Source organism: Rickettsia endosymbiont of Urophora cardui (assembly GCF_964030725.1).
Lineage (GTDB): Bacteria > Pseudomonadota > Alphaproteobacteria > Rickettsiales > Rickettsiaceae > Rickettsia.
In genome coordinates, this window is the sequence record NZ_CAXIPY010000002.1 from 1 (window position 1) to 230,686 (window position 230,686).

Genomic DNA, 230,686 nt, shown 5'->3' on the forward strand with positions numbered 1-230,686 from the left:
AAATTATCAAATTATCCCAATTATTATACCAAGATTTAGCTATATACGGATATTGCTTACTCCATTTTTGATCAAATGACTCAAGAGCTAATTCTGCTTCTTTTTCAGTAGCAGAAGTATAGCAGGAGTTTCGCACTTAGCAAAATTGTGTATTAGTTAGAAGCCATTTAATGTTGTTCTGAATTGATGTTTTTATAACTTCCCAAGTTTGTTGATATAAAGTAATGTTTTCATTTATCCTCCTTTTGTTCATATCAAGCCAGGCCAATACAGCAAGGCAAATATGATTTCTTTGAGCTCGACCCGTGCGTGCCTGACAGCATTCAATACCACAAGTTTGTTTCAATTCTCGATGATAAACTTCTATAGACCAACGCGCCTTAACAATTTTCTCTATTTGCTCACGTGTAGGATTCTCTAAATTAGTTGTTATGTAATCAATGCGACCATTTTTTGCCACAAACTTAAATACCGTAACCCAACCGTATCCACGTAGGTGAATTTTTAGCCCTTCATCGGGAATCTCTAAAGTTTCCAAGCTAACATTACGATTAACTTTTCTATTTTTTCTTAGGTTGGTAACCCATATCCAACCTAAATTACGTATATGTTTTAAATTATCCAAACCACTATACCAAGCATCCATAACTATAGCATCAGGCTTGATACCTCTTTCTTTAGCTAAAGTAAGCATATCACAAAAATGCTCGTTCTTTGTTTTACCATCAGTTTCTTTATCATATATTCTATAATCTACAGGAGTAGATTGATCAATTTGAGTATTGTAATGCAGTAAGTTTACCATTCCTATACCAGGTATAACATCATGTACAGCCCCAGAATATTGATAATTTACAAGCTCGATCCTCTTACTGTATTGCTTTGACAATAAGGTGTCATCTCCCACTAATAAACAAGGATCTTCCAGATCAATATATTTTGACACTTTGCTATAGATTTCGCTAGGGCGAAAATCCTTACTCTTTAACCATCGACTTGCACTATCGTGCGATAGATCTAATGGACTTACTTCAGATAATGCTTTGCTAGTATATCTTACACTACTTGCTTGTAAGAATGATTTATATAAATCTTTGCTACATTTTGATCTTGTCATTTTTATCTAAAACTATTTTTCTCTAGATTAGCATATTATTTGCTAAGTGCGAAACTCCTGTATAGATTAGTTTCAAATCCGCGAGTCTTTTGCAATGATTGTGTAAATTTTTGTTGAGCCTATATAGCTAACGCGGAAAGGTTTTTACCATAGTTTTTGTATTTACTCACATATTCACCAGATCTAAATCCTATTAAACATTGCTGGACTAACTTTAAAAACTGTTTACGTAAAATTATTGATCAATGCCTAAGTTTTTCCTAATCTGTGGTAGAAACATTTCCGTGTTAGCTATATTAGAAGTAATTAAAAATATAGGTAGTCCGTCCGCCAAAACTCTACAAGCCTTATAGATAATATGGTTTTAAGACAAGAAGTAATACAACAATCCGTAAGAAAATGATAAAATATGGTCATAAACCTTATGGATTTCAGTCAATGCCAATAGACAACATTATCAAATCGCAAGAACAAGGGAAACTGTTTGGTTATAAATTAAAAGAAGAATTAAACCCAAATAATAAGCTATATAAATTAAGAGAATTAATAAATTGGTCTAGGCTCGAAGAGTGGTTATCAAAAAATGTTTGTATTAAGAAATTTGGTAGAAATAGAAAATGTCATAGAGTGATGCTTGGCATAACGATGCTACAAGCAATGTATAATTTTTCAGATTCATTATCAGAGGAAGAGCTAAAAGAGAATATGTATTGGCAGTATTTCTGCGGGTGGGAATATATAGAAAAAGACATAGCTATCTCGGAAACTAGTATACGACGGTTTCGTAGTGTATTAGGTGAAGCTGGATATAATGAGATATTATCGGAGTTGATCAGGGTTGGGATAAAAACTAACACAATTAAAAAAAAAGATTTGGAATTAATCATCGCTGATACGACTGTACAAATTAAGAATATCAAACACCCACACGATGTTTATTTAATGGATAAAGCTAGGCTTAGCATAGTAAAGCTTTGCAACAGTTTGGGTATACATTTGAATGAAACATACGCTAGAACCTATAAACGCGATATAGTAAAGCTATGGAAATATAAAGAACATAGTAAAGCCAAGAAGCGTTGGAAAATAATGAAGCATTTAAAAATATTACTGGGTCGTTTGATTAGAGTATGTGAGCGTGAGATCAAAAATAAGCAATTAAACTTGTCTCTCAAAAATCAAGAAGTATTGCAAAAAATAAAACAAATACATAACCAATCTGTTTTAAAAAGAGAAGCTAAAAAGCAATATAAAGAAGATAACAAAGTATTATATAGTTTTCATGCCCCTGAAGTAGAGTGTATAGGAAAGGGAAAACGCAACAAGCCATATGAGTTTGGCAATAAAGTAGCGGTAGTAGTAAGTGGTCGTAGAAATTTTGTTTTATCCGCAAAATCGTTTCATAATAATCCTTATGATGGTCATACATTGCATCAGAGCTTTGAAGCAGTAGAGAGTGTCACTGGAATCAAGATAAAGAAATCATTTGTTGATCTTGGGTATAGTGGTAGCAATGTAAAGGAGAAGAGTAAGGTATATACCCCAAAAACGCGGAAGAAGTTGTTACAAGAGGACAAGTCTATGATCAAGAGACGCAGTGCCATAGAACCAATAATAGGTCACTTAAAGCAATATGGTCGGATGGGTAGAAACTTCTTGAAAGGTATGATAGGAGATATTATCAATCCAATAATCTCTGCTATTGGTTTGAATTTACGATGCATTGCAAATCATTTACAAATCGTGTCTAACTCCACATAAATCAAAAATATCATCATGCAAAAACTAGATGAACGATAAAAAATCGTTAACAATAGCTCCATATCAAAATTAGACCAACACAGAAATGTATCAGTAAAAATTAACATAACTTATTAATTTTTATTGAAAATCTTAGCAATTTGTTGTCAAAACTCTATCCCATTACAAATGATCAGGATTTGAAGTGTTTTTGGCGGATAGACTAGGTAACAGAAATGCAAATAGAGAAGAATAAAAAAATAAATGAAGCAATAGATTTGCTGATAAAAGGCGGAGTAGATTTAAAAACAGTACTAAGTCAGAATGGATTAATCTCTCAGGGTTTAATTCCCCGAAGCTCTGCTTCGTGATATCATAAGAAACAACTAAAACTTTTTTAGATACCTCGTAGCTCTGCTGCGAGGAGCATCATTTTAAGGAATTAACCAAGGGTATTTTAGAGCGAGCACTGCATGCTGAGATGTCAGAACATTTAGGTTATAGCAAGTATGATAGAGCTGAAACTGAGAATGCGAGGAATGGTAGTTTTAGTAAGAATCTGATTAGTGAGAATGGTACTATAGAGCTAAATGTTCCAAGAGACAGACAAGGTAAATTTGAACCTATAATAGTCTCAAAGAAACAAACAAGAATAGATGGCTTAGACCAAAAGATAATATCCTTATATGCGAAGGGTATGAGTGTGTCTGATATTAAAACACAATTGCAAGAATTATATGGAGCTGAGATCAGTGAGAGCCTAATCAGCAGGATTACAGATGAAGTAATAGATGAGGTCAAGATTTGGCAGAGTAGACCGCTTGAATCAGTATACCCTATAGTATATTTTGACTGTTTAGTAGTGAAAGTAAGACAAGATAAACTTATTATTAATAAATCAGTATATGTAGCTTTAGGAATAGATTTATCTGGCAGAAAGGATATTTTAGGCTTATGGATAAGTGAGAATGAAGGAGCTAAATTTTGGCTTGGTAATTTTACTGAGATGAAAAATAGAGGAGTAAAAGATATCTTAATTGCTTGTAGTGATAATCTAACTGGTATGTCTGATGCTATTGCATCAGTATACCCGAAAACTGAACATCAAATTTGTATTGTCCATCAGATCAGGAATAGCCTCAAATATGTATCATATAAAGATAGAAAGCAATTAGCAGCGGATTTGAAACTAATCTATACTTCTGCTACTGAAAAAGAAGCAGAATTAGCTCTTGAGTCATTTGATCAAAAATGGAGTAAGCAATATCCGCATATAGCTAAATCTTGGTATAATAATTGGGATAATTTGATAATTTTCTTGCAATATCCAAAGGAGATTCGTAAGATTATTTACACTACAAATGCGATAGAATCGCTGAATAGCCAATTGAGAAAAGTTACTAAGAATAAACGCATCTTTCCAAATGATGACGCAGTATTTAAGGTTTTATATCTGACAATTGATTATATTACCAAAAAATGGTCTATGCCTATCCCCAAATTGGAATGAAGCTATGGCTCATTTTATGATCAAATTTGATGGTAGAATTTTGACTAACGAATATTAGAATTACCCTCAACGAACATTAAAATTACCTATAAAAAAGAAGTAACTATGGACAGTAAAATCGAATAAAAATTTATTTTTAAATATTTAAATATTATTCGAGAATTACTGATGACATGTACAAATAACCAAGTAGGTATTTTAATGCAAAAGATCAAAAAATATAATCAGATAATTTCTGCTGCAAAAGCAGGTATGAGTGTAAAAACGGCACGTAAGTATTTACGTATTAATAAGTATCCAAGCGAATTACGCACAATACGTAAATATAGGACACGTAAGGATCCATTTGTGAAGCACTGGGATGAAATAGAATCAATGCTAGAATCAGCACCGGAGTTGCAAGCAACTACCATATTAGCATATTTGACAGAAAAGTATCATGGGAATTATAATGGGAAGCAATTACGCTGTTTGCAGAAAAGGTTGATAGTGGACTAATGGTATGGACCTCCTGATATAGAGAATGAAAAGCAGTTGCTAATCTTCTAGGGTTAATATTTAACATATTAAAACAACAATTAAGGAGGTCCATATGGAGGTTACTACAATTGGTATAGATATTGCAAAAAGAATTTTTCAAATTCATGGTGTAGATAAAAATGGCAAGACAGTATTAAAGAAAAAATTGATGAGAGATCAGGTTTTGACATTTATGGCTAATTTACCACAATGTTTAGTAGGGATGGAAGCTTGTGGTGGTTCTAGTTATTGGGCAAGAGAAATAACTAAATTAGGGCATGAAGTAAAACTAATGGCACCGCAATTTGTCAAACCATATGTTAAAACTAATAAAAATGATCAAGCAGATGCTGAAGCGATATGTGAAGCCGTGACAAGACCTAATATGAGATTTGTTGCAATTAAAACTATAGAGCAACAAGAAATTTTATCAATACATAGGGTAAGAGAGAGATTGGTAAAAAATCGTACAGCACTTGCTAATGAAATTAGGGGGCTACTACATGAGTTTGGTTTTATTGTTCCTCAAGGCATTAATAAGGTTATCACAAAATTAATTGAGATTTTAGATGCAGGGAAATTAAGCCAGTTAAGTTATCAAACATTTAGTGAACTAAAAGAAGAATTCTTAGATAATAACAGAAAAATAAAAGAGATAGAAAAACGATTAACAATGATAGCAAGTAACCTAACTCAATATCAACGATTAAGAGCTATACCTGGTCTTGGTTTAATTACTGCTACTGCTTTAATAGCATCAATAGGTAATGCTACAAGTTTTGAGAATGGCAGGCAATTATCGGCATGGCTAGGATTAGTGCCAAGACAACATTCAAGTGGTGGGAAGGATAAGCTGCTGGGAATTAGCAAGCGAGGTGATGTATACTTACGCACTTTATTAATTCAAGGGGCTAGAGCTGTACTAAATGCCAAGATAAGATTTACATCGGAAGAACAGAAATCTAAAAAAGATTTTAGCCAATTTACGAAATGGATGTTTAATTTATCTGAGCGAAGTAGCCATAATAAAACGACAGTTGCCATAGCTAATAAGTTGGCAAGAGTGGTGTTTGCTGTACTAAGATCAGGAGATGATTATGTAGAGAGTAAAGTTTGTAGCTAAAGAGTGTGTAGCATAGCACTTATAAGTAAAATAAATGGTGATTTATATAATGAATAGGTAAAAGCAAAACAATATGTAAGAGATTCCAACCCGAAATATGCTTGAGATAATTAATATTGATGGTAAATAAGACAAACCTTAGCTTACAAAAAAACTGCGTTTTTCAGTGGCTCTTTTAGAAGCCGATGGACTGATAAGTATATAGTTTGTAAGCCAGCGAATTCCATCAGGGCAGAATAAATTAGGTTGATTTATCAGCTATAAGCCGGATACATGACTGCATTTGTTTGTTTTTATTATTGATGTTATTTTTTTCTTGCATTCTACAGGAGGTCCATACATGAAAAATCAAGACAAAAAAATGAGTAGAGTCTTTTGCAATGATTGTGTAAATTTTTGTTGAGCCTATATTAGAAGTAATTAAAAATATAGGTAACAGAAATGCAAATAGAGAAGAATAAAAAAATAAATGAAGCAATAGATTTGCTGATAGAAGGTGGAGTAGATTTAAAAACAGTACTAAGTCAGAATGGATTAATTAAGGAATTAACCAAGGGTATTTTAGAGCGAGCACTGCATGCTGAGATGTCAGAACATTTAGGTTATAGCAAGTATGATAGAGCTGAAACTGAGAATGCGAGGAATGGTAGTTTTAGTAAGAATCTGATTAGTGAGAATGGTACTATAGAGCTAAATGTTCCAAGAGACAGACAAGGTAAATTTGAACCTATAATAGTCTCAAAGAAACAAACAAGAATAGATGGCTTAGACCAAAAGATAATATCCTTATATGCGAAGGGTATGAGTGTGTCTGATATTAAAACACAATTGCAAGAATTATATGGAGCTGAGATCAGTGAGAGCCTAATCAGCAGGATTACAGATGAAGTAATAGATGAGGTCAAGATTTGGCAGAGTAGACCTCTTGAATCAGTATACCCTATAGTATATTTTGACTGTTTAGTAGTGAAAGTAAGACAAGATAAACTTATTATTAATAAATCAGTATATGTAGCTTTAGGAATAGATTTATCTGGCAGAAAGGATATTTTAGGCTTATGGATAAGTGAGAATGAAGGGAAGTTCTATAATTAAATGATGCTCCTCGCAGCAGAGCTACGAGGAGCATCATTTAAATATAGATATATCATGGCTCATTTAACGATAGATGAAAGATTTAAAATATACGAAATGAATAAGAGTGGTTATAGCTCGCGATATATAGGGACAAAGATTGGCCGTGATAAAAGCACTATATGTTATGAACTCAAGAGAATGAGGCATAATTATAGACCAGATAGGGCTAACACACTTGCTTGCAGTTTAAGGCAAGGTAAGAGAAAAAGAAAATTAGATATTGATAATAATTTACGAGCAGAAATAATAAAGCAGTTAACACAGGGTATTTCACCAGATATAATTTCAGGTAGACGTAAACTATCACGAGATACTGTCAATATTTCTACAGAGAGTATATACCAGTTTATTTATACATCTCCTATAGCACAAAGGCAAAAATTATATTTATCTTTAGCAAGAAAAAGGAAAAATAGGTTGCATCATGGTACAAGAATCAGAAACAAAAGAATTACAATACCAAATCGAGTTTCCATTACTGAAAGACCAGAGATAAATAGAAAGATAGCAGCAATAGGTCATGTATAAGGTGATTTAACTTTTAACAAAGGTAATCAAAGTCGTAATATAGGCGCTCTTGTGGATATCAGAACACAAAAAGTGTTTCTCACGTTAAACCGTTCAAAAAGAACACAAGATGTGATTGGTAACATGAATAAAAAACTTAAACAATTGTCGCATATAATCAAAAGCATAACGTTAGATAATGGCAAAGAATTTACCAATCATGAACAACTATTGCCAAAATCTGAACGAAAAGTATATTTTTGCAATCCTTATTCTCCATGGCAAAAACCATTGATAGAGAAGATTAACTCAATGGTGCACAGAGTATACTCTAAATCTTTAGATATAAAAAAAATGATGCTCCTCGCAGCAGAGCTACGAGGTATCTAAAAAAGTTTTAGTTGTTTCTTATGATATCACGAAGCAGAGCTTCGGGGAATTAAACCCTGAGAGATTAACAATAAAGCAATTACAAGAAATTGAGGATTTTTTAAATAATTTACCAAGAAAAGTGCTCGGTTATAAAACACCCAATGAGGTATGGGAAGAAAATATAAATCTGGCTTAATTAATACTGGAATTTACCACATACTCTAATCAAACGACCCAGTAATATTTTTAAATGCTTCATTATTTTCCAACGCTTCTTGGCTTTACTATGTTCTTTATATTTCCATAGCTTTACTATATCGCGTTTATAGGTTCTAGCGTATGTTTCATTCAAATGTATACCCAAACTGTTGCAAAGCTTTACTATGCTAAGCCTAGCTTTATCCATTACAGGAGTTTCGCACTTAGCAAAAAGTATGTTAATCTAGAGAAAAATAGTTTTAGATAAAAATGACAAGAACAAAATGTAGCAAGGACTTATATAAATCATTTTTACAAGCAAGTAGTGTCAGATATACTAGCAAGGCATTATCTGAAGTGAGTCCAGTAGATCTATCTCACGATAGTGCAAGTCGATGGTTAAAGAGTAAGGATTTTCGTCCTAGCGAAATCTATAAGGAAGTGTCAAAATATATAGATTGGGAAGCACCGTGTTTATTAGTGGGGGATGACACCTTATTATCAAAGCAATACAGTCAGAAGATTGAGCTTGTACGTTATCAATATTCTGGAGCTGTACATGATGTTATACCTGGTATAGGAATGGTAAACTTACTACATTACAATACTAAAATTGCTCAATCTACTCCCGTAGATTATAGAATATATGATAAAGACACTGATGGTAAAACAAAGAATGAGCATTTTTGTGATATGCTTACTTTAGCTAAAGAAAGAGGTCTCAATCCTGATGCCATAGTCATGGATGCTTGGTATAGCGGGTTGAAGAATTTAAAACATATACGTAATTTAGGCTGGCTATGGGTTACCACCCTAAGGAAAAATAGAAAAGTTAATCATAATGTTAGCTTGGAAAGTTTAGAGATACCCGATGAGGGGCTAAAAATTCACCTACGTGGATACGGTTGGGTTACGGTATTTAAGTTTGTGGCAAAGAATGGTCGCATTGATTACATAACAACGAACTTGGACAATCCCACACGTGAGCAAATAGAGAAAATTGTTAAGGCACGTTGGTCTATAGAGGTTTATCATCGAGAATTAAAACAAACTTGTGGTATTGAACGCTGTCAGGCACGCACGGGCCGAGCTCAAAGAAATCATATTTGCCTTGCAGTATTTGCCTGGCTTGATATGAATAAAAGGAGGATAAATGAAAACATTACTTTATATCAACAAACTTGGGAAGTTATAAAAACATCAATTCAAAACAATATCAGATGGCTTTTAACTGATTCGCAACTTTGCTAAGTGCGAAACTCCTGCATTAAATAAACATCGTGTGGGTGTTTGATATTCTTAATTTGTACAGTCGTATCAGCGATGATTAATTCCAAATCTTTTTTTTTAATTGTGTTAGTTTTTATCCCAACCCTGATCAACTCCGATAATATCTCATTATATCCAGCTTCACCTAATACACTACGAAACCGTCGTATACTAGTTTCCGAGATAGCTATGTCTTTTTCTATATATTCCCACCCGCAGAAATACTGCCAATACATACAGGAGTTTCGCACTTAGCAAAAAGTATGTTAATCTAGAGAAAAATAGTTTTAGATAAAAATGACAAGAACAAAATGTAGCAAGGACTTATATAAATCATTTTTACAAGCAAGTAGTGTCAGATATACTAGCAAGGCATTATCTGAAGTGAGTCCAGTAGATCTATCTCACGATAGTGCAAGTCGATGGTTAAAGAGTAAGGATTTTCGTCCTAGCGAAATCTATAAGGAAGTGTCAAAATATATAGATTGGGAAGCACCGTGTTTATTAGTGGGGGATGACACCTTATTATCAAAGCAATACAGTCAGAAGATTGAGCTTGTACGTTATCAATATTCTGGAGCTGTACATGATGTTATACCTGGTATAGGAATGGTAAACTTACTACATTACAATACTAAAATTGCTCAATCTACTCCCGTAGATTATAGAATATATGATAAAGACACTGATGGTAAAACAAAGAATGAGCATTTTTGTGATATGCTTACTTTAGCTAAAGAAAGAGGTCTCAATCCTGATGCCATAGTCATGGATGCTTGGTATAGCGGGTTGAAGAATTTAAAACATATACGTAATTTAGGCTGGCTATGGGTTACCACCCTAAGGAAAAATAGAAAAGTTAATCATAATGTTAGCTTGGAAAGTTTAGAGATACCCGATGAGGGGCTAAAAATTCACCTACGTGGATACGGTTGGGTTACGGTATTTAAGTTTGTGGCAAAGAATGGTCGCATTGATTACATAACAACGAACTTGGACAATCCCACACGTGAGCAAATAGAGAAAATTGTTAAGGCACGTTGGTCTATAGAGGTTTATCATCGAGAATTAAAACAAACTTGTGGTATTGAACGCTGTCAGGCACGCACGGGCCGAGCTCAAAGAAATCATATTTGCCTTGCAGTATTTGCCTGGCTTGATATGAATAAAAGGAGGATAAATGAAAACATTACTTTATATCAACAAACTTGGGAAGTTATAAAAACATCAATTCAAAACAATATCAGATGGCTTTTAACTGATTCGCAACTTTGCTAAGTGCGAAACTCCTGACATATTCTCTTTTAGCTCTTCCTCTGATAATGAATCTGAAAAATTATACATTGCTTGTAGCATCGTTATGCCAAGCATCACTCTATGACATTTTCTATTTCTACCAAATTTCTTAATACAAACATTTTTTGATAACCACTCTTCGAGCCTAGACCAATTTATTAATTCTCTTAATTTATATAGCTTATTATTTGGGTTTAATTCTTCTTTTAATTTATAACCAAACAGTTTCCCTTGTTCTTGCGATTTGATAATGTTGTCTATTGGCATTGACTGAAATCCATAAGGTTTATGACCATATTTTATCATTTTCTTACGGATTGTTGTATTACTTCTTGTCTTAAAACCATATTATCTATAAGGCTTGTAGAGTTTTGGCGGACGGACTAGTTATGGTTGGTTTATGGGATTTAAATTACATTTAATCATTAACCATAAAGCAGAGATTATAGCTGTTAAAATAACAAAAGCAAATAGAGCTGATTTATCTGTTCTTGAATCTATAACTCAGAAGATAACAGGTAAGGTATTTGGTGATAAAGCATATATTTGTAAAGAGTTATGGTTTAAACTCTATTCTAGAAATTTAAGAATGATAACTAATATTCGCAAGGATATGAAGAATTATTTACTAGAATTAGAAGATAAAGCTATGTTACGTAAACGATCATTAATTGAATCAGTATTTAATATACTAAAAAATAGAATGAACCTAGAGCATACAAGGCATAGATCTCCTGTTAATTTCTTGGTGCATATTCTAGCTTGTGTTACTTCTTATGCTATCACTAAATCTCGTATAAAACTTGATGCTTTAGCTCCAGAACAACTGCTCTTATCCTAAATTGGCGTTTTTAACACTTATTGCATATTTTGAAGCTACTGACCAAGTGTCGACTCCTCTTTTATTAATTCTAATACTATGCCCGTTTTTTCTGAAGCACTGAAAATTTTTACTTTATTTTTCTTCATCTTTCCTCTTAAGTTTATTGCTATTTATTCTAACTTATTGCGGAAACACACTCCTTCATTTTTTTGTCCAATTTTTTCATGTATGGACCTCCTGTAGAATGCAAGAAAAAAATAACATCAATAATAAAAACAAACAAATGCAGTCATGTATCCGGCTTATAGCTGATAAATCAACCTAATTTATTCTACAGCCCTGATGGAATTCGCTGGCTTACAAACTATATACTTATCAGTCCATCGGCTTCTAAAAGAGCCACTGAAAAACGCAGTTTTTTTGTAAGCTAAGGTTTGTCTTATTTACCATCAATATTAATTATCTCAAGCATATTTCGGGTTGGAATCTCTTACATATTGTTTTGCTTTTACCTATTCATTATATAAATCACCATTTATTTTACTTATAAGTGCTATGCTACACACTCTTTAGCTACAAACTTTACTCTCTACATAATCATCTCCTGATCTTAGTACAGCAAACACCACTCTTGCCAACTTATTAGCTATGGCAACTGTCGTTTTATTATGGCTACTTCGCTCAGATAAATTAAACATCCATTTCGTAAATTGGCTAAAATCTTTTTTAGATTTCTGTTCTTCCGATGTAAATCTTATCTTGGCATTTAGTACAGCTCTAGCCCCTTGAATTAATAAAGTGCGTAAGTATACATCACCTCGCTTGCTAATTCCCAGCAGCTTATCCTTCCCACCACTTGAATGTTGTCTTGGCACTAATCCTAGCCATGCCGATAATTGCCTGCCATTCTCAAAACTTGTAGCATTACCTATTGATGCTATTAAAGCAGTAGCAGTAATTAAACCAAGACCAGGTATAGCTCTTAATCGTTGATATTGAGTTAGGTTACTTGCTATCATTGTTAATCGTTTTTCTATCTCTTTTATTTTTCTGTTATTATCTAAGAATTCTTCTTTTAGTTCACTAAATGTTTGATAACTTAACTGGCTTAATTTCCCTGCATCTAAAATCTCAATTAATTTTGTGATAACCTTATTAATGCCTTGAGGAACAATAAAACCAAACTCATGTAGTAGCCCCCTAATTTCATTAGCAAGTGCTGTACGATTTTTTACCAATCTCTCTCTTACCCTATGTATTGATAAAATTTCTTGTTGCTCTATAGTTTTAATTGCAACAAATCTCATATTAGGTCTTGTCACGGCTTCACATATCGCTTCAGCATCTGCTTGATCATTTTTATTAGTTTTAACATATGGTTTGACAAATTGCGGTGCCATTAGTTTTACTTCATGCCCTAATTTAGTTATTTCTCTTGCCCAATAACTAGAACCACCACAAGCTTCCATCCCTACTAAACATTGTGGTAAATTAGCCATAAATGTCAAAACCTGATCTCTCATCAATTTTTTCTTTAATACTGTCTTGCCATTTTTATCTACACCATGAATTTGAAAAATTCTTTTTGCAATATCTATACCAATTGTAGTAACCTCCATATGGACCTCCTTAATTGTTGTTTTAATATGTTAAATATTAACCCTAGAAGATTAGCAACTGCTTTTCATTCTCTATATCAGGAGGTCCATACCAATTAGTCCATTATATTTTCCCGCCGCTGCTAAGAATGACATAGTTGGTGACAATTACCTCAACTCAACTTTTTTCAGCTCCCCTAGAGTACACGATCCTGTACACATCATAGTAATTTTAAGTTGCTCTATTATTAGCTGTATCTCTTCAGATACTAGATTTTCTGAAACATCAGCTGCTTTTAAAAATGGACCGGCAAGACCAAAAATATCCGCTCCCATGCGAATAGCTTTAGCCCCGTCAGTACCCGACTTTAAGCCGCCACTTGCAATAACCAAAATATCCTTTGAAGCTTCCCGCACCATTTTTAGGGAATCCAGCGTTGGCATCCCCCAATTGATAAAACTATTAGCTATACGATTTTGTAACGAATTTGTAGCACGGTAAGCTTCTACCTGACTCCACGATGTTCCACCACTTCCTGTAACATCAAGAATCTGAACTCCTATATCTATAAATTGCTTGGCTGTTTTTTTAGATAAGCCAAACCCTACTTCCTTGATAATTAAAGGAACAGAAAGATAATTTACGACTTCTTTTATTTTCGGCAAAAGATTTTCCCAATTTTTATCACCTTCCGGCTGAGTTAATTCCTGTAACACGTTCAGATGTAAAATTAAGGCATCAGCTTTAACGCTATCTACTAAATATTGGCATTGCTTTGGTGTTACACCATAATTGAGTTGCACCGCACCAATATTAGCAAGTAATACTATATCAGGAGCATTATTCCGCACTGTAAATGTATCTAAAGTACCTGGTTCTGTAAGTAATGTACGCATAGAGCCAAGCCCCATAGCGATACCTGCTTTTTGAGCAGCAGCAGCTAATCTACAATTAATATCTCTTGCCCTAGGTGTTCCGCCTGTCATGCTAGAAATTAGAATAGGTGCTTGTAAGATTTTATTTAAGAAAGTGGTAGTTGTATCAATACTACTATAATTGATTTCCGGTAAGGCATTATGCACAAATTGAACTGACTCAAATCCACTACTTAAGCCAGATTCAACATTCTTTGTAAGATTAATTTCGATATGGTCTTGTTTTCTTTTTATGTCTAACATAATATGTGATTCCCACGAAGGCGGGAATCCAGTAATTAAAAGTTTTAAAATAGCAAGATTTTAAGATTAAAAGCTCAATTTCTCTTGCTTTATGATGGATTCCCGCCTACGCGGGAATGACATACTGGATGTTTTCCGAGCCATGCAATAACGCCACCGCAAAAATGACAATATACATCTAATAAATAGAAGAGTAAGGTAGACGAAGTTTTATTTGGAAAAGAGCAAGACGTCTTGAAGCTGATAACCGGAGCGTACATATAGTACGTGAGGATTATCAGCAAAAGACAACGTAGCCAATTTTTCAAATAAAACGAGTATACTACTTCCTATCCATATCAGCGAATACTTCTTCCCATGAGCCGGTAGTTGCTGCTTTTGAATATTCGGTTGCCCTATTTTCAAAGAAGTTTGTATGCTCAACACCGTTTAGCATTTCATCAAGCCATGGCAGAGGGTTATTTTTTACCATATAAATATCTTTTAGCCCTAGCTGAAATAAACGTCTGTCAGCGATATATCTAATATACAATCTCACCTCATCAGCCGTTAGCCCTTCAATTCCTCCTACTTCAAAAGCAAGTGCAATAAACGCATCTTCAAAATGTACAATAGTTGTACAAGCTTTATAGATACGACTACGTAAATTTTCTGTCCAGACTTCAGGATTTTCTCTAACGAAAGTTTTAAAGAGTGTAATAATAGAATTAGTATGCAGCGTTTCATCACGCACTGACCAAGCAATAATCTGCCCCATACCTTTCATTTTATTAAAACGTGGAAAATTAAGCATAATAGCAAAAGATGCAAATAGCTGTAATCCTTCTGTAAAAGCTCCAAATACTGCAAGCGTAGTTGCTATATCCTCGTTAGTAGCAACCCCAAATTGCTGCATATAATCATATTTATCTTTCATTTCTTTGTATTTAAGAAACGCAGAATATTCTACTTCAGGCATCCCTACAGTATCAAGCAAATGTGAGTATGCTGCAATATGTACTGTTTCCATATTAGAAAAAGCAGATAACATCATCATTACTTCAGTGGGTTTAAATACTCTTGAATAATGCTTCATATAGCAATTATTTACTTCAATATCAGCTTGTGTAAAAAAGCGAAATATTTGCGTTAATAAATGCTTCTCACCTGGCGTTAAATTATATTTCCAATCTTTAACATCATCAGCAAGCGGTACTTCTTCCGGTAGCCAATGAATTTTTTGTTGAGTGTGCCAAGCTTCATATGCCCACGGATATGAAAATGGCTTATAAATCGGACTTGCATCAAGTAATGACATATGCTTTCTTTTTAATTTATTTTTTTATAATGATGCTCCTCGCAGCAGAGCTACGAGGTATCTATCCAAAAAGCTTTAACTGTTTTTGTTGAAATGCTTTATAAGAAGGTTTGCCTGAACCTTGATTCTGTACATAATTACGTAATTTCTGCTCATCACCATGTTTACCTACTGTGCTCATAAAATATCCCTTACTCCAAAACTCACTTCCCCATAATTTTTCTTTAAGATTTGGATATTTCTCAAACATTTTCTTAGAAGTAATACTTTTTATGATTTGAGTTATTTTTGTTGGGCTATACATTGGTATTGACTGTAATAAAAAATGTACGTGATCTTTATCTACTCCTATTTCTAAAAATCTAATTTCATAACGATCTTCTATGTGCTCACAAATTTTACACAAATAATCATCTAGTTCTTGATTGAATATTACTCTTCTATACTTTGCCGGCGTTACTAAATGATATATTAGTACTGTGACATTATGACTCTTATGTATATAACTGCTTTCTTCCATTCAAGTAGTATATCACGAAGCAGAGCTTCGGGGAAATTAAACCCTGAGAGATTAACAGTAACTATACGAAGTTCTCCTAGTATATCATTGAATAGTATAGAACAGTTTCTACTTTATGTCATTCCCGCGTGAGGCTTGCTTGCGTGGATCAATGTTTCCTCTGTCATCCCGCGACTTGATCGCGGGATCCAGCTTAAAATACTAAAATTATTAGTATTAAAAGTTGCTTTTCTGGATACCGTGGTCAAGCCACGGTATGACACCGAGGCATTTTTCAATCCACACAACAATGCCTTCCCGCCTACGCGGGAATGACATATAAGGTCACCTATACCTAAATAAAATGAGGTATTTTTTAAAACTGTCCGGTACTATTATACTACTGGCAAGCTAAGCATTCTTCATATTTATTAGCTTCAGCTAGTTCGTCATTTTGTTTTTCTAAATCTTTAAAATCTGCCTTTAATACATCATGCGAAACTTTATCAGCTCGTTGAATTGATGTTGATCTACAATAATATAAACTTTTAACTCCTGTTTTCCAAGCTTTAAAATGAATATCATTTAGATATTTTTTGCTAACATTACCTGGTAAAAAGACATTTAAAGATTGTGCCTGAGTAATATAAGGAGTACGATCTGCTGCTAGCTCTATCAACCAATTTTGATCAATTTCATAGGCAGTTTTAAAGACCTGCTTTTCTTCTTCAGTTAAGAATGTTAGATGCTGCACTGATCCTTCGTGAGTACTAATTGAAGACCAAACTTGATCATTATTAAATCCTTTTTCCTCTAATAACTTTTCTAAATGCTTATTACGTACATTAAAAGAACCAGTTAGGGTTTTCTGTACGAAACTATTAGCGGCAAACGGCTCTATTCCTGGTGATGCATTTCCTGCTATCACTGAAATTGAAGCAGTAGGAGCTATTGCTGTTTTATTACTAAAACGCTCATTGCTTCCTGCATCCAATGCATCAGGACAAGCACCTTTCTCTTTACCAATTTTAACAGATGCTTCTTCTACTTTCTTAGATACATATTCAAATATTTTCTTATTCCAAACCTTTGCCATAACCGATTCTATCGGTACTTTTTTCATTTGTAAGAATGAGTGGAAGCCCATAACACCAAGTCCAACGCTTCGCTCACGAAAAGCTGAGTATTTAGCTCTTGCCATAGTATCAGGTGCTTTATTGATGAAATCTTCTAAAACATTATCAAGAAATAGCATAATAGTTGGTATGAATTCTTTATCATCTTTCCATTCTTCATAATATTCTAAATTTAGAGAAGAAAGACAACAAACAGCAGTTCTTGATTTACCTAGATGATCAATACCGGTTGGCAATGTAATTTCACTGCAAAGATTGGACATCTTAACATGTAAGCCTAACTTTTTATGATGCTTAGGTATTGACTTATTAACACTATCAATAAATAACAGATAAGGCTCACCGGTTTCTATTCTAGTAGTGAGCAGCTTAACCCATAAATCTCTTGCTTTAACTTTAGTTACAACTTTTTTGGTAGCAGGACTAATAAGCTCAAAGTCGGTATTATTTTCAACGGCTTGCATAAATTTATCAGTTATGGCAATACCGTGATGAATATTAAGAGATTTTCGGTTAACATCCCCGCCTGTCGGACGTCTTATATCAATAAATTCTTCGATTTCAGGATGATCAATAGGTAGATATACAGCCGATGAGCCTCGTCTAATCGATCCTTGAGAAATAGCAAGGGTCATAGAATCCATTACCTTAATAAAAGGTATAATACCTGATGAATGCCCCTTATTATGGATTGCTTCGTTAATAGATCTAACATTTCCCCAATAACTTCCTATTCCGCCACCGTGTGAGGCAAGCCAAACATTTTCCGTCCATAAATTTACTATATCATCTAAACTATCATCGGTCTCGTTTAAGAAACAAGAGATAGGTAACCCCCTATCAGTGCCACCATTACTTAAAATCGGTGTTGCAGGCATAAACCACATTTTGCTCATATACTCATATAGCTTCTGAGCATGCTCTTTATTTTCAGCATAGTAACTAGAAACACGAGCAAATAAATCTTGAAAATCTTCGCCTTTCATAAGGTATCGATCTCGCAAAATTGCCTTACCAAAAGGTGTAAGTAAATCGTTATAATTATTATTGATATTTATTTGAAATTTAGTTTTTTTTGCTGTGCTCATTATAAGTACTAATGGGGTTGGTAGAAGCGAATTAAGTATAAAACTTTTTCTTAAGTAGACACTAGAATAAGAGTTTATTCAACATAAATATTTATAATTATTTTAGATTTACCCCTTGACAGTTGATAGTTTAAAGCAAACTCAAGCGAGTAAAATGATGCTCCTCGCAGCAGAGCTACGAGGTATCTATCCAAAAAGCTTTAACTGTTTTTGTTGAAATGCTTTATAAGAAGGTTTGCCTGAACCTTGATTCTGTACATAATTACGTAATTTCTGCTCATCACCATGTTTACCTACTGTGCTCATAAAATATCCTTTACTCCAAAACTCACTTCCCCATAATTTTTCTTTAAGATTTGGATATTTCTCAAACATTTTCTTAGAAGTAATACTTTTTATGATTTGAGTTATTTTTGTTGGGCTATACATTGGTATTGACTGTAATAAAAAATGTACGTGATCTTTATCTACTCCTATTTCTCAAAATCTAATTTCATAACGATCTTCTATGTGCTCACAAATTTTACACAAATAATCATCTAGTGCTTGATTGAATATTACTCTTCTATACTTTGCCGGCGTTACTAAATGATATATTAGTACTGTGACATTATGACTCTTATGTATATAACTGCTTTCTTCCATTCAAGTAGTATATCACGAAGCAGAGCTTCGGGGAATTAAACCCTGAGAGATTAAGGATTAAATTCACAGAATCACTAACATCTTCTTTAGAAAGATAATCTAGCTGCTTGTGTATTTTATTTATCAAATCAATTTTAGTAGCCATGATTAGAAATTGCCTTAATTCCATTAAAACTATTTTTGAAAAAACTAGGGACTAAACTGTCGAAATCTTCAAGCATCATTTCCACTAATTTAGGTTTTGGTTTTAGCTGATAGTCTTTAACTGTTAATTTAGCATCGATTTTTTTCTCATCTTGTAACCATTTTAAGGCTGTATCCTCATTACCTATACTATCTACCAGCTTTAGTTTTACAGCCTGACGTCCTGAATATATTCTGCCATCAGCGAGTTTGTTGACTTCATCTATAGGAATTTTACGTCTTTCAGCAACGAGTTCAATGAAAAAATTGTAAGTATCTTCTATATTTTCCATAACCGCTACCCTTACATTTTCAGTAAGTTTTTCAGTAGGATTTGGTGCAGCTTTAAGCTCACCTGATTTAAAATGAAGGAAAGTAATGCCGAGCTTTTGTGCCAGGTCAGTTACCTCTGCAGTCTGCAATATTACCCCAATTGAACCAGTTATAGTTCCGTTATGGCTAATGATGTAATCACCAGCAAGAGAGATTAAATAACCACCACTTGCTGCCATCGTTCCCATAACTATAACTACTGGCTTCTTTTCGGATATTTTAAGCAAAATATTATAAATTTTTTCTGATCCTACTACTGTACCACCTGGGGAATTTACATTAACTATTAAGGCTTTAATATGAGAATCATCAACAATTTTCTTAAGCTTTTTATCACGCTTCTCATCTTCAAGTATTATGTCGTCAATTAATACCGAAGCTATATAATCATCATTATTATTGGCTAAAACTTCCGTTGGAACAAAATCTTTACAAATTAAGAAGAATGAAACACCAATTAAAATAATTGCTATTAACTTCCAAACTAATAAACGAGATTTTATTTGTTTTCTTTCAATTAAATAATCAGGTGTTATATTCATTTTGCAATATATTTTTTAGTTTTTTGTCATTGCGAGGGGAGTTTGGTTTGTGGATCAATTTTCCCGTCATTGCGAGAAGAAACTGAAAGTTTCGACGAAGCAATCCCGGAATGTTTCACTAGATTGCCACGTCGTTTCACTCCTCGCAATGACATACCCAACCTACTTACGTTCTGCTGGGCTTTTCATCATCTCAAAAAACTCACTATTAGTTTTAGTGTGTTCTAGCTTTTTAAGCAAGAATTCTATTGCTTCACTGCTACCCATTGGGTCGATGATGCGGCGAAGAACCCACATTTTATTTAGCACTATTTTATCAACTAATAAATCTTCTTTTCTAGTTCCTGATCTAGTTATATCAATTGCAGGATAAATACGTTTATCGGCAATCTTACGATCTAATACTATTTCAGAGTTACCTGTACCTTTGAACTCTTCAAAAATCACCTCATCCATACGTGAGCCTGTTTCAATTAGAGCTGCACCGATTATGGTAAGTGAACCACCATTCTCAATATTTCTTGCAGCACCAAAAAATCTTTTCGGACGCTGAAGTGCGTTAGCATCAACACCACCAGTTAATACCTTACCAGATGACGGCACTACAGTATTGTAAGCACGTGCAAGACGCGTAATAGCATCAACTAAAATCACTACATCTTTTTTATGTTCTACTAAACGCTTTGCTTTTTCAATGACCATTTCCGCAAGCTGTACGTGTCTACTTGCTGGCTCATCGAAAGTAGAGCTAACAACCTCACCACGCACGGAACGTTGCATATCTGTTACCTCTTCAGGTCTCTCATCTATTAACAACACAATTAAAAATACTTCCGGGTTATTGGTAGTAATAGCATGGGCAATATTTTGTAGTAACACAGTTTTACCAGTACGGGGAGGGGCAACTATTAAAGCACGCTGACCTTTACCCATTGGTGCAACTAACTCAATAACACGTGTACTAAAATCTTTGCTGTTATCTTCAAGCTCTAGACCTAATTTTTCATCAGGATATAAAGGGGTTAAATTATCAAAATTGACACGGTGATAAGCTTTTGAAGGATCTTCAAAATTTACTTTATTTACCTTAAGTAGAGCAAAATAACGCTCACCTTCTTTCGGAGCTCTTATTCGTCCTTCCACAGTATCACCAGTACGAAGCCCAAAGCGACGAATCTGGCTTGGAGAAATATAAATATCATCAGGTCCTGCTAGATAATTTACTTCCGGAGAACGCAAAAAGCCAAACCCGTCAGGCAAAACTTCAAGTACACCCTCACCTACTATTGAACCACCCTGCTCTACAGATTTCTTTAAAATTGCAAAAACTAATTCTTGTTTACGCAAAGAACTAACATTTTCAATTTTTAGCTCTTCTGCTTGAGCTTGCAATTCTTCAGGCAATTTACGTTTTAATTCTTTTAAATTAATTATATTGCCGTTTTCTGCATAATGATTATTAAATTCAGAGTTATTTAGTTGTTCTGGGGATTCTTTATTAGTTATACTCATTATTTTTATTATAATAGATTATAGTTGACATGAATGAAACATTTAACTCCTTAAATGTAGAGGAAATATTACGTTTGTTTTAAATTAGGAATCAAACTAGATTTTTAGATTTATTCTTGTGGCTTGAAGAATTAATTTTATTTGTTAGCTTTATAAAGCTTTAATATATGTAAAAGGATATTAACAATCTAACAGCATATTGTCAAGTGATTTAAGTAATATTATCAACTCTGCACTTGCATCCCATAGTTTTAAGTCAGCTTTGTTAGATAATTTGAATAAACACGTATAGTGTAACGTGGCTAGCCCATGTTATCCGGAAAAATATCAATAATAACGCTAATTTACTGAAGTTTTGACAAAAATTCTAATTTTTCTGACTAAAGTAAAAATTTATATTTAAAGTTAAATATTTAGTGCTTTTATCAGCTTAAAAGCGATATTTCTACAATTTAAAGTAAATTATTTGATATATAATACAAATTATAGATTGATACACTCGCCACTTTTTTTAATAAAAATTTTTTGTCAAAACTTCAGTAATTTAGGATAAGGGATAGATAGTCTATCCGCCAAAAACACTTCAAATCCTGATCATTTGTAATGGGATAGAGTTTTGACAACAAATTGCTAAGATTTTCAATAAAAATTAATAAGTTATGTTAATTTTTACTGATACATTTCTGTGTTGGTCTAATTTTGATATGGAGCTATTGTTAACGATTTTTTATCGTTCATCTAGTTTTTGCATGATGATATTTTTGATTTATGTGGAGTTAGACACGATTTGTAAATGATTTGCAATGCATCGTAAATTCAAACCAATAGCAGAGATTATTGGATTGATAATATCTCCTATCATACCTTTCAAGAAGTTTCTACCCATCCGACCATATTGCTTTAAGTGACCTATTATTGGTTCTATGGCACTGCGTCTCTTGATCATAGACTTGTCCTCTTGTAACAACTTCTTCCGCGTTTTTGGGGTATATACCTTACTCTTCTCCTTTACATTGCTACCACTATACCCAAGATCAACAAATGATTTCTTTATCTTGATTCCAGTGACACTCTCTACTGCTTCAAAGCTCTGATGCAATGTATGACCATCATAAGGATTATTATGAAACGATTTTGCGGATAAAACAAAATTTCTACGACCACTTACTACTACCGCTACTTTATTGCCAAACTCATATGGCTTGTTGCGTTTTCCCTTTCCTATACACTCTACTTCAGGGGCATGAAAACTATATCAGGAGTTTCGCACTTAGCAAATAATATGCTAATCTAGAGAAAAATAGTTTTAGATAAAAATGACAAGATCAAAATGTAGCAAAGATTTATATAAATCATTCTTACAAGCAAGTAGTGTAAGATATACTAGCAAAGCATTATCTGAAGTAAGTCCATTAGATCTATCGCACGATAGTGCAAGTCGATGGTTAAAGAGTAAGGATTTTCGCCCTAGCGAAATCTATAGCAAAGTGTCAAAATATATTGATCTGGAAGATCCTTGTTTATTAGTGGGAGATGACACCTTATTGTCAAAGCAATACAGTAAGAGGATCGAGCTTGTAAATTATCAATATTCTGGGGCTGTACATGATGTTATACCTGGTATAGGAATGGTAAACTTACTGCATTACAATACTCAAATTGATCAATCTACTCCTGTAGATTATAGAATATATGATAAAGAAACTGATGGTAAAACAAAGAACGAGCATTTTTGTGATATGCTTACTTTAGCTAAAGAAAGAGGTATCAAGCCTGATGCTATAGTTATGGATGCTTGGTATAGTGGTTTGGATAATTTAAAACATATACGTAATTTAGGTTGGATATGGGTTACCAACCTAAGAAAAAATAGAAAAGTTAATCGTAATGTTAGCTTGGAAACTTTAGAGATTCCCGATGAAGGGCTAAAAATTCACCTACGTGGATACGGTTGGGTTACGGTATTTAAGTTTGTGGCAAAAAATGGTCGCATTGATTACATAACAACTAATTTAGAGAATCCTACACGTGAGTAAATAGAGAAAATTGTTAAGGCGCGTTGGTCTATAGAAGTTTATCATCGAGAATTGAAACAAACTTGTGGTATTGAATGCTGTCAGGCACGCACGGGTCGAGCTCAAAGAAATCATATTTGCCTTGCTGTATTGGCCTGGCTTGATATGAACAAAAGGAGGATAAATGAAAACATTACTTTATATCAACAAACTTGGGAAGTTATAAAAACATCAATTCAGAACAACATTAAATGGCTTCTAACTAATACACAATTTTGCTAAGTGCGAAACTCCTGTATATAATACTTTGTTATCTTCTTTATATTGCTTTTTAGCTTCTCTTTTTAAAACAGATTGGTTATGTATTTGTTTTATTTTTTGCAATACTTCTTGATTTTTGAGAGACAAGTTTAATTGCTTATTTTTGATCTCACGCTCACATACTCTAATCAAACGACCCAGTAATATTTTTAAATGCTTCATTATTTTCCAACGCTTCTTGGCTTTACTATGTTCTTTATATTTCCATAGCTTTACTATATCGCGTTTATAGGTTCTAGCGTATGTTTCATTCAAATGTATACCCAAACTGTTGCAAAGCTTTACTATGCTAAGCCTAGCTTTATCCATTAAATAAACATCGTGTGGGTGTTTGATATTCTTAATTTGTACAGTCGTATCAGCGATGATTAATTCCAAATCTTTTTTTTTAATTGTGTTAGTTTTTATCCCAACCCTGATCAACTCCGATAATATCTCATTATATCCAGCTTCACCTAATACACTACGAAACCGTCGTATACTAGTTTCCGAGATAGCTATGTCTTTTTCTATATATTCCCACCCGCAGAAATACTGCCAATACATATTCTCTTTTAGCTCTTCCTCTGATAATGAATCTGAAAAATTATACATTGCTTGTAGCATCGTTATGCCAAGCATCACTCTATGACATTTTCTATTTCTACCAAATTTCTTAATACAAACATTTTTTGATAACCACTCTTCGAGCCTAGACCAATTTATTAATTCTCTTAATTTATATAGCTTATTATTTGGGTTTAATTCTTCTTTTAATTTATAACCAAACAGTTTCCCTTGTTCTTGCGATTTGATAATGTTGTCTATTGGCATTGACTGAAATCCATAAGGTTTATGACCATATTTTATCATTTTCTTACGGATTGTTGTATTACTTCTTGTCTTAAAACCATATTATCTATAAGGCTTGTAGAGTTTTGGCGGACGGACTAGATAGAAAGCTTATAGATAAAGGGTTTAAAGGAGATTAATGTTGAGTTATGATAGATTTTTTTAATCTCTCAGGGTTTAATTCCCCGAAGCTCTGCTTCGTGATATCATAAGAAACAACTAAAACTTTTTTAGATACCTCGTAGCTCTGCTGCGAGGAGCATCATTTACTTCTAATATAGGCTCAACAATTTGACTAACGAATATTAGAATTACCCTCAACGAACATTAAAATTACCTATAAAAAAGAAGTAACTATGGACAGTAAAATCGAATAAAAATTTATTTTTAAATATTTAAATATTATTCGAGAATTACTGATGACATGTACAAATAACCAAGTAGGTATTTTAATGCAAAAGATCAAAAAATATAATCAGATAATTTCTGCTGCAAAAGCAGGTATGAGTGTAAAAACGGCACGTAAGTATTTACGTATTAATAAGTATCCAAGCGAATTACGCACAATACGTAAATATAGGACACGTAAGGATCCATTTGTGAAGCACTGGGATGAAATAGAATCAATGCTAGAATCAGCACCGGAGTTGCAAGCAACTACCATATTAGCATATTTGACAGAAAAGTATCATGGGAATTATAATGGGAAGCAATTACGCTGTTTGCAGAAAAGGTTGAAACAATGGAGAGCTGCACATGGTAAGGATAAGACAGTAATCTTTTTACAAAATATTCTTCCTGGCAAACAGAGTCAGTCTGATTGGACCAATATGAATCAATTGGGTATTTGTATTGGTGGGCAACCATATCCTCACTTACTATTTCATTTTATGTTGCCTTATTCATGTTGGGAAACTTTTAGCATATGCCATAGTGAAAGTTTTGATACATTAGCATCAGGGTTTGAAAAAGCTGTATGGGAGTTAGGTTGAGTTTTACCAGAGCATCGTACAGATAATTTAAGTGCAGCTACCAAGCAATGTGGTAATAGTAGACAATTTACAGAAAGATGGCAAGAATTGCTTGGTTATTACAATGTTGCACCATCGCGAAATAATCCAGGCGTCAGTCATGAAAATGGTTCTGTTGAAAAAAGTCATGATACATTTAAGCAAGCAGTGAATCAACATCTGCTATTACGTGGATCACGTAATTTTGTTGATTTAAAAGCTTATGAATTATTCCTTACACAAATTAAAGAAAAGCGAAATAGCTGTAGAAAAGAAAAATTAGCTGAAGAATTAGTTCATTTAAAAGAGTTACCAATCAGGAAATGGAATGCACCTACAATATTATCAGTACGTGTTAATCCAAGCAGTACAGTTAGTATTTTATCTGTAGCTTATTCTGTGCCTAGTCGCTTAATAGGTTATACTTTAAAAGCTTATATTTATTCTGAAGAAATAGAGCTTTACTATGGTAACAAATGTTTACAAAAAATGTCTAGAATCAGCAATGGCTATGTTATTGATTATAGACATATTATTGATAGTTTAGTACGTAAACCTGGAGCATTTGTTCAATATCAATATTATGAAGCTTTATTCCCACGTGCTATATTTCGTCAGGTATATGACCAGCTTATCTCTATATATCCATATAAAGGGCATAAAATATATCTTAAAATATTACAATTAGCAAAAATGTATGGAGAATTGAATGTAGTTACTGCATTAGAAGTGCTATTAGAAAAGAAGATTGAGCCAATAATTGATCATATTACAGATTTACTAAATAGCCAGACTCAAACTGTTTGTTCAGTAAAAATTAATCAACCAATACTGTCTGAATATGATCAATTACATTGCTTTAAAACAATGGAGGTTGCATGAGTAAACAGATAATAACTCCGCAACCGCTAAATAATTTACTCAAGAACCTTTGCTTACCTACTTTTGCATCGTGCTATAAATCAGTTGCAGAAAGCTTTGAGCAAGAAAAGAAAACATATATAGATTATCTACAGGAGTTAGCCATACGTGAGTTAGAACATAGACAACAACAACGTATTGCCAGATTGCTGAAGCAAGCAAAACTCTCTCGAGATAAGTTATTAAGCAACTTTGATATTAAGCGTATCCCAGGATTATCGCCAACTAAGATCCAATATCTTGCACAAGGAGAATTTATGGATCGCTATGAAAATATACTTATTTTTGGTAATCCTGGCACTGGCAAAAGTCATCTTAGTATAGGTTTAGCACGTGAGTGGTGTCTTGCTGGTAGACGTGTATTATATACAACAGCAGCTAATTTGGTTCAACAATTACTAGAAGCAAAGCTTAGTTTAAAACTTAAGCAAATTATTAAAAAATTCGATTATTTTGAAATATTGATAATTGATGATATATCATATGTACCATATAATCGTGAAGAAACTGATGTTTTATTTACCTTATTAACCTGAATTCTGGATTAATCTAGGTTTGGAAGTAAGTATTTACAAGGGATAGAAGATACTCTATATAATTTTTAGCAAAAAAACAAGAGTATCCCCATGAAGAAAGATATTACTGCATTATTTTGTTTTGTCGATGATTTTTGTAAAATTAGCGAGCAGTGGATTAATAAATCATTTCTACCATTAATTAATAAAAACCCTACAAGAAAGCCTGAAATAAGCTATTCTGAGCTGTTAACAATAGTGCTTTTATACCATCAATCACCTTGTAAAAACTTTAAATATTTTTATATGTCCTATCTACAATTATATAAATCAGACTTTGTAACTCTTCCATCATATACTCGTTTTATAGCTCTAAAACCAAGAGTTCTGAGTTATTGAGTTTTATTACTTGAATGGTATATGCAGGCAGCTCAATCTACGGGAGTTTCTTATATTGACGCCACATCTTTAGAGGTTTGTCATCGAAAAAGAATCTCTCGTAATAAAGTCTTTGCCGGTATTGCTGCTTTGGGTAAAACAACAAAAAGTTGGTTTTTTGGTCTAAAATTACATTTGGTTAATGATGCTCCTCGCAGCAGAGCTACGAGGTATCTAAAAAAGTTTTAGTTGTTTCTTATGATATAGCTAACGCGGAAAGGTTTTTACCATAGTTTTTGTATTTACTCACATATTCACCAGATCTAAATCCTATTAAACATTGCTGGACTAACTTTAAAAACTGTTTACGTAAAATTATTGATCAATGCCTAAGTTTTTCCTAATCTGTGGTAGAAACATTTCCGTGTTAGCTATATCACGAAGCAGAGCTTCGGGGAATTAAACCCTGAGAGATTAACGAAAAAGGTGAGATTCAAGGTCTAAAACTAACGCCTGGTAATGTAGATGATAGAGCGCCGGTTTCGATAATCACCAAACATATCACGGGATTATTGTTTGGCGATAAGGGTTATATCAAACAGGAGCTCTTTGATGATCTATACAGCAAAGGAATCAAGTTAGTAACTGGCATAAAGAAGAAAATGAAGAATAAACTTATGCCATTATTTGAAAAAATATTATTACGCAAACGCTCAATTATCGAAACAGTATTTAGTGTGCTGAAGGGTGCTTTCGAGCTCGAACATACAAGACATAGATCAATTTGGAATGCCTTTGTACATATCTTATCCGCCCTAATTGCATACTGTATGAAACCTAACAAACCTGCTATATCTCAAAATTAGCTAATCCAGAATTCAGGTTATTAGTACTGTGACATTATGACTCTTATGTATATAACTGCTTTCTTCCATTCAAGTAGTATATCACGAAGCAGAGCTTCGGGGAATTAAAAAAAGTGGCGAGTGTATCAATCTATAATTTGTATTATATATCAAATAATTTACTTTAAATTGTAGAAATATCGCTTTTAAGCTGATAAAAGCACTAAATATTTAACTTTAAATATAAATTTTTACTTTAGTCAGAAAAATTAGCATTTTTGTCAAAACTTTAGTTGAAATCCTTTAAACCTATATGTATATTTAGGTATTAACTGAATTTTAAGTTCTTATGAAATTAGCAAAAATATTAAGTGCCCTTTTATGCTTAGGGCTAATTCTAAACGGATGTAAAAGCAAAAAAAGTAACGATGATTTAGTTACTCCTATTTCTACTCTTTATAATGAGGGCGTTACTCTGCTTGAGAAAAAGAAGTATAAAAATGCTGCTGAAGAATTTGGAAAAATATTTTATCAGCATCCGGGTCATGAATTTACGCCGCAAGCAGAGTTGATGCAGGCATACTCATTATTCCTTGCTACTCAATATGAAGAGGCAGTTGATGTACTTGATATTTTCATTAATTTACATCCTGCAAATGTTGATATTGCTTATGCATATTACCTTAAAGCTCTTTCATATTATATGCTAATTTCTGATGTGAATCATGATCAATCTAGAACTTTCTTGGCTAACGATAGTTTTGAAGATCTAATTACAAAATTCCCAAATACTAAATATGCTATTGATTCATCTTTAAAAATTGATTTAGTAAATGACCATTTGGCTGGTAAAGAGTTAACAATTGGTAGATTCTATTTAAAGAAAAAGAATCCAATGGCAGCAATTAATCGATTTGAAGAAGTAGTCGAAAATTATCAAACTACCTCTCATTGTGTAGAAGCACTTTATCGTTTAACTGAAAGCTATATGATGCTTGGATTGCCAGATGAGGCAATGAAATATGCTTCGGTTCTTGGTCATAACTATCCGGATAGTAAATGGTATAGTTATGCATATAGATTAATTAAAGGATACAATATTGGCAAATAAATAGTATGTATACGAAGATCAATTTCAAAAAGAGCAAGGAATCCACAAGACGAGGAACGGAGCGTATATTAATACGTGAGTACCGGAGTACTTGTAGGACGACGACGCCAATTTTTGAAATTCATCGAGTAGACTATGTTTCATAGTCTTTCAGTGAGAAACTTTATTCTGATAGACGAGTTAGAAATCGAATTTACTAATAGTTTATGCGTTATTACCGGTGAAACCGGTGCCGGTAAATCTATTTTACTTGATGCTATTTTATTTTGTTTAGGCTATAAAACTTCAAGTGCCGGCATAATAAAGCATGGGAAAGATTATGCAGCCGTTAATATGGTCTTTTCATTAAATGATGAAATAAAAAATTTCCTAACTCAAAATTTTATTGAATTAGAGGAATCGCTACTTATAAAATGTGTCCAAAAAGCAGAAGGACGCAAAAATTTCTTTATCAATAATCAAGTAGTTAACAAAGCTATTATGCAACAATTAGCTACTTATTTATTTGAACTTCACGGACAAAACAATAATATTTCTCTTTTAGAAATCAATACGCAGCGTGATATTTTAGATAATTTTGGAGATCTTTTAGAACTTCGTATGCAGCTTGCCAAGTGTTATCAAGCGTGGCAGAATATCCGTAATGAAATTGCTGCAATAGCACTTAAACAAAATTCCATAGAACAAGAAATTGATTATTTGAACTTCGTAACCGAAGAGCTGATTAAGCTTAATGTTCAAACAGGCGAAGAAGAGCAGCTAACAAATATACGAAAAGATTTGCAGCTAATCAAAGATATTCTTGAGCAAGTTAATCTCTCAGGGTTTAATTCCCCGAAGCTCTGCTTCGTGATATACTACTTGAATGGAAGAAAGCAGTTATATACATAAGAGTCATAATGTCACAGTACTAATATATCATTTAGTAACGCCGGCAAAGTATAGAAGAGTAATATTCAGTCAAGAACTAGATGATTATTTGTGTAAAATTTGTGAGCACATAGAAGATCGTTATGAAATTAGATTTTTAGAAATAGGAGTAGATAAAGATCACGTACATTTTTTATTACAGTCAATACCAATGTATAGCCCAACCAAAATAACTCAAATCATAAAAAGTATTACTTCTAAGAAAATGTTTGAGAAATATCCAAATCTTAAAGAAAAATTATGGGGAAGTGAGTTTTGGAGTAAAGGATATTTTATGAGCACAGTAGGTAAACATGGTGATGAGCAGAAATTACGTAATTATGTACAGAATCAAGGTTCAGGCAAACCTTCTTATAAAGCATTTCAACAAAAACAGTTAAAGCTTTTTGGATAGATACCTCGTAGCTCTGCTGCGAGGAGCATCATTAATCCTGAAATAAATAACTCAATTAGTAAAGCGGAAAAGCTATTAGCAAAGCAAAGCCAAAATGAAGAATTCGTAAATATTTCTACAAATCTCGAAGAAGCTTATAATAATTGAGAAGAGGCAAGACAAAATTTATCGAATCTTCTAGAAAATTTTAACAAGTTAGATTATAACCTTGAAGAAATAGAAGAAAGATTATTTGCAATAAAAGCAATTAGTCGGAAATATAATGTTTCTGCTGACGCACTTAAGACATTTTTAGAGGAATCTTTAAATCAGCTAAATAGCTTGAAAGGGAAAATAGCAAATCAAGCAGAATTGCAAGTGCAAGAAGCAAAATTAAGTACAGAATATTATAAACTTGGTAAGGATTTATCGGGCAAACGTCTTGTGGCAGCAAAGCGTTTAGAAGAAGTGCTGCACCATGAATTAAAGCAATTAAAAATGGAAAACGCTACTTTTCATGTTAATATAGCAGAAAGAAAAGAAGCGGCAGCATATGGCATAGATGATATAGTTTTTAAAGCTTCCACCAACCCGGGGATGTCTCCTCCCAGAGGCAATTAATAACATCGCTTCGGGCGGTGAATTATCAAGATTTATGCTTGCTTTAAAAACTGCCTTATTTAATCCCTGTTGGGTTAAATTCCCCGTGGCTTGCCACGATTATTAAAATGGTTAAACCTGCTATTATATTCGATGAAATAGATGTGGGAATTGGCGGTGAGGTTGCAGATAAAGTTGGTGAAAGGCTCACAAAGCTTAGCTCAGCTACGCAAGTGATAGTTATAACGCACCAGCCTCAAGTAGCGGGAAAAGCAGATCTGCATATGAAAATTGAGAAAACGCAATTAGAGAAAGAAACAAAGGTAACGGTAAAAGCTTTAAATTTAGCCGAAAGACAGCAGGAACTTGCCCGCATGATTTCAGGTAAAGCAATTACTGAGGCAAGCTTAAAGGCGGCTAAGGAACTACTTTGTCATCCCGTGGTCAAGCCACGGGATGACAAAGAGAAACCATATAATAAAGCTCCTTGCAATGACAAACAATAATGAACATATGAACAACTACAAAAAACTAGAAAATGAACTTTCAACCATCTCAAACTTTGAAAATATCTCGAGCATATTATATTGGGATATAGCAGTAAATATGCCTATAGGATCAGGGGAAAGTAGGACAAACGAGATGGTATCTTTAACTTCGCTAGTTCATTCTCTGGTTAAATCCCCGTTGCTTAAAGAGTTAGTTAGCAGAGCAAAGGAAGAGGCAAAAAATCTTGATGAATGGCAGAATGCTAATATAAGAGAAATTGAGCGGAAAATATTAGATGCAAATTGTATCGATGAGGAACTACAAAAAAGAATAGTAGCTGCAACTACTAAAGCTGCACTTGTTTGGCGAAAAGCGAGAAAGACTAATGATTATAATTTATTTAAGCCTAATTTGCAGCAAGTTTTAGATTATACAAGAGAAGTTGCTAAAGTACGTGCAGGTGTATTTAATTGCAGTCCTTACGATGCATTAATTGATATGTATGACCCAAGTAGAACAAGCAGCGAGATTAAAAAGGTTTTTTCATATGTTAAAGAAAATCTTTCTGAGCTTATTGGTAAGGTTTTAGAAAAGCAGAAAAGTCACAAAGCACTGGTAAAAAGTACTGAATTAAGTCCTGAAATACAAAAAAATATCGGCAAGCGTATAATGGAAATTATGCAGTTTGATGGGAGCAGAGGGCGGCTTGATGAATCTACTCATCCTTTTTGCGGTGGAACACCAAATGATATACGCTTAACTACCAGATATGATAAAGATCATTTCATAAGCGGCTTAATGGGGATTATTCACGAAACTGGACATGCTTTATATGAGCAGAACTTACCAGAAATGTACAAGGGGCAGCCAGTCGGGCGTGCTAAAGGCATGGCTTTTCACGAAAGTCAGTCTTTGTTTATGGAGATGCAGGTAGGTAGATCAAGAGAATTTACAGAGTTTTTAGCAAAATTACTTCGTGATGAATTTAACCTTAAGTCGGAAGAATATTCGGCAGATAATTTATATAGGGCAATTACGAAAGTTGAGCCGGATTTTATCAGAGTTAACGCTGATGAGGTAACTTACCCGATGCATGTAATATTGCGTTTTGAAATAGAAGAATTACTTATTAGCGGTGAATTAAATCTTGATGCATTGCCAAATTTTTGGGATAGTAAGATGCAGGAATATTTAGGAACAAAACCTAGAAGCTTTAGTGAAGGATGTTTGCAAGATATTCATTGGTCGAGTGGTTGGTTCGGTTATTTTCCAGCTTACACAAACGGGGCAATTATTGCATCAATGGTAATGAAGAAAGTAAAAGAGATAAACAAAAACGTAAAAGATGATATTTTAAAAGGTGACTTTAGTAACTTAAATAATTATTTGAATAAAAATTTCAGAAATTTTGGTTCACTAAAAAATTCGCCTAATTTGCTAAAAAGTACTAGCGGTGAGGAAAGTATAAATCCTGAAATGTTTATTAAGTACTTGGCAGAGAAGTATTTGTAATAAATGAGGTGTCGTCCTTGGGTCAAGTCGTGGGATGACATAGAACATCTCCTCGCAATGACGTTAAAAAATTACATTATCATAAAAATAATATGGAAGAAAATTTAAAAAAGACAGGTTTTTTATTCGGTGGGAACGCTGTTTTTATTGAAGAATTATATAAACAATATTTAGAAAATCCTGCTTCAGTTGATCAAACTTGGCAAGAGTTTTTTAGCTCAGTTAAGGATAGCAATAAGCTTCTTAATAAAAGTACTGCTAAAATAATTTTAAAAGCAGCAGCCACAGAAGAGTCCAAAACTTCAGAAAATCCTGTGTCCACCACAAATAATTTTAATGTTGGTGCGATGATAAAAAATTATCGTAAATATGCCCATTATCTTGCAAAGCTAGACCCGCTTGGGCTTGAAGTTACTAAAACTAAAGAAGATTTAAAGCTTGGTATAGAGAATTTTGGTTTTACAAATGATCAGCTTAGTAAAGTAATAGAACATAAATTTTTAGATAAAACGTATAGCTTAGGTGAGTGGGTTAATTTTCTTGATAAAATTTATGCAGGTTCTATTGGAGTTGAATTTGAGCAGGTAGAAAATGCGGAAGAAAAAAATTGGTTATATTCTAAATTAGAATCAGGTGTCATTTCATTTTCCTCTGAAGAAAAGAAAAATATCCTAAATGACTTAGTAGAAGTAGAAGGATTTGAGCAATATCTACATACAAAATTCCCAGGAGCTAAGCGTTTTGCGGTAGAGGGCGGTGATGCTTCCATAGTTGCCATGAATAAGGCTATTGATTTATCTCTGCATCAAGGTGTGGAAGAGATCGTTATAGGAATGGCTCATCGTGGAAGATTAAACACGCTAACTAAAGTAGTTGGTAAACCTTACAGAGCCGTTATTGCAGGCTTTATAAGCGGTAACGTTTTTCCTGATGAGTTAAATGTTTCAGGTGACGTAAAATATCATTTAGGCTATTCGTCAGACAGAGTTATAGATAATAAGAAAATACATTTGTCACTAGCTGATAACCCGTCACATTTAGAAGCTGTAAACCCAATAGTTGCAGGTAAAGTAAGAGCAAAACAGGACATACTTAAAGATCCTAAACGCAGTAAAGTCAAAGCTATTTTAGTCCATGGTGATGCTGCTTTTTGTGGTCAAGGAGTTGTGGCAGAAAGCTTATCTATGTCACCACTAGCTGCTTATAATATTGGCGGAGTTCTACATTTTGTAATTAACAACCAGCTAGGTTTTACAGCTAATGCTGCAGATACCAGAGCCAGCAGATATTCTACGGAATTTGCAAAAATAATAGCAGCCCCGATTTTACATGTTAATGGCGATGATATAGAAGCAGTATTAAAAGCTACAAATATTGCAGTAGAATATAGGCAAAAATTTGGCAAAGATATTATCGTCGAAATTATTTGCTACCGAAAATATGGGCATAATGAGGGCGATGAGCCAATGTATACACAAGGCAAAATGTATAACATCATCAAGAGTAAGCTAACGCCTGGAAATATTTATGCAAATGAGCTAGTGAAAGGTGGCGTAATCGATAATAATTATTTTGCTAAATTAAAAGAACAGTTTAAAGCAAAATTAGATAAGGAATATGAGCAGGCTAAGAATTATAAACAAGAAGCTCATTTTTTAGGTGGTTTATGGCAAGGTATTACGCGCACTCGCACGCAAGCGGCAGTAACAGGAATAGATAAAAAGACCTTACAAAATCTAGGGACTAAGCTATGTGAAATGCCGAAAAATTTTGCCGTTAATCCAAAATTGGTTAAATTATTTGATGCTCGAAAAGCTGCTTTAACAGCAGATCAGCCTATTGATTGGGCAACAGCTGAGCAGCTCGCCTTTGCAAGTTTACTTACATCTGGTACTAATATAAGATTAACAGGACAAGATTCAGGACGTGGTACTTTCTCGCATCGTCATTCGGTGTTACACAGCCAAGTTGATGATACTACTTATATACCTCTAAATAATTTGTCCAAAGAGCAAGCAACATATCAAGTAGCAGATAGTAATTTATCTGAATATGCTGTGCTTGGTTTTGAGTATGGTTATTCACTCGCAAACCCAAAAAATCTAGTTTTATGGGAAGCACAGTTTGGCGATTTTGCTAACGGAGCTCAGATTATTTTCGATCAGTTCATTTCAAGCAGTGAAACAAAATGGCTTCGCATGAGTGGGCTCGTAGTTTTACTACCGCATGGCTTTGAGGGGCAAGGACCGGAACATAGTTCAGCAAGGCTTGAGAGATTCCTGCAGCTAGCAGCTGAGGATAATATGTATGTTACATATCCTACTACTCCTGCTTCAATTTTCCATCTGCTTCGTCGTCAAATAATTGATAATATTAGAAAGCCTTTAATCGTGATGTCACCGAAATCTTTGTTGCGTCATAAGAATGTCGTTTCTAAACTTGATGAATTAGGTGGTAATACTACTTTCTTGCCGGTTTTAGATGAAGTAAATAAACTAGAAGCAAGCAATATTACTAAAGTAATTTTATGTAGTGGTAAGGTATATTATGATTTATTCGCAATGCGTGGCAGTAATAGTAATATAGCAATTATTAGGCTTGAACAATTATACCCATTTGAAAAAAAGGTTGTAGTAGAGCTGTTAAAAAAATATAATAAAGCAAGTGAATTTATTTGGTGTCAGGAAGAGCCGATGAATATGGGAGCTTGGAGATATATAACCTCTCACCTAAATAATGCTTTAAAAGAAGCAGGAATTAATAATGAATTCAAATATATAGGTAGAGAAGAATCAGCATCCCCAGCAGTTGGCTCACTACAAGCCCATAATAAGCAGCAAGAAAAATTATTAAAAGAAGCCTTAGGAGTAAAATAATATGGGTGTTAAAATTATAGTGCCGTCTCTCGGTGAATCGGTAACAGAAGCGACTATTGCCAAGTGGTATAAGAAAGAGGGCGATGCTGTTAAAACCGATGAATTATTATTGGAAATTGAAACTGAGAAAGTAACATTAGAAGTTAATTCCCCGTGCAATGGTACTATAGGTAAAATAATAAAAGCTGACGGAGCAAATGTTGCAGTTGGTGAAGAAATAGGCGATATAAATGAGGGGGAAGCTGTAGCAACAAATAGTAACGAAGCAGCAAAACCTCAAACAGCTCCCCAGCCTGTTCCAGACAAAGTACCAGAAAAGCCAGCAGTATTTAACAATACCCTCGCTCCATCTGTGCAGAAATTAGTTACTGAAAATAAGCTTGATCCAAAGAATATAAAGGGAACAGGCAAAGATGGTAGAATTACCAAAGGCGATGTATTAGAGACTATGAACGCTCCTGCCCCTACCGCTACTCCTACTACTTCTTCAGCTAAAACTAATGAAGAAAGAGTGCAGCGTGTGCGTATGTCACGTTTACGTAAAACCATAGCACAACGTCTCAAAGATTCACAAAATACAGCTGCTATTTTGACTACCTTTAACGAAATAGATATGTCAAAAGTGATAGCTCTGCGTGGTAAGTATAAAGATGAGTTTGAGAAAAAGCACGGCATAAAGCTTGGCTTTATGTCATTCTTTGTTAGAGCAACTATCGAAGCTTTAAAGCTTATTCCGTCAGTAAATGCTGAGATAGATGGTGATGATTTAGTATATAAAAATTATTATGATATAGGTGTAGCAGTTGGAACAGAGCAAGGTCTTGTCGTACCAGTTGTTAGAGATGCGGACAAAATGGGATTTGCTGATATTGAAAAGACAATAGGGGGACTAGCTAAAAAAGCAAGAGATGGTAAGCTTTCTATGGCTGATTTATCAGGTGGCACATTCTCGATTTCTAATGGTGGTGTATATGGTTCGCTTTTATCTACTCCTATTATTAATCCGCCTCAATCTGGTATTTTAGGACTACATAAAACTGAGGAAAGAGTAGTGGCTATAGATGGTAAAATTGAAATACGTCCGATGATGTATATAGCTCTATCATACGATCACCGCATAATTGATGGAAAGGAAGCTGTGTCATTCTTAGTAAAAATTAAGGAGCTGATTGAAAATCCAGAGAAACTATTATTAAATTTGTAATAAGTATATAATAATGATAAAATGTACTCGTCGTATTGAGTTCGATGCAGGGCATAGAATTATCGGTCATCAAAATAAATGTCAATATCTGCACGGTCATCGCTATGTTCTCGAAATAACTATAGCAGCAAAAAATACTGATGAACTTGGTATGGTAGTAGATTTTGGCTTGATTAAAGATTTAGCTAAAGGCTGGGTTGATGAAAATTTTGACCATAGCCTAATCTTGCATCAGGATGATAAAGAAATCGGGCAGAAAATAGAAAGTCACACAGGTCAGAAAGTATATTATTTAAAGAATAATCCGACGGCAGAAAATATTGCTCTGCATTTAAAAAATGAGATTTTCCCTAAGCTTTTTGAAAGTCAAAAATTCTTGGTTACTAATATAAAACTATTCGAAACACCTAATTGCTTTGTTGAGGTCTAAGCGTGCAAGAGTTTTGCTTAGTTTTGACCACGACTAATGATTTACAAATTGCTGAAAAAATAGCCTCTCTATTATTAGAGCTAGATCTTGCTGCTTGCATACAAATTGATGATGTAAAAAGTTACTTTAAATGGGAAAGAAAAGTAAACTTTGAAAAAGAATATAGCATTATAATTAAAACAAAATCTTCTAATTATAAAGAAATTGAAAATAAAATCCTTGAAATTCATAATTATGAATTACCGCAAATAATAAAAATAAATATTGACTGCGGCTTTCAAAAATACTTAGAATGGGTTAATCAAAATTGTAAATAAACCTATGATTGAATTAAAATTAAATTAAGTAAGTATATTCGGAGTAAAAAATGAAATTATGGCAAAAAGTTACCTTAGGTCTAATCTTCGGTATTATATTCGGTATTTACCTACCGCAATATGTTGATTATATTAAGCCAGTCGGTGACATATTTTTACGTTTGATAAAAATGATCATTGCACCGCTAATTTTCTTTAGCTTGGTTTCAGGCATTACTAGTATGAATGATACTTCTGCACTTGGCAGGGTAGGCATGAAAGCGGTAGTAGCCTTTTTAGGAACTACTTTTTTTGCTACGGTTTTTGGTCTTGCTGTTGCTGCAATATTGAAACCTGGCGTAGGCATGCATATATATTTTTCTCCTTCTGGCTCTAGCAAGGTTGAGAGAACATCATTTAACATAATAGATTTCTTTGTAAATATAGTACCTGATAATGCTGTTGGTGCTTTTGCAAATGGTGATGTTTTGCAAGTAGTATTTTTTGCTGTCTTTGTTGGTATTACCTTAAATAAAATGAAAGCAGCAGCGGAACCTATTACTGATTTAATACATTTAATGTCGAAATTAGTACTAAAAATGATATCATTTGTTATTCAATTATCACCTTATGGTGCTTTTGCTCTAACAGCTTGGATTATAGGTACGCAAGGTATAGAAGTAATGATAAGCCTTTCAAAGCTTGTTATAGCGGTTGTTGTGGCAATGACATGTCAATATCTAGTATTCGGTTTGCTTATATATATATTTTGTCGTGTATCCCCTATACCTTTTTACAAGAAAAGCTTTGAGTATCAGATACTCGCTTTTTCTACCTCAAGTAGCAAAGCAACTCTTTCAACTACTATGCAAGTTTGTCGTGAGAAACTTGGGATTTCAGAGTCTAGTACCTCGTTTGTATTGCCGATAGGTGCTTCAATTAATATGGATGGCTTTGCTATAAATTTATCGCTTACCACTATCTTTTTTGCTCAAATGATGGGCGTAACGCTTGCTCCGCATGATTATTTAGTGATTATTTTAACCTCAACCCTTGGCTCAATTGGCGGTGCTGGTATTCCTGGGGCTTCATTAATCATGCTGCCTATGGTGCTTTCATCAGTACATTTACCGATTGAGGGTGTAGCAATTATTGCAGGTATTGACCGTATACTTGATATGTTACGCACTACCATTAATATCACCGGTGATGCAACAATTACTATGCTTGTCGATAATAGTGAGGGGACTTTAGATAAAGAGGTATATCTTTCTTAAGTTGTCAAGGAGGCATTGTTGCGTAGATCATTTTCTCGTCATTGCGAGGAAAAACTGTAAGTTTTGACGAAGCAATCTCATCATTATTTCCTGAGATTGCCACGTCGCTTCGCGCTCCTCGCAATGACGACGTTGCATCCACGCAACAACGCCTACCGTGGCTTGTCCACGGTATCCAGAAAATAAAAAAAATACTAATATTATTAGTAAAAAGTTGTTTTTCTGGATACCGTGGTCAAGCAACTAAATGACACCGCGCACGTTTTTCGATCCATGCAACAATGCCGGAGATGCGTAGCGGATGGCAAAGGCAATCTCATGAAACAGTACATGTATTGCCACGCTCCTTTTAGCTTACAGAATCAAATATCTTATTCATAAAGAACAAAATCTGTTCCTAATGAGCTTGTTTCTTCATTAGTATTTATTATACCAGCTTGTACATTCACTGCGATCAACAATATTTATTGTGTCATCTTGTAATAAATTTTCTACAGTTTTTTCACCTATCATCATAATATTTGGATTAAATGGAGGCTTATTTTCCGTATTTAGTCTATCCGCCAAAAACACTTCAAATCCTGATCATTTGTAATGGGATAGAGTTTTGACAACAAATTGCTAAGATTTTCAATAAAAATTAATAAGTTATGTTAATTTTTACTGATACATTTCTGTGTTGGTCTAATTTTGATATGGAGCTATTGTTAACGATTTTTTATCGTTCATCTAGTTTTTGCATGATGATATTTTTGATTTATGTGGAGTTAGACACGATTTGTAAATGATTTGCAATGCATCGTAAATTCAAACCAATAGCAGAGATTATTGGATTGATAATATCTCCTATCATACCTTTCAAGAAGTTTCTACCCATCCGACCATATTGCTTTAAGTGACCTATTATTGGTTCTATGGCACTGCGTCTCTTGATCATAGACTTGTCCTCTTGTAACAACTTCTTCCGCGTTTTTGGGGTATATACCTTACTCTTCTCCTTTACATTGCTACCACTATACCCAAGATCAACAAATGATTTCTTTATCTTGATTCCAGTGACACTCTCTACTGCTTCAAAGCTCTGATGCAATGTATGACCATCATAAGGATTATTATGAAACGATTTTGCGGATAAAACAAAATTTCTACGACCACTTACTACTACCGCTACTTTATTGCCAAACTCATATGGCTTGTTGCGTTTTCCCTTTCCTATACACTCTACTTCAGGGGCATGAAAACTATATAATACTTTGTTATCTTCTTTATATTGCTTTTTAGCTTCTCTTTTTAAAACAGATTGGTTATGTATTTGTTTTATTTTTTGCAATACTTCTTGATTTTTGAGAGACAAGTTTAATTGCTTATTTTTGATCTCACGCTCACATACTCTAATCAAACGACCCAGTAATATTTTTAAATGCTTCATTATTTTCCAACGCTTCTTGGCTTTACTATGTTCTTTATATTTCCATAGCTTTACTATATCGCGTTTATAGGTTCTAGCGTATGTTTCATTCAAATGTATACCCAAACTGTTGCAAAGCTTTACTATGCTAAGCCTAGCTTTATCCATTAAATAAACATCGTGTGGGTGTTTGATATTCTTAATTTGTACAGTCGTATCAGCGATGATTAATTCCAAATCTTTTTTTTTAATTGTGTTAGTTTTTATCCCAACCCTGATCAACTCCGATAATATCTCATTATATCCAGCTTCACCTAATACACTACGAAACCGTCGTATACTAGTTTCCGAGATAGCTATGTCTTTTTCTATATATTCCCACCCGCAGAAATACTGCCAATACATATTCTCTTTTAGCTCTTCCTCTGATAATGAATCTGAAAAATTATACATTGCTTGTAGCATCGTTATGCCAAGCATCACTCTATGACATTTTCTATTTCTACCAAATTTCTTAATACAAACATTTTTTGATAACCACTCTTCGAGCCTAGACCAATTTATTAATTCTCTTAATTTATATAGCTTATTATTTGGGTTTAATTCTTCTTTTAATTTATAACCAAACAGTTTCCCTTGTTCTTGCGATTTGATAATGTTGTCTATTGGCATTGACTGAAATCCATAAGGTTTATGACCATATTTTATCATTTTCTTACGGATTGTTGTATTACTTCTTGTCTTAAAACCATATTATCTATAAGGCTTGTAGAGTTTTGGCGGACGGACTATTTATAGCTAACGCGAAAAGGTTTTTACCATAGTTTTTGTATTTACTCACATATTCACCAGATCTAAATCCTATTAAATATTGCTGGACTAACTTTAAAAACTGTTTACATAAAATTATTGATCAATGCCTAAGTTTTTCCTAATCTGTGGTAGAAACATTTCCGTGTTAGCTATAACAAAATTGTTGGAAGTTTCGGCTTGCTCGTATTAATCTCTCAGGGTTTAATTCCCCGAAGCTCTGCTTCGTGATATCATAAGAAACAACTAAAACTTTTTTAGATACCTCGTAGCTCTGCTGCGAGGAGCATCATTCATAAATATACTAAATATTAAATTCATTATACATATTTGTATATTTTCCTATAATATCTTTAGCTAATTCAGCTATATTAGCATTAATTTATTATCCGATGATAAAAAACTAAATATAAGAATCATCTGAAAGTCAAAAAATCATGCATAAATTCTTATTAACTTTGAAATTAATGCGGGCAGATAAGCCGGTAGCTTATTTCCTGGTCTTCTTCCCTGCCTTATTTGGTTTACTGCTTGCAAATCCGTCTAGAGCAGATTTAATATATTTGTTGCCTTTATTTATCCTAGGTAGCATCACAACAAGAAGTAGCGGATGTATTATCAACGATATATTTGACCGAAAATTCGATAAGCATGTTGCACGAACTAAAAACCGCCCTCTAGCTAGTGGTGCTTTGTCTATAAAATATGCTATCGGCATGCTCTTTATTCTTAGCGTACTCTCGCTTTTTATTTTGCTAACCTTGAGTAGAACAGCCATATATATAGGTTTTTTCGCAGTGATGATGATTAGTATATATCCGCTAATGAAGCGTGTTACTTACCTCCCACAAGTTTTTTTAGGTTTTACATTTAATTTAGGAACGCTAATAGCCTATGCAGCAGTTCAGAATAAGCTGGATATAGCAGCAAGTACTATGTATTTAGCCTGCTGTTTATGGACGATAGGATATGATACGATATATGGATTTATGGATATAAAGGACGATAAAAAAATAGGAGTGAAATCCTTAAGTATTTATCTAGAAAATAAAGCATATAAATTTTGGCTTTATATATTTTACGTTGGATTTATTTTATTATTTATTTCAGCTGCCGGCTATAATCTAGACTATCTACCCATCCTCGGTGCTTCAACCTTATTAATATTACAAATAGCAACTTTAGACATTCATAATCCGGCTAATTGCATGACAAGATTTAAAGCAAATCATTATGCCGGACTGCTATTAAGTTTAAGTTTCTGTTAAATATATTGCTAATTTGTATATGAAGAACCATACAGCACATTCCATATCTAAAGTGTTTTAAATTAATGATGCTCCTCGCAGCAGAGCTACGAGGTATCTAAAAAAGTTTTAGTTGTTTCTTATGATATCACGAAGCAGAGCTTCGGGGAATTAAACCCTGAGAGATTAATTTTTTTTCGAGTCAATGAAATAAGGTACTGAAGTTTTGACAAAAAATTTTTATTAAAAAAAGTGGCGAGTGTATCAATCTATAATTTGTATTATATATCAAATAATTTACTTTAAATTGTAGAAATATCGCTTTTAAGCTGATAAAAGCACTAAATATTTAACTTTAAATATAAATTTTTACTTTAGTCAGAAAAATTAGAATTTTTGTCAAAACTTCAGTAAGGTAATATTTCTGCCCTAAAATACCCCATATAGTGCAGACACTATAGTCAGAATCTTCAGAAATCTTAATCGCCGTATCCCAGCTTTGGATGAAATAATCAAACTTCTCAGGTAAATTTTCATAAAAGCTAATATCTTCCATATTAAGCAGCGATGAGCCTTGCGGTATAGGCTCTTGCAAATACTGAGCATGATAATTATAGCTACCTATTTCATGCTCTAATTTGGCTAAGCAATCAGCAGGCTCTTTATAATGCTCCAATACTTCACCTTTAACATAAGAATTAGCTGTGAGTTTAAAAGCATAATCACAATCAGCAATAGCTGGAATTTTTAAGTGATGCCACGCATTGCTGTTATTAAGCAAATATCCAGCTAAATCATCACTATGTAGACGCTGCATAACCAAAACTATTGCACCACGATTACGATTATTGAGCCTACTGACAAAGGTTTGTTCAAACCAATCTATCACTTTTGGACATATCTTATAGGAATGTATTTGCGTAGGGTTATGCGGATCATTGATGAACGAACATTAGAATTACCCATGACGAATATTAAAATTACCCATTTTTGAGTAAAAAATATTGTCTAAAGTGTTACATTATTATCCTCCGATTTTATAGTTAATTTTTTGCCTTTAGCTGTAGCGATTCTATAACTTTCAGTATTGAGTTCAAGAATTGAAGAATGGTGAACCAATCTGTCAATAACTGCTGACATAGTCATTTCATCTTTAAAAATAGTATTCCATTTTGCAAAAACTAAATTGCTAGTAATTAATACACTACGCATTTCATAACGTTCAGCTAATAAGGTAAATAAAACATCAGTTTCTTCACGATTATATGGTACATATGATATATCATCAATTATCAATATTTCAAAATAATCGAATTTTTTAATAATTTGCTTAAGTTTTAAACTAAGCTTTGCTTCTAGTAATTGTTGAACCAAATTAGCTGCTGTTGTATATAATACACGTCTACCAGCAAGACCACCACTCACGTGCTAAACCTATACTAAGATGACTTTTGCCAGTGCCAGGATTACCAAAAATAAGTATATTTTCATAGCGATCCATAAATTCTCCTTGTGCAAGATATTGGATCTTAGTTGGCGATAATCCTGGGATACGCTTAATATCAAAGTTGCTTAATAACTTATCTCGAGAGAGTTTTGCTTGCTTCAGCAATCTGGCAATACGTTGTTGTTGTCTATGTTCTAACTCACGTATGGCTAACTCCTGTAGATAATCTATATATGTTTTCTTTTCTTGCTCAAAGCTTTCTGCAACTGATTTATAGCACGATGCAAAAGTAGGTAAGCAAAGGTTCTTGAGTAAATTATTTAGCGGTTGCGGAGTTATTATCTGTTTACTCATGCAACCTCCATTGTTTTAAAGCAATGTAATTGATCATATTCAGACAGTATTGGTTGATTAATTTTTACTGAACAAACAGTTTGAGTCTGGCTATTTAGTAAATCTGTAATATGATCAATTATTGGCTCAATCTTCTTTTCTAATAGCACTTCTAATGCAGTAACTACATTCAATTCTCCATACATTTTTGCTAATTGTAATATTTTAAGATATATTTTATGCCCTTTATATGGATATATAGAGATAAGCTGGTCATATACCTGACGAAATATAGCACGTGGGAATAAAGCTTCATAATATTGATATAGCTAACGCGGAAAGATTTTTACCATAGTTTTTGTATTTACTCACATATTCACCAGACCTAAATCCTATTAAACATTGCTGGACTAACTTTAAAAAATGTTTACGTAAAATTATTGATCAATGCCTAAGTTTTTCCTAATCTGTGGTAGAAACATTTCCATGTTAGCTATATTGAACAAATGCTCCAGGTTTACGTACTAAACTATCAATAATATGTCTATAATCAATAACATAGCCATTGCTGATTCTAGACATTTTTTGTAAACATTTGTTACCATAGTAAAGCTCTATTTCTTCAGAATAAATATAAGCTTTTAAAGTATAACCTATTAAGCGACTAGGCACAGAATAAGCTACAGATAAAATACTAACTGTACTGCTTGGATTAACACGTACTGATAATATTGTAGGTGCATTCCATTTCCTGATTGGTAACTCTTTTAAATGAACTAATTCTTCAGCTAATTTTTCTTTTCTACAGCTATTTCGCTTTTCTTTAATTTGTGTAAGGAATAATTCATAAGCTTTTAAATCAACAAAATTACGTGATCCACGTAATAGCAGATGTTGATTCACTGCTTGCTTAAATGTATCATGACTTTTTTCAACAGAACCATTTTCATGACTGACGCCTGGATTATTTCGCGATGGTGCAACATTGTAATAACCAAGCAATTCTTGCCATCTTTCTGTAAATTGTCTACTATTACCACATTGCTTGGTAGCTGCACTTAAATTATCTGTACGATGCTCTGGTAAAACTCCACCTAACTCCCATACAGCTTTTTCAAACCCTGATGCTAATGTATCAAAACTTTCACTATGGCATATGCTAAAAGTTTCCCAACATGAATAAGGCAACATAAAATGAAATAGTAAGTGAGGATATGGTTGCCCACCAATACAAATACCCAATTGATTCATATTGGTCCAATCAGACTGACTCTGTTTGCCAGGAAGAATATTTTGTAAAAAGATTACTGTCTTATCCTTACCATGTGCAGCTCTCCATTGTTTCAACCTTTTCTGCAAACAGCGTAATTGCTTCCCATTATAATTCCCATGATACTTTTCTGTCAAATATGCTAATATGGTAGTTGCTTGCAACTCCGGTGCTGATTCTAGCATTGATTCTATTTCATCCCAGTGCTTCACAAATGGATCCTTACGTGTCCTATATTTACGTATTGTGCGTAATTCGCTTGGATACTTATTAATACGTAAATACTTACGTGCCGTTTTTACACTCATACCTGCTTTTGCAGCAGAAATTATCTGATTATATTTTTTGATCTTTTGCATTAAAATACCTACTTGGTTATTTGTACATGTCATCAGTAATTCTCGAATAATATTTAAATATTTAAAAATAAATTTTTATTCGATTTTACTGTCCATAGTTACTTCTTTTTTATAGGTAATTTTAATGTTCGTTGAGGGTAATTCTAATATTCGTTAGTCACGAATCAAGTGAATGTTTAACACTAAGCATTTGAGAATAGCTAGCCGACATTATACGCTTAGTTGGATCAAGCCCTAATAAAAAAGCAGTCCAAGCAACACTAACACAAATAGATTTCAAACTCCTAGGCGGTATGTTAATCTCTCAGGGTTTAATTCCCCGAAGCTCTGCTTCGTGATATCATAAGAAACAACTAAAACTTTTTTAGATACCTCGTAGCTCTGCTGCGAGGAGCATCATTTTTGTCAAAACTTCAGGAGTAAGCAATATCCGCATATAGCTAAATCTTGGTATAATAATTGGGATAATTTGATGATTTTCTTGCAATATCCAAAGGAGATTCGTAAGATTATTTACACTACAAATGCGATAGAATTGCTGAATAGCCAATTGAGAAAAGTTACTAAGAATAAACGCATCTTTCCAAATGATGACGCAGTATTGAAGGTTTTATATCTGACAATTGATTATATTACCAAAAAATGGTCTATGCCTATCCCCAACAGGAGTTTCGCACTTAGCAAAATTGTGTATTAGTTAGAAGCCATTTAATGTTGTTCTGAATTGATGTTTTTATAACTTCCCAAGTTTGTTGATATAAAGTAATGTTTTCATTTATCCTCCTTTTGTTCATATCAAGCCAGGCCAATACAGCAAGGCAAATATGATTTCTTTGAGCTCGACCCGTGCGTGCCTGACAGCATTCAATACCACAAGTTTGTTTCAATTCTCGATGATAAACTTCTATAGACCAACGCGCCTTAACAATTTTCTCTATTTGCTCACGTGTAGGATTCTCTAAATTAGTTGTTATGTAATCAATGCGACCATTTTTTGCCACAAACTTAAATACCGTAACCCAACCGTATCCACGTAGGTGAATTTTTAGCCCTTCATCGGGAATCTCTAAAGTTTCCAAGCTAACATTACGATTAACTTTTCTATTTTTTCTTAGGTTGGTAACCCATATCCAACCTAAATTACGTATATGTTTTAAATTATCCAAACCACTATACCAAGCATCCATAACTATAGCATCAGGCTTGATACCTCTTTCTTTAGCTAAAGTAAGCATATCACAAAAATGCTCGTTCTTTGTTTTACCATCAGTTTCTTTATCATATATTCTATAATCTACAGGAGTAGATTGATCAATTTGAGTATTGTAATGCAGTAAGTTTACCATTCCTATACCAGGTATAACATCATGTACAGCCCCAGAATATTGATAATTTACAAGCTCGATCCTCTTACTGTCAGGAGTTTCGCACTTAGCAAAATTGTGTATTAGTTAGAAGCCATTTAATGTTGTTCTGAATTGATGTTTTTATAACTTCCCAAGTTTGTTGATATAAAGTAATGTTTTCATTTATCCTCCTTTTGTTCATATCAAGCCAGGCCAATACAGCAAGGCAAATATGATTTCTTTGAGCTCGACCCGTGCGTGCCTGACAGCATTCAATACCACAAGTTTGTTTCAATTCTCGATGATAAACTTCTATAGACCAACGCGCCTTAACAATTTTCTCTATTTGCTCACGTGTAGGATTCTCTAAATTAGTTGTTATGTAATCAATGCGACCATTTTTTGCCACAAACTTAAATACCGTAACCCAACCGTATCCACGTAGGTGAATTTTTAGCCCTTCATCGGGAATCTCTAAAGTTTCCAAGCTAACATTACGATTAACTTTTCTATTTTTTCTTAGGTTGGTAACCCATATCCAACCTAAATTACGTATATGTTTTAAATTATCCAAACCACTATACCAAGCATCCATAACTATAGCATCAGGCTTGATACCTCTTTCTTTAGCTAAAGTAAGCATATCACAAAAATGCTCGTTCTTTGTTTTACCATCAGTTTCTTTATCATATATTCTATAATCTACAGGAGTAGATTGATCAATTTGAGTATTGTAATGCAGTAAGTTTACCATTCCTATACCAGGTATAACATCATGTACAGCCCCAGAATATTGATAATTTACAAGCTCGATCCTCTTACTGTATTGCTTTGACAATAAGGTGTCATCTCCCACTAATAAACAAGGATCTTCCAGATCAATATATTTTGACACTTTGCTATAGATTTCGCTAGGGCGAAAATCCTTACTCTTTAACCATCGACTTGCACTATCGTGCGATAGATCTAATGGACTTACTTCAGATAATGCTTTGCTAGTATATCTTACACTACTTGCTTGTAAGAATGATTTATATAAATCTTTGCTACATTTTGATCTTGTCATTTTTATCTAAAACTATTTTTCTCTAGATTAGCATATTATTTGCTAAGTGCGAAACTCCTGACTGTATTGCTTTGACAATAAGGTGTCATCTCCCACTAATAAACAAGGATCTTCCAGATCAATATATTTTGACACTTTGCTATAGATTTCGCTAGGGCGAAAATCCTTACTCTTTAACCATCGACTTGCACTATCGTGCGATAGATCTAATGGACTTACTTCAGATAATGCTTTGCTAGTATATCTTACACTACTTGCTTGTAAGAATGATTTATATAAATCTTTGCTACATTTTGATCTTGTCATTTTTATCTAAAACTATTTTTCTCTAGATTAGCATATTATTTGCTAAGTGCGAAACTCCTGCCCAATTGGAATGAAGCTATGGCTCATTTTATGATCAAATTTGATGGTAGGATTTAATGGCTCACGAAATTTACACAATTGATGAAACAGAGCCAATAAAGCTTACAAATCCTTGCAATGACGTATTTTTATATAGGCTATCATTTTGTCCCTTAAAATCAAACTATTTCTTATTACAATAATTAGCGGTATAATATTATACTTTGCCATTCCTCCTACTCCTTTGCTTGAAAAGGTAAGTTTTTCGCAAAGAGTATTTGATAGAAATGGCGAGTTAATGCGTATCTCGCTTTCTAAGGATGATAAATATCGAATATTTACTCCGCTTGATGAAGTGCCGCAAAGCTTTATAGAAGCAGTTTTATTATATGAGGATAAGCATTTTTATAAACATTTCGGTATTAATTCCAGCTCTTTAGTCAAAGCTTTTTACTCTACCTATCTAAGAAATGATCGTAAGATAGGCGGCTCTACTATAACAATGCAAGTAGCACGGCTGAAATATGGGATAAATTCCTCTACTATTTTTGGAAAAATTCATCAAATTATCAAAGCTATTCACATAGAGTTACATTATTCGAAAGATGAGATTTTAATGGCTTATCTAAATTTAGTACCTTATGGAAGTAATATTGAAGGGATATCGGCGAGTAGCTATATTTATTTTAATCGTGATCTAAAAAGTTTAAACTTAATTAATATATTAAGTTTAGCTGTCATCCCGCAAAATCCAGTTAAACGAGGTGGTAATAATCTAAACATTTTAGATATGCGGAAATATTTATTTACTAAATGGTTAGAAACTCATCCGCAAGATATTATTTATAAAGAATTGATAAATTTACCAATTAAATTTAGCCAAAGTAAAAACCTACCTTTCATTGCACCACATTTTACTTTAGATATATTAGCAGACAATAATAGTCCAATAATTTATACTACTATTGATAAAAGCCTACAGACTATTTTGGAAAAGCAGGTGCAGCTATATGTTAATGATCAGAAAAAATATGGCATAAATAATGCTGCTGTTATGCTTGTTGATTTTACCACAATGGAGATACTTGCAAGTGTTGGCTCTAGCAATTTTTTTAATAACGATATTTGTGGGCAGATTAATGGTGTTCAAAGCTCTCGGTCTCCTGGCTCTAGCTTAAAGCCTTTTGTATATGCACTTAGTTTTGATCAATCATTAATACATCCATTAACCTTGTTAAAAGATACTCCTACTTACTATGATAATTATAAACCAGAAAATTTTGATAGTAGATTTGCTGGGGGTTTAAGTGCTAGAGAGTCATTAATAAAAAGCCGTAATGTACCCGTTATATTCCTGGCATCTAAATTAAAGAATCCAAATTTTTATGAATTCTTACAACAAACTAAAATCAGTAACTTACGAAAGCCTGAAAGCTATGGCTTGTCTATAGTTCTCGGTACAGCGGAAGTTACTTTAGAGGAGCTTACTACTCTTTATGCTATGCTTGCTAATTTTGGGGTTTACAAGCCGGTTAGGAAAGTGATATCCGAGGCTACGTCATTGCGAGGAGAGGCAAAGCCTCGACGCGGCAATCTAGAACAAGTTAACTTAGAAACTAGATTGCCACGCTCCGAGCAAATGCTCGCAATGACTTTATCACCTGAAGCAAGTTACTTAACGCTTGATATTATCAAAGATACTACAAGACCACTTAATTATAATACAAAAATAAATATACCGGTTTATTGGAAGACGGGAACTTCTAGCTCCTTTAGAGATGGGGTTAGTGTTGGAATATTTGGGAAGTATGTACTTGCTGTTTGGGTTGGAGATTTTAAGGGGCAAACTCATGGATCATTTACTGGTAATGGTTCTGCGGCACCTCTATTTTTTAATATTATAGAATCAATAATTGATCCAAATAAAGACAAAGATTTAATTGCTGCCAAGATAAATGATTTAAATATTACTAAGGTAAAAGTTTGTGCTGATACGGGTGATCTTGATAATGATATGTGTCCGGTAAAAACCGAGACCTTATTTATTAAAGGTAAATCGCCAATAAAACAATCAGGCATTTATAGAAAAATGTTGATATAGCTAACGCGGAAAGGTTTTTACCATAGTTTTTGTATTTACTCACATATTCACCAGATCTAAATCCTATTAAACATTGCTGGACTAACTTTAAAAACTGTTTACGTAAAATTATTGATCAATGCCTAAGTTTTTCCTAATCTGTGGTAGAAACATTTCCGTGTTAGCTATAGATCTAAGAACTAGTATGCCGGCTTGTAATTTTATCGAAGGACAAACAGAATATAAAATCGTAAATTTATGGCCAACCGATATGTTATCAGTTTACCAAAAAGCTGGTATACATATATTACCAAAACCAATACCGGCAAATTATTGTAATAGTTTGATAAATTGGTATCATCAGAAACCTAAAATTACGCATCCGTTAAAAAATTCCATATACTCAATCAAAAATAGTGATAATATAATTTTAAACGCAATTGGTGATAATAAAACTAATAATATTTTTTGGTTTGTTAATAATGAACTAATAGCAGTTGCTAAGCCAAATGAAGCAGTAAAGTGGAAAGCAAAAATTGGTGAGTTTGTTATTAGAGCCATTAATGATAGTGGTCAAAGTGATAGCGTAAAAATTTATATCAAATATTAAATGGTAACTTCAATGTCGAAAACAATAGAAGTCATAATAGGAAGTGAAAGTGAGGATGAAGAAGAGTATTTTGAACCTTTATCAGATGATGTTCATAATTTTAATCTCTCAGGGTTTAATTCCCCGAAGCTCTGCTTCGTGATATACTACTTGAATGGAAGAAAGCAGTTATATACATAAGAGTCATAATGTCACAGTACTAATATATCATTTAGTAACGCCGGCAAAGTATAGAAACGCTAATTTAGGATAAGGGATAGATAAAAAGCTTATAGATAAAGGGTTTAAAGGAGAATGATGCTCCTCGCAGCAGAGCTACGAGGTCCGTCCGCCAAAACTCTACAAGCCTTATAGATAATATGGTTTTAAGACAAGAAGTAATACAACAATCCGTAAGAAAATGATAAAATATGGTCATAAACCTTATGGATTTCAGTCAATGCCAATAGACAACATTATCAAATCGCAAGAACAAGGGAAACTGTTTGGTTATAAATTAAAAGAAGAATTAAACCCAAATAATAAGCTATATAAATTAAGAGAATTAATAAATTGGTCTAGGCTCGAAGAGTGGTTATCAAAAAATGTTTGTATTAAGAAATTTGGTAGAAATAGAAAATGTCATAGAGTGATGCTTGGCATAACGATGCTACAAGCAATGTATAATTTTTCAGATTCATTATCAGAGGAAGAGCTAAAAGAGAATATGTATTGGCAGTATTTCTGCGGGTGGGAATATATAGAAAAAGACATAGCTATCTCGGAAACTAGTATACGACGGTTTCGTAGTGTATTAGGTGAAGCTGGATATAATGAGATATTATCGGAGTTGATCAGGGTTGGGATAAAAACTAACACAATTAAAAAAAAAGATTTGGAATTAATCATCGCTGATACGACTGTACAAATTAAGAATATCAAACACCCACACGATGTTTATTTAATGGATAAAGCTAGGCTTAGCATAGTAAAGCTTTGCAACAGTTTGGGTATACATTTGAATGAAACATACGCTAGAACCTATAAACGCGATATAGTAAAGCTATGGAAATATAAAGAACATAGTAAAGCCAAGAAGCGTTGGAAAATAATGAAGCATTTAAAAATATTACTGGGTCGTTTGATTAGAGTATGTGAGCGTGAGATCAAAAATAAGCAATTAAACTTGTCTCTCAAAAATCAAGAAGTATTGCAAAAAATAAAACAAATACATAACCAATCTGTTTTAAAAAGAGAAGCTAAAAAGCAATATAAAGAAGATAACAAAGTATTATATAGTTTTCATGCCCCTGAAGTAGAGTGTATAGGAAAGGGAAAACGCAACAAGCCATATGAGTTTGGCAATAAAGTAGCGGTAGTAGTAAGTGGTCGTAGAAATTTTGTTTTATCCGCAAAATCGTTTCATAATAATCCTTATGATGGTCATACATTGCATCAGAGCTTTGAAGCAGTAGAGAGTGTCACTGGAATCAAGATAAAGAAATCATTTGTTGATCTTGGGTATAGTGGTAGCAATGTAAAGGAGAAGAGTAAGGTATATACCCCAAAAACGCGGAAGAAGTTGTTACAAGAGGACAAGTCTATGATCAAGAGACGCAGTGCCATAGAACCAATAATAGGTCACTTAAAGCAATATGGTCGGATGGGTAGAAACTTCTTGAAAGGTATGATAGGAGATATTATCAATCCAATAATCTCTGCTATTGGTTTGAATTTACGATGCATTGCAAATCATTTACAAATCGTGTCTAACTCCACATAAATCAAAAATATCATCATGCAAAAACTAGATGAACGATAAAAAATCGTTAACAATAGCTCCATATCAAAATTAGACCAACACAGAAATGTATCAGTAAAAATTAACATAACTTATTAATTTTTATTGAAAATCTTAGCAATTTGTTGTCAAAACTCTATCCCATTACAAATGATCAGGATTTGAAGTGTTTTTGGCGGATAGACTACGAGGTATCTAAAAAAGTTTTAGTTGTTTCTTATGATATCACGAAGCAGAGCTTCGGGGAATTAAACCCTGAGAGATTAAAAAATCTATCATAACTCAACATTAATCTCCTTTAAACCCTTTATCTATAAGCTTTCTATCTATCCCTTATCCTAAATTAGCGTTATCAACAATAACTGTCTGGTACTATTGATCAAGCCACGGCATCCAAAAAAATAATAAAAAATGCTATGCGTTTTACTGGATTGCTTCGTCAATTACTTTGTAATTTCCTCGCAATGACGATCCTCGATCCATGCGGGCAATCCTTAAATCTGAAGTTTTGGCAAAAATTCTAATTTTTCTGACTAAAGTAAAAATTTATATTTAAAGTTAAATATTTAGTGCTTTTATCAGCTTAAAAGCGATATTTCTACAATTTAAAGTAAATTATTTGATATATAATACAAATTATAGATTGATACACTTGCCACTTTTTTTAATAAAAATTTTTTGTCAAAACTTCAGTTAAATATTATCTTTTTACTATTTAGGTCTGTGTTTAGAGCAGATTAATATATTACCTTTAACCTTGGTAATATATACTTTATCTCCTGATTTAGCTTTCTCGTTTGGTACAAGGTAAGCATTCATAATGACCCCAGACCATTTTACTTGTCCAAGGTTTTCTTCTGAAATTAACTCGCTATAAACTTCAGCTTCTTTACCTATCATATCGGAATAGTTTTCATTAGTGGTAGTTTTACTATATACATATTTTTTGAGAGGATAATATAATATACAAAACCATATGAGAGATAATAAACCAAAAAGCGTTATTTGATTGGTTAAGTTAATTAGAGGATAATGATAAATTATAAGAGCGTTTGACAATGCTCCGAATCCAAAAAATAAGAACCCAATATTTGGAATTGCAAAAAATTCTGCAATTATACAAATTACTCCGATTATTAACCAAATTTCAGTTAAGTACTCATTTATCATGAACATAAGTTTTTAAAAATAATATAACATCTGCGATGTCTTGTGGTTTTGATATACCGGCAAAAGACATTTTAGTACCAGGAGCATAGCTACTTGGTTTATGTAAGAAAGCAAATAAACTATCATCATCCCAACTACCTCCAAGAGCTGATAGAGCAGGGGAATATTTATAATCAGATATGCTTGCCTTAGGACGACCTGCTACATCCCATAAATGAGGTCCTATCTTATTTGGACCATCTTTATCAAGAGAATGGCACATTAAGCATTTTTTAGCTATTTCACGACCATTATCAGCATTCGCTGTTTTCATCAATTCCGGTATATTGATTTGGGCTTGTGCTTGCGTGGTAGGTGCTTCTGAAACTTCCTGCACTGCAATACTATAACCTCGATGTTTTGGTTCTAAAACCGGTTTATATAATATATTTGCAATAAACCCAACCATCATGGCAATTAAACTTGCAAACAATATAGCTGCAACAATTTTATTTAGTTCTTTTCCGTTCATATAAAATGTTATAATATGATAATGAAATCTTTTAATTTTTGATAATTTAAACTATAGAGTCGATTAATTCAATGAATAAAGAAAACAATATTAAAAAAAATTTTTCTTTTGATGATTTGGAAATAGAGAAACTAAAAAGTAATTTTGATAAAACTTATCAACAAGAATCTGAAAAGAAAATTTTAGAAAAGCCTTTGGAAACAAAATCTAAAATAGCTCAGTTTTTTGGAAATGTATGGGGTAAATTTAAAAATAGCAAAGTTGGTAAATTTTTAGGGAAGACATTTAAAATAATTGACTTCTTTAAAAATAAATGGGATAAATTTACTCAAAGCAAAGTCGGTAAAATATTACTTAGTAATTCCTTAAATTATGCTATTTCATTAACAGGTGCAGTAATTGCGGTTTCAGGGCTTTTGACACCTGTGTCGCCTATAGTTATAACAGCAGCTGCTGTTACTGCGGTAGGGGTAGGAATTCAAGCTGTAAATGAAACTGTTAAAATACGAAATTTACGTAAACTTCATAAAGAAAATAATTTATTAGTACAAAATAAAAATGCTAAAGCCCAACAAGATTATATATTATCGTTAGAACCTAGATTAAAAGATAGTCTGAAAAGTGAATTATTTACACCACCTAAGAAAGAAAAAGATTTAAATAGTGATAAATATAAAATAAGTAGCAAAAATCTTAAAAGTATTGGTATAGTATTTTCAAATAATATAGCTGGTATAACTTCTGCTATATCTACTGCTATTATTCAAGGAGCAAGCGGTAATGTACTTGGAATTTTAAAAGCGACAGGTTATGGCATAATGACTTCTGTTTCGTTAATTACTGGTGGGCTTAGTGAAAAAGAAAAAAAAGGAATAAAAACAATATTTAAGTTAAACATAAATGAAGAATGTAAAAAGCACGACACGCCAGATTATAAAAATTTAGATCAACTAGAAAAATACACTAAAGAACAAATTCTGCAAACAGCGGTGTTAAAGAAGTTAATCACCGATAAAAGTTATTGGACAATGAAAGATAATGATAGAGAGAGAGAAAAATTTCAGGAGATAAGAAATACATTTATTGGTGAAATAAGAAATAATGGGTTTAATGATTTTTGTAATAAAAATAAAGTATCGTTAAATAGTCTATCCGCCAAAAACACTTCAAATCCTGATCATTTGTAATGGGATAGAGTTTTGACAACAAATTGCTAAGATTTTCAATAAAAATTAATAAGTTATGTTAATTTTTACTGATACATTTCTGTGTTGGTCTAATTTTGATATGGAGCTATTGTTAACGATTTTTTATCGTTCATCTAGTTTTTGCATGATGATATTTTTGATTTATGTGGAGTTAGACACGATTTGTAAATGATTTGCAATGCATCGTAAATTCAAACCAATAGCAGAGATTATTGGATTGATAATATCTCCTATCATACCTTTCAAGAAGTTTCTACCCATCCGACCATATTGCTTTAAGTGACCTATTATTGGTTCTATGGCACTGCGTCTCTTGATCATAGACTTGTCCTCTTGTAACAACTTCTTCCGCGTTTTTGGGGTATATACCTTACTCTTCTCCTTTACATTGCTACCACTATACCCAAGATCAACAAATGATTTCTTTATCTTGATTCCAGTGACACTCTCTACTGCTTCAAAGCTCTGATGCAATGTATGACCATCATAAGGATTATTATGAAACGATTTTGCGGATAAAACAAAATTTCTACGACCACTTACTACTACCGCTACTTTATTGCCAAACTCATATGGCTTGTTGCGTTTTCCCTTTCCTATACACTCTACTTCAGGGGCATGAAAACTATATAATACTTTGTTATCTTCTTTATATTGCTTTTTAGCTTCTCTTTTTAAAACAGATTGGTTATGTATTTGTTTTATTTTTTGCAATACTTCTTGATTTTTGAGAGACAAGTTTAATTGCTTATTTTTGATCTCACGCTCACATACTCTAATCAAACGACCCAGTAATATTTTTAAATGCTTCATTATTTTCCAACGCTTCTTGGCTTTACTATGTTCTTTATATTTCCATAGCTTTACTATATCGCGTTTATAGGTTCTAGCGTATGTTTCATTCAAATGTATACCCAAACTGTTGCAAAGCTTTACTATGCTAAGCCTAGCTTTATCCATTAAATAAACATCGTGTGGGTGTTTGATATTCTTAATTTGTACAGTCGTATCAGCGATGATTAATTCCAAATCTTTTTTTTTAATTGTGTTAGTTTTTATCCCAACCCTGATCAACTCCGATAATATCTCATTATATCCAGCTTCACCTAATACACTACGAAACCGTCGTATACTAGTTTCCGAGATAGCTATGTCTTTTTCTATATATTCCCACCCGCAGAAATACTGCCAATACATATTCTCTTTTAGCTCTTCCTCTGATAATGAATCTGAAAAATTATACATTGCTTGTAGCATCGTTATGCCAAGCATCACTCTATGACATTTTCTATTTCTACCAAATTTCTTAATACAAACATTTTTTGATAACCACTCTTCGAGCCTAGACCAATTTATTAATTCTCTTAATTTATATAGCTTATTATTTGGGTTTAATTCTTCTTTTAATTTATAACAAAACAGTTTCCCTTGTTCTTGCGATTTGATAATGTTGTCTATTGGCATTGACTGAAATCCATAAGGTTTATGACCATATTTTATCATTTTCTTACGGATTGTTGTATTACTTCTTGTCTTAAAACCATATTATCTATAAGGCTTGTAGAGTTTTGGCGGACGGACTAAATATTGAAAAAGAAAGTTACGCCAAAGATATTGGAAGAGTAATGAATCCATTCTATGAGAAGCCTAATAAAGCTCAAGAATATAGTAACTTAGCAAATGTTATGAATAAAAGAAGAAGATCTGCTATATCTCGCTCGCAGTAACAAATTTATGTGAAGTATTATCACTAAATATTCGTTGTAATAACTCGTTATTAAGAGCATGACTAGTTTTATAGCCATTAATCGAGCTTATAATGTTATTACCAGAAGTATATAAATCGCCAAATAGGTCTAATAACTTATGACGCACAAATTCATCTTGATAACGTAATCCATCAGGATTTAAGACTTTATCTTGATCATCTATAGCTATTGTATTCTCGAATGAAACACCTAGAGCAAGTCCTTTACTCTGTAAATAATCACCATCTTTTGTAAAGCCAAAAGTACGAGCATCAGCAATATTATTATTAAAAGATTCTTGCTTTGAAAAGACTAAATTTTGTCTTCCTATAGCTTTACTATTAAAATCAATAGTCAAATCTATTTTCATATGATCAGAAGGTGTACAAGTTAACTCGCAATCTTTATGAGTAGCGGTTACTTCTTTCAGAATTTTTAAATATTTTTTAGGAGCATTTTGTAGCTTTTTTCCAGCACACTCAATCATAAAGACAAAAGGTTTGCTACTGCCATCCATTATAGGAACCTCAGGACCATCTATTTTGATAACAGCATTATCAATTCCGCATCCCCATAATGCAGCCATTATATGTTCAATTGTTGAGACTTGTATTTTGTTGCTATTGCTTATAGTAGTAGAAAGTAAAGTATCAGAAACGTTAAAATATTTTGCTTCAATATAATTATTTTCTGAAGATATATCCGTTCTTATGAAAATAATACCGGTATTTTCTTTAGCAGGCTCAATAGTTAACTGAGTACGTTTCCCAGAGTGAACACCTATTCCGTAACAGCTTACGGGCTTTGATAATGTAACTTGCTGCATTTATAAATACTAATAATGTATACTTAAGATACTAATATTCAATGCTGAATGGTGCAAGTTATATTGTATTACAAATTATTACATATTCAAATTATACATCTTAAGGGTACGGCAAGGAATTTGTCAGAAAAGCTGATTATTTCGTCGCCGTTATAAAGTATAATTCCATTCATAATTAGCGAGGTTAGTGCTTCGGATAAATCTTTCAGTCCTGCAAAATGTTGACTTTGAATAGTTTCTGTACTTTTACACTCTAAACCACAAAATATATCACCTTTATGTAAAAGAAAATCCACTTCTTTTCCTAAATGTGTGCGATAAAACGTTTGTTCTATTCCCGTAGTTAAAGTTAATAACTTCCTTAATTCTGCCCATAACCATGTTTCAAATATTGCTCCGTAATAAGGACTTTTTGGTAATAGATCAGGAGTTGTTATGCCATGTAAATATGATGCATAACCTGAATCATTCATATAAATTTTGGAAGTTTTAAATGATGCTCCTCGCAGCAGAGCTACGAGGTATCTAAAAAAGTTTTAGTTGTTTCTTATGATATCACGAAGCAGAGCTTCGGGGAATTAAACCCTGAGAGATTAATCTTTTAACCTGAATTCTGGATTAGCTAATTTTGAGATATAGCAGGTTTGTTAGGTTTCATACAGTATGCAATTAGGGCGGATAAGATATGTACAAAGGCATTCCAAATTGATCTATGTCTTGTATGTTCGATCTCGAAAGCACCCTTCAGCACACTAAATAGTCCGTCCGCCAAAACTCTAAAAGCCTTATAGGCAATAGGGTTTTAAGGCAAAAATGCATAGTAAAATCCATAAGAAAATGAAAGGTTTTATATCAAAAGCTTATGGAAATACAAAAAAATGACAATAAAAAAATGAATGCATTTTGGGAAATAGTGTGGTTTTTAATACAAAAATTTAAAATCAGCCCTCAAAATTAGAGTAATTTGCTCTAAAATCGCACTATTTTTGGAAATTAGTGACACAAGTGATATTTTTTAGAGTTTTGGCGGAGGGACTAAATACTGTTTCGATAATTGAGCGTTTGCGTAATAATATTTTTTCAAATAATGGCATAAGTTTATTCTTCATTTTCTTCTTTATGCCAGTTACTAACTTGATTCCTTTGCTGTATAGATCATCAAAGAGCTCCTGTTTGATATAACCCTTATCGCCAAACAATAATCCCGTGATATGTTTGGTGATTATCGAAACCGGCGCTCTATCATCTACATTACCAGGCGTTAGTTTTAGACCTTGAATCTCACCTTTTTCGTTAATAACCAAATGTAATTTTAGACCAAAAAACCAACTTTTTGTTGTTTTACCCAAAGCAGCAATACCGGCAAAGACTTTATTACGAGAGATTCTTTTTCGATGACAAACCTCTAAAGATGTGGCGTCAATATAAGAAACTCCCGTAGATTGAGCTGCCTGCATATGGAAAGTTCTATAATTAATTAAGCCAGATATAATCAATTTTTAATCTCTCAGGGTTTAATTCCCCGAAGCTCTGCTTCGTGATATCATAAGAAACAACTAAAACTTTTTTAGATACCTCGTAGCTCTGCTGCGAGGAGCATCATTTAAATATAGATATATCATGGCTCATTTAACGATAGATGAAAGATTTAAAATATACGAAATGAATAAGAGTGGTTATAGCTCGCGATATATAGGGACAAAGATTGGCCGTGATAAAAGGCACTATATGTTATGAACTCAAGAGAATGAGGCATAATTATAGACCAGATAGGGCTAACACACTTGCTTGCAGTTTAAGGCAAGGTAAGAGAAAAAGAAAATTAGATATTGATAATAATTTACGAGCAGAAATAATAAAGCAGTTAACACAGGGTATTTCACCAGATATAATTTCAGGTAGACGTAAACTATCACGAGATACTGTCAATATTTCTACAGAGAGTATATACCAGTTTATTTATACATCTCCTATAGCACAAAGGCAAAAATTATATTTATCTTTAGCAAGAAAAAGGAAAAATAGGTTGCATCATGGTACAAGAATCAGAAACAAAAGAATTACAATACCAAATCGAGTTTCCATTACTGAAAGACCAGAGATAAATAGAAAGATAGCAGCAATAGGTCATTTAGAAGGTGATTTAACTTTTAACAAAGGTAATCAAAGTCGTAATATAGGCGCTCTTGTGGATATCAGAACACAAAAAGTGTTTCTCACTTTAAACCGTTCAAAAAGAACACAAGATGTGATTGGTAACATGAATAAAAAACTTAAACAATTGTCGCATATAATCAAAAGCATAACGTTAGATAATGGCAAAGAATTTACCAATCATGAACAACTATTGCCAAAATCTGAACGAAAAGTATATTTTTGCAATCCTTATTCTCCATGGCAAAAACCATTGATAGAGAAGATTAACTCAATGGTGCACAGAGTATACTCTAAATCTTTAGATATAAAAAAATTAACAATAAAGCAATTACAAGAAATTGAGGATTTTTTAAATAATTTACCAAGAAAAGTGCTCGGTTATAAAACACCCAATGAGGTATGGGAAGAAAATATAAATCTGGCTTAATTAATACTGGAATTTACCATTCAAGAGGTCTACTCTGCCAAATCTTGACCTCATCTATTACTTCATCTGTAATCCTGCTGATTAGGCTCTCACTGATCTCAGCTCCATATAATTCTTGCAATTGTGTTTTAATATCAGACACACTCATACCCTTCGCATATAAGGATATTATCTTTTGGTCTAAGCCATCTATTCTTGTTTGTTTCTTTGAGACTATTATAGGTTCAAATTTACCTTGTCTGTCTCTTGGAACATTTAGCTCTATAGTACCATTCTCACTAATCAGATTCTTACTAAAACTACCATTCCTCGCATTCTCAGTTTCAGCTCTATCATACTTGCTATAACCTAAATGTTCTGACATCTCAGCATGCAGTGCTCGCTCTAAAATACCCTTGGTTCATTCCTTAATTAATCCATTCTGACTTAGTACTGTTTTTAAATCTACTCCGCCTTCTATCAGCAAATCTATTGCTTCATTTATTTTTTTATGCTTCTCTATTTGCATTTCTGTTACCTATATTTTTAATTACTTCTAATATAGGCTCAACAAAAATTTACACAATCATTGCAAAAGACTCTCATTCTATTTTTTAGTATAATGATGCTCCTCGCAGCAGAGCTACGAGGTATCTAAAAAAGTTTTAGTTGTTTCTTATGATATCACGAAGCAGAGCTTCGGGGAATTAAACCCTGAGAGATTAAATACTGATTCAATTAATGATCGTTTACGTAACATAGCTTTATCTTCTAATTCTAGTAAATAATTCTTCATATCCTTGCGAATATTAGTTATCATTCTTAAATTTCTAGAATAGAGTTTAAACCATAACTCTTTACAAATATATGCTTTATCACCAAATACCTTACCTGTTATCTTCTGAGTTATAGATTCAAGAACAGATAAATCAGCTCTATTTGCTTTTGTTATTTTAACAGCTATAATCTCTGCTTTATGATTAATGATTAAATGTAATTTAAATCCCATAAACCAACCATAACTACTCATCCCAACTTTGGCAATTTTACCAAAAACTCTATTACTAGAAGTGCGCTTAGCATGACAAATAGATAGTTTTGTTGAATCAATAAAATATATTCCTGTCAGGAGTTTCGCACTTAGCAAAGTTGCGAATCAGTTAAAAGCCATCTGATATTGTTTTGAATTGATGTTTTTATAACTTCCCAAGTTTGTTGATATAAAGTAATGTTTTCATTTATCCTCCTTTTATTCATATCAAGCCAGGCAAATACTGCAAGGCAAATATGATTTCTTTGAGCTCGGCCCGTGCGTGCCTGACAGCGTTCAATACCACAAGTTTGTTTTAATTCTCGATGATAAACCTCTATAGACCAACGTGCCTTAACAATTTTCTCTATTTGCTCACGTGTGGGATTTTCCAAGTTCGTTGTTATGTAATCAATGCGACCATTCTTTGCCACAAACTTAAATACCGTAACCCAACCGTATCCACGTAGGTGAATTTTTAGCCCCTCATCGGGTATCTCTAAACTTTCCAAGCTAACATTATGATTAACTTTTCTATTTTTCCTTAGGGTGGTAACCCATAGCCAGCCTAAATTACGTATATGTTTTAAATTCTCCAACCCGCTATACCAAGCATCCATGACTATGGCATCAGGATTGAGACCTCTTTCTTTAGCTAAAGTAAGCATATCACAAAAATGCTCATTCTTTGTTTTACCATCAGTGTCTTTATCATATATTCTATAATCTACGGGAGTAGATTGAGCAATTTTAGTATTGTAATGTAGTAAGTTTACCATTCCTATACCAGGTATAACATCATGTACAGCTCCAGAATATTGATAACGTACAAGCTCAATCTTCTGACTGTATTGCTTTGATAATAAGGTGTCATCCCCCACTAATAAACACGGTGCTTCCCAATCTATATATTTTGACACTTCCTTATAGATTTCGCTAGGACGAAAATCCTTACTCTTTAACCATCGACTTGCACTATCGTGAGATAGATCTACTGGACTCACTTCAGATAATGCCTTGCTAGTATATCTGACACTACTTGCTTGTAAAAATGATTTATATAAGTCCTTGCTACATTTTGTTCTTGTCATTTTTATCTAAAACTATTTTTCTCTAGATTAACATACTTTTTGCTAAGTGCGAAACTCCTGGTTATAAAGAAAATGGAGACTACAGCTCAAGACAACATCTGCAAAGTGGACGTGATGCTAGGTTTACTAATAAGGAGAATATAATTGAATTTTTAGCAAATAATCCTGATAGCCGAGCTACAGATATAAGAAATGCAGTAGCGCCCGAGCTGCCAATGAGCACATTTTATGACACGCTTCATAGAATGAAAATTACATATAAAAAAAGAGCCAAAATACAAAGGCAGGGATGAAGAAGCTAGAAAACAATTTGTGGAATATATTGATCAAATAGCATCTGATAAACTTGTGTATTGTGACGAAATGGGGGTAAGTAATAATATAACCATGTTGTACGGATGATCAGAAAGAGGAACAAGAGCTTACTCAGAGCAAGCAGGTTTTGCTACTGAGCGAGTAAATATAGTTGCTGGTTATAATAGGGCACCAAAGGGCTCTGTCTCATCAATTGTGTAAATTTCGTGAACCATTAAATTCTACCATCAAATTTGATCATAAAATGAGCCATAGCTTCATTCCAATTGGGGATAGGCATAGACCATTTTTTGGTAATATAATCAATTGTCAGATATAAAACCTTAAATACTGCGTCATCATTTGGAAAGATGCGTTTATTCTTAGTAACTTTTCTCAATTGGCTATTCAGCGATTCTATCGCATTTGTAGTGTAAATAATCTTACGAATCTCCTTTGGATATTGCAAGAAAATTATCAAATTATCCCAATTATTATACCAAGATTTAGCTATATGCGGATATTGCTTACTCCATTTTTGATCAAATGACTCAAGAGCTAATTCTGCTTCTTTTTCAGTAGCAGAAGTATAGATTAGTTTCAAATCCGCTGCTAATTGCTTTCTATCTTTATATGATACATATTTGAGGCTATTCCTGATCTGATGGACAATACAAATTTGATGTTCAGTTTTCGGATATACTGATGCAATAGCATCAGACATACCAGTTAGATTATCACTACAAGCAATTAAGATATCTTTTACTCCTCGATTCTTCATTTCAGTAAAATTACCAAGCCAAAATTTAGCTCCTTCATTCTCACTTATCCATAAGCCTAAAATATCCAGGAGTTTCGCACTTAGCAAAGTTGCGAATCAGTTAAAAGCCATCTGATATTGTTTTGAATTGATGTTTTTATAACTTCCCAAGTGTGTTGATATAAAGTAATGTTTTCATTTATCCTCCTTTTATTCATATCAAGCCAGGCAAATACTGCAAGGCAAATATGATTTCTTTGAGCTCGGCCCGTGCGTGCCTGACAGCGTTCAATACCACAAGTTTGTTTTAATTCTCGATGATAAACCTCTATAGACCAACGTGCCTTAACAATTTTCTCTATTTGCTCACGTGTGGGATTTTCCAAGTTCGTTGTTATGTAATCAATGCGACCATTCTTTGCCACAAACTTAAATACCGTAACCCAACCGTATCCACGTAGGTGAATTTTTAGCCCCTCATCGGGTATCTCTAAACTTTCCAAGCTAACATTATGATTAACTTTTCTATTTTTCCTTAGGGTGGTAACCCATAGCCAGCCTAAATTACGTATATGTTTTAAATTCTCCAACCCGCTATACCAAGCATCCATGACTATGGCATCAGGATTGAGACCTCTTTCTTTAGCTAAAGTAAGCATATCACAAAAATGCTCATTCTTTGTTTTACCATCAGTGTCTTTATCATATATTCTATAATCTACGGGAGTAGATTGAGCAATTTTAGTATTGTAATGTAGTAAGTTTACCATTCCTATACCAGGTATAACATCATGTACAGCTCCAGAATATTGATAACGTACAAGCTCAATCTTCTGACTGTATTGCTTTGATAATAAGGTGTCATCCCCCACTAATAAACACGGTGCTTCCCAATCTATATATTTTGACACTTCCTTATAGATTTCGCTAGGACGAAAATCCTTACTCTTTAACCATCGACTTGCACTATCGTGAGATAGATCTACTGGACTCACTTCAGATAATGCCTTGCTAGTATATCTGACACTACTTGCTTGTAAAAATGATTTATATAAGTCCTTGCTACATTGTGTTCTTGTCATTTTTATCTAAAACTATTTTTCTCTAGATTAACATACTTTTTGCTAAGTGCGAAACTCCTGCCTGTATCTTCACCTCGTAGTAATTGCAACATTATTGACAATGGCAATATTAACCTTGGCCATAATTGTACTATTCTACTATAACATGGTAAATTAAAGTAACCCTTATATTTATGCGGTAAGTAGTATAAATAATAGTTTTTAAAGTCCTTGCAAGGCGATAGATAAAAATATATGACTATTGTCATCAATTCTGCAAGACTTAATTTTCCTATTCTATGCCTTTGCTAATAATAGACGGTGTTCTATCCATTCTTCATATATTTTACAAAAATTATCTACTAAATAATATACAGTTATGATACATCTTTTCATGTTGAGTTACTGATCTTTTATTAAAAAAATCTATCATAACTCAACATTAATCTCCTTTAAACCCTTTCTCTATAAGCTTTCTATCTATCCCTTATCCTAAATTAGCGTTATTAATCTTATTTGTCATTATAGCTAATACAAATATCAAACAGCTTACTATTGTCCCTATAAATACTCCCCTGAGGTTAAAATATTGTAGAGATAAGGAATAATGTTCCCAAAGTAAAAAAGTTGCTGCTCCGCTTATTGATGATAAAACCATTATCTGTGTTGGTACTCTAATGCTAAAAAGCGTTGTTACTAGCGGCACTAATATTACAGGTCCCCAAAAACCGGTGAAGAATACTACTAAATCTATTACGTTGTTGAATTTTAGGGCAGCAATTATAGCAAGGCTTCCTGTTGCTACGTTAATAATTCGGGCAATTAATAATAGTTTCTGCTCATTTTTTACCTGTAGAATTGGGTTGATTATATCTTTGACAATAGCTATAGAAGTAACGTTTAAGTCAGAATCCGCAGTAGACATAACAGCAGCAAGCAGCCCACTTATGACCAATCCTTGAATTAAAGGTGGGATTATTTGATTAATCAGATAAGGTAATACTAAGCTTGATGGTTGCTCTGGATAAAGTTTATAAGCAATTAAGCCGTTTAAAGTAACACAAATTAAAAAGAATAAATATATAACCGATTTTGTATATATTGCTTTAGTCGTTTGAGTAGGGTTTTTATTAATCAAAGCTCTTTGAATAAAGGTAGGGTATAGATTCATTACGCTAAAGCTTAAAGCAGCAGCGATTATATAAGAAAATAAGTTAGATTGCTTAGTTTCAACAATCAAATCGCCTATAGGATTTATAGAACCAATTTTGTTTAGCCCTATAAAAGTGACAACAGGTATCGCAATTATCATAGCAAAAAATTGCAGTAAATTAGTAAAAACAATAGATTGCAGCCCACCTATTGTAGTGTATATAAGTACTATACTATAGCTTAAAATTACTCCCTCAATATAATTTATTTTTAAAATATATTGAAAAATATAACCGCTGACGCTTATTTGAGCGGCTAAAAATCCAACCGATACAATCACAGAACTAACCCCGCCAATAAAACGACCTAGATTGCCATAATATATACTCATTATATCGCCTATGCTTTCTGCTCCATGATGCTTTGCAATTAGCGGTACTACATAAATAGCGATTATGATATCTATTGGGATAGTAAGTATTAAAGCATAAGCATAATATGCGTGTCCTAAAAAAGCTTTTTCCGTAATACCAAAAGTAGTAGCCCCTCCTACGGAACTTGCAAAAATGGTAGCTATTAATAGCAGCTTGTTATTCTGAACCTTACTCTCTACATTTGCATAATTTTTAAAGCTACTATTTTTAGCTCGGTAATAAATACCTACAGCTAAAATGGATATCAGATATAAGAATACGATAATATTATCGATAGGTATTTTGGGCATTATGAGATTTCTGAATTAAAAACAAGTTATTAATATATCTTATTTATCACAACATAAAAATAAAAAACTCATTAACAATTATTACTGAAGTTTTGACAAAAATTCTAATTTTTCTGACTAAAGTTAAATATTGAGTGCTTTTATCAGCTTAAAAGCGATATTTCTACAATTTAAAGTAAATTATTTGATATATAATACAAATTATAGATTGATACACTCGCCACTTTTTTTAATAAAAATTTTTTGTCAAAACTTCAGCTATAAGTTTGGCTATCTTTTTGTCAAAACTTCAGTATATTACCTATGTAATTTTATTCACTTTACCAATATTATGCAATCTTATCTTGATGGATTATTTTAGGAATACTCACGATTTCTTAGATAGAAAAGAGCATAGTTTTAGTAATTTAATATATATTGTAGAAAATTTTAATGAACAGCATAAATTATTATTACTAAATTATGGTAAGTTTCTTTTAAAATTTTTAGTAAAAGAAGGAAGTTTAGTTGTATTATACTATTTGTTTTATTGCCTGGTATGGAATTCGTAAATATAAACCGAAACTGTTAGCAGAATATAAATTTTTTCTAATAGCTACATTTATTTGCGGTATAATTTTTGCTTTATGGCGACTATATCTATATAGCTTATTTCACTAAGGTCCTTACATGGTGGTAATGTTTAATATGTGGTAAATTCCAGTATTAATTAAGCCAGATTTATATTTTCTTCCCATACCTCATTGGGTGTTTTATAACCGAGCACTTTTCTTGGTAAATTATTTAAAAAATCCTCAATTTCTTGTAATTGCTTTATTGTTAATTTTTTTATATCTAAAGATTTAGAGTATACTCTGTGCACCATTGAGTTAATCTTCTCTATCAATGGTTTTTGCCATGGAGAATAAGGATTGCAAAAATATACTTTTCGTTCAGATTTTGGCAATAGTTGTTCATGATTGGTAAATTCTTTGCCATTATCTAACGTTATGCTTTTGATTATATGCGACAATTGTTTAAGTTTTTTATTCATGTTACCAATCACATCTTGTGTTCTTTTTGAACGGTTTAAAGTGAGAAACACTTTTTGTGTTCTGATATCCACAAGAGCGCCTATATTACGACTTTGATTACCTTTGTTAAAAGTTAAATCACCTTCTAAATGACCTATTGCTGCTATCTTTCTATTTATCTCTGGTCTTTCAGTAATGGAAACTCGATTTGGTATTGTAATTCTTTTGTTTCTGATTCTTGTACCATGATGCAACCTATTTTTCCTTTTTCTTGCTAAAGATAAATATAATTTTTGCCTTTGTGCTATAGGAGATGTATAAATAAACTGGTATATACTCTCTGTAGAAATATTGACAGTATCTCGTGATAGTTTACGTCTACCTGAAATTATATCTGGTGAAATACCCTGTGTTAACTGCTTTATTATTTCTGCTCGTAAATTATTATCAATATCTAATTTTCTTTTTCTCTTACCTTGCCTTAAACTGCAAGCAAGTGTGTTAGCCCTATCTGGTCTATAATTATGCCTCATTCTCTTGAGTTCATAACATATAGTGCTTTTATCACGGCCAATCTTTGTCCCTATATATCGCGAGCTATAACCACTCTTATTCATTTCGTATATTTTAAATCTTTCATCTATCGTTAAATGAGCCATGATATATCTATATTTAAATGATGCTCCTCGCAGCAGAGCTACGAGGTATCTAAAAAAGTTTTAGTTGTTTCTTATGATATCACGAAGCAGAGCTTCGGGGAATTAAACCCTGAGAGATTAAAAATTGATTATATCTGGCTTAATTAATTATAGAACTTTCCAATCAGTATACCCTATAGTATATTTTGACTGTTTTAGTAGTGAAAGTAAGACAAGATAAACTTATTATTAATAAATCAGTATATGTAGCTTTAGGAATAGATTTATCTGGCAGAAAGGATATTTTAGGCTTATGGATAAGTGCGAATGAAGGAGCTAAATTTTGGCTTGGTAATTTTACTGAAATGAAGAATCGAGGAGTAAAAGATATCTTAATTGCTTGTAGTGATAATCTAACTGGTATGTCTGATGCTATTGCATCAGTATATCCGCAAACTGAACATCAAATTTGTATTGTCCATCAGATCAGGAATAGCCTCAAATATGTATCATATAAAGATAGAAAGCAATTAGCAGCGGATTTGAAACTAATCTATACTTCTGCTACTGAAAAAGAAGCAGAATTAGCTCTTGAGTCATTTGATCAAAAATGGAGTAAGCAATATCCGCATATAGCTAAATCTTGGTATAATAATTGGGATAATTTGATAATTTTCTTGCAATATCCAAAGGAGATTCGTAAGATTATTTACACTACAAATGCGATAGAATCGCTGAATAGCCAATTGAGAAAAGTTACTAAGAATAAACGCATCTTTCCAAATGATGACGCAGTATTTAAGGTTTGAGATCTGACAATTGATTATATTACCAAAAAATGGTCTATGCCTATCCCCAATTGGAATGAAGCTATGGCTCATTTTATGATCAAATTTGATGGTAGAATTTAATGGTTCACGAAATTTACACAATTGATGAGACAGAGCCAATAATTTACTTTAAATTGTCGAAATATCTCTTTTAAGCTGATCAAAGCACTAAATATTTAACTTTAAATATAAATTTTTACTTTAGTCAGAAAAATGAGGATTTTTGTCAAAACTTCAGGTAAACGATCATTAATTGAATCAGTATTTAATATACTAAAAAATAGAATGAACCTAGAGCATACAAGGCATAGATCTCCTGTTAATTTCTTGGTGCATATTCTAGCTTGTGTTACTTCTTATACTATCACTAAATCTCGTATAAAACTTGATGCTTTAGCTCCAGAACAACTTCTCTTATCCTAAATTGGCGTTAATAAGGTAGGAGCTATAACAATTTGGGGAATAGCACTACTATATTTACCGCAAACAATAATTACTATAAAGTCCGTCCGCCAAAACTCTACAAGCCTTATAGATAATATGGTTTTAAGACAAGAAGTAATACAACAATCCGTAAGAAAATGATAAAATATGGTCATAAACCTTATGGATTTCAGTCAATGCCAATAGACAACATTATCAAATCGCAAGAACAAGGGAAACTGTTTGGTTATAAATTAAAAGAAGAATTAAACCCAAATAATAAGCTATATAAATTAAGAGAATTAATAAATTGGTCTAGGCTCGAAGAGTGGTTATCAAAAAATGTTTGTATTAAGAAATTTGGTAGAAATAGAAAATGTCATAGAGTGATGCTTGGCATAACGATGCTACAAGCAATGTATAATTTTTCAGATTCATTATCAGAGGAAGAGCTAAAAGAGAATATGTATTGGCAGTATTTCTGCGGGTGGGAATATATAGAAAAAGACATAGCTATCTCGGAAACTAGTATACGACGGTTTCGTAGTGTATTAGGTGAAGCTGGATATAATGAGATATTATCGGAGTTGATCAGGGTTGGGATAAAAACTAACACAATTAAAAAAAAAGATTTGGAATTAATCATCGCTGATACGACTGTACAAATTAAGAATATCAAACACCCACACGATGTTTATTTAATGGATAAAGCTAGGCTTAGCATAGTAAAGCTTTGCAACAGTTTGGGTATACATTTGAATGAAACATACGCTAGAACCTATAAACGCGATATAGTAAAGCTATGGAAATATAAAGAACATAGTAAAGCCAAGAAGCGTTGGAAAATAATGAAGCATTTAAAAATATTACTGGGTCGTTTGATTAGAGTATGTGAGCGTGAGATCAAAAATAAGCAATTAAACTTGTCTCTCAAAAATCAAGAAGTATTGCAAAAAATAAAACAAATACATAACCAATCTGTTTTAAAAAGAGAAGCTAAAAAGCAATATAAAGAAGATAACAAAGTATTATATAGTCCGTCCGCCAAAACTCTACAAGCCTTATAGATAATATGGTTTTAAGACAAGAAGTAATACAACAATCCGTAAGAAAATGATAAAATATGGTCATAAACCTTATGGATTTCAGTCAATGCCAATAGACAACATTATCAAATCGCAAGAACAAGGGAAACTGTTTGGTTATAAATTAAAAGAAGAATTAAACCCAAATAATAAGCTATATAAATTAAGAGAATTAATAAATTGGTCTAGGCTCGAAGAGTGGTTATCAAAAAATGTTTGTATTAAGAAATTTGGTAGAAATAGAAAATGTCATAGAGTGATGCTTGGCATAACGATGCTACAAGCAATGTATAATTTTTCAGATTCATTATCAGAGGAAGAGCTAAAAGAGAATATGTATTGGCAGTATTTCTGCGGGTGGGAATATATAGAAAAAGACATAGCTATCTCGGAAACTAGTATACGACGGTTTCGTAGTGTATTAGGTGAAGCTGGATATAATGAGATATTATCGGAGTTGATCAGGGTTGGGATAAAAACTAACACAATTAAAAAAAAAGATTTGGAATTAATCATCGCTGATACGACTGTACAAATTAAGAATATCAAACACCCACACGATGTTTATTTAATGGATAAAGCTAGGCTTAGCATAGTAAAGCTTTGCAACAGTTTGGGTATACATTTGAATGAAACATACGCTAGAACCTATAAACGCGATATAGTAAAGCTATGGAAATATAAAGAACATAGTAAAGCCAAGAAGCGTTGGAAAATAATGAAGCATTTAAAAATATTACTGGGTCGTTTGATTAGAGTATGTGAGCGTGAGATCAAAAATAAGCAATTAAACTTGTCTCTCAAAAATCAAGAAGTATTGCAAAAAATAAAACAAATACATAACCAATCTGTTTTAAAAAGAGAAGCTAAAAAGCAATATAAAGAAGATAACAAAGTATTATATAGTTTTCATGCCCCTGAAGTAGAGTGTATAGGAAAGGGAAAACGCAACAAGCCATATGAGTTTGGCAATAAAGTAGCGGTAGTAGTAAGTGGTCGTAGAAATTTTGTTTTATCCGCAAAATCGTTTCATAATAATCCTTATGATGGTCATACATTGCATCAGAGCTTTGAAGCAGTAGAGAGTGTCACTGGAATCAAGATAAAGAAATCATTTGTTGATCTTGGGTATAGTGGTAGCAATGTAAAGGAGAAGAGTAAGGTATATACCCCAAAAACGCGGAAGAAGTTGTTACAAGAGGACAAGTCTATGATCAAGAGACGCAGTGCCATAGAACCAATAATAGGTCACTTAAAGCAATATGGTCGGATGGGTAGAAACTTCTTGAAAGGTATGATAGGAGATATTATCAATCCAATAATCTCTGCTATTGGTTTGAATTTACGATGCATTGCAAATCATTTACAAATCGTGTCTAACTCCACATAAATCAAAAATATCATCATGCAAAAACTAGATGAACGATAAAAAATCGTTAACAATAGCTCCATATCAAAATTAGACCAACACAGAAATGTATCAGTAAAAATTAACATAACTTATTAATTTTTATTGAAAATCTTAGCAATTTGTTGTCAAAACTCTATCCCATTACAAATGATCAGGATTTGAAGTGTTTTTGGCGGATAGACTATATAGTTTTCATGCCCCTGAAGTAGAGTGTATAGGAAAGGGAAAACGCAACAAGCCATATGAGTTTGGCAATAAAGTAGCGGTAGTAGTAAGTGGTCGTAGAAATTTTGTTTTATCCGCAAAATCGTTTCATAATAATCCTTATGATGGTCATACATTGCATCAGAGCTTTGAAGCAGTAGAGAGTGTCACTGGAATCAAGATAAAGAAATCATTTGTTGATCTTGGGTATAGTGGTAGCAATGTAAAGGAGAAGAGTAAGGTATATACCCCAAAAACGCGGAAGAAGTTGTTACAAGAGGACAAGTCTATGATCAAGAGACGCAGTGCCATAGAACCAATAATAGGTCACTTAAAGCAATATGGTCGGATGGGTAGAAACTTCTTGAAAGGTATGATAGGAGATATTATCAATCCAATAATCTCTGCTATTGGTTTGAATTTACGATGCATTGCAAATCATTTACAAATCGTGTCTAACTCCACATAAATCAAAAATATCATCATGCAAAAACTAGATGAACGATAAAAAATCGTTAACAATAGCTCCATATCAAAATTAGACCAACACAGAAATGTATCAGTAAAAATTAACATAACTTATTAATTTTTATTGAAAATCTTAGCAATTTGTTGTCAAAACTCTATCCCATTACAAATGATCAGGATTTGAAGTGTTTTTGGCGGATAGACTATAAAATCTTGGATAAATTGGTTAAGTTAAAATGAACGAAATATTAAATGCATTTTTTCATGCAATAATCTTAGCACTTGGCTTAATCGTACCTTTAGGAGTACAGAATATTTTTATATTTAATCAAGGAGCTACACATCAAAAATTTCAAAAAGTTTTACCTAGTATAATATCAGCTTCTATATGCGATACTATTCTTATCTGCTCTGCCGTTTTTGGTTTGTCTTTAATAATTTTTGAAATCCCTACCCTAAAACTTGCTATATTTGTCTTGGGATTTATTTTTTTATTATATATGGGATATAATACTTGGAATCAGCCACCTCTTGATCTTACTAATAACTCGAACGCACTTTCAGCTAAAAAACAGATTCTATTTGCTATATCAGTATCGATATTAAATCCACATGCAATTATGGATACAATAGTAGTAATAGGTACAAGTGCCTTAAAATATCAGGGGCTTACAAAAACTATATTTACTTTAACTTGTGTGCTTGTATCTTGGTTATGGTTTTTCTCTTTAGGTTTTGCTGGTTATATAGCTAACACGGAAATGTTTCTACCACAGATTAGGAAAAACTTAGGCATTGATCAATAATTTTACGTAAACAGTTTTTAAAGTTAGTCCAGCAATGTTTAATAGGATTTAGATCTGGTGAATATGTGAGTAAATACAAAAACTATGGTAAAAACCTTTCCGCGTTAGCTATAATATTAGAAAGCTGAATAAAAGTAGTACAATTTTAGCTATAATTAATAAAATAGCAGCTATTATAATTTGGGCAGTGGCTCTTTATATAGGAATACAAATATTATATGAAATCGGTTTTATTAACTAGAAGCTGGGAGGCTAATTTAGAAACTACCCAGGAAATAGGTAAATATTTTCATTATATTAACTGCCCTATAATTAAGTATAAAACTTTAGATTTTGATGCTAATATTTTAAAAAACTATTCAAATATAATAGTCACTAGCAAATATGCCGCCATAATTATTGCTGAATATGAATTAAATCATAACATTTGGGTAGTGGGTGATAAATCAAGAGAGATATTAATAAATAAAGGCTTTAAAATAGCCTATGCCGGTAAAAACGTCGATGATTTGATGCAGCATTTTCCGGATGATTTGTATGAACAAGCTATATATCTATCTTCAAATGAAATCACTAAAGATTTGCCTGATAAAATAAAACGTTATATTATTTATAATGTAGAATATTTAAATGAGCTTCCATTATCTGTTGTAAAAGAACTTAAAAATTCTATTGATTTTATTTTACTTTATTCTCAAAATAGTGCTAAGACTTTGTTAAAGTTATTGAGTGAAAATAATTTATTAGAATATTTACAAAATAGTTTAGTCGTAGCTATAAGTTTAAAAGTTGCAAATATAGTTAGACCTTTTTTTAAAAATGTGGTTTATTGTGATGACCAAAATCCTAACGATTTAATCAAATTATTATTTGAAAATGCAAAAATTCAATAGTTTATTTAAAAGCAGGAATCTCTTTCTCATAGTGATAGTAATATTTACTTTATCTTCTTTCACGCTTTATAACAATAAGAGCGATATTTTCAAATTATTTAAAAGCGAAAATAAAAATTTAAGTCACACTCTTGAGACCTCAGAGGAAGATAAATCAAACATTAAAGAAACAAAAGAAGAAGCCCCTTTATTATCTACTAAAACATTTTTTAATTATGTAAATTCCTTAAAATTCCCTGAAGCTCCTACTGCTGCATCAGAACAAAAACCTGAGCCTCAGCCTAAAATATATTCACCTGATTATATTCATTATCTGCTAAATGCAAATCTACTAACATATAATTTTTTGCAAGATCAGGAATATAGTAAAGAATTAACAGTTTTAAAATCTCTGCCGCTCCCTCAGGATATAAAAAATATTTTAGCAAATTTAGAAGAATATAATAATAATTACCTTATTTCTAAATCTGAAAGAGTAGAAGTAATTTTCCCATTAAATCATAAATGGCTTGAAAAATTTGTTAAAATCGAGAAAAAGCCTTCTAATATAACTATAAAAGAACAAGATAAATCCTTGATCCTCGAACAATTAAAATATCTAATTAATTTTCTTTATTCAGAAAAATTTATGCAGGAGTTTATAAATAAAGATGTTTAGATTATTATTAATATGTGCTGCTCTTTTTCTTCTTTATTTTGGCTTTACCTTAACGCAAAGCTTTGATTCAAAGGTTTTCATTAGTTTATATAATTATAATATTGAAACTACTTTTTTCTTTAGTCTAATTAGCTTAATTCTATTAATAGTACTTGGTTTTATCATAATAAGATTTTTGATATTAATTATAGATTTACCAATTAAGATACATAATGTTTTTAGTAATCGTAAAATCAATAATGATAGATATTCATTAGTTCTAGCCTTTGCAAAATATATTACTGGTAATAAAGCTAAAGCAGGCTCTATTGCCCGCAAGAATTCATCTTGTGAAAATTTAAAAGAATTTCATAACTTAATTTTAGCCGAAACAGAAGAGGATGTAGATAAGAAAATCGCTTATTTGCAAAATATTTCTAAATCAAAAGAATTTGCTTTTTACAGCAATAAAAATTTAGCCAGACTTTATTACGATAAAGGACTTTATCAAGAAGCTGAGAATTATGCTATTAAAGCTTATAATTTAAATGAATATGATGCAGATAATTTAGTTACTTTAGCTTATTGTTACGGGCAACTTGCTTTATGGCCTAAATTTACTTTTATCACAAATAAAATTGCCAAACTTCATAAAGCTATACCTATTTCAGACAATTTAAAAATTGCTGATTACTATTTACTGGCAAATGATGCAGAATATTTAGAGTCGGCTATAAACACCAATTTTGTAAATATCCCTTTGCTAGAACTTTATTTGAATTCAAATAATAATCTGAATGATAAGAAAAAGATCAAAATATTGAAAGATGCTTTTCAGATGATGCCGTCTCTAGAAAGAGTAAAGCTCTTTAAAAAATTCACTACCCTATCAGACGAACAAGTTTATGAAGAACTAAACAACCCTCAGCTATAAGCTGAGGGGTTATACAGTGGAATCGATTAGAAATCGATCATCATTTGCTGGCTCACCTTCTTGTTCATCAATATACTGCTGTATCATTTCGTCAGTAATATTACCTGAACTCACTGCCATATATCCTTTAGCCCAAAAATGATTACCCCAAAATTGTTTCCTTACATGACTGAAGTTTTGACAAAAATTCTAATTTTTCTGACTAAAATAAAAATTTATATTTAAAGTTAAATATTTAGTGCTTTTATCAGCTTAAAAGCGATATTTCTACAATTTAAAGTAAATTATTTGATATATAATACAAATTATAGATTGATACACTCGCCACTTTTTTTAGTTAATCACCCTGCATTGTAAATGCAGGGCTTAAGATTACGGCATAAATGCCTTAGCTATAGCTAGTTTTCAACTTGAAAGTTTCCAAACTTATCATCTCTCGATTCATGTTTATCAATATAATCCTTAATCATTTTGTCAGTCACATTGCCTGTGGTTCTGACAAAATATCCAACAGCCCATAAGTGTTTACCCCAATACTGTTGCCGTAATTCTGGAAATTCCTGCTGAATCTTCCTTGAACTCTTTCCTTTTAGATACTGTACCACCTTACTAATACTTTGATAAGGTGGCACAGATACATAGATATGTACGTGATTTGAAGCTATCTTCCCTCTTAATATCTCTACACCATTATTCTTACATATCTCTTGGATTAGGTCCTTGACTCTCCTACCAATATATTATAGCGATATTTAGTCACCCATACTATATGATAAGTGCAATCGTAAACTGTGTGGCTTAGCTTCTTGTAATACTGCATCTCTTCATTCTATATGTTAAAACGACGCACTGCAAGTGCGGGGTTTTTCTCCCAAATTTGGGACAATAAAAATTTTTTGTCACAACTTCAGTCTTGAGCTACTCCCTTTTAGATATTGTACAAGCTTACTTAAAACCACTTGAGGACGGTATGAAATAAATATATGAAACCTGAATTCTGGATTAATCTAGGTTTGGAAGTAAGTATTTACAAGGGATAGAAGATTGACTAACGAATATTAGAATTACCCTCAACGAACATTAAAATTACCTATAAAAAAGAAGTAACTATGGACAGTAAAATCGAATAAAAATTTATTTTTAAATATTTAAATATTATTCGAGAATTACTGATGACATGTACAAATAACCAAGTAGGTATTTTAATGCAAAAGATCAAAAAATATAATCAGATAATTTCTGCTGCAAAAGCAGGTATGAGTGTAAAAACGGCACGTAAGTATTTACGTATTAATAAGTATCCAAGCGAATTACGCACAATACGTAAATATAGGACACGTAAGGATCCATTTGTGAAGCACTGGGATGAAATAGAATCAATGCTAGAATCAGCACCGGAGTTGCAAGCAACTACCATATTAGCATATTTGACAGAAAAGTATCATGGGAATTATAATGGGAAGCAATTACGCTGTTTGCAGAAAAGGTTGAAACAATGGAGAGCTGCACATGGTAAGGATAAGACAGTAATCTTTTTACAAAATATTCTTCCTGGCAAACAGAGTCAGTCTGATTGGACCAATATGAATCAATTGGGTATTTGTATTGGTGGGCAACCATATCCTCACTTACTATTTCATTTTATGTTGCCTTATTCATGTTGGGAAACTTTTAGCATATGCCATAGTGAAAGTTTTGATACATTAGCATCAGGGTTTGAAAAAGCTGTATGGGAGTTAGGTGGAGTTTTACCAGAGCATCGTACAGATAATTTAAGTGCAGCTACCAAGCAATGTGGTAATAGTAGACAATTTACAGAAAGATGGCAAGAATTGCTTGGTTATTACAATGTTGCACCATCGCGAAATAATCCAGGCGTCAGTCATGAAAATGGTTCTGTTGAAAAAAGTCATGATACATTTAAGCAAGCAGTGAATCAACATCTGCTATTACGTGGATCACGTAATTTTGTTGATTTAAAAGCTTATGAATTATTCCTTACACAAATTAAAGAAAAGCGAAATAGCTGTAGAAAAGAAAAATTAGCTGAAGAATTAGTTCTGATGAACGAACATTAGAATTACCCATGACGAATATTAAAATTACCCATTTTTGAGTAAAAAATATTGTCTAAAGTGTTACATTATTATCCTCCGATTTTATAGTTAATTTTTTGCCTTTAGCTGTAGCGATTCTATAACTTTCAGTATTGAGTTCAAGAATTGAAGAATGGTGAACCAATCTGTCAATAACTGCTGACGTAGTCATTTCATCTTTAAAAATAGTATTCCATTTTGCAAAAACTAAATTGCTAGTAATTAATCTCTCAGGGTTTAATTCCCCGAAGCTCTGCTTCGTGATATCATAAGAAACAACTAAAACTTTTTTAGATACCTCGTAGCTCTGCTGCGAGGAGCATCATTTACACTACGCATTTCATAACGTTCAGCTAATAACCTGAATTCTGGATTAATCTAGGTTTGGAAGTAAGTATTTACAAGGGATAGAAGATACTCTATATAATTTTTAGCAAAAAAACAAGAGTATCCCCATGAAGAAAGATATTACTGCATTATTTTGTTTTGTCGATGATTTTTGTAAAATTAGCGAGCAGTGGAATGATGTGTAGAAGTTAAGATTTGATCTTACAGACACTATAAATTTTGCCCCTGATTGTCAGTTAAATTTTGACTGTCAGATACATATTCAAGATACAAGATTTCATTATTCTTTTCAACAGCTAATTTCTTACTATCCTTAAAAGTTTGCATAGGAGTTTTTCCATAACAATATTTACCAGAATGAGGTCTTTCATTATTGAAATACTCTAGCCAGATATCAAGATCTAATTGTAGGTCATCAAGAGCTGTATAAATCTTTTTCCGCATAGCTGTATCAAAGAATTCTTGTTTCATGGTTTTATTAAAACGCTCACACATACCGTTTGTTTGAGGAGAATATGCTTTAGTAGTAGTATGCTCTATACCTTCGATACTTAGAAATAATTCAAAAGCATGATGCTCTATATTCCCCTTATATTCTGACCCACGATCTGTCAGAATACGAAGTATTGGTATCCCTTGAGTCTCATACCATGGTAACACTCGGTCATTAAGCATATCAGCAGCAGTTAAAGCTGTTTTATCAGTATATAGTTTAACATCAGCTACTCTGCTGTAGCTATCAATAAATACCTGAGAATAAACCTTACCTATACCCTTAAAGTTGCCTACATAATATGTATCTTGGCATCCTAGATACCCTGGATGCTGTGTCTCAATTTCTCCATGAGCTTCTTTTTCATTACGACGCTTCTCTAGCACTTGTAATTGTGCCTCAGTAAGCACAATACCATCTTGAGCCATTTTTGCTTCTAATGCTTTAAGTCTTTTACTGATGTTGTTTAAATCATTACGTAACCAAATTGATCTTACTCCCCCAGGTGATACAAGTACACCTGTCTTTTTAAGCTCATTTGATACTCTTAGCTGACCATATGCTGGATATTCTATTGCCATATCTAGTACTGCTTTCTCTACAGCAGGATCAACTCTATTCGCTATTATTGGCTTTCTTCGACTAATTTCATACAACGCTTCTTCGCCACCAGTTTCATACAGTTCTTTAAATCTGTAATAACTATCTCTACTATATCCCATCGCTTTACATGCTGATGATATACTACCAAGGCTCTTAGCTAATTCAAGTAAACCTAATTTTGGTTTTATTATTTTTTGATTTAAGTTCATTCTTTATCTCCATTTAATAATTAATTTATTTTACTAAATGTAAGATATAATCTCAACTATTACAAATGATGCTCCTCGCAGCAGAGCTACGAGGTATCTATCCAAAAAGCTTTAACTGTTTTTGTTGCAATGCTTTATAAGAAGGTTTGCCTGAACCTTGATTCTGTACATAATTACGTAATTTCTGCTCATCACCATGTTTACCTACTGTGCTCATAAAATATCCTTTACTCCAAAACTCACTTCCCCATAATTTTTCTTTAAGATTTGGATATTTCTCAAACATTTTCTTAGAAGTAATACTTTTTATGATTTGAGTTATTTTTGTTGGGCTATACATTGGTATTGATGTAATAAAAAATGTACGTGATCTTTATCTACTCCTATTTCTAAAAATCTAATTTCATAACGATCTTCTATGTGCTCACAAATTTTACACAAATAATCATCTAGTTCTTGATTGAATATTACTCTTCTATACTTTGCCGGCGTTACTAAATGATATATTAGTACTGTGACATTATGACTCTTATGTATATAACTGCTTTCTTCCATTCAAGTAGTATATCACGAAGCAGAGCTTCGGGGAATTAAACCCTGAGAGATTAATGGTAGAAATGATTTATTAATCCACTGCTCGCTAATTTTACAAAAATCATCGACAAAACAAAATAATGCAGTAATATCTTTCTTCATGGGGATACTCTTGTTTTTTTGCTAAAAATTATATAGAGTATCTTCTATCCCTTGTAAATACTTACTTCCAAACCTAGATTAATCCAGAATTCAGGTTTAAAATTACCTACATAATACGTATCCTGACATCCTAGATAACCTGGATGCTGCGTCTCAATTTTTCCATGTGCTTCTTTTTCATTACGACGCTTCTCTAGTACTTGTAACTGAGCTTCAGTAAGAACAATCCCATCTTGAGCCATCTTTGCTTCTAATCTGCAGTTTTGACAAAAATTCTAATTTTTCTGACTAAAGTAAAAATTTATATTTAAAGTTAAATATTTAGTGCTTTTATCAGCTTAAAAGCGCTATTTCTACAATTTAAAGTAAATTATTGGATATATAATACAAATTATAGATTGATACACTCGCCACTTTTTTTAATAAAAATTTTTTGTCAAAACTTCAGTTAATTGGGAAGACTCCTTGTTTTTAACCAGGTGTCCATATATGACGGTGCCACTATTGTGCCTAATCATTTTACCAACTCTTCATGTTAAAGAAATATACCTATCTATTTCGAGATTTGTTAATATTGATATTTGGCTTAGTAGGAATAGGAGGTTTTTTGGGCACAGGTATATGGTTTTGTGTACTAATATTATTAAAATACTTGGTACGCTCACGTACTCAGGAGTTTCGCACTTAGCAAAAAGTATGTTAATCTAGAGAAAAATAGTTTTAGATAAAAATGACAAGAACAAAATGTAGCAAGGACTTATATAAATCATTTTTACAAGCAAGTAGTGTCAGATATACTAGCAAGGCATTATCTGAAGTGAGTCCAGTAGATCTATCTCACGATAGTGCAAGTCGATGGTTAAAGAGTAAGGATTTTCGTCCTAGCGAAATCTATAAGGAAGTGTCAAAATATATAGATTGGGAAGCACCGTGTTTATTAGTGGGGGATGACACCTTATTATCAAAGCAATACAGTCAGAAGATTGAGCTTGTACGTTATCAATATTCTGGAGCTGTACATGATGTTATACCTGGTATAGGAATGGTAAACTTACTACATTACAATACTAAAATTGCTCAATCTACTCCCGTAGATTATAGAATATATGATAAAGACACTGATGGTAAAACAAAGAATGAGCATTTTTGTGATATGCTTACTTTAGCTAAAGAAAGAGGTCTCAATCCTGATGCCATAGTCATGGATGCTTGGTATAGCGGGTTGAAGAATTTAAAACATATACGTAATTTAGGCTGGCTATGGGTTACCACCCTAAGGAAAAATAGAAAAGTTAATCATAATGTTAGCTTGGAAAGTTTAGAGATACCCGATGAGGGGCTAAAAATTCACCTACGTGGATACGGTTGGGTTACGGTATTTAAGTTTGTGGCAAAGAATGGTCGCATTGATTACATAACAACGAACTTGGACAATCCCACACGTGAGCAAATAGAGAAAATTGTTAAGGCACGTTGGTCTATAGAGGTTTATCATCGAGAATTAAAACAAACTTGTGGTATTGAACGCTGTCAGGCACGCACGGGCCGAGCTCAAAGAAATCATATTTGCCTTGCAGTATTTGCCTGGCTTGATATGAATAAAAGGAGGATAAATGAAAACATTACTTTATATCAACAAACTTGGGAAGTTATAAAAACATCAATTCAAAACAATATCAGATGGCTTTTAACTGATTCGCAACTTTGCTAAGTGCGAAACTCCTGGTACTGATTCTATGCTCGGCTCTTTAATTATTATTGGTTTTGGTACTTGCTTTTTGTCCTCTAAAAAAGTAGTTTTATGCCATTTATCTAGCTTAGCCGATACTGCAGTTAAAATTTTAGATACTAAAGAATTATGCCCTTCTCTCAAATCAGTAATACTATCGCTTCGTGAAGCAATGAGAGAACCAATGCCACTATCAGCTTGGGATTTTATAGATATATCTTCATCAAGTAATACATTAGCCCCTTCAGCTGTAAAAACATATCCCGCACTAGTATTTTTATAACCAGTCCATCTTATTTGGGTGGAGGGTGGTAATAAATACTCTAACTCATCTGGTCTCTGAGAAATTGCAGAAATACTTTTGCCACGTACATTCTTATAAATAATTCTTACATTTTTTTTATTAGATTCTGTATCTATTTTTAGATTAGGGGCAAGAGATGTACTGATAAAACCTTTTTCTTGCGATATTATATGTTCCTGTGCGTTCTTAATTAATTGGTTAAGGTTATACTTATCTTGATTCCGTATAACTTGAGGTAGATGAATATCTGGTAACTTATTTAATCCATGAGAAGCTATTGCTGTATTCAGCATTGCACTAGCAATCTGATTAGTTTTCATAGCGTCAGTATCTCTTAATAGTAACGACATAGTTTTATAGTGAACTCCAGTATATTTATATATAGCTAGCATTTCACCATAATCTAAAGTACTTAAGCTAGCTGCTTGTTGAATATCCGCTTCTTTAATACGCTCTTGAAATTCTTTATAACTGGGAGGAGAAAGATTAATTTTGGTATTAGTAGCATATTTTTGAATATCTTCCTTAGAAATAGATAAATGGTTAAAATTAACATTATTCAGTAAGTTTTTAAGATTTATTGTTTTACCTTTTCTATTTAATAAAATCTGTCCATTGCTTTTTGAGAAAGAGATATTTTTAGTATTATTTTCATAATCTTGAATTATATCGTGAATAATTTCCTCAAATATTTGAGTATCCTTACTTTTATTTAAAGGCCCATATTGGTAAGACATATGTTTATCTTTAGAGACATTTTCGAATGCTTTGTGCAAATTATTTTCTTTTAATAATTTTTCTACTTTATCAATATACTTATTCATAAAAATACTCTTCTAAGAATTAATCTTTATATTCAGATATTTTATCAAAACTTACGCTATGTTATAGGAAATATGCTAAACACCCTTATTACAAAGCTATGTTTTTATAGCGGATTACTTTATAACATCCCTTAATTCATGGGCATTACATCAAACATAGCGTAAGTTTTGTTATAAAACTGAAGTTTTGACAAAAATTCTAATTTTTCTGACTAAAGTAAAAATTTATATTTAAAGTTAAATATTTAGTGCTTTTATCAGCTTAAAAGCGATATTTCTACAATTTAAAGTAAATTATTGGATATATAATACAAATTATAGATTGATACACTCGCCACTTTTTTTAATAAAAATTTTTTGTCAAAACTTCAGTATAAAAGATTCATATAATTTAATATATAATAAATACCAAATAATTAAAATATTTTAATAAAATAGAAATGTAAAATTTAATGTTATCGTATTAAGGATATAGATATGAAAAATTATAGTTTATTAGTAATAAATAATTATATATATTATATAATGTTAACTCTAAAAAGAGAATAGAATGAAAGAAAATCCAGATTATAATATAGTTTTAAGTCAAGAATCTTTAGAAAAAATCATTTCGTATAAAAATGATATCATCTCACTCTCTATAGAGCCTGGAGGATACTTAAAGAAATCCATAGATAAAGTAATACAAACGGGAACTTCTCTTGAAGAAATATCTAATGAACAATTTATAGAATTATTGTTATCCACTAAGAAGCCAAAAATTTTTGCTGAAAGTGAAATATTATGTAATGGTACAGATTGGAATCGTAAAGAATTGCAAATATTAGGTGACATTAATATCACTATGCCTGTTCAAGTATATGATAATGGTGCATGGTCTCCATCTGATAACAATTTCTTGAAACATATAACACCTTTAAATGCTGAGCTATTATTTACTCCTGGTGCATTACTTCAGGGCAATATAACAGGTAATATTATTAAAGGGCATATGGTTCCAGGGGTAACCCCAGATTTTGAAGAAGTAGTAGATGGCAATAGACTTAATCAGGATAAATATACCAAATTAGTAAACAGAAGATTAACCCCTATTTTAACTCATGCTAATGAAAGTGCTAAGAAAAATGGAATATCTGCTATAATCACTCTACCAGGCATAGGATGTGGCACATTTGCAGGTCGATTTATAGCTAACGCGGAAAGGTTTTTACCATAGTTTTTGTATTTACTCACATATTCACCAGATCTAAATCCTATTAAACATTGCTGGACTAACTTTAAAAACTGTTTACGTAAAATTATTGATCAATGCCTAAGTTTTTCCTAATCTGTGGTAGAAACATTTCCGTGTTAGCTATAGAGGTAAAATGGGAGAATGTTTGAATAAGGCATTACAAAATATTATAACAAAAAACGCAAATAATTATTCTAATATTGCTTGCATATATTATGATCCTTTTGATGAATGTGCTAATCAAGAGAAAAATATAAATGGTATAAAATACCGTGTTAGACCTGCTAAAGATAATCTTAGTAAAGCCCAACTATCTCATCCCATAGATTACCAAGAACAAGGTGATGATTTCTCAAATTTAAAGCTATATAAAATTGTTGCATGGGATCATGCGTCCTTTCCGGGGAATGATTATTTTATAGGTAGTAGAAATACAGATGATGGGGTTGCTGCCGCAGCTACCAATTCTATGGAAGTAATTACTAACATCAAAGGTGAATATAAGGATGGTTATTATCTTCCTCCTAGTGGAAATAAAAATTGGCAACAGGTGGTAAAAGCCAATAATACTCATTTAATTGCAAAAAATAATGTGAAAATTGTAACGTCTGATGGTGCTTATGTAAAACTAAAAGAATTTGAAAAAAATATGCAACAATTAACACACATAAGTCAGAAATTAACCAATTTAAATATAGAAAAACAGGACCAAGATATTATAGATAAGGCAAAGAAGCACGTTAATACTGTGGTATCCAATACTCATCACACTACTCCTCCTACTATTCCTAACAAAAGGGCCACTTCACCTAAGAGGTATAAGTAAAAATGGCGAGTCTTTTGCAATGATGCTCCTCGCAGCAGAGCTACGAGGTATCTATCCAAAAAGCTTTAACCGCATAGCGAAAATCTAGGGAGCTTGCTCCCTAGATGGATAGCGTTATAATATAAACGCTAATTTAGGATAAGGGATAGATAGAAAGCTTATAGATAAAGGGTTTAAAGGAGATTAATGTTGAGTTATGATAGATTTTTTTAATAAAAGATCAGTAACTCAACATGAAAAGATGTATCATAACTGTATATTATTTAGTAGATAATTTTTGTAAAATATATGAAGAATGGATAGAACACCGTCTATTATCAACAAATCAGCAAAGGCATAGAATAGGAAAATTAAGTCTTGCAGAATTGATGACAATAGTCATATATTTTTATCTATCGCCTTGCAAGGACTTTAAAAACTATTATTTATACTACTTACCGCATAAATATAAGGGTTACTTTAATTTACCATGTTATAGTAGAATAGTACAATTATGGCCAAGGTTAATATTGCCATTGTCAATAATGTTGCAATTACTACGAGGTGAAGATACAGGAATATATTTTATTGATTCAACAAAACTATCTATTTGTCATGCTAAGCGCACTTCTAGTAATAGAGTTTTTGGTAAAATTGCCAAAGTTGGGATGAGTAGTTATGGTTGGTTTATGGGATTTAAATTACATTTAATCATAAAGCAGAGATTATAGCTGTTAAAATAACAAAAGCAAATAGAGCTGATTTATCTGTTCTTGAATCTATCACTCAGAAGATAACAGGTAAGGTATTTGGTGATAAAGCATATATTTGTAAAGAGTTATGGTTTAAACTCTATTCTAGAAATTTAAGAATGATAACTAATATTCGCAAGGATATGAAGAATTATTTACTAGAATTAGAAGATAAAGCTATGTTACGTAAACGATCATTAATTGAATCAGTATTTAATATACTAAAAAATAGAATGAACCTAGAGCATACAAGGCATAGATCTCCTGTTAATTTCTTGGTGCATATTCTAGCTTGTGTTACTTCTTATGCTATCACTAAATCTCGTATAAAACTTGATGCTTTAGCTCCAGAACAACTTCTCTTATCCTAAATTGGCGTTATAAGCGTTGGCATATTATAATTTAGTAGAATGGAATTGAGGCGTAATAGTCATCATGTTTTTAGAATAATGTATCACTTTGTGTGGATACCAAAATCAACTAAACGCAATGGATAAAATTGAAAAAGAAACAAAGCAGTTTAACCTGTTTTGAAACTCGGTCGCTTGCGGCCGAGTTCTTCATCTGTTTTTGTTGAAATGCTTTATAAGAAGGTTTGCCTGAACCTTGATTCTGTATATAATGACGTAATTTCTGCTCATCACCATGTTTACACCCTACTGACCTGAATTCTGGATTAATCTAGGTTTGGAAGTAAGTATTTACAAGGGATAGAAGATATTCTATATAATTTTTAGCAAAAAAACAAGAGTATCCCCATGAAGAAAGATATTACTGCATTATTTTGTTTTGTCGATGATTTTTGTAAAATTAGCGAGCAGTGGATTAATAAATCATTTCTACCATTAATTAATAAAAACCCTACAAGAAAGCCTGAAATAAGCTATTCTGAGCTGTTAACAATAGTGCTTTTATACCATCAATCACCTTGTAAAAACTTTAAATATTTTTATATGTCCTATCTACAATTATATAAATCAGACTTTGTAACTCTTCCATCATATACTCGTTTTATAGCTCTAAAACCAAGAGTTCTGAGTTATTTAGTTTTATTACTTGAATGGTATATGCAGGCAGCTCAATCTACGGGAGTTTCTTATATTGACGCCACATCTTTAGAGGTTTGTCATCGAAAAAGAATCTCTCGTAATAAAGTCTTTGCCGGTATTGCTGCTTTGGGTAAAACAACAAAAAGTTGGTTTTTTGGTCTAAAATTACATTTGGTTATTAACGAAAAAGGTGAGATTCAAGGTCTAAAACTAACGCCTGGTAATGTAGATGATAGAGCGCCGGTTTCGATAATCACCAAACATATCACGGGATTATTGTTTGGCGATAAGGGTTATATCAAACAGGAGCTCTTTGATGATCTATACAGCAAAGGAATCAAGTTAGTAACTGGCATAAAGAAGAAAATGAAGAATAAACTTATGCCATTATTTGAAAAAATATTATTACGCAAACGCTCAATTATCGAAACAGTATTTAGTGTGCTGAAGGGTGCTTTCGAGATCGAACATACAAGACATAGATCAATTTGGAATGCCTTTGTACATATCTTATCCGCCCTAATTGCATACTGTATGAAACCTAACAAACCTGCTATATCTATAATGGACTAATGGTATGGACCTCCTGATATAGAGAATGAAAAGCAGTTGCTAATCTTCTAGGGTTAATATTTAACATATTAAAACAACAATTAAGGAGGTCCATATGGAGGTTACTACAATTGGTATAGATATTGCAAAAAGAATTTTTCAAATTCATGGTGTAGATAAAAATGGCAAGACAGTATTAAAGAAAAAATTGATGAGAGATCAGGTTTTGACATTTATGGCTAATTTACCACAATGTTTAGTAGGGATGGAAGCTTGTGGTGGTTCTAGTTATTGGGCAAGAGAAATAACTAAATTAGGGCATGAAGTAAAACTAATGGCACCGCAATTTGTCAAACCATATGTTAAAACTAATAAAAATGATCAAGCAGATGCTGAAGCGATATGTGAAGCCGTGACAAGACCTAATATGAGATTTGTTGCAATTAAAACTATAGAGCAACAAGAAATTTTATCAATACATAGGGTAAGAGAGAGATTGGTAAAAAATCGTACAGCACTTGCTAATGAAATTAGGGGGCTACTACATGAGTTTGGTTTTATTGTTCCTCAAGGCATTAATAAGGTTATCACAAAATTAATTGAGATTTTAGATGCAGGGAAATTAAGCCAGTTAAGTTATCAAACATTTAGTGAACTAAAAGAAGAATTCTTAGATAATAACAGAAAAATAAAAGAGATAGAAAAACGATTAACAATGATAGCAAGTAACCTAACTCAATATCAACGATTAAGAGCTATACCTGGTCTTGGTTTAATTACTGCTACTGCTTTAATAGCATCAATAGGTAATGCTACAAGTTTTGAGAATGGCAGGCAATTATCGGCATGGCTAGGATTAGTGCCAAGACAACATTCAAGTGGTGGGAAGGATAAGCTGCTGGGAATTAGCAAGCGAGGTGATGTATACTTACGCACTTTATTAATTCAAGGGGCTAGAGCTGTACTAAATGCCAAGATAAGATTTACATCGGAAGAACAGAAATCTAAAAAAGATTTTAGCCAATTTACGAAATGGATGTTTAATTTATCTGAGCGAAGTAGCCATAATAAAACGACAGTTGCCATAGCTAATAAGTTGGCAAGAGTGGTGTTTGCTGTACTAAGATCAGGAGATGATTATGTAGAGAGTAAAGTTTGTAGCTAAAGAGTGTGTAGCATAGCACTTATAAGTAAAATAAATGGTGATTTATATAATGAATAGGTAAAAGCAAAACAATATGTAAGAGATTCCAACCCGAAATATGCTTGAGATAATTAATATTGATGGTAAATAAGACAAACCTTAGCTTACAAAAAAACTGCGTTTTTCAGTGGCTCTTTTAGAAGCCGATGGACTGATAAGTATATAGTTTGTAAGCCAGCGAATTCCATCAGGGCTGTAGAATAAATTAGGTTGATTTATCAGCTATAAGCCGGATACATGACTGCATTTGTTTGTTTTTATTATTGATGTTATTTTTTTCTTGCATTCTACAGGAGGTCCATACATGAAAAAATTGGACAAAAAAATGAAGGAGTGTGTTTCCGCAATAAGTTAGAATAAATAGCAATAAACTTAAGAGGAAAGATGAAGAAAAATAAAGTAAAAATTTTCAGTGCTTCAGAAAAAACGGGGATAGTATTAGAATTAATAAAAGAGGAGTCGACACTTGGTCAGTTAGCTTCAAAATATGCAATAAGTGTTAAAACAATTCAAAATTGGAAAAAACAGTTTTTAGGTAATGCGGCATTAGCTTTTGAACCAGCTAAAGTTTTGAGTGAATATCAAGCACAAATAAATCATTTACAAGAGCAAAATGATGAACTTGCTAAAGCTCTTGGTAGAATCACAGTTGAGAGGGACTGGGCCGTGGGAAAGCTCAAAAGCTTGGATTTATCAAATAAAAAGAGTCTTGTACACTCCAAGCTAAATCAACTCTCAAAATCAAGACAGTGTGAACTATTAAAGATTAGTCGATCTACAGCCTACTATAAATCCAAGGAGATGAGTATAAATAAATTAAGTATTTTAAATAGAATAGATGAAATATATACAGATAATCCTGAATTTGGTTATCGCTATATTCATCAACAGTTACTAGAAGATGGTTTTATTGTCGGTAAAGATCGAGTACTGAAATATATGAGGATGATGGGTATAGAAGCTATTTACCCACATAAGAAAAAATCTACTTCTCGAAACGATAGTGAGCATAAGATCTATAGCTACTTACTTGATCAATATTGGACTAAATCTGGCTCAACAAAGCAAGTGTATGTGCCTAATGTGAATGAGGTTTGGAGTGGTGACATTACTTACATTAGAACTAATGGTGGCTTTATGTATATGGCAGCTATTATAGATTGGCATAGCAAGGCCATATTGAGCTATAAACTGTCAAATTCTATGGATGCATCTCTTGTAACTGATGTCTTGAAACAAGCTCTCAGTAAGTATAACGCTCCACAGATATTTAATAGTGATCAAGGTAGCCAATATACCAGTTATGACCACATAAATATTCTCAAGGAGCATGATATCCAAATTTCAATGAATGGCAAAGGTAGAAGTATTGATAATATAGTAATAGAAAGGTTTTTTAGAACTTTAAAATATAATTGTATCTTTATTAATGATTTTAACAATGTTAAAGAGTTAAAAGAGGGGATTGATCATTATCTGAATAAATATAATTATCACAGATTTCATTCAAGTATTGGTTATAAAAAGCCTATGAATGTATATCTGAATTATATGCAAAATTATCAGCAAATTGCTGCCTGATAATCGAAAAATTAGGAAAACATACTACTCATTTTTTTGTCTTGATTTTTCATGTATGGACCTCCTGTAGAATGCAAGAAAAAAATAACATCAATAATAAAAACAAACAAATGCAGTCATGTATCCGGCTTATAGCTGATAAATCAACCTAATTTATTCTACAGCCCTGATGGAATTCGCTGGCTTACAAACTATATACTTATCAGTCCATCGGCTTCTAAAAGAGCCACTGAAAAACGCAGTTTTTTTGTAAGCTAAGGTGTCTATCCGCCAAAAACACTTCAAATCCTGATCATTTGTAATGGGATAGAGTTTTGACAACAAATTGCTAAGATTTTCAATAAAAATTAATAAGTTATGTTAATTTTTACTGATACATTTCTGTGTTGGTCTAATTTTGATATGGAGCTATTGTTAACGATTTTTTATCGTTCATCTAGTTTTTGCATGATGATATTTTTGATTTATGTGGAGTTAGACACGATTTGTAAATGATTTGCAATGCATCGTAAATTCAAACCAATAGCAGAGATTATTGGATTGATAATATCTCCTATCATACCTTTCAAGAAGTTTCTACCCATCCGACCATATTGCTTTAAGTGACCTATTATTGGTTCTATGGCACTGCGTCTCTTGATCATAGACTTGTCCTCTTGTAACAACTTCTTCCGCGTTTTTGGGGTATATACCTTACTCTTCTCCTTTACATTGCTACCACTATACCCAAGATCAACAAATGATTTCTTTATCTTGATTCCAGTGACACTCTCTACTGCTTCAAAGCTCTGATGCAATGTATGACCATCATAAGGATTATTATGAAACGATTTTGCGGATAAAACAAAATTTCTACGACCACTTACTACTACCGCTACTTTATTGCCAAACTCATATGGCTTGTTGCGTTTTCCCTTTCCTATACACTCTACTTCAGGGGCATGAAAACTATATAATACTTTGTTATCTTCTTTATATTGCTTTTTAGCTTCTCTTTTTAAAACAGATTGGTTATGTATTTGTTTTATTTTTTGCAATACTTCTTGATTTTTGAGAGACAAGTTTAATTGCTTATTTTTGATCTCACGCTCACATACTCTAATCAAACGACCCAGTAATATTTTTAAATGCTTCATTATTTTCCAACGCTTCTTGGCTTTACTATGTTCTTTATATTTCCATAGCTTTACTATATCGCGTTTATAGGTTCTAGCGTATGTTTCATTCAAATGTATACCCAAACTGTTGCAAAGCTTTACTATGCTAAGCCTAGCTTTATCCATTAAATAAACATCGTGTGGGTGTTTGATATTCTTAATTTGTACAGTCGTATCAGCGATGATTAATTCCAAATCTTTTTTTTTAATTGTGTTAGTTTTTATCCCAACCCTGATCAACTCCGATAATATCTCATTATATCCAGCTTCACCTAATACACTACGAAACCGTCGTATACTAGTTTCCGAGATAGCTATGTCTTTTTCTATATATTCCCACCCGCAGAAATACTGCCAATACATATTCTCTTTTAGCTCTTCCTCTGATAATGAATCTGAAAAATTATACATTGCTTGTAGCATCGTTATGCCAAGCATCACTCTATGACATTTTCTATTTCTACCAAATTTCTTAATACAAACATTTTTTGATAACCACTCTTCGAGCCTAGACCAATTTATTAATTCTCTTAATTTATATAGCTTATTATTTGGGTTTAATTCTTCTTTTAATTTATAACCAAACAGTTTCCCTTGTTCTTGCGATTTGATAATGTTGTCTATTGGCATTGACTGAAATCCATAAGGTTTATGACCATATTTTATCATTTTCTTACGGATTGTTGTATTACTTCTTGTCTTAAAACCATATTATCTATAAGGCTTGTAGAGTTTTGGCGGACGGACTAAGGTTTGTCTTATTTACCATCAATATTAATTATCTCAAGCATATTTCGGGTTGGAATCTCTTACATATTGTTTTGCTTTTACCTATTCATTATATAAATCACCATTTATTTTACTTATAAGTGCTATGCTACACACTCTTTAGCTACAAACTTTACTCTCTACATAATCATCTCCTGATCTTAGTACAGCAAACACCACTCTTGCCAACTTATTAGCTATGGCAACTGTCGTTTTATTATGGCTACTTCGCTCAGATAAATTAAACATCCATTTCGTAAATTGGCTAAAATCTTTTTTAGATTTCTGTTCTTCCGATGTAAATCTTATCTTGGCATTTAGTACAGCTCTAGCCCCTTGAATTAATAAAGTGCGTAAGTATACATCACCTCGCTTGCTAATTCCCAGCAGCTTATCCTTCCCACCACTTGAATGTTGTCTTGGCACTAATCCTAGCCATGCCGATAATTGCCTGCCATTCTCAAAACTTGTAGCATTACCTATTGATGCTATTAAAGCAGTAGCAGTAATTAAACCAAGACCAGGTATAGCTCTTAATCGTTGATATTGAGTTAGGTTACTTGCTATCATTGTTAATCGTTTTTCTATCTCTTTTATTTTTCTGTTATTATCTAAGAATTCTTCTTTTAGTTCACTAAATGTTTGATAACTTAACTGGCTTAATTTCCCTGCATCTAAAATCTCAATTAATTTTGTGATAACCTTATTAATGCCTTGAGGAACAATAAAACCAAACTCATGTAGTAGCCCCCTAATTTCATTAGCAAGTGCTGTACGATTTTTTACCAATCTCTCTCTTACCCTATGTATTGATAAAATTTCTTGTTGCTCTATAGTTTTAATTGCAACAAATCTCATATTAGGTCTTGTCACGGCTTCACATATCGCTTCAGCATCTGCTTGATCATTTTTATTAGTTTTAACATATGGTTTGACAAATTGCGGTGCCATTAGTTTTACTTCATGCCCTAATTTAGTTATTTCTCTTGCCCAATAACTAGAACCACCACAAGCTTCCATCCCTACTAAACATTGTGGTAAATTAGCCATAAATGTCAAAACCTGATCTCTCATCAATTTTTTCTTTAATACTGTCTTGCCATTTTTATCTACACCATGAATTTGAAAAATTCTTTTTGCAATATCTATACCAATTGTAGTAACCTCCATATGGACCTCCTTAATTGTTGTTTTAATATGTTAAATATTAACCCTAGAAGATTAGCAACTGCTTTTCATTCTCTATATCAGGAGGTCCATACCATTAGTCCACTATCATCTCAAAATTAGCTAATCCAGAATTCAGGTTACTGAAGTTTTGACAAAAATTCTAATTTTTCTGACTAAAGTAAAAATTTATATTTAGTCTCTCCGCCAAAACTCTAAAAGCCTTATAGGCAATAGGGTTTTAAGGCAAAAATGCATAGTAAAATCCATAAGAAAATGAAAGGTTTTATATGAAAAGCTTATGGAAATACGAAAAAATGGCAATGAGAACATTGAGTACATTTTGAGAAATAGTGTGTTTTTTCATAGAAAAATTTAAAATTAGCCCTCAAAATTAGAGTAATTTGCTCTAAAATCGCACTATTTTTGGAAATTAGTGACACAAGTGATATTTTTTAGAGTTTTGGCGGACGGACTATTTAAAGTTAAATATTTGGTGCTTTTATCAGCTTAAAAGCGATATTTCTACAATTTAAAGTAAATTATTGGATATATAATACAAATTATAGATTGATACACTCGCCACTTTTTTTAATCTCTCAGGGTTTAATTCCCCGAAGCTCTGCTTCGTGATATCATAAGAAACAACTAAAACTTTTTTAGATACCTCGTAGCTCTGCTGCGAGGAGCATCATTTCTAAAACCACATCTTGATTATAGGGAAAAATTTTTTATTTCTTGCAACATTTCTTGTATAATCATACACACTAAAACCCCTTTTGTATTCGAGCGTATTTATATCATAACTTATAAGTTTGGCTATCTTTTTGTCAAAACTTCAGTTAAAAAGTAATTATCATAATTTCCTTTCACAAAAGCAAAATAAACTGATATTAATATAAAAAGATGTTAGGTGGTTATTTGTTATCTTAGAGCAGAGTTGCCCGTGAATTGGCAATCTCAGGAATATTATACTACCTCAGGAGATTGCCACGCTCATTTCATTCGCTCGCAATGACGCTTATAATCCCACCAGCATCTTGTAATCAAAAAAAAGTCTAAAAAATTATGCGTTATTTATTTATTGTTTTCTTACTCTTATTTGTAAATGGTTGTAATTTAAAACCTGTTTATAATACAGAATATAGTAATAGTGAGGTAGTTAAAAATTTAGAATCTATGGAGGTAGAGCCTATTAAAACAATAGAAGGGTCTGAATTTTATCACCGATTAACAAGTATCTTGCCACAAAAAACAAAAGCGAAATATATTCTTAAAGCAGAATTAGCAGGAGCTACTACGCCTGCTACCATAGAAAAAAACTCGAATGTTTTAAGGGAGTATATTAACCAGTTAGTCAAATATAAATTAGTTGATATAGAAAGCCAAAAAATCTTAATCAAAGAAAAATTTTATCAATCAACATCATATAATTCTATTTTTACCCCTTATGCTTCAAGTGTTGAGAGAGATAAAACGGGAATAGACCTTGCCTATGCGGCAGCTGAAGAAATTCGCAGCAGACTAATTTTATACTTTACTCGAAATAATAATTTATGAAATTCTATTTTTCGCAAATTAATCGTTTATTTGAATTAATAGCCAGTGGTAAGGTTAAGGCTCTATTATTATATGGTCCTGATAAAGGTTATATAGATAAAATTTGCCGTCACTTAGTGAAAAAGTTTAACATGCTGCAAACTTCTATAGAATATAGTGATCTTAATATTTCTTCTTTAGAGATATTACTTAATTCGCCTAACTTCTTTAATCAAAAAGAATTAATTAGAATTAAAGGCGTAGGAAATTCGATCGATAAGAATTTAAAAGTAATTCTAAATGATAATTATATTAATTTTCCTGTATTTATTGGTGAAGATATTACCTCAAGCAGCAGCTTTAGAAAATTTTTTGAAACTGAAGAATCGCTAGCTTCGCTTGCTTGTTATCATGATGATGAAGCAAAGATTGAGAAGATAGTTTTAGAAAAATTAGCTAAATGTAATAAAATTATAGATAGGGAAGCACTTATTTATTTAAAACATCATGTAAAAGGGGATCATGAGTTAGTTTCCCATGAGATAAATAAGTTGATATATTTTGTTCATGATAAACAAGAAGTTACCTTAAATGACATTAAAGAGGTGCTAAGTAGTGAGATCATGGCTAATGGTAGCGATTTAGCAATGTACTTTTCACAAAAAAATTATATCAGTTTTTTAAAAGAACTAGATATATTAAGAAAGCAAAATATAAATGAAGTGCTGATGATTAGAGCCTTAATAAGGCATTATCTAAATTTATATATAGTGTTGTCGAAAGTAAAAAATGGGGAGCGTGTTGATTCCGCAATAAAATCGCTATCACCGCCTATTTTTTATCAGTATATTAATGATTTTACCAAAATAGCAAATAGCCTTAGTCTAGCTGAGTGCTTGAAGACTTTAAGAATATTGCAACAAGCGGAAGTGGATTATAAATTAAATCCTGCCGGGTTTGATCTTTTACAAAAAATTGTTGATGTCCTTCCTGCTTTTAGCTACGAATGACATTAAAAGGAATATATCATTATGCCAAGACCTGATTTTTCTGATCCTGATAAACAAATTCAAGAGATCATTAGAGTTAACCATGCTGGTGAGTATGGAGCAAAAAGGATTTATCAAGGACAGTTAAAATATACTAAATCTCAAAATGACTATGTATTAATTAAAGAGATGCTAGAGCAAGAAGAAGTGCATCTAAATTATTTTGAGAAAAAATTATTAGAGAAGAAAGTAAGACCTACTGCCTTATTATCTTTTTGGCATCATTATGGATTTTTACTTGGGGCTGTATCTTCTAAGATTGGTACAAAAACAGCAATGTTAGTTACGGAGAGTGTAGAAGAAGTAATAGAGAAGCATTATGCACAGCAAATAAATTATTTGGAAAATAAAGGCATTGAACCAGAATTATTAAAAAATATTGTAAAATTTCGGTTAGATGAGATTGAACATAAAGACACGGCTATAATAAATGATAGCGAGCAAGCAATATTTGCGAAAGCAACAAGTAGTGTAGTAAAAGCGATTTGTAGAATTGCTATTAAAGTAAGCAAAAAGATTTAATCTTCACTGCTTTCATATTTACAAAGTTCTGAAGATAACTTTTCTATGTTTAGGTTAGATTCTGAAGTTTATAGTCTTCATGTATTAGGAATTAAGAAAAAATAGGGTGCCAGGGGTTAAGCTCCGTTGTTACAATATAACAACCTCCATTATACTTCATGATTTTACTCACTTATAATAACAGACCCCTGGCATAAACTTGACTTATAAGTTTTTGACAGATTGGTCTTGCAACAATGGAGCTTAAACATCATTAGCGTTTCATATATTAGTTGAGTAATATAAATAGTCCAGAGGTTTTAGTTGTTATATTGATAAAAAATGTAATTTTCAGTTAATCTCTCAGGGTTTAATTCCCCGAAGCTCTGCTTCGTGATATACTACTTGAATGGAAGAAAGCAGTTATATACATAAGAGTCATAATGTCACAGTACTCATATATCCTTTAGTAACGCCGGCAAAGTATAGAAGAGTAATATTCAATCAAGAACTAGATGATTATTTGTGTAAAATTTGTGAGCACATAGAAGATCGTTATGAAATTAGATTTTTAGAAATAGGAGTAGATAAAGATCACGTACATTTTTTATTACAGTCAATACCAATGTATAGCCCAACAAAAATAACTCAAATCATAAAAAGTATTACTTCTAAGAAAATGTTTGAGAAATATCCAAATCTTAAAGAAAAATTATGGGGAAGTGAGTTTTGGAGTAAAGGATTTTTGGAGTAAAGGATATTTTATGAGCACAGTAGGTAGTCCGTCCGCCAAAACTCTACAAGCCTTATAGATAATATGGTTTTAAGACAAGAAGTAATACAACAATCCGTAAGAAAATGATAAAATATGGTCATAAACCTTATGGATTTCAGTCAATGCCAATAGACAACATTATCAAATCGCAAGAACAAGGGAAACTGTTTGGTTATAAATTAAAAGAAGAATTAAACCCAAATAATAAGCTATATAAATTAAGAGAATTAATAAATTGGTCTAGGCTCGAAGAGTGGTTATCAAAAAATGTTTGTATTAAGAAATTTGGTAGAAATAGAAAATGTCATAGAGTGATGCTTGGCATAACGATGCTACAAGCAATGTATAATTTTTCAGATTCATTATCAGAGGAAGAGCTAAAAGAGAATATGTATTGGCAGTATTTCTGCGGGTGGGAATATATAGAAAAAGACATAGCTATCTCGGAAACTAGTATACGACGGTTTCGTAGTGTATTAGGTGAAGCTGGATATAATGAGATATTATCGGAGTTGATCAGGGTTGGGATAAAAACTAACACAATTAAAAAAAAAGATTTGGAATTAATCATCGCTGATACGACTGTACAAATTAAGAATATCAAACACCCACACGATGTTTATTTAATGGATAAAGCTAGGCTTAGCATAGTAAAGCTTTGCAACAGTTTGGGTATACATTTGAATGAAACATACGCTAGAACCTATAAACGCGATATAGTAAAGCTATGGAAATATAAAGAACATAGTAAAGCCAAGAAGCGTTGGAAAATAATGAAGCATTTAAAAATATTACTGGGTCGTTTGATTAGAGTATGTGAGCGTGAGATCAAAAATAAGCAATTAAACTTGTCTCTCAAAAATCAAGAAGTATTGCAAAAAATAAAACAAATACATAACCAATCTGTTTTAAAAAGAGAAGCTAAAAAGCAATATAAAGAAGATAACAAAGTATTATATAGTTTTCATGCCCCTGAAGTAGAGTGTATAGGAAAGGGAAAACGCAACAAGCCATATGAGTTTGGCAATAAAGTAGCGGTAGTAGTAAGTGGTCGTAGAAATTTTGTTTTATCCGCAAAATCGTTTCATAATAATCCTTATGATGGTCATACATTGCATCAGAGCTTTGAAGCAGTAGAGAGTGTCACTGGAATCAAGATAAAGAAATCATTTGTTGATCTTGGGTATAGTGGTAGCAATGTAAAGGAGAAGAGTAAGGTATATACCCCAAAAACGCGGAAGAAGTTGTTACAAGAGGACAAGTCTATGATCAAGAGACGCAGTGCCATAGAACCAATAATAGGTCACTTAAAGCAATATGGTCGGATGGGTAGAAACTTCTTGAAAGGTATGATAGGAGATATTATCAATCCAATAATCTCTGCTATTGGTTTGAATTTACGATGCATTGCAAATCATTTACAAATCGTGTCTAACTCCACATAAATCAAAAATATCATCATGCAAAAACTAGATGAACGATAAAAAATCGTTAACAATAGCTCCATATCAAAATTAGACCAACACAGAAATGTATCAGTAAAAATTAACATAACTTATTAATTTTTATTGAAAATCTTAGCAATTTGTTGTCAAAACTCTATCCCATTACAAATGATCAGGATTTGAAGTGTTTTTGGCGGATAGACTAGGTAAACATGGTGATGAGCAGAAATTACGTAATTATGTACAGAATCAAGGTTCAGGCCAACCTTCTTATAAAGCATTTCAACAAAAACAGTTAAAGCTTTTTGGATAGATACCTCGTAGCTCTGCTGCGAGGAGCATCATTTCTTTGGTGCCCTTATTATAACCAGCAACTATATTTACTCGCTCAGTAGCAAAACCTGCTTGCTCTGAGTAAGCTCTTGTTCCTCTTTCTGACCATCCGTACAACATGGTTATATTATTACTTACCCCCATTTCGTCACAATACACAAGTTTATCAGATGCTATTTGATCAATATATTCCACAAATTGTTTTCTAGCTTCTTCATCCCTGCCTTTGTATTTTGGCTCTTTTTTTATATGTAATTTTCATTCTATGAAGCGTGTCATAAAATGTGCTCATTGGCAGCTCGGGCGCTACTGCATCTCTTATATCTATAGCTCGGCTATCAGGATTATTTGCTAAAAATTCAATTATATTCTCCTTATTAGTAAACCTAGCATCACGTCCACTTTGCAGATGTTGTCTTGAGCTGTAGTCTCCATTTTCTTTATAACGTCTAATCCAATTTGATATCGTATGACGCTCTATACCTAATAAGTCTGATATTGCTTTTATTCTATATTTAGAGGTTTTGTGAAGACTGATTACCCTATCTCTTAAATCCTGACTGTATGCTTTCATCTCTACCGTAGTTAAAATCATTATCTTACATTATTCTAAGGAATAATTCTAGTCGCGTTAGCTATATATCCGAAAACTGAACATCAAATTTGTATTGTCCATCAGATCAGGAATAGCCTCAAATATGTATCATATAAAGATAGAAAGCAATTAGCAGCGGATTTGAAACTAATCTATACTTCTGCTACTGAAAAAGAAGCAGAATTAGCTCTTGAGTCATTTGATCAAAAATGGAGTAAGCAATATCCGCATATAGCTAAATCTTGGTATAATAATTGGGATAATTTGATAATTTTCTTGCAATATCCAAAGGAGATTCGTAAGATTATTTACACTACAAATGCGATAGAATCGCTGAATAGCCAATTGAGAAAAGTTACTAAGAATAAACGCATCTTTCCAAATGATGACGCAGTATTTAAGGTTTTATATCTGACAATTGATTATATTACCAAAAAATGGTCTATGCCTATCCCCAATTGGAATGAAGCTATGGCTCATTTTATGATCAAATTTGATGGTAGAATTTAATGGTTCACGAAATTTACACAATTGATGAGACAGAGCCGCAGTTTTGACAAAAATTCAGTTGATTGAATATTACTCTTCTATACTTTGCCGGCGTTACTAAATGATATATTAGTACTGTGACATTATGACTCTTATGTATATAACTGCTTTCTTCCATTCAAGTAGTATATAACGAAGCAGAGCTTCGGGGAATTAAACCCTGAGAGATTAACGATTGTTAATTTATCACAACTAAACTAGTTACTGAAGCTTTATATTTTCTGTATTCCATTCATAAGAAACATTATTATATTTAAGTATATATGGCTTAGTATCTATGGAATCTAAAGTTATATCTGCACTCATTTCATCATGAGACGAAATAATTTCGTTGTAACCAAAATGAGCATAATATGGTTGATAGTTTTTAAACCTTATAGTTATAAATTTATCTTTAGTAATATTCGGCATAAGCTTTATTAAATCATCAAGATTATTGAGCTTCAAATCTTTCATCTCAAAAATTTGCAGTCTATAAACATTTTTATAATCTTTAGTGAAAAATGTTGGTATAGAACTAAAGCTACTACCAGATTGAACTGAAGCTATGGCTAAAGATTTAAGCGGAATACCTGATTTATTACTAAAATAATCATCTACTTCAAAAAATATAGCACCGCCAAAATTTACCATTCTACTGATTTTATTATTATTGACGTTATATAAATTAACTGTTTGCTCAAGCTTTTTCCCATCACGGAATATAATAAGTTTTGTAACGGCGTTTTTAGAATTGTCCATTTCTCTATCAAACATTGCTAAATTACCACCTAACTCTTTATCATTAATAGCCCAAATAATATCACCGGCTTTCAAGATCTTTTCAGCAGGCGAACCAGCCAAAACCGTCTTAACGCTTATAACTCTATTTCTACTATCGGGAAATTTCTTTATATATTTATCCATTTCCTCTTTAGGAAAATTATTATGTCTAACACCTTTATTTAATGAATATAGATCGCTTATTATCCCCATATGCTGTCTTATCGGTTCTTTATTATTCTTTAAGCTTTCTAAAGTGCGGATTACATAATCGCCGTGCAATGCTAAAGAGTGGGTCTTACCACCGCCATATAATACACCTATAGCCTCAATTTTATCATTAAGCACTGGTGAGCCACTAGCACCACCAGTAATATTTAAATTAATTATATAAGTACCTTGTGGCATTATACCATCAATATTATATAGATCAGACAAATATCCAGTATGGAAAGAAAAGCCTTGTGCTTCGGTGTTACCGACTACGAAAACTTTCTGGTTTAATTTTGGAGACTCGCTAGAAAAAGGTATTTCCATTGCTGACTCTGGTATATCGTTACCAGCTACTTTTAAAACGGCATAATCTTGCCAAATATCATAATATATTAATTTTGCCTCAGCTTGCTCACCATTATAAAAGGTAACAAAATAAGTACCGATTGCACTAAGCCCAATAACGTGAGTGTTAGTAATTATATAACCATTTTTCTTATCATTAATAAATCCGGTCCCTGTCCAGCTATTTGTATCTTCATAAGCTGATACAGCAATTCTAGTATCAATCGTCACAATAGCTTGCTTAGCTTTTTCAAATATAGTACTACTTATTTCCGGCGACGCTAAAACTATATTATTTAATAAAAATAGATTAACGATAAATAAAATTTTTGGTAAAATTAATAATTTTTTCATTAACACCTCTTGTAAAATGATTAAAGCAGCACTATATCAAATAAAAAGCAATAAACAAAATAAAAAATTAATAGAGGATTTATGGGAAAAGTAATAGGTATAGATCTTGGAACTACCAACTCTTGCGTTGCAGTGATGGAAGGTAAGGAGCCAAAAGTAATGGAAAACTCTGAAGGTGAGCGAACTACGCCGTCGATTATAGCTTTTGCAAATGGTGAAAAATTAGTTGGGCAGTCCGCTAAAAGACAGGCTGTAACCAACCCGCGTAATACTGTATATGCAGTAAAAAGATTAATCGGTAGAAATTTTACCGATCCAATGGTTAAAAAAGATCAAGAAATAGTGCCGTATAATATAGTTAAAGCTGATAATGGTGATGCATGGGTTGAAGTTGAAGGGAAAAAACATTCACCTAGCCAAATTAGTGCTTTTATTTTACAGAAAATGAAGGAAACAGCTGAAAATTATTTAGGTGAAGAAGTAACACAAGCGGTTATTACTGTGCCTGCTTATTTTAATGATGCACAGCGTCAAGCAACAAAGGATGCTGGTAAAATCGCAGGGCTTGAAGTACTTCGAATAATCAACGAACCAACTGCTGCAGCTCTTGCTTATGGTTTTGATAAATCAGCAAGTAAAACTATTGCAGTTTATGACCTTGGTGGCGGAACATTTGACGTTTCAATTCTTGAGATTGGTGATGGTGTTTTTGAAGTAAAATCAACTAACGGCGATACATTCCTTGGTGGTGAAGATTTTGATACAAGAATATTAGAGCATTTAATAAATACATTCAAAAAAGAAAGTGGTATTGATTTACGTAATGACCCGCTCGCACTTCAACGTTTGAAAGAAGCAGCTGAGAAAGCTAAGAAAGAATTGTCATCTGCATTAACTACCGATATTAATTTGCCTTATATTACAGCTGATAATAGCGGTCCAAAACATTTAAATATTAAATTTACTAGAGCAGAACTTGAAAAGTTAGTAGATGATTTAATTGAAAAAACTATAGAACCTTGCCGCAAAGCTTTAAAGGATGCAGGCTTAAAAGCTTCCGATATTCAAGAAGTAGTGCTAGTTGGCGGTATGACCAGAATGCCGAAAGTACAAGAAGCGGTAGAAAAATTCTTCGGGCGTGCCCCGCATAAAGGCGTGAATCCTGATGAGGTTGTAGCTCTTGGTGCAGCTATTCAAGGCGGAGTATTAAATAAAGAAGTAACCGATATATTATTATTAGACGTTACACCTCTATCTCTTGGTATTGAAACTTTAGGCGGTGTGTTTACAAGATTAATTGATCGTAATACCACGATTCCAAGTAAGAAAAGCCAAGTATTTTCTACTGCCGATGATAATCAGCATGCAGTAACTATTAGAGTATTCCAAGGTGAGCGTGAAATGGCAAAAGATAATAAAATGCTTGGTCAATTTAATTTAGAAGGAATCCCTCCTGCTCCACGTGGTGTACCGCAAATAGAAGTAACTTTTGACATTGATGCAAACGGCATAGTACATGTTTCAGCAAAAGATAAGGCTAGTGGTAAAGAACAAAGGGTAACAATACAGGCTTCCGGCGGTCTTAGCGATGCTGAAATCGAGCAAATGGTTAAAGATGCTGAGAAAAATGCAGATGAGGATAAAAAACGTAAAGAGCTTATTGAAGCAAAAAACGCTGCCGATAGCTTAATTTATTCTACTGAGAAAACTTTAACAGATTATAGTGATAAATTATCGTCTGAAGATAAAGGAGGTGTAGAAGAAGCTTTATCTGCTTTAAAAGCTGTTTTAGATTCAGAAGATGCTGCATTAATTAAAGAAAAAACAGAAAGCTTAACAGCAGCTAGTGTGAAAATTGGCGAAGCGATGTATAAAGCTCAAAGCGACGCTGGTGCTGCGGGTAGTGCTTCTGAAGAAAATACTGCTAGCAACGAAAAAGTAGTAGACGCAGACTTTGAAGATGTAGAGAAGAAGTAAAGTAGAACGTCATTAAGTATCTTCGATGTCATCCCGTGGTCAAGCCACGGGATGACATAATTATATAAAACAACCATATAATATAATTTCATGTCACAAGATTATTATCAAATCCTTGGAGTTAGCAAAACAGCAAATAGTGCTGATCTTAAAAAAGCCTATCATAAGCTAGCTAAACAATATCACCCTGATAATGCCGCAGCTGGGGATACAAACGCCGAGAAAAAATTTAAAGAAATCAATGCCGCTTATGAAGTTTTAAAAGACGAGCAGAAAAGAGCAGCTTACGACCGATTTGGACATGATGCTTTCCAAAACCAACAAGCAAGAGGCGGAGCTGGTAGTCAAGGCAGTCATCCTTTTGGTGCTGATATCAACGATATATTTGGTGATGTCTTTAGCGACTTTATGGGCGGTGGTGGCAGAAGAAAGCCTGCCTCAAGCAAGGTTAGAGGCTCTGATTTAAAATATAATCTTACGATTAATTTAGAGGAAGCATTTCACGGCATAGAGAAGAATATCAGTTTTTCCAGTGAAGTAAAATGCGATACTTGTCATGGTAGCGGCTCTGAAAAAGGTGAAACTGCAACTACTTGCGATGCTTGTGGCGGCGTAGGTGCAACTAGAGTTCAGCAAGGCTTTTTTATGATTGAACAAACTTGTCATAAATGCCAAGGTAACGGTCAAATCATCAAGAACCCTTGTAAAAAATGCTACGGCTTAGGGCGTTATCATAAGCAACGAAACTTATCGGTGAATATTCCCGCAGGTGTTGAAAATGGCACTCGAATAAGACATCCAGGCGAAGGCGAAGCTGGTATTAGAGGGGGCAATAATGGCGCTTTATATGTTGATATTGCAATAAAACCTCATGATATTTATAAGGTAGATGGAGCAAATTTACATTGCAAACTACCTATTAGTTTTGTAAATGCTGCCCTTGGCGGAGAAGTAGCGGTGCCAGTAATTGAAGGCGGCAAAGTTAACTTAACCATTCCGGCAGGTACACAAAATGGTGATCAGCTAAGATTACGCGGCAAAGGTATGTCTAAAATAAGATCAACTATTAGAGGCGATATGCTTGCACATGTGCATGTTGAAGTGCCTAAAAATTTATCAAAAAGACAACGAGAATTATTAGAAGAATTAAGAGGAGAATCCGTGAGTGAAAAAGAAAATGACGACAGCTTTTTTAACAAAATGAAAAGTTTATGGTCATAAAATTAAATTTAACTTTTTTCTAGAAATAAAACCTCTGATGTTATAAGATATCTTATATGTCATACCCACGTAACGCCAATTTAGGATAAGAGAAGTTGTTCTGGAGCTAAAGCATCAAGTTTTATACGAGATTTAGTGATAGCATAAGAAGTAACATAAGCTAGAATATGCACCAAGAAATTAACAGGAGATCTATGCCTTGTATGCTCTAGGTTCATTCTATTTTTTAGAGTCTTTTGCAATGATTGTGTAAATTTTTGTTGAGCCTATATTAGAAGTAATTAAAAATATAGGTAACAGAAATGCAAATAGAGAAGAATAAAAAAATAAATGAAGCAATAGATTTGCTGATAGAAGGCGGAGTAGATTTAAAAACAGTACTAAGTCAGAATGGATTAATTAAGGAATTAACCAAGGGTATTTTAGAGCGAGCACTGTATGCTGAGATGTCAGAACATTTAGGTTATAGCAAGTATGATAGAGCTGAAACTGAGAATGCGAGGAATGGTAGTTTTAGTAAGAATCTGATTAGTGAGAATGGTACTATAGAGATAAATGTTCCAAGAGACAGACAAGGTAAATTTGAACCTATAATAGTCTCAAAGAAACAAACAAGAATAGATGGCTTAGACCAAAAGATAATATCCTTATATGCGAAGGGTATGAGTGTGTCTGATATTAAAACACAATTGCAAGAATTATATGGAGCTGAGATCAGTGAGAGCCTAATCAGCAGGATTACAGATGAAGTAATAGATGAGGTCAAGATTTGGCAGAGTAGACCTCTTGAATCAGTATACCCTATAGTATATTTTGACTGTTTAGTAGTGAAAGTAAGACAAGATAAACTTATTAATGATGCTCCTCGCAGCAGAGCTACGAGGTATCTAAAAAAGTTTTAGTTGTTTCTTATGATATCACGAAGCAGAGCTTCGGGGAATTAAACCCTGAGAGATTAAAGCTTTTTGGATAGATACCTCGTAGCTCTGCTGCGAGGAGCATCATTAAGAAAAATTTATTACACTATCAATTTTTATTAACATATTCATTGATCAAGATGGAAAATCCAACACAAAAATTTATATCTTTTTCAGAACATAAAGCTGATATAGAGCGTATAAAACAAGCAATAGAAGAAGGGGATGGGCAATAGTAAAACTAGTGCCTAATAAGGGACGTTTTATTGGTCTTTTGGAAAAAATTTCGCATGCAGAAGATGATGAAACCGTATATATCCCGCCAAGAAAAAAAATATTAGTTAATTAATATTTTTTCTATTGAAGTTTATATTATCATTTCCTTTTATTCTTTTCTTTTAACAAGAGTATAAAATTGCTATTTTAAAAGAAAAGAACTACATAATGCCATCATTCGAACAAACAAAAATCTTACCTTATAAACCTCAAGAATTATTTAATTTAGTTTGGGATATAAAATCTTATCCTAAATTTCTACCTTGGTGTGTAGCTAGCAGAGTTATTTCAGAAAATAGTGAAGAAATCGTCGCGGATCTCGTGATTCAGTTAAAAGGTTTTTCAGAAAGTTATCGTTCTCATGCTACTAATAAAATAATAGATGATAAAGAATATTTTATTAATACCTTGGCTATTTCTGGTCCTTTTAAGTATTTAAAAAGTACTTGGCAATTTACTTCACATCCTATAGGGACCGAGCTAAAATTTTTTATTGATTTTGAAATGAAATCGAAAATATTTGAGAAATTGGTTGGTAGCTATTTTATTAAAATAACTGAAAAAATGATTACAGCTTTTGAAGAAAGGGCGAGAGGAATTATAGCTAACACGGAAATGTTTCTACCACATATTAGGAAAAACTTAGGCATTGATCAATAATTTTATGTAAACAGTTTTTAAAGTTAGTCCAGCAATGTTTAATAGGATTTAGATCTGGTGAATATGTGAGTAAATACAAAAACTATGGTAAAAACCTTTTCGCGTTAGCTATATTAAGTAAGGTAAAGAAACTTTAATTTTACCTTACTTAATTGATAGAAAACTTATAATACAGCTTCTATAGCATTTCCTGATAATGGAAAGTTCTATAATTAATTAAGCCAGATATAATCAATTTTTAATCTCTCAGGGTTTAATTCCCCGAAGCTCTGCTTCGTGATATCATAAGAAACAACTAAAACTTTTTTAGATACCTCGTAGCTCTGCTGCGAGGAGCATCATTTAAATATAGATATATCATGGCTCATTTAACGATAGATGAAAGATTTAAAATATACGAAATGAATAAGAGTGGTTATAGCTCGCGATATATAGGGACAAAGATTGGCCGTGATAAAAGCACTATATGTTATGAACTCAAGAGAATGAGGCATAATTATAGACCAGATAGGGCTAACACACTTGCTTGCAGTTTAAGGCAAGGTAAGAGAAAAAGAAAATTAGATATTGATAATAATTTACGAGCAGAAATAATAAAGCAGTTAACACAGGGTATTTCACCAGATATAATTTCAGGTAGACGTAAACTATCACGAGATACTGTCAATATTTCTACAGAGAGTATATACCAGTTTATTTATACATCTCCTATAGCACAAAGGCAAAAATTATATTTATCTTTAGCAAGAAAAAGGAAAAATAGGTTGCATCATGGTACAAGAATCAGAAACAAAAGAATTACAATACCAAATCGAGTTTCCATTACTGAAAGACCAGAGATAAATAGAAAGATAGCAGCAATAGGTCATTTAGAAGGTGATTTAACTTTTAACAAAGGTAATCAAAGTCGTAATATAGGCGCTCTTGTGGATATCAGAACACAAAAAGTGTTTCTCACTTTAAACCGTTCAAAAAGAACACAAGATGTGATTGGTAACATGAATAAAAAACTTAAACAATTGTCGCATATAATCAAAAGCATAACGTTAGATAATGGCAAAGAATTTACCAATCATGAACAACTATTGCCAAAATCTGAACGAAAAGTATATTTTTGCAATCCTTATTCTCCATGGCAAAAACCATTGATAGAGAAGATTAACTCAATGGTGCACAGAGTATACTCTAAATCTTTAGATATAAAAAAATTAACAATAAAGCAATTACAAGAAATTGAGGATTTTTTAAATAATTTACCAAGAAAAGTGCTCGGTTATAAAACACCCAATGAGGTATGGGAAGAAAATATAAATCTGGCTTAATTAATACTGGAATTTACCCTTTACTATGGTAACAAATGTTTACAAAAAATGTCTAGAATCAGCAATGGCTATGTTATTGATTATAGACATATTATTGATAGTTTAGTACGTAAACCTGGAGCATTTGTTCAATATCAATATTATGAAGCTTTATTCCCACGTGCTATATTTCGTCAGGTATATGACCAGCTTATCTCTATATATCCATGGTAAATTCCAGTATTAATTAAGCCAGATTTATATTTTCTTCCCATACCTCATTGGGTGTTTTATAACCGAGCACTTTTCTTGGTAAATTATTTAAAAAATCCTCAATTTCTTGTAATTGCTTTATTGTTAATTTTTTTATATCTAAAGATTTAGAGTATACTCTGTGCACCATTGAGTTAATCTTCTCTATCAATGGTTTTTGCCATGGAGAATAAGGATTGCAAAAATATACTTTTCGTTCAGATTTTGGCAATAGTTGTTCATGATTGGTAAATTCTTTGCCATTATCTAACGTTATGCTTTTGATTATATGCGACAATTGTTTAAGTTTTTTATTCATGTTACCAATCACATCTTGTGTTCTTTTTGAACGGTTTAAAGTGAGAAACACTTTTTGTGTTCTGATATCCACAAGAGCGCCTATATTACGACTTTGATTACCTTTGTTAAAAGTTAAATCACCTTCTAAATGACCTATTGCTGCTATCTTTCTATTTATCTCTGGTCTTTCAGTAATGGAAACTCGATTTGGTATTGTAATTCTTTTGTTTCTGATTCTTGTACCATGATGCAACCTATTTTTCCTTTTTCTTGCTAAAGATAAATATAATTTTTGCCTTTGTGCTATAGGAGATGTATAAATAAACTGGTATATACTCTCTGTAGAAATATTGACAGTATCTCGTGATAGTTTACGTCTACCTGAAATTATATCTGGTGAAATACCCTGTGTTAACTGCTTTATTATTTCTGCTCGTAAATTATTATCAATATCTAATTTTCTTTTTCTCTTACCTTGCCTTAAACTGCAAGCAAGTGTGTTAGCCCTATCTGGTCTATAATTATGCCTCATTCTCTTGAGTTCATAACATATAGTGCTTTTATCACGGCCAATCTTTGTCCCTATATATCGCGAGCTATAACCACTCTTATTCATTTCGTATATTTTAAATCTTTCATCTATCGTTAAATGAGCCATGATATATCTATATTTAATTAAAAATTGATTATATCTGGCTTAATTAATTATAGAACTTTCCCATATAAAGGGCATAAAATATATCTTAAAATATTACAATTAGCAAAAATGTATGGAGAATTGAATGTAGTTACTGCATTAGAAGTGCTATTAGAAAAGAAGATTGAGCCAATAATTGATCATATTACAGATTTACTAAATAGCCAGACTCAAACTGTTTGTTCAGTAAAAATTAATCAACCAATACTGTCTGAATATGATCAATTATAGCTAACGCGGAAAGGTTTTTACCATAGTTTTTGTATTTACTCACATATTCACCAGATCTCAATCCTATTAAACATTGCTGGACTAACTTTAAAAACTGTTTACGTAAAATTATTGATCAATGCCTAAGTTTTTCCTAATCTGTGGTAGAAACATTTCCGTGTTAGCTATACATTGCTTTAAAACAATGGAGGTTGCATGAGTAAACAGATAATAACTCCGCAACCGCTAAATAATTTACTCAAGAACCTTTGCTTACCTACTTTTGCATCGTGCTATAAAAATCAGTTGCAGAAAGCTTTGAGCAAGAAAAGAAAACATATATAGATTATCTACAGGAGTTAGCCATACGTGAGTTAGAACATAGACAACAACAACGTATTGCCAGATTGCTGAAGCAAGCAAAACTCTCTCGAGATAAGTTATTAAGCAACTTTGATATTAAGCGTATCCCAGGATTATCGCCAACTAAGATCCAATATCTTGCACAAGGAGAATTTATGGATCGCTATGAAAATATACTTATTTTTGGTAATCCTGGCACTGGCAAAAGTCATCTTAGTATAGGTTTAGCACGTGAGTGGTGTCTTGCTGGTAGACGTGTATTATATACAACAGCAGCTAATTTGGTTCAACAATTACTAGAAGCAAAGCTTAGTTTAAAACTTAAGCAAATTATTAAAAAATTCGATTATTTTGAAATATTGATAATTGATGATATATCATATGTACCATATAATCGTGAAGAAACTGATGTTTTATTTACCTTATTAGCTGAACGTTATGAAATGCGTAGTGTATTAATTACTAGCAATTTAGTTTTTGCAAAATGGAATACTATTTTTAAAGATGAAATGACTACGTCAGCAGTTATTGACAGATTGGTTCACCATTCTTCAATTCTTGAACTCAATACTGAAAGTTATAGAATCGCTACAGCTAAAGGCAAAAAATTAACTATAAAATCGGAGGATAATAATGTAACACTTTAGACAATATTTTTTACTCAAAAATGGGTAATTTTAATATTCGTCATGGGTAATTCTAATGTTCGTTCATCAGGAGTAAGCAATATCCGCATATAGCTAAATCTTGGTATAATAATTGGGATAATTTGATAATTTTCTTGCAATATCCAAAGGAGATTCGTAAGATTATTTACACTACAAATGCGATAGAATCGCTGAATAGCCAATTGAGAAAAGTTACTAAGAATAAACGCATCTTTCCAAATGATGACGCAGTATTTAGTCCGTCCGCCAAAACTCTACAAGCCTTATAGATAATATGGTTTTAAGACAAGAAGTAATACAACAATCCGTAAGAAAATGATAAAATATGGTCATAAACCTTATGGATTTCAGTCAATGCCAATAGACAACATTATCAAATCGCAAGAACAAGGGAAACTGTTTGGTTATAAATTAAAAGAAGAATTAAACCCAAATAATAAGCTATATAAATTAAGAGAATTAATAAATTGGTCTAGGCTCGAAGAGTGGTTATCAAAAAATGTTTGTATTAAGAAATTTGGTAGAAATAGAAAATGTCATAGAGTGATGCTTGGCATAACGATGCTACAAGCAATGTATAATTTTTCAGATTCATTATCAGAGGAAGAGCTAAAAGAGAATATGTATTGGCAGTATTTCTGCGGGTGGGAATATATAGAAAAAGACATAGCTATCTCGGAAACTAGTATACGACGGTTTCGTAGTGTATTAGGTGAAGCTGGATATAATGAGATATTATCGGAGTTGATCAGGGTTGGGATAAAAACTAACACAATTAAAAAAAAAGATTTGGAATTAATCATCGCTGATACGACTGTACAAATTAAGAATATCAAACACCCACACGATGTTTATTTAATGGATAAAGCTAGGCTTAGCATAGTAAAGCTTTGCAACAGTTTGGGTATACATTTGAATGAAACATACGCTAGAACCTATAAACGCGATATAGTAAAGCTATGGAAATATAAAGAACATAGTAAAGCCAAGAAGCGTTGGAAAATAATGAAGCATTTAAAAATATTACTGGGTCGTTTGATTAGAGTATGTGAGCGTGAGATCAAAAATAAGCAATTAAACTTGTCTCTCAAAAATCAAGAAGTATTGCAAAAAATAAAACAAATACATAACCAATCTGTTTTAAAAAGAGAAGCTAAAAAGCAATATAAAGAAGATAACAAAGTATTATATGAGTCTTTTGCAATGATTGTGTAAATTTTTGTTGAGCCTATATTAGAAGTAATTAAAAATATAGGTAACAGAAATGCAAATAGAGAAGAATAAAAAAATAAATGAAGCAATAGATTTGCTGATAGAAGGTGGAGTAGATTTAAAAACAGTACTAAGTCAGAATGGATTAATTAAGGAATTAACCAAGGGTATTTTAGAGCGAGCACTGCATGCTGAGATGTCAGAACATTTAGGTTATAGCAAGTATGATAGAGCTGAAACTGAGAATGCGAGGAATGGTAGTTTTAGTAAGAATCTGATTAGTGAGAATGGTACTATAGAGCTAAATGTTCCAAGAGACAGACAAGGTAAATTTGAACCTATAATAGTCTCAAAGAAACAAACAAGAATAGATGGCTTAGACCAAAAGATAATATCCTTATATGCGAAGGGTATGAGTGTGTCTGATATTAAAACACAATTGCAAGAATTATATGGAGCTGAGATCAGTGAGAGCCTAATCAGCAGGATTACAGATGAAGTAATAGATGAGGTCAAGATTTGGCAGAGTAGACCTCTTGAATCAGTATACCCTATAGTATATTTTGACTGTTTAGTAGTGAAAGTAAGACAAGATAAACTTATTATTAATAAATCAGTATATGTAGCTTTAGGAATAGATTTATCTGGCAGAAAGGATATTTTAGGCTTATGGATAAGTGAGAATGAAGGAGCTAAATTTTGGCTCGGTAATTTTACTGAAATGAAGAATCGAGGAGTAAAAGATATCTTAATTGCTTGTAGTGATAATCTAACTGGTATGTCTGATGCTATTGCATCAGTATATCCGAAAACTGAACATCAAATTTGTATTGTCCATCAGATCAGGAATAGCCTCAAATATGTATCATATAAAGATAGAAAGCAATTAGCAGCGGATTTGAAACTAATCTATACTTCTGCTACTGAAAAAGAAGCAGAATTAGCTCTTGAGTCATTTGATCAAAAATGGAGTAAGCAATATCCGCATATAGCTAAATCTTGGTATAATAATTGGGATAATTTGATAATTTTCTTGCAATATCCAAAGGAGATTCGTAAGATTATTTACACTACAAATGCGATAGAATCGCTGAATAGCCAATTGAGAAAAGTTACTAAGAATAAACGCATCTTTCCAAATGATGACGCAGTATTTAAGGTTTTATATCTGACAATTGATTATATTACCAAAAAATGGTCTATGCCTATCCCCAATTGGAATGAAGCTATGGCTCATTTTATGATCAAATTTGATGGTAGAATTTAATGGTTCACGAAATTTACACAATTGATGAGACAGAGCCTATTATATAGTTTTCATGCCCCTGAAGTAGAGTGTATAGGAAAGGGAAAACGCAACAAGCCATATGAGTTTGGCAATAAAGTAGCGGTAGTAGTAAGTGGTCGTAGAAATTTTGTTTTATCCGCAAAATCGTTTCATAATAATCCTTATGATGGTCATACATTGCATCAGAGCTTTGAAGCAGTAGAGAGTGTCACTGGAATCAAGATAAAGAAATCATTTGTTGATCTTGGGTATAGTGGTAGCAATGTAAAGGAGAAGAGTAAGGTATATACCCCAAAAACGCGGAAGAAGTTGTTACAAGAGGACAAGTCTATGATCAAGAGACGCAGTGCCATAGAACCAATAATAGGTCACTTAAAGCAATATGGTCGGATGGGTAGAAAGTCCGTCCGCCAAAACTCTAAAAGCCTTATGGGCAATAGGGTTTTAAGGCAAAAATGCATAGTAAAATCCATAAGAAAATGAAAGGTTTTATATCAAAAGCTTATGGAAATACAAAAAAATGACAATAAAAAAATGAATGCATTTTGGGAAATAGTGTGGTTTTTAATACAAAAATTTAAAATCAGCCCTCAAAATTAGAGTAATTTGCTCTAAAATCGCACTATTTTTGGAAATTAGTGACACAAGTGATATTTTTTAGAGTTTTGGCGGAGGGACTAGAAACTTCTTGAAAGGTATGATAGGAGATATTATCAATCCAATAATCTCTGCTATTGGTTTGAATTTACGATGCATTGCAAATCATTTACAAATCGTGTCTAGTCTATCCGCCAAAAACACTTCAAATCCTGATCATTTGTAATGGGATAGAGTTTTGACAACAAATTGCTAAGATTTTCAATAAAAATTAATAAGTTATGTTAATTTTTACTGATACATTTCTGTGTTGGTCTAATTTTGATATGGAGCTATTGTTAACGATTTTTTATCGTTCATCTAGTTTTTGCATGATGATATTTTTGATTTATGTGGAGTTAGACACGATTTGTAAATGATTTGCAATGCATCGTAAATTCAAACCAATAGCAGAGATTATTGGATTGATAATATCTCCTATCATACCTTTCAAGAAGTTTCTACCCATCCGACCATATTGCTTTAAGTGACCTATTATTGGTTCTATGGCACTGCGTCTCTTGATCATAGACTTGTCCTCTTGTAACAACTTCTTCCGCGTTTTTGGGGTATATACCTTACTCTTCTCCTTTACATTGCTACCACTATACCCAAGATCAACAAATGATTTCTTTATCTTGATTCCAGTGACACTCTCTACTGCTTCAAAGCTCTGATGCAATGTATGACCATCATAAGGATTATTATGAAACGATTTTGCGGATAAAACAAAATTTCTACGACCACTTACTACTACCGCTACTTTATTGCCAAACTCATATGGCTTGTTGCGTTTTCCCTTTCCTATACACTCTACTTCAGGGGCATGAAAACTATATAATACTTTGTTATCTTCTTTATATTGCTTTTTAGCTTCTCTTTTTAAAACAGATTGGTTATGTATTTGTTTTATTTTTTGCAATACTTCTTGATTTTTGAGAGACAAGTTTAATTGCTTATTTTTGATCTCACGCTCACATACTCTAATCAAACGACCCAGTAATATTTTTAAATGCTTCATTATTTTCCAACGCTTCTTGGCTTTACTATGTTCTTTATATTTCCATAGCTTTACTATATCGCGTTTATAGGTTCTAGCGTATGTTTCATTCAAATGTATACCCAAACTGTTGCAAAGCTTTACTATGCTAAGCCTAGCTTTATCCATTAAATAAACATCGTGTGGGTGTTTGATATTCTTAATTTGTACAGTCGTATCAGCGATGATTAATTCCAAATCTTTTTTTTTAATTGTGTTAGTTTTTATCCCAACCCTGATCAACTCCGATAATATCTCATTATATCCAGCTTCACCTAATACACTACGAAACCGTCGTATACTAGTTTCCGAGATAGCTATGTCTTTTTCTATATATTCCCACCCGCAGAAATACTGCCAATACATATTCTCTTTTAGCTCTTCCTCTGATAATGAATCTGAAAAATTATACATTGCTTGTAGCATCGTTATGCCAAGCATCACTCTATGACATTTTCTATTTCTACCAAATTTCTTAATACAAACATTTTTTGATAACCACTCTTCGAGCCTAGACCAATTTATTAATTCTCTTAATTTATATAGCTTATTATTTGGGTTTAATTCTTCTTTTAATTTATAACCAAACAGTTTCCCTTGTTCTTGCGATTTGATAATGTTGTCTATTGGCATTGACTGAAATCCATAAGGTTTATGACCATATTTTATCATTTTCTTACGGATTGTTGTATTACTTCTTGTCTTAAAACCATATTATCTATAAGGCTTGTAGAGTTTTGGCGGACGGACTGTCTAACTCCACATAAATCAAAAATATCATCATGCAAAAACTAGATGAACGATAAAAAATCGTTAACAATAGCTCCATATCAAAATTAGACCAACACAGAAATGTATCAGTAAAAATTAACATAACTTATTAATTTTTATTGAAAATCTTAGCAATTTGTTGTCAAAACTCTATCCCATTACAAATGATCAGGATTTGAAGTGTTTTTGGCGGATAGACTATTTAGTCCCTCCGCCAAAACTCTAAAAAATATCACTTGTGTCACTAATTTCCAAAAATAGTGCGATTTTAGAGCAAATTACTCTAATTTTGAGGGCTGATTTTAAATTTTTGTATTAAAAACCACACTATTTCCCAAAATGCATTCATTTTTTTATTGTCATTTTTTTGTATTTCCATAAGCTTTTGATATAAAACCTTTCATTTTCTTATGGATTTTACTATGCATTTTTGCCTTAAAACCCTATTGCCTATAAGGCTTTTAGAGTTTTGGCGGACGGACTATTTAAGGTTTTATATCTGACAATTGATTATATTACCAAAAAATGGTCTATGCCTATCCCCAATTGGAATGAAGCTATGGCTCATTTTATGATCAAATTTGATGGTAGAATTTAATGGTTCACGAAATTTACACAATTGATGAGACAGAGCCAAACAAAGCAGTTTAACCTGTTTTGAAACTCGGTCGCTTGCGGCCGAGTTCTTCATATCTTTGTATGACACGTATTTTACAGCATTTCTTACCATATGCACAATACACAACTGCACTATAGTTTTTGGAAAAATGCTATTTATTGCCTCTGGAAAACCCTTAAGACCATCAACACATGCAACATATATTTGTTCAAATCCTCGATTCTTCAGTTCTGTTACTACCTGCATCCAAAATTTAGCACCTTCATTCTTGCCTATCCAAATGCCCAATAGCTCTTTCTTGCCCTCCATATTCACTCCAATAGCTAGATAAACTGCTTTATTTATTATTACATGATTATCTCTTGCCTTAACATGAATACAATCTAAGTACATTATAGGATATACACTATCAAGCCCTCTATTCTGCCACGCAGTAACTTCCTCTAAAATGCCATCAGTTACCTTTGATATTAACTCAGATGATACTTTGGTGGCATATAGTTCTTCTAAGTGCCCTTGTATCCCCCTAATGGTCATACCCCTAGCATATAGGGATATTACTTTGTCATCAAACCCTTCAAATTTACGGACTCCTTTTGGAATTATCATGGGTTCAAATTCTCCGTTACGGTCTCTTGGGACCTCTATGCTCAATTTACGACCTTCAGGATCTAGTAAAGTCTTTTCATAATAACCATTACGTCTGTTATATGAATCTTTTTCATTTTTAGAATGTTTTGCATAACCTATATGAGTTTCCATTTCTTTTTCTAAAATCTTATTTACTATCTGCTTTTTAAATTCTTGAAATATTCCTTCCTGACCAAATATCTCAGATGGATCACTGTGTGATAGTATTTCTGATACTACTTTCTCTATAGTAGGATTTGATATTTTATTCTTATTCTTCATATAAGTCTCCTGTAAGTTGTTTTTATTCATTAATTTTCTTCTTAACTATTTTTACAACTTACACAAACTTTCTGACACCCTCAAAAATTGGAATACATTTCTCCTTATGGAAAGGATTTTGTCAAAACTTCAGTAATATTGCTTAGTCGCTACGCTCCTCGCAATGACGATTTGCTACTGACCTTGTTCCTTATCCTTTAACAACTTAATATCTCTATGTGTAATTATTTTATCGATTATGCCGAATTTTTTTGCTTCTTCAGGTGACATAAAATTATCACGTTCCATGCTTTTTTCAACATGTTTTACATCTTGTCCAGTATGTTTACTATATAAACTATTAAGGATTTTTTTGATTTTCAATGTTTCTTGAGCATGAATTTCTATATCTGTTGCCTGACCTCGATAACCTCCTGATGGTTGGTGGATCATAACACGGCTATGCGGCAGGCTGTATCTCATTCCTTTTTCACCACCACAAAGCAAAAAGGACCCCATAGAACAAGCTTGACCGATACAAAGAGTAGCTACTTTAGGCTTGATATATTGCATCGTGTCATAAATTGCAAGACCCGCAGTTACAACCCCGCCAGGAGAATTTATATACATATATATATCTTTCTCAGGATTTTCTGCTTCAAGGAACAATAATTGAGCAGTAATCAAATTTGCCATATGGTCTTCAATAGGACCACATACAAAGATTATACGTTCTTTTAATAACCTTGAATATATATCATAAGCACGCTCACCCCTAGAGGTTTGTTCAATTACTATCGGTACGTAGGACATTGGATATTTTTCCTTAAAGTTTTTGTTGGAAGGGTATGTGTCATCCCGTGGATAAGCCACGGGATTACACCGAGGAGGTTGACTAACAATCCTACTTCTTACTATCTTCTAAAGCATTAACAAGTATGTCGCCCATATTGGTTGTATTATCGCTAGAGCCATATTCTTTAAGAGCTTTTTGACGCTCTGCTATTTTATGGGCTTTTATTGATAATAAAATTTTATTGGTTGACTTTTCGATAGAAGCAACTTTTGCTTCGACTTCTTGATCTACTGCAAACATTTCAGGTTTTTGTTCTTCTTTTTCATCTGATAAATCCGATTTTTTAATAAACCCTGCTGCTTTATCGTTTACTAATACTTCCAATCCATCGTCTTTGATTGCTGTCACAACAGCTTTAACTACTGTTCCTTTTTTATATTCATCAGCAATTCCTTGATATGGATTAGGAGTTAATTACTTGATACCTAGACTAATTTGTTCTTTTTCAATATTGATTGTTAGCACTTTGCACTCTACTTCATCACCTTTTTTGTATGTTTTGAGTAACTCATTACCATTATCTTCCCAGGTAATATCACCCTCATGAATCATACCGTCTAAATTATCGCTAAGTGCAACAAAGATTCCGAAATCAGTAATGTTTCTAATTGGAGCTTTGATCACTGTTCCAACAGGGTTAGTTTCAGCAAATTTTATTAAAGGATTTTGCTGGCATTGCTTAATACTTAAAGAAACACGATGTTTTTCTGTATCAACTTCTAACACCATAAATTCTACTTCTTGACCTATGGTAAGAGTCTTTCTAGGATTTTGATGAGATTTAAGCCAACTAATTTCACTTGAGTGAACAAGTCCTTCTAAACCATCCTTTAATTCAATAAACACACCATAATCAGCAAAATTTGTGACTTTTCCAGTCATTTTTTTACCGACAGGGAATTCTTCTTTAATTTTTTCCCATGGGTTATAATCAAGTTGTTTCATACCAAGAGATATTCTTTTTGTCTCTTCGTTAAACTTGATAACCATTACTTTAACTTTCTGATTAAATTCTAGCACTTCTGATGGGTGGTTAACTCTACCCCAAGAAATATCAGTTAAGTGTAATAAGCCGTCAACACTACCAAGATCAATGAATGCACCATAATCTGTAATATTCTTTACTGTTCCCTCAAGGATCATTCCTTCTTTGATTTTAGATAGCATCTCGTCTCTAGCTTCAGAACGTGATTCCTCTAATATAGCTCTTCTTGAAACAACTATATTACCAAGCTTTTTATCCATGCTTAGGATCTTAAATGGCTGTCTAATATTCATTATAGAGCTAGGATCTTTGATTGGTCTAACATCAACTTGGCTGCCTGGTAAAAACGCTACAACACCGGATAAATCAACAGTGAAACCACCTTTTACACGACCAAAAATTGTACCATCAACAAACTCACCTTTACTACACATGAGTTCTAACTGACCCCATAATTCTTCTTTTATCGCTTTTTCACGGCTTAAGGTTTTGCCGCTATGTCCTTCAGTTTTTTCAATATAAACATCAACTAAATCACCAATCTCAGGTAATTTATGTGCCGGTGATAATAAAAATTCAGATTTAGGTATTCTACCTTCATTTTTTAATCCAACGTCAACAACCACTACTTCATTAATATCAACTACTTGACCTTTTACTACTGTTCCAGGTTTTATATGACTCGTATCAACAGTTTCAAGCATTTTAGAAAAATCATCTCCAAAGTCATGATTAACTGCTGCAAGTTGTGGAACGAATCTTTGTTTTAATTTTGTTGTCATATTTTTCTCGTAAATATTAGTGGTGCTGAACTAATAGATAATCTTTTTAAAGGGTTAATAAAAAAGATATTTTCCAAATATCACTGTCATCTCGTGGTGGCATTGCCCGCGTGGATCAGTTTTTCCGTCATTGCGCGGAAATTACAAAGTAATTGACGAAGCAATCCAGTAAAAAATGCTATAAGTTAGCATTTTTTACTGGATTGCCACGCTCATTTCATTCGCGTAGCTCAGACGACTCTCGATCCACGCGGGCAATGTTCCCCATGGTCAAGCAACTAGATGACATTTCTATCTATAAGCGAGTTTGGAAAAATATCCTCTAAATAAAATAAACTATAAGCACCAAGTTATTTTATTCTTTCAATATAAATTGCATTATTTGTTCTACAACCGATAAAGGTGAAAGCTTGGAAGTATCAATAATTAAAGCATCCAAAGCCGGTAATAAAGGTGCTACTTCTCGCTCTTTATCTCTTTTATCACGCAGAATTATCTGTTGTAAAATCTCGTCAAGTATACATGCTTTCCCTTTAGCTTGCAACTGTTTATATCGCCTCTCAGCTCTAACCTCAGGGGTTGCGGTTATAAATATTTTAAAATCGGCATTAGGTGCAACTATTGTCCCTATATCTCTGCCCTCCATAAGAATTCGAGGTGTAGTATTAATTAACTTTACTAAATGCTTATTTAGATTATCTCTAACCTCAGCTATTACGGCGATTTGTGAAGCAACGCCTCCTGTATTTTCATCCTCTAAGTCAGACTTATCTGTAATATCTATTTCTTTAGATAAGGAAATTACTTTATTGATATCTGTAATGTCTATTTTTTCTTTAATGCAATTAAAAGCAAGCTGCCTATAAACAATACTTGATTGAACATATTTTAAAGAAAATTTTTCAGCAAGCATAAACCCAATAGTACCTTTACCGGAAGCAGCAGAACCATCAAGTGTAATAACAAAATTTTGAGTAAAGTCTAAAGCTTTAGATTTTAAGTTTGTCATAAAAAATTTGTAGAATAGATAATAAAATACTATAAATAATGTAAATAAAGCTTGAAATCTACTATATTATACAATAAATATAGAACTTAATTATTTACAAGGGTGATTAGCTCAGTCGGTTAGAGCATTACGTTGACATCGTAAAGGTCGGTGGTTCGAATCCACTATCGCCCACCACCTTAAAATCAAGCTTTTCACAGTTTAGCATTTTTAACAAAAAATTTATATGCTCCCTATATTCTCCTTTGAGTTTGCATTATCAGAGCTATAATTTTTTCACAATCTCTCCTATAACTGACATGCAGGAGGGATATTATGCATAATATATTCTCCTCTTTTTCCACCTCTAGTAAGATAAATATTAACAATAGTGATAATAGCTCCGCTATCTACGGAAAGTTCTATAATTAATTAAGCCAGATATAATCAATTTTTAATCTCTCAGGGTTTAATTCCCCGAAGCTCTGCTTCGTGATATCATAAGAAACAACTAAAACTTTTTTAGATACCTCGTAGCTCTGCTGCGAGGAGCATCATTTAAATATAGATATATCATGGCTCATTTAACGATAGATGAAAGATTTAAAATATACGAAATGAATAAGACAGGAGTTTCGCACTTAGCAAAGTTGCGAATCAGTTAAAAGCCATCTGATATTGTTTTGAATTGATGTTTTTATAACTTCCCAAGTTTGTTGATATAAAGTAATGTTTTCATTTATCCTCCTTTTATTCATATCAAGCCAGGCAAATACTGCAAGGCAAATATGATTTCTTTGAGCTCGGCCCGTGCGTGCCTGACAGCGTTCAATACCACAAGTTTGTTTTAATTCTCGATGATAAACCTCTATAGACCAACGTGCCTTAACAATTTTCTCTATTTGCTCACGTGTGGGATTTTCCAAGTTCGTTGTTATGTAATCAATGCGACCATTCTTTGCCACAAACTTAAATACCGTAACCCAACCGTATCCACGTAGGTGAATTTTTAGCCCCTCATCGGGTATCTCTAAACTTTCCAAGCTAACATTATGATTAACTTTTCTATTTTTCCTTAGGGTGGTAACCCATAGCCAGCCTAAATTACGTATATGTTTTAAATTCTCCAACCCGCTATACCAAGCATCCATGACTATGGCATCAGGATTGAGACCTCTTTCTTTAGCTAAAGTAAGCATATCACAAAAATGCTCATTCTTTGTTTTACCATCAGTGTCTTTATCATATATTCTATAATCTACGGGAGTAGATTGAGCAATTTTAGTATTGTAATGTAGTAAGTTTACCATTCCTATACCAGGTATAACATCATGTACAGCTCCAGAATATTGATAACGTACAAGCTCAATCTTCTTACTGTATTGCTTTGATAATAAGGTGTCATCCCCCACTAATAAACACGGTGCTTCCCAATCTATATATTTTGACACTTCCTTATAGATTTCGCTAGGACGAAAATCCTTACTCTTTAACCATCGACTTGCACTATCGTGAGATAGATCTACTGGACTCACTTCAGATAATGCCTTGCTAGTATATCTGACACTACTTGCTTGTAAAAATGATTTATATAAGTCCTTGCTACATTTTGTTCTTGTCATTTTTATCTAAAACTATTTTTCTCTAGATTAACATACTTTTTGCTAAGTGCGAAACTCCTGTAAGAGTGGTTATAGCTCGCGATATATAGGGACAAAGATTGGCCGTGATAAAAGCACTATATGTTATGAACTCAAGAGAATGAGGCATAATTATAGACCAGATAGGGCTAACACACTTGCTTGCAGTTTAAGGCAAGGTAAGAGAAAAAGAAAATTAGATATTGATAATAATTTACGAGCAGAAATAATAAAGCAGTTAACACAGGGTATTTCACCAGATATAATTTCAGGTAGACGTAAACTATCACGAGATACTGTCAATATTTCTACAGAGAGTATATACCAGTTTATTTATACATCTCCTATAGCACAAAGGCAAAAATTATATTTATCTTTAGCAAGAAAAAGGAAAAATAGGTTGCATCATGGTACAAGAATCAGAAACAAAAGAATTACAATACCAAATCGAGTTTCCATTACTGAAAGACCAGAGATAAATAGAAAGATAGCAGCAATAGGTCATTTAGAAGGTGATTTAACTTTTAACAAAGGTAATCAAAGTCGTAATATAGGCGCTCTTGTGGATATCAGAACACAAAAAGTGTTTCTCACTTTAAACCGTTCAAAAAGAACACAAGATGTGATTGGTAACATGAATAAAAAACTTAAACAATTGTCGCATATAATCAAAAGCATAACGTTAGATAATGGCAAAGAATTTACCAATCATGAACAACTATTGCCAAAATCTGAACGAAAAGTATATTTTTGCAATCCTTATTCTCCATGGCAAAAACCATTGATAGAGAAGATTAACTCAATGGTGCACAGAGTATACTCTAAATCTTTAGATATAAAAAAATTAACAATAAAGCAATTACAAGAAATTGAGGATTGGAAAGTTCTATAATTAATTAAGCCAGATATAATCAATTTTTAATCTCTCAGGGTTTAATTCCCCGAAGCTCTGCTTCGTGATATCATAAGAAACAACTAAAACTTTTTTAGATACCTCGTAGCTCTGCTGCGAGGAGCATCATTTAAATATAGATATATCATGGCTCATTTAACGATAGATGAAAGATTTAAAATATACGAAATGAATAAGAGTGGTTATAGCTCGCGATATATAGGGACAAAGATTGGCCGTGATAAAAGCACTATATGTTATGAACTCAAGAGAATGAGGCATAATTATAGACCAGATAGGGCTAACACACTTGCTTGCAGTTTAAGGCAAGGTAAGAGAAAAAGAAAATTAGATAGTCCGTCCGCCAAAACTCTACAAGCCTTATAGATAATATGGTTTTAAGACAAGAAGTAATACAACAATCCGTAAGAAAATGATAAAATATGGTCATAAACCTTATGGATTTCAGTCAATGCCAATAGACAACATTATCAAATCGCAAGAACAAGGGAAACTGTTTGGTTATAAATTAAAAGAAGAATTAAACCCAAATAATAAGCTATATAAATTAAGAGAATTAATAAATTGGTCTAGGCTCGAAGAGTGGTTATCAAAAAATGTTTGTATTAAGAAATTTGGTAGAAATAGAAAATGTCATAGAGTGATGCTTGGCATAACGATGCTACAAGCAATGTATAATTTTTCAGATTCATTATCAGAGGAAGAGCTAAAAGAGAATATGTATTGGCAGTATTTCTGCGGGTGGGAATATATAGAAAAAGACATAGCTATCTCGGAAACTAGTATACGACGGTTTCGTAGTGTATTAGGTGAAGCTGGATATAATGAGATATTATCGGAGTTGATCAGGGTTGGGATAAAAACTAACACAATTAAAAAAAAAGATTTGGAAATGATGCTCCTCGCAGCAGAGCTACGAGGTATCTAAAAAAGTTTTAGTTGTTTCTTATGATATCACGAAGCAGAGCTTCGGGGAATTAAACCCTGAGAGATTAATCATCGCTGATACGACTGTACAAATTAAGAATATCAAACACCCACACGATGTTTATTTAATGGATAAAGCTAGGCTTAGCATAGTAAAGCTTTGCAACAGTTTGGGTATACATTTGAATGAAACATACGCTAGAACCTATAAACGCGATATAGTAAAGCTATGGAAATATAAAGAACATAGTAAAGCCAAGAAGCGTTGGAAAATAATGAAGCATTTAAAAATATTACTGGGTCGTTTGATTAGAGTATGTGAGCGTGAGATCAAAAATAAGCAATTAAACTTGTCTCTCAAAAATCAAGAAGTATTGCAAAAAATAAAACAAATACATAACCAATCTGTTTTAAAAAGAGAAGCTAAAAAGCAATATAAAGAAGATAACAAAGTATTATATAGTTTTCATGCCCCTGAAGTAGAGTGTATAGGAAAGGGAAAACGCAACAAGCCATATGAGTTTGGCAATAAAGTAGCGGTAGTAGTAAGTGGTCGTAGAAATTTTGTTTTATCCGCAAAATCGTTTCATAATAATCCTTATGATGGTCATACATTGCATCAGAGCTTTGAAGCAGTAGAGAGTGTCACTGGAATCAAGATAAAGAAATCATTTGTTGATCTTGGGTATAGTGGTAGCAATGTAAAGGAGAAGAGTAAGGTATATACCCCAAAAACGCGGAAGAAGTTGTTACAAGAGGACAAGTCTATGATCAAGAGACGCAGTGCCATAGAACCAATAATAGGTCACTTAAAGCAATATGGTCGGATGGGTAGAAACTTCTTGAAAGGTATGATAGGAGATATTATCAATCCAATAATTCTGCTATTGGTTTGAATTTACGATGCATTGCAAATCATTTACAAATCGTGTCTAACTCCACATAAATCAAAAATATCATCATGCAAAAACTAGATGAACGATAAAAAATCGTTAACAATAGCTCCATATCAAAATTAGACCAACACAGAAATGTATCAGTAAAAATTAACATAACTTATTAATTTTTATTGAAAATCTTAGCAATTTGTTGTCAAAACTCTATCCCATTACAAATGATCAGGATTTGAAGTGTTTTTGGCGGATAGACTTGATATGGAGCTATTGTTAACGATTTTTTATCGTTCATCTAGTTTTTGCATGATGATATTTTTGATTTATGTGGAGTTAGACACGATTTGTAAATGATTTGCAATGCATCGTAAATTCAAACCAATAGCAGAGATTATTGGATTGATAATATCTCCTATCATACCTTTCAAGAAGTTTCTACCCATCCGACCATATTGCTTTAAGTGACCTATTATTGGTTCTATGGCACTGCGTCTCTTGATCATAGACTTGTCCTCTTGTAACAACTTCTTCCGCGTTTTTGGGGTATATACCTTACTCTTCTCCTTTACATTGCTACCACTATACCCAAGATCAACAAATGATTTCTTTATCTTGATTCCAGTGACACTCTCTACTGCTTCAAAGCTCTGATGCAATGTATGACCATCATAAGGATTATTATGAAACGATTTTGCGGATAAAACAAAATTTCTACGACCACTTACTACTACCGCTACTTTATTGCCAAACTCATATGGCTTGTTGCGTTTTCCCTTTCCTATACACTCTACTTCAGGGGCATGAAAACTATATAATACTTTGTTATCTTCTTTATATTGCTTTTTAGCTTCTCTTTTTAAAACAGATTGGTTATGTATTTGTTTTATTTTTTGCAATACTTCTTGATTTTTGAGAGACAAGTTTAATTGCTTATTTTTGATCTCACGCTCACATACTCTAATCAAACGACCCAGTAATATTTTTAAATGCTTCATTATTTTCCAACGCTTCTTGGCTTTACTATGTTCTTTATATTTCCATAGCTTTACTATATCGCGTTTATAGGTTCTAGCGTATGTTTCATTCAAATGTATACCCAAACTGTTGCAAAGCTTTACTATGCTAAGCCTAGCTTTATCCATTAAATAAACATCGTGTGGGTGTTTGATATTCTTAATTTGTACAGTCGTATCAGCGATGATTAATTCCAAATCTTTTTTTTTAATTGTGTTAGTTTTTATCCCAACCCTGATCAACTCCGATAATATCTCATTATATCCAGCTTCACCTAATACACTACGAAACCGTCGTATACTAGTTTCCGAGATAGCTATGTCTTTTTCTATATATTCCCACCCGCAGAAATACTGCCAATACATATTCTCTTTTAGCTCTTCCTCTGATAATGAATCTGAAAAATTATACATTGCTTGTAGCATCGTTATGCCAAGCATCACTCTATGACATTTTCTATTTCTACCAAATTTCTTAATACAAACATTTTTTGATAACCACTCTTCGAGCCTAGACCAATTTATTAATTCTCTTAATTTATATAGCTTATTATTTGGGTTTAATTCTTCTTTTAATTTATAACCAAACAGTTTCCCTTGTTCTTGCGATTTGATAATGTTGTCTATTGGCATTGACTGAAATCCATAAGGTTTATGACCATATTTTATCATTTTCTTACGGATTGTTGTATTACTTCTTGTCTTAAAACCATATTATCTATAAGGCTTGTAGAGTTTTGGCGGACGGACTAAATAATCATCTAGTTCTTGATTGAATATTACTCTTCTATACTTTGCCGGCGTTACTAAATGATATATTAGTACTGTGACATTATGACTCTTATGTATATAACTGCTTTCTTCCATTCAAGTAGTATATCACGAAGCAGAGCTTCGGGGAATTAAACCCTGAGAGATTAATAGCTGAATTTTGACGAAGCAACCTCAGGAATATATTTCCTTATGAGATTGCTTTTTAACCTTAAGCATTTTCTTCGTCAAGTTTTGCTGCTACTTTACGCATTTTATCCATAAAGAAACCTGTCCCTGCAGGTACTAAACGCCCAACTATAACATTCTCTTTAAGTCCTCGTAGCTTATCAACCTTACCAGCAATAGCAGCTTCGGTTAAAACCCTAGTAGTTTCTTGGAATGATGCAGCAGATATAAATGATCTAGTTTGTAGAGAAGACTTGGTAATGCCTTGTAATATTAACTGAGCATCAGCAGGTCTTAAACCATGCTTAATTGCTTTTTCATTTATTTCATCAAATTCACGTCGATCTATCTTCTCACCTACTAATAATGTAGTACCGCCTGAGTCTGTTATTTCTACTTTTTGTAACATCTGACGAATAATTACTTCTATGTGCTTATCATCAATTTTTACCCCTTGTAAACGATAAACAGCCTGGACCTCTTTAACAATATAGCTTGCAAGAAGTTCTACACCCATCACTTTTAAAATATCCTGAAGTACTGGATTACCATCAATCAATAAGTCACCTTTCTTAACAAAGTCTCCCTCATTAACCACAACATACTTACCTTTTGGCACCATATACTCAAGACCCATTGAACCGTCAACTGGGTGTATAATAATACGTCTCTTAGATTTATAATCTTTACCGAACTCTACCCGCCCATCTATCTCAGCAATCACTGCATGATCTTTTGGACGTCTTGCTTCGAAAAGCTCGGCTACTCTTGGTAAACCACCAGTAATATCCTTAGTAGTAGTGGACTCTTTCGGAATACGTGCAATTATATCACCTACTGATATCTGCACCCCATCTTCTAAACTTAAAACCGCTCCAACTGGTAAATAATATCTTGCTTCTAAACCATTTGATAACATGATAATTTCACCTTGAGCGTCAAGAAGCTGAATACGTGGTCTTAGTTCTGCTCCACGTGAATATTGTTTTGATTCAATGATAACTTTGCTTGGAATACCAGTTGCCTCATCAGTTACATCAGATACCGAAATCCCCTCAACCATATCTTTAAATAATACCTTACCAGATTTTTCAGTAATGATAGGTATGGTATATGGATCCCATTCTGCAAGCTTCTGCGTCTTAGTAACCATATCGCCCTCATCAACAAGTAATCTAGCACCATATGGGATTTGACTACGAGCTTTTTCATTGCCATTATTATCAAGTAATAATAACTCGCAGTTACGGCTCATAACAATTTTTCGTTCTTCGGAATTAATAACCACGTTACGGCTAAGAATTTTTACTTTTGCATCATACGCAGCTTCTACAGAAGACACTTCAGCTCCTTTTGTTGCTGCTCCTCCGATATGGAAAGTTCTCATTGTAAGCTGTGTACCAGGCTCACCGATAGATTGGGCAGCGATCACACCTATAGCTTCCCCTTCGGAAACTAACGAACCAGTAGCAAGATCTCTACCATAACATATAGCACATATACCGGTGGAACTTTCACAGGTTAATACTGACTTCATCATAATTCTATCTAAACCTGCAGACTCAATTTGCTCTAATTTAGACTCATTAATTAATTCACCTTTGGTGAGAATTAAATCATTAGTCACCGGATGATATATATTAATAGCTGCCGTACGACCTAAAATCATTTCAGCTAAAGGCACTATTACTTCACCACCTTCTATAATACTCTTTACTTCAATACCTTTATCAGTGTTACAATCTTTTTCAGTGATAATACAATCTTGTGCAACATCTACTAATTTTCTTGTTAAGTAACCTGAGCTTGCGGTTTTTAAAGCTGTATCTATTTGCCCTTTACGCATTCCGTTAGCAGAGTTAAAGCATTCAAATACAGTTAATCCTTCCTTAAAGTTAGCGATAATAGGTGTTGGTATAATTTGACCATTTGATTTAGTCATAAGCCCACGCATACCACCAAGCTGTTTAATCTGCTGGAAAGACCCTCTAGCACCTGAAATAGCCATCATATAGATGGAGTTTATCTTTTGTTGATTCGAATCATCACTAACAGGCGGCTTAGCAATTTCTTTCATCATGTCATTAGCTACTCTATCAGTACATCTTGACCATGCATCAATTACCTTGTTATATTTTTCGCCGTAAGTAATTAAACCATTTGAATATTGCTGCTCAAATTCCTTAATCTCAAGCTGTGTTTCATCGATATGAACAATTTTAGATTTTGGTACAACCATATCATCCATACCAAAAGAAATGCCTGAAGAACAAGCATATTTAAAGCCAAGTTTCATCAACTGATCAGCAAAAATTACTGTAGCTTTTTGACCGCAGTGACGATAGACTAAATCTATTACTAGGGAGATATCTTTTTTAGTTAAAGGCTTATTAATAAACTTATATTCTATATTAGGATTAGAAGGCAACAACTCACCAACCATTAATCTTCCATAAGTAGTATCAACTATAACAGGAACTATTTTACCCTCAGCATTTAACTGATTACGACGATATTTTATCTTAGTATGAATCGTTATAAATTTGTTATATAAAGCATGCTCCATCTCCGTTAAGTCTGAGAACATCATCCCCTCACCTACCTCATGATCAAAAGCAAGCGTTAAATAATATAAGCCGAGTACTATATCTTTATCTGGTACAATAATAGGACGTCCATTAGCGGGGCTTAAAATATTATTAGTAGACATCATAAATACCCTAGCTTCAAGCTGGGCTTCAATCGATAAAGGAATATGTACCGCCATTTGATCACCGTCAAAGTCCGCATTGAAAGCGGCACAAACAAGCGGATGAAGCTGTATTGCTTTACCTTCGATTAATAATGGCTCAAATGCTTGGATACCTAAACGGTGCAATGTCGGAGCTCTGTTAAGTAATACAGGGTGTTCTCTTATGACTTCCTCAAGCACATCCCAAACTTCAGGCTTTTCAGCCTCAACCATTCTTTTAGCTGCTTTAATAGTTGTAGCAATACCATATAATTCAAGTTTTGAGTAAATAAACGGCTTGAACAATTCCAGAGCCATTTTTTTAGGTAAACCGCACTGATGCAGTTTAAGCTCAGGTCCTACTACGATAACTGAACGTCCTGAGTAGTCTACCCTTTTACCAAGTAAGTTTTGACGGAAACGACCTTGCTTACCTTTCAGCATATCACTTAAGGACTTAAACGGACGCTTATTAGCATTTTTTGCTGCTCTACCACGGCGTCCGTTATCAAATAACGCATCCACTGCTTCTTGCAGCATTCTTTTTTCATTTCTAACAATTATATCAGGTGCTTTTGACTCTATAAGCTTCTTTAGACGATTATTTCTATTAATTACTCTTCTATAAAGTTCATTAAGATCTGAAGTAGCGAATCTTCCACCATCTAACATAACAAGTGGTCTAAGTTCAGGAGGCATGACCGGCAACACGTTCATAATCATCCATTCTGGCTTATTTTCAGATTCTAAAAAGTCTTCTACTAATTTTAAACGCTTTACTAACTTTTTCTTTTTTACTTCTGAAGTCGTATTTTGTAGTTCTTCATATAGCTCTTGCTTTAATGTTGGGAAATCAAGCTCTTTTAGCATTTGCTGTACTACTTCTGCACCGATAGACGCAGTAAACGCATCTTCCCCGTATTTATCTTTTGCTTTTTGTAGTTCTTCTTCAGTTAAGAGTTCACCTTTTTGTAGAATAGATAACCCAGGATCAACTACTACATAATTTTCAAAATAAAGAATTTTTTCTATATCTCGCATCATCATATCAAGAAGCGTACTAATTCTTGAAGGAAGAGATTTTAAAAACCAAATATGAGCAACGGGAGCAGCAAGTTCAATATGCCCCATTCTTTCACGTCTTACTCTAGAAACAGTAACCTCAACACCGCACTTTTCACAAGTAATACCGCGGTTTTTCATTCGCTTATACTTGCCGCAAAGACATTCATAATCTTTTACTGGACCAAAAATTCTTGCACAAAATAAACCATCTTTCTCAGGCTTAAAAGTACGATAATTAATAGTTTCAGGTTTTATTACTTCACCGAAAGACCATGAACGTACTTGTTCTGGACTTGCTATATTAATTCTTATCTGATCAAATTGTTGAGTATTACTTAATTGTCCGTAAAAATTTACTACACTCATAAATACTTTTTCCTTAAAATTGCTCTTATATACCTTTGATGCTTCAAGATTTAGGGGCTTGTGCTCACGTAATTTTCTACGCCTCACCGCTTATTTGCTCCCAAATTTTGAAGTATCTGCATTATACTTCTTTATTAGAGTCGTTGTGTGAGTATACTTCTTTTCTTTCAAGAGCAGCACTAACTACTCCTCCTAAAAGAAAATTTTAATAGTTTTATTCAGTAATCCTTAAGAAGTCACTTCAAGTTTTACATTAAGACATAAAGATCTAAATTCTTTTATCATCACATTGAATGACTCAGGAATACCAGATTCAAAATTATTTTCACCACGCACTATAGAGTCATAAATCTTAATTCTACCATTTACGTCATCTGATTTAACAGTTAACATTTCTTGTAACGTATAAGCAGCTCCATATGCTTGTAATGCCCAGCATTCCATTTCCCCAAAACGCTGACCACCAAAATGCGATTTTCCTCCAAGAGGTTGCTGAGTCACTAAACTATAAGGACCTATAGAACGAGAGTGAATTTTATTATCTACCAAGTGATGTAGCTTTAATAAATATTTCTGCCCTACAGTTACTAAGCGATCAAAATATTCACCAGTTCTACCATCAATTAGCTTTACTTGCCCTGAAAGATCTTGACCTGCAAGCCTTAGCATATCCTTAACGTCTTCAACCTTTGCACCATCAAATACTGGAGTTGCAAAATATACTCCCTTAGCAGCTTCATTACAGAATGAAATAATTTCTTTGTCAGATTTTTCAAGTATATGATTAATATTCTCACCATATAGCTCGATTAAAAACTTCTTAATCTTCTCAATACTTGCATGTTTAGTTTTATGTTCTTCTACTAAACCTGCTATTTTTTTTGCTAGATTCACTGATGCCCAACCAAGATGAGTTTCAAGCACCTGCCCTATATTCATACGAGAAGGAAGACCTAAAGGATTTAGAACAATATCAACTACAGTCCCATCTTCTAAGAATGGCATATCCTCTTCTGACACAATACGTGAAATAACACCTTTATTTCCGTGTCTTCCTGCCATTTTATCACCAGGTTGTAATTTATGCTTAGTTGCGATAAATACTTTAACTACTTTTAAAGCACCTTGAGGTAAATCATCTCCGCTTTGTAATTTTTCTACCTTAGTAGCGAACCTTTTATTAAGAGCTTCTTTTTTGCCATCATAATGACCTTTCAGCTGCTCTATTTCATTCATTACATTTGCATCTTCAACAGTAAACTGCCAAAGTTGTCCTTTAGATAAACCTTTTAATGTTTCGCTTGTAATAGTTTGCCCAGTCTTTACTGTCTTAGGACCATTAATACTTACCTGTCCTACTAAAAGCTTCTCAAGCCAACTAAATACAAAATGCTCAATAATTTCTAATTCATCATCACGGTCTTTTGCTAATTTCTCAATTTGTTGTTTTTCAATAGCAATGGCACGCTGATCTTTTTCAACACCTCGACGAGAGAATACTCTTACTTCTACTACCGTTCCGCTAACCCCAGAAGGAACATGCAGTGATGAATCTTTCACATCAAAAGCTTTTTCTCCAAAAATAGCTCTCAGTAATTTTTCTTCAGGAGTAATAGGCGACTCACTTTTCGGCGTTACTTTCCCTACTAAAATATCACCTGCTTTTACTTCTGCACCTACATAAATTATTCCGACCTCATCAAGATGACGAAGTGCTTCTTCACTTACATTCGGTATATCACGTGTAATTTCTTCTGGACCAAGGCGAGTATCTCTTGCTATTACTTCAAACTCTTCAATATGGACAGAAGTAAAGACATCTTCTTTTACTATTCGTTCTGATATTAGAATTGAATCTTCAAAATTGTATCCATTCCAAGGCAAGAAAGCGACTAAAACATTTCTGCCTAAAGCAATTTCACCATTATCGGTACTAGGTCCATCAGCTATAATATCATTCTTCTTAACATAATGACCAACCTTAACTAAAGGCTTTTGATTGATACAAGTATTATGGTTAGACTTTTGGAATTTTAATAAGTTATAAATATCAACTGAAGGGGCACTTTCGGTTTTTTGACCAATAGCTCTAATTATAATTCTATTTGAATCTACTTGCTCAACTATACCATCATTTAATGCAAGCACAGATGCTCCAGAATCTTTTGCTACCACTCCCTCAACTCCCGTACCCACAAAAGGTGCATCAGTTTTAATTAAAGGAACCGCTTGTCTTTGCATGTTTGATCCCATCAAAGCACGGTTAGCATCATCATTTTCTAAGAACGGTATAAGGGAAGCTGCAACAGATACAACCTGCATAGGCGTTACATCAATGAAGTCCACTTCTTGCGGCTCTACCATTACAAAATTGCCACCTTCAACTCGGCAATTAATAAATTCGCCTTGCAATATTCCGTCTTTATCAACCTTAGAATTTGCTTGACCGATCTTATACTTCCCTTCCTCAATAGCTGAAAGATATACTACTTCATCGGTTACATGCCCATCTTTGACTTTTCTATATGGGCTTTCTATGAAACCATGCTTATTTATTCTAGCATAAGTGGCCATAGAGTTAATTAATCCGATATTTTGACCTTCAGGTGTTTCAATAGGACAAATACGACCATAGTGAGTTGGATGCACGTCACGCACTTCAAAGCCGGCTCTATCACGACTAAAACCACCAGGACCTAATGCTGATAATCTTCTTTTATGAGTTATTTCAGATAATGGATTTGTTTGATCCATAAATTGGGATAATTGCGAAGTACTGAAGAATTCCTTTACTACAGAAACTAAAATTTTAGAATTCACTAAATCGTGAGGCATTACTGTATCAATATCACCTGCCGACATTCTTTCAACCACTGACTTTTCCATCCGGACAAGACCTATTCTGAATTGATTTTCTATCAATTCACCAACCGATCTAACTCTTCTGTTACCTAAGTGATCAATATCGTCTATGACACCTTTGCCATCTTTAAGCTCTACTAAAACTCTTAGTATATTTTTTATATCATCTGTAGTTAAAACAGTAGTTTCATCAGAGATATTTAGTTCTAACCTTGAATTCATTTTTATTCGACCTACTTCTGAAAGATCATATCTTTCAGGGTCAAAGAATAAATTATAAAATAAACTTTCAGCAGCTTCAATATTAGCAGGCTCTCCCGGTCTTAATACTCTAAAAATATCAAATAATGCTGATTCACGATCTTGGTTTTTATCAGAAAATAAAGTATTTCTTATATATGGACCAGATTGAGGATTAATTACTAATACGCTAATATTTTTAATTTTAAGATCACTAATTACACTAAGTAACTCAACAGTAACCATTTCGCCGATTTTTGCTAATACTTCACCGCTTTCAGGGTCTTTTAAATCCTCAGATAAATATTTACCAATTAAAGCTTCATGAGATACTAAAATATTATTAAGCCCTTCCCCAGCATATTTTTTAGCCAAGCGAGGAGTAATTTTTTGTCCTGCTTTAAGTAAAACATTTCCCGTATCAGCATCTACTAAATCACTTGTTAATCTATGAGCAGTAATATGGCTAGGCATAAATTTAACTGCCCATCCCTTATTTTTAACAACTTTATAATTTACTGAATCATAATAAAATTTTATTATTTCCTCTGTGCTCATGCCTATTGCTTTAAGCAAAGTAGTAGCATAAAGTTTTCTTTTTCTATCTATTCTAAAATAAATAATATCTTTAGCATCAAACTCTAAATCAAGCCATGATCCTCTATATGGAATAACACGTGCAGAATATAAAAGTTTTCTAGAAGAATGGACTTTGCCCTCATCATGATAGAAAAACACCCCAGGTGAGCGATGCATTTGCGATACAACTACCCTTTCTGTACCATTGATGATAAAAGTACCATTTTTAGTCATTAATGGGATGTTACCCATATATACTTGTTGTTCTTTGATACCCTTAATCTCTCGGCTTCCAGTATCTTCGTCTATATCCCAGATACTTAATCTTAAGGTTACTTTAAGAGCAGAATCATAGCTTAAGCTTCTTTGAGTGCATTCTTCTACATCATATTTTGGAGTATCAAATTCATATTTAACGAATTCTAAGTTAGCAATATTAGAAGGATCAGAGATAGGAAAAATTGAATTTAATATAGATTGTAAGCCTTTATTTTTTTTTTCGGAATCTTTTGTATCTAGCTGTAGAAAATTTTTTTCATATGAATTTTTTTGAATCTCAATTAAATTCGGTATATCTGCTACTAAATTTATATGACCAAAATTTTTTCTTACTCTTTTATTATGTAACAAGGGTTGTACTTCAATATTATCCCTTAATGAAACCATATAATCTCCTGACTGATAAAAAATTAACTATCAACATTGAAGTTAATAGTTAAAGAAACTTAAATAGACTTATTATTAAACTTTATTAACCTGAAGTTTTGACAAAAATTCTAATTTTTCTGACTAAAGTAAAAATTTATATTTAAAGTTAAATATTTAGTGCCTTTATCAGCTTAAAAGCGATATTTCTACAATTTAAAGTAAATTATTTGATATATAATACAAATTATAGATTGATACACTCGCCACTTTTTTTAATAAAAATTTTTTGTCAAAACTTCAGTTAACGCAAGCATTATGACAAGATTTTAAAATCTTGTCTTAAATCTGCATCATTAACTTTTAAAGTAATATACATTTTTAATGCTTAGGGTTTAAGTTATTAACGTAAATACGGTTTTACAGTTTCATAACTTCACTACATTAACTAAAATTTTTGTTAAATGAAGATAATTTTGATAAAAATTTTTAATGGTAATTTTTAACTTAGCGTTAACTACTAGAAATTACTAACAAATCACTTTATAAAAAAGTAATTCATTAACAAAATAGCTAAAAGCCTTATTTAAATTTAACTACTAAAATAAGGCTTTTAAAAATTCTAATAAGCAATGTTAAATTTTATATTAACGTAAAAAATTTATTATGAAAATAAAATTACTTTAATTCTACTTTTGCTCCAGCAGCTTCTAATTTGCTTTTAATTTCTTCTGCTTCTGCTTTTTTTACATTACGCTTAATTGGCTTTGGAGCTTCATCAACTAATTTTTTAGCTTCAATTAAACCAAGACCTGTAATTTCTTTTACAACTTTAATTACTTCCACTTTTTTATCACCACTAGAAGCTAAAACTACTTCAAAATCAGTTTTTTCAGCAGCTGCTTCAGCAGCAGGAGCGGTAGCGGCTGCTACAGCTATAGGTGCTGCTGCAGATACACCCCATTTTTCTTCTAACATTTTTACAAGCTCAGCTGCTTGCATTAATGTTAAAGATGATAATTGTTCTTCAATTTTAGCTAAATCTGCCATAATTTTTTCCTTTTTACTTATTATATATTATTATCTGAACTAAACAACCCTCAGCTATAAGCTGAGGGGTTATAAAGTGGAATCGATTAGAAATCGATCATCATTCACAGGTTCACCTTCCTGTTCATCAATATAGTGCTGTATCATTTCATCAGTTATATTACCTGAACTGACTGCCATATAGCCCCTAGCCCACAAATGATTGCCCCAAAATTGTTTTCGTAAATGAGTCAATTCTTGCAATAAAATTCTTGAGCTAATGCCTTTTAAATACTGTACTAACTTGCTAAGAGATATTGGCGGCTTATATGAGATAAACATATGTACGTGATCACATGATATTTTCCCTGACATTATATGTACTTCATGTTCCATGCAAATCTGCCTCAGTAAATCTCTAGTCCTTTCCGATACTTTGCCTATCAATATTCTCTTCCTATATTTTGGTATCCATATAAGATGCACTTTTAAATCATACTGACTATGACTATTCTTTCTATAACTTCTCATATTTCTTGATATAAATTCATTGCTAAAGCAATTTCATTATATCTTCCCTTCGCCTAAAGGCGAGGGATTTTTGATCCCCGAAGGGGGACATTAATTTTTACTAGCATTTGCTTGTACTACCCTGGCTAAGCTTGAAGACGGTGCTTGTAAAACGCCTGCAATCTTAGTAGCCGGAGCTTGTAATAACCCAACAATTTTACTTCTAAGCTCATTTAATGAAGGTAACTTAGAAAGTTCTTTTATTGAATGTTCATTTAATACTTGTTTATCGACTATACCGCCAACAATCTTAAGATTTTCATTACTTTTAGCAAAATTAACTACTAACTTTGCCATTTCAACCGGTTCTTTAGAATAAACAATAGCGGTAGGACCCGAAAATAAGCTTACGATATCATCAAGACCTACTTTATTTGCTGCTATTTTTGCTAAAGTATTTTTAACAACTTTAAAACCTGCATCTTTAGACTTAAGAGACTCTCTAAGTGAATTGACTTCACTAACAGTTAATCCGTGATAATGAGCAACGATTACAGATGGCGAATCTTTATAAATACTTGCTATTTCTTCTACAACTTCCGGTTTTTCCGATCTTAACACTTTATTAATTCTCCTTGTTACAACACTTGAGATGTTTCTATATTTTTCTCAATAACTTATTATTTATTAAGATAGCTATTTTTTTATATTTTATTAGTCTACTTATAAAAACAGTATAAACTTAGTAAATTTATCTTCACTGACATATTAGATCAATTTGTGAAGTTTTACTTAAAGCTATAGTGGCTTTCACCGCATAATTTATAAAATTTAGTACAAACGAGTTTAATATATTAGGCTTTGCTAAAGGATCTAGACTCAAATGTATTAAATTTAGTTTATGCTATACTAGCTAAATCTATTTGTACTGATGCACCCATAGTAGAAGATAAATATATTGCTTTTAAATAACTTCCTTTCACCCCAGTAGGTTTTGCTTTAACTACTGCATCAATAAACGCTTTCAAATTTTTTAATAAATCTTGATCTGGAAAAGATAATTTTCCAAGACCTGCATGAATTATACCTGCTTTTTCTGCTCTATATTCTACTTGACCGCTTTTAGCATTCTTAACAGCACCCTTAATATCTAATGTCACAGTTCCGAGTTTAGGATTCGGCATTAAACCTTTTGGCCCTAAAATTCTTGCAACTGAACCTATAGCTGCCATCATATCAGGAGTAGCTATACATACATCGAAATTGATCTTACCGGCTTTAATTTCATCAATAATATTGCTTGAGCCTACTAAATCTGCACCTGCAGCTTTCGCTTCTTCTTCTCTTTCTTCTTTACAAATAACGGCAACTCTTACAGTCTTACCTGTACCTGCGGGTAAATTAACTACACCACGTACCATTTGATCAGAATGTCTTGGATCAATTCCAAGCTTCATAACTATTTCTAAAGTTGGATCAAATTTAACATAAGAAACGGATTTTAATTTCTCAACCGCAGTTGTTAAATTATATAAACTATCCGATCTTACTTTAATGCGTGCTTCTCCTATTTTCTTACCGCCGCTAGATTTTATAGCAACATCTTTGTTATTTGACATAATAATTAATTCCCTACAACTTCAATTCCCATAGATGCTGCACTACCACAAATAATCTTTGTTGCCGCATTAATATCTTTTGTATTTAGATCAGGTATTTTTAACTTTGCGATCTCACGACAATCATCCATAGTGATTTTACCTACCACAGCTTCCTTTTTAGTAGCACCAGACCCCTTTTTAACTTTAGCATATTTCTTTATAAGATGAGATGCTGGCGGTGTTTTAACTATAAAAGTAAAACTCTTATCTACATATATAGTAATAACAGTTGGAAGAGGCGTCCCTTTTTCAATACCTTGTGTAACAGCATTAAAAGCTTTACAAAATTCCATGATATTAACTTTTCTTTGTCCAAGCGTTGACCCTATAGGAGGAGCAGGGGTAGCTTCACCAGCATTTACATTCAAGTTAATATAACCTTCTATTTTTTGTGCCATTTACGAATATCCTTCTTTTCTCTCTTAATCATAGCCTTAAATTTTTTTATCTTTAAAGATAATCAAATAATAATTCTATTTATTTACATTAGTCGTTTTTCTTTACTTGAGTAAAACTTAACTCTATCGGAGTTGCTTTGCCAAATATTGATACTGAAACTTTTAATCTAGCTTTTTCTTGGTCTACTTCTTCTACAGTTCCTGTAAAGGTTTCAAAAGGTCCTGCTGTAACAGTCACTATTTCGCCGACCTCATATAATTTCGCATCTTTTGCTTCTTTAGCTTCGGTTTCTAATCTAATGTTCTGTATTTCGCTTTCTGTAAGAGCTTTTGGAGTAGTTTTACTACCTAAAAAGCCTGTTACTCCTGGTATATTTTTTACTAAATGCCAAGATTTATCTGTCATATTCATTTTTATTAGAATATAGCTAGGCATTAATTTTTTTTCTACCTTGACGTTTTTACCGCGTTTAACTTCAGAAACACCAAAAACCGGTACTAATATATCATCAAAAAAATCTGACATTTGCTGCTTGCTAATTCTCTCAAGCATAATTCGTTTTATACGATTTTCTGCTCCTGATGCAGTATGTATAACATACCACTTTTTTGTATCTTTTTCAGAATTTGACAATATATTATCTATATTTTGTTCTGCCACAATTTATTCCTTGATAACTATTTACCGATGTTAAGTAAAATTTGTATTATGTTATGTATACCATAATCGAGCACTAAACAAATTAGGCTAAAAACAAAAACCGCTACTATGACTACTAAAGTCAAAGCAGTTAACTCTTTTTTAGTGGGCCAAACTACTTTATAAGCTTCTTGTTTAACTTGTTCAAAAAACTTATATATTTTATATTCTTTAAACATATTTATAAGTTATTTTATAGTAAAAACCCTATTACTTGTAATGGCAGGAGCGACAGGCATCGAACCCGCAACCTCCGGTTTTGGAGACCGGTGCTCTACCAATTGAGCTACACTCCTATCATATTTTAAATAAAAAATCAACAAAATTTATTGGAAACCTTTTTATTTAAATATAATATTTTTAATTTTAAGCTAATAATAAATATTATTTTTTAACTTTAATAGTATCTGCAACTTGAGTTGGTACTTGATCATAATGATTAAATACCATGCTATACTGAGCTCTACCTTGTGATAAAGATCTAAGCGTATTAACATAACCGAACATTTCAGCTAAAGGAACATATGCCTTGATGACTTGAGCATTACCTCTTGGTTCCATACCTTGAACTTGTCCTCTACGACTATTTAGATCACCAATAACATCACCCATATACTCATCTGGTGTAATCACTTCAACTTTCATAATAGGTTCAAGTAATTTAGGATTACCTTTAGGCATCCCCTCTCTAAATGCTGCTTTTGCTGCAATTTCAAACGCAAGTACGCTAGAATCTACATCATGGAAAGCACCATCAATTAATGTAGCTTTAAAATCGATCATAGGATAACCTGCAACTACGCCTGTGTCCCTAATGTTATTTAATCCTTTTTCTACACCAGGAATATATTCTTTAGGTACAGCACCGCCAACAATTTTACTTTCAAAAACAAAGCTCTTATTTTTATCTTCTTCTTTTAGATCTTTCACATCTTTTAGAGGTTCAAAAATGATTTTTACACGTGCAAATTGACCTGCACCACCTGATTGCTTTTTATGGGTATAATCAATTTCGCAAGCTTTAGTAATTGTTTCACGATATGCAACTTGAGGAGCTCCCATATTTGCTTCAACTTTAAATTCTCTTCTCATACGATCGATGATGATCTCTAAATGAAGCTCACCCATTCCTTTAATAACAGTTTGCCCTGTTTCTTGATCAGTTGAAGTTCTAAATGAAGGATCTTCAGCTGCTAAACGAGAAAGAGCTAGCCCCATTTTTTCTTGATCAACCTTTGACTTAGGCTCTACTGCAAGCTCAATAACTGGCTCAGGGAATTCCATTCTTTCTAGAATTACTTTTTTATCTTCATCTGATAATGTATCACCAGTAGTGGTATCTTTAAGCCCTGCTAATGCTACTATATCACCTGCTGATGCTTCTTTTACATCCTCACGGTTATTAGCATGCATTAATAGCATTCTACCTATTTTCTCTCTCTTATTCTTTACAGTATTAATAACGCTAGTTCCTGAAGTAATCTTACCTGAATACACTCTAATAAAAGTTAATGAACCAACAAATGGATCATTCATAATTTTAAATGCTAAGGCAGAAAATGGCTCAGAAACAGAAATAGGAAAATCTTTTTCTTCACCTGTACTAACTTCAACGCCTTTTACTGTAGCAATATCAATAGGTGATGGTAAATAATCTACTACAGCATCAAGTAGCGGCTGTACACCTTTATTTTTAAATGCACTACCGCATAAAACTGGATAAAAAGCTGCTGAAATAGTACCTTTTCTTATTAACTTCTTAATCTCTTCTTCAGTTACTTCTTCACCAGACAAGTATTTTTCCATGACTTTATCGTCTAGTTCAACAACCATATCAAGCAAACTAGCACGATATTCTTCTGCTTTTGCTTTCAGGTCACCAGGAATTTCTTGATAAGAATACTCAGCACCTAAAGACTCATCTTTCCAAACTATTGCTTGCATTTTAACAAGATCAACAACTCCTTTGAAATTTTCTTCAATACCTATAGGCAACTGAATAACTAAAGGTTTTGCTCCTAAACGATCCTTGATCATGTCAACGCATCTATAAAAATCTGCTCCCATTCTGTCCATTTTATTGACAAAACACATTCTAGGCACATTATATTTATCAGCTTGTCTCCATACTGTTTCAGATTGAGGTTCAACACCTGCAACACCATCAAACACTGCAACAGCACCATCAAGAACACGTAAAGAACGTTCTACTTCAATTGTAAAGTCAACGTGTCCAGGAGTATCAATAATATTAATTTGTTTATCTTGCCATCTACAAGTAGTAGCAGCCGAGGTAATTGTTATACCACGTTCTTGCTCCTGCTCCATCCAGTCCATGGTAGCACCGCCCTCATGCACTTCACCTATTTTATGGGATTTACCTGTATAATATAGAATACGTTCTGTAGTAGTAGTTTTACCTGCATCAATATGAGCACATATACCGATATTACGGATATTTTCAAGCTTTTTACTCATATTTAGTTACCCTGCTTTGTTTTTTTAGGGCTAAAGTGTGAGAAAGCTTTATTAGCTTCAGCCATTTTATGGGTATCTTCTTTTTTCTTAATAGCAACACCTCTATTATTTGAAGCTTCCAATAATTCTTCAGCGAGTTTATCAATCATCATTTTTTCAGAACGCTTTGTTGCCGCTGTAATAATCCAACGAGATGCAAGAGCATATCCTCTCCTTTCATCAACCGGAGTTGGAACTTGATAATTAGCTCCACCTACTCTTACAGAAGTTACTTCCAAATATGGCTTTACATTATTCATAGCATCACTGAAAGTCTGATACGGATCAGCTTTATGTTTTTTTTCAATTTTATCGAAAGCAGAATAAACTATTTTTTCTGCGAGAGCTTTTTTTCCCTCTTTCATAATATTATTGATAAACCTAGAAAGTAAAACACTGTTATACTTCATATCAGGTAAAATTACTCGCTTTTCTGCGGCGTGACGACGTGACATTTGACTTTTTCTCTCTAACTAATAATTATTTTTTTGTAGCTACAACTTGTTTACGAGGAGCACCATAACGTGAACGACCTTGTTTACGCCCTTTAACTCCGGCAATATCATAAGCACCGAGTACCACGTGATATTTTACCCCTGGAAGATCAGGAACCTGCCCGCCTCTTACTAATACTCTATCGTGCTCTTTCACACTATGCTTTTCACCAGGAATATAAACATTTACTGTTCTTTTATTACTTAAACGCACAGTTGCTACTTTACGAAGAGCTGAGTTAGGCTTTTTAGGAGTAACAGTTTTCACTACTAAACAAACTCCACTTTTAAAAGGATTAGCCTCTAACGCAGGAGATTTAGTTTTACGAACTTTTGATTTTCTTCCAAAACGCACTAATTGATTATATGTTGGCATTAAAAAAACACTCCAAAAAAAACTTACAAGTACCACAGAGACTTCAAAAGTTGGAAGTCAAATAAGCGGTGAGACTGCACAGCGTACAAATAGTACGTGAGCAAAAACGAATCCCGAAATTTGACGTACCAAATCTTGAAATATCAAAGGTACATACGATGATTAAAGGGCAAAAACTACTTTTGCCCTTTGAATTTTAAATGATTTTACAAATGCAAATAATATATTTACACTGTCAAATTAAATTACACTAAATTTAAATTATAATTACTTTTTCCATAAAAGCAAGTATGTTTTAACTAACAATTAGTTTTTTCTCTATTATTCTTGCTATAAAACTTATTAGCATCACTAAAATATAGTAACAACAAGCGGCAACAATCATGGGGAAAAAATAATTATACGTCTCAAGCGATACAATTTGTGCTCTTTTCATCAAGTCCATTTCTCCAAACATTGAAATAATGGCTGACTCTTTGATTAAATTAATAAGCTCATTGGTTAGCGATGGAAAAATATTTTTAATTGCTTGTGGCAAAATTATATCTTTCATAATCAAAAATTTGGGGATAGCAAGAGCTTCTGCCGCCTCAAACTGCCCTTTATCAACTGCATTAATTCCTGCTCTTATTACTTCCGAAACATAAGCACCTGAATTAAGAGAAAAAGAAATAGCACCTACCATAAATACAGTAAATTTAATACCTATTAAATAAGGTGAGGCAAAATATACGATACTTAATTGGATTAATAAAGGCGTACCTCTAAAAATAGAAGTATAAAAATCTGCAAAAAGTCTTAAAACACGATTTTTATTTACCTTACAAAGTGCTAGCAATACTCCTATAACTAGACCAAATATAACAGCAATAACGCTATATTTTAAAGTGACCAAAGTCCCTTCTACAATAAAAAGGATTTTTGGAGAAAATTTTATTAAATATTCAAACATGTTTTTAGTGATATAATTTTTAGATATTGTGTCAGATTTTTGTCATTGCAAAGAGCAAAGGACGTTATTGCATGGCTCGTTTATGTCATTCCCACGGAGGCATTGTTGCGTGAATCAAAAAACGTCCTCGGTGTCATCCCGTGGCTTGTCCACGGGATCCAGAAAACAGTAAAAAATACTAATACTTTTAGTATTTTAAGCTGGATCCCGCAATCAAGTTGCGGGATGACAGAGGGAAATCAATCCACACAACAACAACACCAAGGATAATTCTAGTATACTCTCTTCGCTGGTGGGATTGCCTTTACTTCATCACTCAAAGTAGTTAAAGTAACAGGTTTGTAATCAAGCACCACCTTGCCGGATTCATCAACCACGCTAAGAGTATGTTGCATCCAATCTTTATCATTACGATCGGGATAATCTTCCCTTGCGTGTGCTCCTCTGCTTTCTTTTCTGGCAGCTGCTGAATATACAGTTACTAAAGCCTGATCAAGTAAATTATCTAACTCTAAAGCTTCAACTAAATCGCTGTTCCAAATTAAAGATTTATCATTAATTTTTATATCTTTATAACTGCTTCTTATCTCACTAATCATTTCTGCCCCTTCATCTAGCACTTCTTGAGTTCTAAACACTGAAGCATGACTTTGCATAGTTCTTTGCATTTTAAGCCTTAAATCTGCAACCGAAATATTACCGCTACTATGACGAATTTTATCAAATCTACTAATAATTTTTTCAAGTGCTTCTTCTGATACAGGTTTATGCGGGCTTGCTGGCTTAATAAGCTCAGCTGCTTTTAGTGCTGCACTTCTGCCGAATACTACTAAATCAAGCAAAGAATTTGATCCTAGACGATTAGCTCCATGCACCGATACACAAGCGGCTTCACCGATCGACATAAGACCTTTTACTACACTATTATGATTTTTGCCATCTTTAATTATTACCTGACCATGATAATTAGTAGGTATTCCGCCCATATTATAATGCACTGTAGGAAGTACCGGTATAGGCTCTTTGGTTACATCAACACCAGCAAAAATTTTAGCTGTTTCAGAAATACCAGGCAAACGACTATGTAAAATTTCCGGTGATAAATGATTTAAATGTAAGAATACATGGTCTTTATGTTCTCCAACTCCTCGCCCCTCACGAATCTCGATAGTCATCGCTCTTGAAACCACATCCCGTGATGCTAAATCCTTTGCAGCCGGTGCATAACGTTCCATGAAACGCTCACCATTAGTGTTAACAAGATAACCGCCCTCACCTCTAGCTCCCTCTGTTATAAGGCAACCAGCTGAGTATATTCCGGTCGGATGGAACTGGACAAACTCCATATCTTGCAGCGGCAAGCCTGCTCTAATAGCCATACCACCCCCGTCACCCGTGCAAGTATGGGCAGAAGTTGCTGAAAAATAAGCACGCCCATATCCGCCCGTTGCAAGCACTACATTATGTGCTCTGAAACAATGCAGACTACCATCATCTAAATTCCAAGCAACTACTCCTCTACATTCACCATCTTCCATCAATAAATCAATAGCGAAATATTCGATAAAAAACTGTACTTTATGCTTTAATGATTGTTGATATAAAGTATGAAGTATAGCATGTCCAGTACGATCTGCTGCTGCACATGTACGTTGTGCTGCCTTGCCTTTGCCGTACTCGGTAGTCATACCGCCAAAAGGACGCTGATAAATTTTTCCCTCTTCGGTTCTTGAAAAAGGTACGCCGTAATGCTCAAGCTCTAAAATCGCATCCGGAGCATTCTTGCACATATATTCGATTGCATCCTGATCGCCTAACCAATCAGAACCTTTGACCGTATCATACATATGCCAACGCCAATCATCCGCTCCCATATTACCAAGAGCTGCACTAATACCGCCTTGTGCTGCGACAGTATGGCTACGAGTCGGGAATAGCTTAGATATACAAGCCGTATTAAGACCCTCTTTAGCCATACCGAACGCAGCACGTAACCCTGCACCGCCTGCCCCTACGACTATTACGTCAAATTTATGATGAATTATACTATACGATTTGGTCATTAAGTTAATTTTCTATTTTTAAATGTTTGTATGGATTTCTTCCACTATTGTCACCCCGTGGCTTGTCCACGGGGTCCAGCTAAAAATACTAATAACATTAGTATTTTTTATTATTTTCTGGATGCCGTGGTCAAGCCACGGCATGACACATTTAAATTAATTATCCCTTATAAAACATAGCTGCTATAAAAGCTACGATAGTTAGAATACTAAATAGCTTCACTGCTATAATTAATGTATTCCGTAACTTGTTGCAGCTTATATAATCCTCTATTACTACCTGCATTCCAAGCATGGCATGATATAAAGAAGTAATTACTGCGATTAATAAAGGTATTAAATTAATAGGTCTTTTCAGCTCCCAAATAATAATGTTTACATCACTATTTTTATTGGCTAGCGTAAAATATAGTAACCATACAGAACACAACACTAATATAATAGCGGTAATTCTTTGTAGCAACCAATGATGTGAACCACTTTTAGCAGAACCAGTATTTTTTGCTTTTACAATCTCTGCTCTAAAATCATATGTCATTAATTTTCTCCAAACACATTTTTTTCGTTATTAAGTATGTCATCCCGCGAGCTTGTAGCGGGATTCAAAAAACGCCCTCGGTGTCATCCCGTGGCTTGTCCACGGGATCCAGCATAAAGCGAGATAAACCGAGCTTTTAATTTTAAGAAGTTACTGTGTTTATATTTTTACTGGATCCCGTGGTCAAGCCACGGGATGACAAATAATATTACTACACCCACAACAATATCGTAAATAAGACAGAACAAACAACCACGCTCCAGCCTGTTAAATTAACTGCTTTTATAGAAAAGCCTAATCCAATATCCCAAAATAAATGCCTGATGCCGTTACATACATGATAAAACCAAGCAAAGCTAGTTAGTATCAAACATATTTTTATAATGCAACAACAATTAGCTAGCTTTATATAATTACTATCAAATTTGCTAAGAATAAACCACCATGCCAAAATTGAAACTGCAAAAAATAAAGCTACCCCTGTCATACGATGCAAAATCGATAAGGTAGAACTTATTTGCGGCTTATATATAGTTAGATGCGGCGAAGTCGGACGCTTATTATCAATTTCTTGTTTGGTTTTAGTCATAAATTAATTTGTGTAGCACTGCATAACTCTATGTCACTTGATCGTCATTGCGAACGAATGAAATGAGCGTGGCAATCTCAGGAGTATTAGTATTATTTGATAAGATTGCTCCGTCGCTTTGCTCCTTGCAATGACGGGCAAACTGGTCCATGCAGCTACGGGATGACATTACTTTCTCTCGAGCCAGTACCCTTCAGCGGGTGCTAGATCATCCGCCACTGCTCTTCTGTCATCAAAAACAAAGCACTCACCTTGCCATAAATTATTCTTATTTTGCGTATCTTCTAGATATTGCAATATACCACCTTTTAAGTGATATACCTCTTCATGTCCCATACTTTTCAGTAAGCTAGTAGATTTCTCACAACGTATACCACCAGTACAGCACATTGCGATTTTCTTACCTTTAAGTAATTCAGCATTTTGCTCAGCCCAAGCTGGAAATTGTTTAAATGTTTCAGTATATGGATTCATTGCCGCTTTGAACGTACCGACTTCCACTTCATAGTCGTTACGTGTATCCACTACTATAACATCTTGTTTTGTAATAAATTCATCCCAATCTTTTGTTTCTATATACTCGCCTTTAAACAAATTAACATTTAAATTGTCAACATTCATCGCAACGATTTCTTTTTTAAGCCTGACTTTTAACTTTTGAAAAGGATGTATTTCGCTGTAATTTATTTTAACATTCACGTCTTTCGTATTAGTTAGTTTTTTTAATTCTTCAAGTACAAGATTTACACTTTCATATGAACCTGAAAAAGAACCATTAAAGCCCTCTTTCGATAATAAGATAGTACCTTTAACATATTTTCTTTTACCGACAAATAATAGTTTTGGTATTAGGTTTTCCGGCTCTTCTATATTTACAAAACTATATGCACTTAAAATTGCAATTTTTTCACTCATAAATTATGGTATTGGTTGTTTTTATTTTATATGGTTTATGTCATCCCGTGGCTTGCTAACTAGATCCAGCATAAAGCGAGATAAATCGAGCTTTTTGTATTTTTATTATTTTTCTGGATCCCGTGGTCAAGCCACGGGATGACACTGTAACCTAATGCATAAGATAACGCTTAATCACATTACAGATAATGGAACGAACATACTACTATCACCTCTCTCAATCAAAAGCAAAATATTTTGCTTTTCTGATTTTTTAGCATTTTCATATAATTCTTCTAGTGTATTTATATCGCTTATGCTTTCTTGATTACTGAAGTTTTGACAAAAAATTTTTAATAAATTCGCAGAACTAAATTTGCCTATCCCCGAGGCAAGCCTACGGGGTATTTACGGCAAATTTTCCTGCGGACCGTCCTGCTTGATTCAAATAATCGTGGCAAGCCACGGGGAATTTAACCCAACAGGGATTAAAAAAAGTGGCGAGTGTATCAATCTATAATTTGTATTATATATCAAATAATTTACTTTAAATTGCAGCAATATCGCTTTTAAGCTGATAAAAGCACTAAATATTTAACTTTAAATATAAATTTTTACTTTAGTCAGAAAAATTAGAATTTTTGTCAAAACTTCAGTTGATTAACATTACTTACTAAATCACCAACTCTAAAGCTACTCTTCATCAACATTTGTAATAACTAATCCTATTTTATCAGCAGATATAGCAAATTTTTGCTTTCATTCCTCAGTCAAATTACTAAAAGTGATATTACTTTTTACAATAGACGTGCCATTATCTTCTTTCTTAGTAACTTTTTCTATATTTTCTTCCGCAGCTTCTTGTTTAACTTCCTCATTATCTGATGTCATTTTTATTGGTAGTTCTATTGTTTCTCCATCTCTTAATACTTTTACTTTCACTTCTTGATCAACAGGAATATCGGCAACAATTACACGTAATCTTTTAGTATTTTTAACTGCCTGCCCTGCAAACTCTAATATTATATCACCTGTTTTGATGCCTGCTTTATCACCTGGATCATCTTTTTGTATCTTAGCAACTAACACACCATTAGTGTCTTTTAGCCCTAAGCCTTCTGATATTTCTTCGGTCAAATCTTGTATTGTTACACCAAGACGACCTCTATTTATTTTACCATCTTTTTTAAGACGCTCAATTATAGGCTTTGCAGTATTTGAAGGGATAGCAAAACCAATACCTATATTAGTGCCAAGCGGTGAGAAAATTGCCGTATTTACACCAATTACTTTTTGGTCCAGATTAAACATAGGACCACCAGAATTGCCGTTATTAATTGCCACATCTGTTTGGATAAAATTATCGACTATATTGTTAGTGTCAATATCAATATCTCGTCCTTTTGAAGAAATAATACCGGCAGTAACAGTACCACCAAGATTACCAAAAGGATTACCGATTGCAATAACCCAGTCTCCTACTCTTGCATCATTTGAGTCACCAAATTCGACAAAAGGCAGCGGTTCTTCAACATCTATTTTTAAAAGAGCTAAATCAGTTTTAATATCACTACCTATTAACTTAGCTGGTAATTCAGTGTTATCGGCTAATTTTACATTAATTTTACTAACATTAGCAATCACGTGATAATTTGTAACTATCAAACCATTAGGCTCAATAATAAACCCAGAACCGAGTGGCATCGCCTTTAGAGTAGGGTCAACTTCTTCAAGATTGAGAGGTATGTTAAGACGTTCTAGAAAATCATTAATGAAATCCAGAGGTTTTTTTTCTTGTAAAGGATCTTTTTCTGCAGCTTCTGACTTACTATTAACATATTCTATAGTAGAAATATTAACAACAGCAGGGATTAAAGGCTCAACTATATCAGCAAAACTATAACGTGATGCATTATTTACTTTTAGAGGTATGGAATTTATTTCAGTAAATTCACTTTCCTCTTCCAAATCTATTGCTTTTGAAGATTTATTATTCTCTTTCGCTAAAACATTGTTATTAAATATTAAAATTATTATAACAAAAAATATTTTCAGATTCATATACTACTTAGCTAAATTAAGATATTTTAAAACTTCAGCATCGGGCGAAATGATAAAATTAGTATCTTCTTTCTTTAAAGAATTTTTATATACTAAAAGCGACTTATAAAATTTGTAAAATTCCGGATCGGCAGAATAAGCAGAATTATATATTTTAGCCGCTTTCTCATCACCATCACCTTTGATAATTTGAGCATCTTTGTAAGCTTTAGCAAGTATTATCTTACTTTCCTTATCTGCTTTTGAGCGAATACGAACACTTTCTTCCTGCCCTTCTGCCCTAATTTGTGTTGCTTCTTTTGCACGTGCAGTTTGCATACGACGATAAATAGCTGCACTATTTTCCTTTGGTAAGTCAGCTCTTAAAATTCTAACATCAACCACATCAATACCGAAGCTTTTAGCTTCACCGTCTACTTGATTTAAAATATTAAGCATTACATTACTACGCTCTTGCGATAATAAACTACTTAGTGCAATCTTACCTATTACTTTTCGCATTGAAGATTCAAGGTTACGAGTCAGCCTAATTTTGACTCCTTGATAATCATGGACCGTTTTATAAAACATTACAGGATTATTAATTTGAAACTTAGCATAAGCATCAACAATAACTCTTTTACCATCAGCAGCCGTTAACTCTTTTGCTTCAACTTCAACATCTAAAAGACGCTTATCAAAAAATTCAACATTTTGAATTAACGGAACTTTAATATGTAGTCCAGGTTTTTCTATGGTTCTTACTGCTTCACCAAATTGGAATACTACAGCAGATTGACGTTGATCAACTGAAAATAGTGAGCTAGAAATTAATATCAGCCCCAAAATAGCCGTAAAAATTATATAGTAAATCTTTTGCATTTAATTTAACATTTTTTGTTGTTTTTTGTATGTCACACTACGGCTTGACCGATGTTGTTGCATAAATCGAGAACTGTTTTTTATGTCATTCCCGCGGAGGCGGGAATCCAGAAAAATAAACATGAATACAGTAAATGTTTAAAATAAAAAGCTCGATATATCTCGCTTTATGCTGGATCCCCGCCTACGCGGGGATGACATTAAGGCTTAATAGCCATATGCGGAAGTAACGCATTATTAATAATAGTCTTACTTGAGCCACTTAATACTTCTTCAGCTACTTCTAAATATAGCCTGTCTCTAGTTACTTGCTTATTTATAGCATATTGCTTATAAATTGCACTAAATCTTTGGCTATCTCCCTCGGCCTTTGATATTATTTCCTCTCTATAGGCTTCTGCTTCTTCTATAATTCTAGCTGCTGCCCCTCTAGCTTCCGGTAATACTTTATTATTATAGGCTTGAGCTTGATTTATTTCTTTTTCTTTATCTGCTTTTGAAGTTTGCACATCTCTATAAGCATCTATAACCTCAGCAGGTGGCTCAGCTTTTAATAATTGCACCTTTTCAATCATTACTCCAACGTTATAACTATCTAGAATTTTTTGTGCTAATGTTTCTATTTTATGAGTAATTTCCTGCTTCTGATCAGATAAGACCCAAGAAATAGGCGTGTTCCCTATCACTTCTCTAACGGCACTTTCTACCGTTGACTTAACTGTTTCTTCAGGCTTTTGTACGTTAAACATAAAATCCTCAAGATTACTAATATGCCACATTACGTCACAATTTAAAGCAACAATATTCTCATCACCAGTTAACATAATACTTTCACCGGCAATATTTTTGGTATCACCACCACTACGCACAGAGTTATTTGTACGATATCCAATCTCAATTCGTCTTGATTGTTTAACTTTCTCGACTATTTCTTTTTCAAATGGGGCAGGTAAACGATAATTAAGACCAGCGTAACCTTTACGAACAAAACGTCCAAATCTTGTTACAGCCGCTTCTTCACCTTCTTTTACTTCATAAATACCTGAAGCAAGCCACAAAACAAAAGATGCTAGAGCAACTAAAATTATTGTTTTTGTACTGAAATTAAATTGAAACTGAAATTGATCAAAATTAAATTGATTTTTTCTTGGTCTTGTGAATATGTTATCATCTTTATCGTTATCAAAATCTTTCCACGGAGATTTTTTGAAAATTGGGATATATTTTTTACTAAGCATTTGCTTTTTATATTAATTTTGAAATTTGAAGATTTAGTGATTATATATATTATAGTATTTAACGTCAAGTTGCGAACTTATAGCAGACTTAAAAAGGAAATTTAATTATGGCTGATTTACACCAAAACCAAATTATCGATAAACTGCATAATATTGCTTTTAAAGACGGTACTTTTTTAAAACAAGTTATATCAAATATTATAATTAAACATAATAATGTTGGTTTTTCAATAGATATATCAGGCATTGACAAATTAGAAGCAGAAGAAATAAAGAATGAAGCAATTAAAAAGCTTAATGAAATAGTTGGTATAGGTAAAATAACTATTGTTTTTACTGAGAGTAAAACAGTAGAAAAAAAACCTCAAAAACCCAAACATTTTGTAGAGAATGTTAAAAAGATTATCTTAGTTGCATCAGGTAAAGGAGGAGTCGGCAAATCTACTATTTCAGCTCTTATTGCTCAACAATTAAGTTTAGAGAATTACCGAGTGGGCATAGTTGATGCTGATATTTACGGACCTTCAATTCCACATATATTTGGTATTAATGAAGTACCGCAAACAGTCAATGGGCGAATAATACCGGTAAAAGCAAAAAATATCGAGGTGATATCAATAGGCTTTTTTGTTAAAGATTATTCCGCAATTATTTGGCGTGGTCCTATGGCTAGTAAAACTATTTATCAATTGTTATCAGTGACGAAATGGGATAATCTTGATTATTTGATTATTGATATGCCACCAGGAACAGGGGATATTCATTTAAGTATGCTGGAGAATTACCATTTAGACGGCGTGGTAATCGTCACTACTCCGCAAAAAATGTCAGAGATAGATGTCGTACGTTCTATAGATTTATATCAAAAATTAAATTTACCGATAATTGGAATAATCGAGAATATGAGCGATTTATTTGATGGTAATAGTGGAAGTCATTTATCACAAAAATATAATATACCATTAATAGCTCAAATTCCAGTTATACCAAAAATAGCTAATGCATGCGATAAATCACTGCCACTTACTGACTTACTGAAGTTTTGACAAAAAATTTTTATTAATGATGCTCCTCGCAGCAGAGCTACGAGGTATCTAAAAAAGTTTTAGTTGTTTCTTATGATATCACGAAGCAGAGCTTCGGGGAATTAAACCCTGAGAGATTAAAAATTGATTATATCTGGCTTAATTAATTATAGAACTTTCCTAAGTATAGCAAAGGTAGCAAACAAATAATAAAAATTGTTAAGCAAATACCACAAAAGGCTCTAAATATAACAGTAGGTGATGCAGGTTATAGCGCTCTATCTTTCATTCACCCGCTGCACAATGAAGCAAATACGGTGACAATAACCCGCCAAATAATCGTGGCAAGCCACGGGGAATTTAACCCAACAGGGATTAATCGCAGTATTTACAAAATATATACAGAGAAGCAAAAAACAAGAGGGCGTAAAAGATTTTATGGAGCTAAGATTTCTTGTAGTAGTTCTGATAATTTACTGATTCCAGATACAGAAGAAACTGTAGTAAAAGCTACAAAAAATGGTAACATATCAATTAGTATTTCACTATTTAAGAATTATCTAATCAAGGGTAAGAAACAGCATATCATGTCTGATAAACCGCTAAATTTTATTCAGGTTAAGGTGTTAGATGCATCAGGAAATGGGAAATATAACAGAGATTTATGGTTATGTGTTTCTGGTCAACAAAAAGATAAAATCAGTGGTAAAGAAGTATATGAATACTATAGACAAAGGTTTGATATTGAGCATTTTTTTAAATTTGGGAAGTCAAAATTATTGATGGATAAATTTCAAACAAATGATCCAAATAACTGAAGTTTTGACAAAAATTCTAATTTTGCTGACTAAAGTAAAAATTGGCTCTGTCTCATCAATTGTGTAAATTTCGTGAACCATTAAATTCTACCATCAAATTTGATCATAAAATGAGCCATAGCTTCATTCCAATTGGGGATAGGCATAGACCATTTTTTGGTAATATAATCAATTGTCAGATATAAAACCTTCAATACTGCGTCATCATTTGGAAAGATGCGTTTATTCTTAGTAACTTTTCTCAATTGGCTATTCAGCGATTCTATCGCATTTGTAGTGTAAATAATCTTACGAATCTCCTTTGGATATTGCAAGAAAATTATCAAATTATCCCAATTATTATACCAAGATTTAGCTATATGCGGATATTGCTTACTCCATTTTTGATCAAATGACTCAAGAGCTAATTCTGCTTCTTTTTCAGTAGCAGAAGTATAGATTAGTTTCAAATCCGCTGCTAATTGCTTTCTATCTTTATATGATACATATTTGAGGCTATTCCTGATCTGGTGGACCATACAAATTTGATGTTCAGTTTTCGGATATACTGATGCGATAGCATCAGACATACCAGTTAGATTATCACTACAAGCAATTAAGATATCTTTTACTCCTCGATTCTTCATTTCAGTAAAATTACCAAGCCAAAATTTAGCTCCTTCATTCTCACTTATCCATAAGCCTAAAATATCCTTTCTGCCAGATAAATCTATTCCTAAAGCTACATATACTGATTTATTAATAATAAGTTTATCTTGTCTCACTTTCACTACTAAACAGTCAAAATATACTATAGGGTATACTGATTCAAGAGGTCTACTCTGCCAAATCTTGACCTCATCTATTACTTCATCTGTAATCCTGCTGATTAGGCTCTCACTGATCTCAGCTCCATATAATTCTTGCAATTGTGTTTTAATATCAGACACACTCATACCCTTCGCATATAAGGATATTATCTTTTGGTCTAAGCCATCTATTCTTGTTTGTTTCTTTGAGACTATTATAGGTTCAAATTTACCTTGTCTGTCTCTTGGAACATTTATCTCTATAGTACCATTCTCACTAATCAGATTCTTACTAAAACTACCATTCCTCGCATTCTCAGTTTCAGCTCTATCATACTTGCTATAACCTAAATGTTCTGACATCTCAGCATGCAGTGCTCGCTCTAAAATACCCTTGGTTAATTCCTTAATTAATCCATTCTGACTTAGTACTGTTTTTAAATCTACTCCGCCTTCTATCAGCAAATCTATTGCTTCATTTATTTTTTTATTCTTCTCTATTTGCATTTCTGTTACCTATATTTTTAATTACTTCTAATATAGGCTCAACAAAAATTTACACAATCATTGCAAAAGACTCTAAAAATTTATATTTAAAGTTAAATATTTAGTGCTTTTATCAGCTTAAAAGCGATATTTCTACAATTTAAAGTAAATTATTTGATATATAATACAAATTATAGATTGATACGCTCGCCACTTTTTTTAATAAAAATTTTTTGTCAAAACTTCAGTAGACAAAATTGCTACAGTTTTTGATACATTATGTACCCAAATATAGCTAACGCGGAAAGGTTTTTACCATAGTTTTTGTATTTACTCACATATTCACCAGATCTAAATCCTATTAAACATTGCTGGACTAACTTTAAAAACTGTTTACGTAAAATTATTGATCAATGCCTAAGTTTTTCCTAATCTGTGGTAGAAACATTTCCGTGTTAGCTATATGCGACAATTGTTTAAGTTTTTTATTCATGTTACCAATCACATCTTGTGTTCTTTTTGAACGGTTTAAAGTGAGAAACACTTTTTGTGTTCTGATATCCACAAGAGCGCCTATATTACGACTTTGATTACCTTTGTTAAAAGTTAAATCACCTTCTAAATGACCTATTGCTGCTATCTTTCTATTTATCTCTGGTCTTTCAGTAATGGAAACTCGATTTGGTATTGTAATTCTTTTGTTTCTGATTCTTGTACCATGATGCAACCTATTTTTCCTTTTTCTTGCTAAAGATAAATATAATTTTTGCCTTTGTGCTATAGGAGATGTATAAATAAACTGGTATATACTCTCTGTAGAAATATTGACAGTATCTCGTGATAGTTTACGTCTACCTGAAATTATATCTGGTGAAATACCCTGTGTTAACTGCTTTATTATTTCTGCTCGTAAATTATTATCAATATCTAATTTTCTTTTTCTCTTACCTTGCCTTAAACTGCAAGCAAGTGTGTTAGCCCTATCTGGTCTATAATTATGCCTCATTCTCTTGAGTTCATAACATATAGTGCTTTTATCACGGCCAATCTTTGTCCCTATATATCGCGAGCTATAACCACTCTTATTCATTTCGTATATTTTAAATCTTTCATCTATCGTTAAATGAGCCATGATATATCTATATTTAAATGATGCTCCTCGCAGCAGAGCTACGAGGTATCTAAAAAAGTTTTAGTTGTTTCTTATGATATCACGAAGCAGAGCTTCGGGGAATTAAACCCTGAGAGATTAAAAATTGATTATATCTGGCTTAATTAATTATAGAACTTTCCTAGAGTATCTTCTATCCCTTGTAAATACTTACTTCCAAACCTAGATTAATCCAGAATTCAGGTTCGTAGCTCTGCTGCGAGGTATCTAAAAAAGTTTTAGTTGTTTCTTATGATATCACGAAGCAGAGCTTCGGGGAATTAAACCCTGAGAGATTAACCAAGGGTATTTTAGAGCGAGCACTGCATGCTGAGATGTCAGAACATTTAGGTTATAGCAAGTATGATAGAGCTGAAACTGAGAATGCGAGGAATGGTAGTTTTAGTAAGAATCTGATTAGTGAGAATGGTACTATAGAGATAAATGTTCCAAGAGACAGACAAGGTAAATTTGAACCTATAATAGTCTCAAAGAAACAAACAAGAATAGATGGCTTAGACCAAAAGATAATATCCTTATATGCGAAGGGTATGAGTGTGTCTGATATTAAAACACAATTGCAAGAATTATATGGAGCTGAGATCAGTGAGAGCCTAATCAGCAGGATTACAGATGAAGTAATAGATGAGGTCAAGATTTGGCAGAGTAGACCTCTTGAATCAGTATACCCTATAGTATATTTTGACTGTTTAGTAGTGAAAGTAAGACAAGATAAACTTATTATTAATAAATCAGTATATGTAGCTTTAGGAATAGATTTATCTGGCAGAAAGGATATTTTAGGCTTATGGATAAGTGAGAATGAAGGAGCTAAATTTTGGCTTGGTAATTTTACTGAGATGAAAAATAGAGGAGTAAAAGATATCTTAATTGCTTGTAGTGATAATCTAACTGGTATGTCTGATGCTATTGCATCAGTATACCCGAAAACTGAACATCAAATTTGTATTGTCCATCAGATCAGGCATAGCCTCAAATATGTATCATATAAAGATAGAAAGCAATTAGCAGCGGATTTGAAACTAATCTATACTTCTGCTACTGAAAAAGAAGCAGAATTAGCTCTTGAGTCATTTGATCAAAAATGGAGTAAGCAATATCCGCATATAGCTAAATCTTGGTATAATAATTGGGATAATTTGATAATTTTCTGGCAATATCCAAAGGAGATTCGTAAGATTATTTACACTACAAATGCGATAGAATCGCTGAATAGCCAATTGAGAAAAGTTACTAAGAATAAACGCATCTTTCCAAATGATGACGCAGTATTTAAGGTTTTATATCTGACAATTGATTATATTACCAAAAAATGGTCTATGCCTATCCCCAATTGGAATGACGCTATGGCTCATTTTATGATCAAATTTGATGGTAGGATTTAATGGCTCACGAAATTTACACAATTGATGAAACAGAGCCGAAAAATTTGCAGAAACTTTATCCACTATAGCAGGTTATCTAGAAAACCTTGCACGCAAGATGGAAAAGTGATATATTAACGTTTGGCTGCTTGGTTCGTGAGCTTAATATTAGCCTAGGACTACCACTAACTTTAGGACATCGTCCCTGTCTAATACTCATTTAAGTTTAGATATATGAAGTCCACCTTTACATAAAGGTCTTTGAAGGATTTTAAGTAACGACTAAAGCGGTCATGTATACTCGTTTTATTTGAAAAATTGGCGGCGTTACTTTTTGCTTATAATCCGCTACTATACTAGTATGTACGCTGCGGTTATAAGCTTCAAAGTCGATTTCTCTTTTCCAAATAAAACTTCGTCTACCTACATTATAATCTTCTTTTAGGAGTATGAAATATTACTTTTAAAAGAAAAAAGTATACACCTCTAAAATGAAACAAAAAAAATCTGCTAATAAAGTGCTTGGTGCTTTTTTAGGTACCATCATTGAATATTACGACTACAGCCTATACGGATTTTCTGCTGCAATTATTGCTGAAAAATTCTTTTCCCCTGATACGGATCAATTAACAAAACTTGTAAATGTTTTTGCTGTATATGCTGTTGCATATCTGTCAAAGCCTCTTGGAGCTTATATATTTGGACGTATAGGTGATAAATATGGCAGAAAAAAAGCCCTTAGCTTTACAATTATCGGTATTATAATTCCCACCTTAATAATAGGGTTATTACCTGACTACTCTACCCTTGGAGTTTGGAGTACGATAATCCTTGTTTTATGCCGTTTTATGCAAGGCATATTTATTGCAGGTGAGTATGATGGTGCTGCAATTTATGTTATTGAACATTTAGGTCCAAAATACCAATTTACAGCTTCAGCTATCACTAGATGTACAGGAGTTATTGGATTATTATCGGGAATTGGGGTAACCAACTTCTTTAATGCACATATTTTTCCTGATTGGAGTTGGCGTATTCCATTTTTATTGAGCGTACCATTGGGGCTTGTAACTCTTTATTATCGTCAGAAATTCGATGAGACACCTGAATTTAAAAAAGCTGGTGGTAATAATTCTATTCAAAAATTTAATGTTTTGATTAGAAAACAATGGAAGAATATTTTGCCTCTCATATTTTTAGCAGGAGGTTTTGGAGCAACATATCAAATTGCAATCATTTTCATGAAGCAATATTTACCGCTTGTGCTGCCTGCAACCGGCGTTATAATGAGTTCCTTTTCGGTATTAGTAGTATTATGCTTTGCTGTTTTTATGCCAATCGCCGGATTTATTGCCGATCGTATCCGTGTTAATATAGTATTAAAAACTGCCCTCATATCTACCATTACAGCAAGTATAATTTTTACGATAGCGGTAGAGTATCAAATGACCAATTTAGGGCTTTTTGCTAGTTTAATGCTAGCTGCTTCAGTTGCTCCGTTTAACGCTCTTGCTCATAGTGTGGTTATTAAATCTTTTGCAGTTAGAGAGCGTTATCGTGTCATAAGTTTTGGGCATACTATAGGCTCGATGCTAATGTCTGGTACTGCTAATTATGTATGTCTATTGGTAATAAAAAAATATAATTTTACCCTATTCCCTATTTTATATATTTGCATTTTCAGCGTACTAGCTTACTCTATGACGTTATTATATGATAGAGATAATCAACTGAAGTTTTGACAAAATCCTTTCCATAAGGAGAAATGTATTCCAATTTTTTTATACTTTTTTAGTAATAACAAAATTTATTTATTCTATTTGGGTACATAATGTATCAAAAACTGTAGCAATTTTGTCTAATATTGCTGGTTTATACTCACTAATATTATTGGGTAATGCTAGCTTTTTAATGATGCTCCTCGCAGCAGAGCTACGAGGTATCTAAAAAAGTTTTAGTTGTTTCTTATGATATCACGAAGCAGAGCTTCGGGGAATTAAACCCTGACAGGAGTTTCGCACTTAGCAAAAAGTATGTTAATCTAGAGAAAAATAGTTTTAGATAAAAATGACAAGAACAAAATGTAGCAAGGACTTATATAAATCATTTTTACAAGCAAGTAGTGTCAGATATACTAGCAAGGCATTATCTGAAGTGAGTCCAGTAGATCTATCTCACGATAGTGCAAGTCGATGGTTAAAGAGTAAGGATTTTCGTCCTAGCGAAATCTATAAGGAAGTGTCAAAATATATAGATTGGGAAGCACCGTGTTTATTAGTGGGGGATGACACCTTATTATCAAAGCAATACAGTCAGAAGATTGAGCTTGTACGTTATCAATATTCTGGAGCTGTACATGATGTTATACCTGGTATAGGAATGGTAAACTTACTACATTACAATACTAAAATTGCTCAATCTACTCCCGTAGATTATAGAATATATGATAAAGACACTGATGGTAAAACAAAGAATGAGCATTTTTGTGATATGCTTACTTTAGCTAAAGAAAGAGGTCTCAATCCTGATGCCATAGTCATGGATGCTTGGTATAGCGGGTTGGAGAATTTAAAACATATACGTAATTTAGGCTGGCTATGGGTTACCACCCTAAGGAAAAATAGAAAAGTTAATCATAATGTTAGCTTGGAAAGTTTAGAGATACCCGATGAGGGGCTAAAAATTCACCTACGTGGATACGGTTGGGTTACGGTATTTAAGTTTGTGGCAAAGAATGGTCGCATTGATTACATAACAACGAACTTGGAAAATCCCACACGTGAGCAAATAGAGAAAATTGTTAAGGCACGTTGGTCTATAGAGGTTTATCATCGAGAATTAAAACAAACTTGTGGTATTGAACGCTGTCAGGCACGCACGGGCCGAGTCAAAGAAATCATATTTGCCTTGCAGTATTTGCCTGGCTTGATATGAATAAAAGGAGGATAAATGAAAACATTACTTTATATCAACAAACTTGGGAAGTTATAAAAACATCAATTCAAAACAATATCAGATGGCTTTTAACTGATTCGCAACTTTGCTAAGTGCGAAACTCCTGCTACAGCCCTGATGGAATTCGCTGGCTTACAAACTATATACTTATCAGTCCATCGGCTTCTAAAAGAGCCACTGAAAAACGCAGTTTTTTTGTAAGCTAAGGTTTGTCTTATTTACCATCAATATTAATTATCTCAAGCATATTTCGGGTTGGAATCTCTTACATATTGTTTTGCTTTTACCTATTCATTATATAAATCACCATTTATTTTACTTATAAGTGCTATGCTACACACTCTTTAGCTACAAACTTTACTCTCTACATAATCATCTCCTGATCTTAGTACAGCAAACACCACTCTTGCCAACTTATTAGCTATGGCAACTGTCGTTTTATTATGGCTACTTCGCTCAGATAAATTAAACATCCATTTCGTAAATTGGCTAAAATCTTTTTTAGATTTCTGTTCTTCCGATGTAAATCTTATCTTGGCATTTAGTACAGCTCTAGCCCCTTGAATTAATAAAGTGCGTAAGTATACATCACCTCGCTTGCTAATTCCCAGCAGCTTATCCTTCCCACCACTTGAATGTTGTCTTGGCACTAATCCTAGCCATGCCGATAATTGCCTGCCATTCTCAAAACTTGTAGCATTACCTATTGATGCTATTAAAGCAGTAGCAGTAATTAAACCAAGACCAGGTATAGCTCTTAATCGTTGATATTGAGTTAGGTTACTTGCTATCATTGTTAATCGTTTTTCTATCTCTTTTATTTTTCTGTTATTATCTAAGAATTCTTCTTTTAGTTCACTAAATGTTTGATAACTTAACTGGCTTAATTTCCCTGCATCTAAAATCTCAATTAATTTTGTGATAACCTTATTAATGCCTTGAGGAACAATAAAACCAAACTCATGTAGTAGCCCCCTAATTTCATTAGCAAGTGCTGTACGATTTTTTACCAATCTCTCTCTTACCCTATGTATTGATAAAATTTCTTGTTGCTCTATAGTTTTAATTGCAACAAATCTCATATTAGGTCTTGTCACGGCTTCACATATCGCTTCAGCATCTGCTTGATCATTTTTATTAGTTTTAACATATGGTTTGACAAATTGCGGTGCCATTAGTTTTACTTCATGCCCTAATTTAGTTATTTCTCTTGCCCAATAACTAGAACCACCACAAGCTTCCATCCCTACTAAACATTGTGGTAAATTAGCCATAAATGTCAAAACCTGATCTCTCATCAATTTTTTCTTTAATACTGTCTTGCCATTTTTATCTACACCATGAATTTGAAAAATTCTTTTTGCAATATCTATACCAATTGTAGTAACCTCCATATGGACCTCCTTAATTGTTGTTTTAATATGTTAAATATTAACCCTAGAAGATTAGCAACTGCTTTTCATTCTCTATATCAGGAGGTCCATACCATTAGTCCACTATCGTATAAATAAACTGGTATATACTCTCTGTAGAAATATTGACAGTATCTAGTGATAGTTTACGTCTACCTGAAATTATATCTGGTGAAATACCCTGTGTTAACTGCTTTATTATTTCTACTCGTAAATTATTATCAATATCTAATTTTCTTTTTCTCTTACCTTGCCTTAAACTGCAAGCAAGTGTGTTAGCCCTATCTGGTCTATAATTATGCCTCATTCTCTTGAGTTCATAACATATAGTGCTTTTATCACGGCCAATCTTTGTCCCTATATATCGCGAGCTATAACCACTCTTATTCATTTCGTATATTTTAAATCTTTCATCTATCGTTAAATGAGCCATGATATATCTATATTTAAATGATGCTCCTCGCAGCAGAGCTACGAGGTATCTAAAAAAGTTTTAGTTGTTTCTTATGATATCACGAAGCAGAGCTTCGGGGAATTAAACCCTGAGAGATTAATTATAGAACTTTCCCTCCTTATGGAAAGGATTTTGTCAAAACTTCAGTTTTATTAACTTAGAGTTATTGTTATGCAGATAAAAGTACTTATAAATACTCCTACATCTCAGTATATATATGAGATACTTTTATAGTCCGTCCGCCAAAACTCTAAAAAATATCACTTGTGTCACTAATTTCCAAAAATAGTGCGATTTTAGAGCAAATTACTCTAATTTTGAGGGCTAATTTTAAATTTTTCTATGAAAAAACACACTATTTCTCAAAATGTACTCAATGTTCTCATTGCCATTTTTTCGTATTTCCATAAGCTTTTCATATAAAACCTTTCATTTTCTTATGGATTTTACTATGCATTTTTGCCTTAAAACCCTATTGCCTATAAGGCTTTTAGAGTTTTGGCGGAGAGACTTTATAATGGAAAAAGACAATTTACAATATACTACTACTAGCTTTTATTAGCTCTTTGAATAGAATTAGGTCTATGCCATTATCATTGACATATTCAGGATGCCACTGTACGCCGATAAGAAATTTATGGTTTGTTGATTCTATTGCTTCTATAATACCGTCTTCTGCTTTTGCTGATATAATAAGATTATTACCAATTTGTTTAATGGCTTGATGGTGAGCTGAGTTAACCATTGTGCTCAGCTTATTATTTGCCATTTTAGCAAGCTTAGTATTTGGCTTTATACTAATTGCATGCGAGACTATATTTTTAGGATGAGGCTGTGTATGGTTTATGATTATAGGCTGTTTTGTCTCTGCAATATAATCTGGAATATGCTTAATAAGAGTGCCGCCTAGAACAACATTTATTAGTTGCATTCCTCGGCATATTCCTAAAACAGGTATATTTTTTTCTAACGATTTCTTTAAAATTAATATTTCAAAATTATCACGCTCTTCATTAGAAATTACTACATCTTCAGCATATTCAGGCTCATAAAATTTAGGGTGTATATCTTCATCACCGCCAGGTAATATAACACCATCAATAAAATCCATGAGATGATCTATTGTTTCAGCTTGGTATGGCAGTAACATAGGGACGCCGCCAGCTTCAATTATTGCATCGGTATAATTCTTACGTAATGCATACCAAGGAAAGGCGGCATAAGTATATTTTTCACAATTTTGAGCTAAATCAGGAGTAATTCCTATTATAGGTTTTCTATTCATGTTTTTCATATAGCAATAATAAAATTAAGTTTCTGATCATGTAATTCAACAGGAAAGTTATCTATAACTTGTTTTTTTAAACAAACACCGACAGTTAATATATCTTTATTATTATTTAGGTATCGATCAAAATGTCCTTTACCGTAACCAAGTCTATAGCCATCTTTACTAAATGCCAGACCTGGAACAATTATCAATTCTGGTTTATAGAAATCATTATTTATCGGTTCTAAAGTTTTAAAACTCCCTAAAACTAATTCATCATTATAATTATAAGCACAATATTTTATTTCATGATGAATATTTAATATTTCAAGGAGGTTAATTTCATATTTTAGTGGATAATATATTCCCACATGCTTTACTTTTAACTGTTTTAATCACATAAAAAGTGATAAATCTAATAAATGCTTCACTACCTTTAAGAGTAGTTCCCTTTTGATGAACTACTTTTAAATCTAGTAATTTTTTCCCAATAGAGGCTTGTATTTTTGAAGATTCTAGGTAAGAAAAATAAAATCCTGAAATAATAAAAAATAAAGCAATTTCTATTATAGTGTCTTTTACAAATGCTATAGTCAATGATAGCAATATTCCAATTATAATTTTATCAATCAGGAAAACAAAAAATCTTCTGAGAATCATAAATTATTCCTCAATATGCGGTGGTGTTTCAAATGTATGAAATGGAGGAGGGGAGGTAAGTGTCCACTCAAGCGTATCAGCTCCATCACCCCAAGGGTTATTTAGACAGTCTTTGCCATATTTCAACGTATAGAAAACGATAAACACGAAATATAAAGCAGCTGCCATAGAAATCCCTGCCCCTATCGATGAAACCATATTCCAACCGGCAAAAGCTGCAGGGTAGTCTGGTATTCTTCTTGGCATACCTGCAAGCCCTAAGAAATGTTGCGGAAAGAAAGTTAGATTAACACCGACAAAAGTAATCCAGAAATGGATTTTGCCTAAGATCTCAGGATATTGCTTGCCTGATATTTTACCGAACCAATAGTAAAAGCCAGCAAATGCCGTAAATAAAGCACCGAGCGACATCGTATAATGGAAATGTGCCACAACATAATATGTATCGTGTAGAACTCTATCAAGTGCCGAGTTTGATAAGATTATGCCAGTTACACCACCAATCGTGAATAATATAATAAATCCTATAGAGAATAGCATAGGCGTTGGGAAAGTAATTGAACCACCCCACATAGTTGCGATCCAGCTAAATATTTTGATACCTGTTGGAATTGCGATAATCATTGTGCCGGCAGTGAAATATATAAGTGCGTTGTAAGAAAGTCCAACTGTAAACATATGGTGAGCCCATACAATAAACCCGACAAAGCCGATTATTACCATAGCTCCGACCATGCCTTGATAGCCAAATATTGGTTTACGTGAGAAAGTAGAGATAACTTGGCTTACAATACCAAAACCTGGAAGTATTACGATATATACTTCAGGGTGACCAAAAAACCAAAATAAGTGCTGAAATAATACTGGATCACCACCACCATCAGTTTTAAAGAAAGTAGTACCGAAATTACGATCGGTAAGTAACATAGTAATAGCTCCGCCAAGCACTGGCATAGCTAAAATTATCAAGAATGCAGTAACTAAAATAGACCAGACAAATAATGGCATTTTGAATAGTCCCATCCCGGGTGCTCTCATATTAAAGATAGTAACGATTAAGTTGATTGAGCCAAGTATTGATGAAAGTCCTGTTAAATGCAGACTGAAAATAGCCATATCAACCGCTGCTCCTGGATGTCCGCTTATACTACTTAAAGGAGGGTAGAGCGTCCAGCCTGTTCCTGGTCCGCCATCAACAAAAGCTGACCCCATAAGTAGGATGAAAGCTGGAACTAGCAGCCAGAAACTGATATTGTTGAGGCGTGGGAATGCCATATCGGGAGCACCTATTAGTAAAGGTACAAAGTAATTACCGAAACCACCGAACAAAGCCGGCATAATCATGAAAAACACCATAATCACCGCATGGGCAGTAATCAGCACATTATATAGCTGGAAATCATGATTTAGGAAAGTACCACCTGGCATTGCAAGTTCTAGCCTAAACAGCAGCGAAAACAACCCGCCGACAATTCCGGCAAATATGGCAAATATGATATACATAATGCCGATATCCTTGTGATTAGTAGAAAACAGCCACCTCTTCCAGCCGTGCGGAGTGTGATGGTCATCGTGGTTTAAATCCTCAGTAGTTATATCCATAATTATTATTCTGTTTGTGTTAATTTTTATATTTATTTTTTAAGTTAGTTACCATGATTCATTACCTAGGGCATCATCACTATTTAGTATTTCTTGATGCTTGTTAGAATCAGTTATATCATTTAATAGCTTATTCAATTTAGATATTTTTGTATCAACAATTTTTTGAGTGTGAATTTCCATAAAATTTTTAAATGTAATTATTTGTCATTTTGGCTTTGTTGCATGGCTTTGATGTCATTCCCGCGTAGGCGGGAATCCAGTAACTAAAAGTTTTAAAAACGATAAATTTTTAAAGCTAAAAGCTCGATTTATCTCGCTTTACTCTGGATTCCCGCCTACGCGGGAATGACATAATAAGGTGTTTTTCGATCCATACAACAAAGCCGGACAAGCTACGGTATGACATCAGGATAAAAACATAATTAATCTCTCAGGGTTTAATTCCCCGAAGCTCTGCTTCGTGATATCATATAGCTAACGCGAAAAGGTTTTTACCATAGTTTTTGTATTTACTCACATATTCACCAGATCTAAATCCGGTAAATTCCAGTATTAATCTCTCAGGGTTTAATTCCCCGAAGCTCTGCTTCGTGATATCATAAGAAACAACTAAAACTTTTTTAGATACCTCGTAGCTCTGCTGCGAGGAGCATCATTTAAGCCAGATTTATATTTTCTTCCCATACCTCATTGGGTGTTTTATAACCGAGCACTTTTCTTGGTAAATTATTTAAAAAATCCTCAATTTCTTGTAATTGCTTTATTGTTAATTTTTTTATATCTAAAGATTTAGAGTATACTCTGTGCACCATTGAGTTAATCTTCTCTATCAATGGTTTTTGCCATGGAGAATAAGGATTGCAAAAATATACTTTTCGTTCAGATTTTGGCAATAGTTGTTCATGATTGGTAAATTCTTTGCCATTATCTAACGTTATGCTTTTGATTATATGCGACAATTGTTTAAGTTTTTTATTCATGTTACCAATCACATCTTGTGTTCTTTTTGAACGGTTTAAAGTGAGAAACACTTTTTGTGTTCTGATATCCACAAGAGCGCCTATATTACGACTTTGATTACCTTTGTTAAAAGTTAAATCACCTTCTAAATGACCTATTGCTGCTATCTTTCTATTTATCTCTGGTCTTTCAGTAATGGAAACTCGATTTGGTATTGTAATTCTTTTGTTTCTGATTCTTGTACCATGATGCAACCTATTTTTCCTTTTTCTTGCTAAAGATAAATATAATTTTTGCCTTTGTGCTATAGGAGATGTATAAATAAACTGGTATATACTCTCTGTAGAAATATTGACAGTATCTCGTGATAGTTTACGTCTACCTGAAATTATATCTGGTGAAATACCCTGTGTTAACTGCTTTATTATTTCTGCTCGTAAATTATTATCAATATCTAATTTTCTTTTTCTCTTACCTTGCCTTAAACTGCAAGCAAGTGTGTTAGCCCTATCTGGTCTATAATTATGCCTCATTCTCTTGAGTTCATAACATATAGTGCTTTTATCACGGCCAATCTTTGTCCCTATATATCGCGAGCTATAACCACTCTTATTCATTTCGTATATTTTAAATCTTTCATCTATCGTTAAATGAGCCATGATATATCTATATTTAAATGATGCTCCTCGCAGCAGAGCTACGAGGTATCTAAAAAAGTTTTAGTTGTTTCTTATGATATCACGAAGCAGAGCTTCGGGGAATTAAACCCTGAGAGATTAATTATAGAACTTTCCAATCAGTATATGTAGCTTTAGGAATAGATTTATCTGGCAGAAAGGATATTTTAGGCTTATGGATAAGTGAGAATGAAGGAGCTAAATTTTGGCTCGGTAATTTTACTGAAATGAAGAATCGAGGAGTAAAAGATATCTTAATTGCTTGTAGTGATAATCTAACTGGTATGTCTGATGCTATTGCATCAGTATATCCGAAAACTGAACATCAAATTTGTATTGTCCATCAGATCAGGAATAGCCTCAAATATGTATCATATAAAGATAGAAAGCAATTAGCAGCGGATTTGAAACTAATCTATACTTCTGCTACTGAAAAAGAAGCAGAATTAGCTCTTGAGTCATTTGATCAAAAATGGAGTAAGCAATATCCGCATATAGCTAAATCTTGGTATAATAATTGGGATAATTTGATAATTTTCTTGCAATATCCAAAGGAGATTCGTAAGATTATTTACACTACAAATGCGATAGAATCGCTGAATAGCCAATTGAGAAAAGTTACTAAGAATAAACGCATCTTTCCAAATGATGACGCAGTATTTAAGGTTTTATATCTGACAATTGATTATATTACCAAAAAATGGTCTATGCCTATCCCCAATTGGAATGAAGCTATGGCTCATTTTATGATCAAATTTGATGGTAGAATTTAATGGTTCACGAAATTTACACAATTGATGAGACAGAGCCCATTTTATGATCAAATTTGATGGTAGAATTTAATGGTTCACGAAATTTACACAATTGATGAGACAGAGCCAAAGTATATTTTTGCAATCCTTATTCTCCATGGCAAAAACCATTGATAGAGAAGATTAACTCAATGGTGCACAGAGTATACTCTAAATCTTTAAATATAAAAAAATTAACAATAAAGCAATTACAAGAAATTGAGGATTTTTTAAATCATTTACCAAGAAAAGTGCTCGGTTATAAAACACCCAATGAGGTATGGGAAGAAAATATAAATCTGGCTTAATTAATACTGGAATTTACCATGTACAGAATCAAGGTTCAGGCAAACCTTCTTATAAACTGAAGTTTTGACAAAAATTCTAATTTTTCTGACTAAAGTAAAAATTTATATTTAAAGTTAAATATTTAGTGCTTTTATCAGCTTAAAAGCGATATTTCTACAATTTAAAGTAAATTATTTGATATATAATACAAATTATAGATTGATACACTCGCCACTTTTTTTTAATAAAAATTTTTTGTCAAAACTTCAGATTTGAGCGTATTTATATCATAACTTATAAGTTTGGCTATCTTTTTGTCAAAACTTCAGTAAAACGTACGCTGAGGTCAAAAATCTAGATGCTTCTTGCTTTTTTTTAAGTTGATTTTTATTTATTAAGAGGGTTATCTTTCTGCTCTAAACTGAATAAAGTAAAGCCTGTAAAGATTTTACTTTCTTTTTTACCAGTTGCATATTCTTCTAAAGACACTTCAACAATTTTTTTAGGACCTACTGGGGTTGCATGCCTAAAATAAAGTTTGTCGTTTTTGGTAAATACAAACCCAACGTGAGCTATATTATGTTCTGATTTTGTTAGCTCTAATAGTTTTGGGTTGTCCATTGTCATAACCATAAGATATATTTTTCCTGCAAATTGCTTTGTCAGATCCTGCTCATGATCTAAGAAATCAGTAAAGCTTATATAACTAATATCAGATTTAAAAGATTTGATGGATTTTATCTGATTATATTTTTCACCAAATGAAAAGCATTCATCTGTAGATACATTATCTTTAATATAATTATTAATTTGTGTTTCAAGTAGACCTGCTTTATTAATCATCGCAGTTTTAACTTTAGCATATGGAAGATTTGCAAATACATTTTCCATTGTAAGATATTTACTATTATTCTTTAGCCACTCATCCATGAAATGACTTCTGTTAACATATGATATATCGTCAGAAGGAAACATAATTTTTGCTAGAGCTTCTGCAAGCTGCTCTTTAAATTTTACAGAATCCGTATTTGGTTCTTTTATTTCTGCTAATGCTATAACCATTTCTATATAGCTAAAACAGTCAAAAGTTTCTAGGTTGATTAGCTCATTTTTATCTCTATTCTTATCCCAAATAATTAAATTTGTGCCTATTTCTGTATCATAAGGCTTGCCTATGAAATAGTCAGAATATGCTAATATTTTATTGGCAAAACTCTCATCTTTTAATGATATTGCTAGCTTGTGAAGATTTTGCATATTAATATGAGAGATTTTATTTGTTTGTGTATTTTCACTTTGGACCTTATCCGTAGTAGTGGACTCATTAAAAGCATAACTATTAAAGGAAATAATAGAACAGATGCTCAAAGTTAAAATTATTTTTTTGCTCATCATAAACCTCTCTTATTAATAAAATAGGTACTATAAACCTGAATTCTGGATTAATCTAGGTTTGGAAGTAAGTATTTACAAAGGATAGAAGATACTCTATATAATTTTTAGCAAAAAAAACAAGAGTATCCCCATGAAGAAAGATATTACTGCATTATTTTGTTTTGTCTATAATGGACTAATGGTATGGACCTCCTGATATAGAGAATGAAAAGCAGTTGCTAATCTTCTAGGGTTAATATTTAACATATTAAAACAACAATTAAGGAGGTCCATATGGAGGTTACTACAATTGGTATAGATATTGCAAAAAGAATTTTTCAAATTCATGGTGTAGATAAAAATGGCAAGACAGTATTAAAGAAAAAATTGATGAGAGATCAGGTTTTGACATTTATGGCTAATTTACCACAATGTTTAGTAGGGATGGAAGCTTGTGGTGGTTCTAGTTATTGGGCAAGAGAAATAACTAAATTAGGGCATGAAGTAAAACTAATGGCACCGCAATTTGTCAAACCATATGTTAAAACTAATAAAAATGATCAAGCAGATGCTGAAGCGATATGTGAAGCCGTGACAAGACCTAATATGAGATTTGTTGCAATTAAAACTATAGAGCAACAAGAAATTTTATCAATACATAGGGTAAGAGAGAGATTGGTAAAAAATCGTACAGCACTTGCTAATGAAATTAGGGGGCTACTACATGAGTTTGGTTTTATTGTTCCTCAAGGCATTAATAAGGTTATCACAAAATTAATTGAGATTTTAGATGCAGGGAAATTAAGCCAGTTAAGTTATCAAACATTTAGTGAACTAAAAGAAGAATTCTTAGATAATAACAGAAAAATAAAAGAGATAGAAAAACGATTAACAATGATAGCAAGTAACCTAACTCAATATCAACGATTAAGAGCTATACCTGGTCTTGGTTTAATTACTGCTACTGCTTTAATAGCATCAATAGGTAATGCTACAAGTTTTGAGAATGGCAGGCAATTATCGGCATGGCTAGGATTAGTGCCAAGACAACATTCAAGTGGTGGGAAGGATAAGCTGCTGGGAATTAGCAAGCGAGGTGATGTATACTTACGCACTTTATTAATTCAAGGGGCTAGAGCTGTACTAAATGCCAAGATAAGATTTACATCGGAAGAACAGAAATCTAAAAAAGATTTTAGCCAATTTACGAAATGGATGTTTAATTTATCTGAGCGAAGTAGCCATAATAAAACGACAGTTGCCATAGCTAATAAGTTGGCAAGAGTGGTGTTTGCTGTACTAAGATCAGGAGATGATTATGTAGAGAGTAAAGTTTGTAGCTAAAGAGTGTGTAGCATAGCACTTATAAGTAAAATAAATGGTGATTTATATAATGAATAGGTAAAAGCAAAACAATATGTAAGAGATTCCAACCCGAAATATGCTTGAGATAATTAATATTGATGGTAAATAAGACAAACCTTAGCTTACAAAAAAACTGCGTTTTTCAGTGGCTCTTTTAGAAGCCGATGGACTGATAAGTATATAGTTTGTAAGCCAGCGAATTCCATCAGGGCTGTAGAATAAATTAGGTTGATTTATCAGCTATAAGCCGGATACATGACTGCATTTGTTTGTTTTTATTATTGATGTTATTTTTTTCTTGCATTCTACAGGAGGTCCATACATGAAAAAATTGGACAAAAAAATGAAGGAGTGTGTTTCCGCAATAAGTTAGAATAAATAGCAATAAACTTAAGAGGAAAGATGAAGAAAAATAAAGTAAAAATTTTCAGTGCTTCAGAAAACACGGGGATAGTATTAGAATTAATAAAAGAGGAGTCGACACTTGGTCAGTGAGCTTCAAAATATGCAATAAGTGTTAAAACAATTCAAAATTGGAAAAAACAGTTTTTAGGTAATGCGGCATTAGCTTTTGAACCAGCTAAAGTTTTGAGTGAATATCAAGAACAAATAAATCATTTACAAGAGCAAAATGATGAACTTGCTAAAGCTCTTGGTAGAATCACAGTTGAGAGGGACTGGGCCGTGGGAAAGCTCAAAAGTTTGGATTTATCAAATAAAAAGAGTCTTGTACACTCCAAGCTAAATCAACTCTCAAAATCAAGACAGTGTGAACTATTAAAGATTAGTCGATCTACAGCCTACTATAAATCAAATAAATTAAGTATTTTAAATAGAATAGATGAAATATATACAGATAATCCTGAATTTGGTTATCGCTATATTCATCAACAGTGACTAGAAGATGGTTTTATTGTCGGTAAAGATCGAGTACTGAAATATATGAGGATGATGGGTATAGAAGCTATTTACCCACATAAGAAAAAATCTACTTCTCGAAACGATAGTGAGCATAAGATCTATAGCTACTTACTTGATCAATATTGGACTAAATCTGGCTCAACAAAGCAAGTGTATGTGCCTAATGTGAATGAGGTTTGGAGTGGTGACATTACTTACATTAGAACTAATGGTGGCTTTATGTATATGGCAGGAGTCTTTTGCAATGATTGTGTAAATTTTTGTTGAGCCTATATTAGAAGTAATTCAAAATATAGGTAACAGAAATGCAAATAGAGAAGAATAAAAAAATAAATGAAGCAATAGATTTGCTGATAGAAGGCGGAGTAGATTTAAAAACAGTACTAAGTCAGAATGGATTAATTAAGGAATTAACCAAGGGTATTTTAGAGCGAGCACTGCATGCTGAGATGTCAGAACATTTAGGTTATAGCAAGTATGATAGAGCTGAAACTGAGAATGCGAGGAATGGTAGTTTTAGTAAGAATCTGATTAGTGAGAATGGTACTATAGAGCTAAATGTTCCAAGAGACAGACAAGGTAAATTTGAACCTATAATAGTCTCAAAGAAACAAACAAGAATAGATGGCTTAGACCAAAAGATAATATCCTTATATGCGAAGGGTATGAGTGTGTCTGATATTAAAACACAATTGCAAGAATTATATGGAGCTGAGATCAGTGAGAGCCTAATCAGCAGGATTACAGATGAAGTAATAGATGAGGTCAAGATTTGGCAGAGTAGACCTCTTGAATCAGTATACCCTATAGTATATTTTGACTGTTTAGTAGTGAAAGTAAGACAAGATAAACTTATTATTAATAAATCAGTATATGTAGCTTTAGGAATAGATTTATCTGGCAGAAAGGATATTTTAGGCTTATGGATAAGTGAGAATGAAGGAGCTAAATTTTGGCTTGGTAATTTTACTGAAATGAAGAATCGAGGAGTAAAAGATATCTTAATTGCTTGTAGTGATAATCTAACTGGTATGTCTGATGCTATTGCATCAGTATATCCGAAAACTGAACATCAAATTTGTATTGTCCATCAGATCAGGAATAGCCTCAAATATGTATCATATAAAGATAGAAAGCAATTAGCAGCGGATTTGAAACTAATCTATACTTCTGCTACTGAAAAAGAAGCAGAATTAGCTCTTGAGTCATTTGATCAAAAATGGAGTAAGCAATATCCGCATATAGCTAAATCTTGGTATAATAATTGGGATAATTTGATAATTTTCTTGCAATATCCAAAGGAGATTCGTAAGATTATTTACACTACAAATGCGATAGAATCGCTGAATAGCCAATTGAGAAAAGTTACTAAGAATAAACGCATCTTTCCAAATGATGACGCAGTATTTAAAGTTTTATATCTGACAATTGATTATATTACCAAAAAATGGTCTATGCCTATCCCCAATTGGAATGAAGCTATGGCTCATTTTATGATCAAATTTGATGGTAGAATTTAATGGTTCACGAAATTTACACAATTGATGAGACAGAGCCTATGGCAGCTATTATAGATTGGCATAGCAAGGCCATATTGAGCTATAAACTGTCAAATTCTATGGATGCATCTCTTGTAACTGATGTCTTGAAACAAGCTCTCAGTAAGTATAACGCTCCACAGATATTTAATAGTCTATCCGCCAAAAACACTTCAAATCCTGATCATTTGTAATGGGATAGAGTTTTGACAACAAATTGCTAAGATTTTCAATAAAAATTAATAGTCTATCCGCCAAAAACACTTCAAATCCTGATCATTTGTAATGGGATAGAGTTTTGACAACAAATTGCTAAGATTTTCAATAAAAATTAATAAGTTATGTTAATTTTTACTGATACATTTCTGTGTTGGTCTAATTTTGATATGGAGCTATTGTTAACGATTTTTTATCGTTCATCTAGTTTTTGCATGATGATATTTTTGATTTATGTGGAGTTAGACACGATTTGTAAATGATTTGCAATGCATCGTAAATTCAAACCAATAGCAGAGATTATTGGATTGATAATATCTCCTATCATACCTTTCAAGAAGTTTCTACCCATCCGACCATATTGCTTTAAGTGACCTATTATTGGTTCTATGGCACTGCGTCTCTTGATCATAGACTTGTCCTCTTGTAACAACTTCTTCCGCGTTTTTGGGGTATATACCTTACTCTTCTCCTTTACATTGCTACCACTATACCCAAGATCAACAAATGATTTCTTTATCTTGATTCCAGTGACACTCTCTACTGCTTCAAAGCTCTGATGCAATGTATGACCATCATAAGGATTATTATGAAACGATTTTGCGGATAAAACAAAATTTCTACGACCACTTACTACTACCGCTACTTTATTGCCAAACTCATATGGCTTGTTGCGTTTTCCCTTTCCTATACACTCTACTTCAGGGGCATGAAAACTATATAATACTTTGTTATCTTCTTTATATTGCTTTTTAGCTTCTCTTTTTAAAACAGATTGGTTATGTATTTGTTTTATTTTTTGCAATACTTCTTGATTTTTGAGAGACAAGTTTAATTGCTTATTTTTGATCTCACGCTCACATACTCTAATCAAACGACCCAGTAATATTTTTAAATGCTTCATTATTTTCCAACGCTTCTTGGCTTTACTATGTTCTTTATATTTCCATAGCTTTACTATATCGCGTTTATAGGTTCTAGCGTATGTTTCATTCAAATGTATACCCAAACTGTTGCAAAGCTTTACTATGCTAAGCCTAGCTTTATCCATTAAATAAACATCGTGTGGGTGTTTGATATTCTTAATTTGTACAGTCGTATCAGCGATGATTAATTCCAAATCTTTTTTTTTAATTGTGTTAGTTTTTATCCCAACCCTGATCAACTCCGATAATATCTCATTATATCCAGCTTCACCTAATACACTACGAAACCGTCGTATACTAGTTTCCGAGATAGCTATGTCTTTTTCTATATATTCCCACCCGCAGAAATACTGCCAATACATATTCTCTTTTAGCTCTTCCTCTGATAATGAATCTGAAAAATTATACATTGCTTGTAGCATCGTTATGCCAAGCATCACTCTATGACATTTTCTATTTCTACCAAATTTCTTAATACAAACATTTTTTGATAACCACTCTTCGAGCCTAGACCAATTTATTAATTCTCTTAATTTATATAGCTTATTATTTGGGTTTAATTCTTCTTTTAATTTATAACCAAACAGTTTCCCTTGTTCTTGCGATTTGATAATGTTGTCTATTGGCATTGACTGAAATCCATAAGGTTTATGACCATATTTTATCATTTTCTTACGGATTGTTGTATTACTTCTTGTCTTAAAACCATATTATCTATAAGGCTTGTAGAGTTTTGGCGGACGGACTTAATAAGTTATGTTAATTTTTACTGATACATTTCTGTGTTGGTCTAATTTTGATATGGAGCTATTGTTAACGATTTTTTATCGTTCATCTAGTTTTTGCATGATGATATTTTTGATTTATGTGGAGTTAGACACGATTTGTAAATGATTTGCAATGCATCGTAAATTCAAACCAATAGCAGAGATTATTGGATTGATAATATCTCCTATCATACCTTTCAAGAAGTTTCTACCCATCCGACCATATTGCTTTAAGTGACCTATTATTGGTTCTATGGCACTGCGTCTCTTGATCATAGACTTGTCCTCTTGTAACAACTTCTTCCGCGTTTTTGGGGTATATACCTTACTCTTCTCCTTTACATTGCTACCACTATACCCAAGATCAACAAATGATTTCTTTATCTTGATTCCAGTGACACTCTCTACTGCTTCAAAGCTCTGATGCAATGTATGACCATCATAAGGATTATTATGAAACGATTTTGCGGATAAAACAAAATTTCTACGACCACTTACTACTACCGCTACTTTATTGCCAAACTCATATGGCTTGTTGCGTTTTCCCTTTCCTATACACTCTACTTCAGGGGCATGAAAACTATATAATACTTTGTTATCTTCTTTATATTGCTTTTTAGCTTCTCTTTTTAAAACAGATTGGTTATGTATTTGTTTTATTTTTTGCAATACTTCTTGATTTTTGAGAGACAAGTTTAATTGCTTATTTTTGATCTCACGCTCACATACTCTAATCAAACGACCCAGTAATATTTTTAAATGCTTCATTATTTTCCAACGCTTCTTGGCTTTACTATGTTCTTTATATTTCCATAGCTTTACTATATCGCGTTTATAGGTTCTAGCGTATGTTTCATTCAAATGTATACCCAAACTGTTGCAAAGCTTTACTATGCTAAGCCTAGCTTTATCCATTAAATAAACATCGTGTGGGTGTTTGATATTCTTAATTTGTACAGTCGTATCAGCGATGATTAATTCCAAATCTTTTTTTTTAATTGTGTTAGTTTTTATCCCAACCCTGATCAACTCCGATAATATCTCATTATATCCAGCTTCACCTAATACACTACGAAACCGTCGTATACTAGTTTCCGAGATAGCTATGTCTTTTTCTATATATTCCCACCCGCAGAAATACTGCCAATACATATTCTCTTTTAGCTCTTCCTCTGATAATGAATCTGAAAAATTATACATTGCTTGTAGCATCGTTATGCCAAGCATCACTCTATGACATTTTCTATTTCTACCAAATTTCTTAATACAAACATTTTTTGATAACCACTCTTCGAGCCTAGACCAATTTATTAATTCTCTTAATTTATATAGCTTATTATTTGGGTTTAATTCTTCTTTTAATTTATAACCAAACAGTTTCCCTTGTTCTTGCGATTTGATAATGTTGTCTATTGGCATTGACTGAAATCCATAAGGTTTATGACCATATTTTATCATTTTCTTACGGATTGTTGTATTACTTCTTGTCTTAAAACCATATTATCTATAAGGCTTGTAGAGTTTTGGCGGACGGACTTAATAGTGATCAAGGTAGCCAATATACCAGTTATGACCACATAAATATTCTCAAGGAGCATGATATCCAAATTTCATTAAAAAAAGTGGCGAGTGTATCAATCTATAATTTGTATTATATATCAAATCATTTACTTTAAATTGTAGAAATATCGCTTTGAAGTCTATCCGCCAAAAACACTTCAAATCCTGATCATTTGTAATGGGATAGAGTTTTGACAACAAATTGCTAAGATTTTCAATAAAAATTAATAAGTTATGTTAATTTTTACTGATACATTTCTGTGTTGGTCTAATTTTGATATGGAGCTATTGTTAACGATTTTTTATCGTTCATCTAGTTTTTGCATGATGATATTTTTGATTTATGTGGAGTTAGACACGATTTGTAAATGATTTGCAATGCATCGTAAATTCAAACCAATAGCAGAGATTATTGGATTGATAATATCTCCTATCATACCTTTCAAGAAGTTTCTACCCATCCGACCATATTGCTTTAAGTGACCTATTATTGGTTCTATGGCACTGCGTCTCTTGATCATAGACTTGTCCTCTTGTAACAACTTCTTCCGCGTTTTTGGGGTATATACCTTACTCTTCTCCTTTACATTGCTACCACTATACCCAAGATCAACAAATGATTTCTTTATCTTGATTCCAGTGACACTCTCTACTGCTTCAAAGCTCTGATGCAATGTATGACCATCATAAGGATTATTATGAAACGATTTTGCGGATAAAACAAAATTTCTACGACCACTTACTACTACCGCTACTTTATTGCCAAACTCATATGGCTTGTTGCGTTTTCCCTTTCCTATACACTCTACTTCAGGGGCATGAAAACTATATAATACTTTGTTATCTTCTTTATATTGCTTTTTAGCTTCTCTTTTTAAAACAGATTGGTTATGTATTTGTTTTATTTTTTGCAATACTTCTTGATTTTTGAGAGACAAGTTTAATTGCTTATTTTTGATCTCACGCTCACATACTCTAATCAAACGACCCAGTAATATTTTTAAATGCTTCATTATTTTCCAACGCTTCTTGGCTTTACTATGTTCTTTATATTTCCATAGCTTTACTATATCGCGTTTATAGGTTCTAGCGTATGTTTCATTCAAATGTATACCCAAACTGTTGCAAAGCTTTACTATGCTAAGCCTAGCTTTATCCATTAAATAAACATCGTGTGGGTGTTTGATATTCTTAATTTGTACAGTCGTATCAGCGATGATTAATTCCAAATCTTTTTTTTTAATTGTGTTAGTTTTTATCCCAACCCTGATCAACTCCGATAATATCTCATTATATCCAGCTTCACCTAATACACTACGAAACCGTCGTATACTAGTTTCCGAGATAGCTATGTCTTTTTCTATATATTCCCACCCGCAGAAATACTGCCAATACATATTCTCTTTTAGCTCTTCCTCTGATAATGAATCTGAAAAATTATACATTGCTTGTAGCATCGTTATGCCAAGCATCACTCTATGACATTTTCTATTTCTACCAAATTTCTTAATACAAACATTTTTTGATAACCACTCTTCGAGCCTAGACCAATTTATTAATTCTCTTAATTTATATAGCTTATTATTTGGGTTTAATTCTTCTTTTAATTTATAACAAAACAGTTTCCCTTGTTCTTGCGATTTGATAATGTTGTCTATTGGCATTGACTGAAATCCATAAGGTTTATGACCATATTTTATCATTTTCTTACGGATTGTTGTATTACTTCTTGTCTTAAAACCATATTATCTATAAGGCTTGTAGAGTTTTGGCGGACGGACTTTGAAGCTGATAAAAGCACTAAATATTTAACTTTAAATATAAATTTTTACTTTAGTCAGAAAAATTAGAATTTTTGTCAAAACTTCAGGATAGAAAGCAATTAGCAGCGGATTTGAAACTAATCTATACTTCTGCTACTGAAAAAGAAGCAGAATTAGCTCTTGAGTCATTTGATCAAAAATGGAGTAAGCAATATCCGCATATAGCTAAATCTTGGTATAATAATTGGGATAATTTGATAATTTTCTTGCAATATCCAAAGGAGATTCGTAAGATTATTTACACTACAAATGCGATAGAATCGCTGAATAGCCAATTGAGAAAAGTTACTAAGAATAAACGCATCTTTCCAAATGATGACGCAGTATTTAAGGTTTTATATCTGACAATTGATTATATTACCAAAAAATGGTCTATGCCTATCCCCAATTGGAATGAAGCTATGGCTCATTTTATGATCAAATTCGATGGTAGAATTTAATGGTTCACGAAATTTACACAATTGATGAGACAGAGCCTCGATTTCTAATCGATTCCACTTTATAACCCCTCAGCTTATAGCCGAGGGTTTGTTTAGTTCTTTGGCGGGTTATTGTCACCGTATTTGCTTCATTGTGCAGCGGGTGAATGAAAGATAGAGCGCTATAACCTGCATCACCTACTGTTATATTTAGAGCCTTTTGTGGTATTTGCTTAACAATTTTTATTATTTGTTTGCTACCTTTGCTATACTTATTCTCATCTGATTTTACTCTATTTATAGATATTGGTACAGCCCATTTAGGCTGAGCACCGATGCAAACTACACTATATTCATAACCCGCAACTGGTCGGTTATTAGCATTCTGTCTAATATATGTACGATCAATTGCTTTCTTGGAATCTTTCTTGCTACTCACTGTAGTATCTATTTGTAGTAAGTTTTTACTCTCATTAATCAGTTTACTTATTAAGTATTTTTCTATATCTTCTCGAGTCTTAAAACGTTGCTTATCTCTTATATTTAATGATTCATCACGAGCACAGTAAAAATTCTCTATAGCTCTTTATACACTTGACCAACTACGCTGAAAATATTTATTAGTTGTTAATTCAACAACAGATCTTGCTTTAACGCTATCATTAGTTACTAGTGATAGTATTAATTCTAAAACCACATCTTGATTATAGGGAAAAATTTTTTATTTCTTGCAACATTTCTTGTATAATCATACACACTAAAACCCCTTTTGTATTTGAGCGTATTTATATCATAACTTATAAGTTTGGCTATCTTTTTGTCAAAACTTCAGATTAAGCATTTTGTCTACAATAGTACGAATATTATCATCAACAACTTCTATATGTTCTGCTTGCTTCTTAAAAATATCGTTTGGAGCGTAAACTATTTGATAGTAAGATTTTTCTTGGTTCATAATATTCGATCATTTAATAATAATGGTTGATAATATATTTTGATTATAAGGTTCTTGCAAGTGGTAAGAGCGTCTTTTGCTAGGATATTTTGCTGGGTTTGCATAAGTATCCTCTGTAATCCTTTTAATACTTTTAACTCCTGTTTGCTTAAGCTGTAATTCTACAAATCCTGGTAAATCAAACATATAATGATTTTCTTTTTTTGAATTTATGAAGAATTGCTTATTATTAATATCTTTATCTAAAAAAGCTTTATAATATTTTGCATCAACTTCATATGATTCTTGAGCTATAGCAGGACCTATCATTGCAGCCAAATTTTTTGCACCTTTTTCTATCATTTTATTAACTATATTATGGATAATACCGTTTATAGCACCTTTCCATCCTGTATGTGCTGCTCCAATTATTTTACCATCACCGCTTGTAAGTAAAACTGGTACACAATCTGCAGTTTGCACTGCTAGAACTAAATTTTTTCTAGTAGTAATACTGCCATCAGCTTCAGGTATGATAATAGAATTATTATCTGCATCAATAACATCTATACCGTGAACTTGATTGAAAATTAGAATATCTTCTGCTTTAAAATAATCAGTTATGGCTTTTTTGTTTCTTATTATTTCTATTTCATCTATAGAATTATTTTTTTTTACATATCTATGACTAGAATCCTTGAATGTTCCGTCAAAAATTTTATAATATACTAGTCCGTTTATTAGTGCTTCCATGCAAATATCCTATAATAATTTTATTAATACCTTATCTAATAACCTACAAAAAAAGAAACAGCTAGAAAAGATCATTTTCCAATTTCATAAAGATTATAATTTAATACCTATTATTGGGGTAGAGATAGAGTTTTATTTAAGCCCTAATATTGATATATCTAAATTTGAAATACTTGCAAGAAAATATTTAACGAAGTTTAAAATTTCTAAAATAAAAAAAGAAAAGGGTAATAATCAATTCGAAATAGATCTTCCTCCATCCCATGATTTAGTAAATTATGCAAAAATGATACTTAAAGTTAAAAATACTTTAACAAAAATAGCTGAGTATTTAAATGGTCATACGGATTTCTCTCCTAAACCTTTTTTAAATGATTATGGAAATAGTATGCATTTCCATATAAGTTTTGATATAGAATCTGGTGATTATATAATGCTAGCAGCACAAGGTTTATGCCATTACATGCTAGATACTCTACTTGCTTTTATGCCGGGTAGTATTGATTATGTACGCCTTGATAAAGATTTTATGGCACCGACTCATGTATCTTATGGAGGAAATAACAGAAGTGTAGCTATTCGAACTCCAAATGTTGTTCCTAAACGTTTAGAGCATCGCTTATCTTCTCCTGAAACTGATCCTTACATAGCAATTTTTACTATTTTAAAGTCTATATTATTATCTTTAAAATTTCCAAATTCAATTAAAAAGACAGAAAAGATTTACGGAAATGCTTTTGATCCGCAATATAATTTAACACCATTACCAACGTCAGCTCAGGAAAGTTTTAAGCTATTTAAACCAGAGTTTTTTAGATAATATGTAAACTTCTTTTCTTCTGAAGTTTTGACAAAAATTCTAATTTTTCTGACTAAAGTAAAAATTTATATTTAAAGTTAAATATTTAGTGCTTTTATCAGCTTAAAAGCGATATTTCTACAATTTAAAGTAAATTATTTGATATATAATACAAATTATAGATTGATACACTCGCCACTTTTTTTAATAAAAATTTTTTGTCAAAACTTCAGTTTCTTTCAAAAGGAGTATTTATATTTAAAACTACTATTAATGCAAAAAAGATCAATTGGCATGCTATTGATTGGCAAATGGTAAATTCCAGTATTAATTAAGCCAGATTTATATTTTCTTCCCATACCTCATTGGGTGTTTTATAACCGAGCACTTTTCTTGGTAAATTATTTAAAAAATCCTCAATTTCTTGTAATTGCTTTATTGTTAATTTTTTTATATCTAAAGATTTAGAGTATACTCTGTGCACCATTGAGTTAATCTTCTCTATCAATGGTTTTTGCCATGGAGAATAAGGATTGCAAAAATATACTTTTCGTTCAGATTTTGGCAATAGTTGTTCATGATTGGTAAATTCTTTGCCATTATCTAACGTTATGCTTTTGATTATATGCGACAATTGTTTAAGTTTTTTATTCATGTTACCAATCACATCTTGTGTTCTTTTTGAACGGTTTAAAGTGAGACAGGAGTTTCGCACTTAGCAAATAATATGCTAATCTAGAGAAAAATAGTTTTAGATAAAAATGACAAGATCAAAATGTAGCAAAGATTTATATAAATCATTCTTACAAGCAAGTAGTGTAAGATATACTAGCAAAGCATTATCTGAAGTAAGTCCATTAGATCTATCGCACGATAGTGCAAGTCGATGGTTAAAGAGTAAGGATTTTCGCCCTAGCGAAATCTATAGCAAAGTGTCAAAATATATTGATCTGGAAGATCCTTGTTTATTAGTGGGAGATGACACCTTATTGTCAAAGCAATACAGTAAGAGGATCGAGCTTGTAAATTATCAATATTCTGGGGCTGTACATGATGTTATACCTGGTATAGGAATGGTAAACTTACTGCATTACAATACTCAAATTGATCAATCTACTCCTGTAGATTATAGAATATATGATAAAGAAACTGATGGTAAAACAAAGAACGAGCATTTTTGTGATATGCTTACTTTAGCTAAAGAAAGAGGTATCAAGCCTGATGCTATAGTTATGGATGCTTGGTATAGTGGTTTGGATAATTTAAAACATATACGTAATTTAGGTTGGATATGGGTTACCAACCTAAGAAAAAATAGAAAAGTTAATCGTAATGTTAGCTTGGAAACTTTAGAGATTCCCGATGAAGGGCTAAAAATTCACCTACGTGGATACGGTTGGGTTACGGTATTTAAGTTTGTGGCAAAAAATGGTCGCATTGATTACATAACAACTAATTTAGAGAATCCTACACGTGAGCAAATAGAGAAAATTGTTAAGGCGCGTTGGTCTATAGAAGTTTATCATCGAGAATTGAAACAAACTTGTGGTATTGAATGCTGTCAGGCACGCACGGGTCGAGCTCAAAGAAATCATATTTGCCTTGCTGTATTGGCCTGGCTTGATATGAACAAAAGGAGGATAAATGAAAACATTACTTTATATCAACAAACTTGGGAAGTTATAAAAACATCAATTCAGAACAACATTAAATGGCTTCTAACTAATACACAATTTTGCTAAGTGCGAAACTCCTGTGAGAAACACTTTTTGTGTTCTGATATCCACAAGAGCGCCTATATTACGACTTTGATTACCTTTGTTAAAAGTTAAATCACCTTCTAAATGACCTATTGCTGCTATCTTTCTATTTATCTCTGGTCTTTCAGTAATGGAAACTCGATTTGGTATTGTAATTCTTTTGTTTCTGATTCTTGTACCATGATGCAACCTATTTTTCCTTTTTCTTGCTAAAGATAAATATAATTTTTGCCTTTGTGCTATAGGAGATGTATAAATAAACTGGTATATACTCTCTGTAGAAATATTGACAGTATCTCGTGATAGTTTACGTCTACCTGAAATTATATCTGGTGAAATACCCTGTGTTAACTGCTTTATTATTTCTGCTCGTAAATTATTATCAATATCTAATTTTCTTTTTCTCTTACCTTGCCTTAAACTGCAAGCAAGTGTGTTAGCCCTATCTGGTCTATAATTATGCCTCATTCTCTTGAGTTCATAACATATAGTGCTTTTATCACGGCCAATCTTTGTCCCTATATATCGCGAGCTATAACCACTCTTATTCATTTCGTATATTTTAAATCTTTCATCTATCGTTAAATGAGCCATGATATATCTATATTTAATTAAAAATTGATTATATCTGGCTTAATTAATTATAGAACTTTCCGATCATCAAAGAGCTCCTGTTTGATATAACCCTTATCGCCAAACAATAATCCCGTGATATGTTTGGTGATTATCGAAACCGGCGCTCTATCATCTACATTACCAGGCGTTAGTTTTAGACCTTGAATCTCACCTTTTTCGTTAATAACCAAATGTAATTTTAGACCAAAAAACCAACTTTTTGTTGTTTTACCCAAAGCAGCAATACCGGCAAAGACTTTATTACGAGAGATTCTTTTTCGATGACAAACCTCTAAAGATGTGGCGTCAATATAAGAAACTCCCGTAGATTGAGCTGCCTGCATATACCATTCAAGTAATAAAACTAAATAACTCAGAACTCTTGGTTTTAGAGCTATAAAACGAGTATATGATGGAAGAGTTACAAAGTCTGATTTATATAATTGTAGATAGGACATATAAAAATATTTAAAGTTTTTACAAGGTGATTGATGGTATAAAAGCACTATTGTTAACAGCTCAGAATAGCTTATTTCAGGCTTTCTTGTAGGGTTTTTATTAATTAATGGTAGAAATGATTTATTAATCCACTGCTCGCTAATTTTACAAAAATCATCGACAAAACAAAATAATGCAGTAATATCTTTCTTCATGGGGATACTCTTGTTTTTTTGCTAAAAATTATATAGAGTATCTTCTATCCCTTGTAAATACTTACTTCCAAACCTAGATTAATCCAGAATTCAGGTTTATAGGTAATTTTAATGTTCGTTGAGGGTAATTCTAATATTCGTTAGTCACTATCAGATTCTTACTAAAACTACCATTCCTCGCATTCTCAGTTTCAGCTCTATCATACTTGCTATAACCTAAATGTTCTGACATCTCAGCATGCAGTGCTCGCTCTAAAATACCCTTGGTTAATCTCTCAGGGTTTAATTCCCCGAAGCTCTGCTTCGTGATATACTACTTGAATGGAAGAAAGCAGTTATATACATAAGAGTCATAATGTCACAGTACTAATATATCATTTAGTAACGCCGGCAAAGTATAGAAGAGTAATATTCAATCAAGAACTAGATGATTATTTGTGTAAAATTTGTGAGCACATAGAAGATCGTTATGAAATGAGATTTTTAGAAATAGGAGTAGATGAAGATCACGTACATTTTTTATTACAGTCAATACCAATGTATAGCCCAACAAAAATAACTCAAATAATAAACTGAAGTTTTGACAAAAATTCTAATTTTTCTGACTAAAGTAAAAATTTATATTTAAAGTTAAATATTTAGTGCTTTTATCAGCTTAAAAGCGATCTTTATACAATTTAAAGTAAATTATTTGATATATAATACAAATTATAGATTGATACACTCGCCACTTTTTTTAATAAAAATTTTTTGTCAAAACTTCAGTAAAAAGTATTACTTCTAAGAAAATGTTTGAGAAATATCCAAATCTTAAAGAAAAATTATGGGGAAGTGAGTTTTGGAGTAAAGGATATTTTATGAGCACAGTAGGTAAACATGGTGATGAGCAGAAATTACGTAATTATGTACAGAATCAAGGTTCAGGCAAACCTTCTTATAAAGCATTTCAACAAAAACAGTTAAAGCTTTTTGGATAGATACCTCGTAGCTCTGCTGCGAGGAGCATCATTTTCTCGTCATTGCGAGGAAAAACTGTAAGTTTTGACAAAGCAATCTCATCATTATTTCCTGAGATTGCCACGTCGCTTTGCTCCTCGCAATGACGACTCTCGATCTACGCAAGCAAGCCTTAAGCGGGAATGACATATAATAATAACTTTTCAGTGCTATTCTATTTTATGTATATAGTCTATCCGCCAAAAACACTTCAAATCCTGATCATTTGTAATGGGATAGAGTTTTGACAACAAATTGCTAAGATTTTCAATAAAAATTAATAAGTTATGTTAATTTTTACTGATACATTTCTGTGTTGGTCTAATTTTGATATGGAGCTATTGTTAACGATTTTTTATCGTTCATCTAGTTTTTGCATGATGATATTTTTGATTTATGTGGAGTTAGACACGATTTGTAAATGATTTGCAATGCATCGTAAATTCAAACCAATAGCAGAGATTATTGGATTGATAATATCTCCTATCATACCTTTCAAGAAGTTTCTACCCATCCGACCATATTGCTTTAAGTGACCTATTATTGGTTCTATGGCACTGCGTCTCTTGATCATAGACTTGTCCTCTTGTAACAACTTCTTCCGCGTTTTTGGGGTATATACCTTACTCTTCTCCTTTACATTGCTACCACTATACCCAAGATCAACAAATGATTTCTTTATCTTGATTCCAGTGACACTCTCTACTGCTTCAAAGCTCTGATGCAATGTATGACCATCATAAGGATTATTATGAAACGATTTTGCGGATAAAACAAAATTTCTACGACCACTTACTACTACCGCTACTTTATTGCCAAACTCATATGGCTTGTTGCGTTTTCCCTTTCCTATACACTCTACTTCAGGGGCATGAAAACTATATAATACTTTGTTATCTTCTTTATATTGCTTTTTAGCTTCTCTTTTTAAAACAGATTGGTTATGTATTTGTTTTATTTTTTGCAATACTTCTTGATTTTTGAGAGACAAGCAGGAGTTTCGCACTTAGCAAAATTGTGTATTAGTTAGAAGCCATTTAATGTTGTTCTGAATTGATGTTTTTATAACTTCCCAAGTTTGTTGATATAAAGTAATGTTTTCATTTATCCTCCTTTTGTTCATATCAAGCCAGGCCAATACAGCAAGGCAAATATGATTTCTTTGAGCTCGACCCGTGCGTGCCTGACAGCATTCAATACCACAAGTTTGTTTCAATTCTCGATGATAAACTTCTATAGACCAACGCGCCTTAACAATTTTCTCTATTTGCTCACGTGTAGGATTCTCTAAATTAGTTGTTATGTAATCAATGCGACCATTTTTTGCCACAAACTTAAATACCGTAACCCAACCGTATCCACGTAGGTGAATTTTTAGCCCTTCATCGGGAATCTCTAAAGTTTCCAAGCTAACATTACGATTAACTTTTCTATTTTTTCTTAGGTTGGTAACCCATATCCAACCTAAATTACGTATATGTTTTAAATTATCCAAACCACTATACCAAGCATCCATAACTATAGCATCAGGCTTGATACCTCTTTCTTTAGCTAAAGTAAGCATATCACAAAAATGCTCGTTCTTTGTTTTACCATCAGTTTCTTTATCATATATTCTATAATCTACAGGAGTAGATTGATCAATTTGAGTATTGTAATGCAGTAAGTTTACCATTCCTATACCAGGTATAACATCATGTACAGCCCCAGAATATTGATAATTTACAAGCTCGATCCTCTTACTGTATTGCTTTGACAATAAGGTGTCATCTCCCACTAATAAACAAGGATCTTCCAGATCAATATATTTTGACACTTTGCTATAGATTTCGCTAGGGCGAAAATCCTTACTCTTTAACCATCGACTTGCACTATCGTGCGATAGATCTAATGGACTTACTTCAGATAATGCTTTGCTAGTATATCTTACACTACTTGCTTGTAAGAATGATTTATATAAATCTTTGCTACATTTTGATCTTGTCATTTTTATCTAAAACTATTTTTCTCTAGATTAGCATATTATTTGCTAAGTGCGAAACTCCTGACAAGTTTAATTGCTTATTTTTGATCTCACGCTCACATACTCTAATCAAACGACCCAGTAATATTTTTAAATGCTTCATTATTTTCCAACGCTTCTTGGCTTTACTATGTTCTTTATATTTCCATAGCTTTACTATATCGCGTTTATAGGTTCTAGCGTATGTTTCATTCAAATGTATACCCAAACTGTTGCAAAGCTTTACTATGCTAAGCCTAGCTTTATCCATTAAATACACATCGTGTGGGTGTTTGATATTCTTAATTTGTACAGTCGTATCAGCGATGATTAATTCCAAATCTTTTTTTTTAATTGTGTTAGTTTTTATCCCAACCCTGATCAACTCCGATAATATCTCATTATATCCAGCTTCACCTAATACACTACGAAACCGTCGTATACTAGTTTCCGAGATAGCTATGTCTTTTTCTATATATTCCCACCCGCAGAAATACTGCCAATACATATTCTCTTTTAGCTCTTCCTCTGATAATGAATCTGAAAAATTATACATTGCTTGTAGCATCGTTATGCCAAGCATCACTCTATGACATTTTCTATTTCTACCAAATTTCTTAATACAAACATTTTTTGATAACCACTCTTCGAGCCTAGACCAATTTATTAATTCTCTTAATTTATATAGCTTATTATTTGGGTTTAATTCTTCTTTTAATTTATAACCAAACAGTTTCCCTTGTTCTTGCGATTTGATAATGTTGTCTATTGGCATTGACTGAAATCCATAAGGTTTATGACCATATTTTATCATTTTCTTACGGATTGTTGTATTACTTCTTGTCTTAAAACCATATTATCTATAAGGCTTGTAGAGTTTTGGCGGACGGACTATATAGCTATTGCATAATTGTATTAGCTCTTCTTTGTATCTGGGTTTTAGTAAATGTCTACTTTTTAGGTTTAGATTTTTAAAATCTTGTTCAGTTAAAGGTAAATATTTACACAACTTCATTAAGTCTTCATCTGAAATGAAATGTTTTCGAGGGATATTTATAGTTTGTGCCTTTTCTTCACGATAAGCTGCAAGCATTTGTATTTTAGTATTAAAATCTTTAATTTCAATTCTAAATTTTACTTTTTTCCAAGCATCTTCGGGTTTTACCTCATAGTTTTTAATATTAAATAAAAACTGGAGCATGGACTGATATTGATTCGTTAAATTATTATCCAAAATTATCTTATTTAGTTGTTTATATATTTTGTCCAAATATTCAACATCTAAAAACGCGTAATTCAGCATATCTTCAGTAATAGGGCGTTTTAACCAGTTAGATTTTTGATGTGTTTTATCAATATTGATTTTGAAAAGTTTATAACAAATATCATCATAGCTTAGTTGACTACCAAGACCACAAACATTTGCAGCAACTTGTACATCAAAAATATTAGAAGGTAGAGTCTTAAATAAATTATAAAAAATTTCGAAATCTTCACGAGGTGCATGAAATATTTTAATAATATTATTATCTATAAGTAACTTGTTAAAGACATTTAAAGCTAGGTTATTTATTGCATCAATTATTATGCTGCAACCCTCTGCTTTTACTTGGATTATACTAAGTTTAGCATAATAGGTATAACGACGTTCAAATTCTGTATCTATACTCAACCATTTTTTGGTGGATAATTCCCTACAAAACTCTTCTAATACTTTTTGACTATTAATAATTTGCATAAATGAAGCTATTTACAAAGCTCCAATAATTTTTAGAAAAAGATTAGTATGAGATAAAGATAATACTACTTCAAGACCAATTAATATAATAATAATCCACTCAAGTTTAGTAGAATGTTTATAATTAAGGTCATTTGAAAGGATATCGAGCAACTCATGAATCATATTAAGGCGATGATTCATTATATTTTGTCTTATTTCTATGTCTTGAAATTCTGCCGTCATAAGATATAGGGGCTCATAGCTAGGACGACGCCAAAAAAATTCAGGAGTATCGAATATATCGCTATGTAAGCTAATTGAATAGCGTTCACTAAATAATATACCTATTTGTTGTAATATTTCTTTTTTAGAGAGTGATACACTACCGGTTCTAGCTAGCTCTTGTTGTATAGGAGTGGTTTGAGAGATCAAATTACTCACAGATTGCTCAAGAACGCTAAGCTTAACAGATTGGGCAAGTGCATGAGAAATAGATAGCTTAACAAATACCGATTTATCAGCTAAAATTATTTTGTTTTTTTCTTCGTCAATAAAAGTTTTTTCGTGTTCTTCATTATATTCAAAATAAATATAATCGGATACAGGTTCAGCAAGTCTATTTATCGTTACTAAATCAGTATCATTTAAAATTACTTTTTCCTGAATTTCGTCACCACCCCAAATAGTTACACAACCAAATGGAAAGAAAAAGATATCTATATAATCAGAATCTTTATTTATTTCTTTCCGAATATATAAAACATCATCAAAATGCTGAGGTTCAAGCCCAATCTTTTTTAAATTAGTAACTAGATCACTCATCTTATATTCAGAAGAAACACAGTAAGATGAACATCTCATAATTATTTAAGTTTAATTTACATAAATTTAAAGTATAGTAGTGTGGAGCATAGAAAGTCAATAATATTATAATTATGTACGAAATATTAAACAATAGAGAGGTTATTAAAATAGCGGGTTCGGATTCGTTAAAGTTCCTGCAAAACTTTACAACTAATGATATCAATAAGAGTAATTATTGTTATACTTATTTACTTAATAATCAAGGTAGATATTTATTTGATTTCTTTGTATATGTACATAATATTGAAGAAATTTATATTGATATTGATGAGAAAAGTAAAACTGCCTTAATAGATCACTTAAATTTTTATAAGTTCCGCTCTAAAATAGAAATAGTAGGTTGTAAAGATGAGTATAAAATTGCTTATTCTTCTGAGGAATTAAAGACAGGGGGGTTAGTATCGGTTCGTGATCCTCGATATAATTTGCTGGGATTTCGCTCAATAACACTAAGCCAATTATGTCATTCCCGCGTAGGCGGGAATCTAAGTAAAAAATTATATCTAGAAGATAAATATAATTTGGCCATAATAGATGGGGCAGATGATCTAATCACTGGTAAATCTATACCCACTTTATATGGTATTGAGGAGCTAGAGGGAGTTAGCTATGATAAAGGTTGTTATGTAGGGCAGGAAGTTATTTCAAGGGCTAAATATCAAGGGGTGATAAGAAGAAAGATATACAAAATTATAGCTGAGGAAGATTTATCATCTTTGATTAAAGATGAGGAAATACTTGCAGGAAATGATTCAATAGGCATAATATGTTCCAGCTATCAAAATAAGGCTATAGCTTTAATTAAAGAAGAGAAGTATCTTGCTAGTCAGGAAGAAGATATTACTGTGAAGGGGATTAAGATAGGTTTATCTTTGGCTCCTTGGTATGGTTAAGACTAAAACGTCATTGCGAGGAGAGGCAACGCATCGACGAAGCAATCTCAGGTGTCCTGCTTTACAAGATTGCCGCACTCATTTCATTCGCTCGCAATGACACAATAATAAAACATATAAATATGAATAATAATTTTCCAAAAATATCAATAGTTTTACCGGTTTACAATAGGGAAAAATTATTGCCGAAAGCTATTGAAAGCTGCCTTAATCAAACATTTAAAGATTTTGAGCTTATTATAATCGATGACTGCTCTAAAGGTAAAAGTTTTGAAATAGCAAAGAAATATGCAAAGCAGGATCAGCGTATCAAAGTAATAAGAAATGAGCCTAATAAAAGATTGCCAGCTAGTCTTAATATTGCTTTTAAGGAGGCTAGGGGGCAGTATTTTACTTGGACTTCTGATGATAATCTTTTGCATGAAAATGCTTTAGCAAAAATGAATGATGTTTTAGATAATTCACCGGATATAGGGCTTGTTTATACCGATTATACTTTAATTGATGAGCAGGGCAAAATAGGGGCACGGCTCTATCAAGAATCTCCAGAATTTCTACCTATTCGTGATTGTGTCGGGGCATGCTTTCTATATAGGGCGGATATAGCAAAGATGGTAGGCGGATATAACGAAAACATGCATTTAGTTGATGATTATGAATATTGGCTTCGGTTTGGGCTTGTTACAAAGTTTGCTCATATACCAGAGTCGCTATATTTTTATATGGTGCATGATCAGAGCCTAACAACTGAGCGTAAAGCAGAAGCCCAAAAAGCTAAAAAAGCTTTAAAGGAATTATTTAAGGATAAATATATTATTCCCAATAAGATTAAGCCTATAGATGATTTATATAGCTGGTTTATTGAGGATAAAAATTTAAATTCTTATCTCAAATTATTAAAAATAATAATTTGTAACCCTATAATTACCCTTTCTTATATTCTAAAAAACCTTAAAAGAATTAGATAAATTGTTATTGATAAAAGCAGAAATAGGGGTATTATTCTATAGTGTCATTCCTGCGATCAACGGAATGACAATAAAAGCTCTTTTCAAGCCCTGGGATTGAACCCACATAACAAATATACCCATATATGCCAAATCAAGACTTCTTACATTCATTAAATGAGCAGCAGCAAAAAGCAGTTCTTCATACCGAAGGACCTCTTCTTTTGCTTGCAGGAGCAGGAACTGGTAAGACGAAAGTACTCACCTCAAGAATTGCAAATATTATTCATCAAAATTTAGCATCCCCGCAGAATATTTTAGCTGTTACTTTCACGAATAAAGCAGCAAAAGAGATGCAGGAAAGAGTCCATAATTTGGTTAGCTCTTACGGTCTTAACATTGGCACTTTCCACTCAATGGCAGCAAGGATATTGCGTGATCAAATAGAGCATTTAAATCTCGGTTTAAATAGCAGATTCACTATTATTAGCCAAGATGATCAACTAAGATTGATTAAGGATATAGTAAAGCTTAAAAATATTGATACTAAAAAATATGCTCCTAAATTAATACATATCGTAATCTCACGTTGGAAAGATCAAGGTTTATTGCCAAATAAATTATCAAGTTCTGATACTAATTTACCGCTGCAACGTGTAGCAAAACTTGTTTATGAAGAATATCAGCAAAATTTACTTATCTCTAACGTAGTGGATTTTGGGGATTTATTGCTTTATAATAATGAGCTTTTCATTAAAAACCCTGAGATATTAAAATATTACCAAGAAAAATATCGTTATATTTTAATTGATGAGTATCAAGATACTAATGTCGTGCAATATTTATGGGCAAGAATGCTTGCGAGCTTCAGTAAAAATATCTGCTGTGTTGGTGATGATGATCAGTCTATTTATGGTTGGCGTGGTGCAGAAGTTGGTAATATATTACGTTTTGAAAAGGATTTTTTAAATGCCACAATTATTAAATTAGAGCAGAATTATAGATCAACTCTGCCAATTCTTGCGGCTGCTTCGAATGTTATCAATAACAATAAAAATCGTCATGGCAAAACCTTATGGACTGATAAGGAAAGTGGTGAAAAGATCAAAATTATATCTTGTTGGAATGATAAAGAAGAAGCAAGATATATTGTCTCCGAAATAGCTAGGTTAGTGCGAGAGGGAAGATATAGTGCAGGAAATATTGCTATATTAATAAGGGCAGGGTTTCAAACTAGAAGCTTTGAAGAAGCCTTTATAAATAGTGCTATGCCTTATAAAATTATCGGCGGTTTGCGGTTCTATGAACGTATGGAAATAAGAGATGTGCTGGCTTATATCCGTATTGCCTTAAACCAAAATGATAATTTAGCATTAGAGCGTATTATTAACGTACCGAAAAGAGCAATAGGGGCAGTGACGTTAAATAAAATTAAACTATATGCTATAGAAAAAAATATCTCTAATTTTGCCGCTATTAAAGAAATGCTAGAAGATGGGGAGATAAAAACAAAATCCTATGAAACTTTAAAAGATTTAGTTACCAAAATTAGCAATTGGCATGAAAGATTTAGCTTTGATGCTCCAATAAATGTAACTAAAGCAATACTCGATGATTCCGGATATTTAGAAATGCTTCAGGAAGAGAAAACTGAAGAAGCTTTAGGCAGGATCGAGAATATCAACGAAATGCTAAGAGCTATTGTTGAGTTTAACGATATTCATGATTTTATTGAGCATTCTAGCTTAGTTATGGAAAATGAAGTTTTAGAAACCAATTATGGTGGTTCTGTAACAATAATGACACTACACGGTGCTAAGGGTCTTGAATTTGATGTAGTATTTTTGCCAGGTTGGGAAGAGGGGGTGTTTCCGTCTCAAAGATCTTTAGATGAAGAGGGTGAAAAAGGTTTGGAAGAAGAACGCCGCATTGCTTATGTTGGTATTACTAGAGCTAAAAAAGAGCTTTATATTACCCATGCTGAAAGCCGTAAAATATTCTACGAAATAGTCAGATCATACCCATCAAGGTTCTTAGCTGAAATCCCAGAGGAAATGATTATCCGCACATCTTTTATGAAAAAATATGATTCTTTTTATAAATTTTAACTATTTTTTTTGCTAGAATTTAAAATTAATTTGGCATTTTTTCTATTATGTTTATTATTATTTAAATAAATTAAAAAAGGAATAATATGATAGAGAATTTAAAAGCTGATGACAGAGTTCAGGAAATGGAAGACATAATTGATATTCAAGAAAAGGACTTAAATATTGATGATCCAGCTCAGCAATTACCAAAAAAAGACTTAGCTGATAAAACAATTAATGAGATTGAAGAGACAAAAAATTTAAAAATTGATGATCAGAACCAGCAATTATCAAATAGAAATGTAGTAAACGCTAAAATCAACGATATTACAGGAGTAATTAGAAAGTTTGATCAATATCAGTCATTAGTACCTAAGGATCTTTCTTTTTTTGATCAACCACTTCAATATATACAAAATTTTGGTGGAGGGTCAGATTTAGGTTATGATCTTATAAGATCCTATCTTAAAGAAGAAAAAATTCAAGATTTTGTTGAGAGCATAAATGAAAATGCAAAACAAAATGCTGCAATAACTACAAAGCAAAATAGAGATAAAATTAAACTTTATGCTGCAAAAATTGAAGCCAATCTAAAAGGATTTAGACCAGGTTTAGATTTAGCATCAATGAAACGTGTACTAAGTGAATTTAATGATCAAGATATAAGTACTTTAACAAATGCAATTAATGAATCATTAGTTGAAGTGAGCAATAATAAGATTCCTGCAAAAGGATATACTGAAACACTGCTAGAAGCAGTTACAAAAAAATTATCTAATTCTTTCTCACAACAACAATTGCAACAATGTAAGGAATTTATTCAAAGTGGGCAAAAAAATAAAAAAACATACACAGAATCGGAAATGGATAGAAAAGAAATTTCTCAAGCAGTAGAAGGTTCGATAAATCAACTGACCGAAAGGTTAGATAAAAATACTCGCGAAAGTAAAGCGTTAGAACCTGTAGTAAAGCTTTTTTCCTCTTTATATGAAAGTGCAAATGAAAAACTTATTGAAAAAACAGGAGCAATTTTAAAGAATTTAGATTCTGCTTATCTAACTGAAAATAGTCCTAAAATAGTCTCGGAGCTAAAAGAAATTAATGACAAAGGTACTTCTCTTTGGGAAAAGTTTAAGTCAATTTTTACAGGTCAAGATTATTTAAAGAAAAGATTAGAACAATCAATAAATAAATATGCAGCGTTAAGTGATGAACATGTAAAAAAAGAAATTGATAATAAAATCTTTTTAAATGCTTTAACAAACGAACAAATTGCTGCCGGCTTAACAAAATTAATGAATAAAACTGTTGAGCCAAAAGAAGTTAATAATCCTAATCTTAATTTAGTTGCAATAAGAAAAGCAAACCCTGAAATATTTGATAAATTATTATTTGCCAACCAATCTCAAACATCTTCAAAAGACAAACCTGATATTCATCAAGAGAATCAGAAAGTAAGAACAAGAGGACCTGGTCTTTAATTAGCCTTCTTTCCAAGCTGTGAAGATTTCTAAAAATACGCTCTTATCAATAAAATAAGTAAGTATGTAGAAATATTGCAAGATATGGTTTCAGTTTTATTACAAAATGAAAAGTTACTAGATCCGTTAATGCGGCAAATTACTAAAAACGCTAATTTAGGATGAGGGATAGATAGAAAGCTTATAGATAAAGGGTTTAAAGGAGATTAATGTTGAGTTATGATAGATTTTTTTAATAAAAGATCAGTAACTCAACATGAAAAGATGTATCATAACTGTATATTATTTAGTAGATAGTCTATCCGCCAAAAACACTTCAAATCCTGATCATTTGTAATGGGATAGAGTTTTGACAACAAATTGCTAAGATTTTCAATAAAAATTAATAAGTTATGTTAATTTTTACTGATACATTTCTGTGTTGGTCTAATTTTGATATGGAGCTATTGTTAACGATTTTTTATCGTTCATCTAGTTTTTGCATGATGATATTTTTGATTTATGTGGAGTTAGACACGATTTGTAAATGATTTGCAATGCATCGTAAATTCAAACCAATAGCAGAGATTATTGGATTGATAATATCTCCTATCATACCTTTCAAGAAGTTTCTACCCATCCGACCATATTGCTTTAAGTGACCTATTATTGGTTCTATGGCACTGCGTCTCTTGATCATAGACTTGTCCTCTTGTAACAACTTCTTCCGCGTTTTTGGGGTATATACCTTACTCTTCTCCTTTACATTGCTACCACTATACCCAAGATCAACAAATGATTTCTTTATCTTGATTCCAGTGACACTCTCTACTGCTTCAAAGCTCTGATGCAATGTATGACCATCATAAGGATTATTATGAAACGATTTTGCGGATAAAACAAAATTTCTACGACCACTTACTACTACCGCTACTTTATTGCCAAACTCATATGGCTTGTTGCGTTTTCCCTTTCCTATACACTCTACTTCAGGGGCATGAAAACTATATAATACTTTGTTATCTTCTTTATATTGCTTTTTAGCTTCTCTTTTTAAAACAGATTGGTTATGTATTTGTTTTATTTTTTGCAATACTTCTTGATTTTTGAGAGACAAGTTTAATTGCTTATTTTTGATCTCACGCTCACATACTCTAATCAAACGACCCAGTAATATTTTTAAATGCTTCATTATTTTCCAACGCTTCTTGGCTTTACTATGTTCTTTATATTTCCATAGCTTTACTATATCGCGTTTATAGGTTCTAGCGTATGTTTCATTCAAATGTATACCCAAACTGTTGCAAAGCTTTACTATGCTAAGCCTAGCTTTATCCATTAAATAAACATCGTGTGGGTGTTTGATATTCTTAATTTGTACAGTCGTATCAGCGATGATTAATTCCAAATCTTTTTTTTTAATTGTGTTAGTTTTTATCCCAACCCTGATAAACTCCGATAATATCTCATTATATCCAGCTTCACCTAATACACTACGAAACCGTCGTATACTAGTTTCCGAGATAGCTATGTCTTTTTCTATATATTCCCACCCGCAGAAATACTGCCAATACATATTCTCTTTTAGCTCTTCCTCTGATAATGAATCTGAAAAATTATACATTGCTTGTAGCATCGTTATGCCAAGCATCACTCTATGACATTTTCTATTTCTACCAAATTTCTTAATACAAACATTTTTTGATAACCACTCTTCGAGCCTAGACCAATTTATTAATTCTCTTAATTTATATAGCTTATTATTTGGGTTTAATTCTTCTTTTAATTTATAACCAAACAGTTTCCCTTGTTCTTGCGATTTGATAATGTTGTCTATTGGCATTGACTGAAATCCATAAGGTTTATGACCATATTTTATCATTTTCTTACGGATTGTTGTATTACTTCTTGTCTTAAAACCATATTATCTATAAGGCTTGTAGAGTTTTGGCGGACGGACTATATAATTTTTAGCAAAAAAACAAGAGTATCCCCATGAAGAAAGATATTACTGCATTATTTTGTTTTGTCGATGATTTTTGTAAAATTAGCGAGCAGTGGATTAATAAATCATTTCTACCATTAATTGGCTCTGTCTCATCAATTGTGTAAATTTCGTGAACCATTAAATTCTACCATCAAATTTGATCATAAAATGAGCCATAGCTTCATTCCAATTGGGGATAGGCATAGACCATTTTTTGGTAATATAATCAATTGTCAGATATAAAACTTTAAATACTGCGTCATCATTTGGAAAGATGCGTTTATTCTTAGTAACTTTTCTCAATTGGCTATTCAGCGATTCTATCGCATTTGTAGTGTAAATAATCTTACGAATCTCCTTTGGATATTGCAAGAAAATTATCAAATTATCCCAATTATTATACCAAGATTTAGCTATATGCGGATATTGCTTACTCCATTTTTGATCAAATGACTCAAGAGCTAATTCTGCTTCTTTTTCAGTAGCAGAAGTATAGATTAGTTTCAAATCCGCTGCTAATTGCTTTCTATCTTTATATGATACATATTTGAGGCTATTCCTGATCTGATGGACAATACAAATTTGATGTTCAGTTTTCGGATATACTGATGCAATAGCATCAGACGTTAGTGATGAACGAACATTAGAATTACCCATGACGAATATTAAAATTACCCATTTTTGAGTAAAAAATATTGTCTAAAGTGTTACATTATTATCCTCCGATTTTATAGTTAATTTTTTGCCTTTAGCTGTAGCGATTCTATAACTTTCAGTATTGAGTTCAAGAATTGAAGAATGGTGAACCAATCTGTCAATAACTGCTGACGTAGTCATTTCATCTTTAAAAATAGTATTCCATTTTGCAAAAACTAAATTGCTAGTAAATGATGCTCCTCGCAGCAGAGCTACGAGGTATCTATCCAAAAAGCTTTAACTGTTTTTGTTGAAATGCTTTATAAGAAGGTTTGCCTGAACCTTGATTCTGTACATAATTACGTAATTTCTGCTCATCACCATGTTTACCTACTGTGCTCATAAAATATCCTTTACTCCAAAACTCACTTCCCCATAATTTTTCTTTAAGATTTGGATATTTCTCAAACATTTTCTTAGAAGTAATACTTTTTATGATTTGAGTTATTTTTGTTGGGCTATACATTGGTATTGACTGTAATAAAAAATGTACGTGATCTTTATCTACTCCTATTTCTAAAAATCTAATTTCATAACGATCTTCTATGTGCTCACAAATTTTACACAAATAATCATCTAGTTCTTGATTGAATATTACTCTTCTATACTTTGCCGGCGTTACTAAATGATATATTAGTACTGTGACATTATGACTCTTATGTATATAACTGCTTTCTTCCATTCAAGTAGTATATCACGAAGCAGAGCTTCGGGGAATTAAACCCTGAGAGATTAATACACTACGCATTTCATAACGTTCAGCTAATAAGGTAAATAAAACATCAGTTTCTTCACGATTATATGGTACATATGATATATCATCAATTATCAATATTTCAAAATAATCGAATTTTTTAATAATTTGCTTAAGTTTTAAACTAAGCTTTGCTTCTAGTAATTGTTGAACCAAATTAGCTGCTGTTGTATATAATACACGTCTACCAGCAAGACACTACTCACGTGCTAAACCTATACTAAGATGACTTTTGCCAGTGCCAGGATTACCAAAAATAAGTATATTTTCATAGCGATCCATAAATTCTCCTTGTGCAAGATATTGGATCTTAGTTGGCGATAATCCTGGGATACGCTTAATATCAAAGTTGCTTAATAACTTATCTCGAGAGAGTTTTGCTTGCTTCAGCAATCTGGCAATACGTTGTTGTTGTCTATGTTCTAACTCACGTATGGCTAACTCCTGTAGATAATCTATATATGTTTTCTTTTCTTGCTCAAAGCTTTCTGCAACTGATTTATAGCACGATGCAAAAGTAGGTAAGCAAAGGTTCTTGAGTAAATTATTTAGCGGTTGCGGAGTTATTATCTGTCTACTCATGCAACCTCCATTGTTTTAAAGCAATGTAATTGATCATATTCAGACAGTATTGGTTGATTAATTTTTACTGAACAAACAGTTTGAGTCTGGCTATTTAGTAAATCTGTAATATGATCAATTATTGGCTCAATCTTCTTTTCTAATAGCACTTCTAATGCAGTAACTACATTCAATTCTCCATACATTTTTGCTAATTGTAATATTTTAAGATATATTTTATGCCCTTTATATGGATATATAGAGATAAGCTGGTCATATACCTGACGAAATATAGCACGTGGGAATAAAGCTTCATAATATTGATATTGAACAAATGCTCCAGGTTTACGTACTAAACTATCAATAATATGTCTATAATCAATAACATAGCCATTGCTGATTCTAGACATTTTTTGTAAACATTTGTTACCATAGTAAAGCTCTATTTCTTCAGAATAAATATAAGCTTTTAAAGTATAACCTATTAAGCGACTAGGCACAGAATAAGCTACAGATAAAATACTAACTGTACTGCTTGGATTAACACGTACTGATAATATTGTAGGTGCATTCCGAGTCTTTTGCAATGATTGTGTAAATTTTTGTTGAGCCTATATTAGAAGTAATTAAAAATATAGGTAACAGAAATGCAAATAGAGAAGAATAAAAAAATAAATGAAGCAATAGATTTGCTGATAGAAGGTGGAGTAGATTTAAAAACAGTACTAAGTCAGAATGGAATGATGCTCCTCGCAGCAGAGCTACGAGGTATCTAAAAAAGTTTTAGTTGTTTCTTATGATATCACGAAGCAGAGCTTCGGGGAATTAAACCCTGAGAGATTAATTAAGGAATTAACCAAGGGTATTTTAGAGCGAGCACTGCATGCTGAGATGTCAGAACATTTAGGTTATAGCAAGTATGATAGAGCTGAAACTGAGAATGCGAGGAATGGTAGTTTTAGTAAGAATCTGATTAGTGAGAATGGTACTATAGAGCTAAATGTTCCAAGAGACAGACAAGGTAAATTTGAACCTATAATAGTCTCAAAGAAACAAACAAGAATAGATGGCTTAGACCAAAAGATAATATCCTTATATGCGAAGGGTATGAGTGTGTCTGATATTAAAACACAATTGCAAGAATTATATGGAGCTGAGATCAGTGAGAGCCTAATCAGCAGGATTACAGATGAAGTAATAGATGAGGTCAAGATTTGGCAGAGTAGACCTCTTGAATCAGTATACCCTATAGTATATTTTGACTGTTTAGTAGTGAAAGTAAGACAAGATAAACTTATTATTAATCTCTCAGGGTTTAATTCCCCGAAGCTCTGCTTCGTGATATCATAAGAAACAACTAAAACTTTTTTAGATACCTCGTAGCTCTGCTGCGAGGAGCATCATTAAAAACCCTACAAGAAAGCCTGAAATAAGCTATTCTGAGCTGTTAACAATAGTGCTTTTATACCATCAATCACCTTGTAAAAACTTTAAATATTTTTATATGTCCTATCGGCTCTGTCTCATCAATTGTGTAAATTTCGTGAACCATTAAATTCTACCATCAAATTTGATCATAAAATGAGCCATAGCTTCATTCCAATTGGGGATAGGCATAGACCATTTTTTGGTAATATAATCAATTGTCAGATATAAAACTTTAAATACTGCGTCATCATTTGGAAAGATGCGTTTATTCTTAGTAACTTTTCTCAATTGGCTAGGCTCTGTCTCATCAATTGTGTAAATTTCGTGAACCATTAAATTCTACCATCAAATTTGATCATAAAATGAGCCATAGCTTCATTCCAATTGGGGATAGGCATAGACCATTTTTTGGTAATATAACCAATTGTCAGATATAAAACCTTAAATACTGCGTCATCATTTGGAAAGATGCGTTTATTCTTAGTAACTTTTCTCAATTGGCTATTCAGCGATTCTATCGCATTTGTAGTGTAAATAATCTTACGAATCTCCTTTGGATATTGCAAGAAAATTATCAAATTATCCCAATTATTATACCAAGATTTAGCTATATGCGGATATTGCTTACTCCATTTTTGATCAAATGACTCAAGAGCTAATTCTGCTTCTTTTTCAGTAGCAGAAGTATAGATTAGTTTCAAATCCGCTGCTAATTGCTTTCTATCTTTATATGATACATATTTGAGGCTATTCCTGATCTGATGGACAATACAAATTTGATGTTCAGTTTTCGGATATACTGATGCAATAGCATCAGACATACCAGTTAGATTATCACTACAAGCAATTAAGATATCTTTTACTCCTCGATTCTTCATTTCAGTAAAATTACCAAGCCAAAATTTAGCTCCTTCATTCTCACTTATCCATAAGCCTAAAATATCCTTTCTGCCAGATAAATCTATTCCTAAAGCTACATATACTGATTTATTAATAATAAGTTTATCTTGTCTTACTTTCACTACTAAACAGTCAAAATATACTATAGGGTATACTGATTCAAGAGGTCTACTCTGCCAAATCTTGACCTCATCTATTACTTCATCTGTAATCCTGCTGATTAGGCTCTCACTGATCTCAGCTCCATATAATTCTTGCAATTGTGTTTTAATCAGGAGTTTCGCACTTAGCAAATAATATGCTAATCTAGAGAAAAATAGTTTTAGATAAAAATGACAAGATCAAAATGTAGCAAAGATTTATATAAATCATTCTTACAAGCAAGTAGTGTAAGATATACTAGCAAAGCATTATCTGAAGTAAGTCCATTAGATCTATCGCACGATAGTGCAAGTCGATGGTTAAAGAGTAAGGATTTTCGCCCTAGCGAAATCTATAGCAAAGTGTCAAAATATATTGATCTGGAAGATCCTTGTTTATTAGTAGGAGATGACACCTTATTGTCAAAGCAATACAGTAAGAGGATCGAGCTTGTAAATTATCAATATTCTGGGGCTGTACATGATGTTATACCTGGTATAGGAATGGTAAACTTACTGCATTACAATACTCAAATTGATCAATCTACTCCTGTAGATTATAGAATATATGATAAAGAAACTGATGGTAAAACAAAGAACGAGCATTTTTGTGATATGCTTACTTTAGCTAAAGAAAGAGGTATCAAGCCTGATGCTATAGTTATGGATGCTTGGTATAGTGGTTTGGATAATTTAAAACATATACGTAATTTAGGTTGGATATGGGTTACCAACCTAAGAAAAAATAGAAAAGTTAATCGTAATGTTAGCTTGGAAACTTTAGAGATTCCCGATGAAGGGCTAAAAATTCACCTACGTGGATACGGTTGGGTTACGGTATTTAAGTTTGTGGCAAAAAATGGTCGCATTGATTACATAACAACTAATTTAGAGAATCCTACACGTGAGCAAATAGAGAAAATTGTTAAGGCGCGTTGGTCTATAGAAGTTTATCATCGAGAATTGAAACAAACTTGTGGTATTGAATGCTGTCAGGCACGCACGGGTCGAGCTCAAAGAAATCATATTTGCCTTGCTGTATTGGCCTGGCTTGATATGAACAAAAGGAGGATAAATGAAAACATTACTTTATATCAACAAACTTGGGAAGTTATAAAAACATCAATTCAGAACAACATTAAATGGCTTCTAACTAATACACAATTTTGCTAAGTGCGAAACTCCTGTTAATATCAGACACACTCATACCCTTCGCATATAAGGATATTATCTTTTGGTCTAAGCCATCTATTCTTGTTTGTTTCTTTGAGACTATTATAGGTTCAAATTTACCTTGTCTGTCTCTTGGAACATTTATCTCTATAGTACCATTCTCACTAATCAGATTCTTACTAAAACTACCATTCCTCGCATTCTCAGTTTCAGCTCTATCATACTTGCTATAACCTAAATGTTCTGACATCTCAGCATGCAGTGGATAGTGGACTAATGGTATGGACCTCCTGATATAGAGAATGAAAAGCAGTTGCTAATCTTCTAGGGTTAATATTTAACATATTAAAACAACAATTAAGGAGGTCCATATGGAGGTTACTACAATTGGTATAGATATTGCAAAAAGAATTTTTCAAATTCATGGTGTAGATAAAAATGGCAAGACAGTATTAAAGAAAAAATTGATGAGAGATCAGGTTTTGACATTTATGGCTAATTTACCACAATGTTTAGTAGGGATGGAAGCTTGTGGTGGTTCTAGTTATTGGGCAAGAGAAATAACTAAATTAGGGCATGAAGTAAAACTAATGGCACCGCAATTTGTCAAACCATATGTTAAAACTAATAAAAATGATCAAGCAGATGCTGAAGCGATATGTGAAGCCGTGACAAGACCTAATATGAGATTTGTTGCAATTAAAACTATAGAGCAACAAGAAATTTTATCAATACATAGGGTAAGAGAGAGATTGGTAAAAAATCGTACAGCACTTGCTAATGAAATTAGGGGGCTACTACATGAGTTTGGTTTTATTGTTCCTCAAGGCATTAATAAGGTTATCACAAAATTAATTGAGATTTTAGATGCAGGGAAATTAAGCCAGTTAAGTTATCAAACATTTAGTGAACTAAAAGAAGAATTCTTAGATAATAACAGAAAAATAAAAGAGATAGAAAAACGATTAACAATGATAGCAAGTAACCTAACTCAATATCAACGATTAAGAGCTATACCTGGTCTTGGTTTAATTACTGCTACTGCTTTAATAGCATCAATAGGTAATGCTACAAGTTTTGAGAATGGCAGGCAATTATCGGCATGGCTAGGATTAGTGCCAAGACAACATTCAAGTGGTGGGAAGGATAAGCTGCTGGGAATTAGCAAGCGAGGTGATGTATACTTACGCACTTTATTAATTCAAGGGGCTAGAGCTGTACTAAATGCCAAGATAAGATTTACATCGGAAGAACAGAAATCTAAAAAAGATTTTAGCCAATTTACGAAATGGATGTTTAATTTATCTGAGCGAAGTAGCCATAATAAAACGACAGTTGCCATAGCTAATAAGTTGGCAAGAGTGGTGTTTGCTGTACTAAGATCAGGAGATGATTATGTAGAGAGTAAAGTTTGTAGCTAAAGAGTGTGTAGCATAGCACTTATAAGTAAAATAAATGGTGATTTATATAATGAATAGGTAAAAGCAAAACAATATGTAAGAGATTCCAACCCGAAATATGCTTGAGATAATTAATATTGATGGTAAATAAGACAAACCTTAGCTTACAAAAAAACTGCGTTTTTCAGTGGCTCTTTTAGAAGCCGATGGACTGATAAGTATATAGTTTGTAAGCCAGCGAATTCCATCAGGGCTGTAGAATAAATTAGGTTGATTTATCAGCTATAAGCCGGATACATGACTGCATTTGTTTGTTTTTATTATTGATGTTATTTTTTTCTTGCATTCTACAGGAGGTCCATACATGAAAAATCAAGACAAAAAAATGAGTAGTATGTTTTCCTAATTTTTCGATTATCAGGCAGCAATTTGCTGATAATTTTGCATATAATTCAGATATACATTCATAGGCTTTTTATAACCAATACTTGAATGAAATCTGTGATAATTATATTTATTCAGATAATGATCAATCCCCTCTTTTAACTCTTTAACATTGTTAAAATCATTAATAAAGATACAATTATATTTTAAAGTTCTAAAAAACCTTTCTATTACTATATTATCAATACTTCTACCTTTGCCATTCATTGAAATTTGGATATCATGCTCCTTGAGAATATTTATGTGGTCATAACTGGTATATTGGCTACCTTGATCACTATTAAATATCTGTGGAGCGTTATACTTACTGAGAGCTTGTTTCAAGACATCAGTTACAAGAGATGCATCCATAGAATTTGACAGTTTATAGCTCAATATGGCCTTGCTATGCCAATCTATAATAGCTGCCATATACATAAAGCCACCATTAGTTCTAATGTAAGTAATGTCACCACTCCAAACCTCATTCACATTAGGCACATACACTTGCTTTGTTGAGCCAGATTTAGTCCAATATTGATCAAGTAAGTAGCTATAGATCTTATGCTCACTATCGTTTCGAGAAGTAGATTTTTTCTTATGTGGGTAAATAGCTTCTATACCCATCATCCTCATATATTTCAGTACTCGATCTTTACCGACAATAAAACCATCTTCTAGTAACTGTTGATGAATATAGCGATAACCAAATTCAGGATTATCTGTATATATTTCATCTATTCTATTTAAAATACTTAATTTATTTATACTCATCTCCTTGGATTTATAGTAGGCTGTAGATCGACTAATCTTTAATAGTTCACACTGTCTTGATTTTGAGAGTTGATTTAGCTTGGAGTGTACAAGACTCTTTTTATTTGATAAATCCAAGCTTTTGAGCTTTCCCACGGCCCAGTCCCTCTCAACTGTGATTCTACCAAGAGCTTTAGCAAGTTCATCATTTTGCTCTTGTAAATGATTTATTTGTGCTTGATATTCACTCAAAACTTTAGCTGGTTCAAAAGCTAATGCCGCATTACCTAAAAACTGTTTTTTCCAATTTTGAATTGTTTTAACACTTATTGCATATTTTGAAGCTAACTGACCAAGTGTCGACTCCTCTTTTATTAATTCTAATACTATCCCCGTTTTTTCTGAAGCACTGAAAATTTTTACTTTCAGGAGTTTCGCACTTAGCAAATAATATGCTAATCTAGAGAAAAATAGTTTTAGATAAAAATGACAAGATCAAAATGTAGCAAAGATTTATATAAATCATTCTTACAAGCAAGTAGTGTAAGATATACTAGCAAAGCATTATCTGAAGTAAGTCCATTAGATCTATCGCACGATAGTGCAAGTCGATGGTTAAAGAGTAAGGATTTTCGCCCTAGCGAAATCTATAGCAAAGTGTCAAAATATATTGATCTGGAAGATCCTTGTTTATTAGTAGGAGATGACACCTTATTGTCAAAGCAATACAGTAAGAGGATCGAGCTTGTAAATTATCAATATTCTGGGGCTGTACATGATGTTATACCTGGTATAGGAATGGTAAACTTACTGCATTACAATACTCAAATTGATCAATCTACTCCTGTAGATTATAGAATATATGATAAAGAAACTGATGGTAAAACAAAGAACGAGCATTTTTGTGATATGCTTACTTTAGCTAAAGAAAGAGGTATCAAGCCTGATGCTATAGTTATGGATGCTTGGTATAGTGGTTTGGATAATTTAAAACATATACGTAATTTAGGTTGGATATGGGTTACCAACCTAAGAAAAAATAGAAAAGTTAATCGTAATGTTAGCTTGGAAACTTTAGAGATTCCCGATGAAGGGCTAAAAATTCACCTACGTGGATACGGTTGGGTTACGGTATTTAAGTTTGTGGCAAAAAATGGTCGCATTGATTACATAACAACTAATTTAGAGAATCCTACACGTGAGCAAATAGAGAAAATTGTTAAGGCGCGTTGGTCTATAGAAGTTTATCATCGAGAATTGAAACAAACTTGTGGTATTGAATGCTGTCAGGCACGCACGGGTCGAGCTCAAAGAAATCATATTTGCCTTGCTGTATTGGCCTGGCTTGATATGAACAAAAGGAGGATAAATGAAAACATTACTTTATATCAACAAACTTGGGAAGTTATAAAAACATCAATTCAGAACAACATTAAATGGCTTCTAACTAATACACAATTTTGCTAAGTGCGAAACTCCTGACTTTATTTTTCTTCATCTTTCCTCTTAAGTTTATTGCTATTTATTCTAACTTATTGCGGAAACACACTCCTTCATTTTTTTGTCCAATTTTTTCATGTATGGACCTCCTGTAGAATGCAAGAAAAAAATAACATCAATAATAAAAACAAACAAATGCAGTCATGTATCCGGCTTATAGCTGATAAATCAACCTAATTTATTCTACAGCCCTGATGGAATTCGCTGGCTTACAAACTATATACTTATCAGTCCATCGGCTTCTAAAAGAGCCACTGAAAAACGCAGTTTTTTTGTAAGCTAAGGTTTGTCTTATTTACCATCAATATTAATTATCTCAAGCATATTTCGGGTTGGAATCTCTTACATATTGTTTTGCTTTTACCTATTCATTATATAAATCACCATTTATTTTACTTATAAGTGCTATGCTACACACTCTTTAGCTACAAACTTTACTCTCTACATAATCATCTCCTGATCTTAGTACAGCAAACACCACTCTTGCCAACTTATTAGCTATGGCAACTGTCGTTTTATTATGGCTACTTCGCTCAGATAAATTAAACATCCATTTCGTAAATTGGCTAAAATCTTTTTTAGATTTCTGTTCTTCCGATGTAAATCTTATCTTGGCATTTAGTACAGCTCTAGCCCCTTGAATTAATAAAGTGCGTAAGTATACATCACCTCGCTTGCTAATTCCCAGCAGCTTATCCTTCCCACCACTTGAATGTTGTCTTGGCACTAATCCTAGCCATGCCGATAATTGCCTGCCATTCTCAAAACTTGTAGCATTACCTATTGATGCTATTAAAGCAGTAGCAGTAATTAAACCAAGACCAGGTATAGCTCTTAATCGTTGATATTGAGTTAGGTTACTTGCTATCATTGTTAATCGTTTTTCTATCTCTTTTATTTTTCTGTTATTATCTAAGAATTCTTCTTTTAGTTCACTAAATGTTTGATAACTTAACTGGCTTAATTTCCCTGCATCTAAAATCTCAATTAATTTTGTGATAACCTTATTAATGCCTTGAGGAACAATAAAACCAAACTCATGTAGTAGCCCCCTAATTTCATTAGCAAGTGCTGTACGATTTTTTACCAATCTCTCTCTTACCCTATGTATTGATAAAATTTCTTGTTGCTCTATAGTTTTAATTGCAACAAATCTCATATTAGGTCTTGTCACGGCTTCACATATCGCTTCAGCATCTGCTTGATCATTTTTATTAGTTTTAACATATGGTTTGACAAATTGCGGTGCCATTAGTTTTACTTCATGCCCTAATTTAGTTATTTCTCTTGCCCAATAACTAGAACCACCACAAGCTTCCATCCCTACTAAACATTGTGGTAAATTAGCCATAAATGTCAAAACCTGATCTCTCATCAATTTTTTCTTTAATACTGTCTTGCCATTTTTATCTACACCATGAATTTGAAAAATTCTTTTTGCAATATCTATACCAATTGTAGTAACCTCCATATGGACCTCCTTAATTGTTGTTTTAATATGTTAAATATTAACCCTAGAAGATTAGCAACTGCTTTTCATTCTCTATATCAGGAGGTCCATACCATTAGTCCATTATAGTGCTCGCTCTAAAATACCCTTGGTTAATTCCTTAATTAATCCATTCTGACTTAGTACTGTTTTTAAATCTACTCCGCCTTCTATCAGCAAATCTATTGCTTCATTTATTTTTTTATTCTTCTCTATTTGCATTTCTGTTACCTATATTTTTAATTACTTCTAATATAGGCTCAACAAAAATTTACACAATCATTGCAAAAGACTCGTCCTATCTACAATTATATAAATCAGACTTTGTAACTCTTCCATCATATACTCGTTTTATAGCTCTAAAACCAAGAGTTCTGAGTTATTTAGTTTTATTACTTGAATGGTATATGCAGGCAGCTCAATCTACGGGAGTTTCTTATATTGACGCCACATCTTTAGAGGTTTGTCATCGAAAAAGAATCTCTCGTAATAAAGTCTTTGCCGGTATTGCTGCTTTGGGTAAAACAACAAAAAGTTGGTTTTTTGGTCTAAAATTACATTTGGTTATTCACGAAAAAGGTGAGATTCAAGGTCTAAAACTAACGCCTGGTAATGTAGATGATAGAGCGCCGGTTTCGATAATCACCAAACATATCACGGGATTATTGTTTGGCGATAAGGGTTATAGGAAAGTTCTATAATTAATTAAGCCAGATATAATCAATTTTTAATCTCTCAGGGTTTAATTCCCCGAAGCTCTGCTTCGTGATATCATAAGAAACAACTAAAACTTTTTTAGATACCTCGTAGCTCTGCTGCGAGGAGCATCATTTAAATATAGATATATCATGGCTCATTTAACGATAGATGAAAGATTTAAAATATACGAAATGAATAAGAGTGGTTATAGCTCGCGATATATAGGGACAAAGATTGGCCGTGATAAAAGCACTATATGTTATGAACTCAAGAGAATGAGGCATAATTATAGACCAGATAGGGCTAACACACTTGCTTGCAGTTTAAGGCAAGGTAAGAGAAAAAGAAAATTAGATATTGATAATAATTTACGAGCAGAAATAATAAAGCAGTTAACACAGGGTATTTCACCAGATATAATTTCAGGTAGACGTAAACTATCACGAGATACTGTCAATATTTCTACAGAGAGTATATATAGCTAACACGGAAATGTTTCTACCACAGATTAGGAAAAACTTAGGCATTGATCAATAATTTTATGTAAACAGTTTTTAAAGTTAGTCCAGCAATGTTTAATAGGATTTAGATCTGGTGAATATGTGAGTAAATACAAAAACTATGGTAAAAACCTTTTCGCGTTAGCTATACCAGTTTATTTATACATCTCCTATAGCACAAAGGCAAAAATTATATTTATCTTTAGCAAGAAAAAGGAAAAATAGGTTGCATCATGGTACAAGAATCAGAAACAAAAGAATTACAATACCAAATCGAGTTTCCATTACTGAAAGACCAGAGATAAATAGAAAGATAGCAGCAATAGGTCATTTAGAAGGTGATTTAACTTTTAACAAAGGTAATCAAAGTCGTAATATAGGCGCTCTTGTGGATATCAGAACACAAAAAGTGTTTCTCACTTTAAACCGTTCAAAAAGAACACAAGATGTGATTGGTAACATGAATAAAAAACTTAAACAATTGTCGCATATAATCAAAAGCATAACGTTTGTAGAAGTTAAGATTTGATCTTACAGACACTATAAATTTTGCCCCTGATTGTCAGTTAAATTTTGACTGTCAGATACATATTCAAGATACAAGATTTCATTATTCTTTTCAACAGCTAATTTCTTACTATCCTTAAAAGTTTGCATAGGAGTTTTTCCATAACAATATTTACCAGAATGAGGTCTTTCATTATTGAAATACTCTAGCCAGATATCAAGATCTAATTGTAGGTCATCAAGAGCTGTATAAATCTTTTTCCGCATAGCTGTATCAAAGAATTCTTGTTTCATGGTTTTATTAAAACGCTCACACATACCGTTTGTTTGAGGAGAATATGCTTTAGTAGTAGTATGCTCTATACCTTCGATACTTAGAAATAATTCAAAAGCATGATGCTCTATATTCCCCTTATATTCTGACCCACGATCTGTCAGAATACGAAGTATTGGTATCCCTTGAGTCTCATACCATGGTAACACTCGGTCATTAAGCATATCAGCAGCAGTTAAAGCTGTTTTATCAGTATATAGTTTAACATCAGCTACTCTGCTGTAGCTATCAATAAATACCTGAGAATAAACCTTACCTATACCCTTAAAGTTGCCTACATAATATGTATCTTGGCATCCTAGATACCCTGGATGCTGTGTCTCAATTTCTCCATGAGCTTCTTTTTCATTACGACGCTTCTCTAGCACTTGTAATTGTGCCTCAGTAAGCACAATACCATCTTGAGCCATTTTTGCTTCTAATGCTTTAAGTCTTTTACTGATGTTGTTTAAATCATTACGTAACCAAATTGATCTTACTCCCCCAGGTGATACAAGTACACCTGTCTTTTTAAGCTCATTTGATACTCTTAGCTGACCATATGCTGGATATTCTATTGCCATATCTAGTACTGCTTTCTCTACAGCAGGATCAACTCTATTCGCTATTATTGGCTTTCTTCGACTAATTTCATACAACGCTTCTTCGCCACCAGTTTCATACAGTTCTTTAAATCTGTAATAACTATCTCTACTATATCCCATCGCTTTACATGCTGATGATATACTACCAAGGCTCTTAGCTAATTCAAGTAAACCTAATTTTGGTTTTATTATTTTTTGATTTAAGTTCATTCTTTATCTCCATTTAATAATTAATTTATTTTACTAAATGTAAGATATAATCTCAACTATTACACTTAATTAATACTGGAATTTACCTTCTTCATTTCAGTAAAATTACCAAGCCAAAATTTAGCTCCTTCATTCTCACTTATCCATAAGCCTAAAATATCCTTTCTGCCAGATAAATCTATTCCTAAAGCTACATATACTGATTTATTAATAATAAGTTTATCTTGTCTCACTTTCACTACTAAACAGTCAAAATATACTATAGGGTATACTGATTCAAGAGGTCTACTCTGCCAAATCTTGACCTCATCTATTACTTCATCTGTAATCCTGCTGATTAGGCTCTCACTGATCTCAGCTCCATATAATTCTTGCAATTGTGTTTTAATATCAGACACACTCATACCCTTCGCATATAAGGATATTATCTTTTGGTCTAAGCCATCTATTCTTGTTTGTTTCTTTGAGACTATTATAGGTTCAAATTTACCTTGTCTGTCTCTTGGAACATTTATCTCTATAGTACCATTCTCACTAATCAGATTCTTACTAAAACTACCATTCCTCGCATTCTCAGTTTCAGCTCTATCATACTTGCTATAACCTAAATGTTCTGACATCTCAGCATGCAGTGCTCGCTCTAAAATACCCTTGGTTAATTCCTTAATTAATCCATTCTGACTTAGTACTGTTTTTAAATCTACTCCGCCTTCTATCAGCAAATCTATTGCTTCATTTATTTTTTTATTCTTCTCTATTTGCATTTCTGTTACCTATATTTTTAATTACTTCTAATATAGGCTCAACAAAAATTTACACAATTATTGCAAAAGACTCAACGCGAAAAGGTTTTTACCATAGTTTTTGTATTTACTCACATATTCACCAGATCTAAATCCTATTAAATATTGCTGGACTAACTTTAAAAACTGTTTACATAAAATTATTGATCAATGCCTAAGTTTTTCCTAATCTGTGGTAGAAACATTTCCGTGTTAGCTATAACTCCGCAACCGCTAAATAATTTACTCAAGAACCTTTGCTTACCTACTTTTGCATCGTGCTATAAATCAGTTGCAGAAAGCTTTGAGCAAGAAAAGAAAACATATATAGATTATCTACAGGAGTTAGCCATACGTGAGTTAGAACATAGACAACAACAACGTATTGCCAGATTGCTGAAGCAAGCAAAACTCTCTCGAGATAAGTTATTAAGCAACTTTGATATTAAGCGTATCCCAGGATTATCGCCAACTAAGATCCAATATCTTGCACAAGGAGAATTTATGGATCGCTATGAAAATATACTTATTTTTGGTAATCCTGGCACTGGCAAAAGTCATCTTAGTATAGGTTTAGCACGTGAGTGGTGTCTTGCTGGTAGACGTGTATTATATACAACAGCAGCTAATTTGGTTCAACAATTACTAGAAGCAAAGCTTAGTTTAAAACTTAAGCAAATTATTAAAAAATTCGATTATTTTGAAATATTGATAATTGATGATATATCATATGTACCATATAATCGTGAAGAAACTGATGTTTTATTTACCTTATTAGCTGAACGTTATGAAATGCGTAGTGTATTAATTACTAGCAATTTAGTTTTTGCAAAATGGAATACTATTTTTAAAGATGAAATGACTACGTCAGCAGTTATTGACAGATTGGTTCACCATTCTTCAATTCTTGAACTCAATACTGAAAGTTATAGAATCGCTACAGCTAAAGGCAAAAAATTAACTAGTCTATCCGCCAAAAACACTTCAAATCCTGATCATTTGTAATGGGATAGAGTTTTGACAACAAATTGCTAAGATTTTCAATAAAAATTAATAAGTTATGTTAATTTTTACTGATACATTTCTGTGTTGGTCTAATTTTGATATGGAGCTATTGTTAACGATTTTTTATCGTTCATCTAGTTTTTGCATGATGATATTTTTGATTTATGTGGAGTTAGACACGATTTGTAAATGATTTGCAATGCATCGTAAATTCAAACCAATAGCAGAGATTATTGGATTGATAATATCTCCTATCATACCTTTCAAGAAGTTTCTACCCATCCGACCATATTGCTTTAAGTGACCTATTATTGGTTCTATGGCACTGCGTCTCTTGATCATAGACTTGTCCTCTTGTAACAACTTCTTCCGCGTTTTTGGGGTATATACCTTACTCTTCTCCTTTACATTGCTACCACTATACCCAAGATCAACAAATGATTTCTTTATCTTGATTCCAGTGACACTCTCTACTGCTTCAAAGCTCTGATGCAATGTATGACCATCATAAGGATTATTATGAAACGATTTTGCGGATAAAACAAAATTTCTACGACCACTTACTACTACCGCTACTTTATTGCCAAACTCATATGGCTTGTTGCGTTTTCCCTTTCCTATACACTCTACTTCAGGGGCATGAAAACTATATAATACTTTGTTATCTTCTTTATATTGCTTTTTAGCTTCTCTTTTTAAAACAGATTGGTTATGTATTTGTTTTATTTTTTGCAATACTTCTTGATTTTTGAGAGACAAGTTTAATTGCTTATTTTTGATCTCACGCTCACATACTCTAATCAAACGACCCAGTAATATTTTTAAATGCTTCATTATTTTCCAACGCTTCTTGGCTTTACTATGTTCTTTATATTTCCATAGCTTTACTATATCGCGTTTATAGGTTCTAGCGTATGTTTCATTCAAATGTATACCCAAACTGTTGCAAAGCTTTACTATGCTAAGCCTAGCTTTATCCATTAAATAAACATCGTGTGGGTGTTTGATATTCTTAATTTGTACAGTCGTATCAGCGATGATTAATTCCAAATCTTTTTTTTTAATTGTGTTAGTTTTTATCCCAACCCTGATCAACTCCGATAATATCTCATTATATCCAGCTTCACCTAATACACTACGAAACCGTCGTATACTAGTTTCCGAGATAGCTATGTCTTTTTCTATATATTCCCACCCGCAGAAATACTGCCAATACATACAGGAGTTTCGCACTTAGCAAATAATATGCTAATCTAGAGAAAAATAGTTTTAGATAAAAATGACAAGATCAAAATGTAGCAAAGATTTATATAAATCATTCTTACAAGCAAGTAGTGTAAGATATACTAGCAAAGCATTATCTGAAGTAAGTCCATTAGATCTATCGCACGATAGTGCAAGTCGATGGTTAAAGAGTAAGGATTTTCGCCCTAGCGAAATCTATAGCAAAGTGTCAAAATATATTGATCTGGAAGATCCTTGTTTATTAGTGGGAGATGACACCTTATTGTCAAAGCAATACAGTAAGAGGATCGAGCTTGTAAATTATCAATATTCTGGGGCTGTACATGATGTTATACCTGGTATAGGAATGGTAAACTTACTGCATTACAATACTCAAATTGATCAATCTACTCCTGTAGATTATAGAATATATGATAAAGAAACTGATGGTAAAACAAAGAACGAGCATTTTTGTGATATGCTTACTTTAGCTAAAGAAAGAGGTATCAAGCCTGATGCTATAGTTATGGATGCTTGGTATAGTGGTTTGGATAATTTAAAACATATACGTAATTTAGGTTGGATATGGGTTACCAACCTAAGAAAAAATAGAAAAGTTAATCGTAATGTTAGCTTGGAAACTTTAGAGATTCCCGATGAAGGGCTAAAAATTCACCTACGTGGATACGGTTGGGTTACGGTATTTAAGTTTGTGGCAAAAAATGGTCGCATTGATTACATAACAACTAATTTAGAGAATCCTACACGTGAGCAAATAGAGAAAATTGTTAAGGCGCGTTGGTCTATAGAAGTTTATCATCGAGAATTGAAACAAACTTGTGGTATTGAATGCTGTCAGGCACGCACGGGTCGAGCTCAAAGAAATCATATTTGCCTTGCTGTATTGGCCTGGCTTGATATGAACAAAAGGAGGATAAATGAAAACATTACTTTATATCAACAAACTTGGGAAGTTATAAAAACATCAATTCAGAACAACATTAAATGGCTTCTAACTAATACACAATTTTGCTAAGTGCGAAACTCCTGTGTAGAATAAATTAGGTTGATTTATCAGCTATAAGCCGGATACATGACTGCATTTGTTTGTTTTTATTATTGATGTTATTTTTTTCTTGCATTCTACAGGAGGTCCATACATGAAAAATCAAGACAAAAAAATGAGTAGTATGTTTTCCTAATTTTTCGATTATCAGGCAGCAATTTGCTGATAATTTTGCATATAATTCAGATATACATTCATAGGCTTTTTATAACCAATACTTGAATGAAATCTGTGATAATTATATTTATTCAGATAATGATCAATCCCCTCTTTTAACTCTTTAACATTGTTAAAATCATTAATAAAGATACAATTATATTTTAAAGTTCTAAAAAACCTTTCTATTACTATATTATCAATACTTCTACCTTTGCCATTCATTGAAATTTGGATATCATGCTCCTTGAGAATATTTATGTGGTCATAACTGGTATATTGGCTACCTTGATCACTATTAAATATCTGTGGAGCGTTATACTTACTGAGAGCTTGTTTCAAGACATCAGTTACAAGAGATGCATCCATAGAATTTGACAGTTTATAGCTCAATATGGCCTTGCTATGCCAATCTATAATAGCTGCCATATACATAAAGCCACCATTAGTTCTAATGTAAGTAATGTCACCACTCCAAACCTCATTCACATTAGGCACATACACTTGCTTTGTTGAGCCAGATTTAGTCCAATATTGATCAAGTAAGTAGCTATAGATCTTATGCTCACTATCGTTTCGAGAAGTAGATTTTTTCTTATGTGGGTAAATAGCTTCTATACCCATCATCCTCATATATTTCAGTACTCGATCTTTACCGACAATAAAACCATCTTCTAGTAACTGTTGATGAATATAGCGATAACCAAATTCAGGATTATCTGTATATATTTCATCTATTCTATTTAAAATACTTAATTTATTTATACTCATCTCCTTGGATTTATAGTAGGCTGTAGATCGACTAATCTTTAATAGTTCACACTGTCTTGATTTTGAGAGTTGATTTAGCTTGGAGTGTACAAGACTCTTTTTATTTGATAAATCCAAGCTTTTGAGCTTTCCCACGGCCCAGTCCCTCTCAACTGTGATTCTACCAAGAGCTTTAGCAAGTTCATCATTTTGCTCTTGTAAATGATTTATTTGTTCTTGATATTCACTCAAAACTTTAGCTGGTTCAAAAGCTAATGCCGCATTACCTAAAAACTGTTTTTTCCAATTTTGAATTGTTTTAACACTTATTGCATATTTTGAAGCTAACTGACCAAGTGTCGACTCCTCTTTTATTAATTCTAATACTATCCCCGTTTTTTCTGAAGCACTGAAAATTTTTACTTTATTTTTCTTCATCTTTCCTCTTAAGTTTATTGCTATTTATTCTAACTTATTGCGGAAACACACTCCTTCATTTTTTTGTCCAATTTTTTCATGTATGGACCTCCTGTAGAATGCAAGAAAAAAATAACATCAATAATAAAAACAAACAAATGCAGTCATGTATCCGGCTTATAGCTGATAAATCAACCTAATTTATTCTACAGCCCTGATGGAATTCGCTGGCTTACAAACTATATACTTATCAGTCCATCGGCTTCTAAAAGAGCCACTGAAAAACGCAGTTTTTTTGTAAGCTAAGGTTTGTCTTATTTACCATCAATATTAATTATCTCAAGCATATTTCGGGTTGGAATCTCTTACATATTGTTTTGCTTTTACCTATTCATTATATAAATCACCATTTATTTTACTTATAAGTGCTATGCTACACACTCTTTAGCTACAAACTTTACTCTCTACATAATCATCTCCTGATCTTAGTACAGCAAACACCACTCTTGCCAACTTATTAGCTATGGCAACTGTCGTTTTATTATGGCTACTTCGCTCAGATAAATTAAACATCCATTTCGTAAATTGGCTAAAATCTTTTTTAGATTTCTGTTCTTCCGATGTAAATCTTATCTTGGCATTTAGTACAGCTCTAGCCCCTTGAATTAATAAAGTGCGTAAGTATACATCACCTCGCTTGCTAATTCCCAGCAGCTTATCCTTCCCACCACTTGAATGTTGTCTTGGCACTAATCCTAGCCATGCCGATAATTGCCTGCCATTCTCAAAACTTGTAGCATTACCTATTGATGCTATTAAAGCAGTAGCAGTAATTAAACCAAGACCAGGTATAGCTCTTAATCGTTGATATTGAGTTAGGTTACTTGCTATCATTGTTAATCGTTTTTCTATCTCTTTTATTTTTCTGTTATTATCTAAGAATTCTTCTTTTAGTTCACTAAATGTTTGATAACTTAACTGGCTTAATTTCCCTGCATCTAAAATCTCAATTAATTTTGTGATAACCTTATTAATGCCTTGAGGAACAATAAAACCAAACTCATGTAGTAGCCCCCTAATTTCATTAGCAAGTGCTGTACGATTTTTTACCAATCTCTCTCTTACCCTATGTATTGATAAAATTTCTTGTTGCTCTATAGTTTTAATTGCAACAAATCTCATATTAGGTCTTGTCACGGCTTCACATATCGCTTCAGCATCTGCTTGATCATTTTTATTAGTTTTAACATATGGTTTGACAAATTGCGGTGCCATTAGTTTTACTTCATGCCCTAATTTAGTTATTTCTCTTGCCCAATAACTAGAACCACCACAAGCTTCCATCCCTACTAAACATTGTGGTAAATTAGCCATAAATGTCAAAACCTGATCTCTCATCAATTTTTTCTTTAATACTGTCTTGCCATTTTTATCTACACCATGAATTTGAAAAATTCTTTTTGCAATATCTATACCAATTGTAGTAACCTCCATATGGACCTCCTTAATTGTTGTTTTAATATGTTAAATATTAACCCTAGAAGATTAGCAACTGCTTTTCATTCTCTATATCAGGAGGTCCATACCATTAGTCCATTATAGATTTGCAATGCATCGTAAATTCAAACCAATAGCAGAGATTATTGGATTGATAATATCTCCTATCATACCTTTCAAGAAGTTTCTACCCATCCGACCATATTGCTTTAAGTGACCTATTATTGGTTCTATGGCACTGCGTCTCTTGATCATAGACTTGTCCTCTTGTAACAACTTCTTCCGCGTTTTTGGGGTATATACCTTACTCTTCTCCTTTACATTGCTACCACTATACCCAAGATCAACAAATGATTTCTTTATCTTGATTCCAGTGACACTCTCTACTGCTTCAAAGCTCTGATGCAATGTATGACCATCATAAGGATTATTATGAAACGATTTTGCGGATAAAACAAAATTTCTACGACCACTTACTACTACCGCTACTTTATTGCCAAACTCATATGGCTTGTTGCGTTTTCCCTTTCCTATACACTCTACTTCAGGGGCATGAAAACTATATAATACTTTGTTATCTTCTTTATATTGCTTTTTAGCTTCTCTTTTTAAAACAGATTGGTTATGTATTTGTTTTATTTTTTGCAATACTTCTTGATTTTTGAGAGACAAGTTTAATTGCTTATTTTTGATCTCACGCTCACATACTCTAATCAAACGACCCAGTAATATTTTTAAATGCTTCATTATTTTCCAACGCTTCTTGGCTTTACTATGTTCTTTATATTTCCATAGCTTTACTATATCGCGTTTATAGGTTCTAGCGTATGTTTCATTCAAATGTATACCCAAACTGTTGCAAAGCTTTACTATGCTAAGCCTAGCTTTATCCATTAAATAAACATCGTGTGGGTGTTTGATATTCTTAATTTGTACAGTCGTATCAGCGATGATTAATGGTAAATTCCAGTATTAATCTCTCAGGGTTTAATTCCCCGAAGCTCTGCTTCGTGATATCATAAGAAACAACTAAAACTTTTTTAGATACCTCGTAGCTCTGCTGCGAGGAGCATCATTTAAGCCAGATTTATATTTTCTTCCCATACCTCATTGGGTGTTTTATAACCGAGCACTTTTCTTGGTAAATTATTTAAAAAATCCTCAATTTCTTGTAATTGCTTTATTGTTAATTTTTTTATATCTAAAGATTTAGAGTATACTCTGTGCACCATTGAGTTAATCTTCTCTATCAATGGTTTTTGCCATGGAGAATAAGGATTGCAAAAATATACTTTTCGTTCAGATTTTGGCAATAGTTGTTCATGATTGGTAAATTCTTTGCCATTATCTAACGTTATGCTTTTGATTATATGCGACAATTGTTTAAGTTTTTTATTCATGTTACCAATCACATCTTGTGTTCTTTTTGAACGGTTTAAAGTGAGAAACACTTTTTGTGTTCTGATATCCACAAGAGCGCCTATATTACGACTTTGATTACCTTTGTTAAAAGTTAAATCACCTTCTAAATGACCTATTGCTGCTATCTTTCTATTTATCTCTGGTCTTTCAGTAATGGAAACTCGATTTGGTATTGTAATTCTTTTGTTTCTGATTCTTGTACCATGATGCAACCTATTTTTCCTTTTTCTTGCTAAAGATAAATATAATTTTTGCCTTTGTGCTATAGGAGATGTATAAATAAACTGGTATATACTCTCTGTAGAAATATTGACAGTATCTCGTGATAGTTTACGTCTACCTGAAATTATATCTGGTGAAATACCCTGTGTTAACTGCTTTATTATTTCTGCTCGTAAATTATTATCAATATCTAATTTTCTTTTTCTCTTACCTTGCCTTAAACTGCAAGCAAGTGTGTTAGCCCTATCTGGTCTATAATTATGCCTCATTCTCTTGAGTTCATAACATATAGTGCTTTTATCACGGCCAATCTTTGTCCCTATATATCGCGAGCTATAACCACTCTTATTCATTTCGTATATTTTAAATCTTTCATCTATCGTTAAATGAGCCATGATATATCTATATTTAAATGATGCTCCTCGCAGCAGAGCTACGAGGTATGGCTTTGTTGCATAAATAAGATTTGTAGAGAAAGAGTGGTGATAATCTGGTAAGATGTCCTGAATTAAAAATAATCCAGGATTAGTGGACTGAAAACGCTAATTTAGGATAAGGGATAGATAGAAAGCTTATAGATAAAGGGTTTAAAGGAGATTAATGTTGAGTTATGATAGATTTTTTTAATAAAAGATCAGTAACTCAACATGAAAAGATGTATCATAACTATATATTATTTAGTAGATAATTTTTGTAAAATATATGAATATAATGGACTAATGGTATGGACCTCCTGATATAGAGAATGAAAAGCAGTTGCTAATCTTCTAGGGTTAATATTTAACATATTAAAACAACAATTAAGGAGGTCCATATGGAGGTTACTACAATTGGTATAGATATTGCAAAAAGAATTTTTCAAATTCATGGTGTAGATAAAAATGGCAAGACAGTATTAAAGAAAAAATTGATGAGAGATCAGGTTTTGACATTTATGGCTAATTTACCACAATGTTTAGTAGGGATGGAAGCTTGTGGTGGTTCTAGTTATTGGGCAAGAGAAATAACTAAATTAGGGCATGAAGTAAAACTAATGGCACCGCAATTTGTCAAACCATATGTTAAAACTAATAAAAATGATCAAGCAGATGCTGAAGCGATATGTGAAGCCGTGACAAGACCTAATATGAGATTTGTTGCAATTAAAACTATAGAGCAACAAGAAATTTTATCAATACATAGGGTAAGAGAGAGATTGGTAAAAAATCGTACAGCACTTGCTAATGAAATTAGGGGGCTACTACATGAGTTTGGTTTTATTGTTCCTCAAGGCATTAATAAGGTTATCACAAAATTAATTGAGATTTTAGATGCAGGGAAATTAAGCCAGTTAAGTTATCAAACATTTAGTGAACTAAAAGAAGAATTCTTAGATAATAACAGAAAAATAAAAGAGATAGAAAAACGATTAACAATGATAGCAAGTAACCTAACTCAATATCAACGATTAAGAGCTATACCTGGTCTTGGTTTAATTACTGCTACTGCTTTAATAGCATCAATAGGTAATGCTACAAGTTTTGAGAATGGCAGGCAATTATCGGCATGGCTAGGATTAGTGCCAAGACAACATTCAAGTGGTGGGAAGGATAAGCTGCTGGGAATTAGCAAGCGAGGTGATGTATACTTACGCACTTTATTAATTCAAGGGGCTAGAGCTGTACTAAATGCCAAGATAAGATTTACATCGGAAGAACAGAAATCTAAAAAAGATTTTAGCCAATTTACGAAATGGATGTTTAATTTATCTGAGCGAAGTAGCCATAATAAAACGACAGTTGCCATAGCTAATAAGTTGGCAAGAGTGGTGTTTGCTGTACTAAGATCAGGAGATGATTATGTAGAGAGTAAAGTTTGTAGCTAAAGAGTGTGTAGCATAGCACTTATAAGTAAAATAAATGGTGATTTATATAATGAATAGGTAAAAGCAAAACAATATGTAAGAGATTCCAACCCGAAATATGCTTGAGATAATTAATATTGATGGTAAATAAGACAAACCTTAGCTTACAAAAAAACTGCGTTTTTCAGTGGCTCTTTTAGAAGCCGATGGACTGATAAGTATATAGTTTGTAAGCCAGCGAATTCCATCAGGGCTGTAGAATAAATTAGGTTGATTTATCAGCTATAAGCCGGATACATGACTGCATTTGTTTGTTTTTATTATTGATGTTATTTTTTTCTTGCATTCTACAGGAGGTCCATACATGAAAAAATTGGACAAAAAAATGAAGGAGTGTGTTTCCGCAATAAGTTAGAATAAATAGCAATAAACTTAAGAGGAAAGATGAAGAAAAATAAAGTAAAAATTTTCAGTGCTTCAGAAAAAACGGGGATAGTATTAGAATTAATAAAAGAGGAGTCGACACTTGGTCAGTTAGCTTCAAAATATGCAATAAGTGTTAAAACAATTCAAAATTGGAAAAAACAGTTTTTAGGTAATGCGGCATTAGCTTTTGAACCAGCTAAAGTTTTGAGTGAATATCAAGAACAAATAAATCATTTACAAGAGCAAAATGATGAACTTGCTAAAGCTCTTGGTAGAATCACAGTTGAGAGGGACTGGGCCGTGGGAAAGCTCAAAAGCTTGGATTTATCAAATAAAAAGAGTCTTGTACACTCCAAGCTAAATCAACTCTCAAAATCAAGACAGTGTGAACTATTAAAGATTAGTCGATCTACAGCCTACTATAAATCCAAGGAGATGAGTATAAATAAATTAAGTATTTTAAATAGAATAGATGAAATATATACAGATAATCCTGAATTTGGTTATCGCTATATTCATCAACAGTTACTAGAAGATGGTTTTATTGTCGGTAAAGATCGAGTACTGAAATATATGAGGATGATGGGTATAGAAGCTATTTACCCACATAAGAAAAAATCTACTTCTCGAAACGATAGTGAGCATAAGATCTATAGCTACTTACTTGATCAATATTGGACTAAATCTGGCTCAACAAAGCAAGTGTATGTGCCTAATGTGAATGAGGTTTGGAGTGGTGACATTACTTACATTAGAACTAATGGTGGCTTTATGTATATGGCAGCTATTATAGATTGGCATAGCAAGGCCATATTGAGCTATAAACTGTCAAATTCTATGGATGCATCTCTTGTAACTGATGTCTTGAAACAAGCTCTCAGTAAGTATAACGCTCCACAGATATTTAATAGTGATCAAGGTAGCCAATATACCAGTTATGACCACATAAATATTCTCAAGGAGCATGATATCCAAATTTCAATGAATGGCAAAGGTAGAAGTATTGATAATATAGTAATAGAAAGGTTTTTTAGAACTTTAAAATATAATTGTATCTTTATTAATGATTTTAACAATGTTAAAGAGTTAAAAGAGGGGATTGATCATTATCTGAATAAATATAATTATCACAGATTTCATTCAAGTATTGGTTATAAAAAGCCTATGAATGTATATCTGAATTATATGCAAAATTATCAGCAAATTGCTGCCTGATAATCGAAAAATTAGGAAAACATACTACTCATTTTTTTGTCTTGATTTTTCATGTATGGACCTCCTGTAGAATGCAAGAAAAAAATAACATCAATAATAAAAACAAACAAATGCAGTCATGTATCCGGCTTATAGCTGATAAATCAACCTAATTTATTCTACAGCCCTGATGGAATTCGCTGGCTTACAAACTATATACTTATCAGTCCATCGGCTTCTAAAAGAGCCACTGAAAAACGCAGTTTTTTTGTAAGCTAAGGTTTGTCTTATTTACCATCAATATTAATTATCTCAAGCATATTTCGGGTTGGAATCTCTTACATATTGTTTTGCTTTTACCTATTCATTATATAAATCACCATTTATTTTACTTATAAGTGCTATGCTACACACTCTTTAGCTACAAACTTTACTCTCTACATAATCATCTCCTGATCTTAGTACAGCAAACACCACTCTTGCCAACTTATTAGCTATGGCAACTGTCGTTTTATTATGGCTACTTCGCTCAGATAAATTAAACATCCATTTCGTAAATTGGCTAAAATCTTTTTTAGATTTCTGTTCTTCCGATGTAAATCTTATCTTGGCATTTAGTACAGCTCTAGCCCCTTGAATTAATAAAGTGCGTAAGTATACATCACCTCGCTTGCTAATTCCCAGCAGCTTATCCTTCCCACCACTTGAATGTTGTCTTGGCACTAATCCTAGCCATGCCGATAATTGCCTGCCATTCTCAAAACTTGTAGCATTACCTATTGATGCTATTAAAGCAGTAGCAGTAATTAAACCAAGACCAGGTATAGCTCTTAATCGTTGATATTGAGTTAGGTTACTTGCTATCATTGTTAATCGTTTTTCTATCTCTTTTATTTTTCTGTTATTATCTAAGAATTCTTCTTTTAGTTCACTAAATGTTTGATAACTTAACTGGCTTAATTTCCCTGCATCTAAAATCTCAATTAATTTTGTGATAACCTTATTAATGCCTTGAGGAACAATAAAACCAAACTCATGTAGTAGCCCCCTAATTTCATTAGCAAGTGCTGTACGATTTTTTACCAATCTCTCTCTTACCCTATGTATTGATAAAATTTCTTGTTGCTCTATAGTTTTAATTGCAACAAATCTCATATTAGGTCTTGTCACGGCTTCACATATCGCTTCAGCATCTGCTTGATCATTTTTATTAGTTTTAACATATGGTTTGACAAATTGCGGTGCCATTAGTTTTACTTCATGCCCTAATTTAGTTATTTCTCTTGCCCAATAACTAGAACCACCACAAGCTTCCATCCCTACTAAACATTGTGGTAAATTAGCCATAAATGTCAAAACCTGATCTCTCATCAATTTTTTCTTTAATACTGTCTTGCCATTTTTATCTACACCATGAATTTGAAAAATTCTTTTTGCAATATCTATACCAATTGTAGTAACCTCCATATGGACCTCCTTAATTGTTGTTTTAATATGTTAAATATTAACCCTAGAAGATTAGCAACTGCTTTTCATTCTCTATATCAGGAGGTCCATACCATTAGTCCACTATCCCATGACGAATATTAAAGAGTCTTTTGCAATGATTGTGTAAATTTTTGTTGAGCCTATATTAGAAGTAATTAAAAATATAGGTAACAGAAATGCAAATAGAGAAGAATAAAAAAATAAATGAAGCAATAGATTTGCTGATAGAAGGCGGAGTAGATTTAAAAACAGTACTAAGTCAGAATGGATTAATTAAGGAATTAACCAAGGGTATTTTAGAGCGAGCACTGCATGCTGAGATGTCAGAACATTTAGGTTATAGCAAGTATGATAGAGCTGAAACTGAGAATGCGAGGAATGGTAGTTTTAGTAAGAATCTGATTAGTGAGAATGGTACTATAGAGCTAAATGTTCCAAGAGACAGACAAGGTAAATTTGAACCTATAATAGTCTCAAAGAAACAAACAAGAATAGATGGCTTAGACCAAAAGATAATATCCTTATATGCGAAGGGTATGAGTGTGTCTGATATTAAAACACAATTGCAAGAATTATATGGAGCTGAGATCAGTGAGAGCCTAATCAGCAGGATTACAGATGAAGTAATAGATGAGGTCAAGATTTGGCAGAGTAGACCTCTTGAATCAGTATACCCTATAGTATATTTTGACTGTTTAGTAGTGAAAGTAAGACAAGATAGTCTATCCGCCAAAAACACTTCAAATCCTGATCATTTGTAATGGGATAGAGTTTTGACAACAAATTGCTAAGATTTTCAATAAAAATTAATAAGTTATGTTAATTTTTACTGATACATTTCTGTGTTGGTCTAATTTTGATATGGAGCTATTGTTAACGATTTTTTATCGTTCATCTAGTTTTTGCATGATGATATTTTTGATTTATGTGGAGTTAGACACGATTTGTAAATGATTTGCAATGCATCGTAAATTCAAACCAATAGCAGAGATTATTGGATTGATAATATCTCCTATCATACCTTTCAAGAAGTTTCTACCCATCCGACCATATTGCTTTAAGTGACCTATTATTGGTTCTATGGCACTGCGTCTCTTGATCATAGACTTGTCCTCTTGTAACAACTTCTTCCGCGTTTTTGGGGTATATACCTTACTCTTCTCCTTTACATTGCTACCACTATACCCAAGATCAACAAATGATTTCTTTATCTTGATTCCAGTCCACTATCCCATGACGAATATTAAAGAGTCTTTTGCAATGATTGTGTAAATTTTTGTTGAGCCTATATTAGAAGTAATTAAAAATATAGGTAACAGAAATGCAAATAGAGAAGAATAAAAAAATAAATGAAGCAATAGATTTGCTGATAGAAGGCGGAGTAGATTTAAAAACAGTACTAAGTCAGAATGGATTAATTAAGGAATTAACCAAGGGTATTTTAGAGCGAGCACTGCATGCTGAGATGTCAGAACATTTAGGTTATAGCAAGTATGATAGAGCTGAAACTGAGAATGCGAGGAATGGTAGTTTTAGTAAGAATCTGATTAGTGAGAATGGTACTATAGAGCTAAATGTTCCAAGAGACAGACAAGGTAAATTTGAACCTATAATAGTCTCAAAGAAACAAACAAGAATAGATGGCTTAGACCAAAAGATAATATCCTTATATGCGAAGGGTATGAGTGTGTCTGATATTAAAACACAATTGCAAGAATTATATGGAGCTGAGATCAGTGAGAGCCTAATCAGCAGGATTACAGATGAAGTAATAGATGAGGTCAAGATTTGGCAGAGTAGACCTCTTGAATCAGTATACCCTATAGTATATTTTGACTGTTTAGTAGTGAAAGTAAGACAAGATAGTCTATCCGCCAAAAACACTTCAAATCCTGATCATTTGTAATGGGATAGAGTTTTGACAACAAATTGCTAAGATTTTCAATAAAAATTAATAAGTTATGTTAATTTTTACTGATACATTTCTGTGTTGGTCTAATTTTGATATGGAGCTATTGTTAACGATTTTTTATCGTTCATCTAGTTTTTGCATGATGATATTTTTGATTTATGTGGAGTTAGACACGATTTGTAAATGATTTGCAATGCATCGTAAATTCAAACCAATAGCAGAGATTATTGGATTGATAATATCTCCTATCATACCTTTCAAGAAGTTTCTACCCATCCGACCATATTGCTTTAAGTGACCTATTATTGGTTCTATGGCACTGCGTCTCTTGATCATAGACTTGTCCTCTTGTAACAACTTCTTCCGCGTTTTTGGGGTATATACCTTACTCTTCTCCTTTACATTGCTACCACTATACCCAAGATCAACAAATGATTTCTTTATCTTGATTCCAGTGACACTCTCTACTGCTTCAAAGCTCTGATGCAATGTATGACCATCATAAGGATTATTATGAAACGATTTTGCGGATAAAACAAAATTTCTACGACCACTTACTACTACCGCTACTTTATTGCCAAACTCATATGGCTTGTTGCGTTTTCCCTTTCCTATACACTCTACTTCAGGGGCATGAAAACTATATAATACTTTGTTATCTTCTTTATATTGCTTTTTAGCTTCTCTTTTTAAAACAGATTGGTTATGTATTTGTTTTATTTTTTGCAATACTTCTTGATTTTTGAGAGACAAGTTTAATTGCTTATTTTTGATCTCACGCTCACATACTCTAATCAAACGACCCAGTAATATTTTTAAATGCTTCATTATTTTCCAACGCTTCTTGGCTTTACTATGTTCTTTATATTTCCATAGCTTTACTATATCGCGTTTATAGGTTCTAGCGTATGTTTCATTCAAATGTATACCCAAACTGTTGCAAAGCTTTACTATGCTAAGCCTAGCTTTATCCATTAAATAAACATCGTGTGGGTGTTTGATATTCTTAATTTGTACAGTCGTATCAGCGATGATTAATTCCAAATCTTTTTTTTTAATTGTGTTAGTTTTTATCCCAACCCTGATCAACTCCGATAATATCTCATTATATCCAGCTTCACCTAATACACTACGAAACCGTCGTATACTAGTTTCCGAGATAGCTATGTCTTTTTCTATATATTCCCACCCGCAGAAATACTGCCAATACATATTCTCTTTTAGCTCTTCCTCTGATAATGAATCTGAAAAATTATACATTGCTTGTAGCATCGTTATGCCAAGCATCACTCTATGACATTTTCTATTTCTACCAAATTTCTTAATACAAACATTTTTTGATAACCACTCTTC

174 protein-coding genes, 2 tRNA genes, 1 other RNA gene and 78 pseudogenes (1 of these 255 cut by a window edge) are annotated in these 230,686 nt (G+C 32.7%); 122 read left to right on the forward strand and 133 right to left on the reverse strand.

Annotated elements, in window-relative coordinates; all coding sequences use genetic code 11:
- A pseudogene (locus tag AAHI98_RS18390) lies at positions 1 to 121 on the reverse strand (IS256 family transposase); the annotation flags it as partial.
- A 15-nt stretch (positions 122 to 136) separates the two neighbouring features.
- The gene (locus AAHI98_RS01330; protein ID WP_342224656.1) at positions 137 to 1,117 is read right to left on the reverse strand and encodes an IS701 family transposase; all 981 of its coding nucleotides are present in this window, start codon (positions 1,115 to 1,117) and stop codon (positions 137 to 139) included.
- A 399-nt stretch (positions 1,118 to 1,516) separates the two neighbouring features.
- Between AAHI98_RS01330 and AAHI98_RS01335 the strand changes: the two genes are divergently transcribed.
- The 7 genes and pseudogenes from AAHI98_RS01335 to AAHI98_RS18395 all read left to right on the forward strand — a co-directional run bounded on the left by AAHI98_RS01335 (position 1,517) and on the right by AAHI98_RS18395 (position 8,221).
- Positions 1,517 to 2,878 carry an IS5 family transposase gene (locus AAHI98_RS01335; RefSeq protein ID WP_342224717.1) on the forward strand — a complete coding sequence of 454 codons (1,362 nt, stop codon included), beginning with the start codon at positions 1,517 to 1,519 and terminating at the stop codon, positions 2,876 to 2,878.
- A 215-nt stretch (positions 2,879 to 3,093) separates the two neighbouring features.
- Entirely contained in the window at positions 3,094 to 3,228 is a 135-nt protein-coding gene (locus AAHI98_RS01340; RefSeq protein ID WP_342224747.1) for a hypothetical protein, read from the forward strand.
- A 65-nt stretch (positions 3,229 to 3,293) separates the two neighbouring features.
- A pseudogene (locus AAHI98_RS01345) lies at positions 3,294 to 4,425 on the forward strand (IS256 family transposase); the annotation flags it as partial.
- Positions 4,426 to 4,535: 110 nt separating this feature from the next.
- Complete coding sequence (locus AAHI98_RS01350; RefSeq protein ID WP_342224746.1) at positions 4,536 to 4,865, forward strand: hypothetical protein; 330 nt, start codon at positions 4,536 to 4,538, stop codon at positions 4,863 to 4,865.
- A 94-nt stretch (positions 4,866 to 4,959) separates the two neighbouring features.
- Positions 4,960 to 6,009 carry an IS110 family RNA-guided transposase gene (locus AAHI98_RS01355; RefSeq protein WP_342224642.1) on the forward strand — a complete coding sequence of 350 codons (1,050 nt, stop codon included), beginning with the start codon at positions 4,960 to 4,962 and terminating at the stop codon, positions 6,007 to 6,009.
- A 441-nt stretch (positions 6,010 to 6,450) separates the two neighbouring features.
- Positions 6,451 to 7,098 (forward strand): annotated as a pseudogene (locus AAHI98_RS01360) (IS256 family transposase); the annotation flags it as partial.
- Positions 7,099 to 7,158: 60 nt separating this feature from the next.
- Positions 7,159 to 8,221, forward strand: a pseudogene (locus AAHI98_RS18395) (IS30 family transposase).
- Here AAHI98_RS18395 and AAHI98_RS01375 read toward each other — a convergent pair.
- The gene (locus tag AAHI98_RS01375) at positions 8,222 to 8,431 is read right to left on the reverse strand and encodes a hypothetical protein (RefSeq protein ID WP_342224817.1); all 210 of its coding nucleotides are present in this window, start codon (positions 8,429 to 8,431) and stop codon (positions 8,222 to 8,224) included.
- A gap of 62 nt (positions 8,432 to 8,493) precedes the next feature.
- On the opposite strand from AAHI98_RS01375, the gene AAHI98_RS01380 reads away from it, so the two are divergent.
- Complete coding sequence (locus AAHI98_RS01380; protein WP_342224818.1) at positions 8,494 to 9,474, forward strand: IS701 family transposase; 981 nt, start codon at positions 8,494 to 8,496, stop codon at positions 9,472 to 9,474.
- Here the strand turns inward: AAHI98_RS01380 and AAHI98_RS01385 are convergent.
- Positions 9,471 to 9,743: a hypothetical protein gene (locus tag AAHI98_RS01385; protein ID WP_342224819.1), complete on the reverse strand. Its 273-nt coding sequence runs from the start codon at positions 9,741 to 9,743 to the stop codon at positions 9,471 to 9,473. The genes AAHI98_RS01380 and AAHI98_RS01385 overlap by 4 nt on opposite strands.
- Before the next feature lie 46 nt (positions 9,744 to 9,789).
- Between AAHI98_RS01385 and AAHI98_RS01390 the strand changes: the two genes are divergently transcribed.
- Entirely contained in the window at positions 9,790 to 10,770 is a 981-nt protein-coding gene (locus AAHI98_RS01390; protein ID WP_342224818.1) for an IS701 family transposase, read from the forward strand.
- Here the strand turns inward: AAHI98_RS01390 and AAHI98_RS01395 are convergent.
- Positions 10,747 to 11,094 (reverse strand): hypothetical protein, encoded by a 348-nt coding sequence (locus tag AAHI98_RS01395; RefSeq protein WP_342224820.1) that lies wholly within the window; start codon positions 11,092 to 11,094, stop codon positions 10,747 to 10,749. The genes AAHI98_RS01390 and AAHI98_RS01395 overlap by 24 nt on opposite strands.
- A 70-nt stretch (positions 11,095 to 11,164) precedes the next feature.
- Between AAHI98_RS01395 and AAHI98_RS01400 the strand changes: the two are divergent.
- Positions 11,165 to 11,629 (forward strand): annotated as a pseudogene (locus tag AAHI98_RS01400) (IS982 family transposase); the annotation flags it as partial.
- Positions 11,630 to 12,180: 551 nt separating this feature from the next.
- Here AAHI98_RS01400 and AAHI98_RS01405 read toward each other — a convergent pair.
- The 10 genes and pseudogenes from AAHI98_RS01405 to AAHI98_RS01450 all read right to left on the reverse strand — a co-directional run bounded on the left by AAHI98_RS01405 (position 12,181) and on the right by AAHI98_RS01450 (position 22,848).
- On the reverse strand, positions 12,181 to 13,230 hold the full coding sequence (locus AAHI98_RS01405) for an IS110 family RNA-guided transposase (RefSeq protein ID WP_342224642.1): 1,050 nt from the start codon (positions 13,228 to 13,230) through the stop codon (positions 12,181 to 12,183).
- Between the two features lie 147 nt (positions 13,231 to 13,377).
- Positions 13,378 to 14,388 carry a type 2 isopentenyl-diphosphate Delta-isomerase gene (gene fni / locus AAHI98_RS01410; RefSeq protein ID WP_342224822.1) on the reverse strand — a complete coding sequence of 337 codons (1,011 nt, stop codon included), beginning with the start codon at positions 14,386 to 14,388 and terminating at the stop codon, positions 13,378 to 13,380.
- A gap of 322 nt (positions 14,389 to 14,710) precedes the next feature.
- Positions 14,711 to 15,685, reverse strand: coding sequence for a ribonucleotide-diphosphate reductase subunit beta (locus AAHI98_RS01415; RefSeq protein WP_011477400.1), 975 nt, complete (start codon positions 15,683 to 15,685; stop codon positions 14,711 to 14,713).
- Between the two features lie 61 nt (positions 15,686 to 15,746).
- The gene (gene tnpA, locus AAHI98_RS01420) at positions 15,747 to 16,205 is read right to left on the reverse strand and encodes an IS200/IS605 family transposase (RefSeq protein WP_342224823.1); all 459 of its coding nucleotides are present in this window, start codon (positions 16,203 to 16,205) and stop codon (positions 15,747 to 15,749) included.
- A 379-nt stretch (positions 16,206 to 16,584) separates the two neighbouring features.
- Positions 16,585 to 18,408 carry a ribonucleoside-diphosphate reductase subunit alpha gene (locus tag AAHI98_RS01425; RefSeq protein WP_342224824.1) on the reverse strand — a complete coding sequence of 608 codons (1,824 nt, stop codon included), beginning with the start codon at positions 18,406 to 18,408 and terminating at the stop codon, positions 16,585 to 16,587.
- Positions 18,409 to 18,594: 186 nt separating this feature from the next.
- Positions 18,595 to 19,053, reverse strand: a pseudogene (tnpA, locus tag AAHI98_RS01430) (IS200/IS605 family transposase).
- Between the two features lie 49 nt (positions 19,054 to 19,102).
- A pseudogene (locus AAHI98_RS01435) lies at positions 19,103 to 19,198 on the reverse strand (HU family DNA-binding protein); the annotation flags it as partial.
- The gene (gene sppA, locus AAHI98_RS01440; RefSeq protein ID WP_342224825.1) at positions 19,188 to 20,111 is read right to left on the reverse strand and encodes a signal peptide peptidase SppA; all 924 of its coding nucleotides are present in this window, start codon (positions 20,109 to 20,111) and stop codon (positions 19,188 to 19,190) included. The gene sppA and the pseudogene AAHI98_RS01435, both read right to left, overlap by 11 nt.
- Before the next feature lie 162 nt (positions 20,112 to 20,273).
- Positions 20,274 to 21,623 carry a transcription termination factor Rho gene (rho, locus tag AAHI98_RS01445; protein WP_342224826.1) on the reverse strand — a complete coding sequence of 450 codons (1,350 nt, stop codon included), beginning with the start codon at positions 21,621 to 21,623 and terminating at the stop codon, positions 20,274 to 20,276.
- Positions 21,624 to 22,389: 766 nt separating this feature from the next.
- Positions 22,390 to 22,848: a transposase gene (locus tag AAHI98_RS01450; protein WP_342224960.1), complete on the reverse strand. Its 459-nt coding sequence runs from the start codon at positions 22,846 to 22,848 to the stop codon at positions 22,390 to 22,392.
- A 91-nt stretch (positions 22,849 to 22,939) separates the two neighbouring features.
- Here AAHI98_RS01450 and AAHI98_RS01455 point away from each other — a divergent pair.
- Positions 22,940 to 23,920 (forward strand): annotated as a pseudogene (locus AAHI98_RS01455) (IS701 family transposase).
- On the opposite strand, the gene AAHI98_RS01465 reads toward AAHI98_RS01455, so the two are convergent.
- Positions 23,897 to 24,811 carry a transposase gene (locus tag AAHI98_RS01465; RefSeq protein WP_342224828.1) on the reverse strand — a complete coding sequence of 305 codons (915 nt, stop codon included), beginning with the start codon at positions 24,809 to 24,811 and terminating at the stop codon, positions 23,897 to 23,899. The pseudogene AAHI98_RS01455 and the gene AAHI98_RS01465 sit on opposite strands and share 24 nt — an antisense overlap.
- Positions 24,812 to 25,209: 398 nt before the next feature.
- On the opposite strand from AAHI98_RS01465, the gene AAHI98_RS01470 reads away from it, so the two are divergent.
- The 15 genes and pseudogenes from AAHI98_RS01470 (at position 25,210) to AAHI98_RS01540 (ending at position 39,557) form a co-directional block, all read left to right on the forward strand.
- Positions 25,210 to 25,782: a hypothetical protein gene (locus AAHI98_RS01470; RefSeq protein WP_342224829.1), complete on the forward strand. Its 573-nt coding sequence runs from the start codon at positions 25,210 to 25,212 to the stop codon at positions 25,780 to 25,782.
- 87 nt (positions 25,783 to 25,869) lie between these two features.
- Positions 25,870 to 26,682, forward strand: a complete 813-nt coding sequence (locus AAHI98_RS01475) for a Mu transposase domain-containing protein (protein ID WP_342224830.1) — start codon at positions 25,870 to 25,872, stop codon at positions 26,680 to 26,682.
- Positions 26,679 to 27,257: an ATP-binding protein gene (locus AAHI98_RS01480; RefSeq protein ID WP_342224831.1), complete on the forward strand. Its 579-nt coding sequence runs from the start codon at positions 26,679 to 26,681 to the stop codon at positions 27,255 to 27,257. The genes AAHI98_RS01475 and AAHI98_RS01480 overlap by 4 nt, the downstream gene beginning before the upstream one ends.
- Positions 27,258 to 27,347: 90 nt before the next feature.
- Positions 27,348 to 27,815: pseudogene (locus tag AAHI98_RS01485) on the forward strand (transposase); the annotation flags it as partial.
- Between the two features lie 272 nt (positions 27,816 to 28,087).
- A pseudogene (locus AAHI98_RS01490) lies at positions 28,088 to 28,480 on the forward strand (IS982 family transposase); the annotation flags it as partial.
- A 328-nt stretch (positions 28,481 to 28,808) separates the two neighbouring features.
- Entirely contained in the window at positions 28,809 to 29,570 is a 762-nt protein-coding gene (locus tag AAHI98_RS01495; protein WP_342224832.1) for an outer membrane protein assembly factor BamD, read from the forward strand.
- Positions 29,571 to 29,705: 135 nt separating this feature from the next.
- Positions 29,706 to 30,404 (forward strand): annotated as a pseudogene (locus AAHI98_RS01500) (AAA family ATPase); the annotation flags it as partial.
- Positions 30,405 to 30,435: 31 nt separating this feature from the next.
- Positions 30,436 to 30,894, forward strand: a complete 459-nt coding sequence (gene tnpA, locus AAHI98_RS01505) for an IS200/IS605 family transposase (RefSeq protein WP_342224833.1) — start codon at positions 30,436 to 30,438, stop codon at positions 30,892 to 30,894.
- 27 nt (positions 30,895 to 30,921) lie between these two features.
- Positions 30,922 to 31,979: pseudogene (locus AAHI98_RS01510) on the forward strand (DNA repair protein RecN); the annotation flags it as partial.
- Between the two features lie 7 nt (positions 31,980 to 31,986).
- Entirely contained in the window at positions 31,987 to 33,474 is a 1,488-nt protein-coding gene (locus AAHI98_RS01515) for a carboxypeptidase M32 (protein ID WP_342224834.1), read from the forward strand.
- Positions 33,475 to 33,566: 92 nt separating this feature from the next.
- Positions 33,567 to 36,350: a 2-oxoglutarate dehydrogenase E1 component gene (locus AAHI98_RS01520; protein ID WP_342224835.1), complete on the forward strand. Its 2,784-nt coding sequence runs from the start codon at positions 33,567 to 33,569 to the stop codon at positions 36,348 to 36,350.
- Between the two features lies 1 nt (position 36,351).
- Positions 36,352 to 37,554, forward strand: coding sequence for a 2-oxoglutarate dehydrogenase complex dihydrolipoyllysine-residue succinyltransferase (gene odhB / locus AAHI98_RS01525; protein WP_342224836.1), 1,203 nt, complete (start codon positions 36,352 to 36,354; stop codon positions 37,552 to 37,554).
- A gap of 13 nt (positions 37,555 to 37,567) precedes the next feature.
- Complete coding sequence (locus AAHI98_RS01530) at positions 37,568 to 37,984, forward strand: 6-pyruvoyl trahydropterin synthase family protein (RefSeq protein ID WP_342224837.1); 417 nt, start codon at positions 37,568 to 37,570, stop codon at positions 37,982 to 37,984.
- Positions 37,985 to 37,986: 2 nt separating this feature from the next.
- On the forward strand, positions 37,987 to 38,301 hold the full coding sequence (cutA, locus tag AAHI98_RS01535; RefSeq protein ID WP_342224838.1) for a divalent-cation tolerance protein CutA: 315 nt from the start codon (positions 37,987 to 37,989) through the stop codon (positions 38,299 to 38,301).
- Between the two features lie 50 nt (positions 38,302 to 38,351).
- A complete protein-coding gene (locus AAHI98_RS01540) occupies positions 38,352 to 39,557 on the forward strand; it encodes a dicarboxylate/amino acid:cation symporter (protein WP_342224839.1) in 1,206 nt (401 codons plus the stop codon).
- A gap of 417 nt (positions 39,558 to 39,974) precedes the next feature.
- Here the strand turns inward: AAHI98_RS01540 and AAHI98_RS01545 are convergent, their stop codons facing one another.
- Together AAHI98_RS01545 and AAHI98_RS01550 are read right to left on the reverse strand one after the other, a co-directional pair.
- Positions 39,975 to 40,124, reverse strand: a complete 150-nt coding sequence (locus tag AAHI98_RS01545; RefSeq protein WP_342224840.1) for a hypothetical protein — start codon at positions 40,122 to 40,124, stop codon at positions 39,975 to 39,977.
- 190 nt (positions 40,125 to 40,314) lie between these two features.
- The gene (locus tag AAHI98_RS01550; RefSeq protein WP_342224717.1) at positions 40,315 to 41,676 is read right to left on the reverse strand and encodes an IS5 family transposase; all 1,362 of its coding nucleotides are present in this window, start codon (positions 41,674 to 41,676) and stop codon (positions 40,315 to 40,317) included.
- Positions 41,677 to 42,212: 536 nt separating this feature from the next.
- Here AAHI98_RS01550 and ubiA point away from each other — a divergent pair.
- On the forward strand, positions 42,213 to 43,043 hold the full coding sequence (gene ubiA, locus AAHI98_RS01555) for a 4-hydroxybenzoate octaprenyltransferase (RefSeq protein ID WP_342224841.1): 831 nt from the start codon (positions 42,213 to 42,215) through the stop codon (positions 43,041 to 43,043).
- Between the two features lie 334 nt (positions 43,044 to 43,377).
- Here the strand turns inward: ubiA and AAHI98_RS01560 are convergent, their stop codons facing one another.
- The 5 genes from AAHI98_RS01560 to istA (AAHI98_RS01580) form a co-directional block, all read right to left on the reverse strand.
- Positions 43,378 to 43,911 (reverse strand): hypothetical protein, encoded by a 534-nt coding sequence (locus AAHI98_RS01560; RefSeq protein WP_342224842.1) that lies wholly within the window; start codon positions 43,909 to 43,911, stop codon positions 43,378 to 43,380.
- A gap of 119 nt (positions 43,912 to 44,030) precedes the next feature.
- On the reverse strand, positions 44,031 to 44,447 hold the full coding sequence (locus AAHI98_RS01565) for an ATP-binding protein (protein WP_342224843.1): 417 nt from the start codon (positions 44,445 to 44,447) through the stop codon (positions 44,031 to 44,033).
- A complete protein-coding gene (locus AAHI98_RS01570) occupies positions 44,425 to 44,823 on the reverse strand; it encodes an ATP-binding protein (protein WP_342224844.1) in 399 nt (132 codons plus the stop codon). The genes AAHI98_RS01565 and AAHI98_RS01570 overlap by 23 nt, the downstream gene beginning before the upstream one ends.
- Positions 44,820 to 44,996, reverse strand: coding sequence for a hypothetical protein (locus AAHI98_RS01575; RefSeq protein ID WP_342224661.1), 177 nt, complete (start codon positions 44,994 to 44,996; stop codon positions 44,820 to 44,822). Before AAHI98_RS01575 ends, AAHI98_RS01570 begins: the two co-directional genes overlap by 4 nt.
- A gap of 295 nt (positions 44,997 to 45,291) precedes the next feature.
- Entirely contained in the window at positions 45,292 to 46,464 is a 1,173-nt protein-coding gene (gene istA, locus AAHI98_RS01580; RefSeq protein WP_342224845.1) for an IS21 family transposase, read from the reverse strand.
- 385 nt (positions 46,465 to 46,849) lie between these two features.
- Here istA (AAHI98_RS01580) and AAHI98_RS01590 point away from each other — a divergent pair.
- Positions 46,850 to 47,128, forward strand: a pseudogene (locus AAHI98_RS01590) (transposase); the annotation flags it as partial.
- Here the strand turns inward: AAHI98_RS01590 and AAHI98_RS01595 are convergent.
- From AAHI98_RS01595 to AAHI98_RS01605, 3 genes and pseudogenes are all read right to left on the reverse strand, one after another.
- A pseudogene (locus tag AAHI98_RS01595) lies at positions 47,109 to 47,846 on the reverse strand (IS701 family transposase); the annotation flags it as partial. The pseudogenes AAHI98_RS01590 and AAHI98_RS01595 overlap by 20 nt on opposite strands.
- A gap of 16 nt (positions 47,847 to 47,862) precedes the next feature.
- Complete coding sequence (locus AAHI98_RS01600; RefSeq protein WP_342224656.1) at positions 47,863 to 48,843, reverse strand: IS701 family transposase; 981 nt, start codon at positions 48,841 to 48,843, stop codon at positions 47,863 to 47,865.
- Between the two features lie 54 nt (positions 48,844 to 48,897).
- Positions 48,898 to 49,149: pseudogene (locus AAHI98_RS01605) on the reverse strand (IS701 family transposase); the annotation flags it as partial.
- 205 nt (positions 49,150 to 49,354) lie between these two features.
- On the opposite strand from AAHI98_RS01605, the gene pbpC reads away from it, so the two are divergent.
- The 3 genes and pseudogenes from pbpC to AAHI98_RS01620 all read left to right on the forward strand — a co-directional run bounded on the left by pbpC (position 49,355) and on the right by AAHI98_RS01620 (position 53,640).
- Positions 49,355 to 51,289, forward strand: a complete 1,935-nt coding sequence (pbpC, locus tag AAHI98_RS01610) for a penicillin-binding protein 1C (protein ID WP_410526184.1) — start codon at positions 49,355 to 49,357, stop codon at positions 51,287 to 51,289.
- A 166-nt stretch (positions 51,290 to 51,455) separates the two neighbouring features.
- Positions 51,456 to 51,878 (forward strand): annotated as a pseudogene (locus AAHI98_RS01615) (penicillin-binding protein 1C); the annotation flags it as partial.
- Positions 51,879 to 52,278: 400 nt separating this feature from the next.
- Complete coding sequence (locus AAHI98_RS01620) at positions 52,279 to 53,640, forward strand: IS5 family transposase (protein WP_342224717.1); 1,362 nt, start codon at positions 52,279 to 52,281, stop codon at positions 53,638 to 53,640.
- A 729-nt stretch (positions 53,641 to 54,369) separates the two neighbouring features.
- Here AAHI98_RS01620 and AAHI98_RS01625 read toward each other — a convergent pair.
- On the reverse strand, positions 54,370 to 54,834 hold the full coding sequence (locus AAHI98_RS01625; protein WP_342224848.1) for an NfeD family protein: 465 nt from the start codon (positions 54,832 to 54,834) through the stop codon (positions 54,370 to 54,372).
- Positions 54,818 to 55,339 carry a c-type cytochrome gene (locus tag AAHI98_RS01630; protein ID WP_342224849.1) on the reverse strand — a complete coding sequence of 174 codons (522 nt, stop codon included), beginning with the start codon at positions 55,337 to 55,339 and terminating at the stop codon, positions 54,818 to 54,820. Before AAHI98_RS01630 ends, AAHI98_RS01625 begins: the two co-directional genes overlap by 17 nt.
- Before the next feature lie 71 nt (positions 55,340 to 55,410).
- Between AAHI98_RS01630 and AAHI98_RS01635 the strand changes: the two genes are divergently transcribed.
- On the forward strand, positions 55,411 to 56,526 hold the full coding sequence (locus AAHI98_RS01635; protein WP_342224850.1) for a hypothetical protein: 1,116 nt from the start codon (positions 55,411 to 55,413) through the stop codon (positions 56,524 to 56,526).
- A 162-nt stretch (positions 56,527 to 56,688) separates the two neighbouring features.
- Here AAHI98_RS01635 and AAHI98_RS01640 read toward each other — a convergent pair whose 3' ends face one another.
- Positions 56,689 to 58,050: an IS5 family transposase gene (locus AAHI98_RS01640; RefSeq protein ID WP_342224851.1), complete on the reverse strand. Its 1,362-nt coding sequence runs from the start codon at positions 58,048 to 58,050 to the stop codon at positions 56,689 to 56,691.
- A gap of 65 nt (positions 58,051 to 58,115) precedes the next feature.
- On the opposite strand from AAHI98_RS01640, the gene AAHI98_RS01645 reads away from it, so the two are divergent.
- Positions 58,116 to 58,274, forward strand: coding sequence for a hypothetical protein (locus AAHI98_RS01645; RefSeq protein WP_342224852.1), 159 nt, complete (start codon positions 58,116 to 58,118; stop codon positions 58,272 to 58,274).
- Here the strand turns inward: AAHI98_RS01645 and lpxC are convergent.
- From lpxC to AAHI98_RS01665, 4 genes and pseudogenes are all read right to left on the reverse strand, one after another.
- Positions 58,255 to 59,121, reverse strand: a complete 867-nt coding sequence (lpxC, locus tag AAHI98_RS01650; RefSeq protein WP_341789179.1) for a UDP-3-O-acyl-N-acetylglucosamine deacetylase — start codon at positions 59,119 to 59,121, stop codon at positions 58,255 to 58,257. The two genes, AAHI98_RS01645 and lpxC, sit on opposite strands and share 20 nt — an antisense overlap.
- Positions 59,122 to 59,207: 86 nt before the next feature.
- Positions 59,208 to 59,633, reverse strand: a complete 426-nt coding sequence (locus AAHI98_RS01655; protein WP_342224962.1) for a DUF4143 domain-containing protein — start codon at positions 59,631 to 59,633, stop codon at positions 59,208 to 59,210.
- A gap of 110 nt (positions 59,634 to 59,743) precedes the next feature.
- Positions 59,744 to 59,881, reverse strand: a pseudogene (locus tag AAHI98_RS01660) (IS982 family transposase); the annotation flags it as partial.
- A gap of 250 nt (positions 59,882 to 60,131) precedes the next feature.
- Positions 60,132 to 60,581 (reverse strand): annotated as a pseudogene (locus AAHI98_RS01665) (IS982 family transposase); the annotation flags it as partial.
- A gap of 160 nt (positions 60,582 to 60,741) precedes the next feature.
- Between AAHI98_RS01665 and AAHI98_RS01675 the strand changes: the two are divergent.
- Positions 60,742 to 61,705 (forward strand): annotated as a pseudogene (locus AAHI98_RS01675) (IS30 family transposase).
- A 19-nt stretch (positions 61,706 to 61,724) separates the two neighbouring features.
- Here the strand turns inward: AAHI98_RS01675 and AAHI98_RS01680 are convergent.
- From AAHI98_RS01680 to AAHI98_RS01705, 7 genes and pseudogenes are all read right to left on the reverse strand, one after another.
- Positions 61,725 to 62,213, reverse strand: a pseudogene (locus AAHI98_RS01680) (transposase); the annotation flags it as partial.
- Positions 62,214 to 62,402: 189 nt separating this feature from the next.
- Positions 62,403 to 62,810, reverse strand: a pseudogene (locus tag AAHI98_RS01685) (IS982 family transposase); the annotation flags it as partial.
- A 14-nt stretch (positions 62,811 to 62,824) separates the two neighbouring features.
- The gene (locus AAHI98_RS01690; RefSeq protein WP_342224659.1) at positions 62,825 to 63,805 is read right to left on the reverse strand and encodes an IS701 family transposase; all 981 of its coding nucleotides are present in this window, start codon (positions 63,803 to 63,805) and stop codon (positions 62,825 to 62,827) included.
- A gap of 529 nt (positions 63,806 to 64,334) precedes the next feature.
- Positions 64,335 to 64,946, reverse strand: a pseudogene (locus tag AAHI98_RS01695) (IS256 family transposase); the annotation flags it as partial.
- A 14-nt stretch (positions 64,947 to 64,960) separates the two neighbouring features.
- The gene (locus tag AAHI98_RS01700; RefSeq protein WP_342224856.1) at positions 64,961 to 65,941 is read right to left on the reverse strand and encodes an IS701 family transposase; all 981 of its coding nucleotides are present in this window, start codon (positions 65,939 to 65,941) and stop codon (positions 64,961 to 64,963) included.
- A 35-nt stretch (positions 65,942 to 65,976) separates the two neighbouring features.
- A pseudogene (locus AAHI98_RS18400) lies at positions 65,977 to 66,316 on the reverse strand (IS982 family transposase); the annotation flags it as partial.
- Between the two features lie 91 nt (positions 66,317 to 66,407).
- Positions 66,408 to 67,796 (reverse strand): sodium:solute symporter family protein, encoded by a 1,389-nt coding sequence (locus AAHI98_RS01705; protein ID WP_342224857.1) that lies wholly within the window; start codon positions 67,794 to 67,796, stop codon positions 66,408 to 66,410.
- Between the two features lie 293 nt (positions 67,797 to 68,089).
- Between AAHI98_RS01705 and AAHI98_RS01710 the strand changes: the two are divergent.
- Positions 68,090 to 68,441: pseudogene (locus tag AAHI98_RS01710) on the forward strand (hypothetical protein); the annotation flags it as partial.
- Between the two features lie 64 nt (positions 68,442 to 68,505).
- Here the strand turns inward: AAHI98_RS01710 and AAHI98_RS01715 are convergent.
- Complete coding sequence (locus AAHI98_RS01715) at positions 68,506 to 69,468, reverse strand: IS30 family transposase (protein WP_342224646.1); 963 nt, start codon at positions 69,466 to 69,468, stop codon at positions 68,506 to 68,508.
- Between the two features lie 151 nt (positions 69,469 to 69,619).
- Here AAHI98_RS01715 and AAHI98_RS01720 point away from each other — a divergent pair.
- The 10 genes and pseudogenes from AAHI98_RS01720 to AAHI98_RS01765 form a co-directional block, all read left to right on the forward strand.
- Positions 69,620 to 70,358: pseudogene (locus AAHI98_RS01720) on the forward strand (IS256 family transposase); the annotation flags it as partial.
- Positions 70,359 to 70,517: 159 nt separating this feature from the next.
- Positions 70,518 to 70,700 (forward strand): annotated as a pseudogene (locus tag AAHI98_RS01725) (transposase); the annotation flags it as partial.
- 158 nt (positions 70,701 to 70,858) lie between these two features.
- Positions 70,859 to 71,767: a transposase gene (locus AAHI98_RS01730; protein ID WP_342224860.1), complete on the forward strand. Its 909-nt coding sequence runs from the start codon at positions 70,859 to 70,861 to the stop codon at positions 71,765 to 71,767.
- Positions 71,768 to 71,813: 46 nt separating this feature from the next.
- Entirely contained in the window at positions 71,814 to 73,175 is a 1,362-nt protein-coding gene (locus tag AAHI98_RS01735; protein ID WP_342224717.1) for an IS5 family transposase, read from the forward strand.
- Positions 73,176 to 73,365: 190 nt separating this feature from the next.
- Positions 73,366 to 73,869 carry a transposase gene (locus tag AAHI98_RS01740; protein WP_342224861.1) on the forward strand — a complete coding sequence of 168 codons (504 nt, stop codon included), beginning with the start codon at positions 73,366 to 73,368 and terminating at the stop codon, positions 73,867 to 73,869.
- Positions 73,870 to 74,104: 235 nt separating this feature from the next.
- Positions 74,105 to 74,614 (forward strand): annotated as a pseudogene (locus AAHI98_RS01745) (LysE/ArgO family amino acid transporter); the annotation flags it as partial.
- A 169-nt stretch (positions 74,615 to 74,783) separates the two neighbouring features.
- Positions 74,784 to 74,915, forward strand: a pseudogene (locus AAHI98_RS01750) (amino acid transporter); the annotation flags it as partial.
- Positions 74,893 to 75,567, forward strand: coding sequence for a uroporphyrinogen-III synthase (locus tag AAHI98_RS01755; protein WP_342224862.1), 675 nt, complete (start codon positions 74,893 to 74,895; stop codon positions 75,565 to 75,567). The pseudogene AAHI98_RS01750 and the gene AAHI98_RS01755, both read left to right, overlap by 23 nt.
- A complete protein-coding gene (locus AAHI98_RS01760) occupies positions 75,551 to 76,225 on the forward strand; it encodes a hypothetical protein (RefSeq protein WP_342224863.1) in 675 nt (224 codons plus the stop codon). The genes AAHI98_RS01755 and AAHI98_RS01760 overlap by 17 nt, the downstream gene beginning before the upstream one ends.
- On the forward strand, positions 76,218 to 77,138 hold the full coding sequence (locus tag AAHI98_RS01765; RefSeq protein ID WP_342224864.1) for a tetratricopeptide repeat protein: 921 nt from the start codon (positions 76,218 to 76,220) through the stop codon (positions 77,136 to 77,138). The genes AAHI98_RS01760 and AAHI98_RS01765 overlap by 8 nt, the downstream gene beginning before the upstream one ends.
- A gap of 9 nt (positions 77,139 to 77,147) precedes the next feature.
- On the opposite strand, the pseudogene AAHI98_RS01770 reads toward AAHI98_RS01765, so the two are convergent.
- From AAHI98_RS01770 to AAHI98_RS01780, 3 pseudogenes are all read right to left on the reverse strand, one after another.
- Positions 77,148 to 77,318: pseudogene (locus AAHI98_RS01770) on the reverse strand (transposase); the annotation flags it as partial.
- A 218-nt stretch (positions 77,319 to 77,536) separates the two neighbouring features.
- Positions 77,537 to 77,958, reverse strand: a pseudogene (tnpA, locus tag AAHI98_RS01775) (IS200/IS605 family transposase).
- An 82-nt stretch (positions 77,959 to 78,040) separates the two neighbouring features.
- Positions 78,041 to 78,124, reverse strand: a pseudogene (locus tag AAHI98_RS01780) (transposase); the annotation flags it as partial.
- Between the two features lie 186 nt (positions 78,125 to 78,310).
- Here AAHI98_RS01780 and istA (AAHI98_RS01785) point away from each other — a divergent pair.
- Entirely contained in the window at positions 78,311 to 79,216 is a 906-nt protein-coding gene (gene istA, locus AAHI98_RS01785; RefSeq protein ID WP_342224865.1) for an IS21 family transposase, read from the forward strand.
- Positions 79,217 to 79,268: 52 nt separating this feature from the next.
- Here istA (AAHI98_RS01785) and AAHI98_RS01790 read toward each other — a convergent pair whose 3' ends face one another.
- The 5 genes and pseudogenes from AAHI98_RS01790 to AAHI98_RS01805 all read right to left on the reverse strand — a co-directional run.
- Complete coding sequence (locus AAHI98_RS01790; protein ID WP_342224966.1) at positions 79,269 to 79,499, reverse strand: ATP-binding protein; 231 nt, start codon at positions 79,497 to 79,499, stop codon at positions 79,269 to 79,271.
- Positions 79,500 to 79,792: 293 nt separating this feature from the next.
- The gene (locus tag AAHI98_RS01795) at positions 79,793 to 80,887 is read right to left on the reverse strand and encodes an IS481 family transposase (protein ID WP_342224693.1); all 1,095 of its coding nucleotides are present in this window, start codon (positions 80,885 to 80,887) and stop codon (positions 79,793 to 79,795) included.
- A 97-nt stretch (positions 80,888 to 80,984) separates the two neighbouring features.
- A pseudogene (gene tnpA / locus AAHI98_RS01800) lies at positions 80,985 to 81,442 on the reverse strand (IS200/IS605 family transposase).
- Positions 81,443 to 81,484: 42 nt separating this feature from the next.
- Positions 81,485 to 81,583: pseudogene (locus AAHI98_RS18405) on the reverse strand (IS982 family transposase); the annotation flags it as partial.
- 95 nt (positions 81,584 to 81,678) lie between these two features.
- Positions 81,679 to 81,837: pseudogene (locus tag AAHI98_RS01805) on the reverse strand (IS481 family transposase); the annotation flags it as partial.
- Positions 81,838 to 82,313: 476 nt separating this feature from the next.
- On the opposite strand from AAHI98_RS01805, the gene AAHI98_RS01810 reads away from it, so the two are divergent.
- Entirely contained in the window at positions 82,314 to 83,294 is a 981-nt protein-coding gene (locus AAHI98_RS01810) for an IS701 family transposase (RefSeq protein WP_342224818.1), read from the forward strand.
- Here AAHI98_RS01810 and AAHI98_RS01815 read toward each other — a convergent pair.
- Positions 83,271 to 84,440 carry an ADP-ribosyltransferase gene (locus AAHI98_RS01815; protein ID WP_342224866.1) on the reverse strand — a complete coding sequence of 390 codons (1,170 nt, stop codon included), beginning with the start codon at positions 84,438 to 84,440 and terminating at the stop codon, positions 83,271 to 83,273. The genes AAHI98_RS01810 and AAHI98_RS01815 overlap by 24 nt on opposite strands.
- A 550-nt stretch (positions 84,441 to 84,990) precedes the next feature.
- Between AAHI98_RS01815 and AAHI98_RS01820 the strand changes: the two genes are divergently transcribed.
- The 6 genes and pseudogenes from AAHI98_RS01820 to AAHI98_RS01845 all read left to right on the forward strand — a co-directional run bounded on the left by AAHI98_RS01820 (position 84,991) and on the right by AAHI98_RS01845 (position 91,617).
- Entirely contained in the window at positions 84,991 to 85,656 is a 666-nt protein-coding gene (locus AAHI98_RS01820) for a hypothetical protein (RefSeq protein WP_342224867.1), read from the forward strand.
- Positions 85,657 to 85,795: 139 nt separating this feature from the next.
- Positions 85,796 to 86,500, forward strand: a pseudogene (locus AAHI98_RS01825) (hypothetical protein); the annotation flags it as partial.
- A 524-nt stretch (positions 86,501 to 87,024) separates the two neighbouring features.
- A pseudogene (locus AAHI98_RS01830) lies at positions 87,025 to 87,602 on the forward strand (IS982 family transposase).
- 387 nt (positions 87,603 to 87,989) lie between these two features.
- Entirely contained in the window at positions 87,990 to 88,853 is an 864-nt protein-coding gene (locus AAHI98_RS01835; protein WP_342224869.1) for an IS982 family transposase, read from the forward strand.
- A gap of 94 nt (positions 88,854 to 88,947) precedes the next feature.
- Positions 88,948 to 89,997: an IS110 family RNA-guided transposase gene (locus AAHI98_RS01840; protein WP_342224642.1), complete on the forward strand. Its 1,050-nt coding sequence runs from the start codon at positions 88,948 to 88,950 to the stop codon at positions 89,995 to 89,997.
- A 423-nt stretch (positions 89,998 to 90,420) separates the two neighbouring features.
- On the forward strand, positions 90,421 to 91,617 hold the full coding sequence (locus tag AAHI98_RS01845; protein ID WP_342224870.1) for an IS3 family transposase: 1,197 nt from the start codon (positions 90,421 to 90,423) through the stop codon (positions 91,615 to 91,617).
- A gap of 464 nt (positions 91,618 to 92,081) precedes the next feature.
- On the opposite strand, the gene AAHI98_RS01850 is transcribed toward AAHI98_RS01845, so the two are convergent.
- Both AAHI98_RS01850 and AAHI98_RS01855 read right to left on the reverse strand, forming a co-directional pair.
- Positions 92,082 to 93,443 (reverse strand): IS5 family transposase, encoded by a 1,362-nt coding sequence (locus tag AAHI98_RS01850; RefSeq protein WP_342224717.1) that lies wholly within the window; start codon positions 93,441 to 93,443, stop codon positions 92,082 to 92,084.
- Positions 93,444 to 93,662: 219 nt separating this feature from the next.
- On the reverse strand, positions 93,663 to 94,712 hold the full coding sequence (locus tag AAHI98_RS01855; protein ID WP_342224642.1) for an IS110 family RNA-guided transposase: 1,050 nt from the start codon (positions 94,710 to 94,712) through the stop codon (positions 93,663 to 93,665).
- A gap of 1,065 nt (positions 94,713 to 95,777) precedes the next feature.
- Between AAHI98_RS01855 and AAHI98_RS01860 the strand changes: the two genes are divergently transcribed.
- From AAHI98_RS01860 to AAHI98_RS01885, 6 genes are all read left to right on the forward strand, one after another.
- Complete coding sequence (locus AAHI98_RS01860; RefSeq protein ID WP_342224871.1) at positions 95,778 to 96,269, forward strand: Abi-alpha family protein; 492 nt, start codon at positions 95,778 to 95,780, stop codon at positions 96,267 to 96,269.
- Positions 96,266 to 97,258: a DNA polymerase III subunit delta gene (gene holA, locus AAHI98_RS01865; RefSeq protein WP_342224872.1), complete on the forward strand. Its 993-nt coding sequence runs from the start codon at positions 96,266 to 96,268 to the stop codon at positions 97,256 to 97,258. The genes AAHI98_RS01860 and holA overlap by 4 nt, the downstream gene beginning before the upstream one ends.
- A 21-nt stretch (positions 97,259 to 97,279) precedes the next feature.
- Positions 97,280 to 97,819 (forward strand): demethoxyubiquinone hydroxylase family protein, encoded by a 540-nt coding sequence (locus AAHI98_RS01870; RefSeq protein ID WP_342224873.1) that lies wholly within the window; start codon positions 97,280 to 97,282, stop codon positions 97,817 to 97,819.
- 388 nt (positions 97,820 to 98,207) lie between these two features.
- The gene (tnpA, locus tag AAHI98_RS01875) at positions 98,208 to 98,552 is read left to right on the forward strand and encodes an IS200/IS605 family transposase (protein ID WP_342224874.1); all 345 of its coding nucleotides are present in this window, start codon (positions 98,208 to 98,210) and stop codon (positions 98,550 to 98,552) included.
- 104 nt (positions 98,553 to 98,656) lie between these two features.
- Complete coding sequence (locus tag AAHI98_RS01880; RefSeq protein ID WP_342224717.1) at positions 98,657 to 100,018, forward strand: IS5 family transposase; 1,362 nt, start codon at positions 98,657 to 98,659, stop codon at positions 100,016 to 100,018.
- A 190-nt stretch (positions 100,019 to 100,208) separates the two neighbouring features.
- Positions 100,209 to 100,331 (forward strand): hypothetical protein, encoded by a 123-nt coding sequence (locus AAHI98_RS01885; protein ID WP_342224875.1) that lies wholly within the window; start codon positions 100,209 to 100,211, stop codon positions 100,329 to 100,331.
- Positions 100,332 to 100,565: 234 nt separating this feature from the next.
- On the opposite strand, the gene AAHI98_RS01890 is transcribed toward AAHI98_RS01885, so the two are convergent.
- A complete protein-coding gene (locus tag AAHI98_RS01890) occupies positions 100,566 to 100,946 on the reverse strand; it encodes an IS630 transposase-related protein (RefSeq protein ID WP_342224696.1) in 381 nt (126 codons plus the stop codon).
- Between the two features lie 39 nt (positions 100,947 to 100,985).
- Here AAHI98_RS01890 and AAHI98_RS01895 point away from each other — a divergent pair.
- Positions 100,986 to 101,456: pseudogene (locus tag AAHI98_RS01895) on the forward strand (IS256 family transposase); the annotation flags it as partial.
- A 58-nt stretch (positions 101,457 to 101,514) separates the two neighbouring features.
- On the opposite strand, the pseudogene AAHI98_RS01900 reads toward AAHI98_RS01895, so the two are convergent.
- Positions 101,515 to 101,613 (reverse strand): annotated as a pseudogene (locus AAHI98_RS01900) (IS200/IS605 family transposase); the annotation flags it as partial.
- An 83-nt stretch (positions 101,614 to 101,696) separates the two neighbouring features.
- Entirely contained in the window at positions 101,697 to 103,190 is a 1,494-nt protein-coding gene (locus AAHI98_RS01905) for a S1C family serine protease (RefSeq protein WP_342224967.1), read from the reverse strand.
- A 60-nt stretch (positions 103,191 to 103,250) separates the two neighbouring features.
- Between AAHI98_RS01905 and dnaK the strand changes: the two genes are divergently transcribed.
- The gene (gene dnaK, locus AAHI98_RS01910; RefSeq protein ID WP_342224876.1) at positions 103,251 to 105,146 is read left to right on the forward strand and encodes a molecular chaperone DnaK; all 1,896 of its coding nucleotides are present in this window, start codon (positions 103,251 to 103,253) and stop codon (positions 105,144 to 105,146) included.
- A gap of 90 nt (positions 105,147 to 105,236) precedes the next feature.
- On the forward strand, positions 105,237 to 106,367 hold the full coding sequence (gene dnaJ, locus AAHI98_RS01915) for a molecular chaperone DnaJ (RefSeq protein WP_342224877.1): 1,131 nt from the start codon (positions 105,237 to 105,239) through the stop codon (positions 106,365 to 106,367).
- Positions 106,368 to 106,447: 80 nt separating this feature from the next.
- On the opposite strand, the pseudogene AAHI98_RS18410 reads toward dnaJ, so the two are convergent.
- A pseudogene (locus tag AAHI98_RS18410) lies at positions 106,448 to 106,597 on the reverse strand (IS982 family transposase); the annotation flags it as partial.
- A 72-nt stretch (positions 106,598 to 106,669) separates the two neighbouring features.
- On the opposite strand from AAHI98_RS18410, the pseudogene AAHI98_RS01920 reads away from it, so the two are divergent.
- From AAHI98_RS01920 to AAHI98_RS01935, 4 genes and pseudogenes are all read left to right on the forward strand, one after another.
- Positions 106,670 to 107,221, forward strand: a pseudogene (locus AAHI98_RS01920) (IS256 family transposase); the annotation flags it as partial.
- 203 nt (positions 107,222 to 107,424) lie between these two features.
- A pseudogene (locus AAHI98_RS01925) lies at positions 107,425 to 107,633 on the forward strand (DUF2674 domain-containing protein).
- 95 nt (positions 107,634 to 107,728) lie between these two features.
- Positions 107,729 to 108,220, forward strand: coding sequence for a type II toxin-antitoxin system RatA family toxin (locus tag AAHI98_RS01930; protein WP_342224879.1), 492 nt, complete (start codon positions 107,729 to 107,731; stop codon positions 108,218 to 108,220).
- A 359-nt stretch (positions 108,221 to 108,579) separates the two neighbouring features.
- Positions 108,580 to 109,542, forward strand: coding sequence for an IS30 family transposase (locus AAHI98_RS01935; RefSeq protein WP_342224646.1), 963 nt, complete (start codon positions 108,580 to 108,582; stop codon positions 109,540 to 109,542).
- A gap of 226 nt (positions 109,543 to 109,768) precedes the next feature.
- Here the strand turns inward: AAHI98_RS01935 and AAHI98_RS01940 are convergent, their stop codons facing one another.
- A complete protein-coding gene (locus tag AAHI98_RS01940; protein WP_342224646.1) occupies positions 109,769 to 110,731 on the reverse strand; it encodes an IS30 family transposase in 963 nt (320 codons plus the stop codon).
- Between the two features lie 24 nt (positions 110,732 to 110,755).
- On the opposite strand from AAHI98_RS01940, the gene AAHI98_RS01945 reads away from it, so the two are divergent.
- From AAHI98_RS01945 to AAHI98_RS01980, 8 genes and pseudogenes are all read left to right on the forward strand, one after another.
- Positions 110,756 to 111,001 carry a hypothetical protein gene (locus AAHI98_RS01945; protein ID WP_342224880.1) on the forward strand — a complete coding sequence of 82 codons (246 nt, stop codon included), beginning with the start codon at positions 110,756 to 110,758 and terminating at the stop codon, positions 110,999 to 111,001.
- 195 nt (positions 111,002 to 111,196) lie between these two features.
- Positions 111,197 to 111,325, forward strand: a complete 129-nt coding sequence (locus tag AAHI98_RS01950; protein ID WP_342224881.1) for a hypothetical protein — start codon at positions 111,197 to 111,199, stop codon at positions 111,323 to 111,325.
- A gap of 20 nt (positions 111,326 to 111,345) precedes the next feature.
- Positions 111,346 to 111,990 carry an IS21-like element helper ATPase IstB gene (gene istB, locus AAHI98_RS01955; RefSeq protein WP_342224968.1) on the forward strand — a complete coding sequence of 215 codons (645 nt, stop codon included), beginning with the start codon at positions 111,346 to 111,348 and terminating at the stop codon, positions 111,988 to 111,990.
- Between the two features lie 74 nt (positions 111,991 to 112,064).
- Positions 112,065 to 112,244, forward strand: a pseudogene (locus tag AAHI98_RS01960) (transposase); the annotation flags it as partial.
- Positions 112,245 to 112,326: 82 nt separating this feature from the next.
- Positions 112,327 to 113,226, forward strand: a complete 900-nt coding sequence (locus tag AAHI98_RS01965; protein ID WP_342224882.1) for a transposase — start codon at positions 112,327 to 112,329, stop codon at positions 113,224 to 113,226.
- A gap of 49 nt (positions 113,227 to 113,275) precedes the next feature.
- The gene (locus tag AAHI98_RS01970) at positions 113,276 to 114,490 is read left to right on the forward strand and encodes an IS256 family transposase (RefSeq protein ID WP_342224662.1); all 1,215 of its coding nucleotides are present in this window, start codon (positions 113,276 to 113,278) and stop codon (positions 114,488 to 114,490) included.
- Between the two features lie 24 nt (positions 114,491 to 114,514).
- The gene (locus AAHI98_RS01975; protein WP_342224883.1) at positions 114,515 to 114,994 is read left to right on the forward strand and encodes a transposase; all 480 of its coding nucleotides are present in this window, start codon (positions 114,515 to 114,517) and stop codon (positions 114,992 to 114,994) included.
- A 214-nt stretch (positions 114,995 to 115,208) separates the two neighbouring features.
- Positions 115,209 to 115,334 carry a hypothetical protein gene (locus AAHI98_RS01980; protein WP_342224884.1) on the forward strand — a complete coding sequence of 42 codons (126 nt, stop codon included), beginning with the start codon at positions 115,209 to 115,211 and terminating at the stop codon, positions 115,332 to 115,334.
- Between the two features lie 162 nt (positions 115,335 to 115,496).
- Here the strand turns inward: AAHI98_RS01980 and AAHI98_RS01985 are convergent, their stop codons facing one another.
- The gene (locus AAHI98_RS01985) at positions 115,497 to 116,858 is read right to left on the reverse strand and encodes an IS5 family transposase (protein ID WP_342224717.1); all 1,362 of its coding nucleotides are present in this window, start codon (positions 116,856 to 116,858) and stop codon (positions 115,497 to 115,499) included.
- Between the two features lie 574 nt (positions 116,859 to 117,432).
- On the opposite strand from AAHI98_RS01985, the pseudogene AAHI98_RS18415 reads away from it, so the two are divergent.
- Positions 117,433 to 117,555: pseudogene (locus AAHI98_RS18415) on the forward strand (IS256 family transposase); the annotation flags it as partial.
- 90 nt (positions 117,556 to 117,645) lie between these two features.
- Here AAHI98_RS18415 and AAHI98_RS01990 read toward each other — a convergent pair.
- The 4 genes and pseudogenes from AAHI98_RS01990 to cmk form a co-directional block, all read right to left on the reverse strand.
- Positions 117,646 to 118,518 (reverse strand): annotated as a pseudogene (locus AAHI98_RS01990) (IS256 family transposase); the annotation flags it as partial.
- 144 nt (positions 118,519 to 118,662) lie between these two features.
- Positions 118,663 to 119,280 carry an ATP-dependent Clp endopeptidase proteolytic subunit ClpP gene (clpP, locus tag AAHI98_RS01995; RefSeq protein WP_041804794.1) on the reverse strand — a complete coding sequence of 206 codons (618 nt, stop codon included), beginning with the start codon at positions 119,278 to 119,280 and terminating at the stop codon, positions 118,663 to 118,665.
- 91 nt (positions 119,281 to 119,371) lie between these two features.
- A pseudogene (locus AAHI98_RS02000) lies at positions 119,372 to 121,090 on the reverse strand (30S ribosomal protein S1).
- A gap of 355 nt (positions 121,091 to 121,445) precedes the next feature.
- Complete coding sequence (gene cmk / locus AAHI98_RS02005) at positions 121,446 to 122,099, reverse strand: (d)CMP kinase (protein WP_342224886.1); 654 nt, start codon at positions 122,097 to 122,099, stop codon at positions 121,446 to 121,448.
- Between the two features lie 100 nt (positions 122,100 to 122,199).
- On the opposite strand from cmk, the gene AAHI98_RS02010 reads away from it, so the two are divergent.
- A tRNA-Val gene (locus AAHI98_RS02010) sits at positions 122,200 to 122,276 on the forward strand.
- 443 nt (positions 122,277 to 122,719) lie between these two features.
- Here the strand turns inward: AAHI98_RS02010 and AAHI98_RS02015 are convergent.
- Complete coding sequence (locus tag AAHI98_RS02015) at positions 122,720 to 123,700, reverse strand: IS701 family transposase (protein WP_342224887.1); 981 nt, start codon at positions 123,698 to 123,700, stop codon at positions 122,720 to 122,722.
- A 46-nt stretch (positions 123,701 to 123,746) separates the two neighbouring features.
- On the opposite strand from AAHI98_RS02015, the pseudogene AAHI98_RS02020 reads away from it, so the two are divergent.
- The 4 genes and pseudogenes from AAHI98_RS02020 to AAHI98_RS02035 all read left to right on the forward strand — a co-directional run.
- Positions 123,747 to 124,598 (forward strand): annotated as a pseudogene (locus tag AAHI98_RS02020) (IS30 family transposase); the annotation flags it as partial.
- A gap of 159 nt (positions 124,599 to 124,757) precedes the next feature.
- Positions 124,758 to 124,964 (forward strand): annotated as a pseudogene (locus AAHI98_RS02025) (helix-turn-helix domain-containing protein); the annotation flags it as partial.
- Positions 124,965 to 125,043: 79 nt separating this feature from the next.
- A complete protein-coding gene (locus AAHI98_RS02030) occupies positions 125,044 to 125,559 on the forward strand; it encodes a transposase (RefSeq protein ID WP_342224890.1) in 516 nt (171 codons plus the stop codon).
- Between the two features lie 127 nt (positions 125,560 to 125,686).
- Positions 125,687 to 126,454 carry a hypothetical protein gene (locus AAHI98_RS02035; protein WP_342224891.1) on the forward strand — a complete coding sequence of 256 codons (768 nt, stop codon included), beginning with the start codon at positions 125,687 to 125,689 and terminating at the stop codon, positions 126,452 to 126,454.
- Between the two features lie 320 nt (positions 126,455 to 126,774).
- Here the strand turns inward: AAHI98_RS02035 and AAHI98_RS02040 are convergent, their stop codons facing one another.
- The 15 genes and pseudogenes from AAHI98_RS02040 to rpsL all read right to left on the reverse strand — a co-directional run bounded on the left by AAHI98_RS02040 (position 126,775) and on the right by rpsL (position 144,576).
- Positions 126,775 to 128,136, reverse strand: a complete 1,362-nt coding sequence (locus AAHI98_RS02040; protein WP_342224717.1) for an IS5 family transposase — start codon at positions 128,134 to 128,136, stop codon at positions 126,775 to 126,777.
- Between the two features lie 78 nt (positions 128,137 to 128,214).
- Positions 128,215 to 128,331: pseudogene (locus AAHI98_RS02045) on the reverse strand (IS200/IS605 family transposase); the annotation flags it as partial.
- A 115-nt stretch (positions 128,332 to 128,446) separates the two neighbouring features.
- Complete coding sequence (gene rpoC / locus AAHI98_RS02050; protein ID WP_342224892.1) at positions 128,447 to 132,565, reverse strand: DNA-directed RNA polymerase subunit beta'; 4,119 nt, start codon at positions 132,563 to 132,565, stop codon at positions 128,447 to 128,449.
- A gap of 228 nt (positions 132,566 to 132,793) precedes the next feature.
- A complete protein-coding gene (gene rpoB / locus AAHI98_RS02055; protein ID WP_342224893.1) occupies positions 132,794 to 136,912 on the reverse strand; it encodes a DNA-directed RNA polymerase subunit beta in 4,119 nt (1,372 codons plus the stop codon).
- A 657-nt stretch (positions 136,913 to 137,569) separates the two neighbouring features.
- Positions 137,570 to 137,941 (reverse strand): 50S ribosomal protein L7/L12, encoded by a 372-nt coding sequence (gene rplL, locus AAHI98_RS02060; RefSeq protein WP_342224894.1) that lies wholly within the window; start codon positions 137,939 to 137,941, stop codon positions 137,570 to 137,572.
- 69 nt (positions 137,942 to 138,010) lie between these two features.
- Entirely contained in the window at positions 138,011 to 138,451 is a 441-nt protein-coding gene (gene tnpA / locus AAHI98_RS02065; protein ID WP_342224895.1) for an IS200/IS605 family transposase, read from the reverse strand.
- Positions 138,452 to 138,541: 90 nt separating this feature from the next.
- Entirely contained in the window at positions 138,542 to 139,051 is a 510-nt protein-coding gene (gene rplJ, locus AAHI98_RS02070; RefSeq protein ID WP_342224896.1) for a 50S ribosomal protein L10, read from the reverse strand.
- Positions 139,052 to 139,329: 278 nt separating this feature from the next.
- Positions 139,330 to 140,049 (reverse strand): 50S ribosomal protein L1, encoded by a 720-nt coding sequence (gene rplA, locus AAHI98_RS02075; protein WP_342224897.1) that lies wholly within the window; start codon positions 140,047 to 140,049, stop codon positions 139,330 to 139,332.
- Positions 140,050 to 140,054: 5 nt separating this feature from the next.
- Positions 140,055 to 140,489: a 50S ribosomal protein L11 gene (gene rplK / locus AAHI98_RS02080; RefSeq protein ID WP_342224898.1), complete on the reverse strand. Its 435-nt coding sequence runs from the start codon at positions 140,487 to 140,489 to the stop codon at positions 140,055 to 140,057.
- 88 nt (positions 140,490 to 140,577) lie between these two features.
- Positions 140,578 to 141,150, reverse strand: coding sequence for a transcription termination/antitermination protein NusG (gene nusG, locus AAHI98_RS02085; RefSeq protein WP_342224899.1), 573 nt, complete (start codon positions 141,148 to 141,150; stop codon positions 140,578 to 140,580).
- Positions 141,151 to 141,167: 17 nt separating this feature from the next.
- Entirely contained in the window at positions 141,168 to 141,368 is a 201-nt protein-coding gene (gene secE, locus AAHI98_RS02090; RefSeq protein ID WP_342224900.1) for a preprotein translocase subunit SecE, read from the reverse strand.
- Between the two features lie 41 nt (positions 141,369 to 141,409).
- Positions 141,410 to 141,485, reverse strand: a tRNA-Trp gene (locus tag AAHI98_RS02095).
- An 88-nt stretch (positions 141,486 to 141,573) separates the two neighbouring features.
- Positions 141,574 to 143,667: an elongation factor G gene (gene fusA / locus AAHI98_RS02100; RefSeq protein ID WP_342224901.1), complete on the reverse strand. Its 2,094-nt coding sequence runs from the start codon at positions 143,665 to 143,667 to the stop codon at positions 141,574 to 141,576.
- A gap of 2 nt (positions 143,668 to 143,669) precedes the next feature.
- Positions 143,670 to 144,161, reverse strand: a complete 492-nt coding sequence (rpsG, locus tag AAHI98_RS02105; protein ID WP_342224902.1) for a 30S ribosomal protein S7 — start codon at positions 144,159 to 144,161, stop codon at positions 143,670 to 143,672.
- 25 nt (positions 144,162 to 144,186) lie between these two features.
- Positions 144,187 to 144,576, reverse strand: coding sequence for a 30S ribosomal protein S12 (rpsL, locus tag AAHI98_RS02110; protein WP_341788384.1), 390 nt, complete (start codon positions 144,574 to 144,576; stop codon positions 144,187 to 144,189).
- Positions 144,577 to 144,607: 31 nt separating this feature from the next.
- On the opposite strand from rpsL, the pseudogene AAHI98_RS02115 reads away from it, so the two are divergent.
- Positions 144,608 to 144,728, forward strand: a pseudogene (locus tag AAHI98_RS02115) (palindromic element RPE5 domain-containing protein); the annotation flags it as partial.
- 143 nt (positions 144,729 to 144,871) lie between these two features.
- Here the strand turns inward: AAHI98_RS02115 and AAHI98_RS02120 are convergent.
- Positions 144,872 to 145,528, reverse strand: a complete 657-nt coding sequence (locus tag AAHI98_RS02120) for an amino acid ABC transporter permease (RefSeq protein WP_342224903.1) — start codon at positions 145,526 to 145,528, stop codon at positions 144,872 to 144,874.
- Positions 145,529 to 145,573: 45 nt separating this feature from the next.
- Here AAHI98_RS02120 and AAHI98_RS02125 point away from each other — a divergent pair, with 45 nt between their 5' ends.
- Complete coding sequence (locus AAHI98_RS02125) at positions 145,574 to 145,798, forward strand: hypothetical protein (protein ID WP_342224904.1); 225 nt, start codon at positions 145,574 to 145,576, stop codon at positions 145,796 to 145,798.
- 2 nt (positions 145,799 to 145,800) lie between these two features.
- On the opposite strand, the gene sdhA is transcribed toward AAHI98_RS02125, so the two are convergent.
- The 7 genes and pseudogenes from sdhA to hflK all read right to left on the reverse strand — a co-directional run bounded on the left by sdhA (position 145,801) and on the right by hflK (position 153,772).
- The gene (gene sdhA, locus AAHI98_RS02130) at positions 145,801 to 147,591 is read right to left on the reverse strand and encodes a succinate dehydrogenase flavoprotein subunit (RefSeq protein WP_342224905.1); all 1,791 of its coding nucleotides are present in this window, start codon (positions 147,589 to 147,591) and stop codon (positions 145,801 to 145,803) included.
- Positions 147,592 to 147,751: 160 nt separating this feature from the next.
- A complete protein-coding gene (gene sdhD / locus AAHI98_RS02135; protein ID WP_342224906.1) occupies positions 147,752 to 148,129 on the reverse strand; it encodes a succinate dehydrogenase, hydrophobic membrane anchor protein in 378 nt (125 codons plus the stop codon).
- A 211-nt stretch (positions 148,130 to 148,340) separates the two neighbouring features.
- Positions 148,341 to 148,718, reverse strand: a complete 378-nt coding sequence (gene sdhC / locus AAHI98_RS02145; RefSeq protein ID WP_342224907.1) for a succinate dehydrogenase, cytochrome b556 subunit — start codon at positions 148,716 to 148,718, stop codon at positions 148,341 to 148,343.
- A gap of 168 nt (positions 148,719 to 148,886) precedes the next feature.
- The gene (gene trhO / locus AAHI98_RS02150) at positions 148,887 to 149,633 is read right to left on the reverse strand and encodes an oxygen-dependent tRNA uridine(34) hydroxylase TrhO (protein WP_342224908.1); all 747 of its coding nucleotides are present in this window, start codon (positions 149,631 to 149,633) and stop codon (positions 148,887 to 148,889) included.
- A 635-nt stretch (positions 149,634 to 150,268) separates the two neighbouring features.
- Positions 150,269 to 151,673, reverse strand: a pseudogene (locus AAHI98_RS02155) (trypsin-like peptidase domain-containing protein); the annotation flags it as partial.
- Between the two features lie 3 nt (positions 151,674 to 151,676).
- Positions 151,677 to 152,534 carry a protease modulator HflC gene (hflC, locus tag AAHI98_RS02160; protein ID WP_342224909.1) on the reverse strand — a complete coding sequence of 286 codons (858 nt, stop codon included), beginning with the start codon at positions 152,532 to 152,534 and terminating at the stop codon, positions 151,677 to 151,679.
- Positions 152,535 to 152,734: 200 nt separating this feature from the next.
- Positions 152,735 to 153,772, reverse strand: a complete 1,038-nt coding sequence (hflK, locus tag AAHI98_RS02165) for an FtsH protease activity modulator HflK (protein WP_342224910.1) — start codon at positions 153,770 to 153,772, stop codon at positions 152,735 to 152,737.
- Between the two features lie 107 nt (positions 153,773 to 153,879).
- Here hflK and AAHI98_RS02170 point away from each other — a divergent pair, with 107 nt between their 5' ends.
- Positions 153,880 to 154,818, forward strand: a complete 939-nt coding sequence (locus AAHI98_RS02170) for an Mrp/NBP35 family ATP-binding protein (protein WP_342224911.1) — start codon at positions 153,880 to 153,882, stop codon at positions 154,816 to 154,818.
- A 188-nt stretch (positions 154,819 to 155,006) separates the two neighbouring features.
- Complete coding sequence (locus AAHI98_RS02175; protein WP_342224970.1) at positions 155,007 to 155,615, forward strand: transposase; 609 nt, start codon at positions 155,007 to 155,009, stop codon at positions 155,613 to 155,615.
- Positions 155,616 to 155,695: 80 nt separating this feature from the next.
- Here the strand turns inward: AAHI98_RS02175 and AAHI98_RS02180 are convergent, their stop codons facing one another.
- The gene (locus AAHI98_RS02180; RefSeq protein WP_342224912.1) at positions 155,696 to 156,910 is read right to left on the reverse strand and encodes an IS256 family transposase; all 1,215 of its coding nucleotides are present in this window, start codon (positions 156,908 to 156,910) and stop codon (positions 155,696 to 155,698) included.
- A gap of 439 nt (positions 156,911 to 157,349) precedes the next feature.
- Positions 157,350 to 158,021, reverse strand: a pseudogene (locus AAHI98_RS02185) (IS30 family transposase); the annotation flags it as partial.
- A 275-nt stretch (positions 158,022 to 158,296) separates the two neighbouring features.
- Between AAHI98_RS02185 and AAHI98_RS02190 the strand changes: the two are divergent.
- The 5 genes and pseudogenes from AAHI98_RS02190 to AAHI98_RS02205 all read left to right on the forward strand — a co-directional run bounded on the left by AAHI98_RS02190 (position 158,297) and on the right by AAHI98_RS02205 (position 162,471).
- Positions 158,297 to 159,445, forward strand: a complete 1,149-nt coding sequence (locus AAHI98_RS02190) for an IS256 family transposase (protein WP_342224971.1) — start codon at positions 158,297 to 158,299, stop codon at positions 159,443 to 159,445.
- Between the two features lie 37 nt (positions 159,446 to 159,482).
- Positions 159,483 to 159,554, forward strand: a pseudogene (locus tag AAHI98_RS02195) (cell division protein ZapA); the annotation flags it as partial.
- Between the two features lie 9 nt (positions 159,555 to 159,563).
- Positions 159,564 to 159,722, forward strand: a non-coding RNA gene (gene ssrS, locus AAHI98_RS18420) — 6S RNA.
- Between the two features lie 193 nt (positions 159,723 to 159,915).
- Positions 159,916 to 161,166: an MFS transporter gene (locus AAHI98_RS02200; RefSeq protein WP_342224914.1), complete on the forward strand. Its 1,251-nt coding sequence runs from the start codon at positions 159,916 to 159,918 to the stop codon at positions 161,164 to 161,166.
- A gap of 325 nt (positions 161,167 to 161,491) precedes the next feature.
- Positions 161,492 to 162,471, forward strand: a pseudogene (locus AAHI98_RS02205) (IS701 family transposase).
- A 252-nt stretch (positions 162,472 to 162,723) separates the two neighbouring features.
- Here the strand turns inward: AAHI98_RS02205 and AAHI98_RS02210 are convergent.
- The 7 genes and pseudogenes from AAHI98_RS02210 to AAHI98_RS02240 form a co-directional block, all read right to left on the reverse strand.
- Positions 162,724 to 163,773: an IS110 family RNA-guided transposase gene (locus tag AAHI98_RS02210; RefSeq protein WP_342224642.1), complete on the reverse strand. Its 1,050-nt coding sequence runs from the start codon at positions 163,771 to 163,773 to the stop codon at positions 162,724 to 162,726.
- A 106-nt stretch (positions 163,774 to 163,879) separates the two neighbouring features.
- Positions 163,880 to 164,224 (reverse strand): annotated as a pseudogene (locus AAHI98_RS02215) (transposase); the annotation flags it as partial.
- 553 nt (positions 164,225 to 164,777) lie between these two features.
- Positions 164,778 to 165,530: a gamma-glutamyl-gamma-aminobutyrate hydrolase family protein gene (locus tag AAHI98_RS02220; protein ID WP_342224972.1), complete on the reverse strand. Its 753-nt coding sequence runs from the start codon at positions 165,528 to 165,530 to the stop codon at positions 164,778 to 164,780.
- A 5-nt stretch (positions 165,531 to 165,535) separates the two neighbouring features.
- Positions 165,536 to 165,910 (reverse strand): annotated as a pseudogene (locus AAHI98_RS02225) (5-formyltetrahydrofolate cyclo-ligase); the annotation flags it as partial.
- A complete protein-coding gene (locus AAHI98_RS02230) occupies positions 165,858 to 166,175 on the reverse strand; it encodes an RDD family protein (RefSeq protein WP_342224917.1) in 318 nt (105 codons plus the stop codon). The gene AAHI98_RS02230 and the pseudogene AAHI98_RS02225, both read right to left, overlap by 53 nt.
- A 3-nt stretch (positions 166,176 to 166,178) precedes the next feature.
- A complete protein-coding gene (gene ctaD, locus AAHI98_RS02235; protein ID WP_342224918.1) occupies positions 166,179 to 167,777 on the reverse strand; it encodes a cytochrome c oxidase subunit I in 1,599 nt (532 codons plus the stop codon).
- A 659-nt stretch (positions 167,778 to 168,436) separates the two neighbouring features.
- The gene (locus AAHI98_RS02240; RefSeq protein WP_342224646.1) at positions 168,437 to 169,399 is read right to left on the reverse strand and encodes an IS30 family transposase; all 963 of its coding nucleotides are present in this window, start codon (positions 169,397 to 169,399) and stop codon (positions 168,437 to 168,439) included.
- A gap of 134 nt (positions 169,400 to 169,533) precedes the next feature.
- Here AAHI98_RS02240 and AAHI98_RS02245 point away from each other — a divergent pair.
- Both AAHI98_RS02245 and AAHI98_RS02250 read left to right on the forward strand, forming a co-directional pair.
- Positions 169,534 to 170,190, forward strand: a pseudogene (locus AAHI98_RS02245) (IS256 family transposase); the annotation flags it as partial.
- A gap of 107 nt (positions 170,191 to 170,297) precedes the next feature.
- Positions 170,298 to 170,516, forward strand: a pseudogene (locus tag AAHI98_RS02250) (transposase); the annotation flags it as partial.
- Positions 170,517 to 170,883: 367 nt separating this feature from the next.
- Here AAHI98_RS02250 and AAHI98_RS02255 read toward each other — a convergent pair.
- A complete protein-coding gene (locus AAHI98_RS02255) occupies positions 170,884 to 171,891 on the reverse strand; it encodes an N-acetylmuramoyl-L-alanine amidase-like domain-containing protein (RefSeq protein ID WP_342224920.1) in 1,008 nt (335 codons plus the stop codon).
- Positions 171,892 to 172,164: 273 nt separating this feature from the next.
- Between AAHI98_RS02255 and AAHI98_RS02260 the strand changes: the two genes are divergently transcribed.
- The 5 genes from AAHI98_RS02260 to AAHI98_RS18050 all read left to right on the forward strand — a co-directional run bounded on the left by AAHI98_RS02260 (position 172,165) and on the right by AAHI98_RS18050 (position 175,888).
- On the forward strand, positions 172,165 to 173,214 hold the full coding sequence (locus tag AAHI98_RS02260; RefSeq protein ID WP_342224642.1) for an IS110 family RNA-guided transposase: 1,050 nt from the start codon (positions 172,165 to 172,167) through the stop codon (positions 173,212 to 173,214).
- Positions 173,215 to 173,823: 609 nt separating this feature from the next.
- Positions 173,824 to 174,132, forward strand: coding sequence for a hypothetical protein (locus AAHI98_RS02265; protein WP_342224921.1), 309 nt, complete (start codon positions 173,824 to 173,826; stop codon positions 174,130 to 174,132).
- Between the two features lie 54 nt (positions 174,133 to 174,186).
- Positions 174,187 to 174,423 (forward strand): hypothetical protein, encoded by a 237-nt coding sequence (locus AAHI98_RS02270; RefSeq protein ID WP_342224922.1) that lies wholly within the window; start codon positions 174,187 to 174,189, stop codon positions 174,421 to 174,423.
- Between the two features lie 38 nt (positions 174,424 to 174,461).
- The gene (locus AAHI98_RS02275) at positions 174,462 to 175,676 is read left to right on the forward strand and encodes an IS256 family transposase (RefSeq protein ID WP_342224662.1); all 1,215 of its coding nucleotides are present in this window, start codon (positions 174,462 to 174,464) and stop codon (positions 175,674 to 175,676) included.
- Entirely contained in the window at positions 175,676 to 175,888 is a 213-nt protein-coding gene (locus tag AAHI98_RS18050; protein WP_410526185.1) for an integrase catalytic domain-containing protein, read from the forward strand. Before AAHI98_RS02275 ends, AAHI98_RS18050 begins: the two co-directional genes overlap by 1 nt.
- A gap of 254 nt (positions 175,889 to 176,142) precedes the next feature.
- Here AAHI98_RS18050 and AAHI98_RS02285 read toward each other — a convergent pair whose 3' ends face one another.
- Both AAHI98_RS02285 and AAHI98_RS02290 read right to left on the reverse strand, forming a co-directional pair.
- On the reverse strand, positions 176,143 to 177,504 hold the full coding sequence (locus AAHI98_RS02285; RefSeq protein ID WP_342224717.1) for an IS5 family transposase: 1,362 nt from the start codon (positions 177,502 to 177,504) through the stop codon (positions 176,143 to 176,145).
- 195 nt (positions 177,505 to 177,699) lie between these two features.
- Positions 177,700 to 179,061: an IS5 family transposase gene (locus AAHI98_RS02290; protein ID WP_342224717.1), complete on the reverse strand. Its 1,362-nt coding sequence runs from the start codon at positions 179,059 to 179,061 to the stop codon at positions 177,700 to 177,702.
- A gap of 65 nt (positions 179,062 to 179,126) precedes the next feature.
- Between AAHI98_RS02290 and AAHI98_RS02295 the strand changes: the two genes are divergently transcribed.
- On the forward strand, positions 179,127 to 179,279 hold the full coding sequence (locus AAHI98_RS02295) for a hypothetical protein (protein ID WP_342224923.1): 153 nt from the start codon (positions 179,127 to 179,129) through the stop codon (positions 179,277 to 179,279).
- A gap of 225 nt (positions 179,280 to 179,504) precedes the next feature.
- Here the strand turns inward: AAHI98_RS02295 and AAHI98_RS02300 are convergent, their stop codons facing one another.
- Positions 179,505 to 180,866 (reverse strand): IS5 family transposase, encoded by a 1,362-nt coding sequence (locus AAHI98_RS02300; RefSeq protein ID WP_342224851.1) that lies wholly within the window; start codon positions 180,864 to 180,866, stop codon positions 179,505 to 179,507.
- A gap of 164 nt (positions 180,867 to 181,030) precedes the next feature.
- On the opposite strand from AAHI98_RS02300, the pseudogene AAHI98_RS02305 reads away from it, so the two are divergent.
- Positions 181,031 to 181,426, forward strand: a pseudogene (locus AAHI98_RS02305) (transposase); the annotation flags it as partial.
- Positions 181,427 to 181,439: 13 nt separating this feature from the next.
- Here the strand turns inward: AAHI98_RS02305 and AAHI98_RS02310 are convergent.
- The 3 genes and pseudogenes from AAHI98_RS02310 to pgeF all read right to left on the reverse strand — a co-directional run bounded on the left by AAHI98_RS02310 (position 181,440) and on the right by pgeF (position 183,092).
- Complete coding sequence (locus tag AAHI98_RS02310) at positions 181,440 to 181,844, reverse strand: hypothetical protein (RefSeq protein WP_342224925.1); 405 nt, start codon at positions 181,842 to 181,844, stop codon at positions 181,440 to 181,442.
- Between the two features lie 396 nt (positions 181,845 to 182,240).
- A pseudogene (locus AAHI98_RS02315) lies at positions 182,241 to 182,360 on the reverse strand (peptide deformylase); the annotation flags it as partial.
- Positions 182,361 to 182,369: 9 nt separating this feature from the next.
- Positions 182,370 to 183,092, reverse strand: a complete 723-nt coding sequence (gene pgeF, locus AAHI98_RS02320; RefSeq protein ID WP_342224926.1) for a peptidoglycan editing factor PgeF — start codon at positions 183,090 to 183,092, stop codon at positions 182,370 to 182,372.
- Here pgeF and AAHI98_RS02325 point away from each other — a divergent pair.
- Positions 183,091 to 183,912: a type I glutamate--ammonia ligase gene (locus AAHI98_RS02325; RefSeq protein ID WP_342224927.1), complete on the forward strand. Its 822-nt coding sequence runs from the start codon at positions 183,091 to 183,093 to the stop codon at positions 183,910 to 183,912. The two genes, pgeF and AAHI98_RS02325, sit on opposite strands and share 2 nt — an antisense overlap.
- A gap of 310 nt (positions 183,913 to 184,222) precedes the next feature.
- Here the strand turns inward: AAHI98_RS02325 and AAHI98_RS02330 are convergent.
- Positions 184,223 to 184,591, reverse strand: a pseudogene (locus tag AAHI98_RS02330) (IS30 family transposase); the annotation flags it as partial.
- A 61-nt stretch (positions 184,592 to 184,652) separates the two neighbouring features.
- Here AAHI98_RS02330 and AAHI98_RS02335 point away from each other — a divergent pair.
- Positions 184,653 to 185,633, forward strand: a complete 981-nt coding sequence (locus AAHI98_RS02335) for an IS701 family transposase (RefSeq protein WP_342224656.1) — start codon at positions 184,653 to 184,655, stop codon at positions 185,631 to 185,633.
- Between the two features lie 12 nt (positions 185,634 to 185,645).
- On the opposite strand, the pseudogene AAHI98_RS02340 reads toward AAHI98_RS02335, so the two are convergent.
- The 3 pseudogenes from AAHI98_RS02340 to AAHI98_RS02350 form a co-directional block, all read right to left on the reverse strand.
- Positions 185,646 to 186,245, reverse strand: a pseudogene (locus tag AAHI98_RS02340) (IS30 family transposase); the annotation flags it as partial.
- 65 nt (positions 186,246 to 186,310) lie between these two features.
- A pseudogene (locus tag AAHI98_RS02345) lies at positions 186,311 to 186,919 on the reverse strand (IS982 family transposase); the annotation flags it as partial.
- 139 nt (positions 186,920 to 187,058) lie between these two features.
- A pseudogene (locus AAHI98_RS02350) lies at positions 187,059 to 187,196 on the reverse strand (transposase); the annotation flags it as partial.
- Between the two features lie 44 nt (positions 187,197 to 187,240).
- On the opposite strand from AAHI98_RS02350, the pseudogene tnpA (AAHI98_RS02355) reads away from it, so the two are divergent.
- A pseudogene (gene tnpA, locus AAHI98_RS02355) lies at positions 187,241 to 187,489 on the forward strand (IS200/IS605 family transposase); the annotation flags it as partial.
- A 203-nt stretch (positions 187,490 to 187,692) separates the two neighbouring features.
- Positions 187,693 to 187,896, forward strand: a complete 204-nt coding sequence (locus tag AAHI98_RS02360) for a transposase (protein WP_342224974.1) — start codon at positions 187,693 to 187,695, stop codon at positions 187,894 to 187,896.
- A gap of 413 nt (positions 187,897 to 188,309) precedes the next feature.
- Here the strand turns inward: AAHI98_RS02360 and AAHI98_RS02365 are convergent, their stop codons facing one another.
- From AAHI98_RS02365 to AAHI98_RS02385, 5 genes are read right to left on the reverse strand one after another with little or no spacing between them, the layout of a single operon-like run.
- Positions 188,310 to 188,921, reverse strand: coding sequence for a transposase (locus AAHI98_RS02365; protein WP_342224929.1), 612 nt, complete (start codon positions 188,919 to 188,921; stop codon positions 188,310 to 188,312).
- The gene (locus AAHI98_RS02370) at positions 188,922 to 189,902 is read right to left on the reverse strand and encodes an IS701 family transposase (RefSeq protein WP_342224656.1); all 981 of its coding nucleotides are present in this window, start codon (positions 189,900 to 189,902) and stop codon (positions 188,922 to 188,924) included. It abuts the gene before it with no gap.
- A 22-nt stretch (positions 189,903 to 189,924) separates the two neighbouring features.
- A complete protein-coding gene (locus AAHI98_RS02375; RefSeq protein ID WP_342224930.1) occupies positions 189,925 to 190,731 on the reverse strand; it encodes a transposase in 807 nt (268 codons plus the stop codon).
- A 42-nt stretch (positions 190,732 to 190,773) separates the two neighbouring features.
- The gene (locus tag AAHI98_RS02380; RefSeq protein ID WP_342224931.1) at positions 190,774 to 191,655 is read right to left on the reverse strand and encodes a ribonuclease D; all 882 of its coding nucleotides are present in this window, start codon (positions 191,653 to 191,655) and stop codon (positions 190,774 to 190,776) included.
- Between the two features lie 12 nt (positions 191,656 to 191,667).
- Positions 191,668 to 192,459 carry an RMD1 family protein gene (locus tag AAHI98_RS02385; RefSeq protein ID WP_016948158.1) on the reverse strand — a complete coding sequence of 264 codons (792 nt, stop codon included), beginning with the start codon at positions 192,457 to 192,459 and terminating at the stop codon, positions 191,668 to 191,670.
- Positions 192,460 to 192,572: 113 nt separating this feature from the next.
- On the opposite strand from AAHI98_RS02385, the gene ygfZ reads away from it, so the two are divergent.
- The 4 genes from ygfZ to AAHI98_RS02405 all read left to right on the forward strand — a co-directional run bounded on the left by ygfZ (position 192,573) and on the right by AAHI98_RS02405 (position 197,912).
- A complete protein-coding gene (gene ygfZ, locus AAHI98_RS02390) occupies positions 192,573 to 193,394 on the forward strand; it encodes a CAF17-like 4Fe-4S cluster assembly/insertion protein YgfZ (RefSeq protein WP_342224932.1) in 822 nt (273 codons plus the stop codon).
- Positions 193,395 to 193,516: 122 nt separating this feature from the next.
- On the forward strand, positions 193,517 to 194,362 hold the full coding sequence (locus AAHI98_RS02395) for a glycosyltransferase (RefSeq protein WP_342224933.1): 846 nt from the start codon (positions 193,517 to 193,519) through the stop codon (positions 194,360 to 194,362).
- 125 nt (positions 194,363 to 194,487) lie between these two features.
- A complete protein-coding gene (gene pcrA, locus AAHI98_RS02400) occupies positions 194,488 to 196,449 on the forward strand; it encodes a DNA helicase PcrA (RefSeq protein WP_342224934.1) in 1,962 nt (653 codons plus the stop codon).
- A gap of 86 nt (positions 196,450 to 196,535) precedes the next feature.
- On the forward strand, positions 196,536 to 197,912 hold the full coding sequence (locus AAHI98_RS02405) for a hypothetical protein (protein WP_342224935.1): 1,377 nt from the start codon (positions 196,536 to 196,538) through the stop codon (positions 197,910 to 197,912).
- 499 nt (positions 197,913 to 198,411) lie between these two features.
- Here AAHI98_RS02405 and AAHI98_RS02410 read toward each other — a convergent pair whose 3' ends face one another.
- Positions 198,412 to 199,773, reverse strand: coding sequence for an IS5 family transposase (locus AAHI98_RS02410; RefSeq protein WP_342224936.1), 1,362 nt, complete (start codon positions 199,771 to 199,773; stop codon positions 198,412 to 198,414).
- A gap of 113 nt (positions 199,774 to 199,886) precedes the next feature.
- Here AAHI98_RS02410 and AAHI98_RS18425 point away from each other — a divergent pair.
- Positions 199,887 to 199,979: pseudogene (locus AAHI98_RS18425) on the forward strand (IS982 family transposase); the annotation flags it as partial.
- Between the two features lie 37 nt (positions 199,980 to 200,016).
- On the opposite strand, the pseudogene AAHI98_RS02415 reads toward AAHI98_RS18425, so the two are convergent.
- The 5 genes and pseudogenes from AAHI98_RS02415 to AAHI98_RS02435 form a co-directional block, all read right to left on the reverse strand.
- Positions 200,017 to 200,499 (reverse strand): annotated as a pseudogene (locus tag AAHI98_RS02415) (IS256 family transposase); the annotation flags it as partial.
- Between the two features lie 78 nt (positions 200,500 to 200,577).
- A complete protein-coding gene (locus AAHI98_RS02420) occupies positions 200,578 to 200,805 on the reverse strand; it encodes an ATP-binding protein (protein WP_342224937.1) in 228 nt (75 codons plus the stop codon).
- Positions 200,798 to 201,256 carry an IS200/IS605 family transposase gene (gene tnpA, locus AAHI98_RS02425; RefSeq protein ID WP_342224823.1) on the reverse strand — a complete coding sequence of 153 codons (459 nt, stop codon included), beginning with the start codon at positions 201,254 to 201,256 and terminating at the stop codon, positions 200,798 to 200,800. Before tnpA (AAHI98_RS02425) ends, AAHI98_RS02420 begins: the two co-directional genes overlap by 8 nt.
- 12 nt (positions 201,257 to 201,268) lie before the next feature.
- Positions 201,269 to 201,910 (reverse strand): annotated as a pseudogene (locus AAHI98_RS02430) (ATP-binding protein).
- A complete protein-coding gene (locus tag AAHI98_RS02435) occupies positions 201,907 to 202,476 on the reverse strand; it encodes a Mu transposase domain-containing protein (RefSeq protein ID WP_342224938.1) in 570 nt (189 codons plus the stop codon). The pseudogene AAHI98_RS02430 and the gene AAHI98_RS02435 overlap by 4 nt, the downstream one beginning before the upstream one ends.
- 60 nt (positions 202,477 to 202,536) lie before the next feature.
- On the opposite strand from AAHI98_RS02435, the gene AAHI98_RS02440 reads away from it, so the two are divergent.
- The 3 genes and pseudogenes from AAHI98_RS02440 to AAHI98_RS18430 all read left to right on the forward strand — a co-directional run.
- Positions 202,537 to 202,665, forward strand: a complete 129-nt coding sequence (locus AAHI98_RS02440; protein ID WP_342224793.1) for a hypothetical protein — start codon at positions 202,537 to 202,539, stop codon at positions 202,663 to 202,665.
- A gap of 25 nt (positions 202,666 to 202,690) precedes the next feature.
- Positions 202,691 to 203,200, forward strand: a pseudogene (locus AAHI98_RS02445) (IS256 family transposase); the annotation flags it as partial.
- A gap of 94 nt (positions 203,201 to 203,294) precedes the next feature.
- A pseudogene (locus tag AAHI98_RS18430) lies at positions 203,295 to 203,402 on the forward strand (IS982 family transposase); the annotation flags it as partial.
- Between the two features lie 38 nt (positions 203,403 to 203,440).
- Here the strand turns inward: AAHI98_RS18430 and AAHI98_RS02455 are convergent.
- Together AAHI98_RS02455 and AAHI98_RS02460 are read right to left on the reverse strand one after the other, a co-directional pair.
- Positions 203,441 to 203,611, reverse strand: a pseudogene (locus tag AAHI98_RS02455) (IS256 family transposase); the annotation flags it as partial.
- Positions 203,612 to 203,649: 38 nt separating this feature from the next.
- Positions 203,650 to 204,489: pseudogene (locus tag AAHI98_RS02460) on the reverse strand (IS256 family transposase); the annotation flags it as partial.
- A 60-nt stretch (positions 204,490 to 204,549) separates the two neighbouring features.
- On the opposite strand from AAHI98_RS02460, the gene AAHI98_RS02465 reads away from it, so the two are divergent.
- Complete coding sequence (locus AAHI98_RS02465) at positions 204,550 to 205,530, forward strand: IS701 family transposase (RefSeq protein WP_342224656.1); 981 nt, start codon at positions 204,550 to 204,552, stop codon at positions 205,528 to 205,530.
- A gap of 16 nt (positions 205,531 to 205,546) precedes the next feature.
- Here AAHI98_RS02465 and AAHI98_RS02470 read toward each other — a convergent pair.
- A pseudogene (locus tag AAHI98_RS02470) lies at positions 205,547 to 205,792 on the reverse strand (transposase); the annotation flags it as partial.
- A gap of 109 nt (positions 205,793 to 205,901) precedes the next feature.
- On the opposite strand from AAHI98_RS02470, the gene AAHI98_RS02475 reads away from it, so the two are divergent.
- On the forward strand, positions 205,902 to 206,951 hold the full coding sequence (locus tag AAHI98_RS02475) for an IS110 family RNA-guided transposase (RefSeq protein WP_342224642.1): 1,050 nt from the start codon (positions 205,902 to 205,904) through the stop codon (positions 206,949 to 206,951).
- Positions 206,952 to 207,347: 396 nt separating this feature from the next.
- On the opposite strand, the gene AAHI98_RS02480 is transcribed toward AAHI98_RS02475, so the two are convergent.
- Complete coding sequence (locus AAHI98_RS02480; RefSeq protein ID WP_342224942.1) at positions 207,348 to 208,553, reverse strand: IS3 family transposase; 1,206 nt, start codon at positions 208,551 to 208,553, stop codon at positions 207,348 to 207,350.
- Between the two features lie 39 nt (positions 208,554 to 208,592).
- Between AAHI98_RS02480 and AAHI98_RS02485 the strand changes: the two genes are divergently transcribed.
- Complete coding sequence (locus tag AAHI98_RS02485) at positions 208,593 to 209,573, forward strand: IS701 family transposase (RefSeq protein WP_342224656.1); 981 nt, start codon at positions 208,593 to 208,595, stop codon at positions 209,571 to 209,573.
- 454 nt (positions 209,574 to 210,027) lie between these two features.
- Here AAHI98_RS02485 and AAHI98_RS02490 read toward each other — a convergent pair whose 3' ends face one another.
- Positions 210,028 to 211,077, reverse strand: coding sequence for an IS110 family RNA-guided transposase (locus tag AAHI98_RS02490; protein ID WP_342224642.1), 1,050 nt, complete (start codon positions 211,075 to 211,077; stop codon positions 210,028 to 210,030).
- A gap of 102 nt (positions 211,078 to 211,179) precedes the next feature.
- Entirely contained in the window at positions 211,180 to 211,317 is a 138-nt protein-coding gene (locus AAHI98_RS02495; RefSeq protein WP_342224943.1) for a hypothetical protein, read from the reverse strand.
- A gap of 77 nt (positions 211,318 to 211,394) precedes the next feature.
- Here AAHI98_RS02495 and AAHI98_RS02500 point away from each other — a divergent pair.
- The 3 pseudogenes from AAHI98_RS02500 to AAHI98_RS02510 all read left to right on the forward strand — a co-directional run.
- A pseudogene (locus AAHI98_RS02500) lies at positions 211,395 to 211,787 on the forward strand (transposase); the annotation flags it as partial.
- A gap of 156 nt (positions 211,788 to 211,943) precedes the next feature.
- Positions 211,944 to 212,267, forward strand: a pseudogene (locus AAHI98_RS02505) (helix-turn-helix domain-containing protein); the annotation flags it as partial.
- Between the two features lie 175 nt (positions 212,268 to 212,442).
- A pseudogene (locus AAHI98_RS02510) lies at positions 212,443 to 212,802 on the forward strand (transposase); the annotation flags it as partial.
- Positions 212,803 to 212,834: 32 nt separating this feature from the next.
- Here the strand turns inward: AAHI98_RS02510 and AAHI98_RS02515 are convergent.
- On the reverse strand, positions 212,835 to 213,929 hold the full coding sequence (locus AAHI98_RS02515) for an IS481 family transposase (protein ID WP_342224693.1): 1,095 nt from the start codon (positions 213,927 to 213,929) through the stop codon (positions 212,835 to 212,837).
- An 89-nt stretch (positions 213,930 to 214,018) separates the two neighbouring features.
- Positions 214,019 to 214,693: pseudogene (locus tag AAHI98_RS02520) on the reverse strand (IS256 family transposase); the annotation flags it as partial.
- A 189-nt stretch (positions 214,694 to 214,882) separates the two neighbouring features.
- Between AAHI98_RS02520 and istB (AAHI98_RS02525) the strand changes: the two are divergent.
- Entirely contained in the window at positions 214,883 to 215,716 is an 834-nt protein-coding gene (istB, locus tag AAHI98_RS02525) for an IS21-like element helper ATPase IstB (protein WP_342224947.1), read from the forward strand.
- 162 nt (positions 215,717 to 215,878) lie between these two features.
- On the opposite strand, the gene AAHI98_RS02530 is transcribed toward istB (AAHI98_RS02525), so the two are convergent.
- Entirely contained in the window at positions 215,879 to 216,949 is a 1,071-nt protein-coding gene (locus AAHI98_RS02530; RefSeq protein WP_342224948.1) for an IS5 family transposase, read from the reverse strand.
- A 46-nt stretch (positions 216,950 to 216,995) separates the two neighbouring features.
- On the opposite strand from AAHI98_RS02530, the gene AAHI98_RS02535 reads away from it, so the two are divergent.
- Positions 216,996 to 217,976, forward strand: coding sequence for an IS701 family transposase (locus AAHI98_RS02535; RefSeq protein ID WP_342224656.1), 981 nt, complete (start codon positions 216,996 to 216,998; stop codon positions 217,974 to 217,976).
- A 177-nt stretch (positions 217,977 to 218,153) separates the two neighbouring features.
- On the opposite strand, the gene AAHI98_RS02540 is transcribed toward AAHI98_RS02535, so the two are convergent.
- The 4 genes from AAHI98_RS02540 to AAHI98_RS02555 all read right to left on the reverse strand — a co-directional run bounded on the left by AAHI98_RS02540 (position 218,154) and on the right by AAHI98_RS02555 (position 222,865).
- Positions 218,154 to 219,350, reverse strand: coding sequence for an IS3 family transposase (locus AAHI98_RS02540; RefSeq protein ID WP_342224663.1), 1,197 nt, complete (start codon positions 219,348 to 219,350; stop codon positions 218,154 to 218,156).
- A 423-nt stretch (positions 219,351 to 219,773) separates the two neighbouring features.
- Positions 219,774 to 220,823: an IS110 family RNA-guided transposase gene (locus AAHI98_RS02545; protein ID WP_342224642.1), complete on the reverse strand. Its 1,050-nt coding sequence runs from the start codon at positions 220,821 to 220,823 to the stop codon at positions 219,774 to 219,776.
- Positions 220,824 to 220,925: 102 nt separating this feature from the next.
- Complete coding sequence (locus tag AAHI98_RS02550; protein ID WP_342224949.1) at positions 220,926 to 221,720, reverse strand: hypothetical protein; 795 nt, start codon at positions 221,718 to 221,720, stop codon at positions 220,926 to 220,928.
- Positions 221,721 to 221,902: 182 nt separating this feature from the next.
- Complete coding sequence (locus AAHI98_RS02555; RefSeq protein ID WP_342224646.1) at positions 221,903 to 222,865, reverse strand: IS30 family transposase; 963 nt, start codon at positions 222,863 to 222,865, stop codon at positions 221,903 to 221,905.
- Positions 222,866 to 223,284: 419 nt separating this feature from the next.
- Here AAHI98_RS02555 and AAHI98_RS02560 point away from each other — a divergent pair, with 419 nt between their 5' ends.
- Together AAHI98_RS02560 and AAHI98_RS02565 are read left to right on the forward strand one after the other, a co-directional pair.
- Positions 223,285 to 224,334, forward strand: coding sequence for an IS110 family RNA-guided transposase (locus tag AAHI98_RS02560; RefSeq protein ID WP_342224642.1), 1,050 nt, complete (start codon positions 223,285 to 223,287; stop codon positions 224,332 to 224,334).
- 423 nt (positions 224,335 to 224,757) lie between these two features.
- Positions 224,758 to 225,954 (forward strand): IS3 family transposase, encoded by a 1,197-nt coding sequence (locus tag AAHI98_RS02565; RefSeq protein ID WP_342224663.1) that lies wholly within the window; start codon positions 224,758 to 224,760, stop codon positions 225,952 to 225,954.
- A gap of 396 nt (positions 225,955 to 226,350) precedes the next feature.
- Here the strand turns inward: AAHI98_RS02565 and AAHI98_RS02570 are convergent, their stop codons facing one another.
- Entirely contained in the window at positions 226,351 to 227,400 is a 1,050-nt protein-coding gene (locus tag AAHI98_RS02570; RefSeq protein ID WP_342224642.1) for an IS110 family RNA-guided transposase, read from the reverse strand.
- A 197-nt stretch (positions 227,401 to 227,597) separates the two neighbouring features.
- Between AAHI98_RS02570 and AAHI98_RS02575 the strand changes: the two are divergent.
- Positions 227,598 to 228,146: pseudogene (locus tag AAHI98_RS02575) on the forward strand (IS256 family transposase); the annotation flags it as partial.
- A gap of 198 nt (positions 228,147 to 228,344) precedes the next feature.
- On the opposite strand, the gene AAHI98_RS02580 reads toward AAHI98_RS02575, so the two are convergent.
- On the reverse strand, positions 228,345 to 228,545 hold the full coding sequence (locus AAHI98_RS02580; RefSeq protein WP_342224789.1) for a hypothetical protein: 201 nt from the start codon (positions 228,543 to 228,545) through the stop codon (positions 228,345 to 228,347).
- A 197-nt stretch (positions 228,546 to 228,742) separates the two neighbouring features.
- On the opposite strand from AAHI98_RS02580, the pseudogene AAHI98_RS02585 reads away from it, so the two are divergent.
- Positions 228,743 to 229,291, forward strand: a pseudogene (locus AAHI98_RS02585) (IS256 family transposase); the annotation flags it as partial.
- A 198-nt stretch (positions 229,292 to 229,489) separates the two neighbouring features.
- Here the strand turns inward: AAHI98_RS02585 and AAHI98_RS02590 are convergent.
- On the reverse strand, positions 229,490 to 230,686 hold the 3' portion of the coding sequence (locus AAHI98_RS02590; RefSeq protein ID WP_342224717.1) for an IS5 family transposase. Its footprint extends 165 nt past the window's final position; the window shows 1,197 of its 1,362 coding nt (coding positions 166-1,362); its start codon lies beyond the right edge, outside the window; the stop codon is at positions 229,490 to 229,492.

What these genes read in the sequence shown, in the direction of transcription:
- AAHI98_RS01330 (WP_342224656.1), bottom strand. Translation starts at nt 1,117, where the DNA reads ATGACAAGATCAAAATGTAGCAAAGATTTATATAAATCATTCTTACAA.
- AAHI98_RS01335 (WP_342224717.1), top strand. Translation starts at nt 1,517, where the DNA reads ATGATAAAATATGGTCATAAACCTTATGGATTTCAGTCAATGCCAATA.
- AAHI98_RS01340 (WP_342224747.1), top strand. Translation starts at nt 3,094, where the DNA reads ATGCAAATAGAGAAGAATAAAAAAATAAATGAAGCAATAGATTTGCTG.
- AAHI98_RS01350 (WP_342224746.1), top strand. Translation starts at nt 4,536, where the DNA reads ATGACATGTACAAATAACCAAGTAGGTATTTTAATGCAAAAGATCAAA.
- AAHI98_RS01355 (WP_342224642.1), top strand. Translation starts at nt 4,960, where the DNA reads ATGGAGGTTACTACAATTGGTATAGATATTGCAAAAAGAATTTTTCAA.
- AAHI98_RS01375 (WP_342224817.1), bottom strand. Translation starts at nt 8,431, where the DNA reads ATGGATAAAGCTAGGCTTAGCATAGTAAAGCTTTGCAACAGTTTGGGT.
- AAHI98_RS01380 (WP_342224818.1), top strand. Translation starts at nt 8,494, where the DNA reads ATGACAAGAACAAAATGTAGCAAGGACTTATATAAATCATTTTTACAA.
- AAHI98_RS01390 (WP_342224818.1), top strand. Translation starts at nt 9,790, where the DNA reads ATGACAAGAACAAAATGTAGCAAGGACTTATATAAATCATTTTTACAA.
- AAHI98_RS01395 (WP_342224820.1), bottom strand. Translation starts at nt 11,094, where the DNA reads ATGATAAAATATGGTCATAAACCTTATGGATTTCAGTCAATGCCAATA.
- AAHI98_RS01405 (WP_342224642.1), bottom strand. Translation starts at nt 13,230, where the DNA reads ATGGAGGTTACTACAATTGGTATAGATATTGCAAAAAGAATTTTTCAA.
- fni (WP_342224822.1), bottom strand. Translation starts at nt 14,388, where the DNA reads ATGTTAGACATAAAAAGAAAACAAGACCATATCGAAATTAATCTTACA.
- AAHI98_RS01415 (WP_011477400.1), bottom strand. Translation starts at nt 15,685, where the DNA reads ATGTCATTACTTGATGCAAGTCCGATTTATAAGCCATTTTCATATCCG.
- tnpA (WP_342224823.1), bottom strand. Translation starts at nt 16,205, where the DNA reads ATGGAAGAAAGCAGTTATATACATAAGAGTCATAATGTCACAGTACTA.
- AAHI98_RS01425 (WP_342224824.1), bottom strand. Translation starts at nt 18,408, where the DNA reads ATGAGCACAGCAAAAAAAACTAAATTTCAAATAAATATCAATAATAAT.
- sppA (WP_342224825.1), bottom strand. Translation starts at nt 20,111, where the DNA reads ATGAATATAACACCTGATTATTTAATTGAAAGAAAACAAATAAAATCT.
- rho (WP_342224826.1), bottom strand. Translation starts at nt 21,623, where the DNA reads ATGAGTATAACTAATAAAGAATCCCCAGAACAACTAAATAACTCTGAA.
- AAHI98_RS01465 (WP_342224828.1), bottom strand. Translation starts at nt 24,811, where the DNA reads ATGATAAAATATGGTCATAAACCTTATGGATTTCAGTCAATGCCAATA.
- AAHI98_RS01470 (WP_342224829.1), top strand. Translation starts at nt 25,210, where the DNA reads ATGACATGTACAAATAACCAAGTAGGTATTTTAATGCAAAAGATCAAA.
- AAHI98_RS01480 (WP_342224831.1), top strand. Translation starts at nt 26,679, where the DNA reads ATGAGTAAACAGATAATAACTCCGCAACCGCTAAATAATTTACTCAAG.
- AAHI98_RS01495 (WP_342224832.1), top strand. Translation starts at nt 28,809, where the DNA reads ATGAAATTAGCAAAAATATTAAGTGCCCTTTTATGCTTAGGGCTAATT.
- tnpA (WP_342224833.1), top strand. Translation starts at nt 30,436, where the DNA reads ATGGAAGAAAGCAGTTATATACATAAGAGTCATAATGTCACAGTACTA.
- AAHI98_RS01515 (WP_342224834.1), top strand. Translation starts at nt 31,987, where the DNA reads ATGAACAACTACAAAAAACTAGAAAATGAACTTTCAACCATCTCAAAC.
- AAHI98_RS01520 (WP_342224835.1), top strand. Translation starts at nt 33,567, where the DNA reads ATGGAAGAAAATTTAAAAAAGACAGGTTTTTTATTCGGTGGGAACGCT.
- odhB (WP_342224836.1), top strand. Translation starts at nt 36,352, where the DNA reads ATGGGTGTTAAAATTATAGTGCCGTCTCTCGGTGAATCGGTAACAGAA.
- AAHI98_RS01530 (WP_342224837.1), top strand. Translation starts at nt 37,568, where the DNA reads ATGATAAAATGTACTCGTCGTATTGAGTTCGATGCAGGGCATAGAATT.
- AAHI98_RS01540 (WP_342224839.1), top strand. Translation starts at nt 38,352, where the DNA reads ATGAAATTATGGCAAAAAGTTACCTTAGGTCTAATCTTCGGTATTATA.
- AAHI98_RS01550 (WP_342224717.1), bottom strand. Translation starts at nt 41,676, where the DNA reads ATGATAAAATATGGTCATAAACCTTATGGATTTCAGTCAATGCCAATA.
- ubiA (WP_342224841.1), top strand. Translation starts at nt 42,213, where the DNA reads ATGCATAAATTCTTATTAACTTTGAAATTAATGCGGGCAGATAAGCCG.
- AAHI98_RS01570 (WP_342224844.1), bottom strand. Translation starts at nt 44,823, where the DNA reads ATGAGTAAACAGATAATAACTCCGCAACCGCTAAATAATTTACTCAAG.
- istA (WP_342224845.1), bottom strand. Translation starts at nt 46,464, where the DNA reads ATGACATGTACAAATAACCAAGTAGGTATTTTAATGCAAAAGATCAAA.
- AAHI98_RS01600 (WP_342224656.1), bottom strand. Translation starts at nt 48,843, where the DNA reads ATGACAAGATCAAAATGTAGCAAAGATTTATATAAATCATTCTTACAA.
- AAHI98_RS01620 (WP_342224717.1), top strand. Translation starts at nt 52,279, where the DNA reads ATGATAAAATATGGTCATAAACCTTATGGATTTCAGTCAATGCCAATA.
- AAHI98_RS01625 (WP_342224848.1), bottom strand. Translation starts at nt 54,834, where the DNA reads ATGTTCATGATAAATGAGTACTTAACTGAAATTTGGTTAATAATCGGA.
- AAHI98_RS01630 (WP_342224849.1), bottom strand. Translation starts at nt 55,339, where the DNA reads ATGAACGGAAAAGAACTAAATAAAATTGTTGCAGCTATATTGTTTGCA.
- AAHI98_RS01635 (WP_342224850.1), top strand. Translation starts at nt 55,411, where the DNA reads ATGAATAAAGAAAACAATATTAAAAAAAATTTTTCTTTTGATGATTTG.
- AAHI98_RS01640 (WP_342224851.1), bottom strand. Translation starts at nt 58,050, where the DNA reads ATGATAAAATATGGTCATAAACCTTATGGATTTCAGTCAATGCCAATA.
- lpxC (WP_341789179.1), bottom strand. Translation starts at nt 59,121, where the DNA reads ATGCAGCAAGTTACATTATCAAAGCCCGTAAGCTGTTACGGAATAGGT.
- AAHI98_RS01690 (WP_342224659.1), bottom strand. Translation starts at nt 63,805, where the DNA reads ATGACAAGAACAAAATGTAGCAAGGACTTATATAAATCATTTTTACAA.
- AAHI98_RS01700 (WP_342224856.1), bottom strand. Translation starts at nt 65,941, where the DNA reads ATGACAAGAACACAATGTAGCAAGGACTTATATAAATCATTTTTACAA.
- AAHI98_RS01705 (WP_342224857.1), bottom strand. Translation starts at nt 67,796, where the DNA reads ATGCCCAAAATACCTATCGATAATATTATCGTATTCTTATATCTGATA.
- AAHI98_RS01715 (WP_342224646.1), bottom strand. Translation starts at nt 69,468, where the DNA reads ATGGCTCATTTAACGATAGATGAAAGATTTAAAATATACGAAATGAAT.
- AAHI98_RS01730 (WP_342224860.1), top strand. Translation starts at nt 70,859, where the DNA reads ATGATAAAATATGGTCATAAACCTTATGGATTTCAGTCAATGCCAATA.
- AAHI98_RS01735 (WP_342224717.1), top strand. Translation starts at nt 71,814, where the DNA reads ATGATAAAATATGGTCATAAACCTTATGGATTTCAGTCAATGCCAATA.
- AAHI98_RS01755 (WP_342224862.1), top strand. Translation starts at nt 74,893, where the DNA reads ATGAAATCGGTTTTATTAACTAGAAGCTGGGAGGCTAATTTAGAAACT.
- AAHI98_RS01760 (WP_342224863.1), top strand. Translation starts at nt 75,551, where the DNA reads ATGCAAAAATTCAATAGTTTATTTAAAAGCAGGAATCTCTTTCTCATA.
- AAHI98_RS01765 (WP_342224864.1), top strand. Translation starts at nt 76,218, where the DNA reads ATGTTTAGATTATTATTAATATGTGCTGCTCTTTTTCTTCTTTATTTT.
- istA (WP_342224865.1), top strand. Translation starts at nt 78,311, where the DNA reads ATGACATGTACAAATAACCAAGTAGGTATTTTAATGCAAAAGATCAAA.
- AAHI98_RS01795 (WP_342224693.1), bottom strand. Translation starts at nt 80,887, where the DNA reads ATGAACTTAAATCAAAAAATAATAAAACCAAAATTAGGTTTACTTGAA.
- AAHI98_RS01810 (WP_342224818.1), top strand. Translation starts at nt 82,314, where the DNA reads ATGACAAGAACAAAATGTAGCAAGGACTTATATAAATCATTTTTACAA.
- AAHI98_RS01815 (WP_342224866.1), bottom strand. Translation starts at nt 84,440, where the DNA reads ATGAATAAGTATATTGATAAAGTAGAAAAATTATTAAAAGAAAATAAT.
- AAHI98_RS01820 (WP_342224867.1), top strand. Translation starts at nt 84,991, where the DNA reads ATGAAAGAAAATCCAGATTATAATATAGTTTTAAGTCAAGAATCTTTA.
- AAHI98_RS01835 (WP_342224869.1), top strand. Translation starts at nt 87,990, where the DNA reads ATGAAGAAAGATATTACTGCATTATTTTGTTTTGTCGATGATTTTTGT.
- AAHI98_RS01840 (WP_342224642.1), top strand. Translation starts at nt 88,948, where the DNA reads ATGGAGGTTACTACAATTGGTATAGATATTGCAAAAAGAATTTTTCAA.
- AAHI98_RS01845 (WP_342224870.1), top strand. Translation starts at nt 90,421, where the DNA reads ATGAAGAAAAATAAAGTAAAAATTTTCAGTGCTTCAGAAAAAACGGGG.
- AAHI98_RS01850 (WP_342224717.1), bottom strand. Translation starts at nt 93,443, where the DNA reads ATGATAAAATATGGTCATAAACCTTATGGATTTCAGTCAATGCCAATA.
- AAHI98_RS01855 (WP_342224642.1), bottom strand. Translation starts at nt 94,712, where the DNA reads ATGGAGGTTACTACAATTGGTATAGATATTGCAAAAAGAATTTTTCAA.
- AAHI98_RS01860 (WP_342224871.1), top strand. Translation starts at nt 95,778, where the DNA reads ATGCGTTATTTATTTATTGTTTTCTTACTCTTATTTGTAAATGGTTGT.
- holA (WP_342224872.1), top strand. Translation starts at nt 96,266, where the DNA reads ATGAAATTCTATTTTTCGCAAATTAATCGTTTATTTGAATTAATAGCC.
- AAHI98_RS01870 (WP_342224873.1), top strand. Translation starts at nt 97,280, where the DNA reads ATGCCAAGACCTGATTTTTCTGATCCTGATAAACAAATTCAAGAGATC.
- tnpA (WP_342224874.1), top strand. Translation starts at nt 98,208, where the DNA reads ATGGAAGAAAGCAGTTATATACATAAGAGTCATAATGTCACAGTACTC.
- AAHI98_RS01880 (WP_342224717.1), top strand. Translation starts at nt 98,657, where the DNA reads ATGATAAAATATGGTCATAAACCTTATGGATTTCAGTCAATGCCAATA.
- AAHI98_RS01890 (WP_342224696.1), bottom strand. Translation starts at nt 100,946, where the DNA reads ATGATTTTAACTACGGTAGAGATGAAAGCATACAGTCAGGATTTAAGA.
- dnaK (WP_342224876.1), top strand. Translation starts at nt 103,251, where the DNA reads ATGGGAAAAGTAATAGGTATAGATCTTGGAACTACCAACTCTTGCGTT.
- dnaJ (WP_342224877.1), top strand. Translation starts at nt 105,237, where the DNA reads ATGTCACAAGATTATTATCAAATCCTTGGAGTTAGCAAAACAGCAAAT.
- AAHI98_RS01930 (WP_342224879.1), top strand. Translation starts at nt 107,729, where the DNA reads ATGCCATCATTCGAACAAACAAAAATCTTACCTTATAAACCTCAAGAA.
- AAHI98_RS01935 (WP_342224646.1), top strand. Translation starts at nt 108,580, where the DNA reads ATGGCTCATTTAACGATAGATGAAAGATTTAAAATATACGAAATGAAT.
- AAHI98_RS01940 (WP_342224646.1), bottom strand. Translation starts at nt 110,731, where the DNA reads ATGGCTCATTTAACGATAGATGAAAGATTTAAAATATACGAAATGAAT.
- AAHI98_RS01950 (WP_342224881.1), top strand. Translation starts at nt 111,197, where the DNA reads ATGAGTAAACAGATAATAACTCCGCAACCGCTAAATAATTTACTCAAG.
- AAHI98_RS01965 (WP_342224882.1), top strand. Translation starts at nt 112,327, where the DNA reads ATGATAAAATATGGTCATAAACCTTATGGATTTCAGTCAATGCCAATA.
- AAHI98_RS01970 (WP_342224662.1), top strand. Translation starts at nt 113,276, where the DNA reads ATGCAAATAGAGAAGAATAAAAAAATAAATGAAGCAATAGATTTGCTG.
- AAHI98_RS01975 (WP_342224883.1), top strand. Translation starts at nt 114,515, where the DNA reads ATGAGACAGAGCCTATTATATAGTTTTCATGCCCCTGAAGTAGAGTGT.
- AAHI98_RS01980 (WP_342224884.1), top strand. Translation starts at nt 115,209, where the DNA reads ATGATAGGAGATATTATCAATCCAATAATCTCTGCTATTGGTTTGAAT.
- AAHI98_RS01985 (WP_342224717.1), bottom strand. Translation starts at nt 116,858, where the DNA reads ATGATAAAATATGGTCATAAACCTTATGGATTTCAGTCAATGCCAATA.
- clpP (WP_041804794.1), bottom strand. Translation starts at nt 119,280, where the DNA reads ATGTCCTACGTACCGATAGTAATTGAACAAACCTCTAGGGGTGAGCGT.
- cmk (WP_342224886.1), bottom strand. Translation starts at nt 122,099, where the DNA reads ATGACAAACTTAAAATCTAAAGCTTTAGACTTTACTCAAAATTTTGTT.
- AAHI98_RS02015 (WP_342224887.1), bottom strand. Translation starts at nt 123,700, where the DNA reads ATGACAAGAACAAAATGTAGCAAGGACTTATATAAATCATTTTTACAA.
- AAHI98_RS02030 (WP_342224890.1), top strand. Translation starts at nt 125,044, where the DNA reads ATGATAAAATATGGTCATAAACCTTATGGATTTCAGTCAATGCCAATA.
- AAHI98_RS02035 (WP_342224891.1), top strand. Translation starts at nt 125,687, where the DNA reads ATGGATAAAGCTAGGCTTAGCATAGTAAAGCTTTGCAACAGTTTGGGT.
- AAHI98_RS02040 (WP_342224717.1), bottom strand. Translation starts at nt 128,136, where the DNA reads ATGATAAAATATGGTCATAAACCTTATGGATTTCAGTCAATGCCAATA.
- rpoC (WP_342224892.1), bottom strand. Translation starts at nt 132,565, where the DNA reads ATGAGTGTAGTAAATTTTTACGGACAATTAAGTAATACTCAACAATTT.
- rpoB (WP_342224893.1), bottom strand. Translation starts at nt 136,912, where the DNA reads ATGGTTTCATTAAGGGATAATATTGAAGTACAACCCTTGTTACATAAT.
- rplL (WP_342224894.1), bottom strand. Translation starts at nt 137,941, where the DNA reads ATGGCAGATTTAGCTAAAATTGAAGAACAATTATCATCTTTAACATTA.
- tnpA (WP_342224895.1), bottom strand. Translation starts at nt 138,451, where the DNA reads ATGAGAAGTTATAGAAAGAATAGTCATAGTCAGTATGATTTAAAAGTG.
- rplA (WP_342224897.1), bottom strand. Translation starts at nt 140,049, where the DNA reads ATGTCAAATAACAAAGATGTTGCTATAAAATCTAGCGGCGGTAAGAAA.
- rplK (WP_342224898.1), bottom strand. Translation starts at nt 140,489, where the DNA reads ATGGCACAAAAAATAGAAGGTTATATTAACTTGAATGTAAATGCTGGT.
- secE (WP_342224900.1), bottom strand. Translation starts at nt 141,368, where the DNA reads ATGTTTAAAGAATATAAAATATATAAGTTTTTTGAACAAGTTAAACAA.
- fusA (WP_342224901.1), bottom strand. Translation starts at nt 143,667, where the DNA reads ATGAGTAAAAAGCTTGAAAATATCCGTAATATCGGTATATGTGCTCAT.
- rpsG (WP_342224902.1), bottom strand. Translation starts at nt 144,161, where the DNA reads ATGTCACGTCGTCACGCCGCAGAAAAGCGAGTAATTTTACCTGATATG.
- rpsL (WP_341788384.1), bottom strand. Translation starts at nt 144,576, where the DNA reads ATGCCAACATATAATCAATTAGTGCGTTTTGGAAGAAAATCAAAAGTT.
- AAHI98_RS02120 (WP_342224903.1), bottom strand. Translation starts at nt 145,528, where the DNA reads ATGTTTGAATATTTAATAAAATTTTCTCCAAAAATCCTTTTTATTGTA.
- sdhA (WP_342224905.1), bottom strand. Translation starts at nt 147,591, where the DNA reads ATGACCAAATCGTATAGTATAATTCATCATAAATTTGACGTAATAGTC.
- sdhD (WP_342224906.1), bottom strand. Translation starts at nt 148,129, where the DNA reads ATGACATATGATTTTAGAGCAGAGATTGTAAAAGCAAAAAATACTGGT.
- sdhC (WP_342224907.1), bottom strand. Translation starts at nt 148,718, where the DNA reads ATGACTAAAACCAAACAAGAAATTGATAATAAGCGTCCGACTTCGCCG.
- trhO (WP_342224908.1), bottom strand. Translation starts at nt 149,633, where the DNA reads ATGAGTGAAAAAATTGCAATTTTAAGTGCATATAGTTTTGTAAATATA.
- hflC (WP_342224909.1), bottom strand. Translation starts at nt 152,534, where the DNA reads ATGCAAAAGATTTACTATATAATTTTTACGGCTATTTTGGGGCTGATA.
- hflK (WP_342224910.1), bottom strand. Translation starts at nt 153,772, where the DNA reads ATGCTTAGTAAAAAATATATCCCAATTTTCAAAAAATCTCCGTGGAAA.
- AAHI98_RS02170 (WP_342224911.1), top strand. Translation starts at nt 153,880, where the DNA reads ATGGCTGATTTACACCAAAACCAAATTATCGATAAACTGCATAATATT.
- AAHI98_RS02180 (WP_342224912.1), bottom strand. Translation starts at nt 156,910, where the DNA reads ATGCAAATAGAGAAGAATAAAAAAATAAATGAAGCAATAGATTTGCTG.
- AAHI98_RS02200 (WP_342224914.1), top strand. Translation starts at nt 159,916, where the DNA reads ATGAAACAAAAAAAATCTGCTAATAAAGTGCTTGGTGCTTTTTTAGGT.
- AAHI98_RS02210 (WP_342224642.1), bottom strand. Translation starts at nt 163,773, where the DNA reads ATGGAGGTTACTACAATTGGTATAGATATTGCAAAAAGAATTTTTCAA.
- AAHI98_RS02220 (WP_342224972.1), bottom strand. Translation starts at nt 165,530, where the DNA reads ATGAATAGAAAACCTATAATAGGAATTACTCCTGATTTAGCTCAAAAT.
- AAHI98_RS02230 (WP_342224917.1), bottom strand. Translation starts at nt 166,175, where the DNA reads ATGATTCTCAGAAGATTTTTTGTTTTCCTGATTGATAAAATTATAATT.
- ctaD (WP_342224918.1), bottom strand. Translation starts at nt 167,777, where the DNA reads ATGGATATAACTACTGAGGATTTAAACCACGATGACCATCACACTCCG.
- AAHI98_RS02240 (WP_342224646.1), bottom strand. Translation starts at nt 169,399, where the DNA reads ATGGCTCATTTAACGATAGATGAAAGATTTAAAATATACGAAATGAAT.
- AAHI98_RS02255 (WP_342224920.1), bottom strand. Translation starts at nt 171,891, where the DNA reads ATGATGAGCAAAAAAATAATTTTAACTTTGAGCATCTGTTCTATTATT.
- AAHI98_RS02260 (WP_342224642.1), top strand. Translation starts at nt 172,165, where the DNA reads ATGGAGGTTACTACAATTGGTATAGATATTGCAAAAAGAATTTTTCAA.
- AAHI98_RS02270 (WP_342224922.1), top strand. Translation starts at nt 174,187, where the DNA reads ATGGGTATAGAAGCTATTTACCCACATAAGAAAAAATCTACTTCTCGA.
- AAHI98_RS02275 (WP_342224662.1), top strand. Translation starts at nt 174,462, where the DNA reads ATGCAAATAGAGAAGAATAAAAAAATAAATGAAGCAATAGATTTGCTG.
- AAHI98_RS18050 (WP_410526185.1), top strand. Translation starts at nt 175,676, where the DNA reads ATGGTTCACGAAATTTACACAATTGATGAGACAGAGCCTATGGCAGCT.
- AAHI98_RS02285 (WP_342224717.1), bottom strand. Translation starts at nt 177,504, where the DNA reads ATGATAAAATATGGTCATAAACCTTATGGATTTCAGTCAATGCCAATA.
- AAHI98_RS02290 (WP_342224717.1), bottom strand. Translation starts at nt 179,061, where the DNA reads ATGATAAAATATGGTCATAAACCTTATGGATTTCAGTCAATGCCAATA.
- AAHI98_RS02300 (WP_342224851.1), bottom strand. Translation starts at nt 180,866, where the DNA reads ATGATAAAATATGGTCATAAACCTTATGGATTTCAGTCAATGCCAATA.
- AAHI98_RS02325 (WP_342224927.1), top strand. Translation starts at nt 183,091, where the DNA reads ATGCAAATATCCTATAATAATTTTATTAATACCTTATCTAATAACCTA.
- pgeF (WP_342224926.1), bottom strand. Translation starts at nt 183,092, where the DNA reads ATGGAAGCACTAATAAACGGACTAGTATATTATAAAATTTTTGACGGA.
- AAHI98_RS02335 (WP_342224656.1), top strand. Translation starts at nt 184,653, where the DNA reads ATGACAAGATCAAAATGTAGCAAAGATTTATATAAATCATTCTTACAA.
- AAHI98_RS02370 (WP_342224656.1), bottom strand. Translation starts at nt 189,902, where the DNA reads ATGACAAGATCAAAATGTAGCAAAGATTTATATAAATCATTCTTACAA.
- AAHI98_RS02375 (WP_342224930.1), bottom strand. Translation starts at nt 190,731, where the DNA reads ATGATAAAATATGGTCATAAACCTTATGGATTTCAGTCAATGCCAATA.
- AAHI98_RS02380 (WP_342224931.1), bottom strand. Translation starts at nt 191,655, where the DNA reads ATGCAAATTATTAATAGTCAAAAAGTATTAGAAGAGTTTTGTAGGGAA.
- AAHI98_RS02385 (WP_016948158.1), bottom strand. Translation starts at nt 192,459, where the DNA reads ATGAGTGATCTAGTTACTAATTTAAAAAAGATTGGGCTTGAACCTCAG.
- ygfZ (WP_342224932.1), top strand. Translation starts at nt 192,573, where the DNA reads ATGTACGAAATATTAAACAATAGAGAGGTTATTAAAATAGCGGGTTCG.
- AAHI98_RS02395 (WP_342224933.1), top strand. Translation starts at nt 193,517, where the DNA reads ATGAATAATAATTTTCCAAAAATATCAATAGTTTTACCGGTTTACAAT.
- pcrA (WP_342224934.1), top strand. Translation starts at nt 194,488, where the DNA reads ATGCCAAATCAAGACTTCTTACATTCATTAAATGAGCAGCAGCAAAAA.
- AAHI98_RS02405 (WP_342224935.1), top strand. Translation starts at nt 196,536, where the DNA reads ATGATAGAGAATTTAAAAGCTGATGACAGAGTTCAGGAAATGGAAGAC.
- AAHI98_RS02410 (WP_342224936.1), bottom strand. Translation starts at nt 199,773, where the DNA reads ATGATAAAATATGGTCATAAACCTTATGGATTTCAGTCAATGCCAATA.
- tnpA (WP_342224823.1), bottom strand. Translation starts at nt 201,256, where the DNA reads ATGGAAGAAAGCAGTTATATACATAAGAGTCATAATGTCACAGTACTA.
- AAHI98_RS02440 (WP_342224793.1), top strand. Translation starts at nt 202,537, where the DNA reads ATGCAAATAGAGAAGAATAAAAAAATAAATGAAGCAATAGATTTGCTG.
- AAHI98_RS02465 (WP_342224656.1), top strand. Translation starts at nt 204,550, where the DNA reads ATGACAAGATCAAAATGTAGCAAAGATTTATATAAATCATTCTTACAA.
- AAHI98_RS02475 (WP_342224642.1), top strand. Translation starts at nt 205,902, where the DNA reads ATGGAGGTTACTACAATTGGTATAGATATTGCAAAAAGAATTTTTCAA.
- AAHI98_RS02485 (WP_342224656.1), top strand. Translation starts at nt 208,593, where the DNA reads ATGACAAGATCAAAATGTAGCAAAGATTTATATAAATCATTCTTACAA.
- AAHI98_RS02490 (WP_342224642.1), bottom strand. Translation starts at nt 211,077, where the DNA reads ATGGAGGTTACTACAATTGGTATAGATATTGCAAAAAGAATTTTTCAA.
- AAHI98_RS02495 (WP_342224943.1), bottom strand. Translation starts at nt 211,317, where the DNA reads ATGCAAATAGAGAAGAATAAAAAAATAAATGAAGCAATAGATTTGCTG.
- AAHI98_RS02515 (WP_342224693.1), bottom strand. Translation starts at nt 213,929, where the DNA reads ATGAACTTAAATCAAAAAATAATAAAACCAAAATTAGGTTTACTTGAA.
- istB (WP_342224947.1), top strand. Translation starts at nt 214,883, where the DNA reads ATGCCTAAGTTTTTCCTAATCTGTGGTAGAAACATTTCCGTGTTAGCT.
- AAHI98_RS02535 (WP_342224656.1), top strand. Translation starts at nt 216,996, where the DNA reads ATGACAAGATCAAAATGTAGCAAAGATTTATATAAATCATTCTTACAA.
- AAHI98_RS02540 (WP_342224663.1), bottom strand. Translation starts at nt 219,350, where the DNA reads ATGAAGAAAAATAAAGTAAAAATTTTCAGTGCTTCAGAAAAAACGGGG.
- AAHI98_RS02545 (WP_342224642.1), bottom strand. Translation starts at nt 220,823, where the DNA reads ATGGAGGTTACTACAATTGGTATAGATATTGCAAAAAGAATTTTTCAA.
- AAHI98_RS02550 (WP_342224949.1), bottom strand. Translation starts at nt 221,720, where the DNA reads ATGGATAAAGCTAGGCTTAGCATAGTAAAGCTTTGCAACAGTTTGGGT.
- AAHI98_RS02555 (WP_342224646.1), bottom strand. Translation starts at nt 222,865, where the DNA reads ATGGCTCATTTAACGATAGATGAAAGATTTAAAATATACGAAATGAAT.
- AAHI98_RS02560 (WP_342224642.1), top strand. Translation starts at nt 223,285, where the DNA reads ATGGAGGTTACTACAATTGGTATAGATATTGCAAAAAGAATTTTTCAA.
- AAHI98_RS02565 (WP_342224663.1), top strand. Translation starts at nt 224,758, where the DNA reads ATGAAGAAAAATAAAGTAAAAATTTTCAGTGCTTCAGAAAAAACGGGG.
- AAHI98_RS02570 (WP_342224642.1), bottom strand. Translation starts at nt 227,400, where the DNA reads ATGGAGGTTACTACAATTGGTATAGATATTGCAAAAAGAATTTTTCAA.